223 protein-coding genes, 3 tRNA genes and 2 pseudogenes (1 of these 228 running past the window's edge) are annotated in these 225,371 nt (G+C 67.7%); 77 read left to right on the top strand and 151 right to left on the bottom strand.

The genetic code is table 11. The annotated features are described in order from the left end of the window. From ACJH6J_RS05595 to ACJH6J_RS05575, 5 genes are all read right to left on the bottom strand, one after another. On the bottom strand, positions 1 to 175 hold the start of the coding sequence (locus ACJH6J_RS05595; RefSeq protein ID WP_406803641.1) for an NAD(P)/FAD-dependent oxidoreductase. 1,025 nt of this gene lie to the left of the window's left edge; the window shows 175 of its 1,200 coding nt (coding positions 1-175); its start codon is at positions 173 to 175; its stop codon lies off the left edge, out of view. Continuing rightward, the gene (locus ACJH6J_RS05590) at positions 175 to 531 is read right to left on the bottom strand and encodes a bifunctional 3-phenylpropionate/cinnamic acid dioxygenase ferredoxin subunit (protein ID WP_406803640.1); all 357 of its coding nucleotides are present in this window, start codon (positions 529 to 531) and stop codon (positions 175 to 177) included. Before ACJH6J_RS05590 ends, ACJH6J_RS05595 begins: the two co-directional genes overlap by 1 nt. A gap of 356 nt (positions 532 to 887) precedes the next feature. Further along, the gene (locus ACJH6J_RS05585; RefSeq protein ID WP_406803639.1) at positions 888 to 1,670 is read right to left on the bottom strand and encodes an IclR family transcriptional regulator; all 783 of its coding nucleotides are present in this window, start codon (positions 1,668 to 1,670) and stop codon (positions 888 to 890) included. A 51-nt stretch (positions 1,671 to 1,721) separates the two neighbouring features. Further along, a complete protein-coding gene (locus ACJH6J_RS05580) occupies positions 1,722 to 2,351 on the bottom strand; it encodes a GntR family transcriptional regulator (protein WP_212814643.1) in 630 nt (209 codons plus the stop codon). Between the two features lie 183 nt (positions 2,352 to 2,534). Next, the gene (locus ACJH6J_RS05575; RefSeq protein WP_406802562.1) at positions 2,535 to 3,230 is read right to left on the bottom strand and encodes a GntR family transcriptional regulator; all 696 of its coding nucleotides are present in this window, start codon (positions 3,228 to 3,230) and stop codon (positions 2,535 to 2,537) included. Positions 3,231 to 3,347: 117 nt separating this feature from the next. Between ACJH6J_RS05575 and glyA the strand changes: the two genes are divergently transcribed. From glyA to ACJH6J_RS05550, 5 genes are read left to right on the top strand one after another with little or no spacing between them, the layout of a single operon-like run. Then, positions 3,348 to 4,664, top strand: coding sequence for a serine hydroxymethyltransferase (glyA, locus tag ACJH6J_RS05570; RefSeq protein WP_212806875.1), 1,317 nt, complete (start codon positions 3,348 to 3,350; stop codon positions 4,662 to 4,664). Continuing rightward, positions 4,661 to 5,899 carry a sarcosine oxidase subunit beta family protein gene (locus tag ACJH6J_RS05565; RefSeq protein ID WP_212806876.1) on the top strand — a complete coding sequence of 413 codons (1,239 nt, stop codon included), beginning with the start codon at positions 4,661 to 4,663 and terminating at the stop codon, positions 5,897 to 5,899. The genes glyA and ACJH6J_RS05565 overlap by 4 nt, the downstream gene beginning before the upstream one ends. A 15-nt stretch (positions 5,900 to 5,914) precedes the next feature. Next, on the top strand, positions 5,915 to 6,190 hold the full coding sequence (locus ACJH6J_RS05560; RefSeq protein WP_212806877.1) for a sarcosine oxidase subunit delta: 276 nt from the start codon (positions 5,915 to 5,917) through the stop codon (positions 6,188 to 6,190). Continuing rightward, positions 6,190 to 9,039 (top strand): 2Fe-2S iron-sulfur cluster-binding protein, encoded by a 2,850-nt coding sequence (locus tag ACJH6J_RS05555; protein ID WP_212806878.1) that lies wholly within the window; start codon positions 6,190 to 6,192, stop codon positions 9,037 to 9,039. The genes ACJH6J_RS05560 and ACJH6J_RS05555 overlap by 1 nt, the downstream gene beginning before the upstream one ends. Next, a complete protein-coding gene (locus ACJH6J_RS05550; protein WP_212806879.1) occupies positions 9,032 to 9,616 on the top strand; it encodes a sarcosine oxidase subunit gamma in 585 nt (194 codons plus the stop codon). Before ACJH6J_RS05555 ends, ACJH6J_RS05550 begins: the two co-directional genes overlap by 8 nt. 81 nt (positions 9,617 to 9,697) lie before the next feature. Here ACJH6J_RS05550 and ACJH6J_RS05545 read toward each other — a convergent pair whose 3' ends face one another. From ACJH6J_RS05545 to ACJH6J_RS05535, 3 genes are read right to left on the bottom strand one after another with little or no spacing between them, the layout of a single operon-like run. Continuing rightward, a complete protein-coding gene (locus tag ACJH6J_RS05545; RefSeq protein WP_212806880.1) occupies positions 9,698 to 10,330 on the bottom strand; it encodes an MBL fold metallo-hydrolase in 633 nt (210 codons plus the stop codon). Beyond that, positions 10,327 to 11,412 carry an S-(hydroxymethyl)mycothiol dehydrogenase gene (locus ACJH6J_RS05540; protein WP_212806881.1) on the bottom strand — a complete coding sequence of 362 codons (1,086 nt, stop codon included), beginning with the start codon at positions 11,410 to 11,412 and terminating at the stop codon, positions 10,327 to 10,329. The genes ACJH6J_RS05545 and ACJH6J_RS05540 overlap by 4 nt, the downstream gene beginning before the upstream one ends. 47 nt (positions 11,413 to 11,459) lie before the next feature. Next, a complete protein-coding gene (locus tag ACJH6J_RS05535) occupies positions 11,460 to 13,508 on the bottom strand; it encodes an NADH:flavin oxidoreductase (RefSeq protein WP_212806882.1) in 2,049 nt (682 codons plus the stop codon). Between the two features lie 164 nt (positions 13,509 to 13,672). Between ACJH6J_RS05535 and ACJH6J_RS05530 the strand changes: the two genes are divergently transcribed. Continuing rightward, positions 13,673 to 15,070, top strand: a complete 1,398-nt coding sequence (locus ACJH6J_RS05530) for an L-serine ammonia-lyase (protein WP_406803638.1) — start codon at positions 13,673 to 13,675, stop codon at positions 15,068 to 15,070. A gap of 27 nt (positions 15,071 to 15,097) precedes the next feature. Next, the gene (locus ACJH6J_RS05525) at positions 15,098 to 15,337 is read left to right on the top strand and encodes a hypothetical protein (RefSeq protein WP_406803637.1); all 240 of its coding nucleotides are present in this window, start codon (positions 15,098 to 15,100) and stop codon (positions 15,335 to 15,337) included. A gap of 3 nt (positions 15,338 to 15,340) precedes the next feature. Here the strand turns inward: ACJH6J_RS05525 and glmM are convergent, their stop codons facing one another. The 13 genes from glmM to eccCb form a co-directional block, all read right to left on the bottom strand. Further along, positions 15,341 to 16,678, bottom strand: coding sequence for a phosphoglucosamine mutase (gene glmM / locus ACJH6J_RS05520; protein ID WP_212806885.1), 1,338 nt, complete (start codon positions 16,676 to 16,678; stop codon positions 15,341 to 15,343). An 89-nt stretch (positions 16,679 to 16,767) separates the two neighbouring features. Next, positions 16,768 to 17,208, bottom strand: a complete 441-nt coding sequence (gene rpsI / locus ACJH6J_RS05515) for a 30S ribosomal protein S9 (RefSeq protein WP_406803666.1) — start codon at positions 17,206 to 17,208, stop codon at positions 16,768 to 16,770. A 20-nt stretch (positions 17,209 to 17,228) separates the two neighbouring features. Next, a complete protein-coding gene (gene rplM / locus ACJH6J_RS05510) occupies positions 17,229 to 17,672 on the bottom strand; it encodes a 50S ribosomal protein L13 (RefSeq protein WP_061007206.1) in 444 nt (147 codons plus the stop codon). A gap of 198 nt (positions 17,673 to 17,870) precedes the next feature. Further along, positions 17,871 to 19,136, bottom strand: coding sequence for an HAD family hydrolase (locus tag ACJH6J_RS05505; protein WP_371824482.1), 1,266 nt, complete (start codon positions 19,134 to 19,136; stop codon positions 17,871 to 17,873). Positions 19,137 to 19,169: 33 nt separating this feature from the next. Next, on the bottom strand, positions 19,170 to 19,946 hold the full coding sequence (gene eutC, locus ACJH6J_RS05500; protein WP_020101491.1) for an ethanolamine ammonia-lyase subunit EutC: 777 nt from the start codon (positions 19,944 to 19,946) through the stop codon (positions 19,170 to 19,172). Then, a complete protein-coding gene (locus ACJH6J_RS05495; protein ID WP_212806887.1) occupies positions 19,943 to 21,352 on the bottom strand; it encodes an ethanolamine ammonia-lyase subunit EutB in 1,410 nt (469 codons plus the stop codon). The genes eutC and ACJH6J_RS05495 overlap by 4 nt, the downstream gene beginning before the upstream one ends. After that, positions 21,349 to 22,794, bottom strand: a complete 1,446-nt coding sequence (gene eat, locus ACJH6J_RS05490; protein WP_212806888.1) for an ethanolamine permease — start codon at positions 22,792 to 22,794, stop codon at positions 21,349 to 21,351. Before eat ends, ACJH6J_RS05495 begins: the two co-directional genes overlap by 4 nt. 202 nt (positions 22,795 to 22,996) lie before the next feature. Continuing rightward, a complete protein-coding gene (gene adh, locus ACJH6J_RS05485) occupies positions 22,997 to 24,520 on the bottom strand; it encodes an aldehyde dehydrogenase (RefSeq protein ID WP_064859816.1) in 1,524 nt (507 codons plus the stop codon). 112 nt (positions 24,521 to 24,632) lie between these two features. Further along, positions 24,633 to 25,925, bottom strand: a complete 1,293-nt coding sequence (locus ACJH6J_RS05480; RefSeq protein WP_406803636.1) for a GAF domain-containing protein — start codon at positions 25,923 to 25,925, stop codon at positions 24,633 to 24,635. A gap of 161 nt (positions 25,926 to 26,086) precedes the next feature. Next, positions 26,087 to 26,383, bottom strand: coding sequence for a WXG100 family type VII secretion target (locus ACJH6J_RS05475; RefSeq protein ID WP_020101486.1), 297 nt, complete (start codon positions 26,381 to 26,383; stop codon positions 26,087 to 26,089). Positions 26,384 to 26,396: 13 nt separating this feature from the next. Beyond that, a complete protein-coding gene (locus tag ACJH6J_RS05470) occupies positions 26,397 to 26,720 on the bottom strand; it encodes a WXG100 family type VII secretion target (RefSeq protein ID WP_318987040.1) in 324 nt (107 codons plus the stop codon). 74 nt (positions 26,721 to 26,794) lie between these two features. Next, entirely contained in the window at positions 26,795 to 27,937 is a 1,143-nt protein-coding gene (locus ACJH6J_RS05465) for a type VII secretion-associated protein (RefSeq protein WP_406803635.1), read from the bottom strand. Further along, a complete protein-coding gene (gene eccCb / locus ACJH6J_RS05460; protein WP_406803634.1) occupies positions 27,934 to 31,491 on the bottom strand; it encodes a type VII secretion protein EccCb in 3,558 nt (1,185 codons plus the stop codon). The genes ACJH6J_RS05465 and eccCb overlap by 4 nt, the downstream gene beginning before the upstream one ends. Before the next feature lie 108 nt (positions 31,492 to 31,599). On the opposite strand from eccCb, the gene eccD reads away from it, so the two are divergent. Both eccD and mycP read left to right on the top strand, forming a co-directional pair. Then, positions 31,600 to 32,868 carry a type VII secretion integral membrane protein EccD gene (gene eccD / locus ACJH6J_RS05455; RefSeq protein WP_406803633.1) on the top strand — a complete coding sequence of 423 codons (1,269 nt, stop codon included), beginning with the start codon at positions 31,600 to 31,602 and terminating at the stop codon, positions 32,866 to 32,868. After that, positions 32,865 to 34,169, top strand: coding sequence for a type VII secretion-associated serine protease mycosin (gene mycP, locus ACJH6J_RS05450; RefSeq protein WP_406803632.1), 1,305 nt, complete (start codon positions 32,865 to 32,867; stop codon positions 34,167 to 34,169). Before eccD ends, mycP begins: the two co-directional genes overlap by 4 nt. Before the next feature lie 22 nt (positions 34,170 to 34,191). Here the strand turns inward: mycP and ACJH6J_RS05445 are convergent, their stop codons facing one another. Then, positions 34,192 to 34,719 carry a hypothetical protein gene (locus ACJH6J_RS05445; protein WP_406803631.1) on the bottom strand — a complete coding sequence of 176 codons (528 nt, stop codon included), beginning with the start codon at positions 34,717 to 34,719 and terminating at the stop codon, positions 34,192 to 34,194. A gap of 71 nt (positions 34,720 to 34,790) precedes the next feature. After that, positions 34,791 to 35,351, bottom strand: coding sequence for a sigma-70 family RNA polymerase sigma factor (locus ACJH6J_RS05440; RefSeq protein WP_318987047.1), 561 nt, complete (start codon positions 35,349 to 35,351; stop codon positions 34,791 to 34,793). 136 nt (positions 35,352 to 35,487) lie between these two features. Here ACJH6J_RS05440 and ACJH6J_RS05435 point away from each other — a divergent pair, with 136 nt between their 5' ends. The 7 genes from ACJH6J_RS05435 to ACJH6J_RS05405 all read left to right on the top strand — a co-directional run bounded on the left by ACJH6J_RS05435 (position 35,488) and on the right by ACJH6J_RS05405 (position 38,291). Next, entirely contained in the window at positions 35,488 to 35,955 is a 468-nt protein-coding gene (locus tag ACJH6J_RS05435) for an Asp23/Gls24 family envelope stress response protein (RefSeq protein ID WP_406803630.1), read from the top strand. Continuing rightward, positions 35,952 to 36,248 (top strand): hypothetical protein, encoded by a 297-nt coding sequence (locus ACJH6J_RS05430; protein WP_406803629.1) that lies wholly within the window; start codon positions 35,952 to 35,954, stop codon positions 36,246 to 36,248. The genes ACJH6J_RS05435 and ACJH6J_RS05430 overlap by 4 nt, the downstream gene beginning before the upstream one ends. Beyond that, the gene (locus ACJH6J_RS05425) at positions 36,245 to 36,469 is read left to right on the top strand and encodes a hypothetical protein (RefSeq protein WP_406803628.1); all 225 of its coding nucleotides are present in this window, start codon (positions 36,245 to 36,247) and stop codon (positions 36,467 to 36,469) included. The genes ACJH6J_RS05430 and ACJH6J_RS05425 overlap by 4 nt, the downstream gene beginning before the upstream one ends. After that, complete coding sequence (locus tag ACJH6J_RS05420; RefSeq protein WP_406803627.1) at positions 36,466 to 36,654, top strand: DUF2273 domain-containing protein; 189 nt, start codon at positions 36,466 to 36,468, stop codon at positions 36,652 to 36,654. Before ACJH6J_RS05425 ends, ACJH6J_RS05420 begins: the two co-directional genes overlap by 4 nt. Next, positions 36,651 to 37,433, top strand: coding sequence for a hypothetical protein (locus ACJH6J_RS05415; protein ID WP_406803626.1), 783 nt, complete (start codon positions 36,651 to 36,653; stop codon positions 37,431 to 37,433). Before ACJH6J_RS05420 ends, ACJH6J_RS05415 begins: the two co-directional genes overlap by 4 nt. Then, entirely contained in the window at positions 37,430 to 37,984 is a 555-nt protein-coding gene (locus ACJH6J_RS05410) for a hypothetical protein (protein ID WP_406803625.1), read from the top strand. Before ACJH6J_RS05415 ends, ACJH6J_RS05410 begins: the two co-directional genes overlap by 4 nt. A 94-nt stretch (positions 37,985 to 38,078) precedes the next feature. Further along, the gene (locus ACJH6J_RS05405) at positions 38,079 to 38,291 is read left to right on the top strand and encodes a CsbD family protein (protein ID WP_318987030.1); all 213 of its coding nucleotides are present in this window, start codon (positions 38,079 to 38,081) and stop codon (positions 38,289 to 38,291) included. 96 nt (positions 38,292 to 38,387) lie between these two features. Here ACJH6J_RS05405 and ACJH6J_RS05400 read toward each other — a convergent pair whose 3' ends face one another. The 8 genes from ACJH6J_RS05400 to ACJH6J_RS05365 form a co-directional block, all read right to left on the bottom strand. Beyond that, positions 38,388 to 39,059, bottom strand: coding sequence for a Crp/Fnr family transcriptional regulator (locus ACJH6J_RS05400; RefSeq protein WP_406803665.1), 672 nt, complete (start codon positions 39,057 to 39,059; stop codon positions 38,388 to 38,390). A gap of 135 nt (positions 39,060 to 39,194) precedes the next feature. Then, complete coding sequence (locus ACJH6J_RS05395) at positions 39,195 to 39,824, bottom strand: TetR/AcrR family transcriptional regulator (RefSeq protein WP_318987029.1); 630 nt, start codon at positions 39,822 to 39,824, stop codon at positions 39,195 to 39,197. Positions 39,825 to 39,834: 10 nt separating this feature from the next. After that, positions 39,835 to 40,047 carry a hypothetical protein gene (locus ACJH6J_RS05390; RefSeq protein ID WP_318987028.1) on the bottom strand — a complete coding sequence of 71 codons (213 nt, stop codon included), beginning with the start codon at positions 40,045 to 40,047 and terminating at the stop codon, positions 39,835 to 39,837. Between the two features lie 6 nt (positions 40,048 to 40,053). After that, positions 40,054 to 41,124: an oxygenase MpaB family protein gene (locus tag ACJH6J_RS05385; protein ID WP_318987027.1), complete on the bottom strand. Its 1,071-nt coding sequence runs from the start codon at positions 41,122 to 41,124 to the stop codon at positions 40,054 to 40,056. Between the two features lie 208 nt (positions 41,125 to 41,332). Continuing rightward, a complete protein-coding gene (locus ACJH6J_RS05380) occupies positions 41,333 to 42,439 on the bottom strand; it encodes a glutamate--cysteine ligase (protein WP_406803624.1) in 1,107 nt (368 codons plus the stop codon). Positions 42,440 to 42,486: 47 nt separating this feature from the next. Further along, positions 42,487 to 43,836, bottom strand: a complete 1,350-nt coding sequence (gene eccB / locus ACJH6J_RS05375; RefSeq protein WP_406803623.1) for a type VII secretion protein EccB — start codon at positions 43,834 to 43,836, stop codon at positions 42,487 to 42,489. Between the two features lie 115 nt (positions 43,837 to 43,951). Continuing rightward, on the bottom strand, positions 43,952 to 45,505 hold the full coding sequence (glpK, locus tag ACJH6J_RS05370) for a glycerol kinase GlpK (RefSeq protein WP_406803664.1): 1,554 nt from the start codon (positions 45,503 to 45,505) through the stop codon (positions 43,952 to 43,954). Positions 45,506 to 45,600: 95 nt separating this feature from the next. After that, positions 45,601 to 46,155, bottom strand: a complete 555-nt coding sequence (locus ACJH6J_RS05365) for a CGNR zinc finger domain-containing protein (RefSeq protein ID WP_406801896.1) — start codon at positions 46,153 to 46,155, stop codon at positions 45,601 to 45,603. A 120-nt stretch (positions 46,156 to 46,275) separates the two neighbouring features. Between ACJH6J_RS05365 and ACJH6J_RS05360 the strand changes: the two genes are divergently transcribed. The 5 genes from ACJH6J_RS05360 to ACJH6J_RS05340 all read left to right on the top strand — a co-directional run bounded on the left by ACJH6J_RS05360 (position 46,276) and on the right by ACJH6J_RS05340 (position 50,128). After that, positions 46,276 to 47,253: an EamA family transporter gene (locus tag ACJH6J_RS05360; RefSeq protein ID WP_406801926.1), complete on the top strand. Its 978-nt coding sequence runs from the start codon at positions 46,276 to 46,278 to the stop codon at positions 47,251 to 47,253. Between the two features lie 15 nt (positions 47,254 to 47,268). Beyond that, positions 47,269 to 47,937, top strand: coding sequence for a cutinase family protein (locus tag ACJH6J_RS05355; protein WP_318987022.1), 669 nt, complete (start codon positions 47,269 to 47,271; stop codon positions 47,935 to 47,937). 110 nt (positions 47,938 to 48,047) lie between these two features. Further along, entirely contained in the window at positions 48,048 to 48,659 is a 612-nt protein-coding gene (locus ACJH6J_RS05350) for a cutinase family protein (protein ID WP_406801927.1), read from the top strand. A gap of 114 nt (positions 48,660 to 48,773) precedes the next feature. Further along, positions 48,774 to 49,379 carry a cutinase family protein gene (locus tag ACJH6J_RS05345; RefSeq protein WP_318987043.1) on the top strand — a complete coding sequence of 202 codons (606 nt, stop codon included), beginning with the start codon at positions 48,774 to 48,776 and terminating at the stop codon, positions 49,377 to 49,379. A 20-nt stretch (positions 49,380 to 49,399) separates the two neighbouring features. Beyond that, positions 49,400 to 50,128 (top strand): cutinase family protein, encoded by a 729-nt coding sequence (locus tag ACJH6J_RS05340; protein ID WP_406801897.1) that lies wholly within the window; start codon positions 49,400 to 49,402, stop codon positions 50,126 to 50,128. Between the two features lies 1 nt (position 50,129). Here ACJH6J_RS05340 and truA read toward each other — a convergent pair whose 3' ends face one another. From truA to infA, 8 genes are all read right to left on the bottom strand, one after another. Then, entirely contained in the window at positions 50,130 to 51,062 is a 933-nt protein-coding gene (truA, locus tag ACJH6J_RS05335) for a tRNA pseudouridine(38-40) synthase TruA (protein WP_406801898.1), read from the bottom strand. Then, entirely contained in the window at positions 51,046 to 51,597 is a 552-nt protein-coding gene (gene rplQ, locus ACJH6J_RS05330) for a 50S ribosomal protein L17 (protein WP_020101464.1), read from the bottom strand. The genes truA and rplQ overlap by 17 nt, the downstream gene beginning before the upstream one ends. Positions 51,598 to 51,659: 62 nt before the next feature. Then, a complete protein-coding gene (locus ACJH6J_RS05325; protein ID WP_020101463.1) occupies positions 51,660 to 52,712 on the bottom strand; it encodes a DNA-directed RNA polymerase subunit alpha in 1,053 nt (350 codons plus the stop codon). 84 nt (positions 52,713 to 52,796) lie between these two features. Further along, complete coding sequence (gene rpsD, locus ACJH6J_RS05320; RefSeq protein ID WP_060998918.1) at positions 52,797 to 53,402, bottom strand: 30S ribosomal protein S4; 606 nt, start codon at positions 53,400 to 53,402, stop codon at positions 52,797 to 52,799. A 14-nt stretch (positions 53,403 to 53,416) separates the two neighbouring features. Beyond that, on the bottom strand, positions 53,417 to 53,833 hold the full coding sequence (rpsK, locus tag ACJH6J_RS05315) for a 30S ribosomal protein S11 (protein ID WP_020101461.1): 417 nt from the start codon (positions 53,831 to 53,833) through the stop codon (positions 53,417 to 53,419). A 4-nt stretch (positions 53,834 to 53,837) separates the two neighbouring features. After that, entirely contained in the window at positions 53,838 to 54,212 is a 375-nt protein-coding gene (gene rpsM / locus ACJH6J_RS05310) for a 30S ribosomal protein S13 (protein WP_020101460.1), read from the bottom strand. Between the two features lie 155 nt (positions 54,213 to 54,367). Then, positions 54,368 to 54,481 (bottom strand): 50S ribosomal protein L36, encoded by a 114-nt coding sequence (rpmJ, locus tag ACJH6J_RS05305; RefSeq protein ID WP_003879483.1) that lies wholly within the window; start codon positions 54,479 to 54,481, stop codon positions 54,368 to 54,370. 46 nt (positions 54,482 to 54,527) lie between these two features. Next, the gene (gene infA, locus ACJH6J_RS05300) at positions 54,528 to 54,749 is read right to left on the bottom strand and encodes a translation initiation factor IF-1 (RefSeq protein ID WP_003886926.1); all 222 of its coding nucleotides are present in this window, start codon (positions 54,747 to 54,749) and stop codon (positions 54,528 to 54,530) included. 277 nt (positions 54,750 to 55,026) lie between these two features. On the opposite strand from infA, the gene ACJH6J_RS05295 reads away from it, so the two are divergent. The 4 genes from ACJH6J_RS05295 to ACJH6J_RS05280 are packed head-to-tail and all read left to right on the top strand — an operon-like array spanning position 55,027 to position 59,967. Then, positions 55,027 to 56,727, top strand: a complete 1,701-nt coding sequence (locus ACJH6J_RS05295) for an FAD-dependent oxidoreductase (RefSeq protein ID WP_406801899.1) — start codon at positions 55,027 to 55,029, stop codon at positions 56,725 to 56,727. Positions 56,728 to 56,739: 12 nt separating this feature from the next. Beyond that, positions 56,740 to 58,215 (top strand): ATP-binding protein, encoded by a 1,476-nt coding sequence (locus tag ACJH6J_RS05290; RefSeq protein WP_406801900.1) that lies wholly within the window; start codon positions 56,740 to 56,742, stop codon positions 58,213 to 58,215. 57 nt (positions 58,216 to 58,272) lie between these two features. Continuing rightward, positions 58,273 to 59,103, top strand: a complete 831-nt coding sequence (locus ACJH6J_RS05285) for an LLM class F420-dependent oxidoreductase (protein ID WP_406803622.1) — start codon at positions 58,273 to 58,275, stop codon at positions 59,101 to 59,103. A 15-nt stretch (positions 59,104 to 59,118) separates the two neighbouring features. After that, the gene (locus ACJH6J_RS05280; RefSeq protein ID WP_406803621.1) at positions 59,119 to 59,967 is read left to right on the top strand and encodes an LLM class F420-dependent oxidoreductase; all 849 of its coding nucleotides are present in this window, start codon (positions 59,119 to 59,121) and stop codon (positions 59,965 to 59,967) included. Between the two features lie 8 nt (positions 59,968 to 59,975). Here ACJH6J_RS05280 and ACJH6J_RS05275 read toward each other — a convergent pair whose 3' ends face one another. The 3 genes from ACJH6J_RS05275 to ACJH6J_RS05265 form a co-directional block, all read right to left on the bottom strand. Next, positions 59,976 to 60,560 carry a hypothetical protein gene (locus ACJH6J_RS05275; RefSeq protein ID WP_406803620.1) on the bottom strand — a complete coding sequence of 195 codons (585 nt, stop codon included), beginning with the start codon at positions 60,558 to 60,560 and terminating at the stop codon, positions 59,976 to 59,978. 115 nt (positions 60,561 to 60,675) lie between these two features. Further along, on the bottom strand, positions 60,676 to 62,136 hold the full coding sequence (locus ACJH6J_RS05270; RefSeq protein ID WP_406803619.1) for an RNA polymerase sigma factor: 1,461 nt from the start codon (positions 62,134 to 62,136) through the stop codon (positions 60,676 to 60,678). Between the two features lie 190 nt (positions 62,137 to 62,326). Continuing rightward, entirely contained in the window at positions 62,327 to 62,581 is a 255-nt protein-coding gene (locus ACJH6J_RS05265; protein WP_133425291.1) for a hypothetical protein, read from the bottom strand. 154 nt (positions 62,582 to 62,735) lie between these two features. Here ACJH6J_RS05265 and ACJH6J_RS05260 point away from each other — a divergent pair, with 154 nt between their 5' ends. Then, a complete protein-coding gene (locus ACJH6J_RS05260) occupies positions 62,736 to 63,452 on the top strand; it encodes a hypothetical protein (protein ID WP_406803618.1) in 717 nt (238 codons plus the stop codon). A 217-nt stretch (positions 63,453 to 63,669) separates the two neighbouring features. On the opposite strand, the gene ACJH6J_RS05255 is transcribed toward ACJH6J_RS05260, so the two are convergent. Together ACJH6J_RS05255 and ACJH6J_RS05250 are read right to left on the bottom strand one after the other, a co-directional pair. Next, entirely contained in the window at positions 63,670 to 65,001 is a 1,332-nt protein-coding gene (locus ACJH6J_RS05255; RefSeq protein ID WP_406803617.1) for an RNA polymerase sigma factor, read from the bottom strand. A gap of 22 nt (positions 65,002 to 65,023) precedes the next feature. After that, positions 65,024 to 65,350, bottom strand: a complete 327-nt coding sequence (locus ACJH6J_RS05250) for a hypothetical protein (RefSeq protein WP_133425294.1) — start codon at positions 65,348 to 65,350, stop codon at positions 65,024 to 65,026. Positions 65,351 to 65,624: 274 nt separating this feature from the next. Here ACJH6J_RS05250 and ACJH6J_RS05245 point away from each other — a divergent pair, with 274 nt between their 5' ends. From ACJH6J_RS05245 to ACJH6J_RS05230, 4 genes are all read left to right on the top strand, one after another. Then, positions 65,625 to 67,145, top strand: a complete 1,521-nt coding sequence (locus tag ACJH6J_RS05245; protein WP_406803616.1) for a CoA-acylating methylmalonate-semialdehyde dehydrogenase — start codon at positions 65,625 to 65,627, stop codon at positions 67,143 to 67,145. Positions 67,146 to 67,160: 15 nt separating this feature from the next. After that, positions 67,161 to 68,321 carry an acyl-CoA dehydrogenase family protein gene (locus ACJH6J_RS05240; RefSeq protein WP_406803663.1) on the top strand — a complete coding sequence of 387 codons (1,161 nt, stop codon included), beginning with the start codon at positions 67,161 to 67,163 and terminating at the stop codon, positions 68,319 to 68,321. 76 nt (positions 68,322 to 68,397) lie between these two features. Next, complete coding sequence (mmsB, locus tag ACJH6J_RS05235) at positions 68,398 to 69,270, top strand: 3-hydroxyisobutyrate dehydrogenase (RefSeq protein WP_073696981.1); 873 nt, start codon at positions 68,398 to 68,400, stop codon at positions 69,268 to 69,270. Between the two features lie 108 nt (positions 69,271 to 69,378). Further along, positions 69,379 to 70,371, top strand: coding sequence for a hypothetical protein (locus ACJH6J_RS05230; protein ID WP_142239716.1), 993 nt, complete (start codon positions 69,379 to 69,381; stop codon positions 70,369 to 70,371). A gap of 64 nt (positions 70,372 to 70,435) precedes the next feature. Here ACJH6J_RS05230 and ACJH6J_RS05225 read toward each other — a convergent pair whose 3' ends face one another. After that, complete coding sequence (locus ACJH6J_RS05225) at positions 70,436 to 71,206, bottom strand: HAD family hydrolase (RefSeq protein WP_073696983.1); 771 nt, start codon at positions 71,204 to 71,206, stop codon at positions 70,436 to 70,438. A 176-nt stretch (positions 71,207 to 71,382) separates the two neighbouring features. On the opposite strand from ACJH6J_RS05225, the gene ACJH6J_RS05220 reads away from it, so the two are divergent. The 3 genes from ACJH6J_RS05220 to ACJH6J_RS05210 all read left to right on the top strand — a co-directional run bounded on the left by ACJH6J_RS05220 (position 71,383) and on the right by ACJH6J_RS05210 (position 75,697). Beyond that, positions 71,383 to 72,063 carry a response regulator transcription factor gene (locus ACJH6J_RS05220; RefSeq protein WP_020101448.1) on the top strand — a complete coding sequence of 227 codons (681 nt, stop codon included), beginning with the start codon at positions 71,383 to 71,385 and terminating at the stop codon, positions 72,061 to 72,063. Continuing rightward, positions 72,060 to 73,256, top strand: a complete 1,197-nt coding sequence (locus ACJH6J_RS05215) for a GAF domain-containing sensor histidine kinase (protein WP_061001779.1) — start codon at positions 72,060 to 72,062, stop codon at positions 73,254 to 73,256. Before ACJH6J_RS05220 ends, ACJH6J_RS05215 begins: the two co-directional genes overlap by 4 nt. 116 nt (positions 73,257 to 73,372) lie before the next feature. Next, complete coding sequence (locus tag ACJH6J_RS05210; RefSeq protein WP_064858369.1) at positions 73,373 to 75,697, top strand: bifunctional diguanylate cyclase/phosphodiesterase; 2,325 nt, start codon at positions 73,373 to 73,375, stop codon at positions 75,695 to 75,697. Between the two features lie 5 nt (positions 75,698 to 75,702). On the opposite strand, the gene ACJH6J_RS05205 is transcribed toward ACJH6J_RS05210, so the two are convergent. From ACJH6J_RS05205 to secY, 10 genes are all read right to left on the bottom strand, one after another. Beyond that, positions 75,703 to 76,191, bottom strand: coding sequence for a MarR family winged helix-turn-helix transcriptional regulator (locus ACJH6J_RS05205; RefSeq protein ID WP_020101445.1), 489 nt, complete (start codon positions 76,189 to 76,191; stop codon positions 75,703 to 75,705). A gap of 39 nt (positions 76,192 to 76,230) precedes the next feature. After that, the gene (locus ACJH6J_RS05200) at positions 76,231 to 77,274 is read right to left on the bottom strand and encodes a histidinol-phosphate transaminase (protein WP_064858370.1); all 1,044 of its coding nucleotides are present in this window, start codon (positions 77,272 to 77,274) and stop codon (positions 76,231 to 76,233) included. Further along, positions 77,271 to 78,290: a 3-oxoacyl-ACP synthase III family protein gene (locus ACJH6J_RS05195; protein ID WP_135356891.1), complete on the bottom strand. Its 1,020-nt coding sequence runs from the start codon at positions 78,288 to 78,290 to the stop codon at positions 77,271 to 77,273. Before ACJH6J_RS05195 ends, ACJH6J_RS05200 begins: the two co-directional genes overlap by 4 nt. A 7-nt stretch (positions 78,291 to 78,297) precedes the next feature. Then, positions 78,298 to 78,945: a hypothetical protein gene (locus tag ACJH6J_RS05190; RefSeq protein WP_061001782.1), complete on the bottom strand. Its 648-nt coding sequence runs from the start codon at positions 78,943 to 78,945 to the stop codon at positions 78,298 to 78,300. Then, positions 78,926 to 80,641 carry a thiamine pyrophosphate-binding protein gene (locus ACJH6J_RS05185; RefSeq protein ID WP_135356890.1) on the bottom strand — a complete coding sequence of 572 codons (1,716 nt, stop codon included), beginning with the start codon at positions 80,639 to 80,641 and terminating at the stop codon, positions 78,926 to 78,928. Before ACJH6J_RS05185 ends, ACJH6J_RS05190 begins: the two co-directional genes overlap by 20 nt. A 74-nt stretch (positions 80,642 to 80,715) precedes the next feature. Further along, the gene (locus ACJH6J_RS05180) at positions 80,716 to 81,438 is read right to left on the bottom strand and encodes a zf-HC2 domain-containing protein (protein ID WP_135356903.1); all 723 of its coding nucleotides are present in this window, start codon (positions 81,436 to 81,438) and stop codon (positions 80,716 to 80,718) included. 2 nt (positions 81,439 to 81,440) lie between these two features. After that, positions 81,441 to 81,965 (bottom strand): sigma-70 family RNA polymerase sigma factor, encoded by a 525-nt coding sequence (locus tag ACJH6J_RS05175; protein WP_406801911.1) that lies wholly within the window; start codon positions 81,963 to 81,965, stop codon positions 81,441 to 81,443. Between the two features lie 51 nt (positions 81,966 to 82,016). Next, positions 82,017 to 82,820, bottom strand: a complete 804-nt coding sequence (gene map, locus ACJH6J_RS05170; RefSeq protein ID WP_406801912.1) for a type I methionyl aminopeptidase — start codon at positions 82,818 to 82,820, stop codon at positions 82,017 to 82,019. Between the two features lie 29 nt (positions 82,821 to 82,849). Next, positions 82,850 to 83,395 carry an adenylate kinase gene (locus tag ACJH6J_RS05165; RefSeq protein WP_318985765.1) on the bottom strand — a complete coding sequence of 182 codons (546 nt, stop codon included), beginning with the start codon at positions 83,393 to 83,395 and terminating at the stop codon, positions 82,850 to 82,852. After that, complete coding sequence (gene secY / locus ACJH6J_RS05160) at positions 83,392 to 84,714, bottom strand: preprotein translocase subunit SecY (protein WP_029105216.1); 1,323 nt, start codon at positions 84,712 to 84,714, stop codon at positions 83,392 to 83,394. Before secY ends, ACJH6J_RS05165 begins: the two co-directional genes overlap by 4 nt. A gap of 327 nt (positions 84,715 to 85,041) precedes the next feature. On the opposite strand from secY, the gene ACJH6J_RS05155 reads away from it, so the two are divergent. The 4 genes from ACJH6J_RS05155 to ACJH6J_RS05140 are packed head-to-tail and all read left to right on the top strand — an operon-like array spanning position 85,042 to position 88,786. Beyond that, positions 85,042 to 85,968, top strand: a complete 927-nt coding sequence (locus ACJH6J_RS05155) for a class I SAM-dependent methyltransferase (RefSeq protein WP_029105215.1) — start codon at positions 85,042 to 85,044, stop codon at positions 85,966 to 85,968. A gap of 37 nt (positions 85,969 to 86,005) precedes the next feature. Next, positions 86,006 to 86,908 carry a class I SAM-dependent methyltransferase gene (locus ACJH6J_RS05150; protein ID WP_406776174.1) on the top strand — a complete coding sequence of 301 codons (903 nt, stop codon included), beginning with the start codon at positions 86,006 to 86,008 and terminating at the stop codon, positions 86,906 to 86,908. 13 nt (positions 86,909 to 86,921) lie between these two features. Further along, on the top strand, positions 86,922 to 87,833 hold the full coding sequence (locus ACJH6J_RS05145; RefSeq protein ID WP_406776173.1) for a class I SAM-dependent methyltransferase: 912 nt from the start codon (positions 86,922 to 86,924) through the stop codon (positions 87,831 to 87,833). Between the two features lie 5 nt (positions 87,834 to 87,838). Beyond that, a complete protein-coding gene (locus ACJH6J_RS05140) occupies positions 87,839 to 88,786 on the top strand; it encodes a class I SAM-dependent methyltransferase (RefSeq protein ID WP_406776172.1) in 948 nt (315 codons plus the stop codon). 4 nt (positions 88,787 to 88,790) lie between these two features. On the opposite strand, the gene sppA is transcribed toward ACJH6J_RS05140, so the two are convergent. Then, on the bottom strand, positions 88,791 to 90,578 hold the full coding sequence (gene sppA / locus ACJH6J_RS05135) for a signal peptide peptidase SppA (protein WP_406803615.1): 1,788 nt from the start codon (positions 90,576 to 90,578) through the stop codon (positions 88,791 to 88,793). Positions 90,579 to 90,684: 106 nt separating this feature from the next. On the opposite strand from sppA, the gene ACJH6J_RS05130 reads away from it, so the two are divergent. Next, positions 90,685 to 91,911 (top strand): serine hydrolase domain-containing protein, encoded by a 1,227-nt coding sequence (locus ACJH6J_RS05130; RefSeq protein ID WP_406803614.1) that lies wholly within the window; start codon positions 90,685 to 90,687, stop codon positions 91,909 to 91,911. 112 nt (positions 91,912 to 92,023) lie between these two features. On the opposite strand, the gene rplO is transcribed toward ACJH6J_RS05130, so the two are convergent. From rplO to ACJH6J_RS05065, 13 genes are all read right to left on the bottom strand, one after another. After that, positions 92,024 to 92,467: a 50S ribosomal protein L15 gene (rplO, locus tag ACJH6J_RS05125; protein WP_020101429.1), complete on the bottom strand. Its 444-nt coding sequence runs from the start codon at positions 92,465 to 92,467 to the stop codon at positions 92,024 to 92,026. Then, the gene (gene rpmD / locus ACJH6J_RS05120; RefSeq protein ID WP_020101428.1) at positions 92,468 to 92,647 is read right to left on the bottom strand and encodes a 50S ribosomal protein L30; all 180 of its coding nucleotides are present in this window, start codon (positions 92,645 to 92,647) and stop codon (positions 92,468 to 92,470) included. 2 nt (positions 92,648 to 92,649) lie between these two features. After that, on the bottom strand, positions 92,650 to 93,318 hold the full coding sequence (rpsE, locus tag ACJH6J_RS05115) for a 30S ribosomal protein S5 (protein WP_029105211.1): 669 nt from the start codon (positions 93,316 to 93,318) through the stop codon (positions 92,650 to 92,652). Between the two features lie 34 nt (positions 93,319 to 93,352). After that, positions 93,353 to 93,754 (bottom strand): 50S ribosomal protein L18, encoded by a 402-nt coding sequence (gene rplR, locus ACJH6J_RS05110; protein WP_020101426.1) that lies wholly within the window; start codon positions 93,752 to 93,754, stop codon positions 93,353 to 93,355. A 2-nt stretch (positions 93,755 to 93,756) separates the two neighbouring features. Further along, positions 93,757 to 94,296, bottom strand: a complete 540-nt coding sequence (rplF, locus tag ACJH6J_RS05105; protein WP_226519478.1) for a 50S ribosomal protein L6 — start codon at positions 94,294 to 94,296, stop codon at positions 93,757 to 93,759. 12 nt (positions 94,297 to 94,308) lie between these two features. Continuing rightward, the gene (gene rpsH, locus ACJH6J_RS05100) at positions 94,309 to 94,707 is read right to left on the bottom strand and encodes a 30S ribosomal protein S8 (RefSeq protein WP_020101424.1); all 399 of its coding nucleotides are present in this window, start codon (positions 94,705 to 94,707) and stop codon (positions 94,309 to 94,311) included. Between the two features lie 512 nt (positions 94,708 to 95,219). After that, the gene (locus ACJH6J_RS05095) at positions 95,220 to 95,405 is read right to left on the bottom strand and encodes a type Z 30S ribosomal protein S14 (RefSeq protein ID WP_005197641.1); all 186 of its coding nucleotides are present in this window, start codon (positions 95,403 to 95,405) and stop codon (positions 95,220 to 95,222) included. 2 nt (positions 95,406 to 95,407) lie between these two features. Continuing rightward, on the bottom strand, positions 95,408 to 95,971 hold the full coding sequence (gene rplE, locus ACJH6J_RS05090) for a 50S ribosomal protein L5 (protein ID WP_020101422.1): 564 nt from the start codon (positions 95,969 to 95,971) through the stop codon (positions 95,408 to 95,410). 1 nt (position 95,972) lies between these two features. Next, positions 95,973 to 96,290 carry a 50S ribosomal protein L24 gene (rplX, locus tag ACJH6J_RS05085; protein ID WP_020101421.1) on the bottom strand — a complete coding sequence of 106 codons (318 nt, stop codon included), beginning with the start codon at positions 96,288 to 96,290 and terminating at the stop codon, positions 95,973 to 95,975. Further along, positions 96,290 to 96,658 (bottom strand): 50S ribosomal protein L14, encoded by a 369-nt coding sequence (gene rplN, locus ACJH6J_RS05080; protein WP_020101420.1) that lies wholly within the window; start codon positions 96,656 to 96,658, stop codon positions 96,290 to 96,292. The genes rplX and rplN overlap by 1 nt, the downstream gene beginning before the upstream one ends. A gap of 329 nt (positions 96,659 to 96,987) precedes the next feature. Beyond that, positions 96,988 to 98,118 (bottom strand): YeiH family protein, encoded by a 1,131-nt coding sequence (locus tag ACJH6J_RS05075; RefSeq protein WP_226519479.1) that lies wholly within the window; start codon positions 98,116 to 98,118, stop codon positions 96,988 to 96,990. 4 nt (positions 98,119 to 98,122) lie between these two features. After that, on the bottom strand, positions 98,123 to 98,248 hold the full coding sequence (locus ACJH6J_RS05070; protein WP_020101418.1) for a hypothetical protein: 126 nt from the start codon (positions 98,246 to 98,248) through the stop codon (positions 98,123 to 98,125). A 107-nt stretch (positions 98,249 to 98,355) separates the two neighbouring features. Then, positions 98,356 to 98,958 carry a TetR/AcrR family transcriptional regulator gene (locus ACJH6J_RS05065; protein ID WP_226519480.1) on the bottom strand — a complete coding sequence of 201 codons (603 nt, stop codon included), beginning with the start codon at positions 98,956 to 98,958 and terminating at the stop codon, positions 98,356 to 98,358. Between the two features lie 96 nt (positions 98,959 to 99,054). On the opposite strand from ACJH6J_RS05065, the gene ACJH6J_RS05060 reads away from it, so the two are divergent. Next, positions 99,055 to 99,708, top strand: a complete 654-nt coding sequence (locus tag ACJH6J_RS05060; protein WP_226519481.1) for an FMN-dependent NADH-azoreductase — start codon at positions 99,055 to 99,057, stop codon at positions 99,706 to 99,708. Beyond that, entirely contained in the window at positions 99,705 to 100,025 is a 321-nt protein-coding gene (locus ACJH6J_RS05055) for a multidrug efflux SMR transporter (protein ID WP_226519482.1), read from the top strand. Before ACJH6J_RS05060 ends, ACJH6J_RS05055 begins: the two co-directional genes overlap by 4 nt. A gap of 10 nt (positions 100,026 to 100,035) precedes the next feature. Here the strand turns inward: ACJH6J_RS05055 and ACJH6J_RS05050 are convergent, their stop codons facing one another. From ACJH6J_RS05050 to ACJH6J_RS05040, 3 genes are all read right to left on the bottom strand, one after another. After that, a complete protein-coding gene (locus ACJH6J_RS05050; RefSeq protein WP_226519483.1) occupies positions 100,036 to 100,758 on the bottom strand; it encodes a hypothetical protein in 723 nt (240 codons plus the stop codon). A 9-nt stretch (positions 100,759 to 100,767) separates the two neighbouring features. Next, the gene (locus ACJH6J_RS05045; protein WP_226519484.1) at positions 100,768 to 103,119 is read right to left on the bottom strand and encodes an arylsulfatase; all 2,352 of its coding nucleotides are present in this window, start codon (positions 103,117 to 103,119) and stop codon (positions 100,768 to 100,770) included. Positions 103,120 to 103,228: 109 nt separating this feature from the next. Then, positions 103,229 to 105,829, bottom strand: coding sequence for a LuxR C-terminal-related transcriptional regulator (locus tag ACJH6J_RS05040; RefSeq protein ID WP_226519485.1), 2,601 nt, complete (start codon positions 105,827 to 105,829; stop codon positions 103,229 to 103,231). 214 nt (positions 105,830 to 106,043) lie between these two features. On the opposite strand from ACJH6J_RS05040, the gene ACJH6J_RS05035 reads away from it, so the two are divergent. The 3 genes from ACJH6J_RS05035 to ACJH6J_RS05025 all read left to right on the top strand — a co-directional run bounded on the left by ACJH6J_RS05035 (position 106,044) and on the right by ACJH6J_RS05025 (position 111,227). Then, on the top strand, positions 106,044 to 108,557 hold the full coding sequence (locus tag ACJH6J_RS05035) for an arylsulfatase (protein WP_226519486.1): 2,514 nt from the start codon (positions 106,044 to 106,046) through the stop codon (positions 108,555 to 108,557). A gap of 127 nt (positions 108,558 to 108,684) precedes the next feature. Continuing rightward, positions 108,685 to 109,857 carry a lipase family protein gene (locus ACJH6J_RS05030; RefSeq protein ID WP_226519487.1) on the top strand — a complete coding sequence of 391 codons (1,173 nt, stop codon included), beginning with the start codon at positions 108,685 to 108,687 and terminating at the stop codon, positions 109,855 to 109,857. Beyond that, positions 109,857 to 111,227, top strand: a complete 1,371-nt coding sequence (locus tag ACJH6J_RS05025) for an alpha/beta hydrolase (protein WP_406803613.1) — start codon at positions 109,857 to 109,859, stop codon at positions 111,225 to 111,227. Before ACJH6J_RS05030 ends, ACJH6J_RS05025 begins: the two co-directional genes overlap by 1 nt. 4 nt (positions 111,228 to 111,231) lie before the next feature. Here the strand turns inward: ACJH6J_RS05025 and ACJH6J_RS05020 are convergent, their stop codons facing one another. The 18 genes and pseudogenes from ACJH6J_RS05020 to rpsJ all read right to left on the bottom strand — a co-directional run bounded on the left by ACJH6J_RS05020 (position 111,232) and on the right by rpsJ (position 125,975). Then, positions 111,232 to 112,923 (bottom strand): glycosyltransferase family 39 protein, encoded by a 1,692-nt coding sequence (locus tag ACJH6J_RS05020; protein WP_226519488.1) that lies wholly within the window; start codon positions 112,921 to 112,923, stop codon positions 111,232 to 111,234. Further along, positions 112,920 to 114,419 carry a glycosyltransferase gene (locus ACJH6J_RS05015; RefSeq protein ID WP_226519489.1) on the bottom strand — a complete coding sequence of 500 codons (1,500 nt, stop codon included), beginning with the start codon at positions 114,417 to 114,419 and terminating at the stop codon, positions 112,920 to 112,922. The genes ACJH6J_RS05020 and ACJH6J_RS05015 overlap by 4 nt, the downstream gene beginning before the upstream one ends. After that, positions 114,416 to 115,939 carry a hypothetical protein gene (locus tag ACJH6J_RS05010; RefSeq protein WP_226519490.1) on the bottom strand — a complete coding sequence of 508 codons (1,524 nt, stop codon included), beginning with the start codon at positions 115,937 to 115,939 and terminating at the stop codon, positions 114,416 to 114,418. Before ACJH6J_RS05010 ends, ACJH6J_RS05015 begins: the two co-directional genes overlap by 4 nt. A gap of 1 nt (position 115,940) precedes the next feature. Further along, a complete protein-coding gene (locus ACJH6J_RS05005; protein ID WP_318985761.1) occupies positions 115,941 to 117,839 on the bottom strand; it encodes a hypothetical protein in 1,899 nt (632 codons plus the stop codon). Between the two features lie 254 nt (positions 117,840 to 118,093). Beyond that, positions 118,094 to 118,780: an RskA family anti-sigma factor gene (locus ACJH6J_RS05000; protein WP_226519492.1), complete on the bottom strand. Its 687-nt coding sequence runs from the start codon at positions 118,778 to 118,780 to the stop codon at positions 118,094 to 118,096. Beyond that, the gene (gene sigK / locus ACJH6J_RS04995; RefSeq protein WP_226519493.1) at positions 118,777 to 119,340 is read right to left on the bottom strand and encodes an ECF RNA polymerase sigma factor SigK; all 564 of its coding nucleotides are present in this window, start codon (positions 119,338 to 119,340) and stop codon (positions 118,777 to 118,779) included. The genes ACJH6J_RS05000 and sigK overlap by 4 nt, the downstream gene beginning before the upstream one ends. Positions 119,341 to 119,379: 39 nt before the next feature. Next, positions 119,380 to 120,543 (bottom strand): annotated as a pseudogene (locus tag ACJH6J_RS04990) (cytochrome c biogenesis protein/redoxin); the annotation flags it as partial. A 117-nt stretch (positions 120,544 to 120,660) separates the two neighbouring features. Next, positions 120,661 to 120,957 (bottom strand): 30S ribosomal protein S17, encoded by a 297-nt coding sequence (gene rpsQ / locus ACJH6J_RS04985; RefSeq protein ID WP_212806911.1) that lies wholly within the window; start codon positions 120,955 to 120,957, stop codon positions 120,661 to 120,663. Between the two features lie 2 nt (positions 120,958 to 120,959). Further along, on the bottom strand, positions 120,960 to 121,190 hold the full coding sequence (rpmC, locus tag ACJH6J_RS04980) for a 50S ribosomal protein L29 (protein ID WP_061002778.1): 231 nt from the start codon (positions 121,188 to 121,190) through the stop codon (positions 120,960 to 120,962). Further along, positions 121,190 to 121,606: a 50S ribosomal protein L16 gene (gene rplP / locus ACJH6J_RS04975; RefSeq protein ID WP_020101406.1), complete on the bottom strand. Its 417-nt coding sequence runs from the start codon at positions 121,604 to 121,606 to the stop codon at positions 121,190 to 121,192. Before rplP ends, rpmC begins: the two co-directional genes overlap by 1 nt. A 2-nt stretch (positions 121,607 to 121,608) precedes the next feature. Beyond that, on the bottom strand, positions 121,609 to 122,424 hold the full coding sequence (rpsC, locus tag ACJH6J_RS04970; protein WP_061002779.1) for a 30S ribosomal protein S3: 816 nt from the start codon (positions 122,422 to 122,424) through the stop codon (positions 121,609 to 121,611). Further along, positions 122,424 to 122,888, bottom strand: coding sequence for a 50S ribosomal protein L22 (rplV, locus tag ACJH6J_RS04965; protein ID WP_212806912.1), 465 nt, complete (start codon positions 122,886 to 122,888; stop codon positions 122,424 to 122,426). The genes rpsC and rplV overlap by 1 nt, the downstream gene beginning before the upstream one ends. Then, positions 122,888 to 123,169: a 30S ribosomal protein S19 gene (gene rpsS / locus ACJH6J_RS04960; RefSeq protein WP_020101403.1), complete on the bottom strand. Its 282-nt coding sequence runs from the start codon at positions 123,167 to 123,169 to the stop codon at positions 122,888 to 122,890. Before rpsS ends, rplV begins: the two co-directional genes overlap by 1 nt. An 18-nt stretch (positions 123,170 to 123,187) precedes the next feature. Beyond that, positions 123,188 to 124,024 (bottom strand): 50S ribosomal protein L2, encoded by an 837-nt coding sequence (gene rplB / locus ACJH6J_RS04955; RefSeq protein ID WP_061002785.1) that lies wholly within the window; start codon positions 124,022 to 124,024, stop codon positions 123,188 to 123,190. Between the two features lie 29 nt (positions 124,025 to 124,053). Continuing rightward, the gene (gene rplW, locus ACJH6J_RS04950) at positions 124,054 to 124,356 is read right to left on the bottom strand and encodes a 50S ribosomal protein L23 (protein ID WP_029119743.1); all 303 of its coding nucleotides are present in this window, start codon (positions 124,354 to 124,356) and stop codon (positions 124,054 to 124,056) included. Next, positions 124,356 to 125,003 (bottom strand): 50S ribosomal protein L4, encoded by a 648-nt coding sequence (rplD, locus tag ACJH6J_RS04945; RefSeq protein ID WP_406803612.1) that lies wholly within the window; start codon positions 125,001 to 125,003, stop codon positions 124,356 to 124,358. Before rplD ends, rplW begins: the two co-directional genes overlap by 1 nt. Then, positions 125,003 to 125,656, bottom strand: coding sequence for a 50S ribosomal protein L3 (gene rplC / locus ACJH6J_RS04940; protein WP_406803611.1), 654 nt, complete (start codon positions 125,654 to 125,656; stop codon positions 125,003 to 125,005). The genes rplD and rplC overlap by 1 nt, the downstream gene beginning before the upstream one ends. A gap of 13 nt (positions 125,657 to 125,669) precedes the next feature. After that, complete coding sequence (gene rpsJ, locus ACJH6J_RS04935; RefSeq protein ID WP_003883485.1) at positions 125,670 to 125,975, bottom strand: 30S ribosomal protein S10; 306 nt, start codon at positions 125,973 to 125,975, stop codon at positions 125,670 to 125,672. 628 nt (positions 125,976 to 126,603) lie between these two features. On the opposite strand from rpsJ, the gene ACJH6J_RS04930 reads away from it, so the two are divergent. Then, positions 126,604 to 127,077, top strand: a complete 474-nt coding sequence (locus tag ACJH6J_RS04930) for a hotdog fold domain-containing protein (RefSeq protein ID WP_406803610.1) — start codon at positions 126,604 to 126,606, stop codon at positions 127,075 to 127,077. On the opposite strand, the gene ACJH6J_RS04925 is transcribed toward ACJH6J_RS04930, so the two are convergent. Beyond that, complete coding sequence (locus ACJH6J_RS04925) at positions 127,074 to 127,427, bottom strand: nuclear transport factor 2 family protein (RefSeq protein ID WP_226519495.1); 354 nt, start codon at positions 127,425 to 127,427, stop codon at positions 127,074 to 127,076. The two genes, ACJH6J_RS04930 and ACJH6J_RS04925, sit on opposite strands and share 4 nt — an antisense overlap. 121 nt (positions 127,428 to 127,548) lie before the next feature. Next, positions 127,549 to 129,186: a carboxylesterase/lipase family protein gene (locus ACJH6J_RS04920; RefSeq protein WP_226519496.1), complete on the bottom strand. Its 1,638-nt coding sequence runs from the start codon at positions 129,184 to 129,186 to the stop codon at positions 127,549 to 127,551. Between the two features lie 125 nt (positions 129,187 to 129,311). Between ACJH6J_RS04920 and ACJH6J_RS04915 the strand changes: the two genes are divergently transcribed. Beyond that, a complete protein-coding gene (locus ACJH6J_RS04915; protein ID WP_226519497.1) occupies positions 129,312 to 130,562 on the top strand; it encodes a cytochrome P450 in 1,251 nt (416 codons plus the stop codon). Here the strand turns inward: ACJH6J_RS04915 and ACJH6J_RS04910 are convergent. After that, on the bottom strand, positions 130,528 to 131,169 hold the full coding sequence (locus ACJH6J_RS04910; RefSeq protein ID WP_226519498.1) for a TetR/AcrR family transcriptional regulator: 642 nt from the start codon (positions 131,167 to 131,169) through the stop codon (positions 130,528 to 130,530). The two genes, ACJH6J_RS04915 and ACJH6J_RS04910, sit on opposite strands and share 35 nt — an antisense overlap. 83 nt (positions 131,170 to 131,252) lie before the next feature. Between ACJH6J_RS04910 and ACJH6J_RS04905 the strand changes: the two genes are divergently transcribed. Then, on the top strand, positions 131,253 to 132,815 hold the full coding sequence (locus ACJH6J_RS04905) for an MFS transporter (RefSeq protein WP_226519499.1): 1,563 nt from the start codon (positions 131,253 to 131,255) through the stop codon (positions 132,813 to 132,815). 268 nt (positions 132,816 to 133,083) lie between these two features. Here ACJH6J_RS04905 and mftG read toward each other — a convergent pair whose 3' ends face one another. The 7 genes from mftG to mftA form a co-directional block, all read right to left on the bottom strand. Further along, complete coding sequence (gene mftG, locus ACJH6J_RS04900) at positions 133,084 to 134,493, bottom strand: mycofactocin system GMC family oxidoreductase MftG (RefSeq protein ID WP_226519500.1); 1,410 nt, start codon at positions 134,491 to 134,493, stop codon at positions 133,084 to 133,086. Further along, positions 134,490 to 135,908, bottom strand: a complete 1,419-nt coding sequence (gene mftF, locus ACJH6J_RS04895; RefSeq protein ID WP_226519501.1) for a mycofactocin biosynthesis glycosyltransferase MftF — start codon at positions 135,906 to 135,908, stop codon at positions 134,490 to 134,492. The genes mftG and mftF overlap by 4 nt, the downstream gene beginning before the upstream one ends. A gap of 13 nt (positions 135,909 to 135,921) precedes the next feature. Continuing rightward, entirely contained in the window at positions 135,922 to 136,707 is a 786-nt protein-coding gene (mftE, locus tag ACJH6J_RS04890) for a mycofactocin biosynthesis peptidyl-dipeptidase MftE (RefSeq protein ID WP_226522247.1), read from the bottom strand. A gap of 137 nt (positions 136,708 to 136,844) precedes the next feature. Further along, positions 136,845 to 138,020 (bottom strand): pre-mycofactocin synthase MftD, encoded by a 1,176-nt coding sequence (gene mftD / locus ACJH6J_RS04885; protein ID WP_226519502.1) that lies wholly within the window; start codon positions 138,018 to 138,020, stop codon positions 136,845 to 136,847. Between the two features lie 3 nt (positions 138,021 to 138,023). Then, positions 138,024 to 139,214, bottom strand: a complete 1,191-nt coding sequence (mftC, locus tag ACJH6J_RS04880; RefSeq protein WP_226519503.1) for a mycofactocin radical SAM maturase — start codon at positions 139,212 to 139,214, stop codon at positions 138,024 to 138,026. Further along, on the bottom strand, positions 139,211 to 139,546 hold the full coding sequence (gene mftB / locus ACJH6J_RS04875) for a mycofactocin biosynthesis chaperone MftB (RefSeq protein WP_020101387.1): 336 nt from the start codon (positions 139,544 to 139,546) through the stop codon (positions 139,211 to 139,213). Before mftB ends, mftC begins: the two co-directional genes overlap by 4 nt. Positions 139,547 to 139,548: 2 nt before the next feature. Further along, positions 139,549 to 139,644, bottom strand: coding sequence for a mycofactocin precursor MftA (gene mftA / locus ACJH6J_RS04870; RefSeq protein ID WP_226519504.1), 96 nt, complete (start codon positions 139,642 to 139,644; stop codon positions 139,549 to 139,551). Positions 139,645 to 139,745: 101 nt separating this feature from the next. On the opposite strand from mftA, the gene mftR reads away from it, so the two are divergent. The 3 genes from mftR to ACJH6J_RS04855 all read left to right on the top strand — a co-directional run bounded on the left by mftR (position 139,746) and on the right by ACJH6J_RS04855 (position 142,286). Beyond that, positions 139,746 to 140,378 (top strand): mycofactocin system transcriptional regulator, encoded by a 633-nt coding sequence (gene mftR, locus ACJH6J_RS04865; RefSeq protein ID WP_226519505.1) that lies wholly within the window; start codon positions 139,746 to 139,748, stop codon positions 140,376 to 140,378. A gap of 76 nt (positions 140,379 to 140,454) precedes the next feature. After that, the gene (locus ACJH6J_RS04860) at positions 140,455 to 141,012 is read left to right on the top strand and encodes an RNA polymerase sigma factor (protein ID WP_212806922.1); all 558 of its coding nucleotides are present in this window, start codon (positions 140,455 to 140,457) and stop codon (positions 141,010 to 141,012) included. A 2-nt stretch (positions 141,013 to 141,014) separates the two neighbouring features. Then, positions 141,015 to 142,286 carry a VOC family protein gene (locus ACJH6J_RS04855; RefSeq protein WP_406803662.1) on the top strand — a complete coding sequence of 424 codons (1,272 nt, stop codon included), beginning with the start codon at positions 141,015 to 141,017 and terminating at the stop codon, positions 142,284 to 142,286. Positions 142,287 to 142,338: 52 nt separating this feature from the next. Here the strand turns inward: ACJH6J_RS04855 and ACJH6J_RS04850 are convergent, their stop codons facing one another. Both ACJH6J_RS04850 and ACJH6J_RS04845 read right to left on the bottom strand, forming a co-directional pair. Continuing rightward, on the bottom strand, positions 142,339 to 143,511 hold the full coding sequence (locus tag ACJH6J_RS04850; RefSeq protein ID WP_406803609.1) for an NAD(P)/FAD-dependent oxidoreductase: 1,173 nt from the start codon (positions 143,509 to 143,511) through the stop codon (positions 142,339 to 142,341). A 76-nt stretch (positions 143,512 to 143,587) separates the two neighbouring features. Continuing rightward, positions 143,588 to 144,049, bottom strand: a complete 462-nt coding sequence (locus tag ACJH6J_RS04845; protein ID WP_212806924.1) for an Lrp/AsnC family transcriptional regulator — start codon at positions 144,047 to 144,049, stop codon at positions 143,588 to 143,590. Between the two features lie 121 nt (positions 144,050 to 144,170). On the opposite strand from ACJH6J_RS04845, the gene ddaH reads away from it, so the two are divergent. Genes ddaH through ACJH6J_RS04830 form a run of 3 tightly spaced genes read left to right on the top strand, consistent with a single transcriptional unit; the run spans position 144,171 to position 147,052 of the window. After that, positions 144,171 to 145,049, top strand: coding sequence for a dimethylargininase (gene ddaH / locus ACJH6J_RS04840; RefSeq protein ID WP_406803608.1), 879 nt, complete (start codon positions 144,171 to 144,173; stop codon positions 145,047 to 145,049). Further along, on the top strand, positions 145,043 to 146,281 hold the full coding sequence (gene rocD / locus ACJH6J_RS04835; RefSeq protein ID WP_406803607.1) for an ornithine--oxo-acid transaminase: 1,239 nt from the start codon (positions 145,043 to 145,045) through the stop codon (positions 146,279 to 146,281). The genes ddaH and rocD overlap by 7 nt, the downstream gene beginning before the upstream one ends. Positions 146,282 to 146,290: 9 nt before the next feature. After that, positions 146,291 to 147,052 (top strand): hypothetical protein, encoded by a 762-nt coding sequence (locus tag ACJH6J_RS04830; protein ID WP_406803606.1) that lies wholly within the window; start codon positions 146,291 to 146,293, stop codon positions 147,050 to 147,052. Between the two features lies 1 nt (position 147,053). Here the strand turns inward: ACJH6J_RS04830 and ACJH6J_RS04825 are convergent, their stop codons facing one another. The 9 genes from ACJH6J_RS04825 to ACJH6J_RS04785 all read right to left on the bottom strand — a co-directional run bounded on the left by ACJH6J_RS04825 (position 147,054) and on the right by ACJH6J_RS04785 (position 156,179). Next, positions 147,054 to 147,905 carry a mycofactocin-coupled SDR family oxidoreductase gene (locus ACJH6J_RS04825; RefSeq protein ID WP_406803605.1) on the bottom strand — a complete coding sequence of 284 codons (852 nt, stop codon included), beginning with the start codon at positions 147,903 to 147,905 and terminating at the stop codon, positions 147,054 to 147,056. A gap of 92 nt (positions 147,906 to 147,997) precedes the next feature. Then, positions 147,998 to 148,828 carry an SHOCT domain-containing protein gene (locus ACJH6J_RS04820; protein ID WP_212806929.1) on the bottom strand — a complete coding sequence of 277 codons (831 nt, stop codon included), beginning with the start codon at positions 148,826 to 148,828 and terminating at the stop codon, positions 147,998 to 148,000. Between the two features lie 52 nt (positions 148,829 to 148,880). After that, the gene (locus tag ACJH6J_RS04815) at positions 148,881 to 149,600 is read right to left on the bottom strand and encodes a PP2C family serine/threonine-protein phosphatase (protein ID WP_212806930.1); all 720 of its coding nucleotides are present in this window, start codon (positions 149,598 to 149,600) and stop codon (positions 148,881 to 148,883) included. A gap of 149 nt (positions 149,601 to 149,749) precedes the next feature. Next, positions 149,750 to 150,940: an elongation factor Tu gene (gene tuf, locus ACJH6J_RS04810; protein ID WP_061001884.1), complete on the bottom strand. Its 1,191-nt coding sequence runs from the start codon at positions 150,938 to 150,940 to the stop codon at positions 149,750 to 149,752. Positions 150,941 to 151,029: 89 nt separating this feature from the next. Continuing rightward, a complete protein-coding gene (gene fusA / locus ACJH6J_RS04805) occupies positions 151,030 to 153,132 on the bottom strand; it encodes an elongation factor G (protein ID WP_212806931.1) in 2,103 nt (700 codons plus the stop codon). A 110-nt stretch (positions 153,133 to 153,242) separates the two neighbouring features. Then, positions 153,243 to 153,713, bottom strand: coding sequence for a 30S ribosomal protein S7 (gene rpsG, locus ACJH6J_RS04800; RefSeq protein WP_020101372.1), 471 nt, complete (start codon positions 153,711 to 153,713; stop codon positions 153,243 to 153,245). Then, a complete protein-coding gene (gene rpsL / locus ACJH6J_RS04795; protein ID WP_020101371.1) occupies positions 153,713 to 154,087 on the bottom strand; it encodes a 30S ribosomal protein S12 in 375 nt (124 codons plus the stop codon). Before rpsL ends, rpsG begins: the two co-directional genes overlap by 1 nt. Positions 154,088 to 154,385: 298 nt before the next feature. Then, positions 154,386 to 155,522, bottom strand: a complete 1,137-nt coding sequence (locus ACJH6J_RS04790; RefSeq protein WP_406803604.1) for a SecDF P1 head subdomain-containing protein — start codon at positions 155,520 to 155,522, stop codon at positions 154,386 to 154,388. Positions 155,523 to 155,537: 15 nt separating this feature from the next. Continuing rightward, positions 155,538 to 156,179 carry a TetR/AcrR family transcriptional regulator gene (locus ACJH6J_RS04785; RefSeq protein ID WP_244872775.1) on the bottom strand — a complete coding sequence of 214 codons (642 nt, stop codon included), beginning with the start codon at positions 156,177 to 156,179 and terminating at the stop codon, positions 155,538 to 155,540. A 237-nt stretch (positions 156,180 to 156,416) separates the two neighbouring features. Here ACJH6J_RS04785 and ACJH6J_RS04780 point away from each other — a divergent pair, with 237 nt between their 5' ends. Both ACJH6J_RS04780 and ACJH6J_RS04775 read left to right on the top strand, forming a co-directional pair. Next, the gene (locus tag ACJH6J_RS04780; protein ID WP_244872774.1) at positions 156,417 to 156,785 is read left to right on the top strand and encodes a DUF3060 domain-containing protein; all 369 of its coding nucleotides are present in this window, start codon (positions 156,417 to 156,419) and stop codon (positions 156,783 to 156,785) included. Positions 156,786 to 156,833: 48 nt separating this feature from the next. Next, positions 156,834 to 157,265 (top strand): DUF3060 domain-containing protein, encoded by a 432-nt coding sequence (locus ACJH6J_RS04775; RefSeq protein WP_212806933.1) that lies wholly within the window; start codon positions 156,834 to 156,836, stop codon positions 157,263 to 157,265. A gap of 3 nt (positions 157,266 to 157,268) precedes the next feature. Here the strand turns inward: ACJH6J_RS04775 and ACJH6J_RS04770 are convergent, their stop codons facing one another. The 4 genes from ACJH6J_RS04770 to ACJH6J_RS04755 form a co-directional block, all read right to left on the bottom strand. After that, on the bottom strand, positions 157,269 to 158,033 hold the full coding sequence (locus tag ACJH6J_RS04770; RefSeq protein WP_406803603.1) for a crotonase/enoyl-CoA hydratase family protein: 765 nt from the start codon (positions 158,031 to 158,033) through the stop codon (positions 157,269 to 157,271). Next, on the bottom strand, positions 158,030 to 158,746 hold the full coding sequence (locus ACJH6J_RS04765; RefSeq protein WP_406803661.1) for a PaaX family transcriptional regulator C-terminal domain-containing protein: 717 nt from the start codon (positions 158,744 to 158,746) through the stop codon (positions 158,030 to 158,032). The genes ACJH6J_RS04770 and ACJH6J_RS04765 overlap by 4 nt, the downstream gene beginning before the upstream one ends. Before the next feature lie 14 nt (positions 158,747 to 158,760). Continuing rightward, entirely contained in the window at positions 158,761 to 159,678 is a 918-nt protein-coding gene (locus ACJH6J_RS04760) for a crotonase/enoyl-CoA hydratase family protein (protein WP_406803660.1), read from the bottom strand. Positions 159,679 to 159,758: 80 nt separating this feature from the next. Then, entirely contained in the window at positions 159,759 to 161,381 is a 1,623-nt protein-coding gene (locus ACJH6J_RS04755; RefSeq protein WP_212806936.1) for an acyl-CoA dehydrogenase family protein, read from the bottom strand. A 151-nt stretch (positions 161,382 to 161,532) separates the two neighbouring features. Between ACJH6J_RS04755 and ACJH6J_RS04750 the strand changes: the two genes are divergently transcribed. Next, a complete protein-coding gene (locus tag ACJH6J_RS04750; RefSeq protein WP_406803602.1) occupies positions 161,533 to 162,327 on the top strand; it encodes an MBL fold metallo-hydrolase in 795 nt (264 codons plus the stop codon). Between the two features lie 27 nt (positions 162,328 to 162,354). Here the strand turns inward: ACJH6J_RS04750 and ACJH6J_RS04745 are convergent, their stop codons facing one another. The 10 genes from ACJH6J_RS04745 to ACJH6J_RS04700 form a co-directional block, all read right to left on the bottom strand. After that, the gene (locus ACJH6J_RS04745; RefSeq protein WP_406803601.1) at positions 162,355 to 163,767 is read right to left on the bottom strand and encodes an amino acid permease; all 1,413 of its coding nucleotides are present in this window, start codon (positions 163,765 to 163,767) and stop codon (positions 162,355 to 162,357) included. A gap of 31 nt (positions 163,768 to 163,798) precedes the next feature. Beyond that, a complete protein-coding gene (locus ACJH6J_RS04740) occupies positions 163,799 to 164,548 on the bottom strand; it encodes a deoxyribonuclease IV (protein WP_212806939.1) in 750 nt (249 codons plus the stop codon). Positions 164,549 to 164,716: 168 nt separating this feature from the next. Next, complete coding sequence (locus ACJH6J_RS04735) at positions 164,717 to 168,673, bottom strand: DNA-directed RNA polymerase subunit beta' (RefSeq protein WP_406803600.1); 3,957 nt, start codon at positions 168,671 to 168,673, stop codon at positions 164,717 to 164,719. A 60-nt stretch (positions 168,674 to 168,733) separates the two neighbouring features. Next, positions 168,734 to 172,219, bottom strand: a complete 3,486-nt coding sequence (locus tag ACJH6J_RS04730) for a DNA-directed RNA polymerase subunit beta (RefSeq protein ID WP_406803599.1) — start codon at positions 172,217 to 172,219, stop codon at positions 168,734 to 168,736. Positions 172,220 to 172,844: 625 nt separating this feature from the next. Then, a complete protein-coding gene (locus ACJH6J_RS04725) occupies positions 172,845 to 173,867 on the bottom strand; it encodes an ABC transporter ATP-binding protein (protein ID WP_212806940.1) in 1,023 nt (340 codons plus the stop codon). 259 nt (positions 173,868 to 174,126) lie between these two features. Beyond that, a complete protein-coding gene (rplL, locus tag ACJH6J_RS04720) occupies positions 174,127 to 174,516 on the bottom strand; it encodes a 50S ribosomal protein L7/L12 (protein ID WP_212806941.1) in 390 nt (129 codons plus the stop codon). Between the two features lie 70 nt (positions 174,517 to 174,586). Beyond that, complete coding sequence (gene rplJ / locus ACJH6J_RS04715) at positions 174,587 to 175,102, bottom strand: 50S ribosomal protein L10 (RefSeq protein WP_212806942.1); 516 nt, start codon at positions 175,100 to 175,102, stop codon at positions 174,587 to 174,589. A 272-nt stretch (positions 175,103 to 175,374) separates the two neighbouring features. After that, a complete protein-coding gene (locus tag ACJH6J_RS04710; protein WP_406803598.1) occupies positions 175,375 to 176,289 on the bottom strand; it encodes an ATP-grasp fold amidoligase family protein in 915 nt (304 codons plus the stop codon). Positions 176,290 to 176,293: 4 nt separating this feature from the next. After that, a complete protein-coding gene (locus tag ACJH6J_RS04705) occupies positions 176,294 to 177,232 on the bottom strand; it encodes a methionyl-tRNA formyltransferase (RefSeq protein WP_406803597.1) in 939 nt (312 codons plus the stop codon). Positions 177,233 to 177,360: 128 nt separating this feature from the next. After that, positions 177,361 to 177,798 carry an anthrone oxygenase family protein gene (locus ACJH6J_RS04700; protein WP_406803659.1) on the bottom strand — a complete coding sequence of 146 codons (438 nt, stop codon included), beginning with the start codon at positions 177,796 to 177,798 and terminating at the stop codon, positions 177,361 to 177,363. A gap of 81 nt (positions 177,799 to 177,879) precedes the next feature. On the opposite strand from ACJH6J_RS04700, the gene ACJH6J_RS04695 reads away from it, so the two are divergent. Next, on the top strand, positions 177,880 to 178,308 hold the full coding sequence (locus ACJH6J_RS04695) for a winged helix-turn-helix transcriptional regulator (RefSeq protein ID WP_406803596.1): 429 nt from the start codon (positions 177,880 to 177,882) through the stop codon (positions 178,306 to 178,308). Here ACJH6J_RS04695 and ACJH6J_RS04690 read toward each other — a convergent pair. Genes ACJH6J_RS04690 through ACJH6J_RS04675 form a run of 4 tightly spaced genes read right to left on the bottom strand, consistent with a single transcriptional unit; the run spans position 178,209 to position 184,931 of the window. Then, complete coding sequence (locus tag ACJH6J_RS04690; RefSeq protein ID WP_406803595.1) at positions 178,209 to 179,117, bottom strand: ROK family protein; 909 nt, start codon at positions 179,115 to 179,117, stop codon at positions 178,209 to 178,211. The two genes, ACJH6J_RS04695 and ACJH6J_RS04690, sit on opposite strands and share 100 nt — an antisense overlap. A 9-nt stretch (positions 179,118 to 179,126) precedes the next feature. After that, positions 179,127 to 179,738, bottom strand: a complete 612-nt coding sequence (locus ACJH6J_RS04685; protein WP_406803594.1) for a malonyl CoA-ACP transacylase — start codon at positions 179,736 to 179,738, stop codon at positions 179,127 to 179,129. Further along, positions 179,735 to 183,928, bottom strand: coding sequence for an NEW3 domain-containing protein (locus tag ACJH6J_RS04680; protein WP_406803658.1), 4,194 nt, complete (start codon positions 183,926 to 183,928; stop codon positions 179,735 to 179,737). Before ACJH6J_RS04680 ends, ACJH6J_RS04685 begins: the two co-directional genes overlap by 4 nt. A 43-nt stretch (positions 183,929 to 183,971) precedes the next feature. Then, complete coding sequence (locus ACJH6J_RS04675) at positions 183,972 to 184,931, bottom strand: helix-turn-helix transcriptional regulator (protein ID WP_406803593.1); 960 nt, start codon at positions 184,929 to 184,931, stop codon at positions 183,972 to 183,974. A 61-nt stretch (positions 184,932 to 184,992) separates the two neighbouring features. Here ACJH6J_RS04675 and ACJH6J_RS04670 point away from each other — a divergent pair, with 61 nt between their 5' ends. Beyond that, positions 184,993 to 185,520 carry a DinB family protein gene (locus tag ACJH6J_RS04670; protein ID WP_406803592.1) on the top strand — a complete coding sequence of 176 codons (528 nt, stop codon included), beginning with the start codon at positions 184,993 to 184,995 and terminating at the stop codon, positions 185,518 to 185,520. A gap of 2 nt (positions 185,521 to 185,522) precedes the next feature. Further along, positions 185,523 to 186,122, top strand: coding sequence for a DinB family protein (locus tag ACJH6J_RS04665; protein ID WP_406803591.1), 600 nt, complete (start codon positions 185,523 to 185,525; stop codon positions 186,120 to 186,122). A gap of 51 nt (positions 186,123 to 186,173) precedes the next feature. On the opposite strand, the gene ACJH6J_RS04660 is transcribed toward ACJH6J_RS04665, so the two are convergent. Continuing rightward, complete coding sequence (locus ACJH6J_RS04660) at positions 186,174 to 186,776, bottom strand: TetR/AcrR family transcriptional regulator (RefSeq protein WP_406803590.1); 603 nt, start codon at positions 186,774 to 186,776, stop codon at positions 186,174 to 186,176. Between the two features lie 74 nt (positions 186,777 to 186,850). Between ACJH6J_RS04660 and ACJH6J_RS04655 the strand changes: the two genes are divergently transcribed. The 4 genes from ACJH6J_RS04655 to ACJH6J_RS04640 all read left to right on the top strand — a co-directional run bounded on the left by ACJH6J_RS04655 (position 186,851) and on the right by ACJH6J_RS04640 (position 191,368). Then, positions 186,851 to 187,849: an oxygenase MpaB family protein gene (locus tag ACJH6J_RS04655; RefSeq protein ID WP_406803589.1), complete on the top strand. Its 999-nt coding sequence runs from the start codon at positions 186,851 to 186,853 to the stop codon at positions 187,847 to 187,849. Between the two features lie 71 nt (positions 187,850 to 187,920). Beyond that, on the top strand, positions 187,921 to 189,279 hold the full coding sequence (locus ACJH6J_RS04650) for an ABC1 kinase family protein (RefSeq protein ID WP_406803588.1): 1,359 nt from the start codon (positions 187,921 to 187,923) through the stop codon (positions 189,277 to 189,279). Positions 189,280 to 189,333: 54 nt separating this feature from the next. Further along, positions 189,334 to 190,260, top strand: coding sequence for an alpha/beta fold hydrolase (locus tag ACJH6J_RS04645; RefSeq protein ID WP_406803587.1), 927 nt, complete (start codon positions 189,334 to 189,336; stop codon positions 190,258 to 190,260). Between the two features lie 211 nt (positions 190,261 to 190,471). Next, on the top strand, positions 190,472 to 191,368 hold the full coding sequence (locus ACJH6J_RS04640; RefSeq protein ID WP_212806953.1) for a cyclopropane mycolic acid synthase family methyltransferase: 897 nt from the start codon (positions 190,472 to 190,474) through the stop codon (positions 191,366 to 191,368). 58 nt (positions 191,369 to 191,426) lie between these two features. Here ACJH6J_RS04640 and ACJH6J_RS04635 read toward each other — a convergent pair whose 3' ends face one another. Further along, positions 191,427 to 193,190 (bottom strand): cellulase family glycosylhydrolase, encoded by a 1,764-nt coding sequence (locus tag ACJH6J_RS04635; protein WP_406803586.1) that lies wholly within the window; start codon positions 193,188 to 193,190, stop codon positions 191,427 to 191,429. Between the two features lie 368 nt (positions 193,191 to 193,558). Here ACJH6J_RS04635 and ACJH6J_RS04630 point away from each other — a divergent pair, with 368 nt between their 5' ends. Then, positions 193,559 to 194,503, top strand: a complete 945-nt coding sequence (locus tag ACJH6J_RS04630; protein WP_406803585.1) for an endonuclease/exonuclease/phosphatase family protein — start codon at positions 193,559 to 193,561, stop codon at positions 194,501 to 194,503. 1 nt (position 194,504) lies between these two features. Here ACJH6J_RS04630 and ACJH6J_RS04625 read toward each other — a convergent pair whose 3' ends face one another. Both ACJH6J_RS04625 and ACJH6J_RS04620 read right to left on the bottom strand, forming a co-directional pair. Continuing rightward, on the bottom strand, positions 194,505 to 195,164 hold the full coding sequence (locus tag ACJH6J_RS04625) for a M15 family metallopeptidase (RefSeq protein ID WP_406803584.1): 660 nt from the start codon (positions 195,162 to 195,164) through the stop codon (positions 194,505 to 194,507). 79 nt (positions 195,165 to 195,243) lie between these two features. After that, positions 195,244 to 195,942, bottom strand: coding sequence for a TetR/AcrR family transcriptional regulator (locus tag ACJH6J_RS04620; protein WP_406803583.1), 699 nt, complete (start codon positions 195,940 to 195,942; stop codon positions 195,244 to 195,246). 320 nt (positions 195,943 to 196,262) lie between these two features. Here ACJH6J_RS04620 and ACJH6J_RS04615 point away from each other — a divergent pair, with 320 nt between their 5' ends. The 6 genes from ACJH6J_RS04615 to ACJH6J_RS04590 are packed head-to-tail and all read left to right on the top strand — an operon-like array spanning position 196,263 to position 202,392. Further along, a complete protein-coding gene (locus ACJH6J_RS04615; protein ID WP_406803582.1) occupies positions 196,263 to 197,120 on the top strand; it encodes an SDR family NAD(P)-dependent oxidoreductase in 858 nt (285 codons plus the stop codon). Next, a complete protein-coding gene (locus ACJH6J_RS04610) occupies positions 197,117 to 197,980 on the top strand; it encodes an SDR family NAD(P)-dependent oxidoreductase (RefSeq protein WP_406803581.1) in 864 nt (287 codons plus the stop codon). The genes ACJH6J_RS04615 and ACJH6J_RS04610 overlap by 4 nt, the downstream gene beginning before the upstream one ends. 5 nt (positions 197,981 to 197,985) lie before the next feature. After that, entirely contained in the window at positions 197,986 to 199,512 is a 1,527-nt protein-coding gene (locus ACJH6J_RS04605) for a flavin-containing monooxygenase (RefSeq protein WP_406803580.1), read from the top strand. Next, positions 199,509 to 201,038: a flavin-containing monooxygenase gene (locus ACJH6J_RS04600; RefSeq protein WP_406803579.1), complete on the top strand. Its 1,530-nt coding sequence runs from the start codon at positions 199,509 to 199,511 to the stop codon at positions 201,036 to 201,038. The genes ACJH6J_RS04605 and ACJH6J_RS04600 overlap by 4 nt, the downstream gene beginning before the upstream one ends. Continuing rightward, positions 201,035 to 202,063, top strand: a complete 1,029-nt coding sequence (locus tag ACJH6J_RS04595) for an alpha/beta hydrolase (protein ID WP_406803578.1) — start codon at positions 201,035 to 201,037, stop codon at positions 202,061 to 202,063. The genes ACJH6J_RS04600 and ACJH6J_RS04595 overlap by 4 nt, the downstream gene beginning before the upstream one ends. A 47-nt stretch (positions 202,064 to 202,110) precedes the next feature. Beyond that, entirely contained in the window at positions 202,111 to 202,392 is a 282-nt protein-coding gene (locus ACJH6J_RS04590) for a hypothetical protein (RefSeq protein ID WP_406803577.1), read from the top strand. Between the two features lie 61 nt (positions 202,393 to 202,453). Here ACJH6J_RS04590 and rplA read toward each other — a convergent pair whose 3' ends face one another. From rplA to ACJH6J_RS04530, 12 genes are all read right to left on the bottom strand, one after another. Then, complete coding sequence (rplA, locus tag ACJH6J_RS04585; RefSeq protein ID WP_061001845.1) at positions 202,454 to 203,164, bottom strand: 50S ribosomal protein L1; 711 nt, start codon at positions 203,162 to 203,164, stop codon at positions 202,454 to 202,456. A gap of 92 nt (positions 203,165 to 203,256) precedes the next feature. Next, the gene (gene rplK / locus ACJH6J_RS04580; protein ID WP_020101322.1) at positions 203,257 to 203,688 is read right to left on the bottom strand and encodes a 50S ribosomal protein L11; all 432 of its coding nucleotides are present in this window, start codon (positions 203,686 to 203,688) and stop codon (positions 203,257 to 203,259) included. A 71-nt stretch (positions 203,689 to 203,759) separates the two neighbouring features. Further along, entirely contained in the window at positions 203,760 to 204,437 is a 678-nt protein-coding gene (nusG, locus tag ACJH6J_RS04575) for a transcription termination/antitermination protein NusG (protein ID WP_406803657.1), read from the bottom strand. Positions 204,438 to 204,639: 202 nt separating this feature from the next. Next, complete coding sequence (gene secE / locus ACJH6J_RS04570) at positions 204,640 to 205,104, bottom strand: preprotein translocase subunit SecE (RefSeq protein WP_406803576.1); 465 nt, start codon at positions 205,102 to 205,104, stop codon at positions 204,640 to 204,642. A 63-nt stretch (positions 205,105 to 205,167) separates the two neighbouring features. Beyond that, a tRNA-Trp gene (locus ACJH6J_RS04565) sits at positions 205,168 to 205,240 on the bottom strand. A gap of 144 nt (positions 205,241 to 205,384) precedes the next feature. Next, positions 205,385 to 205,897 carry a (3R)-hydroxyacyl-ACP dehydratase subunit HadC gene (gene hadC / locus ACJH6J_RS04560; RefSeq protein WP_212806965.1) on the bottom strand — a complete coding sequence of 171 codons (513 nt, stop codon included), beginning with the start codon at positions 205,895 to 205,897 and terminating at the stop codon, positions 205,385 to 205,387. A 2-nt stretch (positions 205,898 to 205,899) separates the two neighbouring features. Beyond that, positions 205,900 to 206,328, bottom strand: coding sequence for a (3R)-hydroxyacyl-ACP dehydratase subunit HadB (hadB, locus tag ACJH6J_RS04555; protein WP_212806966.1), 429 nt, complete (start codon positions 206,326 to 206,328; stop codon positions 205,900 to 205,902). Continuing rightward, entirely contained in the window at positions 206,315 to 206,794 is a 480-nt protein-coding gene (gene hadA / locus ACJH6J_RS04550; RefSeq protein ID WP_212806967.1) for a (3R)-hydroxyacyl-ACP dehydratase subunit HadA, read from the bottom strand. The genes hadB and hadA overlap by 14 nt, the downstream gene beginning before the upstream one ends. A 9-nt stretch (positions 206,795 to 206,803) precedes the next feature. After that, complete coding sequence (rpmG, locus tag ACJH6J_RS04545) at positions 206,804 to 206,971, bottom strand: 50S ribosomal protein L33 (protein WP_059015841.1); 168 nt, start codon at positions 206,969 to 206,971, stop codon at positions 206,804 to 206,806. Positions 206,972 to 207,006: 35 nt separating this feature from the next. Further along, a tRNA-Met gene (locus ACJH6J_RS04540) sits at positions 207,007 to 207,083 on the bottom strand. A gap of 67 nt (positions 207,084 to 207,150) precedes the next feature. Beyond that, positions 207,151 to 207,223 (bottom strand) — tRNA-Thr (locus ACJH6J_RS04535). Positions 207,224 to 207,488: 265 nt separating this feature from the next. Continuing rightward, positions 207,489 to 208,328: a hypothetical protein gene (locus ACJH6J_RS04530; RefSeq protein WP_406803575.1), complete on the bottom strand. Its 840-nt coding sequence runs from the start codon at positions 208,326 to 208,328 to the stop codon at positions 207,489 to 207,491. A 263-nt stretch (positions 208,329 to 208,591) separates the two neighbouring features. Here ACJH6J_RS04530 and ACJH6J_RS04525 point away from each other — a divergent pair, with 263 nt between their 5' ends. The 6 genes from ACJH6J_RS04525 to recD all read left to right on the top strand — a co-directional run bounded on the left by ACJH6J_RS04525 (position 208,592) and on the right by recD (position 219,418). Next, on the top strand, positions 208,592 to 209,305 hold the full coding sequence (locus ACJH6J_RS04525; RefSeq protein WP_406774363.1) for an MBL fold metallo-hydrolase: 714 nt from the start codon (positions 208,592 to 208,594) through the stop codon (positions 209,303 to 209,305). 99 nt (positions 209,306 to 209,404) lie between these two features. Then, positions 209,405 to 210,241 (top strand): hypothetical protein, encoded by an 837-nt coding sequence (locus tag ACJH6J_RS04520; protein ID WP_406803574.1) that lies wholly within the window; start codon positions 209,405 to 209,407, stop codon positions 210,239 to 210,241. A gap of 75 nt (positions 210,242 to 210,316) precedes the next feature. Continuing rightward, on the top strand, positions 210,317 to 211,024 hold the full coding sequence (locus ACJH6J_RS04515; protein ID WP_406803573.1) for a crotonase/enoyl-CoA hydratase family protein: 708 nt from the start codon (positions 210,317 to 210,319) through the stop codon (positions 211,022 to 211,024). A gap of 47 nt (positions 211,025 to 211,071) precedes the next feature. Continuing rightward, entirely contained in the window at positions 211,072 to 214,362 is a 3,291-nt protein-coding gene (gene recC / locus ACJH6J_RS04510; protein WP_406803572.1) for an exodeoxyribonuclease V subunit gamma, read from the top strand. Next, positions 214,362 to 217,670: a UvrD-helicase domain-containing protein gene (locus ACJH6J_RS04505; RefSeq protein ID WP_406803571.1), complete on the top strand. Its 3,309-nt coding sequence runs from the start codon at positions 214,362 to 214,364 to the stop codon at positions 217,668 to 217,670. The genes recC and ACJH6J_RS04505 overlap by 1 nt, the downstream gene beginning before the upstream one ends. Further along, a complete protein-coding gene (gene recD, locus ACJH6J_RS04500; RefSeq protein ID WP_406803570.1) occupies positions 217,667 to 219,418 on the top strand; it encodes an exodeoxyribonuclease V subunit alpha in 1,752 nt (583 codons plus the stop codon). The genes ACJH6J_RS04505 and recD overlap by 4 nt, the downstream gene beginning before the upstream one ends. On the opposite strand, the gene ACJH6J_RS04495 is transcribed toward recD, so the two are convergent. Then, positions 219,415 to 219,885, bottom strand: a complete 471-nt coding sequence (locus ACJH6J_RS04495) for a carboxymuconolactone decarboxylase family protein (RefSeq protein ID WP_406803569.1) — start codon at positions 219,883 to 219,885, stop codon at positions 219,415 to 219,417. The two genes, recD and ACJH6J_RS04495, sit on opposite strands and share 4 nt — an antisense overlap. Before the next feature lie 83 nt (positions 219,886 to 219,968). On the opposite strand from ACJH6J_RS04495, the pseudogene ACJH6J_RS04490 reads away from it, so the two are divergent. Together ACJH6J_RS04490 and ACJH6J_RS04485 are read left to right on the top strand one after the other, a co-directional pair. Next, positions 219,969 to 220,934: pseudogene (locus ACJH6J_RS04490) on the top strand (pirin family protein); the annotation flags it as partial. A gap of 18 nt (positions 220,935 to 220,952) precedes the next feature. Next, positions 220,953 to 221,282: a GNAT family N-acetyltransferase gene (locus tag ACJH6J_RS04485; RefSeq protein ID WP_225433725.1), complete on the top strand. Its 330-nt coding sequence runs from the start codon at positions 220,953 to 220,955 to the stop codon at positions 221,280 to 221,282. Positions 221,283 to 221,293: 11 nt separating this feature from the next. Here ACJH6J_RS04485 and usfY read toward each other — a convergent pair whose 3' ends face one another. The 5 genes from usfY to ACJH6J_RS04460 all read right to left on the bottom strand — a co-directional run bounded on the left by usfY (position 221,294) and on the right by ACJH6J_RS04460 (position 225,286). Then, positions 221,294 to 221,599: a protein UsfY gene (usfY, locus tag ACJH6J_RS04480; RefSeq protein ID WP_212806976.1), complete on the bottom strand. Its 306-nt coding sequence runs from the start codon at positions 221,597 to 221,599 to the stop codon at positions 221,294 to 221,296. 99 nt (positions 221,600 to 221,698) lie between these two features. Then, on the bottom strand, positions 221,699 to 223,015 hold the full coding sequence (locus ACJH6J_RS04475; RefSeq protein ID WP_406803568.1) for an Ig-like domain-containing protein: 1,317 nt from the start codon (positions 223,013 to 223,015) through the stop codon (positions 221,699 to 221,701). A 355-nt stretch (positions 223,016 to 223,370) separates the two neighbouring features. Continuing rightward, positions 223,371 to 224,423, bottom strand: coding sequence for a hypothetical protein (locus ACJH6J_RS04470; RefSeq protein ID WP_406803567.1), 1,053 nt, complete (start codon positions 224,421 to 224,423; stop codon positions 223,371 to 223,373). Positions 224,424 to 224,543: 120 nt separating this feature from the next. Then, on the bottom strand, positions 224,544 to 225,014 hold the full coding sequence (gene cynS, locus ACJH6J_RS04465) for a cyanase (protein ID WP_406803566.1): 471 nt from the start codon (positions 225,012 to 225,014) through the stop codon (positions 224,544 to 224,546). A gap of 44 nt (positions 225,015 to 225,058) precedes the next feature. Further along, positions 225,059 to 225,286, bottom strand: a complete 228-nt coding sequence (locus ACJH6J_RS04460) for a hypothetical protein (protein WP_244872772.1) — start codon at positions 225,284 to 225,286, stop codon at positions 225,059 to 225,061. Positions 225,287 to 225,371 lie beyond the last annotated feature (85 nt).

Below are 225,371 nucleotides of genomic sequence, written 5' to 3'. Positions count from 1 at the left end.
GGTCGGCTTCGGAGACGGTGCCGGCGAGGAGCTCCTTCGACAGCGGCGGGCGGTCGTACGGCCGCTGCGCCTCGTCGCCGATGACCGTCAGCCGCCCGTCGAAGCCCTGCGCCCGCAGCACCCGCGCTGCCGACAGGCCCGCGAGCGACGCTCCCACGATCGCGACGTGCTTCATTACTGCCCCGCGCCCAGTCGAGCCCGGATGTCGGGCGGCAGGTTGGGTTTCTCGGTGCTCAGTTCGACGTGGATGACGCCGTCGGAGATCACGACCGTGTGCGTGCGCACCGGCAGCTTGGCCGGCGGCGCGTCGACCGCTCCGGTGCGGAGGTTGAACCGCGAGGCGTGCAGCGGGCACTCGACGTCGCACCCCTCCAGCCAGCCGTCGGCCAGGGACGCGTCCTGGTGCGAACAGGTGTCGTCGATGGCGAACACCTCGCCGTCCTCGGTGTGGAAGACCGCGATGGGCGGGTCGGTTGCCACGCGCCGAGCCTCGCCGGGCGGGAGTTCGGAGAGCCGACAAATCTCAAGCATCGGGTGTGCCCTCTCGGTGAGTTTGACGCGTATTACGCAACGTGATTCGAATTATGCAACAGTGTGTGCGCAGTCACATATCCGTGTCAAGGGGTGGACGGGATGGTTTACACAGCCGGAACAACTGCCCAACCGGGCTTGAAAGCCCAGGTCAGTCGGATGTGCGGCGAGTCGACGCGAGGTTGTGCGGCAGCTCCGCCGCGTCGATGCCGCTCGCACCACCGGCGCTGCGGGGGCATCGACTTGAGGTTCGCCACAGGGCACGGGAATCACCGATGGCGAACAGTTGATATATTAGATCGCGTTGATCTGATATGCAGCGTGAATCGACGAATTGCCCGATAGGGCGTGCGCAGTCAGCGCCGATAGCCCATGCGGCGGCTGACATCATCGGCCGCCGCGACCACGGTCGGCGCGATCTCCCGGGCGCGCTCCTCGGTGAGCCGATACGCCGGACCAGAGACGCTCAGCGCGGCGATCACCACACCGAGGTGATCCCGAATCGGCGCGGCGACGGCGTTGAGCCCGGGCTCGAGCTCCTCCAACGACACCACGTAGCCATTGCGGGGCACGTCCTGCAACTGCGCTTCCAGTCGCTCGATCGACGTGATGGTGCCTTCGGTGAACCGCTGCAGCCCAGCCGCCGCCAACAGGTCCCGCCGGGCATCGGCAGCCATGAAGGCCAGCAGCACCTTGCCGCTCGACGTCGCGTGCAACGGCGTGAGCTCCCCCACCCAGTTGTGCGTGCTGACCGCCGCGGGTCCCCGCGCCTGGTCCACGTTCACCGCGTACTCCGATCGCAGCACCGCGATGTTGACGGTCTCGCCGACCTCGGCTGCCAGTCGCTCGCAGATCTCCCGGCCCTGCCGCGTGACGTCGAGCCGGCCCGACACCGCGTTGGCCAGCCGCAGGATGCCGAAGCCGAGCCGGTACTTGCCGCGCTCGAAAGCCTGCTCGACGAGTTCCCGATCCTCGAGCGCCGCGAGCAGGCGCGAGACCGTCGACTTGTGCACCCCGATGTCCGACGCCAGCTCGGTGACTCCGGCCTCGCCCCGGCGCGCGAGGAGATCCAGGACAGCGAGCGCGCGGTCGACGGACTGCACGCCCGCATTGCCGGAATCAACGCCGTTGTTGCTCATTACGCAACGATAACCACATCGTGATGCGTGTGGTCACGTTCGTCGGGCACGTCAGACGATTGCGCGGATCGCCTTCTCGAATCCGGTGACGTGGTCGAGCGCTATCTGTGCCGCGGCGTCGCCGTCGCCACCGGCGATGGTCCGCAACAGCTCGGCGTGCTCGCCCACGTGTCGGGCCACCGTCGGCAGGCGGTCGAGGAACAGGCAGAAGATCCGGGTCGCGAGATTGTCGTAGCGGACCAGCACATCCTCGAGATGGGGATTTCCGGCTGCTCGGTAGATCGCGCGGTGCGCGCGCAGGTCCCACCGCATGAGCTCGTCGCGATCGATGTTCTGCACATCGAGCGCTTCGGTGCGGTCGGCGAGCGCGAGCAGGCCGGCACGCACGTCGGCCGAGGCGTTCTCGGCAGCCGAGCGTGCGGCGACGGGCTCGAGATTGACCCGAATCTGAGAGATGTGCCGGAGGTCGGCGACATCGACACCGGTGGCGAAAGTGCCGCGGCGCGGGAACGAGACCACCAACCGATCCGCTTCCAGGCGCTTGAGAGCCTCGCGGACGGGGGTCCGGCCCAGCTCGAGTTCGGCCGCGAGATCGTTTTCCACGATGGCTTCGTTGGGCCGGATATCCAGCATGATGAGCTTGTCGCGGATCACCAGGTATGCCCGGTCGGCGAACGACATCTCCTCGGAGACAACGTCATCGAGCTGTTCCACACCGGCAACGCTCACGCCCGCCCCCCCTTCCCGACGTCGCCGACTTCAGCGTCCGGCAACTGATCTGATCTGGTCAGGTCAATGATATATCAGGACCTGCGCCGTCCGGCCCTCCCGGTCGCAGCCGGTCGGTAGCGCGCCGCGGAGGCATCACAGCAACGCGCGAATCGCCGCCTCGAAGCTGCAGACATGGGCCAGCGTCAGGGCGGAAGCCGTGGCCTCGTCGCCCGCGACGATGGCCTCCAGCAGCTCGATGTGCTCACGGACGTGGCCGGCGACGCCCGGCAGCCGATCCAGGAACAAGCACCAGATCCGGGTGGCATGCGCGTCGAGGCTGACGAGGATCTGTTCGAGGTGCGGATTGCCGGACGCCCGGTAGATCTCGCGGTGCACATGGACGTCGTGCCGCAGCACCTCGCGGGGATCGTCGGTGTCGCCGATCCCGGAGATCGCCCGCGCGAGTGCCGTCAGCCGGGCGCGGGTCTCCGGTGTCGCGACGCGGGCGGCCCGGGCAGCCGCCGTCGGCTCGAGCAGCTTGCGAATCTCCGAGATGTCGGCCAGGTCCGTCATGTCGACGGCCGTGGCGAACGTGCCCCGCCGCGGATAGGCGACGACGAGGCGGTCGCGCTCGAGACGTTTGAGGGCCTCCCGCACAGGAGTGCGGCCGAAGCCGAGATCAGCCGCGAGGTGATCGTCGTTGATGGGCTCCCCCGGCCGGATGTCCAGCATCACCAGGCGCTCGCGCACGATGTCGTAGGCGCGGTCCGCGTTGGTCTCGGTGGCGGCCGCCCTCGCGTCGGGTTGAGTGCTGTCGAGATCGCCGAACGACAACTCTGTCAGGGTCATCGCCAATCCTCCAAAAGTGTCTGCGGCCCAGCTCTTGACGCGGCCACCAGCTGATCTTAATCTAACCGACAGCTGATATATTAGTCCAGCACACACTGCAATGTCAGAAAGGTGTACATGACCCTCGACACCGCCCCGACAGCCACCAACCCCACGCTGAGCGCGAGCCTCGCCGAGCTGGATCCGGATGTGCACCAGGCGATCTCGGCCGAGTTGCACCGGCAACAGAGCACGCTGGAGATGATCGCCAGCGAGAACTTCGCGCCCGTCGCCGTGATGCAGGCGCAGGGCTCGGTGCTGACCAACAAGTACGCCGAGGGCTACCCGGGACGCCGGTACTACGGCGGCTGCGAATTCGTCGACGTCACCGAACAACTCGCCATCGACCGCGTCAAGAGCCTCTTCGGCGCCGAATACGCCAACGTGCAACCACATTCGGGCGCGCAGGCCAACGCCGCCGCCATGTCGGCGCTGCTCTCGCCCGGCGACACCATCCTCGGTCTCGACCTGGCGCACGGCGGGCACCTCACGCACGGCATGAAGCTCAACTTCTCCGGCAAGCTCTACGACGTCGCGGCCTACCACGTCGGGGAAAGCGACCACCGGGTCGACATGGCCGAGGTCGAGCGCATCGCCCGCGAGCGCCGGCCGAAGCTGATCCTGGCGGGCTGGTCGGCCTATCCCCGCCAGCTCGATTTCGCCGAATTCCGGCGCATCGCAGACGAAGTCGGCGCCTACCTGATGGTCGACATGGCCCATTTCGCCGGCCTGGTCGCCGCCGGCCTGCACCCGTCGCCGGTGCCGCACGCCCACGTCGTCACCTCGACCACGCACAAGACACTGGGCGGGCCCCGCGGCGGCATCATCCTCACCAACGACCAAGCCCTGGCCAAGAAGTTCAACTCGTCGGTGTTCCCCGGTCAGCAGGGTGGACCGCTCGAGCACGTCATCGCCGCCAAGGCGGTGTCGTTCAAGCTCGCGGCCACGCCCGAATTCCGCGAGCGGCAGCAGCGCACTCTGGACGGCGCAGCCATCCTGGCCGAACGCCTGCTGCAAGACGATTCCCGCGCGGCCGGCATCAACGTGGTGTCCGGCGGCACCGACGTCCACCTGGTGCTGGTCGACCTGCGCGAGTCCGAACTGGACGGCAAACAGGCCGAGGACCGGCTGCACCGCGTGGGAATCACCGTGAACCGCAACGCCGTTCCGTTCGACCCGCGACCGCCGATGGTCAGCTCGGGCGTGCGCATCGGCACCGCGGCGCTGGCGACCCGCGGCTTCGATCTGGACAGCTTCCGCGAAGTCGCCGACGTCATCAGCCACGCGCTGCGACCCGACGCCGACGACGCGGCCCTGGCCGCACTGCGCACCCGAGTGGACGCGCTGGCCGACCGCTTCCCGCTCTACCCCGACCTCACGGAGGCCCCGCTGTGACCGCACCGACGACCCCACCGGGCGCACACCTGCCCGACCATCCGGAATTCCTCTGGCGCACACCGGAACCCAAGAAGTCCTACGACGTCGTCATCGTCGGCGGCGGCGGACACGGCCTGGCGACCGCGCACTACCTCGCCAAGAACCACGGCATCACCAATGTCGCGGTGCTGGAACGCGGCTGGCTGGCCGGCGGCAACATGGCCCGCAACACCACCCTGATCCGGTCCAACTACCTGTGGGACGAGAGCGCCCGGATCTACGAGCACGCCCTGAAACTGTGGGAGGGGCTGGAAGAGGACCTGGACTACCCGATCCTGTTCAGCCAGCGCGGTGTGCTCAACCTGGCGCACAGCCTGCAGGACGTCCGCGACAGCGTGCGGCGCGTCGAGGCCAACAAGCTCAACGGCATCGACGCCGAGTGGGTGGAACCCAAAGAGGTCAAGGACCTGTGCCCGATCGTCAACATTTCCAGTGACATTCGCTATCCGGTGCTGGGTGCCACCTATCAGCCCCGCGCCGGCATCGCCAAGCACGACTACGTCGCGTGGGGCTTCGCGCGCCGCGCCGACGAGGCCGGCATCGACATCATCCAGAACTGCGAGGTCACCGGATTCGTCACCGACGGCGACCGGGTCACCGGGGTGCGCACCACGCGCGGCGACATCGGCGCCGGACAGGTGGCGCTGTGCGCGGCCGGGCACACCTCGACGTTGACCGACATGCTCGGCATCCGCACGCCGCTGCAGAGCCACCCGCTGCAGGCGCTGGTATCCGAACTGCTCGAGCCGGTGCATCCCACCATCGTCATGTCGAACGCGGTGCACGTGTACGTATCTCAGGCCCACAAGGGCGAACTCGTGATGGGCGCCGGCGTCGACTCCTACAACGGCTACGGCCAGCGCGGCGCGTTCCACATCATCGAACGCCAGATGGCCGCCGCGGTGGAACTGTTCCCGGTCTTCGCCCGCGCGCACCTGCTGCGTACCTGGGCGGGCATCGTCGACGTCTGCCCCGACGCATCACCGATCGTCGGCCGCGTCGGCTACGACAACCTGTACCTCAACGCCGGTTGGGGCACAGGCGGTTTCAAAGTGACGCCCGGCATCGGCTGGTGCCTGGCCGACACCATCGCCACCGGCCGCGAACACGACTACGTCGCCCCCTTCAGCCTCGACCGGTTCGTCACCGGAGCCCTGGTCGACGAACACGGCGCCGCCGGCGTGGCGCACTAGAAACCAGGAGCCGCAATGCAACTCATCGACTGCCCGTGGTGCGGGCCACGTGAGGAAACCGAATTTCACTACGGCGGTCAGGCGCACGTCGCCTACCCCGAGGACCCGCAGGCACTGACCGACGAACAGTGGGCGCACTACGTGTTCTTCCGCGCCAACCCCAAGGGGCTGTTCGCCGAACGCTGGACCCACAGCGCCGGCTGCCGCCGCTGGTTCAATGCCATCCGCGACACCGCAACCTACCGATTCGACCGTGTCTACCGACTCGACGAGCAGAGGCCGACAATCTGATGAGCACCGCACTGCGCACCGAAACCGGCGGCCGTATCGACCGGGATACGGTGCACACCTTCACTTTCAACGACCGGGAGTACACCGGCCACGCCGGTGACACTCTCGCGTCGGCGCTGCTGGCGAACGGCGTGCATCACGTCACCTCGAGCATCAAGATGGGCCGGCCCCGCGGCTTCACCTCGGCGTGGGCCGAGGACACCGGCGGCCTCGTCCAGATCGAATATCCCTTCCCCGAACCCATGCTGCTCGCCACCACCGTCGAGCTGTACGACGGGCTCGTCGCACGCGGCCTCCCGGGACAGGGCCGGCTCGCCGACGTCGCCGACCCCGCGCGCTACGACTCGACCCACGTGCACGCCGACGTCCTGGTCGCCGGGGCCGGCCCGGCCGGCCTGGCAGCCGCGCTGACGGCGGCCCGGGCCGGTGCCCGCGTCGTGCTGATCGACGAACAGAGCGAGGCCGGTGGCGCCCTGTTGGGCAGCACCGACACCATCGCCGGCCGCCCGGCACTGCAGTGGGTTGCCGACGCGGTCGCCGAACTCGCGACCTACCCCGACGTGCTGCACCTGCAGCGCACCACGGCATTCGGCCACTACGACGACGGCTTCGTCCTTGCGCTGCAACGGCGTACCGATCACCTCGGCGCCGCTGCTCCGGCAGCGGTGAGCCGGCAGCGGGTCTGGCGGATCCGGGCCCGGCACGTCATCGTCGCCGCCGGCGCCCACGAGCGGCCGGTGGTGTTCACCGACAACGACCGGCCCGGCATCATGCTGGCCGCCGGCGCCCGCACCTTCCTGCACCGGTACGGCGTCAAGGTCGGCGAGCGGGCCGTCGTGTTCACCACCAACGACAGCGCCTATCAGGCCGCGCTGGACCTGCACGACGCCGGAGTGGCGATCACCGCGATCGTCGATGCCCGGGACGCGGTCGCCACAGATCTGCGCGCGGCGTGCGATTCCCGTGACATCGAACTGCGCACCGGATCGGTCGTCAGTGGCAGTCGCGGTGAGAACCGGGTCAGCGCCGCCATCGTCACCGGTACGGACGGCGCGTCCGACGAACTGGCGTGTGACGTGCTGCTGGTCAGCGGCGGCTGGAATCCCGCGGTCCACCTGTTCAGTCAGGTGCGCGGGCCGCTGCGCTACGACGCCGCCCTCGGCGCGTTCGTTCCGGGTGCCGAGCTCGATGAGGTGAGCGTCGCCGGCTCGGCCGCAGGCACGTTCAGCCTGCCCGGTTGCCTGCGCGACGGTCGCGCCGCCGCCACCCGCGCCCTCGCCGGCCTCGGGTTCACAGCAGCCTCCGAACCACTTGCCGGAGAATCGGATTCGATCCGGGCCGCGGGCGCACCCGCTGTACTGTGGCGCGTTCCCGACGCCGACGGCACAACGCAGTTCGTCGACGTCCAGCGCGACGCGACGGTGGCGGACCTGGTCCGCGCGGTCGGCGCGGGCATGCGCTCGATGGAACACATCAAGCGCTACACCACCATCGGCACCGCGCACGACCAGGGCAAGACCTCTGGCGTCGTCGCCTCGGGCATCACCGCCGAACTGCTCGGTGTCCCCGTCGCCGATCTCGGCGTCACCACCTTCCGGCCGCCGTACACGCCGGTCGCGTTCGCGGCGCTGGCCGGTCGCAACCGTGGCCGGATGTTCGACCCGGAACGTGTTACCGCGGTGCATGATTGGCACGTGGCCCGCGGCGCGGTGTTCGAGGACGTCGGCCAGTGGAAGCGTCCGCGTTACTACCCGCTGCCCGGTGAAGACATGGAGACCGCGGTGCTGCGCGAATGCGCCGCTGCCCGAACGGGAGTCGGCATCCTCGACGGCTCGACGCTGGGCAAGATCGACGTCCAGGGTCCCGATGCCGGCGCCTTCCTCGACCTGCTCTACACGAACCTGATGAGCACGCTCAAGGTCGGCATGCTGCGGTACGGCGTGATGTGCGGCGTCGACGGCATGGTGATCGACGACGGCACCGTCATGCGCCTGGCCGACGACCGCTTCCAGGTCTTCACGACCACGGGCGGCGCGGCCCGCATCCTGGACTGGATGGAGGAATGGCTGCAGACCGAGTGGCCGCACCTGCGCGTGCGCCTCACCTCCGTCACCGAGCAGTGGCACACCTTCCCGGTGGTCGGCCCGCGCTCGCGGGACGTCATCGGCGCGGTGTTCCCGGGCGTCGACGTCAGCAACGAGGCATTCCCGTTCATGGCCTGGCGCGACACCCAGCTCGACGGCGTGCACGTCCGGATCGGCCGGGTCAGCTTCTCCGGCGAGCTGGCGTACGAGGTCAACGTCATGGGCTGGTACGCAACGGCGGTGTGGGAGAGGCTGATCGAGGCCGGTGCACCCTTCGGCATCACGCCCTACGGCACCGAGACCATGCACGTGCTGCGCGCCGAGAAGGGCTACCCGATCATCGGGCAGGACACCGACGGCACCGTCACGCCGCAGGACCTCGGGATGAACTGGGTCGTCTCGAAGAAGAAGCCCGACTTCGTCGGCAAGCGCTCGTTCACACGCGCCGAGAACCTCAATCCGCTGCGCAAGCAGTTCGTCGGACTCCTTCCGGTCGATGCGCGGACCGTGCTGCCCGAAGGCGCCCAGATCATCGAGACCCCGGCCGACGGCACGCTGCCGCCGCCACCGGTCCCCATGCTCGGCCATGTCACGTCGAGCTACCGCAGCGCCGAGCTGGGGCGCCCGTTCGCCCTGGCATTGGTCAAGGGCGGCCACGCCCGCATCGGAGACACCCTCACCGTCCCCGTGGACGGTGCCCTGGTGGCCGTCGAGGTCACCGGTTCCGTCCTCGTCGATCCCGAAGGAGCACGCCGCGATGGCTGAAACCCTCACTCGCCGTAGCCCGTTGCAGAGCTGGGCCGCCCAGTTCGCGGCGACCGCACCGGCAGCACTCCTCACCGAGGAGCCGTTCACCACGATGGTCGATCTGTGGGTCGACCCGGAAGGAGCCGGCGGCGCCGAAGCTGCCCGGCTCCTCGGCCTGACCGCGTTGCCGACCACACCGGGCACGTGCGTCACCGGTCCCGATTCGTCGGTGATCTGGTTCGGCCCGCAGGAGTGGCTGGTGACGTCGACGCAGCGTGGCGGCGAGGCACTCGAGGCCGAGCTGCACGACGCGGTCGCCGCGGCCGGCGGTGCTGCCGTCGATGTGTCCGCGCAGCGCACCATCGTGCGGCTGCGTGGGGCGCACGCCCGCGATGTGCTGGCCAAGGGCTGCTCACTGGACCTGCACCCGCGGGTCTTCGGCCCGGGCGCCGCGGCTCAGACGATGCTGGCACTGGCCGCCGTCGTGCTGATTCCGTTGGACGACAAGGGCACCGACTACCGGATCATCGTCCGCTCGTCGTTCGCCGGCTACCTCGCCGACTGGTTGATCGATGCGGTGGAGGAATTCGAGTAAGGGGCAGAACGCCGAAAATGAGCTTGTGTTCGAAGATTCTGGAATTCTTCGAACACAAGCTCATTTTCGGCGTCGAGACAGTCAGTGGCCGCGGGCGATCCACTCCGCCAGGTGTGGGGCCTCGGCCCCGACCGTGGTGTGATCGCCGTGGCCGGTATGCACCCGCGTTTCCTCCGGCAGTGTCAGGATCGAATCCCGGATGGAGTCGATGATCGTCGGGAAGTCGCTGTAGGACCGCCCCGTCGCGCCGGGCCCGCCGTTGAACAGCGTGTCCCCGGAGAACAGCGCGCCGGCCTCCGGCAGGTACAGGCACACCGAGCCCGGCGAGTGCCCGGGCGTGTGGATGACCTCGATCTCGGTGCCCGCGACACCGATGCGCTGACCGGCATCGAGATTCCAGTACTTCTCGTCGGGATGGCTTGTCTGCCAGAGCATGTCGTCGCCGGGGTGCAGCAGGATCGGCGCGTGCAGCTCGTACGCCAGCTCCGGGGCCACCGTCACGTGGTCGTTGTGCCCGTGGGTGACGACGACCGCCACCACGTTGCGGCCGGCGACGGCGTCGACGATCTGGGGCGCCGTGTGGGCGGCGTCGACGATGACGACCTCTGAGTCATCGCCGATCACCCACACATTGTTGTCGACGTCCCACGTCCCGCCGTCGAGGCTGAAGGTCCCGGAGGTGACGACGCGGTCGATGCGGAGCTGCCCACTCACAGCACGACCACCGAACGCAGCACGTTGCCGGCGTGCATGGTGTGGAAGGCGTCCTCGACCTCGTCGAGCTTGATCCGCTCGGAGACGAAGCGCTCCAACGGGATTCGGCCCTGCTGGTAGAGGTCGACCAGCATCGGGAAGTCGCGCTCGGGCAGGCAGTCGCCGTACCAGGAGGACTTCAGCGATCCGCCGCGGGAGAAGAAGTCGACCAGCGGCATCTCCAGCGTCATGTCCGGGGTGGGCACACCGACGAGGACGACGGTGCCGGCGAGGTCACGCGCGTAGAACGCCTGCTTCCAGGTTTCCGGGCGACCGACGGCGTCGATCACGACGTCGGCACCGAAGCCGCCGGTGAGCTCCTGCACCGCCTCGACGGTGTCCACGTCGGCGGCGTTGATGGTGTGGGTGGCACCGAGTTCCTTGGCCCACTCCAGCTTTCGCGGGTCCCGGTCGACCGCGATGATCTTGCCCGCGCCGGCGAGGCGGGAGCCCATGATCGCGGCGTCGCCGACGCCACCGCAGCCGATCACGGCCACCGAGTCGCCCCGGGAGACGTTGCCGGTGTTGACGGCCGCGCCGAGGCCGGCCATCACGCCGCAGCCCAGCAGGCCGACCACCGCCGGGTCGGCATTGGCGTCGACCTTGGTGCACTGCCCCGCGTGGACCAGCGTCTTGTCGGCGAACGCCCCGATGCCCAGCGCCGGTGTCAGCTCGGTGCCGTCCTCCAGCGTCATCTTCTGGGTGGCGTTGAACGTGTCGAAGCAGTACTGCGGCCGGCCGCGCTTGCACGCCCGGCACTGGCCGCACACCGCACGCCAGTTGAGGATCACGAAGTCGCCGACCGCCACCGATTCGACACCCGGGCCGACCTCTTCGACGATGCCGGCGGCCTCATGGCCGAGCAGGAACGGGTACTCGTCGTTGATGCCGCCCTCGCGGTAGGTCAGGTCCGTGTGGCAGACACCGCACGCCTGGATGTTCACCACCACTTCGTCGGGGCCGGGGTCCGGGATCACGATCGTGGTGACCTCGACCGGGGCGCCCTTGGCGCGGGCGATGACACCTCGAACTTGTTGCGGCATAGCGATACTCCTTGTTTGTCAGGGACGTTTCAGGGGGACGGTGATGATCAGAGAACGAGGCAGAGCCGGAAGGCGTCGTAGATCGCGGCGTGGATGTTGCGACTGGCGACGGCGTCACCGATGCGGAACAGCTGGTAGCCGCCGTCGGCGTTGCGCACGACGTTCTGCGGCTGCAGGTTGAGCAGCGCCTGCTGGTCGACTTCGCCGAGGTTGGTCGAGCCGGGGACCAGGCCGAAGTACAACTCGTCGGACGGCAGCGTGCCGTGTTCGACGACGACGTGGTCGACCATGCGCTGCCGGGTGGCGTGCGCATATTCGTTGTAGAGGTCCACTTCCAGCCGACCGTCCTTGCGGCGCACCCCGGTCAGGCGCTCGTTGAGCGTGACGCGCACGTCGTGCTCGGCGAACACCTTGAAGTAGCCGGGGTAGTTCACGCCGCCGACGTCGGGCGCCAATGTCCGCTCAGGGGTGACGAACTCGAGGTCGACGCCGGTCCGGGCCAGCACCTCGGCGGCATCCAATCCGGGGTGGCCGCCGTTGTCGTCGTAGAGCATGACCTCACCGCGCGGATGCACCGCGCCGCACAGCACATCCCAGCCGTCGGTGACGAGATTGGCGCCCTCGGTGAGGAATTCGGTGTTCGGTACGCCGCCCGTGGCGACCACGACGAGGTCGGGGTTCTCGGCCAGCACCTCGTCGACGTCGACGTAGCGATTGGTGCGGATGTCGACGCCGAGCAGCTTGCACTCGTCCAGCCGCCACTCGATGATGCTGATCAGATCGCGCCGGCGCGGTGACGACGACGCGATCCGCACCTGCCCACCAGGCAGGTCGGAGGCCTCGAAGACCACGACGCGGTGCCCCCGCTCGCCGAGTACGCGGGCGGCTTCCAGGCCGGCCGGCCCGGCGCCGATGACCACCGCCGTCCGCGCCGGCCCGGACGCCTTGTCGACGCGGTGCGGCAGCCGGTCTTCGCGGCCGGTGGACGGGTTGTGCACGCACTTGGCGTCGCGGTTCTGGTAGATCTCGTCGAGGCAGTAGGTCGCGCCGACACAGGGGCGAATCCGATCCTCTTCGCCGGCTTGGATTTTCGCGACGATGTGCGGGTCGGCGATGTGCGCACGCGTCATGCCGACGAGGTCGAGCAGACCGTCGCGGATCGCGTGCCGGGCCGTGGCGACGTCGTTGATGCGGGAGGCATGCATGACCGGGATGCCGAGTTCCTTCTTGACCTGCCCGGCGAACGACAGGTGCGGCGCGACCGGGGTCCCCATCGGCGGGATGACGCGCGACAGCGCCTCGTCACTGGCCATGTAGCCCTTGATCACGCTGATGAAGTCGATGCCCTCGGGTACCAGGCGCTTGGCGATCTCGATGCCGTCCTCGTACTGCAGCCCGCCGGGCAGGTCCTCGTCGAGTGACATCCGGATGCCGACCGCGAAGTCCGGCCCGGCGGCCTCGCGGACCGCGCGAATCACCCTGAGCGGGAAGCGAAGTCGATCTTCCATGCTGCCCATGCCGTACTCGTCGTCGCGGTGGTTGGTCAGCGGCGACCAGAAGGCGTCGAGCAGATGGGTGTAGGCCTCGAGTTCGATGCCGTCCAGGCCGGCCGCGCGGCACCGCGCGGTGGCGTCGGCGTAGGCCTTGACGATGCGGTCCATGTCCCATTCCTCGGCCACCTTGGGGAAGGACCGGTGGGCGGGTTCGCGGATGGCCGACGGGTACACCACAGGCAGCCAGTCGCCGTCGTAGTTGCTGGTGCGCCGGCCCAGGTGCGTGATCTGGCACATGACGGCGGCGCCGTGTTCGTGGACGCCGTAGGCCAGCTCGCTGAGCCAGGGCACGATCTCGTCCTTGTAGACGTGCAGATTGCCGAAGGCAGAGGGGCTGTCGGGCGCGACGACCGCGGAGCCGCCCATCATGGTCAGCGAGATGCCGCCCTTGGCCTTCTCCTCGTGGTAGAGCCGGTAACGGCGCTTGGGCATGCCATCTTCGGTGTAGGACGGCTCGTGCGATGTGCTCACCACGCGATTGCGCAGGGTCATGTTCTTCAGCCGGAAGGGCTGCAGGAGCGGATCGATGAGCTGATGCGCCATGGGCGAGTCCGTTTCTTTCCGATGGTTCGGACGTGGTTCACACACCGTTTACGACCCCATAAGTACCGCTTGACCAGGTACAAATGCTGATCTACCGTATGTGGCGTAACTAATATATCACTCGTCTATCAGCCCGTCTACGGACTTCGAAAGGGGAGCTTCAGGTGACCATCAGCGTGTTCGACCTCTTCTCCGTCGGCATCGGTCCGTCGAGCTCACACACCGTCGGACCGATGCGGGCCGCCGCCCGATTCGTCGACGATCTGCACACCCTCGACGCCTTCGGCGGTGCCACCGGGGTCGCGGCAGTCCGCGTCGATCTCTACGGCTCGTTGGCCGCCACCGGCGCCGGCCACGGCACCATGACGGCCATCCTGCTCGGACTCGAGGGCAACCGCCCCGAGGAGATCCGGACCGACGTCATGGAACGGCGCGTCGAGGAGATGCGGGCCAGCGGCCACATCATGCTGGGCGGCCTACGCCCGATCGCGCTCACCGAGGCCGACATGGTCCTGCGCCCGTTGACCGTCCTGCCGTTCCACCCCAACGGCATGACGCTCACCGCACTCGACGCGCACGGCGCCGAGCTGCACGTGCAGACCTACTTCTCCATCGGCGGCGGGTTCGTCGTCACCGAGGCCGAAAGTCTGGAGCCCGTCACCGAGGCCGCCACGACGCATGCGCTGTCGTTCCACTCCGCCAAGGAATTGCTGGAGCTCTGCCGCCAACGCGACTGCCGCATCAGCGATCTCATGCTCGCCGTCGAATGCGAGACGCGCACCGCCGACGAGGTCCGCTCCCGGCTGCTGCACATCCGCGACGTGATGGTCGAGTGCGAAGTGCGTGGCATCGCGCGCGACGGCTACCTCCCCGGGCCCATGCGTGTGCGCCGCCGCGCCCGGGACTGGTTCGAGCGGCTCAATGCCGAGGACTGGAACAAACAGCCCGAATTCGCCGAGGACTGGGTCAATCTCGTCGCGCTGGCCGTCAACGAGGAGAACGCGTCCGGCGGCCGGGTCGTCACCGCGCCCACCAACGGCGCCGCCGGCATCGTGCCCGCGGTGATGCACTACGCCGTCCACTACACGCGGGCCGGCCGTCAGGATCCCGACGGCACCGCAGTGCGGTTTCTCCTCACGGCGGGCGCCATCGGTTCGCTCTACAAGGAGCGCGCGTCCATCTCCGGCGCGGAGGTCGGCTGCCAGGGCGAGGTCGGGTCGGCGGCGTCGATGGCTGCCGGCGCGCTCGCCGAAATCCTCGGCGGCACACCGGAACAGGTCGAGAACGCCGCCGAGATCGCGATGGAGCACAGCCTCGGACTCACCTGCGACCCCATCCAGGGGCTCGTCCAGGTCCCGTGCATCGAGCGCAACGCCATCTCGGCGGGCAAGGCCATCAACGCGGCGCGCATGGCACTACGGGGCGACGGAGCCCACTACGTCTCGCTGGATCAGGTCATCGAGACCATGCGGACCACCGGTGCCGACATGCACTCCAAATACAAGGAGACCTCGATGGGCGGCCTCGCGGTCAACGTGCCGGTGAACTACGTCGAATGCTGAATGTTGCTGCAGGAGAGGGAGACAACGATGCACCTTGATTGGTACGACCGCGGCATCCTCACCTTTGTGCTGGGCTGCGCGCCGGGTGCGGAACCGTCCAACGACGCGTCCCTGGCGCAGTTCGGGATCACCACACCCCGGGTGATGCGCCGGTTCGACGCCGTCCTCGACGCCGTCCGCGCACACCAGTTCCCGCTCGACGACGCCGACCTGACGCTCGTCCACCAGGCCGTCGACTATCGCGACCACATGCCGCGCACCGGGTAGTCGCTAAGGCTGCTCGCTGACGGATTCGGCGACGCGGAACGCGACGGTCCTCGCCGTGATTTCATCTGGGGCCTCCACCATGACCCGGACCACCTGTTCGGTTCCGGAGGGACGCAACAGGATTCGGCCGGTGTCACCGAGTTCGGCCTCGGCCTCGGCGACCGCGGTCTGCACCGCCGGCGCCTGGGCGACCGTGGCCTTGTCGGCCACCTCGATGTTGATCAGCACCTGCGGCAACGTCTTCATGGGCGCACACAGCTGCGCCAGGTTCGACCCGGTCTGCGCCATGCGCGACATGAGCCGCAGTCCGGTGACGATGCCGTCGCCCGTGGTCCCCAGCTCGGGCATCACGATATGGCCGGACTGCTCGCCGCCGAGCGAGAACCGTCCCGCGCGCAGCTCTTCGAGCACGTACCGGTCCCCCACGCCTGTGGTGCGCACCTCGATGCCGGCCTCCCGCATCGCCAGGTGCAGGCCGAGGTTGCTCATCACGGTCGCCACCAAGGTGTTCGAGACCAGCTCCCCGGCGTCGCGCATGGCCAGCGCCAGCACCACCATGATCGCGTCACCGTCGACGAGGGCGCCCGACGCGTCGACGGCCAGACAGCGGTCGGCGTCGCCGTCGTGGGCCAGGCCCAGGTCGGCGCCGTGGTCGATGACGGCCTGCTGCAGCTGCGCCATGTGGGTGGAGCCGCAGCCGTCGTTGATGTTGAGGCCCGTCGGCTCGGCGTTGATCGCGATAACTGTGGCGCCGGCCGCTCGATATGCCTGCGGGGCGGCCGTCGAGGCGGCGCCGTTCGCGCAGTCGACGACGACCGTCAGCCCGGCCAGCGGTGCGACGGCGGCCTTGGCGGCGTGGGTGAGGTAGCGGTCCAGGGCGTCTGCGGCCTCGAGCACGCGACCGATGCCGGCGCCCGTCGGCCGGGTACCCGGACCGGCGGCGACCAGTTCGGCGATGCGGTCCTCGGTGTCGTCGTCGAGCTTGTGCCCGCCGGTACCGAAAATCTTGATGCCGTTGTCCGGCATGGGGTTGTGCGAGGCGGAGATCATCACGCCGAGCTGCGCGTCATACGACGCCGTCAGGTACGCCACCGCGGGGGTCGGCAGCACGCCGACCCGCAGCACGTCGACGCCCTCGCTCGTGATGCCGGCGATGACCGCGGCCTCCAGCATCTCGCCACTGGCCCGGGGATCTCGTCCGACGACCGCGACGCAGCGACCGGCGCCAGAGGTCGAGCAGAGGCGGCGGGCGGCGGCTGAACCCAGCGCCAACGCCAACTCCGCGGTCAGATCACGGTTTGCGACGCCACGGACGCCATCGGTGCCGAACAGCCGACTCATGAACCTTCTTTCGTCCTTCAGATGACCCCATGAAACGCCGAAGGCGGGCGTGTCCAGACTGCGACACGCCCGCCCACGAGCAGAAACGATCAGCGCTTGCTGTACTGAGGCGCCTTGCGGGCCTTCTTGAGGCCGTACTTCTTGCGCTCGATGGCACGCGGGTCACGGGTCAGGAACCCGGCCTTCTTGAGTGCCGGACGATCCTCGGGCTGAACCAGGATCAGCGCACGGGCGATGGCCAGACGCAGCGCGCCGGCCTGACCCGAGGGGCCACCACCGTCGAGGTGGGCGTAGATGTCCACCGTGTCGACGCGGTCGACGGTCACCAGCGGGGCCTTGATCAGCTGCTGGTGCACCTTGTTCGGGAAGTAGTCCTCCAGGCTGCGGCCGTCCAGGTTGAACTTGCCGGTGCCGGGCACCAGACGAACGCGGACGACGGCTTCCTTGCGGCGGCCAACGGTCTGGATCGGACGGTCGATGTACACGGGCTCGCGCGGTGCCGACTCTTCGGCCACCTCGAACTCGGTCACTTCAGTCACGTCGACTTCAGTCACTGGGCCACCTGCTTGATCTCGTAAGGAATCGGCTGCTGCGCGGCGTGCGGATGATCAGGACCCGCGTACACCTTCAGCTTCTTCTGCACCTGGCGCGACAGCTTGTTGTGCGGGAGCATGCCGACGATCGCGTTCTCAACGGTGCGGGTCGGGTGCTTCACCAGCTGTTCGCCGATGGAGCGCTTGCTCAGACCGCCCGGGAAACCCGAGTGACGGTAAGCAAACTTGTCGGTGAGCTTCTTGCCCGACAGGGCAATCTTCTCGGCGTTGATGATGATGACGAAGTCACCCTCATCGGAGTTGGGCGTGAACGTCGGCTTGTGCTTGCCGCGCAGCAGGTTGGCTGCTGCAACGGCGAGCCGGCCGAGCACCACGTCTTGGGCGTCGATGACGTACCACTGACGCGTGGTGTCACCCGCCTTCGGCGTGAATGTAGGCACAGCTATACCTCTTCTTCTCGGGTTGAGTCCCGGTGCTATCCGGGTGCCGGTCAAGTACGCGACCTGCGAATTCCCGGCGACCGACGGTGACCCGGGAAGCATTGGCCTGACGGCCTGCAGCGCACCAACGTGGGAGCTTACCCGGGTGCGTCACCGCAGGTCAAAACGCGGGTGAGCGCCTCGAACGGCGACCTCAGGTCAGTACACCCGGTCCTGCTGGTCGGGCACGACGCTGCCGTCCGGCCGGTGCAACGGCGCCTTGGCGCCCGTCGGCTCGATGTATCCCTTGGTCGCGCAGGCGTACGGTTCGGCCTGCTTCTTGGGATCGATGAACATCGGGTTCACCAGCCAGTTGCCGCCCGCGTTGTCGTAGGCCGTGCACATCAGCTCGGTCTTGTTGCGGTTGAGCACCAGCCGCAGCGCGGTGGCGTCGGTGAGGAACGTGACGTCGGTGTCGGAGTCCCCGGCGGCGAAGGCCGCGCGCTTGGGCTCGGGCTGTTGGGTGAACGCGGCGGGGCCGGTCACGCCGAACACCTCTTCGTTGACGCGGCAGCGCTTGCCCTCGATGTACGTGATGGCGGGCTCGCCGCCGCACGGCACCGGGCGCGACGTCAGGACATCGCCGTCGTGTTCGGTCCGCACGCCCATGACGTGGTCGGCCGGGATGTCGAGTTCTTCCGCCCATACCCGCGCCACCGGTTCGGCCGACGCCGAGATGATCCGTACGTCGAAACCGTTGGCGTGCAGGGTTTCCACGAGATCGCGCATCTGCGGGTAGTAGCGGACCCAGCCGGTCTGCGTGCTGCTGCCGACCTTCTGCTCGGTGCCCGCCGGGGCGTCGAGGTTCTCCTTGCGGGCGGTCTTCGCGAACTCGACCACCTCGGCTTCGCGCCAGCCGGCCTGCATCTGCGCGGCCCAGGCGTACGCCGGTTCCATGCGACGGGCGTTGAACCCGGCGAAGGCGGGCTCCCCGGCCTTGGTCTTGGCATCGGTGTAGACCGACACGAGTTCGTCGGCGCAGGCGGTGTCGGTGTCCGTGGGCATCGGCTGGCCCGGCTTGGCCGCGGCGCAGGCCCGACTCAGGGCCGTGACGGCCGGCGGCGTCAGGAACGTGCTGGTGGACGCCCAGTTGCCGTCGGCCGGTGCTCGGAGCTTGCCGTTGCGCACCATCCAGAAGAACGTGGCGTCGCCGATGTCGTTCTTGACGATGGTGTTGTCCCAGTCGAACAACGCCAGCGGCGCACCCTTCGTCACCGAACCGGCGGCGCCGCACGTGCCCAGCTTGGCGAGCATGGCGTCGATCCGGTCCCGGTTGTCGCCGTACCAGGCGGAGTTCTGCGCCAGCGTCCGGCACGACGCCGTGCTGGTGGCGGGCGACTGCGCTGCCGGGGTGCTGTCGTGGCTGCTACAGCCGGACATGGCGAGGAGGCCGGCCAGCGCAGCTGCGGAGGCCAGTCGGGTCATGCGGGTCACGGTTCTCCTGGTGTCAGGTGAGTGTCACGTCAGTTCTGCGGCGCCCGGCGCTTCGAGCGAGGTGTCGCGGGAGGTGTCCTTGAGGTCGACGCCCGAGCGGCCCAGGGCGCGGGCACCGGACACCAGCCCCGCCGCGACGCGCGCGGCCTCGGCATAGCCGAGTCCCTCGGGCGGGTGGATGTTCGAGATGCAGTTGCGGTCGGCGTCGGTGCGGCCCGGCATCGGCAGATGCGTCAGGTAGATACCCAGGCTGTCGGCCACCGACAGGCCCGGCCGCTCCCCGATGATCACCAGCAGGGTCCGCACCTTTTGCGCCGCGCCGACGTGGTCGCCGAGGGCCACGCGGGCCTGCGTGGCGATCACCGGCGGAGCCAGGGTGTACTGGTCGCCCAGCCGCGCCACGAGCTCGGCGAGCAGCGCCGGACCGTGCTTGGCCAGCGCGTAGGGCGAGAGCCCGTCGGCGAGGACGAAGCCGATGTCTGCCGGGGTTTCCGGAACATCCATGGGCGTGGCCGGGAGCCGGCCCAGGTCGGGGCGGCGCAGGTACTCGCTGCGGGACTCGGCCTGGCTGCGCACCACCGCCGGTTCGCCGATGCCGATCTCCCGGACGCGGGCCGCGAGGGACTCGACGTCGAGGGGCTCGTGGACGGCGTCGCGGGCGGCGGCGTGCGCCGCGGCCAGTTCGAGGACCTCGCGGGTGGGCAGCGCATTGCCGGCGCGGCCCAGCCCGATGCGGGCCTGCGTGGTCTTGCGGAGCTCGTCCCAGAACTCCTGGATTGCGAGATCTTCGGTCATCGTCATCCCGCCGCGGTGAGCGCCCGCAGCGCCGAGCGCTGCAGATCGAACTTGGTCAGCTTGCCGGAGTCGTCGGTCATACCGACCTTCTTGAGCCAGGCGTCGAACTCCGGAGCCGGCTTCAAACCGAGCGTCCGGCGGACCGCCACGACGTCGTGGAACGACAGGCTCTGGTAGCCGAGCATGACGTCGTCGGCGCCGGGCACCGTGATGACGAAGGCACAACCCGCCGCGGCCAGCAGCGTGAGCAGGGTGTCCATGTCGTTCTGGTCGGCTTCGGCGTGGTTGGTGTAGCAGACGTCGACGCCCATCGGCAGGCCGAGCAGCTTGCCGCAGAAGTGGTCCTCGAGCCCGGCCCGGATGATCTGCCGGCCGTCGTAGAGGTACTCCGGCCCGATGAAGCCGACGACGGTGTTGACCAGCAGCGGGTCCAGCGCGCGGGCGACGCCGTAGGCGCGGGTCTCCAGCGTCTGCTGATCGACGGGCCGGCCGCCGGTGCCGAGGTGGGCGCCCGAACTGAGCGCCGAGCCCTGCCCGGTCTCCAGGTACATGACGTTGTTGCCGACGGTCCCGCGGTTCAGGGAGCGGCCGGCCTCGTTGCCTTCGCGCAGCAGCGCCATGTCGACACCGAAGGCCTTGTTGGCGCCCTCGGTACCCGCCACGGACTGGAACACCAGGTCCACAGGAGCGCCGGCCTCGATGAGGCCGATGGTGGTGGTGATGTGCGAAAGCACGCAGGACTGCGCCGGGATGTCGTAGCGGCTGCGGATGTTGTCGAGCAGGTGCAGCAGGTCGGCGGTGGCCTGCGGCGAGTCGGTGGCCGGGTTGATGCCGATGACGGCGTCGCCGCATCCCATCAGCAGTCCGTCGAGCACGGCGGCGGCGATGCCGCGCGGATCGTCGGTCGGGTGATTGGGCTGGAGTCGCGTGGCCAGGGTGCCCGGCAACCCGATGGTGCTGCGGAAGGCCGCGTGTACCTGAGTGGCCGCGGTGACGGCGATCAGGTCCTGGTTCCGCATGATCTTCGAGACCGCGGCTGCCATCTCCGGTGTGATGCCGGGGGCGACGGCCGCGATCTTCGCGGCGGCGTCGTCGCCGGCCACCGCGTCCAGCAGCCAGTCCCGGAAACCTCCCACCGTCAGGTGGGAGATTTCCGAAAAGGCTTGCTGGTCATGGGAATCCATGATGAGCCGGGTGACCTCGTCGGTCTCGTACGGCACCACCGCTTCATTGAGGAAGGTGTCCAGCGGAAGGTCGGCCAGTGCCCACGCCGCGGCGGCCCGCTCGGCGTCGTTGTGGGCCGCGCACCCGGCGAGTTCATCACCGGAGCGCAGCGGCGTGGCCTTGGCCATCAAATCCACAAGCCCGTCGAAGGTGTGGTTCACCCCCGAAATCCGCTGGTGGTACTTCATTTCAGCTCGTCCTCGGCTTCTGCGAGCATCGCGAACTCTTCATCAGGAGAGTTTGCCACCAAATGGTGCCGGCTGTAGACCGCGAAGTAGAGCATGAAGGCGCAGAACACCAGCAGGCACAGGCCCACGGCCTTGGGGTCAACCAGGAAGGTGGCGATGACCGCGACGACGGCGATGACGAGCGCGAAGCCGGTGGTCGCGATGCCGCCCGGGGTGCGGTAGGGCCGCGGCATGTTCGGCTCGCGGCGGCGCAGCACGATGTGGCTGACCATCATCAGGACGTAACTCACGGCGGCACCGAAGACCGCCATGTTCAGCAGCAGGTCACCCTTGCCGGTCAGCGACAGCAGGAAGCCGATGACGCCGGGGACGATGAGCGCCAGCGTCGGCGCCTTGCGGGAGTTGGTCACCGACAGCTGGGTCGGCAGGTAGCCCGCGCGGGACAGGGCGAAAAGCTGGCGCGAGTAGGCGTAGATGATCGAGAAGAAGCTCGCGATCAGGCCGGCCAGGCCGATGTAGTTGACCAGCTTGGCACCGACGCCGGAACCGAGCGCCTCGACGAGCGGGTTGCCCGAGGCCGACATCTGTTGCGCGCCACCGACACCCGTGGTGAGCACCAGCACCATGGCGCAGGTGACCAGCAGGACCGTCATCGCCGCGATGATGCCGCGCGGCACGTTCTTCTCGGGGTTCGCGGTTTCCTCGGCGGCCAGCGGCACGCCTTCGATCGCCAGGAAGAACCAGATGGCGAACGGGATGGCGGCCCAGATGCCGAGGTAGCCGTGCGGCAGGATCGCCGACGCTCCGGCCGCGTTGACGTCGACCGCGATGGTGGTCAGGTTGGAGACATCGAACTGGCCGATGGCACAGACCGCGAAGATCACCAGGCCCAGCAGCGCGATGGCGGTGATCACGAACATCACCTTGAGCGCCTCACCGACGCCGGACAGGTGGATGCCGATGAAGAAGGCGTAGGCCGCCAGATACACCCACCAGCCGTTGTGAATCCCGAAGAGCCCCAAGGATTCCACGTAGGCGCCGATGAACGTCGCAATGGCGGCGGGGGCGATCGAGTACTCGATGAGGATCGCGGTGCCGGTGGCGAAACCGCCCCACGGACCCAGGGCACGACGGGCGAAGGTGTAACCACCGCCGGCGGCCGGCAGCGCCGAGGACAGCTCGGCCATGCCCAGCACCAGGGCCAGGTACATGCCGGCGATGATCACGGCGGCGATGGCGAGGCCACCGAAACCGCCGTGTGCCAGACCGAAATTCCAGCCGGAGTAGTCCCCGGACACCACGTAGCTGACGCCGAGGCCGGCGAGCAGCAGCCAGCCGGCCGTGCCCTTCTTCAGCTGACGTTTCGCGAGGTATTCGTTGCTCTCGACGTGCTCTTCGACACCGCGAGCGGAGTGCTCACTGGGTGGGTTGGTGATGGACACTGCGAACTCCTGAAAGAGGGATGGCGGATGCCGAACTGGCCTGCCCCCAGGAGTCATCTGGTGCCGGCCTTGATCATTGTGTCGCCGAACGCTTTTGGAAAGCGTCGACCGAAATGGAAGCGAGCGCCCGCGCATTCGGGGGGTACGCGGGCGCTCGCGGTTCGTGGGAGCTACGCGCTTCGTTTCCTCGCGCGAGCGCTCATCAGAAGAAGCCCTGGGCCTTCGTCGAGTAGGAGACGAGCAGGTTCTTCGTCTGCTGGTAGTGGTCCAGCATCATCTTGTGGTTCTCGCGGCCGATGCCCGACTGCTTGTAACCGCCGAACGCGGCGTGCGCGGGGTACATGTGGTAGCAGTTCGTCCACACGCGGCCGGCCTTGATGTCGCGGCCCGCCCGGTAGGCGACGTTGCCGTTGCGCGACCACACGCCGGCGCCGAGGCCGTACAGGGTGTTGTTGGCGATCGAGATGGCGTCGTCGTAGTCCTTGAACGACGTGACCGACAGCACCGGCCCGAAGATCTCCTCCTGGAAGATGCGCATGCCGTTGTGGCCGGAGAACACCGTCGGCGTCACGTAGTAACCGCCGTTGAGGTCGCCGCCCAGCTCGGCCCGCTCGCCACCGGTGATCAGCTGTGCCCCTTCGGACTTGCCGATCTCGATGTAGGACAGGATCTTCTCCAGCTGGTCGTTGGAGGCCTGCGCGCCGATCATGGTCTCGGTGTCCAGCGGGTCGCCCTGGCGGACGGCCTTGGTACGGATCGCGGCCAGCGCCAGGAACTCGTCGAAGATGTCGGCCTGGATCAGGCTGCGCGACGGGCAGGTGCAGACCTCGCCCTGGTTCAGCGCGAACATGGTGAAGCCTTCGAGCGCCTTGTCCTGGAAGTCGTCGTTGGCGGCCATGATGTCGTTGAAGAAGATGTTGGGGCTCTTGCCGCCCAGCTCCAGGGTGACCGGGATCAGGTTCTGGCTGGCGTACTGCATGATCAGCCGGCCCGTGGTGGTCTCACCGGTGAAGGCGATCTTGGCGATGCGGTTGCTCGAGGCGAGCGGCTTGCCGGCCTCGACGCCAAAACCGTTGACCACGTTGACAACACCCGCCGGCAGCAAGTCGCCGATGAGCGAGAACAGGTACATGATCGACGCCGGGGTCTGCTCGGCGGGCTTGAGCACGATGGCGTTGCCGGCGGCCAGCGCGGGGGCCAGCTTCCAGACGGCCATCAGGATCGGGAAGTTCCAGGGGATGATCTGGCCGACGACGCCGAGCGGCTCGTGGAAGTGGTAGGCGACCGTGTCGTCGTCGATCTCGGAGATCGAGCCTTCCTGCGCCCGCAGCACGCCCGCGAAGTAGCGGAAGTGGTCGACGGCCAGCGGGATGTCGGCGTTCAGGGTCTCGCGGACCGGCTTGCCGTTGTCCCACGACTCGGCGACGGCGATGGCCTCGAGGTTCTCCTCCATGCGGTCGGCGATGAGATTCAGCACCCGGGCGCGGGCGGCCGGCGAGGTCTTGCCCCACGCGGGCGCGGCGGCGTGCGCGGCGTCCAGCGCCTTCTCGATGTCGGATTCGTCCGAGCGGGCAATCTCGATGAACACCTCACCCGTGACCGGGGTACGGTTCTCGAAGTAGCGACCGGCAGCGGGTGCCACCCACTCGCCGCCGATGAAGTTGTCGTAGCGGGCCGGGTAGGTCATCACCGAACCCTCGGCACCGGGACGCGCGTAAACAGTCATGGGTTCACTCCTCCAGTGGGTGACAAACACAGGTGTGCTGCTGGTCACTAACGGTACGCAGAAGTGGGTTGCAACACAGTTGCATCGTTGAACGCGGTGGAAGCGAAGCCCGTCAGCCGAGGTCGGCGTCGAGCCCCGCCAGGTGCCCGACCGCCTGCGCCCGCACCACGGCGTCCGCCGAGGGGTGGTTGCGCAGCAATTGCCAGCCGTGCCGATCGTCACGGCCGTCGGGCAGGGCCAGCCACCGGCGCAAGAGGCCGACGTGTCCGGCCGCGGACGCCGACAGCACCGCGGTGCGCAGGCTCTCCCCCAGCTCGGTGCGTAACCGGGCGATCGCCGGCGACACCGACTGCGGCAGGAGCGCACCCGAGTAGTGGGACAGCGCGGCATCGACATCGCCGCGGTGCAGCGCGGCGAAGACGTCGGCGACGTCACTGTCGATCGGGGTGAGTAGCCGGTACGGCCGCGACGCCACGTACTGTGCGCCGATGACCCGGCGCAGGCGGGACATCTCGACGCGGATGGTGACCGAGTCAAGATCGTTGTCGTCCAACAACATTGCGAGATGGTCGGCGCTCAGACCCTCGGGATGACGGCTCAGCAGGACCAGGATGTCGGCGTGCCGGCCGCTGAGGGTGTGCTGGCGCGGTTGTCCGTCGTCGCCGGTGGCGACCCAGCGCGGGCGGTCACCGCCGAGCACCGTCAGGCGGGCCCTGGTCACCGGGTTGGGCGCCGGCTGCAGCAGCCGTTGCAGGGCCAGGTGGTTCTCGATGGCCATCACCGTAGCGCGCACGAGGCCCAGGGTCTGGGCCGAGGCGATCTGGCTGTCACCGGTCAGGTCGACGCAGCCGATGAGCTCGCCCGTCGTCGGGTCGTGCACCGGCACCGCGGTGCAGGTCCAGGGCTGCACCAGCCGGGCGAAGTGCTCCGAGCCGTGGATCTGCAGTTCGCGGTCCAGCGCCAGCGCGGTGCCCGGGGCGTTGGTGCCGGCGCTGCGCTCACTCCAGTCAGCGCCCGGCACGAAGTTCATGGCCTCGCCGCGGCCCAGGGCCGTCTTGTCGCCCTCGACCCACAGCAGGGTGCCGTCGGCGGCGGCCACCGCCACCATGACACCGCTGTCCTCGGCGTCCTCCACCAGGAGTTTCCGGATCACCGGCAACGCGGCGGCGATGGGTTGTTCGGCGCGGAGCTGGTCCAGGGTCTTGGGTACGACGGGCGTGAACTGCGCGCCGCCCAGGTCCGGGTCCACGCCCGTGGCCAGGCTGCGGCGCCAGCTGTCGGCGATGACGGGACGGACGGCAGCGGGGTCCAGGTGCTGGGCGTCGATCTCGCCGGTGACGAACCGCTGGTGTACTGCGCGCAGCGTGGAGCCGGCCGGCGACCCCTCGGTGCGGCTGGTTCCCACGACACTCACACTCCTCGCAGGTCGGATACACACCTGCGTGGCCGCCAGGGTAGTCGACCTGGGTGTTCCAGGACACGCGTTGGGCCCCGGCGCGGCTACGACTGTGCGGCCCCGCCCCCGGCTCTCCTTCCAGGGGCAGGACCGCACAGGGCTTGGGTGGGCTAGAAGACCCAATCGCCCGCCGCACGCCGGTCGGTGGCGGCGATGTCGTCGGCGCCGTCACGGACGGCGTTGCCGAGGCTGTGCAGGATGTCGTTGAGCGCGGCCGCCGACTGGTTCCAGCGGGCCTGCTCGGCTTGGAAGGCTTCGGCCGCCTCGCGCGTCCACGTCTGCTGCAGCGGCGCGACGAGGTGCCGGAGCTCTTCCAGCGACGTGTTCATCCGCGCCGACGTGGCATGGATTTGTTGGCGGACGGTGAATTCGATCTCGCCGAAGTGGTACGACAGTGCCGGTTGCATGTGCCTTGTCCCGTCAGATCGCGTGGCCGGTGGCGCCGATGCGCTGGGCATGGGAGTCGGCCGCCTGACTCAGCACCGCCGCGTTCGAGCGGATGGTTTCGGCGATCCGTTGCAGTGACGCGTGCAGTTTCATCGATTCGCCGTTCCACCGGTTCACCACGTCCTGGAATCGGGTCGCCGCGGCACCGCCCCACACCGTCGGCGGGATGGCCGTCATCTGCCCGATGAAGTTGCCGAGCATGGCCCGAATCTCCTCGTTGCGGACCTCGACCTTGCCGGCGATCCCCGTCATCAGATCGAAATCTGCAGTCAGGGCGCCACTTTCCGGAGCTGTCATGATTTCCTCTCCATTTGGTTTGATAGTTCAGACGTTTGCGGCGAGCATTCGGTTCCCTTGCCTCCCAAGTTTTTTCAGTCGGTCCGGCGCGCCGAGCGGATCGCGGCGTCACAGGCCGAGCGGACCGACGCACCCTGGCATCCCACGGCGATCCGGACCGGCCCATCGAGCAGCACCGACCACTCGACCGTCCGCCCGCCGCGTACCTCGCGGTACCGCACCGCCGCGCGCCCGGCACTGACGCCGGCCTCCTGGAAATCCACGATGACCCCGTCGGGCAGCTTCGCCGACGCCTCCCGCAGCGATCGCGCCGCCGCGTCGAGCGTCTGCTCCCGGGGTACGAACGATTGGGTGAGGTGGATGATCTGGCCGCGGTCGTCGGGCGAAATGATCTGCAGCCGGGCTGATCCCGCGCCCGCGAGTGCCCGATCGACCGTCCACCGCACCGGGATCTGTACCGCCACCCGGCCTTCCACGAGCCACGTGAGCTCCGGGTCAGCGACAGCGGCGACCGGCGGCGCTGGGGCGTCTCTGTTGGACAGGCCCAGTGCCCCAGCGCCGATGACCGCGACAGCCGCGGCGAAGGCAATCGCGATGCGCGCCCGCGGTGAACGGGTCTCTGCTGCGCTGCGGGTGCTGTCCTCGTCGGCCTGGTCGAGCAGATCGGCGCAACTCAGAATCTGTGCGGGGACGCCCTGATCCTGCAGCAGCGCTTGTATTTCGGCGGCCAGGGGTGCAGCGCCGGGAACGCCGATGGGCGCGTCGATCACCAGCGGGGTATCCCAGGTGATTCGTGCGATGACCGCCTCCGCGGTGTCGCTCCCGGTGCGCCGCACGACGGACGCGCACGCCCCTGGGCGGGAGATCGTCACGACGTCCTCCCCCAGTTCGACGACCGCGCAATCGGGTTCGCCGCCGGCCGCTCGGAGGGCATCGGTTCTTCGCTCTGTGACGACGTGAGAAGCGCTGGTGGGCAACGCCGTCCGAACTCGCTCGAGCCGCGACGGCGACCACCACGTCGGACACACCACGGTGATGGACGTGGCGGCGCCTGCCGCCGCAGCCATCACGTTGCGCCAGATGCGTTCGGCGGGGCGGACGTCCGCGCCGAGCAGGCCCAGTGGCTCGTCGATGCACTCCAGTGCTGACGAGACGAGGTCGGCGTCAATGTCTCCCGGACCGAGGATCGTCGTCGGCCCGACCACCATGACCGTCATGGTGGCTCGGTCCAGCCGATCTGGATCAGCTGGTCAGGTTGACCGCGACGCACCACGACGGCCCGGCCGGGTGGCAGCGTCATCGGCCGTGCGGCGCCCAGTAGCGGCCCTTCGTCCGGGCTGGTGCTCATGACGATGCCCGTCGCACCCAGGTCGCGCATGCGCGACAGCAGCGGGTCGAACATCGCGCGTGCGGCACCGCCGGAGCGGCGCGCGACCACGACGCGGAGTCCGATGTCCGCGGCGTGCGGCAAGAGGTCGAGCAGGGGGCTCAACGGATTTCCCGCGGCGCCTACGACGAGGTCGTAATCGTCGACCACGACGTGGATGTCGGGACCCGACCACCAGGAACGGTCCCGCAACTGCTGCTGTGTGACGCCGGGTCCCGGTAGCCGGGCGGCGAGCAGGGACAGCGTCGCGTCGAGCTCGGCGGCGGTCGTCACGGCCGACATCGCGTAGCCGCACAGGTGCGGCGATTCCACGACCCCCAACAACGATCGCCGGAAATCGACGATCAGCAGCTGAGACTGTGCGGGGTCGGTCTGTTCGACGATCGCGCGGCACAGCGTCCGCAACGCCGTGGTCTTGCCGCACGCCGTGTCGCCCAACAGGATCAGATACGGATCGGCGCTCATGTCCAGTGCGAACGGTTGCACGTCCTCTTCGGATAGGCCGATGACGTACCGCGGCGGGCGTTCGGCGGTGACCGCCAGCGCGGCGTAATCCACGCGCTGCGGGAGCAATTCGATCCGGGGTGGCGGGGCCTGATGGGTGGCGATCCGGTCGAGCTCAGGCCGCGCGACCACGAACTCCTTGCCGTCTCTGGTGAGGCCGCGACCGGGTGGGCAGGTGGTGAGCAGATGGGCACGGCGGCGGTCCATTTCGGACTCGCTCGGGTCACCGAGCCGCAATTCGATCCGGGTGCCGATGTGGTCTTTCAGCATCGGCCGCAGTTCTGCCCACCGATTCGCGGTCAGCACGACGTGGATCCCGACCGACAGTCCCTGTGCCGCCATGGCCGTGATGGGCTCCTCCAGCGCATCGAATTCCCGACGCAGCGTGGCCCAACCGTCGACCGCCAGGACGACCTCACCGTAATGGTCCGGAAAGGGCGCTTGAGGTCCGTGCTGCTGCCGGAAGTCCTGGCGCCGGCGGCACAGCGAGGCGAGCTGGGAGACGATGCGCCGCAACAACTCCGGCTCGTTCCGGCCGGCGACGGTGCCGACGTGAGGATGCCGGCGCAACGCCATCAGCGCACCGTCACCCAGATCGAGGCCGTAGACGCTGAGGCCGCCGGCAGGCGCGCTCGCGGCCAGGCCGAGCAACAGCGTCTGCAGCGCAACAGACTTCCCCGAGCGCGGGCCGCCGACGATGGCCACATGCCCACCGGACCCGTTGAGGTCGGCCACCAGCGGCTCCCGGCGCTGCTGAAACGGGTTGTCCACCAAACCGATCGGGACCCGCAGCGGACCGCTGCCGGTGTCGGCCGCCAGCAGCTCGGACAACGCGGGCGAACCAGCGAGCGGTGGCAGCCAGACCGGGTGAGCGCGCGTACCGCGACCGGCCAGCCGGCGCAAGGTCGTATCCATCAACGTCGGACCGGCCGGCCGGTCAGGCGTCACCGCCGGGCCCTCGACGGTGAACACGCGCGGAACAGGAGATTCGTCGTCACTCTGCGGGACCGGCCCGGAGACGAAGTCGGCGTGAAATCGCACCAGCTTTCCGTCCGTGGTGCGCAGCAACCCCGCACCCGGCGTTCCGGGCAGCTCATGTGCGTCGGTGACCCCGATGACGGCACGGGACTCCGCCGCCGAGAACGTCTTGAGACAGACCCGGTACGAGAGATGGGTGTCCAGTCCGCGCAGGCGGCCCTCGTCGAGACGCTGGCTGGCCAGCAGGAGATGAACGCCCAATGAGCGGCCGAGGCGGCCGATGGCGACGAACAGCTCCGCGAAATCGGGATGCTGGCTCAGCAATTCGGAGAACTCGTCAACCACGATGAACAGCGCGGGCAGCGGCGGCAGGTCGGCACCCGCCGCGCGTGCCCGCCGATAATCGCCGATACCGGACAGGTTGCCGGCCGCCCGTAACAGTCCTTGGCGCCGCGTCAGTTCGCCGGCGAGGGCGTCGTGCATCCGGGCGACCAGATGTGCTTCCTGCGCCAGGTTGGTGATGACGGCCGCGACATGGTTGGCCTGTTCGAAGCCGAGAAACGTTGCACCACCCTTGAAGTCGACGAGGATCAGATTCAGCTCGTCCGGCGAGTGGGTGCTGATCAGGCCCAACGTCAGGGTTCGCAGAAATTCGGATTTTCCGGAACCTGTTGCGCCGATGCACAAGCCGTGTGGACCCATGCCGTGGTCGGCGGGCTCCTTGAGGTCGAGGTCGACCGTCGCTCCGGTGTCGTCGGTACCGATCGGCACGCGCAGCCGCTGACGGTCCGGACGAATCGGCCAGTTGCCGTCCGCGCCGCCCGTCCGATCATGTTGTCGGCGGGTGGACTCCGCACCGCCGGCCAGGCGGTAGCGCGCCACCCGGCGTGCGCAGGTCTCCGCTTGCGTAGCCGTGAGCGTGTCGGTGGTCGAGCACGGCGGCAGCGTCGACGCCGTTCCCGGCGCGCCGATCACCACCAGTGTCACCGAGTCCGTATCCACGAAACCAGCCGCCGCCGGAGTGTCGACCAGCACCACCAGATGACATCCGGTGAGAGCAGTGACGGCAGCGGGTTCGGCAAACCGCAGCGGTCGACCGCCGAGGACGCCCGAGCGATAGTGGTGCGGTAGCCATTTCAACCAGTCCCACTCGGCCGATCCGGTGACCGCGGCGATCTTCAGCTGGTCGGGTCCATGCCACAACGCCAGCTGGCACACCAGGGCGCGTGCCTGGCCGCGTGGATCGTCGCCGCCGACGTCCACTCGCCGGAGCTGACTGACGACGACGGTGATAGGGACATCAGGGACGGTCACGGCAGTTCGCAGCAGCCGATCGCGGGCCGAGGCAGTCAGCGGATCAGTCATCTCGTCACCGGTCGCCGGTGCCGGCACCAGTCTGGTGCGCAGCGGGCACTGTCCCAGGCCGACGCGGATCTCGGTGAAATCGTCATCGTTCCAACGGCGTTGCCACATCCGGCCGGATCCGGCGAAGGTCCACAGCACGTCGGGCGGCGGATGGTGCTGATGCAGTGCGCGATGCTGCTCGACGGCGGTTCGCTCCGCACAATCCCCGATCGCGTCGAGATACACCAGGTACTCGCGCCGATCGGCGTCGATCTCACCGGCCCGGCGCGCACCCCGCGACCCGAGGACCGTGCTGGCGACCAATGACAACACCATCATGGCCGGGAACAACAGGAACATCGGGTTGCGGCCGGTGGCCGGACCCGAGCGGAAGTAGAACACCACCATGCCGGCCATCGCCAGCAGCATGAGCACAGGTGCAACGCGGGTGACGACGTTGCCCGTCGGCAGTCGCGGCACCTGTGGCGGCGTGCGGACCTCGATGTCTTCCGCAGCCGGTTGGGCCACGGGAGATCGTGCGACTCTGGTGAATTCCATCGAACTATCAGACGTCCCCCGGCACCGTTCGGTTCCATCGATTTTCGTGTCGGCTAGGGGCCCGATGCGCGGTTACGGTGAGATCGGCATGTCGATCCGGGGGGCGCGATGTCTGAATCAGTGTGTCGGCTGTCCGTACGGTCCGACGGTGAACGCACCAGCGTCACCACCGATCTGGTGCTGCCTGCGTGCGCCGCTGTGGACTCGCTACTGCCTGACATCGTGGCGCTGACACATCCGCAAGCGCCGGAAGGCGTCAGTTGGCGCCTGAGCCGGACTGCCGGCGATCCGGTCGACGGATCATTGTCGTTGCGGCAAAACGAAGTTCACAACGGTGACATCCTGCAGCTGCAGCACGACACGACTCCCGAACTGGGCGCGCTGAGCAGGCACACGGCGGCGATGGCCGCCGACCAGGCGCCGTCCGACCCCACTGACCGTCGGCTCGGGCCAGTGCTGCGTCTGTGGGCGATGACTGTCGCGTCCGCGCTGCTGCTCTTCTCTGCCGTGCACGGTGATCCAGCTTTGGCAGCCGCTGTCGGTTGTGGTGGCGTGGTGGCCGCGTTGACGATGTCATGGCGGTCCCGCCGTGCGGCGTGGGCGGCCGCCACCGTCGTACTCGCTTTCGCGGCGGGATTCGCGGCGGCACCGGGTGCCCCGGCGGCGCCCAACATCCTGCTGGGATCGGCGACGGCATTCGCGGTGGCCCTCGTCCTCCTCCGGTTCGGCGTGCTGTACGTATCCGTTGCTGCCGTGGCCTTTACGGCGCCGGTGATGGTGGCAGCCGCTGCCGCGAGCACGTGGTCGGTGCCGCTGGCCAGTACCGGGGTGGCCATCACTGTTTCGGCATTGGTCGTGCTGTCGGCCGCGCCGCGGTTCGCCGTCACCGTCGCCGGACTCACGCCGCGCGCAGCAACTGTCACCGATGGCGATCCGCCACGCATCGAGTTGGCACAGCGGATGCTCACGGCGATGGTCGTGGGCGCGGCCGGTGCCGCGGCGGCCGGCGCCGTCGTGGTTGCAGCGGGCGCCGTCCATGCGTCCCGGACTCCGACGGTCGTGTTCATCTGGGTGGCGACGGCCGCGATTGCGCTGCGGGCACCATCCTATCGGCATCCGGCACGGCGATGGGCGGTAATCGTCGCCGGAATGGTCTGTACCGCTGCAACTTTGGCTGTCACCGCAATGGCATTCCCCGGCTGGGCCGCCTGGCTCGGTGGCGGCGTCATCGCGGTGGTCCTTGGCGCCCAGCGAATCGGGCGGGTGAGCGCCTCGGTGGGCCGGCGCCTGGTACATCTCGAATACGTGGCACTGGTCGCCGTGCCACCGTGCGCGCTCTGGGCCGCAGATGTCTTTCGTCTGGCGCGTGGCCTGTGAGCACCCTGCGGCAGATCGTCGCCGTCACCGTGACGATCACGATCGCGGCCGCCGCACCGTGCGCCCACGCCATCGCGCCCAAACCTGTTGATCACGGCCAACTTCCCGGGCCCGCAGCCCCGGCGCCGCCCGGCAGGACCGAACAATCGGACCGGTGTGCGACGACCAAACCGGCCGGCGCCCGTCCCGCACACCAACCCGACATGCTCAATCTTGCTGCGGTGTGGCCGCTTTCCCGTGGCAGCGGACAGCTGGTGGCGGTGATCGACACCGGCGTGGCCCGGCACCGACTGCTCCCCCACCTGGTCGCCGGCGGTGACTACGTCTCGTCCGGCGACGGTACGCAGGACTGTGACGGTCACGGTACGGCGATCGCCGGCCTGATCGGCGCCACCGCGTCGGACACCGGGACCTTCAGCGGAGTGGCACCCGAGGCCACGATCATGGCGATCCGCCAGTCCAGCAACAAGTTCCGGCTGACCGACGATCGTGAGATATCGGGTGTCGGCGATGTCGAGACGCTCGCCCGTGCGGTGCGCTCGGCCGCCGACGCGGGCGCCACCGTCATCAACATCTCGTCGGTCGCCTGCATGCCCGCCGCGGACCCGCTCGACGACCGGTCGTTGGGCGCTGCCCTCGCCTACGCGGTCGACGTCCGCAACGTCGTGGTCGTCGCTGCGGCCGGCAACGCGAGCGGTGACTGCGCGGAGCAGAATCCGCTGTCGGATCCCAAACGTCCGGGCACGCCGGACTGGGACACCGTCCACACCGTCGTGAGCCCGGGTTGGTACGACGACTACGTGCTCACCGTCGGATCGGTCACCCCGAACGGGACGCCGTCACAATTCAGTCTGGCCGGACCGTGGGTCGACGTCGCCGCGCCCGGAGAGGCGGTGGTGTCACTGAACGCGCAGGGCGACGGACTGGTCGACAGCCGGCCCGACGGGCGCCCGCTGTCGGGCAGCAGCTACGCCGCGCCCGTCGTCAGTGGTGTTGTCGCACTGGTGCGTTCGCGGTTGCCGCAGCTGTCGGCCCGCCAGGTGATGGCCCGCATCGAAGACACCGCGCGCCATCCGGCCGACGGCTGGAATCCCCAGGTCGGACGTGGCGTCATCGACCCACTCGCTGCGGTGAGCGGCGGTGTACCGACACCTGCCCCGGCACGGGTGTCGACCGCGCAGACGGCGCCCACGCCCGATCCCGACCACCGACCATCACGGCGCATCGCCTTCCTCGGCACCGCCCTCTGCATCGCGGTGGCGGCTGTCGCCGTGACCGGGCGGCGACGGTCACAGCGATAGTCGAAGTCCGTCGAGCGGCCAACTAAGCGTCGGGCGGTAGCGCAACGTCCTCCCATGTCAGGGTGATACGCGGTGCGGTGCCGATGAGTTCCGCGATGACGACAGCCGCGTACTCGCGAAGACTGTCGCCGTCGTGCAGGTACGTCGTATCGCGCGGCTCTGTTCCGACGGCGACGAGGTGAATATGAACCTCCTCGACCGAATGGCGGTCGACGACGACCTCGACGTCGGCGACTGCAGCCGAGACCGCTGCTGCAGGTTCGGCCAATTGCCAGGTCAGCAATTTGGCCAGGGCCAGGTGCGTGATGCTGATGCCTCTGAGTGAGGTACGAATCGGCCGTCCTTGGCGCGGCAGGGCGGCGATGTGCTGAGCGATGCTGGCGCGCAGCCGGTCGAGTGCTGCGGTGCCTTGGCCCCAGCGCGGGTCAACCGCGTGGTTCTCGGTTTCGCCGGGTGAGGCTTGCAGTCCAGCCAGCGCGCGCGTGGCATCAGCGATCCACGCCGTCGACTGTGCGGTGGCGTTGTCGTCATCCGTGGCATTGCTGGGCATCGAACCTCCAGTTTGATGTGACACGGCCCCCGATGCGCGGTCGTCGGGCCAAATCCATTGCCGTGGCGCGCTCATGGGCGGAATTCCTCCAGTGCCGCGGCCAGCCGCAGCCGGGTGCGTTGCAGGTGTCCACGCACGGAGCCCTCGGTGGTGTGCAACACCGTAGCGATTTCCGCGAGTGGCATGTCATACACCTCCCGTAGCCACCACGTCACGCGAGCCGGGTAGGGCAGGAGGTTCAGTTCGCGAGTGAGCGCAGTCAAGAATTCTCTGGACAGCGCGCGCTGGCCCGGCCCCGGCGCGAACTCCGGGATGTCGGGAGCCGAGTCGAGATCGCTCTGGGGGCGCCTGCGTCTGAGGGCGTCGACCGTTTTACGCGACGCCAACGAGAACAACCAGGTGCGGAATTGCGACCGAAAGCCGAATGTCGGCAGCGCCTTCCACGCGGCAATGAACGTCTCCTGAACGATGTCGTCACACTCGTCGCGATCCGGGTATGTGTTTGCGACAAACCGGTGCAGCGCCGGCGCATGGCGCACCACCAGAATGTCGAACGCTTCCGTGTCGCCGCGCTGAGCGCGGCGGGCGAGCGCATCGTCGGAGAGCCGCTCCAACAATCCATCCCTGCTCAGTACCATTCCCACCCCGTTTGCGTCCGGCCACCACTGTGGTCTACGTCGCATTTGCGTGCGCTCCGCGCACTCCGGAGCGACTAACCGATTGTGCCCGAACAAAACGTTTGGGCGGCAGGGCCGAAAGGAGAAACTGATGACCACAGCAACGCAGCCGACGGACGTTAGCTCGGGCGGACCCGCCGAGCGCGGGGGCAAGTACGTCGACACGGTGGCAAGCCGTGGTGCCACCACGATCGCCGACATCGTCGTCTCCAAGATCGCCGGTATCGCGACCCGCGAAATCGATGGCGTGCACGACCTCGGGGGCCAGGCGGCACGTGTTGTCGGCAAGCTACGGGAGACCCTCCCGGGTTCGCCCAATCTCACTCAGGGCGTGAGTGTCGAAGTGGGCGAACGCCAGACGGCCGTGGACATCGGGATCGTGGCCGAATACGGCGTCGCCGTCCACGATTTGGCCGACGGCATCCGCAACAACGTCATCACCGCGGTCGAGAACATGACCGGACTCGAGGTCACCGAGGTGAACATCACCGTCCATGACGTCCACTTCGACGATGACGCGGCAGACAGCCCGGCCGCCGGCGAGCCGCGGGTCGTATGAGTGTGTCGTCCATCGCCGAGCGCGTCGACCGCGTCGTCGGCGCAGTGACGGGCGTCGATGGCGTGGTCGGCCTGCGCTCCGGGCCGGGTGTACCGCAGACGCACCTGCCGGGCCGGACCGTTCGGGGAGTACGGCTCGGCACCGACAGCGGTGAAGTCCACGTGGTAGTCCAGCTGCCGGCGCACCTGCTCGAGGTTGCCGAGCGCGTGCGGCACGCCGCTGGTGAGGCCGCCGCGGTGCCGTTCACCGTTGTGGTGGCCGACATCGCGGTGACTGACGACCAGATGCAGTGACGGCAACCGACCGTCGCGCTCGCCGCGAGGCCATCCGCCGCCACCATCCTGATGTCGGCGGATCGGCCGAGGCATTGATCGAGGCGCTCGCCGCACTCGAGTCCGGCGACACCGGAACCGTGATCCAGATCCGGCGCACCTGCCGGGGACGGTTGAAGGCTTACCTCGCCAAACGCCGGCGCAAGCGTCGCGCCGATCCTCTCAAGAAAGGTCAACGATGAACCAAAACTACGTTGTTGTCGGTCTTTTCGCAGGCCTGCTGCTCGCCGTCGCCACGCTGTCCGGCGGAGTGCTCGGGTTCCTGTTGGCAGTGACCCTGGCCGGTGCCGGCGCTGCGGTCGGCGCCCACTTGGACGGGACGATCAATCTCGCGGCCCTCACACGCCGTCCAGGGAGCCGAGGGTGACAGCTGAACCGCGTGCGATCGCGCCTGTGGCACAACCCAAACGCGGGCAGACGGTGATCGCCGATCGGGTGCGGCATCGGCTGATCGAGCACGCGGCTCTCTCGGTGCCCGGCGTCGCCCGCCACCGGACGGTCGTGCCGGGACGAACGTTGCCCGCTGTGCACACCGATGACGGAGCGCATTCACGGGCTGTCGAAGTCGAGATCGCAGCGACGTGGCCGGTCGACGGCGCAGAGGTGCGCACCAAGGTCGAGGCCGCGGTGGCCGGCGAATTGTCGCGGTCCCTCGACGAACAGCCACGTCACGTGGGGGTACGGATCGGCCGGATCATCAGTGACCGGACGCCGGCGCAGGTCTTCGACGCATATGCCGATGACGCCGCACCAAGTGACGCGAAACCAGCAGGGCGGCAGCGGAAATTCGCGCCGCGCCGCATTGCAGCTGCGACGTTCACGGGCGTTGTCATTGCCTTGGCGGTCACCACCGTCGGTGTCCTCGGCGTGCGCGATGCCCTCATCTCTTTCCACTGGATCGGTGGAGATGCGTGGATCACGCACGCGATCGGCCGGGCCGGTGATACCCACTGGCAATGGTGGACCTGGCCGGTAGCGATTGTGGCAGTGCTCGCGGGGTTCGCGCTACTCATCGCCGCGGTGAAACCACGCCGATGGGCGTATCACCCAGTCGGCGACGGTGTTTGGGTGCAACGGCAGGCCGTCGCTGACTGGCGCTCGGAGTTGACGCGCGAGCCGGCCGATAAGGGAGGCGAGGAAACATGACATCGGTTGCCCGCGGCATCGACCGCCTCGTGACCGCCGCTGTGGCCCTGGTTCTGCTCGCTGCGGGCGGATGGGCGATCGCGTACCGCGTGAACCTGCGGGTGGCACGAGATTGGGCTGCACACGTCCAGCCCCAGGCATTGACCCGCGCCACCGAGTGGTCGTGGTGGCCGGTGGCATTGGGCGGCGCCGGCATTGTCGCGACCCTGCTCGGAGTGTGGTTACTTCTGCTGCACTTGCGAGTTCCGAAGGCACGCAATGTATCCGGTGAGAGCGGCGCAGTAGATCTGGACCGGATCGCCCAAGCCATTGCCGAAGATGTGGAGCGTCACCCCGCTCTCCAGAGCGCCAAGGCCGGCACCCGTATCGAACGCGGCCGGCCCGTCATGCGGATTACCACGCAGCTGACGCCACACACTTCGGCCGCTGAGGTCCACCGACTGGCCCGCGGATGCGCCAACGATGCCCGGCGCGCGGCGGGCGCCGACTTCGAATTTCAGTTCCTGGTCAGATCAGCGCGACCGGAACAGTCTCGCCCGCAGGTCATGTGACCGGCGATAGCTATCCAGTGGAGAACGGTCTGTACTGGAGGAGATGAAACTGGTGGCCACAGCGGTCATCCCGATATGAAAGGAAATGTACGACATGGGAATCGCAGACGACGCGCGCAACAAGGTTGATGATCTCAAGGGCCGCGCGAAGGAAGCGGCCGGGGCCGCCATCGGCAACGACGACCTCCGGGCCGAGGGACAGGCCGATCAGGGGATCGCGGCAGCCAAGCAGAAGATCGCCGACGCCGCCGACAAGGTGAAGGATGGCGTCGAGGCGATCAAGGACCGCCTCACCGGCAACGACTAGGCCGAAATGCGGTGTCCCGCTCGGGCTTTTATCCCGGGCGGGACACCGGCGCCTGTTGAGCCGCGGCGCACACGAGATGTCGCCGGATACTGGGCATCATCTCGCTATCTTGGCCAGTGCTGCTGGTTCAGCGATATCTATCGTGCTGCCCTGCATACGGATCCAACCTCGGACGGTAAACAGGGCCAGAGCCTTGTTGACCGATTCGCGGGTGGAGCCCGCAAGCTGGGCAAGCTCGTTCTGGTTGAGTCGATGGTCGACGCGCAGTGTTCCGTTGTCGCATTCGCCGAATCGGTTGCCGAGGTCCAGGAGCAGTTTCGCGACGCGTCCGGGGACGTCGTTGACGGTCTGATCCCACAGTCTGTCGTCGGCGTGACGTAAACGGCGTGCCAGCGCTCGAAGCATTTGTTCAGCAGCTTCGGGTTCCTTGCGCATCAAGGAACGCAGCATGGCGCCGGTCATCGTGGCGGCGCACACCGCGGTGATCGTGGTGACCGTGGATGTGCGCGGACTCTGTTCGAGCAGTGCGATTTCGCCGAAAACCTCAGCTGGCCCGAGGACGGCAATCAGGGTGTCGGGGCGTCTGGTCGTGCAGGCGACTTTTACCCTGCCCGCAGTGATGATGTAGCAGCGGTCACCGGCATCGCCTTCGCGAAACACGGTGTACCGCTCCGGGAATGACACCAACTCAAATCGGGCAGCCATGGCGGCGAAAGCGCTTTGACTGACGCCCTGAAAGAAGCCGGCGCGTGCCAACGCCGCATCCACCGCAGGGTGCCCCTGGTCAACGCGGCCGAACTCCACAACCCTCCCAACTGAATTGGAACCGAACACCGACACCGGTCATTTTGTCGGCGGTTCTTCGGGGCCTACTGGAGCGGCTTGTGGGGTGCGGTTGTCGCACTAGGGTTTTGCGCGCATCGCGCGATACGCCGCCTTGCCCAGGGTTTCGGCCACCAACTCCGGGTCATCGTGATCGTCGGTGTCGAGCATCTTGTGGACGGCCACCTCACAGATCGCCAGAAACACCTCGACCAGCATTGGTAGTGCGGTATCGACATCAGCGACCTGCCACCGCTCCAGCAGTGGGCGCATCGCGGTGGCAAGTTGCCCGCGGATGCGTTCACGGCCGCCGATGATCGCGGCGGTCAGCACCGGGTCGGGATCCGCGGCGAACATGATGCGCCATGATGCGGGACGCTCGCGCACGGTACTGCACAGCGCGCGGAACCCGTCGACGAACAACTGCTCGATCGAGCCGGTGCGCTGCGGGGGTAAGAGCTCCAGCAGGCTTGCCAGCACTACTTCGTTTTCCCGATCCAACAGCGCGGCAAGGACTTCCCCGCGACCGGGGTAACAGGCGTAGACCACGGGGCGGGTGACCCCCAGGCGTCGTGCGATGGCTCCCATCGTCACTTCGGCCAGTCCCTGGTGCGCTGCGATCTCCAACGCGGTGTCAAGCACCTGCGGCCGGCGCCGTTCCGGACCCAGATGCTCAGCTCGGGCCCGGTTGGCAGTGACGGCTTCGTTCACTTCGCTTCTCTCATGTCAGGTAGACGTTCGCAATGATCAGCACCGGCCACGCGACGATCTCACCCAACAATGAAAACACCTTGTCCAGTCCCTCTAACGGAACGATGTGGTCGACGTGGGCCACCGCCCATGCCATCCCGATTACGACATATGGAACTCCGAGCACAAGTGCGAGATAGACGAGTTGCCGGATACTCAACTGGTAATTGAGAAGTTTCTTCATCACAGGTCAACCGATCCCGCCGAGAATCGGCTGCGACTCGATGATGCCTTCGTCGCTCGGCGCGATGCCGTCGCCGAACACTCGGACTCGCTGACGTTCGCGGAGTGAGACGTGGGCTTGGCTCGGCACGTCGTAGCCGAAGCGGCGCTGGGCCTCGCGCGGCGTCGTGGTCACCGGATTCCGCGGCGGAACCGACAAGAGCACCCGTGCACCGAGCGGCAGGGTCGCCGGCGACAACAGTCGCAGCAGGATCAGCTGGAGCCGTTTGCTCATCGCAATCACCGTGAATGCAGCACTCAGCGGCGGCACCACCAGCGCGTCGAGAACCCGGGATGTGCTGAGCCCGGACATCTCTCGCATCCAGCGCGGCATCGTCGCCAAGGTCCCGCGGCGCAGGAACGCAGTGATCACGGATGTGCCAGGACGCAGCAGCAGCGGCATCTTCGGCAGCATCACCTCGGCGCCCAGTAGGTGGTTCATCGCCTGTCGGGCGATGTCTGAGCCGATCAGTTGAGGCCGCATCTTCTCGAAGTACTCCCGGACGCCCTCGCGACTCAACGGGACATCGGATGGATCGCAGGTCTGCAGTTCGGCGGCAATCGCACATTCCCGCCAGTACTGCGATTCCTCTTCGGGTGACAGCGGGCCGGGGCCGTACTTCTCGTAGGCCACGAGGATCGAGTGCCATGCGGTCAAATGGATCCACAGTTGCGAATCGGGATCGTTGGCGTCGTAGGCCTTTCCGGTGACCTGATCGGTACCGATGGCCTTCGAGTGGATCTTGACCAGAACATCGGCGGCCTTTGTGGTCGAGCGACTGTCGTCGAACGCCACCATCGCAAAGTAGCGGAGCGTCCGGTCATAGCGGGTACGCGGCCGCGAATAGATCTCATGGGTCTTGTCGACCGCTGCGACGAGAGCTGGATCGAGTTCTTCGATTACGACGGCACGCTGGAACCCGATCGACAGAGAGGTCGGGTAACTCCAGACCTTCCAGGTCACCGAATCGGGGCCGAAGAAACCGTAGTCCTCCCCAGGTTCGGTTTCGGGCCGGGCTAACCAATCACGAATGGCCATGCATGTTCCCCCTTTTCTTACACGATGTAGGAAAAAGCTACGCCCTGTAGGAAATGCGGTCAAGGTCTCGTTCGCCCCACCTGCCGGAGAACGGGCGGAGTATGTCGCGTCTGGCGGCGCCGCCCAGCCCTGCCCGGCGCCCGATGCGCTGACCGATGATCGACCGGGCAGGCTCGTACGTGTTCACGGCCGGCTCCGTCGGCCGCGACTACAGCGGCTCGAATGCCGTTGTCGCCGCGGCCAATTCGGAGATGACATCCGCGACCTCTTTGCGGCGGCGCCAGGCCCGCCGTTGCCGCATCGCTCCGTTGCCCTGCTCGGCGATGCGGGTCAACTCGTCGCGCGCCATGTCATAGTCGCCCAGCGCTTCCAGGGCCGGGCGGAGGTGCTCGATGAATCCGGCCAGCAGCACCCGGGCCGGCGCCATCGAGCAGTCGCCCGCCAAATCGATCGCCTCACCGTCGAGGCCATCATGGGCCGCTTTCCAGTGCGCGGCGCGCAGCGTCCAATCCGCAAGGCGCGGTACCGATTCCCCGCGCTCCTTCGCGTCCAGCGCCATCATCACCGCGGCGCGGATGAGCGTGGCCAGCAACACCGTCTCGGCCACGGTTGCCGGCACGTCGGCCACCCGCACCTCGACGGTCGGAAAGTTGGCCGACGGCCGCACATCCCAATAGAGCATGCCGTCGTCGAGCACCGCGCCGGCCCGCGACAGGGTGCGGGTGACAGCGTCGTAGTCCTCGGACGATTCGAAATACGGCGGGGGCCCGGCGCTCGGCCAGCGGGTCCACAACACGCCGCGGAAGCTGGCATAGCCGCTGTCGGTGTTGCGGTAGATCGCCGAGTTCGCACTCAAGGCAAGGAGCAGGTGCAGGTAGGGCCGGAGCCGGTTGCTGACGTCGACCGCGGCCTCCCGGCTGGGCACTTCGACGTGCACGTGACACCCGCAAATCCCCTGTTCATGGGCGATCATGCCGAACCGATCGGCGATGCGGGCATACCGCTCTTTCGTCGTCACCGGGAACGCGTGCGGCACCGTCGGCGGCAGCGCGACAGCCAGGAGCCGTGCCCGCTCCGCCTCGGCCGACTCGGTGGCCACGCGACGCAGCCGCGTCAGTTCCGTACGCAGATCACCGCTGCTGCTCATCACGGCAGTGGTGGTCTCGACCTGGCACCGGGTCAACTCGAGCTGGAGGTCGACACCGCGCGCAGCGGCATACTCCGCGACCGCCTGATTGCGTGGCACGGGCGCACCATCACGGTGATCGACGAGGAGAAACTCTTCCTCGACCCCGAAAGTCGGCAGGTCGGTCATGGCACCCGGAATGCCCCCGGGGCCGCCAGGGCAAACCTGCCGCGGCGCTACGGCGACAGGCCGTCGCGCAGCACCTCGGCCGCCGCCACGCTCAGCTCCGGCCCGCCGGGCAACCGCGCCAGCACCGGCCACGGCGCGGGCAGCGGCGCACCCTCGACCCCGAGATACTTCGCCGTCTCGGTGTCGTGGATGCCGTACCGCACGCCACCGTCCGTCACCAGGTACAGCGGCCCGGTCACCGCCCCGCCGGTGACGCCGGTCGCGTGCACGTACGCATACCGGCCCGGCGGTAATGCCACTGCGTCGATGTTCGGACCGTCGCCGTCGTCTTGCGCGAGCGTCACCGCGACCGCACCCGGTTTCCCCTGCACGACAACGGTTTCCGCACGGTCATCGTCGGCTCGCCAGCGCGCGCAGACCGGTACTTCATGCGGCAGGGGCGGTCGCGCCTCGTCCGGAAAGGTCGACACCGCGAGGTCTTCGACAGCGGGTATCGCGGCGATGGCCGCCGGCGCCACGGTGCGCAGGTCACCGTCGGCCACCCCGTGGGTGAACCGGATGACGTCGGCCGCGACGTCGCCGACGCGCTGCAGACCGCCGCTCAGGACCACGTGATGTTCCGGCGCGTCGGCGCGGCTCACCCGCAATACCTGGCCGACGACGAAACCGTCCGGCCCCGTCCTGCCGAGACCCGGGATCGGCGGCGCGGTGATCGCGGGCGCTTCGGGCAGCAGGTCGAGAAATGATCGCGACACCGGCCGGGGCGTCGCGCCGTCGAGCCGCAGCGCCCGGACCACCGCGAGGTCACGCAGGTCCACCGCGGCGCGCTTACCGTCGTACAGCAGATACGCGGTGGCCAGGTGCTCCCCCGCCGCCGTCGCCAGGATCGGCCGCGCGCCATCCGGTCCCACGGCGTCCACACCGGCGATCAGTGTCGTCCGTCCGCTGTCGCACACCTGCCACGACGCCGTCGCGAGCGGCCGGCCCAATTCTGCCGGCGCACCGGGTATTCCGACGAGAGGCCCGCGCGCCGCGCCGGCGATCGCGTCGGCGTCGACCGCCACCGGGTTGGCCGCGGACCTGGCGACCAACCGGGCCGACGCGAGATTCAGCGCGGGATGCCACGTCGACCCGATCCGCACGTACAGTGCGCCGGTGTCCCGGACCATGACGATCGGCGCGTCCCCCAGCCGGCCCGCCGGTGATGCGATCGCGATGACCGCGCAGACCGCCACCGCCAACAGCCCGGCGAGCCATCCCGACGCGTACGAAATCGATTGCGCGCGAACCGGTTCGTCGACCATCGCCGCGTCGCCGCGCACCAGCGCGTGGATTAGCCGCCGCGTTTGAAAACGCCGCCCGCTGGCTTCCAGCCGCGCGCCCTGCCCCCGAGCCATGTCCATCCCCCGGCTAGCAGCCTAACCGCGGGCAACGGCACGCCCCGACACCAATTCTCGCCAGGGATTTGTGCACGATTTTCCGCGCTGACCGCGGAAAATCGTGCACAAATCCCTAGGAGACGTCGACCCAGTCCAGGGTGCGGCCGACGGCCTTCTGCCAGCCGGCGTATCCGGCGGAGCGCTGGCCGTCGTCCCACGACGGGGCCCAGCGCTTGTGCTCATGCCAGTTGGCGCGCAGCTCGTCGGGGTTCGACCAGAACCCGACACCGAGCCCGGCGGCGTAGGCGGCGCCGAGCGCCGTGGTCTCGGCGACAACGGGTTTCACCACTTCGACGCCCAGCACATCGGCCTGGATCTGCATGCACAGTTCGTTGGCGGTGATGCCGCCGTCGACCTTGAGCACCTCGAGGTGCACGCCGGAGTCAGCGGCCATGGCGTCGACGACGTCGCGGCTCTGGTAGCAGATGGCCTCGAGCGTGGCCCGGGCGATATGGGCGTTGGTGTTGAACCGCGACAGCCCGACGATCGCGCCGCGCGCGTCCGAACGCCAGTACGGCGCAAAGAGTCCCGAGAACGCCGGCACGAAGTAGACGCCGCCGTTGTCCTCGACCTGGCGGGCCAGCGTCTCACTGTCGGAGGCGCCCGCGATGATGCCCAACTGGTCCCGCAGCCATTGCACGGCCGAGCCGGTGACGGCGATCGAACCCTCAAGGGCGTAAACGGGTTTCGCATCACCGAACCGGTAGCACACCGTCGTCAGCAGCCCGTGCTCGGAGCGCACGATCTTCTCGCCGGTGTTGAGCAGCAGGAAATTGCCTGTGCCATAGGTGTTCTTGGCCTCGCCCGCCGACAGACACACCTGCCCGACCATGGCCGCCTGCTGGTCGCCGAGGATGCCGGTGACGGGCACCGGTGCACCCAGGGGGCCGTCGGCCGCGGTCAGTCCGTAGGGCTCCGACACCGACGACGACGCGATGGTCGGCAGCATCTGGCGCGGAATCCCGAAGAACGACAACAGTTCGTCGTCCCAGTCGAGGGTCTCGAGGTTCATCAGCATGGTGCGGCTGGCGTTGGTGACGTCGGTGATGTGCACGCCGCCGCGGGTGCCGCCGGTCAGGTTCCACAGCACCCAGGTGTCGCAGGTGCCGAAGATCGCGTCACCACGTTCGGCGGCTTCGCGCACGCCGTCGACGTTCTCGAGGATCCACTGGATCTTGCCGCCGGAGAAGTAGGTCGCCGGCGGCAGGCCGGCCTTGCGGCGGATGACGTCGCCGTGGCCGTCGCGGTCCAGCGCCGAGGCGATGCGGTCGGTGCGGGTGTCCTGCCAGACGATCGCGTGGTGGTACGGGCGCCCGGTGCGCTTGTTCCACACCATCGTCGTCTCACGCTGGTTGGTGATGCCGAGCGCGACCAGATCCGACGCCGACAGCCGGGTCTTGTTCAGCGCGGTCTGCAGCACCGAGCCGGTGCGCTCCCAGATCTCGACGGGATTGTGCTCGACCCACCCGGCCCGCGGCAGGATCTGCTCGTGTTCGAGCTGGTGGCGTCCGACCTCGCGACCTGAGTGATCGAAGATCATCGCCCGGGTGCTGGTGGTGCCCTGGTCGATGGCCGCCACGAATTCGGCCAATGGCCCGTCCTTCCGCTCGAACGTCCTGTCGCGCAGACGCTGCGTCCGCTGTCGGACATCACGGTAGGAGACGCGGGCTCGTCACGCGATGCATTGCGGTATCCGGCGCCGGGCGCGTCGGACGCCGACTGTCAGTTCTCGCGGGCGCGACGTTCGCGGTACGCCGCGACGTGCTGCCGGTTCCCGCAGTTCCCGGTGTCGCAGAAGATGCGGGATCGGTTGCGCGACATGTCGATCAGCACCGCGGTGCAGTCCGACGCCGCGCACGTCTTGAGCCGGCGCAGTTCACCGGCGCGGATCAGGTCGGCGAGGGCCATCGCCATCTCGGCGCCCATCCGCTGGGCCAGTGGGTCCCGGTCGGCCGCCAGGTGCAGGTGCCATTCCGGCATCTCGGGGTGCCGCGTCAGCCATGGGTTGGCGCGGGTGTCGCGGAGCAGGGCGTTGACACGGTCGACCACCGCCTCCTCGTCCCCAACCACGGCCCACAACTCACCGAGGCGCTCGCGGAGCGCCTGCACGGCGGCCAGCTCCGCGGTGTTGCGGTCGCGCCGGCCCGTCCAGCCGAAGTCGTTCAGATACCCGTCGAGGGCCGCCAGATCGGCCAGTTGGTCACCGTCGACCCGATCACTGTTGATCAACACGCACGCCGCGCGCAGCGTGAGTTCCGTGTCATGACTGAAATTCATTTGACTCGTTACACCCGCCCTCCGTAGCGTCATGACCAATCCCAACTTCACTCATTACATCATCGGAGGTGGCCCGTGACTGCGTCGAACGGCACCACGGCCGGCCACTTCCGGACCGGCATGATCTTCGCCGTCGCATCGGCGTTCACCTTCGGCATGGCCGGCGCGCTCGGCAAGTCCCTGATCGAGGCCGGCTGGAGCCCCACCGCCGCGGTGGTCGCCCGGCTGACCGGCGGCGCGCTCATCATGGCCGTCGTCGCGACCATCCTGCGCCGGGGCTGGCTGCGCGAGGCCCTGAGCCACAAAGGGACCGTCATCGCCTACGGCGCCATCCCGATCGCGGGCGCCCAGCTGTGCTACTTCAACGCCGTCACCTATCTGCCGGTCGGCGTGGCCCTGCTGCTCGAGTACGCCGCACCCCTGCTGGTGGTCGGCTGGGTATGGGCCACGACCCGGCGCCGCCCCAGCACCCTCACGCTCGCCGGCGTCGCGATCGCCATCGCCGGCATCACGCTGGTGCTCGGCCTGGTCGGGCCCGGCAGCCACACCGGAACCCAGATCAGCCTCGCCGGCATCGCCTGGGGCATGGGCGCCGCCATCTGCGCTGCCTGCTACTTCGTCATGTCCGACAAGGCCAGCGCCGACGGCACCGGCCTGCACTCCATCACCCTGGCCACCGGCGGCCTGATCGTCGGCGCCGCGGCGGTGGCACTGCTGGGCGTCTCGGGCGTCATGCCGCTGGCCTTCACCAGTCATGCCACCACGCTGGCCGGCCTGACGACGTCCTGGCTGGTCCCCGTCATCGCCCTGGCCATCGTGCCGACCGCGCTGGCCTACACCTTCGGCATCATGGGCATCGCCCGGCTGCAGCCCCGGTTCGCCTCACTGGTCGGCCTGTCCGAGGTGATGTTCGCCGTGCTGGCGGCCTGGGCACTGCTGGGTGAGGCCATCACCGGAATCCAATTGCTGGGCGGCGCGGTGGTGCTGGCCGGTCTGGCGCTTGCCCGCCAGGGCGACCGCGGCGAAGCGACCTGGCACGACGACTGGCCCGACAGCCCGGAGGGTTTGCCAGCAGGTCAAACAATTGGCCGTAGCTGAGGCCCATATGTGAAGATGGCCCGCGTGACCTTGCTCAGCATGTCGGTCCGAGTGGCCGCAATCGCCGCCACCGTCATCTCCGGAACCGCGCTGCTGCCGTCGGCACCCGCCCAGGCAGACCCCTGCCCGAACATCGAGGTGATCTTCGCCCGCGGCACGCACGACGACCCCGGCATGGGCCGCGTCGGCTCGGTCCTGGTCGACGCCATCCAGCCCCTGGTCGGCAGCCGCACGGTCACCGGCTACGCCGTCGAGTACCCGGCGTCCTACGACTTCCTCACCGCACAGGACGGCGCGGCGGACGCGCAGAACCGCATCGCCTTGATGGCGCAGCAGTGCCCCAGCACCAAGATCGTGCTCGGTGGGTACTCGCAGGGCGCCGCGGTCGTCGACATGCTGGCCGGCGTTCCGCCGCTCGGTGACCGCATCGGCGATGTCGGCTCGGCACCGCCGCTGCCCGCAGAGCTCGCGAACCGGGTCGCGGCTGCCGCCGTATTCGGCAACCCGTCAGCGAAATTCAGCCATCCGCTGGACTCCATGGGCCTGTTCTCGAACCGCTCGGTCGACCTGTGTCTGTGGGGCGACCCGATCTGCTCGCGTGGCCGAAACCCGTTCGCGCACTCGCGCTATGAGTCGTCCGAGTACATCGGGCAGGCCGCGCAGTTCATCGCCTCGCGCGTCTGACCGGCCGCTAAGCGCCTGTCGCCGAACCACATCCGGACTCACGGTTAGGATTCGGTGTGATCATCAGTGCACTGCGCCGGGCCTTCGCCGGCACCGCAACCACCGTAATCATGGCCGGCATCACAGTGCTGACGCCGCCGTCGCTGGGTGCCGTCGGCACCGCCGCCGCAGCCAACTGCCCCGACATCGAGGTGACGTTCGCCCGCGGTACGTCCGAAGACCCCGGTCTGGGCCGGGTCGGCGGGGCGTTCGTGAATCAGTTGCGCAACAAGGTCGGTGGCCGCTCGGTCGGGGCCTACGCCGTCGTCTACCCGGCGTCGTACGACTTCCTTGCCGCCGCTGACGGCGCGAACGACGCCAGCGCCCACGTCCAGTGGATGGCCGAGAACTGCCCGGGCACCCGGCAGGTGCTCGGCGGCTACTCGCAGGGCGCCGCGGTGATGGACGTCATCGGCGCCATCCCGGTTCCGGGCATCGGTTTCAACAACCCGCTGCCGCCGGAGGCCGCCGGCCACGTCGCGGGGATCGCGGTGTTCGGCAACCCGTCCGCCAAGTTGGGCCTGCCGTTGACGGCAAGCCCGGTGTGGGGCGGCAAGGTCATCGACCTGTGCAACGCGGGCGATCCGATCTGCCAGACCGACGGTCAGAGCGTGCCCGCGCACAAGAGCTATGCGGGCGGCCCGACCAACGAAGCGGCCAACTTCGTCGCCGGATTGTTGTAAGGCTGGCATCATTTCTCGACGAGACCGTCAATTCGTCGGGATACCATCGGATTTGTGATTGGCCGCCGGACGCTCTGTGTGCTGATCACCGCTCTGACTGTCGGCGTCGCGCCAATGTCCGTGTTGCTCACGGACATTGGCGTGGCGAACGCCGCTGCCACCTGCGCACCCGCGGAGGTCGTGTTCGCGCGCGGCCGGATGGAACCGCCCGGACCCGGACAGGTCGGCGCCGCATTCGTCACCGCGCTGCGTCAGCTCCGCGGCCCGAATATCGGTCTGTACCCGGTGAATTACCCCGCGGACACCCAGGTCGACGTTGGCGCCAATGACATGAGCCGGCGTGTGCAATGGCTCGCCCGCAACTGCCCCGCGACCAAAATCGTGCTCGGCGGTTACTCATTGGGCGCAGCCGCCACCGATCTGGTTATCGCCGTGCCCATTTCGGCCTTCACCTTCAACAGTCCCCTGCCCCGTGGCGCCGATCAGCACATCGCGGCCGTCGCGCTCTTCGGCAATGGCGCCAACTGGGCGCTGCCCATCACCGCGTTGAGCCCGACGTACCAGAATCGGACCATCGATCTCTGCCATTCCGACGACCCGGTCTGTAATCCGAGCAGCCCCTACAAGTGGCGTTCGGAGTGGCAGGATCACCTCGCTCCGGGCTACATCAAGTCTGGCATGGTGAACCAGGCCGCGAAGTTCGTAGCGGCGCGGCTGTGACGCGCCGCTAGACTCCAGCCATGACCCCCCGCTCCGTGTTGACGTCCGTCCGGTCTGCCGTCGCCCTGGCCGGCGTGGCAGCGTCGGTTGCCACCGGGCTGGTGGCGGCCACGGCCGCCGCCCCCGCTGATGTCATCGGCGCCGCAGCGGCGGACCCGTGCCCGCAAGCGGAGGTGATCTTCGCCCGCGGCCGCAATGAGCGACCGGGCGTCGGCCGGGTGGGCGGCGCATTCGTCGATGCGCTGCGCGCCAAGACACCGCTGAACGTGGGGGTCTACGCGGTGAACTACCCCGCCAACGTCGAGATCGCCCAGGGCGCCAACGACATCAGCTCGCGTATCCAGGACATGGCCGCGCGGTGTCCCGACACCAGGTTGATCATCGGCGGTTACTCGCTGGGCGCGGCGTCGGCGGCCGTGGCATTGTCGTCCGACGGCAAGGGATTCGGATTCAACCGCCCGCTGCCGCCCGGGATGGACACCCACATCGCCGCCGTCGCACTGTTCGGCAACGTCACCCACCGCATGGGCGGCTCCAACATCGGCGCGGCCTACCTGGATCGCACCATCGATCAGTGCAACGGCGCCGATCCCGTGTGCATGGCCGGACTTCCGCAGACCATCACCCAACTGCAGGGCGACTGGCAGAACCACCTGCAGGACGGCTACATCGGGTCCGGCATGGTCGATCAGGCCGCCGACTTCGTCGCCGCCCGCTTGGCACCGCCCCCGCCTGCGCCGGCCCCGTGAGCTAGTCGAGCGTGCGTAGGTCCCGGGTGACAGTGATCCGGGACGCCAGCTGATCGTCGGGCGGGTAGTCCACCGACACCAGCGTCAGGCCCCGCGCCGGGGCGGCGGCGTACTCACTCGACCGGCTGTCGGCCGTCAAAAGACCTGCGATCCAACCGGGTTCGCGGCGGCCCTCCCCCACGGCGAGCAACGCGCCGACCAGCGACCGCACCATGTTCCAGCAGAAGGCGTCGGCCGTCACGTGAGCGGTGACCAGGTCACCCGAGCGCCGCCAGTCCAGACGCTGCAGATCCCGGATGGTCGTCGCGCCCTCCCGAAACCGGCAGAACGCGGCAAAATCCTGCAGCCCCAACAACTCCTGCGAGGCGGCCGTCATCGCGTCCAGATCGAGCGGCCGCGGCCACGGCGTGATGAACCGGGCCTGTTGTGGCTCAACGCCGTAGGGCGCCAACGACAACCGGTATTCGTAGTGCCGCCGCAACGCCGAGAACCGGGCGTCGAAACCCGCTGCGGCCCGGGCGATCTGGCGCACCCGCACATCGGCGGGCAGGAACCGCGCGAGCCGGCGCACCAACGGCAGGAACTCGGGGTCCCCCGGCCGGGGTGTGCGCGGATACGCGAATCTCAGTGCGGCAGAAGGCACGTCGACATGCGCGACCTGCCCGGTGGCATGCACGCCGGTATCGGTCCGGCCCGCGGTGACCAGGCGCACCGGCTCGCGGAACACCGTCGACAACGTCTCCTCGATGACACCCGCGACCGTGCGCTGCCCGGCCTGCGGTGCCCAACCGGCGAATTCGGTGCCGTCGTACGAGATGTCCAGCCGTAAACGAGTTTCTGGGCGAGCGGAGCGACGGGATGAAGAAACAAGCCCGCCATTCGACTGAATGGCGGGCTTGTTCTCGTTCACAGCGTGATTAGGACTTGGCCTCATCCTCGGTCGCCTCAGCCTCGGCCTCAGCGGTCTGAGCGTCGGCGATGCCCTCGTCAGCAGCCTCGACCTCGGCAACCGGAGCCTCGACAGCAGCTTCCTCAGCGGGAGCCTCGGCTTCGGCAGCCTTCGCCTGAGCGGCGGCCGCGCGACGGGCGCGGTCGGCCTCGGAGACGACGGTCTTCTCCCGAACCAGCTCGATCACGGCCATGGGGGCGTTGTCGCCCTTGCGGTTCTCGACCTTGATGATGCGGGTGTAGCCGCCCTCGCGGTCCGCGAAGTGCGGTGCGATCTCGGCGAACAGGGTGTGCACCACGTCCTTGTCGCGGATCTTCTTCATCACCTCGCGCCGGTTGTGCAGCGCGCCCTTCTTGGCGTGGGTGATGAGCTTCTCGGCGTACGGACGCAACGCCCGGGCCTTGGCATCAGTGGTCTTGATGCGGCCGTGCTCGAACAGCGAGGTGGCCAGGTTGGCCAGGATCGCCTTCTGGTGCGACGACGACCCGCCGAGGCGAGCACCCTTGGTGGGTTTGGGCATTGCAACTTCTCCTAATTGGGGCCGGCCCCCGTATCAGGTAGGGCCGGGACGGAATCTCTTGTTTAGAGCTGTTCGGTTTCGGCGTAGTCCTGGTCGGCGTCCAGGTCATAGCTGGCATCGCTGTTCCAGGTGCCGGTGGCCACGTCGTAGCCGGCGACCTGCGACGGGTCGAACGTGGCGGGGCTGTCCTTGAGCGACAGACCCAGCTGGTGCAGCTTGATCTTGACCTCGTCGATGGACTTCTGGCCGAAGTTACGGATGTCCAGCAGGTCCGACTCGGTACGCGAGACCAGCTCGCCGACGGTGTGCACACCCTCGCGCTTGAGGCAGTTGTACGACCGCACGGTCAGCTCCAGGTCGTCGATCGGCAGCGCGAACGAGGCGATGTGGTCTGCCTCGGCCGGCGACGGGCCGATCTCGATGCCTTCGGCCTCGACGTTGAGCTCGCGGGCCAGACCGAACAGCTCGACCAGCGTCTTGCCGGCCGAAGCCAGGGCGTCGCGCGGGGCGATCGAGTTCTTGGTCTCGACGTCCAGGATCAGCTTGTCGAAGTCGGTGCGCTGCTCGACACGGGTGGCCTCCACCTTGTAGGTGACCTTCAGCACCGGCGAGTAGATCGAGTCGACCGGGATACGGCCGATCTCGGCACCCGACGCCTTGTTCTGCACGGCCGGGACGTAACCGCGGCCGCGCTCGACGACGAGCTCGACCTCCAGCTTGCCCTTGTCGTTCAGGGTGGCGATGTGCATGTCGGGGTTGTGCACCGTCACACCGGCCGGGGGCACGATGTCACCGGCGGTGACGGCACCCGGGCCCTGCTTGCGCAGGTACATGGTGACCGGCTCGTCCTCTTCCGAGGACACGACCAGGCCCTTGAGGTTCAGGATGATGTCGGTGACGTCTTCCTTGACCCCGGGGACGGTGGTGAACTCGTGCAGGACACCGTCGATGCGGATGCTGGTGACCGCTGCGCCCGGGATGGACGACAGCAGCGTGCGCCGCAGCGAGTTGCCGAGGGTGTAACCGAAGCCCGGCTCCAGCGGCTCGATGGTGAACCGCGACCGGTTCTCGGCCAGCACGTCCTCGGACAGGGTGGGTCGCTGAGAGATCAGCATTTTTCTATCTCCTTCTCGGCACCCGCTATTTGATGCCGGTTGGTTGGTGCCCGCCCGGGATTGGGCGGGCCACCAGGACTCGAATTACTTCGAGTAGAACTCGACGATCAGCTGCTCGGTGAGCGGCACGACGATCTGGGCGCGCTCGGGCAGCTGGTGCACGAGGATGCGCTGACGCTCGCCGACAACCTGCAGCCACGACGGCACGGGACGCTCACCGGCGACCTCGCGCGCGATCTGGAACGGCAGGGTGTTCAGCGACTTCGGCTTGATGTCGATGATGTCGTACTGCGACACCCGGTAGCTCGGGATGTTCACCTTGACACCGTTGACGGTGAAGTGACCGTGGCTGACCAGCTGACGGGCCATCCGGCGGGTACGGGCCAGGCCGGCGCGGTACACGACGTTGTCCAGACGGCTTTCGAGGATCTGCAGCAGGTTCTCACCGGTCTTGCCAGCCTTGCGGTTGGCTTCCTCGTAGTACTTGCGGAACTGCTTCTCCATGACGCCGTAGGTGAAGCGAGCCTTCTGCTTCTCCTGCAGCTGGGTGCGGTATTCGCTCTCCTTGATCCGCGCGCGGCCGTGCTGGCCGGGCGGGTAGGGGCGCTTTTCGAACGACTGATCGTCACCGACGAGGTCGACGCCGAGGCGGCGCGACTTGCGGGTGGCGGGTCCGGTATAACGAGCCATTTTTCAAATCCTCCCTAGACCCGGCGCCGCTTGGGCGGACGGCAGCCGTTGTGTGGCTGCGGGGTGACGTCGGAAATCGCGCCGACCTCGAGGCCGGCAGCCTGCAGCGAACGGATCGCGGTCTCGCGGCCCGAACCCGGACCCTTCACGAAGACGTCGACCTTCTTGACACCGTGCTCCTGCGCCTTGCGGGCAGCGTTCTCGGCGGCGAGCTGCGCGGCGAACGGGGTGCTCTTGCGCGAACCCTTGAAGCCGACGTGACCCGACGAGGCCCAGGCGATGACGTTGCCCTGGGGATCGGTGATCGAGACGATGGTGTTGTTGAACGTGCTCTTGATGTGAGCGGCGCCGTGCGGGACGTTCTTCTTTTCCCGGCGACGAGTGGGCTTGCCGCGCTTGGAAGCAGCGCCGGCTTTCTTGGTGGGTGCCATTTACTTACCTGGCCTTCTTCTTGCCGGCGATGGTGCGCTTCGGGCCCTTGCGGGTACGCGCGTTGGTCTTGGTGCGCTGGCCACGCACGGGCAGGCCACGACGGTGGCGCAGGCCCTGGTAGCAACCGATCTCGATCTTGCGACGGATGTCGGCCTGCACCTCGCGGCGCAGGTCACCCTCGACCTTGAGGTTGCCTTCGATGTAGTCACGCAGCTGGGTCACCTGGTCGTCGGTGAGGTCCTTGGTGCGCAGGTCCCGGTCGATGCCGGTGGCAGACAGGATTTCCTGGCTACGGGTACGGCCGATGCCGTAGATGTAGGTCAGCGCGATCTCCATGCGCTTGTCACGCGGGAGATCAACGCCCATGAGGCGTGCCATCAGGCAGTGTTCCTTTTCGTTGCGGAGGTCTGATCCCAGTCCGTTCCCCGTCTTGGTCGGGGTCCGGCCTCCGTGCCGGACGTGGTTGAGAGCCGTATGCCCTCAGTGGTACTGGGAGGTCTGCATTCAGTTTTGGGTGCTGCGTGAGCTGATGCTCAGCCCTGCCGCTGCTTGTGCCGCGGGTCAGAGCAGATCACCATGACCCGGCCGTGGCGGCGGATCACCCTGCACTTGTCGCAGATCGGCTTGACGCTCGGGTTCACCTTCACGACTTAGCGATCCTTTTCTCGGTTCTGAATTGGTGGTGCTTGGGCGTTACTTGTAGCGGTACACGATGCGGCCACGGGACAGGTCGTACGGAGAGAGCTCCACTACGACACGGTCCTCCGGCAGGATGCGGATGTAGTGCTGCCGCATCTTGCCGCTGATGTGGGCGAGCACCTTGTGACCGTTCTCCAGCTCAATGCGGAACATCGCATTGGGCAGGGGCTCGATCACGCGACCCTCGACCTCGATGGCGCCGTCTTTCTTGGCCATACTCTTTGGTAATCCTCTGGTTCTTCGGTTTCGTATCTCATACGCCCGTGCTCGGCGCAGAACCCACCCCGGCTACAAGAACGTGGACGTAATGCCTGGAATTCCAGGGAGCAATTCCGCGGAACTTCAAAACAGAGCACGCAAAGAGCCGGCGCAGAAGCTGCACCGTTGGTCCACGATACCCGCTTCGACCCCTGGGACCAAAATCCGCGCAGCACCCCCGCTGACCCCAGGTGGGCGCATCGTCTTCGCAAGTCAGGGCGCATAATGAACAGCGATGACTGGACCCGCTTCCCCGGCACGCAATCCGGTGATTCTCACCGTTGACGATGATCCCGCAGTGTCCCGGGCCGTCGCCCGCGACCTGCGCAAACACTACGGTGAGCGCTACCGGATCGTACGCGCCGAATCTGGACAGGACGCGCTGGTCGCGATCAACGAGCTGCAGCTGCGGGGCGACACCGTGGCGATGTTCATCGCCGACTACCAGATGCCGGAGATGAACGGCATCGACTTCCTGGAACTGGCCATGGACGTGTTCCCGCTGGCCCGCCGCGTGCTGCTGACCGCGTACGCGGACACCCACGCCGCGATCAACGCCATCAACCTGGTCGACCTGGACCACTATCTGCTCAAGCCGTGGGACCCGCCCGAGGAGAAGCTGTACCCGATCATCGACGGGCTGCTCGAGGCCTGGCATGAGGTCGGCGACCGCGCCGTCCCCCACACCAAGGTCATCGGGCACCGGTGGAATCCCCGGTCGTGGGAGGTCCGCCAGTTCCTGGCCCGCAACCAGCACTACTACCGGGCATACGCGTCGGACGAGCCCAAGGGCAAGCAGCTGCTGACCGCCGCCGGCCTGGATGGGCTGCAGCTGCCGGTGGTGATCTCCGAGCAGGGCGAGACGCTGGTCCAGCCGACCGACGCCCAGTTGGCCGGCATGCTCGGCCTGTCGACCACGCCGTCGTTGGAGATGTACGACCTCGCCGTCATCGGCGGTGGCCCCGCCGGCCTGGCGGCCGCGGTGTACGGCGCGTCCGAGGGCCTGCGCACGGTGCTGATCGAGCGCACCACCACCGGCGGACAGGCGGGCCGCAGCTCACGCATCGAGAACTACCTGGGCTTCGAGACGGGCATCTCGGGCGCCGAGCTGACGACGTCGGCGCGGCGGCAGGCCGAGCGCTTCGCCGCCGAGGTCATCACGACCCGTGAGGTCGTCGGGCTCGACGTCTCGTCGCTGGCCAGCAAGACGCTGACCTTCGACGACGGCCGCAGCATCACCGCGCGGTCGGTCATCCTGGCCACCGGCGTCGACTACCGGCATCTGCAGGTCGCCGGGTGCTGGGACGACCCCGACAGCGTCGGCAACAGCTATGTCGGCAACGGCGTCTTCTACGGCGCCTCGGTGTCGCAGGCCTCCGAATGCGCGGGCGAGGACGTCTACATCGTCGGCGGCGCGAACTCCGCAGGCCAGGCCGCGATGTTCATGTCGCAGCAGGCCAAGTCGGTGACGCTGCTGGTGCGCGGCAAGTCGCTCGAGGCGTCGATGTCCTACTACCTGATCCAGCAGATCGAGAACACCCCGAACATCAGCGTCCGGACTTGTACCGAGGTGGTCGACACCTGCGGCGAGGACGGGCACCTGACCGGGCTGTGGCTGGTCAACAACGCCACCGGCGAGCGCGAGTACGTCGAGTCCACGCGACTGTGCTGTTTCATCGGCGCCACCCCGCGCACGCAGTGGCTCGAGAACGCCGGCATCGCCCGCGACGACCACGGCTTCATCCTCACCGGCCCGGATCTCAAGGACGTCTGCGGCTGGAACCTGGACCGGCCGCCGCACCACTTGGAAACAAGTGTGCCGGGTGTGTTTGTTGCAGGTGATGTCCGCGCTGAATCGGCCAAACGGGTCGCAGCCGCGGTTGGCGAAGGCTCGATGGCAGTGATGCTGGTGCACCGGTATCTGGCCGAGACGTAGGAGGAGACCGGTATGGGTGAGACGTGCGCGCGCAGTGAACTGAAAACGCTGTTCCTGTTCGAGGCGTTGACCGACGAGCAGCTGGACACGCTGTGCGCCAACGGTCACATCGCGACGTTCGAGCCCGGCCCCGTCTGCACCGAGGGCGAACCGGCGACCTGCTTCTACGTCATGCTCGACGGCGAGCTGGTGATGTCGATGAAGTCCGGCGGCATCGACATCGAGACCAACCGCACCTCGATGCGCGGCGTGTACTGCGGCGCCTGGTCGGCCTACATCCCCGACGAGCAGCCGGTCTACGAGGCGTCGGTGCGGGTGACCAAGCCGTCGCGGTTCTTCGTCCTGGACGCCAACGCCTACGCCGACTTCATGCGCAAGGAATTCCCGATGGCGGTGCACCTGCTGGAGGGCCACAAGGTCGGTGGCCGCCGTGGGCGCCAGATCGTCGGCCAGCGCGAGAAGCTCCTCGCCCTGGGCCAGCTCTCGGCCGGCCTGACCCATCAGCTCAACAACCCGGCCGCCGCCACCGCGCGCGCCGTCGCGGACCTGCACGACCGCATCGGCAAGATGCGCCACAAACTGGCCATGCTCGCCGACGGTCAGGTCAGCCCGCAGTCGCTGCGAGTACTGGTCGGCATTCAGGAAGGCATCGCCGAGCAGGTGGCCAAGGCCAGGACCCAGGAGCTGTCGGCCATCGAGGCGTCCGACCGCGAAGACCAGATCGGCGAATGGCTCGAGGACCACGGCATCGCGGCCGCATGGGACTACGCCCCCACTTTCGTCGACGCCGGCCTGGATGTCGCTTGGCTGGAAGGCATCTCGTCGTCGCTCGGGGACGGCGACTCGTCCGCGACACTGCAGGGTGCGCTGGGCTGGTTGAAGTACACCATCGACACCGAGCTGCTGATGTGTGAGATTTCCGAAGCGAGCAAACGGATTTCGACGCTGCTGGCCGGCGCGAAGCAGTACTCGCAGATGGACCGGGCGCCCTACCAGAGTGCCGACGTGCACGAGCTCCTGCGCAGCACGCTGATGATGTTCGGTGACCGCATCGGCAAGGACGGCACCACCTGCGTCAAGGTGGTCAAGGAGTACGACCCCGCGCTGCCCGAATTGCAGTGCTACCCAGCCGATCTCAATCAGGTGTGGACGAACATCATCGACAACGCCCTGCAGGCCATGAAGGGCTGCGGCGTGCTGACCATCCGCACCAAACGCGCCGGCGACGACACCGTCCGGATCGAGATCAACGACAACGGCCCGGGCATCCCGCCCGACGTCATCGAGCGCATCTTCACGCCGTTCTTCACGACCAAGCCGTTCGGCGAGGGCACCGGCCTGGGGCTCGACCTGGCGTGGCGCATCATCTGCGAGAAGCACCACGGGAACATCTACGTCGAATCCAAGCCGGGCGACACCACGTTCATCGTCACGCTGCCCGTGCACGCACCCGCGCCAGAAGAAATTCTGGCCGGGACAACGGGATAGTTCGGATCACCGCGCGCCGAACGGAATAGCCGCCCGCGCCCCACAGTTGCCGCAGAGGTGACCAAACCAGACCTTGGACGCTACGGCGTATTCGGGCGCGGCGCGACGCCGCAACAGGCAGCAGAAATCGAAGCGCTGGGCTACGGCGCGATCTGGGTCGGGGGATCCCCGCCCGCGGAACTGGAGTGGGTCGAGCCACTGCTCGGCGCGACGGAGCGACTGAAGGTCGCTACCGGCATCGTCAACATCTGGACGGCGGCCGCCGGACCGGTGGCCGAATCGTTCCACCGCATCAACACCGCCTATCCGGGCCGGTTCCTCCTCGGCATCGGCGTCGGGCACCGCGAGGTCATCACCGAATACAAGAAGCCACTCGATGCGCTGAACGAGTATCTGGACAAACTCGACGAGTACGGCGTGCCGAAGGAACACCGGGTGGTGGCCGCGCTCGGCCCGCAGGTGCTGAAGCTCTCGGCCCGGCGCAGCGCCGGCGCCCACCCCTACCTGACCACCCCGGAGCACACCGCCCAAGCGCGTGAGTTGATCGGGCCGGACGCGTTCCTGGCGCCCGAGCACAAGGCGATCCTCACGACCGACGCGGACAAGGCCCGGGCGGTCGGCCGCCAGGCCCTGGAGCTTTACCTCAATCTGAACAATTACCTCAACAGCTGGAAACGGTTGGGGTTCACTGACTCTGACATCGCCAAGCCCGGCAGCGACCGGCTGGTCGACGCCGTGGTCGCCTACGGCACCATCGATGCGATCGCCGCCCGGCTGAAGCAGCACCTCGACGCCGGCGCCGACCACGTACCGGTTCAGGTGCTGACGTCGCCCGAGAATTTGGTACCCGCACTGACCGAACTCGCCGGCCCACTGGGCCTGCGGTAACCGAAGGGATCGCGCATGAGCAAGCTGGATCTGGGCCGCGTCGGGGTGTGGACGTTCGGCGCCCCGACACCCGAGCAGGCCGCCGAGATCGAGAAGCTGGGGTACGGCGCGGTGTGGCCGGGCGGCTCCCCCGCCGGTGACCTGGCGTTCGTCGAGCCGATCCTGGCCGCGACGGAGAAACTGCAGGTGGCGACCGGCATCGTCAACGTGTGGACGGCGCCAGCCGCGCAGGTCGCCGAGTCGTACCACCGGATCGAGGCCGCGTACCCGGGACGATTCGTGTTGGGCGTCGGCATCGGCCATCCCGAGCACACCAAGGAGTACCGCAAGCCGTACGACGTCCTCGTCGAGTACCTGGACGAGCTGGACGCGGCAGGCGTTCCGGTGGCGCGCCGCGTGGTGGCGGCCCTCGGCCCGAAGGTGTTGCGGCTGGCCGCCGATCGCAGCGCCGGCGCGCACCCGTACCTCACCACCCCCGAACACACCGCCGAGGCGCGCAAGGTCATCGGGCAGGACGCGTTCCTGGCGCCCGAGCACAAGGTGGTGCTGACCGACGGTTCGGCCGAGGCCACCGCCCAGGCGCGGGAAATCGGCCGGCAGACCGTCGACTTCTATCTGAATCTCAGTAATTACCTGAACAATTGGCGTCGGCTCGGCTTCTCCGAGGACGACATCGCCAAGCCGGGCAGCGATGCGTTGATCGACGCGGTGGTCGCGCACGGCACGCCCGACGCCATCGCGGCGCGGCTCACCGAGCACCTCGACGCCGGCGCCGACCACGTGACCGTCCAGGTGCTCGGTGGCTGGGACAAGCTGGTGCCGACGCTGACGGCGCTGGCGGGTCCGCTGGGCTTGCGCGGATAGCCTGGCGCTCAGCGCTTTTGGCCTTGATCGTCCTGCTGGTTGTCCTGCTTGTGGTGCTGCCAGATGCGGCGGAGCCAGTTCCAGTGGGGCCGGTGCGGCGTCGGTTTGGGGGTCTCGGCGACGGGCGGCACGGCAACCGGCTGCGCAGGCGCCACGGCCCGCGGTGCGACGACGTCGGGTGCGCTGGCCACACCGTGCACCGGCGCCGGTGCCGGAGTCGCCACATGGTTGGCGGTCGGCATCGGGGCCGCAGCCGGCGCGACATACGGCGTTGACCGGGTGTGGTCGACAACGGCCAGGGGTGTCGACGGCTCGTCGCCGCCGAGCAGGATCGCACCGACCGCGGCGGCGGCGGTGACCCCGCCGAACACCATCGCGACGAGCGCGACCCGCAGGCTTCTCGGTGTCCGCGTCGCCACGAGCGGCGCGGCGGGAATCAGGTTCGGCGCCAAAGGTCCTTCGGCTTCTTCCGGTTCGGCCAGTGACCAGGCCAGCGCACCGAACGGCATCGTCGGCGCCCCGTGGATGCTCCCGCTGGGCGGGTCAGACGAGTACTCCAGGTTGGCCAGTGTGGCGGTCATGGCAGTGGACATGGCGTGCTCCTGTGTCGTTGTTGCTGTCCCGGGATGGGCGGCTCTCACACGTAGGAGTCGCGCGGCACCCACAACGGGACAGGTTTTGGCGGGCTGCTGCTCGGTTCGGGATCAGCTAGTAGATGACCGGCGGCTGCGTCGTCGTCACCGGTGCCGGCTCGATGGGGCCCACGGGGCCCGGCGGGAACGGCCGCGGCGGCTTGTGCGACGTCGGCGGTGGCGTGGGCGACGGTGACGGTTCGGTGATCACGGGCGGCTGCTTGCTCGGCGGGGACGGTTCCTCGCTGACGACGGGCGGCCGCGGACGTCGCGGCGGCAGAACCGGCCGGGTTGACGGCGGTGGCGTCACGACCGGTGCGGCCGGTGGCAGCGGCACCGGGACCGGTGACTGCTGCGGCGGCGGGACCGCCCGTGGCGGGAGGGCTGTCGTCGGCTCGGCGGGGGCGGTGACGACGGCCGTCGGGCTGGGCGGCGGCGGGGGCGCGACGGTGGTGGTCACCGGATTTTCGGGCGTGGTGCTGGGCGGCGCGGTGACGGAGGTGGTGACCCCTTGCGGGGTGACGGGCGCGTTGGTTTCGTACCGCCAGGCGATGGTCAGTGCCAGCACGATCAGCGGAATGCCGATCAGCAGTGACATCGTCAGCATCACGCGGCCATTGGGCGATGTGGTGGCGGGTTCGGCATCGAGCACGTCGGCCACGGCGAACTGTTCGGTCGGCGCATCCGGCAGCGCACTCTGCGCCTGGGTGGGTGCGCTGTCCAGATCGGCCGAGGCCGAGGTCAGCTGAATCCGGTTCAGCGTGCGGTCCCGTAGCCAAGCCGGCGCGGGGATGAACAGCGGTGTGCCGCCGAGCAGCGCGACCGGGTTGACCATCCGGCGACGGTCCTGATCGCACGTCGGGCAGCTTTCGATGTGCCGGGCGATCCGCTTGCGCATGAGGATGGTGAAGTTCCCGTCCCACCCGGCGAGGATTGCACCCAATTCCGCACAGCTGTTGCCGCTCTGGCCACGTCGAGCGACCAGCAGCGCGCCGAGTGAGCGTTCCATGGTGTCGCGCAACCGCTGCATGATCTTCTTGGCGCTGGCCGTACTGACACCGAGCGCCTCGGCAAGTTCGGGCCCCTCCAGTCCGTGGCGGAAACCCAGCTCAAGCACTGCCCGATCGCGGTCGGACAACCCGCCGGCCGCTTCGGCGACCAGTTTGGCCAGTTCGTTGCGGGCTGCCAGGGTGTCAGGTCCGGCGTCCCCGGATGCCTCGTCGGGGAGATCCTCGGACGGTTCTTCGCGACGCCGCTGCCGGATGCGGCGCAGCGCTTCGTTCCGGGCGATCGCGTACAGCCAGGGGCGTAGCTTGTCGGGCTCCCGCAGCTTGTCCAAAGCTGTTGCGGCAGTGCAGAACACGTCCTGGACGCAGTCCGCGGCGGCATCGCGGTCCCGGACCATGCCGACGCAGAAGTCGTGGAGCCGGTCGGCATAGCGGTCATAAATGCCGGCAAATGCCATGCGGTCTCCGGCGAGCGCGGCGCCGACCAAGTCGGCGTCGCTGACAATGTCCCAATCTGGCACTGCGGTCATGAGACGGGCTCCCGTACCGGATCGATCGCCGGTCTGCACTGATGCTAATCCGGCGAAGGCGAGATGGTTTGCCGAATCAACGAGCATCGGCGTTGGCTTCAATGAGGAGAACGAGAGCAGACCGGACCCGGTTCAACACCGGACCCGGCTGCGTCTCGAATCCGCGTGGGCGGTGTGCCATCACGGCCAGTCAGTGCTTCTTGTGGTCGGAGTGCTTCCAGTCCCAGTCGTACCAGTGCCAGTAGTAGTGGCAGTGCTCCCAGTCCCACCAGGCCCACGAGCAGTAGTCGTGGCCCCAGGTCTGCGGAGCCGGGATGGACGGCTGGGCTTGGGCGGTGCCGGCCGTCAGGCCCATGCCGGCCAGGGCCATGCTGCCGGACAGCAGCGCGGCCGCGGCGGCCCGCTTCGCGAGAGACTGCCGCTTGGCAGGGGTGTTGTTGCTCATTTCGTGCTCCTTGGTTGGTGTCGCAGATGCCCCGTGCGGGCTCTGTCACAGGTAGGAGCGCGACCCCCGGACGCCGGGGACACTTTTTTCGGAAGAATCCGAATCGGCGCGAAAAAACTTGTCAGACTCTGCTGTCGGCAGCGCTCATACCAGCATGAGCAACCATTCACACACCCCCTGGAACCCCGACACCGACAACACCATCGCGGCTGACGTCCTCGACGCCGGCCCGCGCTCGGTGACCTTCCCCCGGCTCGCGTACAGCGACCAACTCGACGTGCCCGACGTGGTGGACGACGAGGCCACCATCGCCGTGGGCACCGACGACGGCCGCTGGGCCCGGCGCCGCGTCGCACTCGCACTGGGCGGTGCGGCCAGCGTCATCGTGGCATCGGCCGCCGTGGCCTTCACCGCGATCAGCTCACTCGATGCCGGCACCTCGGTGGCACCTGCCGGTGGTTCGACTGCCGTGCCCGCGGCCGCGCCGGCCGTTCTGGTGCAGCCGCCGTCGGCACTTCCCGTGCCTTCTGCCCCGCAGGCGGCGCCGGCCGCTCCGGTGATTCCCGATCAGGTACCGGCAGCCGCTCCCCAGCGGTCGGCAGCACCCGTCGTCGTCACCGCGGCGCCGGCGGCCGGTCCCGCCCCCGAGGTCGCACCCCCGGCTCCCGCACCAGAAGTCGTCCCGGAACCGCCCGCACTACCACTGCCCACGTTCCCGCCGATCGTCATCAATCTGCCGGCGCCGCCGGCGGCACCGCCGAAAGAGCCGCCCACCAAACCCGAACCGCCCGTGGTGAAAGGCCCCCTCGCCATTCCGAGCCCCGGAAAGACCCCGCCGATCAACCCGAATCTGCCCCTGGATGCCGGCTGACATCCGGCCCACGCACAAGCCCGCCACGGTCGGTATCCCCACTGTGGCGGGCTTTTTCGCGTTGACCCGGTAATCAGGGCGCGGTTGTTCGAGTGGACTACGCCCGCACGTCAGGGTCAACGGCTCGGCGCGACGCAACCACGTTGACGCTGTATTGACGGCGCGGTTGTTCGAGTGGAACACGCCCGCACGTCAGGATCAACGACTCGATCCAGCGTCATCGCCGCCCGCCGGAACCCGCATCACCGGTCGGCGGCGGCGGCGCTTCGAACGACGGCGGCGCAACCGACATCGGCGGGCGCGTCACAGGCCCGGGCCTGCTGACGGTGTGATCGGGCAGCGACGGGTGCGGCGCCGGCGCGGGTTCGGCAGCCGGCGACTCCTGCTGCGGCTGCGGTTGCTGACTCGGCGCCATCACCGGCGGTGCGACGGATTTGGTCGAGACCCCGGGCATCGACGTACTCGACGCCGGCGGTGCGCTCGGCGGCGCGGAAAGCGGTGTTGTCGCAGGCGTTTCCAGTGGAGCTGTGATGCCGCTGTCGAGCGGCTCCCCGCCGTGCCGGCCCGGCCCGGCCAGTGTCCAGACCAGACCCGCCACCAGTAGCACCAGCGCGCACGCGGCCAGACTGATCGGCAGTGCGAGCCGGCGGCGCCGTTCCTCCGCCGGCGCGGCACCGGCGCCCACGGCAGAATCGGCGCCCGCGGCAGAACCGGAATCGGCACCGTCGACCAGATCGGTTGTCCGACAGACCAACTGAATGTCCCTGAGCGTCGTATCCCGAAGCTCCTTCGGCGCCGGGATGAAGGGCATGGCGCCGAGCAGCGCTGCCGGACTCACCCGGCGGCGCCGTTCGGATTCGCATTCGGGGCACGACTCGATGTGGCGGGCGATGCGTTTGCGCATCAGCACCGTCATCGCACCGTCCCAGCCATCGAGCACCGCGGCAAGCTCCGGGCAGCGCGCCGGATCCTGCCGCGTCTGCCGGGCCACCAGCAGCGCACCGAGCGAGCGGCCGACCATCTCCCGCGCCCGATGCGTCAGGGTGTTGGCGGTGGCCGGGCTGACGCCGAGTGCCTTGCCGAGCTCCGGTCCGTCGAGGCCGTGGCGGTAACTCAATTCGATGACCTCGCGGTCGCGATCCGAGAGGCCACCGCAGGCCTCCCGGATCAATTGGGCCAGGTCGTCCTGCTCGGCCAGGGCATCGGGACCGGCATCGCCCGATGCGCTGTCGAGGTATTCGTCGTCGGCCGGTTGCTCGCGCTGTCGGCGCTGAATGTGCCGCAGGGCCTGAGAGCGCGACACCGCGTACAACCACGGCCGCAGCTTCTCGGGCTGGCGCAGCTTCGACAGCCCGGTCGCCGCCGTGCAGAACGCCTCGTGCACACAGTCGGCAGCGGCGTCACTGTCACGGACCATGCGCACGACGAAGTCGTTGAGCCGGTCGGCGTAGCGGTCGTAGATCGCGGCGAAAGCCGCGCGGTCGCCCGAGGCGGCCGCGCGGGCAAGTTCCTCGTCGGGTGCTTCGTCCCAATCGACAAGCGCGCTCATCGGCGGGGTTCTCCCCTGATCATCAGTAGTAGTAGGCCGGGTAGAAGCCGGTATCGCCGTTGTCGCAGTTGACGTTGATGTCCCAGAACCGGTTCAGCGGAATGCCCGGAACGAAGAAGCCCGCCTCGCCGGCAGAGTTTTGGTAGGCCCTGGTGGTGAACCAGTCCGAGGTGTAGGTGCACCACGTGCCCCCGCTGCCACCGCTCCAACCGATCCAGATGCCGCCGTAGTGCGGTACCGGATTCACGCCCAAGGGGTTCGCGTGCGCGGTTCCGGCACCCATCAGAGCTACCGGGACCGCCGCTGCCGCAGCAATTCCAGCAACGAACTTTTTCAGCTTGGTAGCCATGTGCTCCGCCTTTCCTCTGCTCGGCCCGGTTGGCCTCGCTTGTATGTAGGAGCATCTCGCCGCATCAATCCTGACAAGTTTTTCCGAATTTGGTCAGGCATCCGCAAAGAAGTTCTGAACCTCGCGCATACCCCCGAGCAACCACAGCGGCAATCACGCTGCGCGCCGGGTCGGCAAACCCCTTGCCAACACCCCGACCGAATTACTAGGATATGCAAGTATCTCGGCGTTCGAGTCGAGAATCCTGAACTCTCCATAACTTTGGACGGACGTCATGACCACCCAGATTCCGCATTTCATCAACGGCCGGCGCACCACCGGCGAATCGACCCGCACCGCCGACGTGCTCAACCCCAGCACCGGCCAGACCCAGGCCCAGGTGCTCCTGGCGTCGGCCGCCGACGTCGACGCCGCCGTGGCGGGTGCCGTTGTCGCGCAACGGGAATGGGCATCGTGGAATCCGCAGCGCCGGTCGCGCGTGCTGATGAAGTTCATCGAGCTGGTGAACCAGAACAAAGACGAACTGGCCCGCCTGCTGTCGCTCGAACACGGCAAGACCTTCGAGGACTCGCTCGGTGACATCCAGCGCGGCGTCGAGGTCATCGAGTTCGCCGTCGGCATCCCCCACCTGATGAAGGGTGAGTTCACCGAGGGTGCCGGCGCCGGCATCGATGTCTACTCGATGCGCCAGCCGCTCGGTGTCGTCGCCGGCATCACGCCGTTCAACTTCCCCGCCATGATCCCGCTGTGGAAGGCCGGGCCCGCGCTGGCCTGCGGCAACGCCATCATCATCAAGCCGTCCGAGCGCGACCCCTCGGTGCCGCTGCGCCTCGCCGAGCTGTTCATCGAGGCAGGCCTGCCGGCCGGTGTCCTGCAGGTGGTCAACGGCGACAAGGAGGCCGTCGACGCCATCCTGCAGCACCCCGACATCAAGGCCGTCGGCTTCGTCGGCAGCACCGACATCGCGCAGTACATCTACTCGAACGCCGCCGCCAACGGTAAGCGGGCGCAGTGCTTCGGCGGCGCCAAGAACCACATGATCGTGATGCCCGACGCTGACCTGGACCAGGCCGTCGACGCTCTGATCGGCGCCGGCTACGGCAGCGCCGGCGAGCGGTGCATGGCGATCAGCGTCGCCGTCCCGGTCGGTGAAGAGACCGCAAATCGCTTGCGTAACAAGCTCGTCGAGCGTGTCAACCAGCTGCGGGTCGGGCACAGCCTGGACCCGAAGGCCGACTACGGCCCGCTGGTCACCGGTGCGGCCCTCGAGCGGGTGCGGGGCTACATTGCCCAGGGTGTCGAGGCCGGTGCCGAGCTCGTGGTCGACGGCCGCGAACGCGCCAGCGACGACCTGACGTTCGACGATGCTGATCTGTCCGGCGGCTTCTTCCTCGGCCCCACCCTGTTCGACCACGTCACCCCCGACATGTCGATCTACACCGACGAAATCTTCGGTCCGGTGCTGGTGATCGTCCGCGCCCACGACTACGAGGAGGCGCTGCGGCTGCCGTCGGAGCACGAGTACGGCAACGGCGTCGCGGTGTTCACCCGCGATGGCGACACCGCCCGCGATTTCGTCTCGCGCGTGCAGGTCGGCATGGTGGGCGTCAATGTGCCGATCCCGGTTCCGGTGTCCTACCACAGCTTTGGCGGCTGGAAGCGGTCCGGCTTCGGCGACCTCAACCAGTACGGCACGGCGTCGATCCAGTTCTACACCAAGGTCAAGACCGTCACCGAGCGCTGGCCGTCGGGCATCAAGGACGGGGCCGAGTTCTCGATCCCGACCTTCAAGTAAGGGCCTGCGTTGAGCATCGACCTTTTCGGACTGGACGACGACGAACGCGTGATCGCCGAAACGGCGGCCGCGTTCGCCGAAAAGCGGCTGGCCCCAAATGCTTTGGCGTGGGACGCCGACGACCACTTCCCCACCGATGTCCTGCGGGAAGCGGCCGAGCTGGGCATGGCGGCCATCTACTGCAATGACGACGTGGGCGGCAGCGGACTGCGCCGGTTGGACGGTGTGCGCATCTTCGAGCAACTGGCCGCCGCCGATCCGACCATCGCGGCGTTCCTGTCGATCCACAACATGTGCGCGTGGATGGTGGACAGCTACGGCACGCCGGAACAGCGCAAGACCTGGCTGCCGAAGCTGGCCTCGATGGAGGCCATCGCCAGTTACTGCCTCACCGAGCCCGGCGCCGGCAGTGACGCCGCGGCCTTGCGCACCAAGGCCGTTCGCGACGGCGACCACTACGTGCTCGACGGCGTCAAACAGTTCATCTCGGGCGCGGGCGCCTCGGACGTCTACGTCGTGATGGCCCGCACCGGGGCCGACGGACCGCGCGGCATCTCGGCCTTCATCGTCGAAAAGGACACGCCGGGACTGAGTTTCGGGGCCAACGAGGAGAAGATGGGCTGGCACGCCCAGCCCACCGCCCAGGTGATCCTGGAAGGTGTGCGGGTGCCCGCCGAGGCCATGCTGGGCGGCTCGGACGGCGAGGGCACCGGTTTCTCCATCGCGATGAACGGCCTCAACGGTGGCCGCATCAACATCGCCGCCTGCTCCCTGGGCGGCGCGCAGGCCGCCTACGACAAGGCGCTGGGCTACCTGGCATCGCGCGAAGCCTTCGGCGGGGCACTGATCGATGAGCCGACCATCCGGTTCACCCTCGCCGAGATGGCCACCTCGCTCGAGACCTCGCGAAACATGTTGTGGCGGGCGGCAACCGCGCTCGACACCAACAATCCGCGCAAGGTCGAACTGTGCGCCATGGCCAAGCTCCATGTGACCGAGGCCTGCTACACGGTGGCCGACCAGGCGCTGCAGTTGCACGGCGGCTACGGCTACCTGCGCGAGTACGGGCTGGAAAAGATCGTCCGCGACCTCCGGGTGCACCGCATCCTGGAGGGGACGAACGAGATCATGCGCGTGGTCATCGGCCGGGCAGCCTCGGCTGCCGCACGTAATTGAGCGATTTGTGCACGAAAATCCGCGGCGAGCGCGAGAAATCGTGCACAAATCGCGGAGAACTAGGGAGGACAGACTGATGGCGACGATTGCATTCCTGGGCCTGGGCCACATGGGCGGCCCGATGGCGGCGAACCTCATCGCGGCGGGGCACACCGTGCACGGCTTCGACCCGGTCCCGGCCGCGGCGCAGGCGGCCCGCGAGCACGGCGCGACGACCTTCGACAGCGGCCCCGAGGCGGTGGCCGGCGCCGACGTCGTCATCACCATGCTGCCCAACGGCGATCTGGTGAAGCGCTGCTACGCCGACGTCCTGCCGGCCGCGGCACCCGGCACGCTGTTCATCGATTCGTCCACCATCTCGGTCGACGACGCCCGCGAGGTGCACCGTCTGGCCGGCGAGCACGGCTTCGCCCAACTGGACGCGCCGGTGTCGGGCGGCGTGAAAGGGGCGACGGCCGGCACGCTGGCGTTCATGGTCGGCGGCGAGGCCGAGGCCTTCGAACGCGGCCGCACGGTGCTCGAGCCGATGGCCGGCAAGATCATCCACTGCGGCGACTCGGGGGCGGGCCAGGCCGCCAAGGTGTGCAACAACATGGTGCTCGCCGTCCAGCAGATCGCGATCGGTGAGGCATTCGTCCTCGCCGAGCACCTCGGCCTGGACAAGCAGTCGCTGTTCGACGTGATCACCGGCGCGACCGGCAACTGCTGGGCCGTGCAGGTGAACTGCCCCGTCCCGGGTCCGGTCCCCACGTCTCCGGCCAACAACGAATTCCAGCCCGGTTTCGCCACCGCCCTGATGAACAAGGACCTCGGTCTGGCGATGGCTGCGGTGCGCTCGACGGGGTCGTCGGCACCCCTCGGCAGCCATGCCGCGGACATCTACGCGAAGTTTGCCGCCGAGCATCCCGATCTCGACTTCAGCGCGGTAATCAATCTGCTGCGTCAATGACGTCGCATCATCATCACCGCACGTCACAGTGGTATTCGTTAGTTAACTGTGACATCGCGCGCATTAGGGCATAGGATGCGTGGGTCGCACAGGGAGGATTCGCGCCGCATGACTTTCAAATTTTCCGCCAAGGGGGCAACGGCCTCGGCTACCGCGATTGCTGTGGCGTTTTTCGGGGCGGGCATCGCCTTCGCGTCGCCCGGCCCGTCGACCCCCGGGAACCCGGGCAACCCGGGCACCGACCCGGCACAGCCGACGCAGACGCAGCAGGCCAGCAAGAACAACGAGTCGGCCACGACTCCGTCGGGTGACCTCGGCACGGCCAGCAGCAAGACCGTCTCGAGCTCGACCTCGAGCTCGTCGGCCGGCCACACCGGCAAGACGGCGCGCAACAACGACAACGGCCTCGACTGGGGTGACGACTGGAGCCTGGGTGGCTTCCCGCCGATCAACCTGTCGAGCATGCAGCCGCCGGAGGCCACCGTCGCCGTGCCGCTGTCCCTCGGCCTGCCCGGCCTGAGCCTGCCCAGCCTGGTGCTGGACGCCGGTCTGGGCGGTCTGATCACCGGGCTCGGCGGTCTTCTGCTGAACAGCGCGGCAGCCGCAGTGCCCGCGGGCGCGACGCTGGCAGCCCCCGCTGCCGCCGCCGCGGCCCCGGCCGCGACCGCCGCCACCTTCGGCACCCTGTCCGCCGTCGGCGACATCGCGAAGGTCTCCTCCGCGGCTGCCGCCCCGGCCATCGCTGCTCCTGCTCTCGCGGCACCGGCCGCGGCTGCCGCTCCGAGCCTCGGCGGTCTGCCGGCGATCGGTGCACCGGCGATCGGTTCGCTCAGCGCGCTGGCCGCACCGAAGCTGCCGGGCATCGGCCTGCCGAAGATGCCGTCTGCCGGCCTGCCGGAGCTGCCGGACTTCACCAAGCTGGGCGCCCCCAAGCTGCCCAAGCCCGAAGACCTGCCGCACCCGGAGGTCGGTCTGCCGAAGGCCCCCAAGATCGGCCTGCCGGACATGTCGGACATCCCGCACCCGCAGATCGGCTTCCCGCCGCACCCGCGGATCTTCCCGAAGATCGGGCTGCCGAAGATCAGCCTTCCGTGGTTCTGAGCCGCTGAAAGAGGCGGGGCAACCGCCCCGCCTCGACAATTGAAAAGATGTGAAGAACTGGTGGTCAGCCCTGGGCTGACCACCAGTTCTTGTGTAGGCGCTCGCATCCGGCGGCCAGCAGGCCGTCGTACTCTGCGCGCACCTGGACCGCCCCGGGGAATTCGTGGCCGGCCGAGTAGCCGGTGGTGACCACCAGCGTCGCCAGCTTGGCGGCCCGTGCCGCGCGGAAACCGCGGGCACCGCCCGCCACCGCCAGCGCGCTCTCCGGTCCCAGCCCCAACTCCCACAGGGCGTGGCCGTGCAGATCCGGTTCCCGGGTCGGACGCGGCAGATCATCGGGCGTCACGATGGTCTCGGCGATGCCGTCGCCCAGCAGCTGACGGACCAGCGGCTCCACCCAGGACCGGCTCCCGGTGCTGACGACGGCCACCGCCACCCCGGCGCCGAACAAGCCGGCCGCCAGGTCGGCGAGGCCGTCGCGCGGGCTGACGTCACCGTCGAGGACAGACGTCTCGAAAAGGTCGGTCTTGGTGCGGTACACGTGGGCGGCGATCTCGTTGCTGACCCGTCCGTACCCACGTCGGCGCAGCGCCGAGGCGACGCGGCGCTGTTCGTCGGCGATGCGGACCAGCCGGCCATATTCGGCCACCGACCAGGAGATATCCAGCCCGTGCTCGGCGAAGGCGGCGTTGAACGCCACGCGGTGTGCGTCGCGCTCGACGTCGGCCAGCGCACCGTCCAGGTCGAAGATCACCGCGCGCAGCGGGTCGATCACGGCATGGGCCGGGCGTGCCACATCCCACCAGAACGTGCGCTCCACACAACTCACCGACATGAGTACAAGGGTGTCCCACGTCACATGTGCGGGGCCTCCCCCCAACGGGGGATTGGACGGGCGAGATTCGGGATGAACATTCCCGATGGTCCACAGCCGGTCCTCCCGACCAGCGCGGAATCGCCGCTCTAAGGTGATGCCATGAGCACCAGCGAGAAGCCGAAGGCGGATCGCGCATGACCGCCGAGCCCGAAGCCGGCGCCGCTGCGCCGGTACGGCTGATCCTGGTCGACGACCACGAAATGGTCATCGAGGGACTCAAGGCCATGCTGGCCGCGTTCAGCGACCGGGTGCGGGTGGTCGGCCAGGCCGTCGGGGCCGAACGCGCCGCCGCGGTGGTCGACGAGCTGCAGCCCGACATCGTTCTGTGCGACGTGCGGATGCAGGGCGCCAGCGGCCTGGACCTGTGCCGTGAACTGCGCGAACGTGCCCCGGACCGCAAGGTGGTCATGCTGTCGGTGTACGACGACGAGCAGTACCTGTACCAGGCGCTGCGGGTCGGGGCGGCGGGCTATCTGCTCAAGAGCATCAGCAGCGACGACCTGGTCCGTCAGCTCGAGTTGGTGCACGGCGGGGCGACGGCCATCGACCCGAGTATGGCCGCCCGGGCCGCCGATACCGCCGCCCGCATGCAGCGCGACGAGTTCTGGCCCGGCGCCCGGCAGGGCCTGACGCAGCGCGAGAGCGAAATCCTGTCGTTCGTCGTCGACGGACTGTCCAACCGCGGTATCGCGACCCGGCTGGTGATCGGCGAGGAGACCGTCAAGAGTCACCTGCGGTCCATCTACCGCAAGCTCGACGTCAGTGACCGGGCCGGCGCCGTGGCCACCGCGCTGCGGGAGGGCATCTACCGATGACGCCGCGCAATGAGGTGCTGACCGCCGACCGCGAGCTGGCCCTGCTGCGCGAGCTGATTCAGGCCGCCTCGAGCGGACCCGGCGTCGAGCCGCTGGCCGCGGCGGCCGCCCGGATGATCACCGCGGCCACCGGCACCGACGTCTGCTTCGTCCACGTGCTCGACGACACCGAACGCTCGCTGACATTGACGGGCGCCACCCCGCCGTTCGACCAGGAGGTCGGCAAAATCCGGCTGCCGCTGGGCGAGGGCGTCTCCGGGTGGGTGGCCAGCAATCGCGAGCCCGTCGTGATCCGCCACGACAAGGAATCCGATCCGCGCTACCGGCCGTTCGAATCGCTGCGCGGCAGTGACTTCGCGTCCATGGTGTCGGTGCCGATGGAGACCGACCCGGGCGGACTGGTCGGCGTGCTCAACGTGCACACCGTCGAGCGCCGGGAATTCACCGCCCGCGACGTGGAGCTGCTGCTGGTCATCGGCCGGCTGATCGCCGGGGCCATGCACCAGGCCCGGTTGCACCGCCAGCTCGTCGCCCGCGAACGTGCCCATGAGAACTTCGTCGAGCAGGTCATCGAGGCCCAGGAGATCGAGCGCCGCCGGCTGGCCGGCGATATCCACGACGGTATCTCGCAGCGGCTGGTGACGCTGTCGTACCGGCTCGACGCGGCGAGCCGGGCGGTCGGGACCGACACCGCCGTCGCGGCCGAGCAGCTGACGCTGGCCCGGGAGCTGGTGGACCTGACGCTCGGCGAGGCCCGCGCCGCCATCGGGAACCTGCGCCCGCCGGTCCTCGACGATCTGGGGCTGGCCGGCGGGCTGGCCAGCCTCGCGCGCTCCATCGGTCAGCTCGACGTCGACGTGGAGCTGACCGACGTCCGCTTGCCCGACCACATCGAGCTGGCGCTGTACCGCATCGCGCAGGAGTGCCTGCAGAACGTCGTGAAGCACGCCCACGCCAGCAATGCGCTGCTGAAGTTCACGGCCGACGCGGAGCACGCCCGGCTCGAGATCATCGACAACGGCATCGGTTTCGACACGTTCGAGCGCCCGCTGGGCGCCGACGAGACGGGTGGCTACGGGTTGTTGTCGATGGCCGAGCGCGCCGAGATCGTCGGCGGCCGGCTGAATATCCGGTCCCGGCCCGGCTCGGGCACCATCGTCACCGCCACCATCCCGCTGCCATCGACGACTTGATGACAACGGCCTGACGTTGCTAGAAATCATCCGTCATGTATCTCGCGGCTGTGATTTGGCAAATTTTGACAATGCCCGAGGAATACCGAACCATCGTGGTTGACATGGGAGTGTAGGTGCGCACAGGCAACACAAATGCGGTCATCGGTGCTGCTGCAGTCATCTTCGCTGCATTCGCCTATCTGGTGATCTTCGGTGACCATGGCACGTTGGCGGCACGTCTCACCAACGACATCGGGCTGACGGTCTTCAGCAGCCTTGCCTGCCTCGCCGCGGTGGCCGCCTACCGGGCCAACCGAGGCCGGCGACAGCGCGCCTGGCTGGCACTCGCGATCGGGATGGCGGGCTGGGTCGCCGGCAACCTGATCCTGCTCTATCACCACGCCGTGCTCGGTTCGCCGCCCGCGTTTCCGTCGGTGGCCGATGCCGCGTTCCTGCTGCTGCCCTGCTCTGTGGTGGTCGCGTCCGCCGGGAAGGTTCGGCCCGACCGCATGTCGGCACTGCGCCCCGTGCTGGACGGCGTCATCATCGCCTCCGCGCTGTTCCTCGTGTGCTGGGTGCTGATCCTGGAGGAGCTGTTCGCATCCACGCATTCCAGCTGGCTGGCGACCGCGGTGTCGGTCGCGTTCCCGATCTCGGACGTCGTCATGATCACGCTGGCGGTGTTGACGGTCAGTTCGACGGTACCGGGCAAACGCCAGGCCATCGTCCTGGTGTGCACGGGGCTGATCATCGTCGCAGTGGCCGATAGCATCTGGATATACGTTCTGGCCCAATCGAATTCGACCAGTCCGGTGGCTGTCGTCGGCTGGGCCGCGGGCTTGGTGTTGTTCAGTGCCGGCGGGCTGATCGATGCGCGCAAACCGCCGTCGGCGACGGGGCGGAAACGGCAGGCCCTGGCCGATCCATTGCTCTGGCTCCCCTATTCGCCGATGGTGGCCGCAGTGGTCGTCGGGCTCATCGACCTCTGGCCGGTGACCAACGACAAGCCGGTACTGATCGCCGCGTCGGTACTCGTGATGACGGCACTGGTCCGGCAGCTGATCGTGCTGATCCAGAATCGGCGGCTGTTGTTCGACCTCGCCGACCAGACCCGGCGCGATCCGTTGACGGGGCTGGGCAACCGGCTGATGTTCAACGACCACCTCGATGCGGCCATCCGGTCACGTGGAGACGACCGGGTTCCCATCGCCGTGCTCGCACTCGACCTCGACGACTTCAAGATGGTGAACGACAACCTCGGGCACCCGAGCGGCGACGAGCTGTTGATCGACGTCGCGAGTCGGCTCAAGAACACGGTGCCGGCCGAGCACACCGTGGCCCGGCTCGGCGGCGACGAATTCGCCGTTCTCATCCGGTCGGCACCGAATGCGGCAACCACCATCGCCGAGCGGATCATCGAGGCCTTCGACGCACCGTTCTCGCTCAACAGCGAGAAGGTCTTCATCCACCCGAGTGTCGGGTTGGCGATCACCCCCGCCGACGAACCAGACGTCACCGCTGACGATCTGATGCAGCAGGCCGACATCGCGCTGTACGCCGCCAAGCGGACCGGCATCGGCGGCGTACAGACCTTCTCCGCGGACATGCGCCAGGTCTCGCGGCTGGACCTGCCGCAGCGGTGGAGCGACAGCGGTCGGATCCAGCCGCCCGCCCAAGCCGGTGTGCAACTGCTCGGGCAACTGCGCCGTGCCATCGGCGACTCCGAGTTGAAGTTGGTGTATCAGCCCAAAGTGCTGCTGGCCACCGGCGAAATCGTCGGTGTGGAGGCGTTGCTCCGCTGGCCCCATCCCGAGCTCGGCCTGCTGACCCCGTCCGAGTTTCTGCCGTTGATCCGGCGTAACGGCCTGATCGGCTCGGTTACCGACACGGTGCTCAAGCAAGCGGTCCTGGACGCCTCGACCTGGTTCGGGACGGGATATCGCAATGTGCCGGTCGCCATCAACCTCTTCGCGCAGTCGCTGACCGACGTCGATCTGGCCGATCGCATAGGGACCATCCTCGCCGAGCACTCACTGCCACCGAGCGCCCTCACCGTGGAGATCACCGAGCAGATGCTGCTGTCGAACATGAGCCGGACGGAGGTGGTCATCGATCGGCTCCGGAAGTCGGGTCTGCGGGTGTCGATCGACGACTTCGGGTCCGGCTACTCGACCACGAGTTACCTGCGCGACCTGCCGGTCGATGAACTCAAACTCGACCGCGAGTTCGTGCTGCCGATGACGCACAATCCCCGCGCCGCCGCCATCGTTCGATCGGTGATCAACCTGACCCACGCCCTGAACATCGCGAGCGTCGCCGAAGGAGTCGAAGACGCCGCGACCGCCGAGCAGCTCTCGGCGTACGGGTGCGATATCGGCCAGGGCTACTACTTCGCCAAACCGATGTTCGCCGAATCGCTGCGGCCCCTGATCGAATCGCGGAATCCGCTGCGGCGCTGAGCCGGTCAGAAGTCGCCGGCGGTGCGGCGCAGGGTCTCGATCGCATCGACCAGCGCCGCGGACTGTTCGTCGGACATCCCGACGTCAGCGAACACCTCCTTGTTGAGGGTCACCGTGGCGTCCTCGACCGTCGAGCGGCCCACCTCGGTCAACCGCACCAGGGTGGTCCGCCCGTCGGTGGGGTGCGGCACCCGCTCGACGAGACCATCGGCCTCGAGCCGCCGGATGGCATGGGTGACGCTCGTGACGTGCACCTGCAGCCGGTCGGACGCCTTGGTGATCGGCAGCGCGCCACTACCGCTGAACGCCAGCAGCCGCAGCAATTCGTAGCGGGAAAAGCTCAGGTCATAGGGCCGCAGCGCAGTCTCCACGCGCGCCAGCAGAATCTGGTGGGCCCGCATCACCGACGTCACCGCGACCATGCCGTCGGCGACGTCGCCCCAGCCGGCCCGCTCCCAGTTGGCCCGGGCCCGGGCGATGGGGTCACTGCTCACCGCTCATTCATACCGCACCGGACCCCTCGGCCGATGCAGTCAGGCCCCGACGCCCGTCCCGTCCACCGCCTTACGGATGGCCGCCAGCACCGCGCGCGACGACCTGCGGTCCCCGACGGTGATCCGGACGCCGCCGTCGGCGTAGCTGCGCACCCGCGGGCCGTCGTCGCCGAACTCCCAGGCCCGCGCCCCGCTCGGCAGATAGACGAAGTTGGCGTGACTGTCGGTGCAGTACACGCCCATCGAGCGCAGCCGTGCCCGCAGAAACGCCCCTTCCGAGGCGATCATCCGGATACGTTGCCGCAGTTGATCTTCCGCATCGTAGGACGCGGCGACGGCCACCAGGCCGGTGATCCCGATCCCGAACGGCAGCTGCATACCCCACAGGTCGCGGGCGAGCGACGGCGCACACACGCCGTAGCCGATGCGCAGGCCGGCCAGTCCGTAGGCCTTCGAAAAGGTGCGCACCACAACCAGATTGGGATACCGCACCACGAGCGACGGGATGTCCAGGCACAGCTCGGGGGCCAGGAATTCGACGTACGCCTCGTCCAGCAGGACGACGGTGCCCGACGGCACCCGGTCCAGGAACCGGTACAGGTCGGCGGCCGACTCGACCGTCCCGGTCGGGTTGTGCGGACGGCAGATCACCACCACGCGGGCCCGCGCCGCGGCCGCCGCCATGGCGTCGAGGTCATGGTGACCGTGCCGGTCCAGCGGCACGGTCACCGACCGCAGTCGCGCCATCTGCGCGAAGATCGGGTAGCCGTCGAAGGTCGGTGACGCCGTCACCAGCACATCGCCGGGGTGCGTGACGGCCTGCAGCACCTGCAGGATGACGCCCGTGGCGCCCGCACCGACGAGCACCTGGTCATCGGCGACGCCGACGTGTCCGGCGATCAGCGACCGCAGCCGCTGCGGCAGGAACTCCGGATACCGGTTCACCACACCGATCGACGCGGTGAGCGCGGCCCGCACCGCAGGCAGTGGCGGGAACGGATTCTCGTTGAGCGCCAACGCCAGCGGGTCGTCCGCGGCGGGTAGCGAACCGACCGCATCGGCCAACGCGCACGTGGGCGTCATCGCTGTCCGCCCCAGCGCACGGCGGCCGCACCGGCGAAGTCACCGGCGTGCGCGAAGGCCGCCATCATCACGACGTCACCCTCGCCGACCTGTCCGTCGGTGATCGCCCGGTCCAGGTTGACGGGCACGCCGGCGGCGAACAGGTTGCCGCACTCGTCGAACGTGTCGCGGTGCTTCGACTCGGGCAGTTCCAGGGCCTCGCGCCAGTTCCGCAGGAACACGCGGTTCGGCTGATTGGTGACCAGCAGGCCGATGTCCTTGGGCGCCAGCCCGATCCGGTCGCACACCGCGTACGCCACCTCGGGCACCTGACGGTTGCCCCGGGCCAGCACTTTGGTGATCTTGCTCTCGGTGAAGCCGATGCAGCCCTCGCCGGGCCCGGCCTGCCACCATTTGCGCGGCGGGTCGACCGACATCGTCATGTCACCGGCGTATTCGCCGTAGGTGCGGCATTCGACGTCGAGGATCGGCGAAACATCAGAGGCCGCAACGAGTCCCACCGCGGCACCGTCACCGGGTACCGACGCCTGCGCCTTGGGTCGAATGGTGACCTGGTCGAAGACCTGGCCCGCCGCGTTCTGCGCCACCGCCACCAACGCGGTACGCCCCTCCCCGGAGGCGATCAACTGCTTGGCCAGCTTGAGGCCCAGGATGAAGGCCGCGCACCCGCCGTTGTGCAGGTCGATCACCCAGTTCGGCTTCATGCCAAGCCGATTGGCCATACCGCCACCGCCGCCGTAGAACGGCATGTCGGGCAACTGGGTGTGGGTGATCAGGATGTCGACGTCGGCGAGGGCGTCGGAGCCGTGCCGGTCGACGAGGCCCGCCGCCGCCCGCTCGACCATGTCGATGGCCGTCTCGTCGGGTGCCACGTGGTGGCGGAACTTCGGCGCCCGGAACATCAGGTTGTCCCGCAGGTCGTCGGAATCGGCGTACTGCGCGTAGTAGTCGGCGCTGATCGGCTCGCCCGGAAGATAGGTCGAGACGTCAAGAAGGCTGACAGCTGGTTGGCTCATGCGTCGCTCACTTCATCCAGGCCGGGGTGATCGGCAGACCGTTGCGGTGCCGGTATTCGGCAATCGCCTTGAGGTTGTCCAATTCCAGGCGGTGTCCCGCCCCGAACATGTCCCAGAAGTCCCCGACCCACACGGGTCGCTGTGCGGGCGCGGTCTCCGGGTAGGGGTTGTTGTCGTAGAACGGGTGGTGGCAGTTGGTCCACAGCACCACCGAACCCGGCTTGTTGAGCACGACCTGGGCGTCGACGACGCGCATCAGGTAGATCATCCAGAGGTGCCGGCCCTGGTCCCAGGCACAGTGGTAGTCGACGGTCATCGCCTCGCGGTTCGCCACTGTGCGCGTGTAGATTTCGGTCTCCGAGCCCAGCCGGTCGTAGGCCAGCCAGAGGCCCGGTTCCTCGGTCTCGGTGAATCCGCGCAGACTGTAGGTCCACTCCTCGAGGCTGCGGGTGTCCGCCAGGTACTCGAACAGTTCCTCCGGCGGGCAGTCGATGTAGTCGTTGACGGTGCAGTAGCCACCGAAGACGACGTCGTGCGGGTATACCGACCGCATCATCTCCATGATGATGGGCGTGGCCTTTTCCCGCGGCGCGTTCTCGATGCGGGTCACGCCGTCGATGGGTAGGGCGATGTCTTCAAGCGCGGGCAGCGACATGCTGGGAGCTCTCTTTCTGCGTCTGTTGTGTGGCGGTATCGAGAAATGGTGCGAACGTGGGGATTTCGTCGGCGGAGCATTCGACGCTGACGACCGATGGCCCGTGCCGGCTGAGCGCTTCGCTCAGCGCGCCGGCCAGCTGCGGCAGCTCGGTGACGTCCGTCGCGTGCAGGCCGGGGAACATCGCGGCCAGGCCGGCGCCCAGCCGGGCCGGGGTGAAGCGGTTGTAGCTGTAGCGGTCGCCGTAGAACAACTGTTCGCGGGTGACGCACATGGCGTGGGCGTTGTTGTTGAACAACACGAAGGTGATCGGGAGCCGGTACTCCAACGCCGTGTGCAGCTCCATGCCGTGCATGAAGAACGAGCCGTCGCCGGCCACCACCACGGTCCGGTATTGCGGCCCAGCGGTTTTCGCCCGCGCGAAGCACATGCCGATGCCGGCGCCGAAGCTGTATCCCATGCCGCCCATCCCGAGCGCCACCACGAAGCGGCCGGACCGGCGCACCGGCAGCCCGTGCACCGTCGAGGCACCGGTGTTGCCGGCGTCGACGACGATGTCGGCGCCGTCGGGCAGCAGTTCGTCGAGCAGGGCGACGGTGTCGCGGTACCGGATGCCGGGGCCGTCGTGCGGCGGCGGCTGAAGTTCGGTGTGCGGCAGCGGGTCGAGGACCCGTAGCCCGTGGGGCCGGCCGGCTCCGGTCAACGATCGGGTCAGCGCCGTCAGCGATGCCCGCAGGTTGGTCGAATTCACGTGTGTGCTCGGCACATACGGACGTTCCGCGCCGAGCGAGACCGTCTGCACCCCGGCCAGCGCGCTGTCGAGGCCGGCGCGCGCCGTCACCGCCAGGCGCGTCCCGATCACCAGACACACCGCGCTGCGGGAGATCGCGTCGACGACCCGCGGATGGCCCATCACGCCGGTGACGCCCAGCCATGACGACTGCCCCAGCCCGGGTGAGCCGCTGACGTCCTTGCCGTCAGGCACCGTGGCGACCCAGGCCCGCAGCACCGAGCGCAATTCCTCGAGCTCACGGCGGGCGTCGTCGCGGGCCACCTGCTCGCCGGCGATGATCGTGACCGGCCCCAGCGCCCGGCGCAGCACCTCGGCGATGGGACCCGGGTCTGCCAGCAACGAATCCTGCACAGCAGCAACCGGATTGACCACATCGATCATCGCCTCCTGGACGTCCTTCGGCAGCAGCAGTACCGCCGGGCCACCACCGGCCGCCGCGGTCAGCGCCTCCGCCAGCGCCGGCACGATGTCCTCCGGCTCCGTCACGCGACGGCAGTACACCGACACCGCCGAGAACAACGCCACCGCGTCCAGCGATCCGGACCGGCCACTGGTGTCCTGGAAGCTGCCGCGGCCGTCCATGCCGGTCGGCGCCTGCCCCACCAGAGCCAGCACCGGCACTCGGCTGGCCAGTGATTCACCCAGTCCCGCAACAAGATTCAGCGATCCGCCGCCCGACGTCGCGGCCACCACCCCGATCCGGGACACCGCACGGCTGTAGCCGTCGGCCATGGTGGCCGCGGAGAACTCATGCTTGGCCAGGATCGCGGTGACGTTGTCCGCGAGGAACGCCGCGTCGAACAGGTCCTCGATATTGGCCCCGTCGACACCGAAGAAATACTCGACGCCCGACGCCGCAAGTTGCGTGATGATGTGGTCCACCACCCGATGCCTGCTGACCATCTGCCACCTGCTTCCGCTCGTCTAACCACAGACACGAGGCGGATGGGCGAATGGTTCAACGCCGGTGGAAATTTTTAGAGATTGCGCTCCAGCAAAACCTTGCCGCTGTCGGCGGAAACCAGTTGTACCGCAGCAATTTCCGAAACCTGCATCGGCGTGTTACCACTCGGCAACGCGGTGGCACCGGACATGCCGAACCACGTGGCGATCTGGTTACGGCTGCCATCGCGGCCCACCACCACCATACCCAGATTGGTCGGTGGCGCGGCAGGTCCGCTGGACCAGTCGCCGTAGCTGCAGGCCATGTCGATCCGCGTGCCCCAGCCGAAGCTGCTCAGCGCGATGGTGGCGTTGAACGGTGTGGGTGCCACGTGCTCCATGGGCAGCTGCGCGACCTGCTCCTGGCTCTGGCCCCCGCCGAAGAACTCGGGCCGGACGACGGCCACCGCACCGACGGCCAGTACCGCCGCGGCCAGGCCGGCCACCGCCGTCGTCACCCAGCGGGTCCGGCGCCGGCGCCAGCGCACCTTGGCCAGTATCGAGTCGAGCACCTCGGGCCGCAACGGCGGTTCGGGCTGCTCGGCGCCGATCTCCTGCACGTCGGCCAAATCCAGTAGACCCAACAGGGCCGGCATACCGCTGAGCTCACCGACCGCGTCGCGGCACCGGGAGCAGGTCTGTAGGTGCGCTTCGTACTCACGGCGTTCGGCGCTGGACAGCGAACCCAGCACGTACGCGGCGTCCCAGGTTGCGTACCGGTCGCCGTCAAAGGGTCCGAGAGGTTCGACAATGTGCATGCTCACCGGGTAACCCCCATTTCCTGCAGATTCAGGCGCAGCGCCCGGACCGCATAATGCAGCCTCGATTTCACCGTGCCCTCGGCGATCTGAAGCTCCGCCGCGATCTGGGCGACGCTCAACTGCCGGTAGTACGCGCGCTCGATCACGGCGCGATGGTCGACGGAGAGCTGGCTCAGGGCACCCCCGAGCAACATCCGATCCAGGGCGGTATCCACCTCGTTGGTGGCGGCCGGGTCCGTCCGGTCCTCGGCCTCCACGACCTCCGACGACGTGGTTTCGTGCCGGCGCCGAGCACTGCGCTGCTCATCGATGATGAGGTTGCGCGCGACGGTGTAGAGCCAGGCCCGCGGGGACTGGTTGGCGTCGGACACGACGTCGGGGTGGCGCCACGCCCGCAGCAACGTCTCCTGCACCACGTCCTCGGCACGCGCCGAGTCCTGTGTCAGACGCAGGGCATAGCGCCAAAGGGCGCCTGCGTGCTCGTCGTAAAGCACCCGCATCATGGCGGCCTCCGGATCGCTCATGCACCAACCTCCGTCATTGACACGAGATCAGGGGCGATCCGGTTCACCGGATCAGTCGCGTAGCAGCGTCAAGATTCGGGGTCCGTCCTCGGTGACAGCAACGGTGTGTTCCCAGTGTGCGGCACGCGAGCCGTCCTTGGTGACAACTGTCCACTCGTCTTCGAGAATGACCGTCTTCGAGGTACCCAACGTCAGCATCGGCTCGATGGCCAGCACCGAACCGGGCTCGAGGAACGGGCCCCGGCCAGGAGATCCCTCGTTGGGCAGGAACGGGTCCATGTGCATCTCTTGACCGATGCCGTGCCCGCCGTAGCCTGCGACGATGCCGAACTTGCGGTCGTAACGGGCGGACGCCGCGTGGGTCCCCCGCTCGATGGCGTGCGAGACGTCGGTCAGCCGGTTACCGGGGACCATGGCGGCGATGCCGGCCTCCATGGACTCGCGGGTGGCGTCGGACAGCTTCTGGTCGGCGTCGATCAGCGGACCGACACCGAACGTCACGGCCGAGTCGCCGTGCCAGTTGTCCAGAATGGCGCCGCAGTCGATCGAGACCAGGTCACCGCTGACGAGCACCTCGTCGGCAGTCGGAATCCCGTGCACCACGCGGTCGTTGACCGACGCGCAGATGGTCGCCGGGAAGCCGTGATAGCCCAGGAACGACGGGATGCCGCCACCATCGCGGATGACGGACTCGGCGATCTGGTCCAGCTCGAGAGTGGACATCCCGGGCGCGGCGGCGTCACGAACCGCTTTCAGCGCTGCCGCCACCAGCGAACCGGCAGCCGCCATCGCGTCCAGTTCGCCGGGTGTCCGCTGCGGGACGACCTTGCGGCCGCGTCGGGGAAGACCAATCATCGATGACTACTTCAGCCGGATCGGCGGATTCAGCTGCCGAGCGCCTGCAGGGCGCGGGCGAAGACCTCGTCCAGGCTGCCGACGGCGTCGACCGAGACGAGTTCGTCCCGGTAGTAGTCCAGCAGCGGGGCGGTCTCGTCCCGGTACACCTTCATACGGTTGAGGATGACCTCTTCGGTGTCGTCGGCGCGGCCGCGGCTCTTCAACCGGGTCAGCAGCTCGGACTCCGACACGCGGAACTCCAGCACGGCGTCCAGCTTCAGGTTGCGCTTGGCCAGCATCTCCTTGAGCGCGACGGCCTGCTCGACCGAGCGGGGGAAGCCGTCGAGGATGAACCCGTCGGCAGTGTCGTCGGCGTCGAGACGGTCGTCGACCAGCGCGTTGGTCAGCTCGGCCGGGACCAGGTCGCCGGCGTCGAGGTACTTCTTGGCCTCGACACCGAGCGGGGTGCCCTTGCTGATGTTGCTACGAAACAGATCACCCGTGGAGATCTGCGGGATGCCGAACTTCTCGGCCAGCTTCTCGGCCTGAGTGCCCTTACCTGCTCCCGGCGGTCCCAGCAGAACCATTCTCATTTGAGGAACCCTTCGTAGTTGCGCTGCATCAGCTGGCTCTCGATTTGCTTCACCGTGTCCAGACCCACGCCGATCATGATCAGCACGGCCGTGCCACCGAATGGCAGGTTCTGCGCGCTGCTGCCGCCGCTCTGCAGGAACAGATTAGGCAATACCGCGATCAAACCGAGGTAAATCGAGCCCGGCAGGGTGATCCGGCTCAGGACGTACCGCAGGTAGTCCGCCGTCGGCTTGCCCGGCCGGATGCCCGGGATGAAGCCACCGAACTTCTTCATCTCGTCCGCCCGCTCATCGGGGTTGAACGTGATGGACACGTAGAAGTACGTGAAGAAGATGATCAGACCGAAGTAGATCGCGATGTAGACCGGGTCGGCCGGGTTGGTCAGGTACTTGGCGACAGCCTTGGACCACCAGCCGTTGGACGCGTTCGGGTCGCCGGCGGTGACCAGCTGGGTGATCAGGTGCGGGATGTAGATCAGCGACGACGCGAAGATGACGGGGATGACGCCGGCCTGGTTGACCTTCAGGGGCAGGTAGGTCGAGGTACCGCCGTACATCCGGCGGCCCACCATGCGCTTGGCGTACTGCACCGGGATACGGCGCTGGCCCTGCTCGACGAAGACGACACCGACGATGATGATCAGCGTTGCGGCCACGACGGAGGCGAACACGACGCCGCCGCGGCTCTCCAGGATGGACTGGCCTTCGGACGGGATGCGGGCGGCGATGCCGGCGAAGATCATCAGCGACATGCCGTTGCCGATGCCGCGCTCGGTCACGAGCTCGCCCATCCACATGACCAGGGCGGCGCCCGCGGTCATGACCAGCACGATCACGACGAGGGTGAAGATGCTCTGGTCCTGGATGATGTTCAGGGTGCAGCCCTGCAGCAGGTTGCCGCTGGCGGCCATCGCGACGATCGAGGTGCCCTGCAGAACCGCCAGCGCGATCGCGAGATAACGCGTGTACTGCGTCATCTTGGCCTGGCCGGCCTGGCCTTCCTTCTGCAGCTGCTCGAAGCGCGGGATGACCACGACCAGCAGCTGCACGATGATGCTCGCGGTGATGTAGGGCATGACGCCGACCGCCAGCACCGACAGGTGCAGCAGCGCACCGCCGGAGAACAGGTTGATCAGCGAGTAGACCTGCGCAGCGTCACCGCCGCTGACCTGCTCGATGCACTTCTGCACGTTCGGGTAGTTCACCCCGGGGGACGGCAACGCGGCACCGGCCCGATACAGGACGACTACACCCAGCGTGAAGAGGATCTTGCGTCGCAGATCGGCCGTCCGCAGGGACGAGATAAAAGCCGAAAGCACTCTTCCTCCTGCGCAGCCGAGCTCGGGCCGCGGCGTGCTGATGGGGCTGGTCAGGTCCAGCGTTTGGTTAATTCCGTGCGCGACCACAGCAGGTACCCGACCTGCCTGGACGCGCCGTCAAATCAGTCTCCGAGAATAACAGTTGCGGTCCCCGCGACCTGCATCCGCTCGGCGCCGGACCCTTCCTACCCAGCCCGGACACCTCGAAACGTGCCGCCACCCGGCATTTCTGCCGCGTTCAGGAACGGCGCGTACAGTCGCCGACAGGTTGTTACATGAGCTAACTACCGACCCGTTCACCGGGTGACCGACGACAGGAACGACGCGATGGCACGCACTGACAACGACACGTGGGACCTGGCATCGAGCGTAGGAGCGACCGCGACTCTGGTCGCCGCGGCCCGCGCTCTCGCCACCAATTCCGAAGACCCGATCATCGACGACCCGTTCGCCGCTCCCCTGGTCCGCGCCGTCGGGGTCGAGTTCTTCACCAAGCTGGTCGACGGCGCCGCCGATCCCGACCAGTCCAGCGCCGGCTACGGCCCGACCATGGCGCAGCTGACCAACGGCATGGCGGCGCGCACCCGATTCTTCGACGACTTCTTCCGGGACGCCGGCAAGGCCGGTATCCGGCAGGCCGTCATCCTGGCGGCGGGCCTCGACTCGCGCGCCTACCGCCTGGTGTGGCCGGCGGGCACCGTCGTCTACGAGATCGACCAGCCCGACGTCATCGAGTTCAAGTCCAAGACCCTGTCGGATCTGGACGCGGCACCGACCACCGAACGGCGCACGGTGGCGATCGACCTGCGCGAGGACTGGCCGGCCGCACTGCGCGCCGCCGGTCTGGACCCCACCAAGCCCACCGCGTGGATCGCCGAGGGACTGTTCGGCTACCTGCCGCCCGAAGCGCAGGACCGGTTGCTCGACCAGATTTCCGAACTGTCCGCTCCCGGTAGCCGCATGGGCGCCGAAGGCGTGCCGGCCACGCCGGACCTCGACGAGGACGCCGTGCGCGAGCGCATGAAGGCCGCATCGGAGCACTGGCGCGATCAAGGCTTCGATCTCGACTTCAGCGATCTGGTCTACCTCGGCGACCGCGCCGACGTGGACACCTACCTGCAGGGTCACGGCTGGCAGACCACCGCCGTCACCTCCAACGAACTGCTGGTCCGCAACGGCCTGCCGGCCGTCGAGGCCGACCCGAACGGCCAGCCCTCCATGGGCGAGGTCAACTACGTCACCGCAGTGCGCTGATCCTCATCTATCCCTACCGACGGACAGGACCAACCCGATGACCCGCACCGACAGCGACACCTGGGATCTGGCCTCGAGCGTGGGCGCCACCGCCACGATGGTGGCGACCGCCCGCGCCCTGGCGACGAAGGAAGCGGAGCCGCTCATCCGCGATCCGTACGCCGACCCGCTGGTGCGGGCCGTCGGGGTCGAGTTCTTCATCAAGCTGCTCGACGGGCAGATCGATCTCACCGGTGAGGTCGGGACGGCCGCCGCCATGATGACCAACCTGATGGCGGTCCGGACGAAGTTCTTCGACGACTTCTTCACTTCCGCCACCGCTGCCGGCATCCGGCAGGCCGTCATCCTGGCGGCGGGCCTCGACTCGCGCGCCTACCGGCTGGACTGGCCGGCCGGCACCGTCGTCTACGAGATCGACCAGCCCGAGGTGATCGCCGCCAAGACCGGGACCATGGCGCAGATCGGCGCCACACCGACGTGCGAACGCCGCACCGTCGCGATCGACCTGCGCGAGGACTGGCCGGCCGCGCTGCGCGCCACCGGGTTCGACCCTGCGGCGCCGACGGCCTGGATCGCCGAGGGGCTGCTGATCTATCTGCCGCCCGAGGCGCAGGACAAGCTGTTCGACAACATCACCGCGCTGTCGGCGCCCGGCAGTCGCCTGGCCACCGAATTCCACACCGACCACGGCGCCGGCATGCGTGAGCGCGGCGCGGCCATGAGCGAGCGGTGGCGCGGCGCGGGCCTCGACCTCAACCTGACCGACCTCTGGTACCAGGGCGAGCGCACCTCGGTGGTCGAGCACCTCGATGCCAGTGGCTGGAATACCACGGCCCGCCCTCGCCTTGAAGTTTTCGCCGAGTACGGCCGTCCCCTCGCCGAGACCGAAGACACGGCGGCACTGCGTAATTCACTGTCCGTGACGGCCATCAAGAACTAGGAGTTGGACCCACATGACACGAACTGACGGAGATTCCTGGGACCTGGCCTCGAGCGTCGGGGCCACCGCGACCATGGTCGCGGGGCAGCGTGCCATCGCCCACCGCGAGCAGCTGATCGACGACCCGTACGCCGAGCCGCTGGTGCGGGCCGTCGGGCTGGACTTCTTCACCAAGGCGCTCGACGGCGAGATCGACCTGAGCGACGTCAACCCGGCCTTCACCCCGCGACGCGCGGCCGAAGGGATGACGGTCCGCACCCGCTGGTTTGACCAGCTGTTCCTCGACGCGGCCGCCACCGGCGTACGGCAGGCCGTGATCCTGGCCGCCGGTCTGGACGCGCGCGCCTACCGGCTGCCGTGGCCCGAGGGCACCGTCGTCTTCGAGGTGGACCAGCCCGAGGTCATTGAGTTCAAGTCGACGACGCTCGCGAGCCTCGGCGCCGCCCCCACCGCGACCCGGCGCACCGTCGCCGTCGACCTGCGCGACGACTGGATGCAGGCGCTGCGGGACAACGGTTTCGACCCCGAGGCGCCCACCGCGTGGATCGCCGAAGGGCTGCTCATCTACCTGCCACCGGAGGCCCAGGACCGGCTGTTCGACAACATCACCGCACTGTCGGCGCCCGGCAGCTTCGTGGCCACCGAGCAGGTCGGCGATCTGAGCTCCGCGTTCGACGACGAGCGCATGCAGCAGATGCGCGACCGGATGAAGGCCCTCGGTTCGAACATCGAGATGGCCGACCTCATCTACGAGGGCGACCGCAACCACGTCACCGATTACCTGACGAGCCTCGGCTGGGACGTCACCGCGCGGTCGGTCGAAGAGGCACACGCCGACAACGGTTTCCAGTACCCGGACGACGAACTGTCCCGGGCCTGGACCCAGCTGAAATACGTCCGCGCAGTCCTGAACCGGAAGGCTTGACCGCGATGGCCCGGACACACGGAGACAGCTGGGACCTGGCCTCGAGCGTGGGCGCGACGGCCACGCTGGTCGCGACGGGGCGGGCGATCGCCAGCACCCACGAACACGGTTTGATCGACGATCCGTTCGCGGCGCCGCTGGTGCGTGCCGTCGGGATCGAGGCGTTCACCAAGATGGTCGACGGCGAACTGGACCTGGCCGTCCTCGACGCCGTCGCCCCGGATGCGGCGGCGCGGGCGCGCGCCAACATCGACGAAATGGCCGTGCGCACAAGGTTTTTCGACGACTACTTCATGGCCGCCGTAGGCGGCGATTCGGCGGGGGTCGCCGCGTCCTCGGAAATCCGGCAGGCGGTGATCCTGGCCTCCGGGCTGGACGCGCGCGCCTACCGGCTGGCGTGGCCCGAGGGCACGGTGGTCTACGAGATCGACCAGCCCGAGGTCATCGAGTTCAAGACCCGGACCCTGGCCGGCCTCGGCGCCGAGCCGACGGCCGAACGCCGGACCGTCCCCATCGATCTGCGTGAGGATTGGCCGGCGGCGCTGCGGGCGGCGGGCTTCGACCCGAGCCGGCCGACGGCGTGGTTGGCCGAAGGCCTGCTCATCTACCTGCCGCCGGAGGCCCAGGACAAGCTGTTCGACAACATTCACGAGCTCAGTGCCCCCGGCAGCGCCGTGGCCACCGAATTCGTGCCGGGCCTCAAGGCTTTCGACGCCGACAAGGCGCGCGAGGCCGCCGCGGGATTCCAGCAGCTCGGCTTGAACATGGATATGCCGTCGCTGGTCTACCACGGCGAAAGGCACTCGGCCGCAGACTATCTGGCGGCCAAGGGCTGGCAGACGACCGGCATCGGCCGGGTGGATCTGCATGCCCGGCACGGCCTGACGGCAACGGTCCTCGGCGACGACGACCCGATGCGCGAAATCATCTACATCAGCGGCACACTCGGCTGAGTCACTAGAAGCGGTAATCCCCCAGCCAGAGCGCGCTGACCCCGGTCATCGACCGCTCGGCCTGGCCGAGGGCACCGACCAGTGACCGACCGAGCAAGGCCGCCACCGCTTCCGGCAATGACGCGGCCGCCGGTTGCGAGGAGGCCTTGGGCCGGACGTGATCGAGCAGCGACGAGCCCGGGTAGTTGACGACCTTGGCGGTCGCGTCGGGATCAAGGCCGGCCAGCACCTTGGCCCGGCGGACGGCGGTCCGCAGCCCACCGAGTTCGTCGACCAGGCCGCGTTCCAGTGCGTCGGCACCGGTCCAGATGCGGCCGCGGGCCACCTGCTCGACGGCCTCGACCGGCAGGTTGCGGCCGTCGGCGACGCGCTCGACGAAGTCGGTGTAGAAGAGGTCGGCCTCGGCCACCACGTGCGCGTGCTGCGCTTCGGTGAACGGCTGGTTCGCCGACCAGGCATCGGCATTCTCGTTGGTACGCACGGCATCCGAGCCGACACCGAGCCGTTCCTTGAGGCCCCTGGTGACGAGCTTGCCCGTCACCACGCCGATGGATCCGGTGATGGTGCCGGCGTTGGCGACGATGTGGTCGGCCGCCATCGACACGTAGTAGCCGCCCGATGCGGCGACCGCGCCCATCGACGCGACGACCGGCTTGCCCGCCTCGCGCAGCCGCGCCACCTCGCGCCAGATGGTCTCCGAACCCGTGACCGCACCTCCCGGGCTGTCCACGCGGAGCACGACGGCCGCGACGTCGTCGTCCGCAGCGGCTTCCCGCAGGGCGGCGGCGATGGTGTCGCCACCGACGCTCGACGGTCCCGGCGGGAAGGCGCTCGGGCCGCCGCGGCCACTGACGATGGGCCCGGCCATGGTGACGACGGCGATGGTCGGCTTGTGCTTGATGCCCGGCAGCGGCGGCACCTCGGGCAGCGTGTGCCCCGCGGTGGCCTTGGCGTACCGGGACAGGAACAGCCGCGGCGGCGCGTCCTTGCCGTCGGCTTCCGCTGCGCCCCCGGCCAATTCGCCGACCCGGGCATACGCCTCGTCGCGGAAACCGATGCGATCCACCAGCTTGGCCGCGACCGCGTCGTCGCGCAGCAGCGGCGCCCGGTCGACCAGGGCGTCGAGTTCGTCGGCGTCGACGCCGCGGGATTCGGCGATGGCGGTCAGCACCTGGGCGTGCAGGCTCTCGATGAGCCGGCCGTCGGCCTCGCGGTGTGGCTCGGTGTAGCGGTCCTGCGTGAACATGTTGGCCGCCGACTTGTACTCGCCGCGCGCCACGAACTGCGCCTCGATACCGGCCTTGTCGAAGGCGTCGCGCAGGAACAGCGCATTGGTCGCGAAACCCACCAGACCGACGGTGCCCGACGGCTGCATCCACACTTCCCGGAACGCCGAGGCCAGGTAGTACGACATGGTGCCCGGATAGGTCTCGGCCCAGGCGATGGACGGCTTGACGGCGCTGAACGCGGCGATGGCGTCGCGCAGCTCCTGCACCGGACCCGCTGCGGCAGCAGGTAATTGGACGCGGGCGATCAGCCCGGCGACGCGCTTGTCGTCGGCCGCGCGGTGGATGGCGGCCACGGCGTCGCGCAGCACGAGCGGCCGCGCGTTGCCCGTGACGAAGGCGATCGGGTCGAAGCCGGCGGTCTCCGGCGGCACGGCCTGCAGGTCGAGTTCCAGTACGCAGCCGTTGGGTACGCCGTGGTGACGCGCGGTGTCGACCTTGCGGACAAGGGCACGCAACTCATCAGGGCCGGGAAGACCGGGCAGGCTGGGCCGGAAAGCAAACATGATCCGAGCGTACCGACTCGCCGCCGACTGCCGAGCAGACGCAAAACTGTCCATTCCGGCGCTGAATTCGACAGTTTTACGTCTGCTCGCGGGAGAAGATCGACCCATGGTGCTCAAGGTGTCCGTCTCCCCCGATCTGGTCCGCGGCGATGCCGACGACGGCTACGGCAAGGTCGCCGACGCGTTCCGGGCCAATTTCGCGGCCGGCGGTGAGGTCGGTGCCGCGCTGTGCGTCTACCGCGACGGCCGCAAGGTCGTCGACATGTGGGGCGGCTACCGCGACGGCATCAGTAGGGCGCCGTGGCAGGCCGACACCATGGTCAACATGTTCTCGTCGACGAAAGGGGTTGCCGCCCTTGCCGTTGCGCACGCGGTGTCGAAAGGACTCTTCGACTACGACGAGCGCGTCAGCACGTACTGGCCCGAGTTCGCCGCGCAGGACAAAGGCGACGTCACTGTCCGGCAGCTGCTGGCGCACCAGGCCGGGCTGTGCGTGCTGACGCCCAATCCCCTGCTGTCCGACATCGCCGACCCGGTGCGGCTCTCCGCCATCCTCGCGGCGCAGAAACCCGCATGGAAGCCCGGCACCCGGCACGGCTACCACGCCATCACCATCGGCTGGTACGAGTCCGAGCTGATCCGTCGCACCGACGGCCGCACGCTCGGGCGTTATCTCGCCGAGGAGATCACCGGGCCGTCGGGCCTCGACCTGTACATCGGCCTGCCGGACTCGGTCGACCGCAACCGGATCGCCACACTGCACCATTGGCAGCGATACGAGTCCTTGCGGCACCTCGACGTCATGCCGGCCGGGTTCCTGATCGGCAGCCTCAACCCGCGCGGTTTGCTCGCCAGGACCGCCGCGATTCCCGCCGACATCGACCCGTATGCCGGCGACTACAACACCGACAAGGTGCGCCGCGTCGAGATCCCGTCGGCCAACGGCACCGGGACGGCCCGCGCCCTGGCCGCCCTCTACGGCGCCGCGGCGACAGGTGGGAGCGAAATAGGTTTCACCCCAGAGACTTTCGATGCGTTGATCGCACCGCCCCGCAATCCGTCAGGCGGCACGCGCGACAAGGTGATGCACGCCGAGATCGCCTACGCACTCGGCTTCTGCAAGCCCATCCCGACGTTCGCCTTCGGCTCTTCGGGAAAGGCGTTCGGCACTCCGGGATTCGGTGGTTCGTTCGGCTTCGCCGACCCGGACACCGGCGTCGGGTTCGGCTACGTCATGAACCGGCTGGGGTTCCATCTGGTCAGCGATCCCCGCGAGCTCGCGGTGCGCCAAGCCCTCTTCCGCGACGTCCTCGGCGCCCGCCCACAGAACTGACCGTTGACCCTGAAAACAGGGCGCAGAAGTGCGAGTGAGGCCCGCCCTCAGCACAGGGTCAACGCAAAAAAGAAGGGCCCCCGCCGAAGCGGAGGCCCTTCTCGTAGAGCTCTTACAGCTCGGTCGCGCTACCACCGGCAGCGGTGATCGCCTCACGGGCGCTACCGCTGAACTTGTTGGCGGTGACGTCGACCTTGACGGCCAGCTTGCCGTCGCCGAGCACCTTGACCAGGGTGTTCTTGCGAACCAGGCCAGCGGCCACCAGCTCGTCCACACCGACGGTGCCGCCCTGCGGGAACGCCTTGGCGAGGTCGCCGACGTTCACCACCGCGTACTCCGTGCGGAAGCGGTTGCGGAAGCCCTTGAGCTTCGGCAGACGCATGTGGATCGGCATCTGGCCACCCTCGAACGTCACGGGGACGTTCTTGCGGGCCTTGGTGCCCTTGGTACCACGACCAGCGGTCTTACCCTTGGAGCCCTCACCACGACCGACGCGGGTCTTGGCCTTCTTGGACCCCGCGGCCGGCTTGAGGTCGTGCAGCTTGATGACGCTCATTTACGCCTCCTCAACCGTGACGAGGTGGTTGACCACCGCGAGCAGACCACGGGTCTGCGCGTTGTCCTCGCGAACGACGGACTGGCGGATCTTGCGCAATCCCAGCGTCCGCAGGCTCTCGCGCTGCTTCCACCGGGCACCCACGGTGCCGCGCACCTGGGTGATCTTCAGTTCAGCCATGATTATGCCGATCCTTCACGCGCTGCCGAGGCGGCGAGCGCTTCTGCCTCACGCCGGGCCCGCAGCATGCCGGCCGGCGCAACATCTTCGATGGGCAGGCCACGACGGGCCGCCACTTCCTCCGGACGCTGCAGCTGCTTCAGCGCGGCAACGGTGGCGTGCACCACGTTGATCGCGTTGTCGCTGCCCAGCGACTTGGCCAGGATGTCGTGCACGCCGGCGCATTCCAGCACCGCGCGAGCCGCACCACCGGCGATCACACCGGTACCCGGGCTGGCTGGGCGCAGCATCACGACACCGGCAGCGGCCTCGCCCTGAACCGGGTGCACGATGGTGCCACCGATCAGCGGGACGCGGAAGAAGCCCTTGCGAGCCTCCTCGACACCCTTGGCGATGGCGGCCGGAACTTCCTTGGCCTTGCCGTAGCCGACGCCCACCATGCCGTGGCCGTCACCGACGATCACCAGCGCGGTGAAGCTGAAGCGCCGACCACCCTTGACCACCTTCGAAACGCGGTTGATGGTGACAACGCGCTCGATGTAGTTGCTCTTCTCACCGCGGTCATCGCCACGGCCACGGCCACCACGGTCGTCGCGACGGCCCCGGCCGTCACGGTCGCCGCGGCCACCACGGTTGTCCTGCGCCGAACCGGCGCCAGCCTGGTCGGCCATCATGCAGTCCTTCCGGTCATCTTCAAGTAAGTCATTAGAACGTCAACCCGCTTTCACGAGCGGCGTCGGCGAGCGCGGCGATCCGGCCGCCGTAGCTGTAGCCACCGCGGTCGAAGACGACCTCGGAGATGCCGGCAGCCTTGGCACGCTCGGCGATCAGCTGACCCACGCGGGTGCTGACGGCCTTCTTGTCACCGTCGACGGCACGCACGTCGGCCTCGATGGACGACGCGGCGGCCAGCGTGGTGCCGGTCAGGTCGTCGATCACCTGGACGTGGATGTGCCGCGAGGAGCGGTTGACCATCAGACGCGGACGCTCGGCGGTGCCGGCGACCTTCTTGCGCAGACGGGCGTGACGACGCAGACGCGCCACCCGACGGGTCTCAGAGATGTTCTGGCCCAACGGCTTACGCTTGTCAGTCTCAGTGTTGGCCATTGCTACTTACCTGTCTTTCCGACCTTGCGGCGGATCTGCTCACCCTCGTAGCGAATGCCCTTGCCCTTGTACGGGTCGGGGCGACGCAGGCGGCGGATGACTGCCGAGATCTGGCCGACTTTCTGCTTGTCGATGCCGGACACCGAGAACTTCGTCGGGGTCTCGACTGCGAACGTGATGCCCTCGGGGGCCTCGATCAGCACCGGGTGGCTGTAGCCGAGCGCGAACTCCAGGTTCGAGCCCTTGGCCTGCACGCGGTAACCGACGCCGAAGATTTCCATCTTGGTGGTGTAGCCCTGCGTCACACCGGTCACCAGGTTGGCGATCAGGGTGCGGGACAGTCCGTGCAGCGAGCGGTTACGACGCTCGTCGTTCGGACGGGTGACCACGACGGCACCTTCGTCGTTGCGCGACACCTCGATGGGCTCGGCAACATCGAGTGCCAGGGTGCCCTTGGGGCCCTTCACGGCGATGTTCTGGCCGTCGATGGTCACATCGACGCCGGCCGGAATGACAACCGGCTGCTTTCCAATACGCGACATGTTCTCTGCCCCCTACCAGACGTAAGCGAGGACTTCGCCGCCCACGCCCTGTCGAGCTGCCTGGCGGTCGGTGAGCAGGCCGGAGGACGTGGAGATGATCGCCACGCCCAGGCCACCCAGAACCCGCGGCAGGTTGGTGGATTTCGCGTACACCCGCAGACCGGGCTTGGACACCCGGCGGAGGCCGGCGATGCTGCGCTCGCGGCTCGGGCCGTACTTGAGGGAAACAACGAGGCTCTTGCCCACGCGGGCGTCCTCGGTGCGGTAGTCGGTGATGTAACCCTCCTTCTTGAGGATCTCGGCGATGTTCGCCTTGATCTTCGAGTGGGGCAGGGTCACCTCGTCGTGGTACGCCGAGTTGGCGTTGCGCAGACGTGTCAAGAAGTCTGCGATCGGATCCGTCATTGTCATGACAGCGTTGATCAACCTTTCTCGCTGCGGTTCCCATGCATCACGCCCGTGTCGGTCCCACCTTGCGGTGGCTCGGCACGTCACATCGTGGGCCTGCTACGAAGTGTTTTCCCATATCTGACCGAGGTCGGTCAGGGGTCGTGCATCAGTAGTACAATCCAGTTTCAGAAGGCACATACCGATCGGCCATCGGACGAAAACGCCCATGGCAACCTGCCCAGTGTAGACAATGCGCAGCTCAGGGCCAAATCCGTGCTACTCAAGGGTTTGGCGTCCACGAATGTGCAGACAGATCGCCCGAACGGCACTTTTGACGATCTCTGTGCGCGCTCGCGAAGTCGCCTCGCCACACATCGCCACGAATGTGCAAAGAGCGCGTGGATCCGCCGTTCTGGACGATCTGTGTGCACGCTCGACGAGCCGCTACCGATGCGCACCGCTGCGCGAACGGAAAAGCCGCCCCGGTCACGAGGACCGGGGCGGCTTTCTACAGCGTCATGAGACGGGCAGAGTCACCAGCTGGACTTCTGCACGCCGGGCAGCTCGCCGGCGTGGGCCATCTCCCGCAGGCAGATTCGGCACAGGCCGAACTTGCGGAACACCGAGTGCGGGCGACCGCACTTGTTGCAGCGGGTGTAGCCACGCACCGCGAACTTCGGCTTCTTGTTGGCCTTGTTGACCAGAGCCTTCTTTGCCATTGTCAGTTCTCCTTGAACGGGAAGCCCAGGGCCCGCAGCAACGCACGGCCTTCGTCGTCAGTGGTGGCCGAGGTGACGACCGTGATGTCCATGCCGCGGGGGCGGTCGATCGAGTCGACGTCGATCTCGTGGAACATCGACTGCTCGTTGAGGCCGAAGGTGTAGTTGCCGCTGCCGTCGAACTGCTTGGCCGACAGACCACGGAAGTCGCGGATACGGGGCAGTGCGATGGAGATCAGGCGGTCCAGGAACTCCCACATGCGGTCGCCACGCAGGGTGACGCGGCAGCCGATCGGCATGCCCTCACGCAGCTTGAACTGCGCGATGGACTTGCGGGCCTTGCGGATTTCCGGCTTCTGACCGGTGATCAGCGTCAGGTCGTTGACCGCGCCGTTGATCAGCTTGGCGTCGCGGGCGGCGTCACCGACACCCATGTTGACGACAACCTTGACCACGCCGGGGATCTGCATGACGTTGGCGTAATTGAATTCGTTGTTGAGCGCGTCGCGGATCTCTTCGCGGTAACGCGTCTTCAGCCGGGGCTGAGTGTTTTCCACAGTGGTCATCTCAGATGTCCTTGCCATTGCGCTTGGAGATACGGACCTTCTTGCCGCTCTCCTCATCGACGCGGTAGCCGATGCGGGTCGCGTTACCGTCGGAGTCGACCACCATCACGTTCGAAACGTGGATCGGCGCCTCCTGGGTGACGATGCCACCCGACGATGCACCACGCTCGTTCTGAGACTGCGCGGTGTGCTTCTTGATCCGGTTGACGCCCTCAACGAGCACCTTGTTGCGGGTCGGGTAGGCCTCGATGACCTTGCCCTTGGCACCCTTGTCCTTGCCGGCGATGACCAGCACGGTGTCGCCCTTGTGCACCTTCATCACAAAACCTCCGGGGCCAGCGAGACGATCTTCATGAACTTCTTCTCGCGCAGTTCGCGACCGACCGGCCCGAAGATGCGGGTACCGCGGGGGTCATTGTCGTTCTTGATGATGACGGCGGCGTTCTCGTCGAACTTGATGTAGCTGCCGTCCGGCCGGCGGCGCTCCTTGACGGTGCGCACGACGACGGCCTTGACCACGTCACCACGCTTGACGTTGCCGCCGGGGATGGCGTCCTTGACGGTCGCCACGATGATGTCGCCGATGCCGGCGTAGCGCCGCGACGAGCCACCGAGCACGCGGATGCAAAGGATTTCCTTTGCGCCCGTGTTGTCGGCGACCTTGAGTCGCGATTCCTGCTGAATCACTCGATCTCCTGACCTGGGGTTTGTATGCACGCCAGATACCGACCTGGGCGTGCGCGGTCTTGTTGTCCAAGGGCACGCAGAGTCGGCGTGTGACCGGGGTCTGCCCTGGGCAACCCCTACATAGTAGGCGAGCAGCCATAACGCTCCAAATCGCTGCTCAAATCCCCGCGAGCGTCCGTGTTTGCACACCGACACACCGCCCCAGGCGCGCATTTCGGGCACGCTCGCGCGCGACGACCGTCCGCGGTCAGTTCACCAGCAGCCAGATGGACGTGATGGTCGCTGCCAGTGCGGCAGCGACCATCACGTCGGTCTCGGACAGCCCGGTGTCAGCCCCCGATGCCCCAGCCCAGAACGCGCGACGTCAGCAGCACCAGTGCCAGTGACACCGTCGCCACCACGACCAGGCCGATCACCGCGACGACGAGCGGGCGCCAGCCGGTGCGCGCGATCTGCCGGAAGTCGGTGGAGAGGCCGACGCCGGCGAAGGTCAGCAGGAAGGCCCACTTGGAGACTGCGGCGAGGTTCGCGATCTGCCCCTTGCTCAACAGCCCCGCGGTGACGACGGCCGAGACCGCCAGGAAGCCGAGCACGAACTTCGGGAACTTCTGCCAGACGAACGCGGCCTTGGCCTTGAGGCCCGGCGCGACGACGTCGGCCTCTCCCCTGGCGGCCCAGTAGATCGCGAAGCCGAGGACGACGAATCCGATCAGCGCGTTGCGGACCGACTTCACCAGGACGGCGGTCTTGCCGGCCTCGTCGGAGAAGAGGTAGCCGGTGGCGGTGGTCTCGGCGGTGTTGTCGACGGCGAGACCGGCCCACAACCCGAACTCGTGGTCGGTCAGCCCGATGGCGTGGCCCAGCGGCGGCAGTACGAACAGCGCGACGGCACCGAGCGCCAGGATCGACGCGATCGCGTAGCTGACGTCGGAGTTGCGGGCCCGGATGGCGCCCTTGGCCGCGATGATCGCCGACACCCCGCAGATCGATGTCCCGATGGCCAGCAGCGAGCCGAGCTTGCCGGACAGGCCGAACCACCGGGCCGCGGCGATGATGATGGCGCCGGCGACGGTCATGTCGATGAGGATCTGCACCAGGCTGGTGGCGCCGAGCTTGAGGACGTCGCCGAGGACGAACCGTGCACCCAGCAGGACGATGCCGATCTTCAGCCAGAATTCGTACGTGGCGACACCAGGGCGGAAAATCCGGTGCAGGCCAACGGTATTGGTGATGATCAACCCGAAGACGATGGCCCACAGCACGTATTCGATGTCGGGCACCCGCCAGTGCTGGTGCTTGGCCAGCGCCAGCCAGCCGATCTGGGCGTATTTGCCGGCCAGGCCCACCGCCACGAGGAGCAGCAGGCCCGGGATGTAGTCGAGGAACCGACGGGCGCCCGTGGATTCGGTGTGGTCGCCCGATTCGATGTGGTCGGCGGTATCAGCCGCTTCGACGGTCATCGCGTCACCAGCCGATCTTCGGCAGGACGCCGGCCACCGCGAGCGCGGTCACGGCCAGACCCAAAATCGTTGCCCACCAATCAGTCCCGACGCGGCTCACCCAGCTCTGCGTCACCTCGGTCTCAGTCATCACGCCTCTCCCGTCACCCGATGTGGGCTCATCGTTGCGGGCGCCGCGCCGACTGCACAGGGATCTGCTCGCGCTGAATCTCTTTGCCAGGGAAAACCAGAAGGAGGTCAGCCGAGGATCGCGTGCGCCAGCCGCGTCAGCGCGCCACTGATCTGCGCGACGGACAGGCCGCGTTCGCGTTGATGCAGGAAGTTCTCGGCGGCCAACGGCGCCAACAGAACGTCCACCAGCGCGTCCGGCTCGGGCACGTCAGCCTGCACCAGCAGGGCGCGTACGTGCGCGGCCCAGAAACCGTAGGCCCCCGTGCGGTAGCGGGCGCCACCGACCTCGGCGCCGAGCGCGAGATCCACGTGCTGGTCGAGAAGGTCGACCATGGCGGTATAGAACGCCGAAAGCCGTTCGGCCGGTGCGGCTCCCGGCCCGAGCGGCGGCGCTCCCGAGATCAGTTGACGCTGCAGGGCGCGCTCATGTTCGTCGAGCAGTGCGACGGCGATGGCCGCGGTGTTCGGGTAGCGCCGATACAGCGTGCCGCGCCCGACACCGGCCGCGGTGGCGATGTGTTCCATCGTGACGCTGCGTGGGTCACGACCGGCGAAGACCTCCGCGGCCGCGGCCAGAATCCGGGCGCGGTTGCGCGCGGCGTCGGCGCGCTCCGCGCCGCCGCCCGCATTGCCCGCGTCGTCGCCGAGCAGGTCACGACCGATGTCCACCACCGCACAATAACCCACTCAGGGAATAAGTGGACACATCGTCCAGTTAGTTGCATCATCTATCCGGACACAATGTCCACTTCTGAGAGGATGGCCATGACCACGTTGCTTCACCTGGACGCCAGCGCCCGGAACCCATCGATCAGCAGGCAGCTCAGCGCCGAGTTCGCGCAGGCCTGGCGCACTGCGGCGCCCGACGGCACCTACCGCTACCGCGACGTGGCGACCGATCCGGTGCCGTTCATCGACGCCGGCTGGACCGAGATCTGCGATGCGGCACTGGCTGCCGGCGTCACCGACCTCGACGAGCTGGCTGGTTTGGCACGCACCCCTGCCCAAACCGCGGCCTGGGCCGTCGTCGAGCCATTGCTGGCCGAATTGCGGTCTGCCGACGTCGTGCTGATCGGCACACCCATGTACAACTACTCGATTCCGGCCGCCCTGAAGGCCTGGCTGGACCAGGTGACGTTTCCGCGAATGTCGTTGGCGCCGCGCCGATTCGTGGTCGCCACCGCCAGGGGCGGCGCTTACTCGCCGGGCTCACCCAAGGCGGCCTTCGACTATCAGGAGAGGTTCCTGCGTGACTTCTTCGCCGGGCATTTCGCCGTCACCGACACCGTGTTCATCAACGCCGAACTGGCCAACTCCCGCGTCGATCCCACGCTCGCCCAGTTCCGGGCCGGGCACGACGCCTCCCTGACGGCCGCGCTGGGCACTGCACGCGTGTTGGCCGCGGAGTACGCGAAATGAGCTGGCTCATCCTCGCTTTGGCCGGCGGTGTGGAGATCGCCTGGTCCCAGAGCATCAAACCGACCGACGGGTTCACCCGCCTGCTGCCGACCATCGTCTGCGTTCTGGTCGGCGCGTTGTCGGTGTATCTGTTGTCCTTGGCGATGCGGACCCTGCCGGTCGGCACCGCCTATGCGGTTTTCACCGGCATCGGCGCCGTCGGGGCCATCGCCATCGGGGTGCTGGTCCACAAGGACCCACTCAACGCCGGTCGTGCGGTGGCGTTGTCGATGATCGTCGGCGGAATCGTGTTGGCCCGCTTGACCAATCCCGAATGATGAGCGCCGCTCAGCCCAGCCGAATACCGAAGTCCCCCAGCAGGACCGGCTTGGCCGCGTCCAGCCCTTTCGAGCCGGCGGGTCCCTGCAACTGCAGCGCAACGAGGTAGTCCCCGTTGTTGGTCCACACGTGCACGATGCGGTCCGCGTAATCGCTGCCGGCGCCGGGCTTGTCGGCGAGGACGCCCATCAGCTTCTGTCCGCTGTAACCGCACAATTCGTCGGGCAGGATGCTGACGCTGTTGAACTCGTGGCCCGCGATGCGCGCATCGGCGTACTGCTGGAACGCGGCCGCGGCATCGAGCGGTGTCGGGCTGATCTTCACGGTGCCGGTCAGGCCGTCGGGGCCGGTCAGGTTCAGCGCGACGTCACCGGAAGCAGGTGCCCCCGGGCTGAATCCGTCGGGCACCGCGACGACGACGGTCGGTGCGCCGGGGGCTCCGGTGGCCGCGGTCATGGTCTGGGCGGGCGGGCCCGGCGGGTCACAGACCTGATCGCCCGCCGAGACCGGCCGTTTCGTCGTCTCGACCACGCCGTAGGCAGGCAGGTCGGGCATCTTCGACCCGGACGCCGACGTCGAAGTGGCGGACGCCGCCGGCGAACTTGCGGCCGTCGTCGTGGTGCCGCCGGATTTCGTTGTATCGGACGGCTTCTCGCCGGCCTTGCCACCGCAGGCTGCCAGCAGCAGCGCCGCCGACAACCCGACGGCGCACCGCATGTTCGTTCCGCTCATCGCAGTCCCCTAGTCCTTGCAGAACGCCTTGGCCAGCTCCTGTTCGACGTCAAGATACGGCGTACCGGAGATGTCGACGACGACTTTGGCGATGGTGCCGCCGACGAAGGGATACGGGGCCCGGTAGCGGTTCGACACCGGCTGGCCCGCATTGCGCCCGACCGCGACACCGCCACCGGCGAGCCCGAAAGTGCCAGGGTGCGCGCGGACGTCGGGGCGGGCCGCCACCACCGCATCGTCGATGCGCAGTTCGACGGTGCCGAGCGGCGTGTGACTGCCTTCGACAGTGCCGGTTCGGTCGTAGTGGACGCCGAAAACGTGCCGCCCCAAGGGCAATGGATCGAGCGCGGACACCCATTGTTCGTCCTCGCCCATGAAGTTGTAGACGTACTGAAGCCGGCCATCCTGGACGAACAGCACATGTCCACCGTGACCGGCGCCCTGCTTGAAGAGCACCCCGGCGGCAGCGGCCGATTCGACGTCGACCTCGGCCAGCACCGAGAACGACTGACCCCGCAGTTCGACGGCGGCACCGATACCCACCTCGGCGGTATCCGGGTAGTAGGTGAAGGTCTGCCGGTCCCGCATCAGGTAGGGGCGGTCGCGCAACAGCGTCTCGAACACATTGAGGTCGGCCAGCGGCAGGCCGTTGTACTTGGCGGCCTCGGCGAACCAGAGTTCTTGCATTTCAGCGAGTTTCGCCGGATTCTCCGCGGCGAGGTCATGGCACTGACTGCGGTCGGCTTCGATGTGGAACAGCTCCCAGCGATCCTTGTCGAAGTGCGACCACCCCGACGGCGTCGCAGCGTGCACGGTGTTGGCGAACCAGCCGTCGTGCCAGATGCCACGCGTGCCGAGCATCGCGTAGAACTGCGTCGTCTTACCGGTGTCGGCCGCCGAGTCTGCCAGGGCCGCTTTGAAACTCACACCTTCCAGCGGCCGCTGCGGCACCCCCCGCACCTCGGTCGGCGGCGCGATGCCCAACAGGTCGTAGACCGTCGGGGTGATGTCGGCGACGTTGACGTAGTTGTCGCGAACCTCGCCGTGTGCGGCGATTCCGTTGGGCCAGCTGATGATTGCGGTGTCGGCGATGCCACCTTCATGAGAGGCGTAACGCTTGAACAGCTTGTAGGGCGTGTTGAACGCCATCGCCCAGCCGATCGGATAGTGGTTGTAGGTGTCCGGCGAGCCCAGCGTGTCGAAGTACCGCATGCTCTCTTCGACGGTGTCGATGTAGCCGTTGAAGAATTTGTTCTCGTTGACCGAGCCGTTCGGGCCGCCTTCACCGCTGGCCCCGTTGTCCGCGATGACGACGATCAGCGTGTTGTCGAGCTGCCCGGACTCCTCCAGATAGTCGAGAATCCGGCCGATCTGCGCGTCGGTGTACGACAGGAAGCCGGCGAACACCTCGGCCATGCGGGCGAACAGCTTCTTCTCGTCGTCGCTCAGCCCGTCCCACGGCCGCACCGTGTCCTGCAGCGGCCATGGCTCACCGTTGGGCCCCTTGACGTCCAGATACGGATTCATCGGCGAGAGTTCGGTGTCGGGCGGCACGATGCCGAGGCGCTTCTGGTTCTCCAGCACCAGGTCGCGGTAGACCTCGTAGCCCATGTCGAACCTGCCGGCGTACTTGTCGGCCCACTCCTTGAACACGTGGTGCGGTGCGTGCCCGGCGCCCGGGCAGACGTAGGAGAACCAGGGCTTGTCCGGCGCGATGACCTTGGCGTCGCGGATGAACTCGATGGTCTTGTCCGCCAGGTCTTTTGACAGGTGGTAGCCCTCTTCGGGGGTGGCCGGCGGGGCGACGGGGTGGTTGTCGTACACCAGCTCCGGGTACCACTGGTCGGTCTCGCCGCCCATGAAGCCGTAGAAGCGTTCGAAGCCCCGTGACAGCGGCCAGTGCCGTTTGGTGGATGCGAGGTTCGACTCCTCCAACGGTGTCAGATGCCACTTGCCGACGCAGTAGGTGTTCCAGCCTTTCTCGGCCAGCACCTCGGACAGCAGCGCGGTCTCAAAAGGTATGCGGCCGTGGCAGTTCGGGAAGCCGTCGGTGAACTCCTCGATGGTCGCCATGCCCACCGAGGTGGCGTTGCGGCCGGTGAGCAGCGACGCCCGTGTCGGCGAGCACAACGCGGTGGTGTGGAACTGCGACAGCCGCACCCCCTTGTCGGCGATGCGGCGCATGGCCGGCATGTCGACGAGGCCGCCGAAACAGTCCCAGGTGGCGATACCGGTGTCGTCCCACACCAGGTACAGCACGTTGGGCGCGCCCGCCGGTGCGACCGGTGCCGCATAGGGTGCCCAGTCGGGCTCCGAGTCGCGGATGTCGAGTTCGATCTTGCCCTGGAATTCAGTTGCCATGACGCCTCGTCCCGGTCAGTGCCCGCCGATCCCGGCGATTTGCCCGGAGATTACACCCGGGAGCTGGGCTGCGCCCCGGATATTGACGGTCACGCACCCGGTGGTGAGTTCAGGGACGGACTGCCCTGATCGCCTCGCGTCGATTGGCCACGGCAAGCTTGCGGTAGATCGACCGTTGGTGGGTTTTCAGCGTGTTCAGCGAGACCCCCATCCGGTCGGCGATCTCCTGTGATGTCATCGCGGTGCGCAAGTGCGCCAGCACCTCGAGCTCGCGCGGAGTCAGTGCCGATGCCGATGACGCCGCCTTGGGCCGCTCGACCAGCACCAGGGCTTCGGCCAGGAACTCTTGATACGCGGTGGTCGGCAGGTGCGCCGCAAGCAACTCCCGGCTGACCCGGTCCGTGTTGTCGACGAACTGGTACCGCACCTGCTCCTCGCGCGCCAGACCGAGCACGGTCTCCAAGCCCCGATGTGCGGCGGCGGCGCGGCCCTGCTGCCAGTCGAGCAAGGCCAGCGTCAGGAGCGCGTAGACCTCGACGTTGACGGGCGCCTCGACCGCCAGCGCCTGGCGCGCCAACCGGTCCGCCAGGTCCGGGGCGGCAAGCCGACGGCACATCCCGGACAGCACCGCAGAGATCATCGGAACATGTTCGCGGCCAACGATACTGGCGGCACCCTCGAGCGCCTCCTGACGGCGGCCACGGGCCTCCGCCAAGCGGGCCCGGCTGGCGGTCTTGTAACTGTTCCACGGCACCCCGTGGGTGTCGAGGTCCGGCATCCGGCGGACGGTGGCTTCCGCGACTTCCAGGACGTTTTCCACGCCGAGCGTCGCAGCGGCGAACGCGAGCATCATCCGTCCGGTGTCCGGATACCCCACGCCCACAGTCGCACTCACCGAAACGAGGTAGTCGACGGCAACGTCCATCTCGCCACGCCAAAGGCTGATCCAGCCGGCGGTGAAGCGCTCGATGCCGTCGCCGTCGTGCGCCAGCCACAGCTCGGGTGACGGGTCGGCGACCGCCTGGGCGGACCGGAGTGCGTCGAGGGCCCTGTCGAACTCTCCCGCGTGTGCCGCGGCGAATGCCAGGTTCTGTCGGGCCCGGTGGGCCACCTCTGTCAGCCCCAGCACCGTGCATTCGTGAACGGCAGACTCCAGATACGCCGAACCGCGCGAAGGCCCTCGGCGCAATCTCGAGTCGGCCCAGCCGATGACGAAGAGCGCGCACGCGTATGCCCGCGGCGCCACCACGTCGTGGTCCGCCAGTACCGCCTCCGCACGGGCCGCGGCGGCGGCCATCGCGTCACGATCGTCAGCTACCAGGATCGTGCACAGGTCCGCGATGAACTCCAAGCGACGCGGATCGGCGTCGGCGGTTACCGCAGACCTGGCGCGGTCGAAAAGCAAAGCCGCCGTGACACTGTCGCCTGCCATCGCCCGGCATGAGGCGCGGACCATGAGGACTTCGGGTTTCTCGCCGAAAGCCTGACTCAGGCGCGCACAGGCGTCATCCAGCGCCTCCGACCGAGACTGCAGCAGCAATTCCAGCCAGTGGTCGGCGATGATCTCGAACCCGGCATGGGGATCGTCGCTGCGGATCGCGCACTCGACCGCCTCCAACGGGTACGTGGCGGCCAGCTCGACAGCGGCGATCCGGTTCAGGCGCTGCCACTCACCGGGCCGGGTGCGGCGGAGAATTTCGCGGCAGTGCCGGACGAAGATCGCGTGCCATTGGTAGAAGGCGCTCTCCCCTGCACCGAACTGTTCCACGAACAGTCCGGAGCCCACGCACTCTCGCAACAACGACACCGCGTCTGCCCGTCCGGACAACGCGACAGCGAGTCGTTCGTCGAGCCGTGCACAGACCGTAACGCTGAGCACGAAGTCGGCGAGCTCGGGCCGCAACCGCGAGAGCACGGCGGTTTCGAGGTACTCGGTGAGGTCGGCGAAGGAGGCCGACAACGGCGCACTACCCGACACCAGCATCAACCTGACGGCCGCCGGCCATCCGCCAGTGGCTGCCGAAATATCCTCGACGCCAACAGCTTCCACCGGGACGCCCGATCGACGTGCCAGCGCAGCGATGTCGTCATGAGTGAATGCGAGGTCATTGGCCCCGATCACCGCGACGTGGTCATGCACCCGAAGACGCGACCATTCAGGTCCGACCGAATCCGTGGTCGCCAGGACGAAACTGAGCCACGGCGGCCCCAGCTCGATCAGCTCGAGGACGTCGGCTTCGCGCCAGGCCGCGCGCGCCTGCTGAAAGTCGTCGATGACCACCGTCAACGGCCCGAGTGGGTCTATCTCCATCAATGCCGCCACCGCGGACGGGTACGACGACGTCTGCAGCACCTCGGCCACCTCGGCAATCTGCCGCCCCAGCCCGTCATCGCCGGCCGCACGCGCGCTGTTGCCCATCGCGGTCAGCAGACCGCGCAGCACATCGTCACGGTTGGCGACGCGCACTGTCAGCGTCAGCCAGGCAACCGAGCCCGGTTTGTTCGCCGCCCGTTGCGCGGCCCATTGCGACAACGCCACGGTCTTGCCGTAACCCGACGGCGCTGCGACGACGATCGCCCGTTTGCGCTCGCATTCCGCATCCAGCAACCGACTGATCGACCGGCGCGACAGCATGTCCGGCCGGGCGACCGGGATCGTGGCGAGATACCAGGGCACCGGCCGCATCGCAGAAGTTCCGTCCGCCGCCACCGCCCAAAAATACCGGATACAAGAATGCCGATCTATCTCACCCGAAAAGGGTGATGGCGATTGCTCGACCATTTTTTGTCGCTTCGCCGAATTCGCTGAAATTGCTCTTGGTCACGAAAACCCGTTGGCCCGTGAGGAAATCCGACGCGCCGAATTACGAGCGCCGATCGTCAGAATGGCTGCGAACAATGCAGATCTTTTCAATAATGGCGCCATGGCATCCGATATCTCACCGTCCGAGCCCGCTCCCGAATCCACCGGCCCGAAGCTGTCCCGACGCTCGATGATCGGTGGGCTGGCCGCCGCGGCCGGCGTCGCCGCGGGGTCGTCGATCATCGCGGGGTGTGACAACGACAAGAGTGGTACGGCGAGCGAGGGTGACGGCAGCGCCGCCGCCAACGATGTGATGAAGGATTTCCACGGCGAAGTCAAACTCGACATCCGGGATTCGAAGCCCGACTGGGGGCCCTGGGAGCTCAAGCACGCGCCTGACGGCGCGCCCAATGTACTGGTCGTGCTCTACGACGACACCGGGTTGGCCTCGTGGTCCCCGTACGGCGGACGGATCAACATGCCGACGATGCAGAAGTTGGCCGACAACGGCCTGATCTATTCGCAGTGGCACACCACCGCACTGTGCTCACCTACCCGCTCCTGCATGCTCACCGGCCGCAACCACCACGTGAACAACTTCGCGAACATCGCCGAGGCCACTATCGGTTTCCCCGGCGCTTCGGGCCGACTGCCTGATGAGTGCGCCACGATCGGCCAGATTCTGCAGGAGAACGGCTACAGCACCTTCTGGGTGGGCAAGGACCACAACGTCCCCGAAGAAGACCTGGCCAGCGGCGGCAGCAAGTCGCAGTGGCCGGTGCAGAAAGGGTTCGACCGGTTCTACGGATACATCGGCGGCGAGACCAACCAGTGGTACCCGGATCTGGTCGAGGACAACCGCTACATCGAACAACCGTATTCACCGGAGCAGGGCTACCATCTGTCCAAAGACCTTGCCGACCAAGCACTTCGGATGCTGCGAGACCAGCGCGCAACCAACCCGTCCAAGCCTTGGTACATGTGGTTCTGCCCCGGTGCCAACCACGCGCCGCACCACAGCCCGACCGAGTATGCGGCGAAGTACAAGGGGCAGTTCGACGACGGCTACGAGGCCTACCGCGAGTGGGTGCTGCAGCGCATGAAAGACAAGGGCATCATGCCCAAAGACACCAAGCTGACGCCCATAAATCCGCTGCCGAAAGACGTCTCGATGGCAGCAGACGAGGTGCGGCCGTGGAACACCCTGAGTCCCGACGAGAAGAAGCTGTTCTCCCGGATGGCCGAGGTGTTCGCCGGGTTCTCCGAGTACACCGACGCCCAGGTCGGCCGCATCGTGGAATACCTCGAGCAGACCGGCCAGATGGACAACACGCTGATCTTCTACTGCGCGGACAACGGCGCATCGGGCGAGGGTTCACCCAACGGGTCGGTCAACGAGAACAAGTTTTTCAACAACTACCCCGATGACCTGGCCGAGAACATGAAGATGATCGACAGCCTGGGCACGCCCGCCACCTACAACCATTATCCGACCGGCTGGGCGGTCGCGTTCTCGACCCCGTTCCAGATGTTCAAGCGCTACTCCCAGTTCTCCGGCGGCACCTGCGACCCACTGGTCATCCACTGGCCCAAGGGCATCAAGGCGAAGGGCGAGGTGCGCCACCAGTACCACCACGTCACCGACATCGTGCCCACGATCCTCGACGTGATCGGGCTGCAGATGCCCGACACCTATCGTGGTGTGCCCCAGTTCCCGCTGACCGGAGTGTCGATGAAGTACACCTTCGACGCCAAGCCGGCGGACGCCTCAAAGAAGAAGAACCAGTACTACGCGATGCTGGGCACCCGCGGGATCTGGCAGGACGGCTGGAAGGCTGCCGCCCTTCATGTTCCGTTGAGCGGCAAGGGCCACTTCGACCAGGACAAGTGGGAGCTGTTCCACGTCGACGAAGACCGCTCCGAATCAACGGATCTCGCCGACCAGCACCCGGAGAAGCTCAAAGAGCTGCAGGACGCCTGGTTCAGCGAAGCCAAGAAGAACTTCGTGCTGCCGCTGGATGACCGGACGCCGGTCGAGCTCACCAGCACCCCGCGCCCGCAGTTCGAGCCGTCGCGCGACCAGTACCTGTACTACCCCGACGCCTCACCGGTGCCCGAGTCGGTTGCGGTCAACATCCGAGGCAAGTCGTACAAGATCGACTCCAACGTCGACCTGACGCCGCGGGCCCAGGGAGTGATCTTCGCGCACGGTTCGAGGTTCGGCGGGCATGCCCTGTTCATCAAGGACAACAAGCTGTTCTACGTGTACAACTTCCTCGGGATTCCGCCCGAGCAGGTGTTCAGCTCACCGCCGCTGACGCCCGGCAAGCACAACCTCGGTATGGAGTTCATCCGGGAGACCAGCGGCACACACGGCGAATCGGTCGGTACCACAAAGCTTTACGTCGACGGCCGCGTCGTCGCTCAGGGGCCGATGCGAGCACAGATCGGTAGGTTCACCCTGGCCGGCGACGGCCTGTGTGTGGGCTTCGACAGCGGTGACAATGTGTCGAACCTCTACCAGAACCCCGGCCGATTCACCGGGGGCACCATCAACGTGGTCGCCGTCGACGTCAGCGGCAAGTCGTACGTCGACCTCGACAAGGAAGCCGCCGGCGCATTCGCGCGGGACTGAGTTGAAACAAGGTGGGGGCACCGGTTCGGCGGGTGCCCCCAAGCCCGAAATCTGTTCTCGCAATTGCCCCGAATCAGCCATCGGGGCGGCTCTACTATCGGTGAACGGACCGGGGAGGGACCTGTTGATGCTGCGGGCTTTGGCGCTGTCTTCGGCGATGATCGTCGCGCTCACCGGCTGCGGCGGAGCGTCCCAGAATGCGAGCCGGCCGACCCCTTCGGCCACGTCGACCGATGACCCGTCGTCGGTCCCGTTGACGGATGTGGTGCCGGCAGTACGTGATGCGGCCGCGTCGATGAGCGTGGTCACCCATGTCTCCCGTTCGGGCGTCAACGACGGTGGCACTCACGTCTCGACGTCCATCTTCGTACCCAAGAGCAATCCGCCTGCCGGCGGCTACCCCATCGTCGCGCTGGCGCACCAGACGACCGGTCTGTCGCCAGAGTGCGCCCCGTCGCAGTCGGACACCCTGCTCGGCCTGGCGCCCACGGTGGCGGCGCTGTTGCGCGCCGGGTACGTCGTGACGGTGCCCGACTATCAGGGTCTCGGTAAACCGGCCGTCACCGACGACGAATACAACCACTACTACCCGTATCTCGACTCGGCGACAGCCGGTTACAACGTCATCGACGCGGTCCGCGCCACGCATGCCACGGTGCCGCAGACGTCGACGTCATGGGTGGCCCTCGGTTTCCGCGAAGGCGGGCAGGCCGCGTGGGCCGCCAACGAATTGACCGACGGCTACGGCAGCGACCTCAAGTTCCTTGGTTCTGCGAGCATTTCACCCATCTCCGAGGTCAACGGACTGGCCGACGCGGCGCAGAACGGCACGCTGAGCGATGCGCAGAAGATCGTCTACATCCGCTATCTGGCAGCCATTGGCCGCGAATACCAGTACGACATCGAACTCGATGACTACCGGCGCGGTGCCGCCGGTCAGCAGTGGGACGCGATGCTCAGCTGCCGGCCCGATGCACCCGCCGTGCCGGCGCAGATCACCGCGGCGGATCTCCGGCCCGCGGATGAAAAGGCACTGGCCGCGCTCCGCGCCTATCTGAAGAAGACCAATTTGCCGCAGGGCCCGGCGCTGGCCCCGATGCTCGTCATCTACAGCGACGCCGATCCGGTGAGCCCCGCGGCGTGGACCGACCGTGCCCTCGACGCGGCCTGCAAGATGGGCGACGCCGTCGCCATCCAGAAGCGGCCCGGTCCGCAGGCCGATCCGCTTGCGGCACTGGACTGGATCGGTGACCGGTTCGCCGGCGCGCCCGCCCCCGACGACTGTGGGGTCCGGAAGTGATGAATCTGTCGCTGACCCACGGTCTGATCCCCATCACACTGCAGTTGCTGGCGCTCATCGCCATCGCTGTCGCGGTCGGCCGGCACCGGTCGAAGAAATGGCTGAAACGTGCACTGCCGGCCGCGGTCCTGACGGGACTGGGCCTCGCCGCCGGAATGCGCCTGTTCGTCAAGGATCGGGGCTGGTCGGTCGACGCGGTGTCCTACCAATCCGTCTTCTGGGTCTTCATGACCGGATTCGCACTGGCGCTCGCCGTCGCGGGTTGGCGGGGTAGCAAGTGGGCTCGGCGGCTGGTGTCGGTTCTTTCGGTCCTGCTCGCCGTGGTGTGCGGCTTCGCTGCGCTCAATACCGCAACTGGCTACTTCCCCACCGTCAAGGTCGCGATGAGCCGCCTGAGCGACGCCAAACCCAAGCAGTGGATCGATGAGGGGCAACTGGCCGACCTGATCAAGAGCGGTGAACAGCCGGTCCGCGGCACGGTGGTCCAAGTCGATATCCCCAGTGACGCATCGGGTTTCGATCATCGAACCGAGTTGGTGTATCTACCTCCGGCGTGGTTCGCGAGCAACCCGCCGCCGCAACTCCCCACCGTGATGATGCTCGGCGCCGAGTTCAGTCACCCCAACGACTGGCTGGAATCGGGCGGCGCCCTCAAGACTCTCGACGACTACGCGGCGCTGCATTACGGCACCACGCCGGTCATGGTGTTTCCGGACACCAGCGGCAAGTTCGACAACGACACCGAGTGCGTCAACGGGCCGCGCGGGAACGCTGCCGATCATCTGACCAAAGATGTGGTGCCGTTTGTGATCTCGCACTTCAACGTCAGCCCCAAGGCCGCCAACTGGGGTCTCGTGGGTTGGTCGTCCGGCGGTACCTGCGCCCTGGTCACCGCGGTTCGCAACCCGGACATGTTCACCGCGTTCGTCGCACTCGACGGCCAGTTGGGTCCCAACACCGGCACCAAACCACAGACCATCGGCCGGCTGTACGGTGGCGACGCAGCCGCGTGGGCGGCTTTCGACCCGCAGACCGTGGTGACCAAACACGGCCGCTACGAACACATGTCGGCCTGGCTGGGGGTCTCGGGCGACGTCCCCACGGTGCACCACGCAGCCGGCGACACGTCACCGGATCCCGGTTCGATCGAGACGTGGGATCTGTACAACGACGACCGCGAACCAAACGCCAAGAAACTGTGCGCCTTCCTCAGCGGCTACCACGTCGAATGCTCTGTGGTCGGTTATCCGGATGAGCACGACTTCGAATCTGCCGGAATCGCTTTCGCGAAGGCACTCCCCTGGCTGGCCCATCAGGTCGGAACCCCACAGGCGCGGCAGCGGTCGCTGCCCGGCGCGGACGACAACTGACGGGTCAGCCGGTGATCGACACCGGATCGTTGACCCGGTACAACCGCCAAACCGGTTGATCCTTACCGGCGTTCGGCACTTCCAGCTCCAGCGTCGCAACGTCGGATCCGGTCTCGTAGAGCGCGGGATACCGCTGATTGAGCGCGTCGGCGGCGCCCCGGCCCTTGTTCGGCACCGCGAGCATGTAACGCACCCGATTTGCCGTCGGATCATTCAGCATCGCGACGAAATCGGGATCGGATGGCACCACGAACCGTTTGGGATGTCGCGATGCCACGATGATCGCGAACGCGTACACCGGATCGGCCAGGATGGAGCCGTCGGGCAGGTCGATCCGGTCCAGATAGCGCGCGATATCGCGCTCGGTCGAGAACGTCGCCGCCAATCGGCGCTGGTCGAGATTGCGTTGGCCGCTCGCATTCGGGCCGGCGAACAGTGCACCCATCCCGTACTCCTGCGGCGCATATTTCGCCGAGGTCATCCCCCAGCCCGCAACCGGCAGACTCGCCGCCAACAACAACGCCGACAGGACATACGCCCACGTTCGCTTCTTCCCCGCTGCCAACGATGGATCCGCTTCCCGCACCGCATAATTGCCGAGCCGCACCGGGGTCCGCAGCCGCCCGTTACGCACACAGAAGAACGCGATGGTCGCGGCGAACGGGATCGCCGCGATGTAGAACCGCAGAAACGGAAACGTCGCGCCCTTGGAGAAGGTGTAGGCCTGGAAGCCCAGCACAGCGCCGAACAAGGTGACCGGGGCGACCAGCATGGTCCAGTATGTCCGGCCCCAACGCGCCACGACCGCCCAGATGAGCAAGGGGCCCAACGTGACCGACAGCAAGGTGATGGACGTCAGCGAATACAGCAGCGCCTCGAGTTTCGGCGGTGCAGAGCCCGCCCCTTCCTGCGCCAGGATCGATGAATTGCCGTACTGCGAACTGAACTGCGCGAACGCCAATCCGGTGATCAGCCAGCTCGCCACCGCCCAGCCGACGAACGCCAACGTGCCCGGGCCACTCACCAGAATCATGTCAAGCAGGGCCCGCTTGAACCGGGGCGATTTCCGCGCCCGCAGGTAGGTCGTCCCGACCACCAGGAACCCGGCCACCGCGATCACGGCGACAGCGTCGTATCTGGTCAGGTACGCCAGTCCCATCGCCACACCGCCCGCGGCAATCAGATGGTGGACGTCGTCGTCGACCATCCACATGATCAGCCGGCGCGTCGCCCAGACGATGAAGAAGATGAACGGCGCCTCGCTCATGCCGTTGGAGCCGTAGAAGACGATCATCGGGTTCAAGGCGAACAATGCGGCCACGGTCAGGACGAACCAGCGTGCGAGCCCGCGGTCCATGCCGATACCCAGAATCTGGACCACGGCGCCGGCCATGAACGTCGCCGACATCAGCGTGCCCGAGAACGCGCGTTCGGCCATGGGCGGCCAGATATTGCCCAGCGCCACCAGCGGAATCTGCAGTGCCGCGGTCAATGGCGTGAAGATGAAGCCGATCGCCGCGACGTGCGGAGAACGACTGAACAGCACACTCTGCGCAGCTTCCACTCGCGCGAGGGAGTCGCCGATGATGAATCCGTGGCGCACCTGCAGCCAGTACCCGACCGACACGTAGCAGGCGAAGCTGAGTACGAACGCGAACCACCGGACACGGCTGTCCGACAGCGACCGGCCGCTCACTCGGGGACCGCCGCATCCTTGCCGGCGTCAACCGCAACATCGGTCAACCCATGGAAGGTCTTCTCCCAGTACGACGGATTGCGGATCAGCTGATACGCCCCCTTGGCTGCCGCCACGCTCATCATCAGCCAGAACAGCGGCACAGTCAGCGCCGGCCACAACAGATCCGACCGGTCGTCCTCGCGCAGCGAGATCAGGCTCATGTAGATGGTGGCGATATTGCCGATCGACAACGCCACCAGCGCGGGAAAGTAGATGTACCAAGGGAACACGGCTTCGATCGCGGCCGGCTGCCCGAGGAACCAAAGCACCGTGATGAACCAGAACAGCAGGTTGAGCACCGCGATGATCGGCGTACCGAACAGCACGACATTGAACCGGACGAAATTGCGGAAACCCAAGGTCCGGAACAGCTTCACCGGCCGGCGCATCTGCACCAGCCAGGTCTGCAGGTAGCCCTTCAGCCATCGCGACCGCTGCCGCACCCAGTTGATCGGATCGCTGTTGGCCTCTTCCAGCGTCACCGAATCCACGACAGCGGTCTGGTAACCCGACGCCGCGATCCGCAGGCCCAGGTCGGCATCTTCGGTGACATTGTGCGGATCCCAGGCGCCGATGGTGTCCAGTACCCGGTGCATCAGGTGATTCGAGGTGCCGCCCAACGGAATCGGCGAGTTGGTCCGCATCAATCCGGGCAGCAGATAGCCGAACCACAGCCCGTACTCCGCGGTGAACCAGCCGGTCAGCATGTTCTGGTGGCCGTTGTAATAGGCCAGTTTGGCCTGCACACAGGCGGTGTTCTCGGGTAACTGATCGAAAGCGGCCACCACCCTGCGCAATTGGAGCGGCTCCGGAACATCCTCGGCGTCATAGATGGTGACGATCTCACCGGTGGCGAACTGCAGGCCGTAGTTGCACGCCTTGGGTTTGGTCCTGGGTTCGGCCGGCGGCACCAGCAGAATGCTCACGTAGTCGATGTCTGCGCAACCCTTCGCCGCGGCGATGGTGACATCGTCGTCGGCCTCCAGCAACAGCAGCACCTGGAGCTTGTCGCGCGGATACTCCAGTGCCGCCATGGAACCCACCAGGTGTGCCACCACCTCGGGCTCGTTGTAGGCCGGCACCAGAATCGTGTAGTCCGGCAGATCGGCGTCGGGAATCGCGCGGGCCACCTCGTCGGGGATCACGATCGCGCGTGACGCCAGTCCGGCCCGGAAGGTCAGCATCCGGTCGACCATCGACACGACGTAGGCCGCCGTGCACAACCCGACGAATGTCACCGCGGTCGCCTTGGGAAACAGGACCGCGGCGACCACCGTCAACCCGAGCAGCACCCACAGCGCGCGTTTCTGCCAGCCCAGCACCGCGACCGAGGCCGACCGGACCGGATCGTCGTCCCGGAGGCCGTTGACGGCCCGGTGCAGGGCCCGCTGCTTCTCTTCCTCGGTGACGGTGTCGACCGAGAGGACGGGCCTGCCGTCATATTTCGTCTTCATCGGGCGCCCGCCGATGAAGCAAGTTGAGCGACAACCAGTTTCCGTGACACCTCGGTCAGCATCTCGAGGTCCTTGAACTGCGCGTTGGCGTTGGTCACGGCCGCGTTGCCCCGGAACAGCACATTCACGATCGACCTGAGTACCGCGGGAATCGAATGGCCGGGCTCCGGCACCGGAGCGGTGTCGTCGTGGTTGTCGACGGCGAAGACCATCACCCGCTGGGCCGAGGTCCCGGCCCGCCAGGTCCACATCACGATGTTCCACGTGACCAGGGATCCGTCATCGGTGATCGAATACGCCTGAGCCAGCACACCTGAGCCGAGATCGACGATCCGCGGCGCGCTCATCCTGGCTCGCGGCAACGGATAGAGCGTGAGGCTCGGATAGACGTTGAGTGTCTCCGGCCGATCCGTCGACACCACGTCGATCCAGACCCGCCTTGGTGCAGAACGCTTGTCCCACTTCAGATTTCCTGAATCGGCCACGATCGTCTGCCGGATGAAGCGGCTGTCGTCGCCGTACAGGCCGGCAACCTTCGGGTATTCGTGCACATCCGTCTGGTGCCAGCCGGCCGGGACTACCAACGGCCGGCCGAAAGACGCATCCGACAGCGCCATCTCGCTCGGCCGGATCTCGATGGGCAGACGGACGAACGACAACAGCACGGCCACCGCAGCTACCATCGGAACGGCCAGCCACGCTTGTCGGGTGGCCAACGGTTCCACTCGGCTCTCGACGAATCGGACCGACTCCGTCTGCCGGGCGTAGATGAACATGGCTGCTGCTGTCCCGACCAGGGCTGTCGTCGCCGGAATGGTCTGGTACAGGAACAGTGGAGCGGTCGGTACCACCAACGTCATCACCGTCGCGACGGCGACGGTCACCACGAGTGCGCCTGCCGCCCCGATCATTCCGCGGCGCGGGGTGCGTCTGGTGCAGATCCAGGCCGCCCACATGGTGATCGGGACGGCGGCCACGGCATCGGCCCACCGGGTGTTGCCCAACAGCACGACCAATGCGTGATACGGCAGTGGCATGACCAGCGCCGGCATCGCCCACACCCACGCGTAGCGGATGATGGGGCGCAGTCCGAACATCACGATGGCGCTGCCCAGCACGAACAGCCACAACGCGACAAGATCCAGCCGCAACAGTGGGTAGTACAACGAGTAACGCGGTAGCAGTACGCCGTGCATCAGCAGCGCCATCCCCAGGACCATGGCGCCGGCGATGATGTCGGTCTGCCGGTCGTGGATGGGCAACTCGTGACGTTCGCGGCGGGCGATGCCGACCGCGGCGAGCACGCACGCGGCGAACAGCATCCAGATGTAGCCGTTGAGGCTCTCGCCCCGGGTGGCCCGCGCCAATTCCGCCAAGCTCCGGTGAAACGCCAGCCCGGTCATCGCGCCGATGAAAGCCCAACGCAGCACCAACCGGCCCACCGGCCCGCGCGCCCAGGAGCCCAACCGCGACGGTTCCCACTCGGCGGATTCCGGGGCCGCCGGCGCCGGGGCGGTCACGTCAGTCGGCCTTCTTGCGGCGGCGCACCAGCGCCAGGCCCAGCGCCGCGGCGCCCGCTGCCACCACCCCACCACCGAGCCACAGCGCCCACGCCGGCAGGCCCGGAGACGGGGCCTGCGCCTGCGTCGGGTCGGGTTTGACCAATACCGGGTCATGGCCCGGCATCGCCACCAGTGCCATGCCGTCCAGCGCCGACCAGGTCTGGTTATCCCGCCCGAGCCAGCTCAACAACGAATCCAGTTGGGCGGCATCACCGTTCGATGTCGCGACCAACAGCACCCGGCCGCCGTGGTAAAGCGTCTGCAGCGAGCCGAAGCGCTGCGCCGGGTCCAGCGTCAACGTGGCCGGTCCTCCCGCGCCGTCGCTGGCCGCAACTGTGATGGGCCCCTGTGCACCGGCCGATACCGGCAATGTGAGGTCGTTCTGATCCCAGCCGTCCGCCGCAATCAGCAGAGCCGGTTGCGCGGCGGAGAGGGCCTGCGGGAACGGCACCACCTCCAGGTCCAGGGGACGTGCGCTCAGCCGCTGCAAGCCGGCCACGATCTCGACGGCGCGCGCGGTGTCGGCAAAGGCGTTGCCGCCCTTCATGCCGACCAGCACCCGCGGCATCAGCGCCTGCGGCAAGGACTGAAAGCCCAGCGGGACAGGTGGATCGGCCAGTCCGCTCTGCACCTCGGTGGCACCGTCGATGGTCAGTGTGATCGGCTGGTACTCCCCGCATCGCCCGGTGTTGCCGGTCGCTTCGATCGCGACATTTAGATCGGTGAATCTGGTCAGCATTCGGTCGGGAATGTCGATCCAGCGATCGATGGTGCCGGTGTTGTCCGTCGCCCAGCGCACCAGGTTGTTGCCGCCGACGCCGACGGTGACCTGTCCGCCGAGATTCGACGGCAGCGGCGTGTACGAACCCTGCAGATGCACTCGGACGCCCCGCACTGCGCGGCCGATCCGGGTCTGATCCAGTGGGATCACCACCCGCGGGTTGGTCAGCGCCGTCGCGTTCACGCCCGGCTGCCCCAGGTCGCGGATGGTGGTGAGGTCCGGAACCAACTGGGCGACCGGAACCAGAGGCCCGGCAACGGCTTTCGAACTCAACGCCAGAGTCCACAGCTTGCTGGTCATCAGTCGGATCTGATTACTGATCGCGCCGGAGGGGCCGGTGATCAACAGCGATGGGAAGCCAGGCCCCGGTTGCAGCACAACACCGGTGTCCTTGCCCTCGCGGATCACGATCTGCCGTTCGAACGGTGCGGCTGCTGCCGGCGGTACGGTCGATCCGTCCAGGGTTCGCAGGGTGATCCTCGTCTGCTGCCTGCCGTAATGCGCGGCGATCAACGCCGTCAGCTTGACCGCGGAATCCGACTCGACCGAGCTCGGCGCACTCGGAATGAATACGGTCAGCTGTTGCAGCACCGGTGGCAGGAACTCGCCGACCGCCCGCGGTGGTGCTTCGGCACCCGCGAATGCCAGACCGATATCGTTCAGGCGCAACGGATTTGCCGGATCGAAAACGCAATTGTCCTGCGGTGGCGTCAGATTCACATGCAGCCGGATGGTCGCCGAGTTGTCGACGATCCGCACACCGGCCAGCGGGATGCTGATGGGTGCCCGGTCCGCCGTCGGCAGCGGGACACGGGCGATGGTCCGATCATCCTGGATGACGGTGACCACGCCACTGAGCAGGTTCGGCGGTGCGTCGACAAAACCGTTCAGCGCCACCGGCACCAGCCCAGCCGGCACCGGCAACGTCAGCGTCGTGTCCGCCTGCAGGCCGTAAAAGGCCAGGGATCGGCCAAATCCCAGTGAATCCAACGACAGTGACGCAGCATTCGACGTCCCGCCCGGAGCATCCCCGGGGGCCGCGTGCACGACGGCCGCCCCGCCCAAACCCAGCGCCAATACCGATAAACCGCTTATCAGAATCCTCGACAAACGAATCAGCACCGAATTCATAGTTGGAGAGTATTAGGAAAGCGGGGCGGAATCTGATCAATCCGGCGTAATCGCTGCGGTCCCATGGAATTCGAATCGCCCCTCACCCGATTCGGATGAGGGACGTGGTCAATTAGCGAGCAGACGCAGAACTGTCCATTTCAGCAGGGAGTCGACAGTTTTGCGCCTGCTCGGGAAATAACCGGGCGACCCATCTCTTGTCAGGGCAGCACCACCCGTCCCACCATGTCACCGGGCGGAGTATGAGCCGCACGTTCCACCGGTTCGACCGTCAGACCCAGCGCCGTGGCCCGCCCGATGTCCGAAACCATGACCGTGCGCGTCTCCCGGATCGGCGGACCCGACTGCACCGGAACACCGTCCTTCATCAGCCACACCTGGTACGCCATGCCCGACGGGGGCGGCGCGGCGCCATCGAACATCACCATGCCGTCCCCGCGCGTCCGCGAGTACACGACGGTCGCGGTACCACCGGGACGCAGGGCGGTGGAGACGCTGCGGACGTCCGGCGCTGTGATCACCTGTTCGGCGACCGGCGGCGCGGGCGGCGGCCGCAACATCCAGCCCGCGGCGAACGCGCTGCCGACCACGGCGAGTATCGCGGCCGCCGCCAGAACCGCTTTGCGCCAACGATGTTCGCGGACCTGACTCCGGTTGCTGCGCAGAACAGCATCTCGCAGCGCCGCCGGTGGCGGCACGGCCGTGGCGTCCGACAGTGTCCCGAGGGCCTCCCGAGCCTCGGCCACCTGAGCCCGGAATGCCGCCACCACCGGCTGGGGTGACTCAGCCAATCGCCGGTCGATCTCCGCGCGCTCGGCATCGGAGACCGCGTCGAGCGCGTACGGCACGGCCAGCTCCAGCAGTTCGAATTCCGACGGATCGCTCATGACTCCCCCAGACAATCACGCAGCTTGCGCAGCGCATCGCGCATCCGCGTTTTGACCGTGCCGAGACTCGTGGACAGCCGATCGGAGACCTCCACGTACGTCAGACCGTCGTAGTAGGCCAATTCGATCGCCTCACGCTGCGCGCCGGTGAGCGTGCCGAGGCAGCCCACCACCCGACGGCGATCGTCGCCCCGCACCGCCGCCTCGGCCACCACATCCGACGGCCTCTCGAGATGCGTTGTGCCGTAGTCCCATTCACGCCGAGTACCCGCGACCTCCGCACGTACCCGATCGACCGCCCGACGATGCGCCAACGTCATCAGCCAGGCCAGCGCCGAACCCTCGGCGGAGTCGTAAGCGGAAGCCGAGCGCCACACCTGCGCGTACACCTCCTGCGTCGTCTCCTCGCTGTAGCCGGGGTCCCGCAGCACCCGCAGGATCAGGCCGAACACCCGGGCGCAGGTCGCGTCGTAGAACGACGCGAACGCGTCGTCGTCCCCGTCGGCGACGCGGCGCAACAGGGCACCGAGATCGGGGGCATGCTCGGACGATGCGGCCATCGTCGAGCAGCCTAGCGGCATCGGTCAGTGCTTGGCCTGGGCGAGCAGCTCACGGATCATGCCCTCGGTGACGTCGTAGTCGCCCTCGCCGAACTTGAGATGGCGCACGACGCCCGCGGCGTCGATCAGGTAGCCGGCCGGCCAGTACTGGTTCTGGTAGTTGTGCCAGGTGTCATATGAGTTGTCCAGGGCGACCGGGTATTTGATGTGCAGGTCGGCGGCACCCTTGATGACGCCGGCACGGTCGTGCTCGAACTGGTATTCCGGCGTGTGCACGCCGATCACGGTGAAGCCCTGGTCCTTGTAACGGTCATACCAACCGGTGATGTGCTCGATCGCACGCTGGCAGTTGATGCAGGTGTAGGTCCAGAAGTCGACGAGAACCACCTTGCCGCGCAAGGCTTTCAGATCGAGTGGCGCATCACCGGGGGTGTTGAACCAGCTGTCGATACCGACGATGTCCGGGGCGGTGCCGCAGTCCTGCAGGACACTCGCACCCTCGGCACAATTCGACAAGCCGACGCCGGCGGGCGCGATGCGCGCCTGCAACGTCGCGGTGTAGTCGGGAATCTTCCGCTGCACCGTGGCGGGCAGATTCAGCGCCAACGCCACCGCGGCGACCAGCGTGACCACTCCGGCAGCAACCCGGACCTGCCGCTGTCGCTGCTGAAATGCCTTGACGCGCTCGGCAACTCGCTGTCCGCCCAGAGCGAACAGCAGCAACGGCAGTGCGGTACCGACGGCGAACGACGCGGTCAGCGCGACGGTGTCCAGCCCGATGTTGCCGGTCGCCCCGGCCACCACGATGGCCGCCAGCACGGGTCCCGCGCACGGGGCGTAGAGCACGCCCAGTGCCAGCCCGAGGCCGAAACCCTTACGGCTGCCGGCAATGTCGCGTTGCGGCAGGCGCGCGAACGGCGCTTCCAGCAGGCGCTCGACGCGCGGGAAGATCAGCCCGACACCGATGGCCGTGAGCGTCAGTAGGCCGGCCCAGCGGATGATGTCGGCCGGCAGGTGCAACTGTTGCAGCACGACGGTCCCGACGAGGGTCACCACGCTGAAACTCAGGACGAGTCCGGCGATCACCAGGTAGGGGCGGCGATTGGTGCCGGAGAACAGGACCACGGGCAGGACGGGCAGGATGCACGGTGAGATGCCGGTGATCAGTCCGCCGAGGAATCCGATGAGGACGAGTGTGTGCATGCCCCGTATTCGGAGCCGGCGCCGATCCGGATTGGATTGCCGCCCTGGAATTTCCCGCCAAATGCAAAACTGCCCCTCTCCCGAAGGAGAGGGGCAGTTCTATGCACGTGCGAAGGCCTACTTGGCCTTCTCGAGCACCTCGACCAGCCGCCAGCGCTTGCTGGCCGACAGCGGACGGGTCTCCATCAGCGAGACGCGGTCGCCGATACCGGCGTCGCCGTTCTCGTCGTGCGCCTTGACCTTCTTGGTGGTCCGGATGATCTTCCCGTAGAGCGGGTGCATCTTGCGATCTTCCAGCTCGACCACGATGGTCTTCTGCATCTTGTCCGACACCACGTAGCCGATGGCGGTCTTGCGGCTACCGCGCTCGGTCTCGGTGGCCGGCGTGTGCTTGGGGCCCTTAGTTTCTGCCATGACTAATCCTTACCAACCGGCCCGGACGCCAGGCCCAACTCACGTTCGCGCAGGATCGTGTAGACCCGCGCGATCTCCTGCCGCACGGTGCGCAGCCGGCGGTTGTTCGACAGCTGACCGGTGGCCATCTGGAAGCGAAGGTTGAACAGCTCTTCCTTCGACTCGCGCAGACGCGTGGTCAGCTCTTCCTCGGTGAGCTCACGCAGTTCACCAGGCGTAACTCCAACTGCCATCAGAACTGCTCCTCTCGAGTCACGATGCGTGCCTTGATCGGCAGCTTGTGGATGGCGCGGGTCAGCGCCTCCCGGGCGATCTTCTCGTCGGGGTAGCTGAGCTCGAAGAGCACGCGACCCGGCTTGACGTTGGCGACCCACCACTCCGGCGAACCCTTACCGGAACCCATGCGGGTTTCGGCAGGCTTCTTGGTCAGCGGGCGGTCCGGGAAGATGTTGATCCAGACCTTGCCGCCACGCTTGATGTGCCGGTTGATGGCGATACGAGCGGACTCGATCTGCCGGTTGGTGATGTAGGCATGGCCCAGGGCCTGGATGCCGTAGTCACCGAAGCTGACCGAGGTGCCGCCGCTGGCGATACCGCGCTGCTCCGGGTGGTGCTGCTTGCGGTGCTTGACCTTGCGGGGAATCAGCATGCTTAGCTCTCCGTTGCTTCCGACGGCGCATCGCCGGCGGGGGCCTCAACAGCGACGTCCACAGCGCGGCCGGCCTCGGTGCTGGTCGCCGTGGTGCCCGACGAACCGCTGCGACGCGGACGGGTACCGGACGGACGATCCCGACGGGGACGGTCGGCGGCGGGAGCGGCGGCGGCGAGCTCACGCTTGCCACCGACGATGTCGCCCTTGTAGATCCACACCTTCACGCCGATACGGCCGAATGTGGTCTTGGCCTCGTACAGGCCGTAATCGATGTCGGCGCGCAGCGTGTGAAGCGGCACGCGACCTTCGCGGTAGAACTCCGAGCGGCTCATCTCAGCACCGCCGAGGCGGCCCGAGCACTGCACCCGGATGCCCTTGACGTTCGGCTGACGCATGGCCGACTGGATGGCCTTGCGCATGGCGCGACGGAACGCGACACGGTTGCTCAGCTGCTCGGCGACGCCCTGCGCCACCAGCTGGGCCACGCCCTCGGGGCTCTTGACCTCGAGGATGTTCAGCTGAACCTGCTTGCCGGTCAGCTTCTCCAGGTCGGCGCGGATGCGGTCGGCCTCGGTGCCACGGCGACCGATGACGATGCCCGGACGTGCGGTGTGGATGTCCACCCGGACGCGGTCACGCGTGCGCTCGATCTGCACGTCGGCGATGCCGGCGCGCTCCAGGCCGGTGGCCAGCAGCTTGCGGATGGCGACGTCTTCCTTGACGTAGTCCGCGTACTGCTTGTCGGCGTACCAACGGGACTTCCATTCGGTGGTGATACCGAGGCGGAAGCCGTGCGGGTTGATTTTCTGGCCCACTACTCCGAGCCTCCCTTCGTCTCGGTCTTGGCAGCGGCGGCCTTGCTGCCCTGGGCACGACGAGCGCGCGCGGCACCGGCCGAAGCAGCCTTCGAGCCCTTGTCCTTCGCGGGACGGCTCTCGACGACCACGGTGATGTGGCTGGTGCGCTTGCGGATCCGGTACGCACGCCCCTGGGCGCGCGGCCGGATGCGCTTGGCGGTCGGGCCCTCGTCGGCGAAGACCGTGGCGACCACGAGGGTCGTCGGGTCCAGGCCCTCGTTGTTCTGCGCGTTGGCGGCAGCGCTGGCGATCACCTTGGCGACCGGCTCGCTGGCAGCCTGCGGTGCCCACCGCAGGATGTCGAGCGCCTCTTCGACGCTCTTGCCACGGACCAGGTCGATGACCCGGCGGGCCTTGCTCGCCGACACACGCACGAAGCGCGCCTTGGCGCTCGCGGACGGGTATTCAGTAACGGTAGTCATTAGCGGCGCTTGCTCTTCCGGTCGTCCTTGATGTGACCCTTGAAGGTCCGCGTCGGGGCGAACTCGCCGAGCTTGTGCCCGACCATCGCTTCGCTGACGAACACCGGCACGTGCTTGCGACCGTCGTGGACGGCGAAGGTGTGACCGATGAAGTCGGGGATGATGGTCGACCGACGGGACCAGGTCTTGATGACCTGCTTGGTGTTCTTCTCGTTCTGCGCGTCGACCTTCTTCAACAGATGGTCGTCGACGAACGGACCCTTCTTGAGGCTACGAGGCATCGTCTATTCCTTTCCGGCCTAGCGCTTCTTGCCGGTGCGCCGGCGGCGGACGATGAGCTTGTCGCTCGGCTTGTTGGGCTTGCGGGTGCGGCCCTCGGGCTTGCCCCACGGGCTCACCGGGTGACGACCACCGGAGGTCTTACCCTCACCACCACCGTGCGGGTGGTCAACCGGGTTCATCACGACACCACGGACGGTCGGGCGCTTGCCCTTCCACCGCATACGGCCGGCCTTACCCCAGTTGATGTTCGCCTGCTCGGCGTTGCCGACCTCGCCGACGGTGGCGCGGCAGCGCACGTCGACGCGACGGATTTCGCCCGACGGCATACGCAGCGTGGCGTAGGCGCCTTCCTTACCGAGCAGCTGGATGCTGACACCGGCCGAGCGGGCCAGCTTGGCGCCACCACCCGGACGCAGCTCCACAGCGTGGATGACGGTACCGGCCGGGATGTTGCGCATCGGCAGGTTGTTACCCGGCTTGATGTCGGCGTTGGGGCCGGACTCGACAACGTCGCCCTGCTTGAGGTCCTTGGGGGCGATGATGTAGCGCTTCTCGCCGTCCACGAAGTGGAGCAGCGCGATGTTCGCGGTGCGGTTCGGGTCGTACTCGATGTGCGCGACCTTGGCGTTGACGCCGTCCTTGTCGTGGCGACGGAAGTCGATGACGCGGTAGGCACGCTTGTGACCGCCACCCTTGTGACGAGTCGTGATGCGGCCGTGCGCGTTACGACCACCAGTGCCGTGCAGCGGACGGATCAGCGACTTCTCCGGAGTCGAACGAGTGATCTCGGCGAAGTCGGAGACGCTCGAACCGCGACGACCCGGGGTCGTCGGCTTGTACTTGCGAATTCCCATTATCAGTTAATCCCTTAACTCCCGGCCGATCAGGCCGGAGCTCCGAACAGTTCGATCGGCTTGCTGCCGGCGGACAGGGTCACGATCGCGCGCTTGGTGCTCTTGCGCTGGCCGTAACCGGTGCGGGTGCGCTTGCGCTTGCCCTTCCGGTTCGCGGTGTTCACCGAGTCGACCTTCACGTCGAAGATCTTCTCGATAGCGATCTTGATCTGCGTCTTGTTGGACTCCGGCGCCACGATGAACGTGTACGTGTTGTCCTCGATGAGCCCGTAGGACTTCTCCGAGATGACCGGGGCCAGGATGATGTCGCGAGGATCAGTCACGGTAGCCATCAGGCCGACACCTCCTCTTTCGTGTTGGCGGTGATGTAGGCGTTCAGCGCCTCCACCGAGAACACCAGGTCGTCGGCGTTCAGCACGTCGTAGGTGTTCAGCTGATCCGGCGAGATCACGTGCACACCGGGCAGGTTGCGGACGCTCTTGGCGCCGACCACATCGCTGCGGCCGATCACGACGAGCACCTTCTTGTTGTCGGTCAGCGACGACAGGAACGACTTGGCGCTCTTGGTCGACGGGTTCTGACCGGCCACCAGCTCGGTGATCGCGTGGATGCGCTCGTTGCGGGCCCGGTCCGACAGCGCGCTGCGCAGGGCAGCAGCGATCATCTTCTTCGGGGTCCGCTGGCTGTAGTCACGCGGCTGCGGGCCGTGGACGGTGCCACCACCGGTGAACTGCGGGGCGCGGGTCGAACCCTGACGGGCGCGGCCGGTGCCCTTCTGGCGGTACGGCTTCTTGCCACCACCGGAGACCTGGCCACGCGTCTTGGTGGCGTGGGTGCCCTGGCGAGCGGCGGCCAGCTGGGCCGTCACAACCTGGTGCATCAGCGCGATGTTGGGCTCGACGTCGAACAGCGCGGCGGGCAGCTCGACAGAGCCGTCCTTCTTGCCGTCCGGGGTCTTGACGTCAATCTTGAGAGTCATTACTTCTCGCCTCGCTTAATTGCGGTGCGGACAACCACCAGTCCACCGTTGCGGCCCGGGATGGCGCCCTTGATGAGCAGCACACCGTTCTCGGCGTCGACCTTGTGAACCTTCAGGTTCTGGGTGGTGACGCGGTCGCTACCCATACGGCCGGACATGCGGGTGCCCTTGAAGACACGGCCCGGGGTGGCGCAGCCACCGATCGAACCGGGACGACGGTGCACTGCCTGGGCGCCGTGCGCGGCACCCTGGCCACGGAAGCCGTGGCGCTTCATGGTGCCGGCGAAGCCCTTGCCCTTGCTGGTGCCGGTCACGTCGACGTACGCGCCGTCGGCGAAGATCTCGGCGGTCAGCTCCTGGCCGACCTCGTACTCAGCAGCGGCGGCCTCGTCATCGAGACGAAGCTCGGCCAGGTGCCGGCGCGGGTTGACGCCTGCAGCGGCGAACTGACCGGTGACCGGCTTGTTCACCTTGCGGGGGCTGATCTCGCCGTAGGCGAGCTGCACGGCGCTGTAGCCGTCGCGCTCGGTGGTACGGATGCGGGTCACCACGTTGGGGCCGGCCTTCACGACCGTGACCGGGACGACTTTGTTGTTCTCGTCGAACACCTGCGTCATGCCCAGCTTGGTGCCCAAAATGCCTTTGCGTGCCATTTTTCTGGGTCTCCTACTGGATGTTGACGTCGACGCTCGCCGGCAGATCGATGCGCATCAAAGCGTCAACGGTCTTCGGCGTGGGGTCGAGGATGTCGATAAGGCGCTTGTGGGTACGCATTTCGAAATGCTCCCGCGAGTCCTTGTACTTATGGGGAGACCGAATGACGCAGTACACGTTCTTCTCGGTCGGCAGCGGCACCGGGCCGACCACGCTTGCCCCCGTACGGGTGACCGTCTCAACGATCTTGCGCGCCGAGGCGTCAATCGCCTCGTGGTCGTAGGCCTTGAGCCTGATGCGGATCTTCTGTCCCGCCACGCTTCTCCTACCTAACTTCTCACGGGCCCGTGCTCGGGCCTGGTCTTCGATGCGCACGCCCCGGGACACCCGATGACGCGCGCTGGCTATGCCGCCGCTCTTTACGTTTCTGTGGTTCACCGACCCCCGCGCTCGGGCGTGTCGCCTTTGCGCACAGTCGTCCGCGTTGGAAATTCCATCGTGGGCGATGCTGGGACCGGATGCGCCCGAGATGGGCGCCGGTCGTATGCCCGCAGCGGGCGAACCCGGCGCAAGGCAACCCGAACAGTATGCCCCAGATCCGGGCTCGCTCCAAATCCGCTGCGGAGCAGTTCGGCGCGCCCGGGTTCTACTGCCGGTCCTGCGGTGACCTCGGGTTCATTCTGCCTTGAATCCGCCTTGATTCTGCGGCGACGGCGCTGACGTTCGAGTGGATCGCGCCCTGGTTGGAGAGTGGGCGCAGACGTCCGGTTGATCCTGCAGTGGTGGCACAAAGGTGCGAGTGAGGAGCGCCCTGGGTAGCGCCTCAACGCACGCCTGGCCGGTCCTCCCGTTGACTTTGAGCTGGTGCCGCAGAAGGGCGAGTGGACCGGGCCGCCGACGCAGAATTGGCGACGGCGCCTAACTTACTTTCAAGTAAGATCGAGGCATGTCGACACTGAGCCCCACGTACCGCGCCTGGAAGCAGCTTTCCGGACGGCCCGGCGGCAGCCTGCTGTTCTCCGCGGCCGCGATGGTGCGGGTGCCGTACTTCGCATCGGTCCTGCCCCGGGTGGTGACGATGGAGCCGGGCTACGCCGAGGTGGCGGTACCGAAGTGGTTCTTCGTCTACAACCATCTGCACACCGTGCACGCCATCGCGTCGTGCAACGCCGCCGAGGCTGCCATGGGCATGGCGATGGAAGCGACCGTGCCGACGAGCCACCGCTGGATCCCGAAGGCCATGAACGTGCGGTACCTGGCCAAGGCCACCACCTCACTGCGGGCCCACGCGCGGGTCGACGTCCCCGACTTCGAGACGCTGACGAGAGGCACCGACGTCGTCGTATCGGTCTCGGTGGTCGACGCCCGGGGCGAAGAGGTCGTGCACGCCGACATCACGACGTGGGTGACGCCCGCCTAATCGAGATAGGTGCCGTGACCCTCGCGCACCAGGTCACCGTCGAAGATCAGCACCTCGTTGACCAACTGACCGCGGTGGTTGCGGTAATTGATGACGAGCGCCTGCGTCCCTATGTAAGTGGCCACGATCTCGAAGTGCAGCTCCGGCACCGCGGCCAGCGCGGTGGTCCAGTACCGCCGCAGCGCGTCCTTGCCCCGCACCACTCCCCCGGATTCGGGCACCACGCGCGCCGCGACGGGTGAGGTGAAGACGACGTCGTCGTGAAAATGCGCCAGGACAGCCTCGACGTCGTGGGCGTTCCAGGCCGCACACCACTCACGGGCGAATCGGTCGGCATCGCGGATCGTCATGCCGCCCCATCGAAGTGGACGCAACCTCGGCGGGCAAGGCATTTTCCGCGCGTCGAGCGTGCGACCTGCCGAGACGCCACGCCGCTGACGTCACCAGAATCCCCCACGTTCGACGTAGCAGTCAGTGCTGCAGAGTCCCCCAGAACGCGCACTGGTGTACCTGGTCGTAGTCCGTGACCAACCGACTGCCATCGGGGCGCAGCGACATGCGGCTGTCATGCTCGTCGCCGGCCAGCTGCGGCCATTCCGGCGCACCGTCGGCACTCGGCCGGCCATCACGGACGAACGAGCTCCAGTAGTCGATCATCTGATCCGACAGGGCGACTTGCGGCGGCGTCGGCGGAGGTGCGCCACCCATGTTGAAGATGTAGCGCAGGTCCAGCGAGTGGCTGGCACCGACAGGGAAAGGCAAGTGGCGCAACGGATCCGGCGTCGGTGGCGCCGGGTCGGCGAACTCGTAGCCATATACCGGCGCATCGCCGACCAGCGCGTCGCCGATGCGGTCGGCCACGCACGCGAACGCGGCGTCGGTGACTGCCGTCGAATAGGCAACCGCGGCGCTGTCCCCGTAGCGGTCCAGCGGGTAGTGCTCGGCCACCGCACCGGCGTCGGCGCCGAACGTCGACTCCAGGAGGCGCGGGTAGGCGTCGGCATGGAACCGCTTGCCGGCACGGAGATACTGCAGCGCCACGAAGAGGGTGAACTCGTCGCGGGTGGTACCGATCATCACCGGCACCCGGGCCGCAGCGCCGTCGCTGATGGCCCGCATCGGATCGACCGGCAGCAGCGTTGTCCCGGAGACGGGCCCGCTGAGCATGTTCTCGCCGATCCCGTAGTACCACACCGGTTTTCGCAGTTTGTCGACCGGCAGACGGCGCAGACAGTCGGCGGCGTCCGCCACATCCCCGCACCCCGCCGCCTGCGCATAGGTCAGGCTCGCCCGCGTGGCCTCCGGTAGTGCGCCCTGCGCCTGGCACGGCCCGCTCGCGATGATGGCGCCGCGGAAGAGACCGCCCGAGTCGGGGGCGACGAGGTGGTCGCACACCGACATCCCGCCGGCGGATTCACCGGCGATGGTCACCTTGTCGGGATCGCCGCCGAACGCGGCGATGTTGTCGCGCACCCAGCGCAGCGCCGCCTGCTGATCGGCCAGCCCGTAGTTGCCGACGTCGGGGCCGCTACCCAGTGCGGGGTGGGCCAGGAAACCCAGCGCACCGAGGCGGTAGTTGACGGTCACCACCACGACGTCGCCGCGTGTGGTCAGCCGAGTCGAGTTGTAGATGCTGCTGGAGCCGTTGATGAACCCGCCGCCGTGCAGCCACACCAGCACCGGTCGACGTTCACCGGAGGCCCGCACCGGCGGCGTCCAGACATTGAGCGTCAGACAATCCTCGCTGGTGTTGCGGCCCATCTCGAGGTCGCCCTTGGGATCCTGGATGCAGCGCGCACCCGGCTTGCTGCCGTCGAGCGCCCCGTCCCACGCGAGCGCGGGCGCCGGCGGCCGGAAGCGCAATGGCCCCAATGGTGGTGCGGCATAAGGAATTCCACCGAAGAACCGTAGGTCCGGATTGACCGTCCCGCGGACGGTCCCCGATGCGGTGTGCACCAGCGCCGGATCGGCGGTCACCGCGTCGGGCGCGACGACCGTCGCACCTTCACTGTGCGAGTCCAGGCCACAGCCGGCCACCAGCAGCACCGCGGCAGCCACTGCCGCAGCGCGCTGCAGCAGTCTGGGCGAATGGGCGGACGACACGACCACCCAGCGTACTGAACGCCCACCGAATGCAGCCCAGAAATATTTCGCGCGACCCCCTCCCCAACGGACATCGAACGACCTACACTCCACTTGACAGCTGTCAAGTTTGCGTCTGCGTGAGGAGTTCAATGACTGCACCCACCACCGACGAGGCCGCGAAGGTCCTCGCCGCCCCCTCCGCCTACGCCGACGACGACCGGTTGCACACCGCCCTGACCCGCCTCCGCGCTACGAATCCCGTTGCCTGGGTTGACAATCCGCCGTACCGGCCGTTCTGGGCGATCACCAAGCACGCCGACATCATGGCCATCGAGCGCGACAACAACCTCTTCATCAGCGAGCCCCGCCCGCTGCTCATGAAAGCCGACGCCGAAGATCTGCTGAAGGCGCAGGCCGAGGCGGGGATGGGGCTGCGCACGCTCATCCACATGGACGACCCGCACCACCGGAAGATCCGCGCCATCGGCGCCGACTGGTTCCGGCCCAAGGCCATGCGCGACCTGAAGGTCCGGGTGGACGAGCTCGCGAAGCGGTACGTCGACCGGATGCGCGACATCGGCCCCGAGTGCGACTTCGTCGAGGAGATCGCGATCCAGTTCCCGCTCTACGTGATCATGTCGCTGCTCGGCCTCCCCGAGGAGGACTACGACCGCATGCACACCCTCACGCAGGAGATGTTCGGCGGCGACGACGAGGAGTACTCACGCGGCCAGACACCGGAAGAGCTGTTCGCCGTGCTGCTCGACTTCTTCCAGTACTTCGCCGCGCTGACCGCATCCCGGCGGGCCAACCCGACCGATGACCTGGCGTCGGCGATCGCGAACGGCCGCATCGACGGCGAACCGCTCAGCGACATGGACACCGCGTCCTACTACGTGATCGTGGCCAGCGCCGGCCACGACACCACCAAGGACGCCATCTCGGGTGGGCTGCATGCGCTCATCCAGAATCCCGGCGAGCTGGCCCGCCTGAAGGCGAATCCCGATCTGATGTCCACGGCCGTCGAGGAGATGATCCGGTGGAGCACACCGGTGAAGGAATTCATGCGCACCGCGACCGCCGACACGGTCGTGCGCGGGGTGCCGATCGCCGCGGGCGAATCCGTCTATCTCGCTTACGTTTCCGGTAACCGCGACGAAGAGGTGTTCACCGATCCGTTCCGGTTCGACGTCGGGCGCGAGCCGAACAAGCACCTGGCGTTCGGCTACGGCGTCCACTTCTGTCTGGGTGCCGCACTGGCGCGCATGGAGATGAACAGCCTGTTCTCCGAACTGCTGCCCCGACTGGACTCGATCGAATTGGCCGGTACCCCGGAGCTTTCCGCGACGACGTTCGTCGGCGGCTTCAAGCACCTGCCGATCCGGTACTCGCTGCGCTGATGCGATGAGTCGCGAGGAAGCCGTCGACGGCGGCGACGGCGATCTCGCGATAGTCGAAGTCGGGCAGGGTGCTGAGCTTGCCGAGCACGATCGGGCCGAGTAACAACGCCGCGGCGCGGACCCGGTCGACGTCACCCAACTCGGCGACAGCCTCGGGGCTGGACAGCACCGCCTCGAACGGGGCGGCGTACTGCTCGGCCACGCGTTCCCGCAAGTTACGGACCTCGATGCTCTCGGTCCCCGCCGTGCCCCACGGCAGGTGTTCGAGGTTGCCACCGAGCGTCAGCCACGACATGGCCGCCAGGCTGACCGGCGCCTCGGCGATCAGTTCCGCCTGCGCGCGCACGAGCGCGATCAACCGCTCGCGCAGGTTCCCCTCGGCGAGCGGCACGGGAGCCGGCGGGATGAGCGCGTGAAATGCCGCTGCCAGCAGGTCATTTCCGCTGGCATAGTGCCGGTAGAGCGTCGCCCTGGCCACATTGGACGCGCGGATCACCGCGTCGACGGTCACGGCACTGGGACCGCCGGTGCGCAGGAGGGCGGTCGCCGCCTCGAGGAGCCGCGCCCGTGACCGGGCCGGCCGGGGGTCGCCGTATTCGCTGGACAACGCAGTTCACCTTCCGGACGCCAAACAAGACTGTTAGTCTCGTTTGAAGATCAGCAGTCTTGAAACTACCGGAAGGTGGCCGCATGGCCGACAAGGCGAGCGTGGTGAGCCCCCGGGCCGGTACCACGCCGCCGACGGCCGCCGCACCCATCGCGCGGAACCGCACCTGGACCCTTCTGGTGGCGTGTTCCGGTGTGCTGGTGGTGATTTCGTCGATGGTCGCGCTCAACACCGCGCTCGGTGACATCGCCATGGCAACGTCGGCGAACCAGACCCAGCTGACCTGGATCATCGACAGTTACACACTGACGCTGGCCTGCCTGCTGCTGCCCGCCGGCGCCCTCGGCGACCGCTACGGCCGGCGCGGTGCCCTGCTGTTCGGTCTGGCCATCTTCGCGGCGGCCTCGATCGTCCCGGCGGTCAGCACCGATCCCTTGCACATCATCGGCGCCCGCGCGGTCGCCGGAGTGGGCGCCGCCTTCATCATGCCGGCGACGCTGTCCCTGATCACCGCCTCGTACCCGGCCGACCAGCGCACCAAGGCGGTGGGCATCTGGGCCGGGATGGCCGGCTGTGGTGGCGTGTTCGGCATGCTGGGATCCGGTGTGCTGCTGCACTTCTGGCCCTGGCAGTCGATCTTCTGGGCCTTCGCCGGCGCCGGACTGGTCCTGATGGTCATGAGCACGACCATCACGACGTCGCGCGATGCGGAGGCCCGCACCTTGGACGTCGCCGGCGCGATCGTCATCGCCGCCGCGGTCGCCGCGCTGGTGTACGGCATCCTCGCGGCACCCGATCGGGGCTGGACACATCCGGTGGTGCTGGGTGGTATCGCCGGCGGCCTGATCCTGGCCGGGGCGTTCGCGATCATCGAGCTCCGGGCCCGGTACCCCCTGCTGGATGTGCGGCTGTTTCTCGATCGCCAGTTCGGCACCGGAGCCGCGGCCATCACGGTGCTGTTCCTGGTGATGTTCGGCTTCTTCTACCTGGCGATGCAATTCATGCAACTGGTCATGGGCTACAGCCCGCTGGGAACGGCACTGGCCCTGTCCCCGCTGGCGGTGCCGATGCTCATCCTGTCCCCGCTGTCGTCGTGGTACCTGCCGAAGCTGGGATTGCGCCTCGTGGTGCTCATCGGCCTGGGGCTGCTGTCCGCCGGCCTGCTGTCCCTATGTCTGGTGCGCATCGACTCGTCGTACTGGGCCCTGGCGTGGCCGCTGCTGGTGGTGAGCACCGGAGTCGGAATATTCACCGCGCCAACGACTTCCGCCATCATGACATCGGTACCGGACGGCAAACAGGGGGTGGCGTCGGCGGTCAACGACACCACCCGGGAGGTGGGTGCCGCCCTCGGCATCGCGCTGACCGGCTCCCTCCTGGCAGCCGGATACACCGAACACATCGGGCCCGCCGCGGCCGGTTTTCCGGCCCCGGTACAAGACGCGGCACGCGGCTCGCTGGCCGGTGCGGTGGCCGCGGCGCCCCATCTGGGCCCGGTCGGTGGTCAGCTCCTGGCCGTGGCCCGCGTGGCGTTCCTGCACGGCATGCATACAACACTCGTGGTGCTGGCGTCGATCACCGCGGTCGCGGGCGTACTGATCGCATTCTGGGCGCCCGGCCGCGACCGCACACCGCCCAACGACTAGTCTGCACAGGCATTTTCGCGATTCGCGTGCGCCAGGTACCACTCAGCGGCTAGGGCGTGGGTCGGTAACACAATTGACTGTGCGTCCACGCAATTCGGTCTCGAGCTTTTCCTGCGCCAGTGCACAGTCAACGCCCACAAGGCATTTGCTTGTCAAGTGCCCAGCCCCTAGCGGCCGACTGTGCAACCAGATCGCCTCTGCCCACGAATTCGCGATCTGACCGCACGCTCGCGCTACACCCCACCCGAACCGTTACCGACCCGCGCTCCTAGGACGCGATGAACCCGGCGGCCCGGTGCGCCAGCATGACGATGGTCGCGTGCGGGCCCCGGCCGGTGATGCCGGGCAGCGCGGCGCCGTCGGCCACCCACAACCCGTCGACGCCGCGCACCCGGCACTGCGGATCGAGGACGGCACGCTCGTCGCCGTCGGCCCCCATCGGCGCCGTGGCCGCCAGATGCTGCGCCGTGGACCAGGCGGGCTCGCCACCGGCGACGGCGTCACCGAACAGGTCGCGGCACAGTTCGTGACCGGCGTGCAGCGCGGCGGCATCGGCCGGGTCGGCGTCATAGCGGTGTTCGATGATGGGACGGACGTCGGGATCGTCCGACACCAACAGGACCCGGCCCTGCGCGCGCGGCCGCATCAGCGAGATGCCGAGGTGCACCGGGTCCGCACCGGCGGCGACCCCGCCGGTCATGGCCGCGAAACCCCACGTGTACGGCCGGATCTCCAATTCCTCAGTGGTGAGCAGCAATTCGAGCGGCGGGCGGCCGGGCTCGGCGGGCCAGGTGGTCGGCACCACCCATTCCGGATGATCGGCGCACGCGGCCCCCACCGGCAGGTCCGCCACCACCGGCACGCCGACGCCCCGCAACTGCGCGGCCGGGCCGATCCCGGACAGCAGCAACAGATGCGCGGATTCAATTGCCCCGGCGCACAACACGATCCGGTCGGCATACCGGTCCGCCACTCCCTCGGGACCGAGACATCTGACCCCCACCGCGCGGTGGCCGTCGAACAGCACCCGCAGACCGCGGGTACCGGCGAGCACCGTCAGGTTGTCGCGGCCGCGCGCGGCCGTCAGGTAGACCTCGCCGGGACCGTGCCGGTGGCCGGTGTCATCGATGTTGAGTGGCACCGCACCGAGGCCGGGCCGGACCCCGGCCGCGGCGTTGAGATCGTCGATCCAGGGGTACCGGCCGCCCGCCGCATCACGGAAAGCCTGTGAGGACGCTGCGAATTCGCTGAGACGGCGAACCGGGACCGGGCCGGCCGCGCCGTGCTCGGCACCGTCGCCGAAGTCGTGGTCCGTCTCGATGGCGCGATAGTGCGGCAGGACGTCGGGCCAGGACCAGCCCGGCACCGCCCAGGCCGCGAAGTCCGCCGGCCAGGCCCGGCAGAAGTAGCCGCCATTGATCGCCCCGGACCCGCCGAGCACCCGCCCGCGCACGATGTCCGCGGACCGCACCGGGTTCTGCGTCAGCGTCGTGCGGTGCTGTCGCGCCACCGTGCTGTCGACGCCGATGGGCAGCACCCAGCCCGGTTCCGGGCGGATCGTGCCGCCGGTCTCCAGCAGCGTCACCTGACAGCCGGGGTCGGCCGAAAGACGCTCGGCCAGAACGCAGCCGGCGCTGCCGGCCCCGACGATCAGGACGTCATCGCGACGTGGGCTCAAGTCCGGATCTGCGGCTTGAGCGCACCCAGATGCCGCTCGCGCACCACGCCGCCCCACAGCCCGAGACCGTAGGCGATGTCGTCGAGGCGCTTCAGCAGCAGGTAGGCCAGCAGGCCCACGCGCTGGGTGTTGTCGTCGACCGTGTGGTGGCGGCGGGCCCAGTCGACGACGCCGTCCACGATCGCGGCGATCAGCACCACTTGACGCCAGCGCCGGAAACACACCGCCAGCACGAGAGCCACCGGCCAGTAGTGCCGGCACAGCGCCGCGGCGAGTTGCAGGGCCGCGGCCCACAGTCCCTGCGCGGCGACGGCAGCGACCTCACGCGGCTCGGTGTCGACCGACCGCAGCGAGTTGGCGATGCGCCGGCCGGTGATTGCGGCGGCGATGGTCGACGCCAGGTAGCCCACGCCGGACCCCATGGCCAGCAGCACCCAGACCACCAGCGTCCAGCCGGAAATGACCAGCGGCGCCGTCTTGCCCGGGTGCCGCACCGACAGCGGTGCGGCCGAGGAACCGTAAAAGGCCTTGCGGGTGAACCACTCTCGCAGTGCGGTGCGGTGATCGTGGCCGACGAGCGCGATCGGTTCGTACCGCAGCCGGGCCCCGGCCTCGATGAACCGCCAGCACAGGTCCACGTCCTCGCCCGACTGCAGCGACTCGTCGAAACCGCCCACCTGGTCCAGCGCCGCCCGCCGGCAGATGATGGCCGCGCTCGGCACATAGGCCACCATGCCGTACGGCACCACCGGGGCTTCCCGCATGCCGAGGTCGAGCGACGACCGCACCGCCTCGTAGCGCGCGATCAGATTGTCGGGCTCGTGCAAGCCGACGATGCGCGGCGCGACCAACGCGACGGCAGGGTCGCAAAAGTGCCCCAGCAGCGCTTCCAGCCACCCGCGACGGGGCACCACGTCCGAGTCCAGGAACGCGACGAAGTCGGTCTCGCAGGCGGCCAGCCCGGTGTTGCGGGCCGCGGCCGGTCCCCGGCTGACGTCGTGCCGGAGCACCCGCACGTCGCAGTGGCCGGCCAGGTCGCAGAAGTCCGCGGCCTGCAGTGGCACCACCGAGCCGTCGTCGACCACGACGACGCGCATGCCGCGCAGGGACCGCACCAGCCGGGCGACACCAACGGCGTTGTCACGTACCGGAATCACGACGGTCACGTCGAGGTGCGACGGCCCGGTCGCCGGCCGGGGGTGTGCCACCGTGGCGTCGAGCAGCGTGCGGGCCAGCTGCGCGCTCTGGGCGTCGTGCACCTCCAGGCGGCCACGGTCGAGCATGGTCTGCGCCGCCGGAGCCAGCTTCAGCAATCGCGTCGGTGAGCCACCGAGCAGCGCGGCGCCTTCCCCCAGCACCTTGACTCGGCGATCCACTTGGACGGCAAAGCCGTCAGGCAGCCGCGGCCCAGTCACTGTCCCACCCCCGTCACGCGAGCATCCCCCCAGAGCTCGGCTGCCATGCGCTGATCCGGCGCACGGAGCCGTCGACCATTTCTGCAAAGATACGGGACCCGTCGACGGCGGTGGCAGTCGTCGGATCGCCCAGCACCCCGACCGGGCTGACCGCAGCCACCCCGCCGCGACGCATTGCCGGCAGCAGCTCCGGCAACGGTGCGGTGTTGCCGACGACACTTTCGTCGACCCAGACGTCGGCCGGTGAAAGGTGCAGCAGTACAGACGTTTCGGTATGGCCCGCGTGGGCGTCCGCACCGGCGGCCGCACACGGGCACCAGGCCACATCGCGCCCCTCGGCCCGCAGCAGCGTGGTCGCCGCCGTCAGCGCCGCGACGTTGCCGCCGTGGCCGTTGACGAACACGATCCGGCGGGCCCAGTTGCAGGCCGACCGCCCGAACTCGACCAGCAAATGTTCCAGCGCCGCCAGGCCGATCGAGATGGTGCCGGGAAAGCTCTCGTGCTCACCGCTGGCCCCGTAGCTGATGGCCGGCGCGACCAACCACGCCGACCGAGCGACGCCGTCGGCCCGGTCTGGTTCCGCAGCCTCACACAACCGCGCGGCCACGGACCGCGACACCGCCTCAGCGATCCGGGTATCGGTATCCAGCGGCAGGTGCGGCCCATGCTGCTCGGTGGAACCAATCGGGACGATCAACGAAGGCCGCAGGGATTCCAACTGCCTCGACGTCGAGTTCCCGAGCTCGCTGGGAAAAGGCACCCGCCGATGGTAAGCCGAATTTGCCCGCTGTGCGCCAATTGTTGCCGTATACGCAACAATTCGTAGCGAATGGTCAAATCGCCGCGGTTGTCAAGACCCCGGCGACCATCACGTCAGCCACGTCAGCACCGCGCGTATCAGCCGACCCGTCGAATCCCGCCGGACCGCCCGGCGGCTCAGCCGCCCAGCCGCCGGGTGAAGCCTTCCGGCACCAGGATGTCGTCCGGCCCGAGGTCGTGAATCGAGCCCTTGCCCAGACCACGCAGTGCCGAGTCGATACCGCCGTGCATGATGTCCAGCACGTTCTCGACGCCGGCCTGTCCTTCGGCCGCCAGCCCCCACAGGTAGGCCCGGCCGAGCATGACCGCCCGGGCACCCAGCGCCAGCGCCTTGACCACGTCGCTGCCGCGACGGATACCGCCGTCCAGCAAAACCTCGACCTGGTCGCCGACGGCCTCGGCGATGGCGGGCAGCGCCCGGATCGACGCGGGGGTGCTGTCCAGGTTGTTGCCACCGTGGTTGGACACCGAGATGGCCGAAACACCGGCATCCACAGCACGTTTGGCGTCGTCGATGCGCATGACGCCCTTGAGCATGAACGGGCCGCCCCACAGCTCGCGCAGCCAGGCGATGTCCTCCCAGGTCGGCGCCGGCGTACCCATCCATTCGCCGTAGGCGTGGAAGAACGGCGGCGCGGGCTGACCGTTGATGGCCTGGTTCGGCACGCACAACTCCGGCGGACGCAGGGTCTTGCCCCAGGTCCACATGTAGCGCGGCTTGGTGATGACCTCAGGGCTCATCTTGATGATGGTCTTGATGTCCATCTTTTCCGGGATCTTGGGGCTGCCCCAGTCCCGGCCGTGGCTGAAGCTCCAGTCGGTGGTGACGATCAGGCCCTTCGCGCCGGCCGCGCGGGCCCGCTCCGCCCGGGCCGCGATGTCGTCGCGGCTGCCGAGCCAGTAGATCTGGAAGAACGTCTTGGGGTTGGCGGCGATGACCTCTTCCATCGGCTTGCTCGCGAACGACGACAGCCCCATGGCGGTGCCGCGGGCCGCGGCGGCGCGCGCGACGGCGACCTCACCGTCGGGGTGGATCGCCTGCACGCCGGTCGGAGAAATAATCACGGGCAGTGAAATCTCTTGACCCATAACCGTTGTGGACATCTCACGCTTGTCCAGCGCGCCGATGACGTGCGGCGCGAAGCCGAGCTCACCGAACGCCGCGACGTTGTCGGCGACCGTCAGGCCCTTCTCGCTCGCCGAGATCAGCGAGGAGTAGGCGGACTTGGGGAGCCGCTTCTTCGCGCGCTCCTGCGCGATCGCGACGGTTTCGAACCAGGTATCACGGGCCATGATCTAAACAGGACTTTCGTTACAGAATTTCTGGGGAGCCTTGGCCGGCATGGCCAACAGCTTGAGCGGAACCGGCCCCTTGCGGCCGCCGCTGCGGGAGTGGTCGAGATGCGACTTGGGCTTGTCGCGATCGAGCGCCAGGGCGGGCTCGCCGTAGCCCTGCACGCACTCGGGGTCCGGGCCGTCCATGGGCAGGCCGGTGAAGAACTTGGCCGCCATGCAGCCGCCGCGGCAGCTGTCGTAGTGGTCGCAGCTGCTGCAGGCGCCGGCCGACTGCGGTTCCCGAAGCTCGCGGAACAGCGGGGCGTTCTGCCAGACGTCCTGGAACCCGTTGTCGCTGAGGATGTTTCCCGCCAGGAAGCGCTCATGGATGGCGAACGGGCAGGCGTACACGTCACCAACGGGGTCGATGAGGCACACGACACGACCGGCGCCGCACAGGTTCAGGCCGGCCAGCGCGCCCGGCTCACCGAGACCCGACAGGTGGAAGAACGAGTCACCCGTGAGCACCCGCTCGCCCTTGGCGACCAGCCAGTTGTAGAGCTGCACCTGCTGCTCGGCGGTGGGGTGCAGGTCATCCCACACGTCGGCGCCGCGGCCCGACGGACGCAGCCGCGTGATGCGCAGGGTGGCGCCGTAGTTATCGGCCAGGGCCTTGAAATCGTCGAGCTGGTCGACGTTGTGCCGGGTGACGACGACCGAGATCTTGGCGTCCTTGAAACCGGCGTTCTTCAAGTTCTCCAGCGCCCGGACGGCCATGGCGAACGAGCCCGGGCCGCGCACCGCGTCGTTGATCTCCGCGGTGGCGCCGTCGAGCGAAATCTGAACGTCCACATAGTCACTCGCGGCCAGCTTGGCCGCGACCGCCTCGTCGATGCGCACCCCGTTGGTGGAGAACTTGACGCCGACGTGGTGCTCGGTGGCGTAGTCGACGAGCTCCCAGAAGTCAGACCGCACGGTCGGCTCGCCGCCGCCGATGTTCACGTAGAACACCTGCATGCGCTCGAGCTCGTCGATGATGTCCTTGCACTGCCGGGTGCTCAGCTCGCGCGGGTCGCGCTTGCCCGACGACGACAGGCAGTGCACGCAGGACAGGTTGCAGGCGTAGGTCAGTTCCCAGGTGAGGCAGATGGGCGCGTCGAGGCCGTGCTCGAACTGCTCGATCAGCCGGGGCACGGGTGCCGTTGCGGTCATGAAGCGGTGGATCCTTCGGGGCTGTTCTGGTCTGCCGGGATCAGCATCTTGGACTGGACCAGCACGCCGAACGCGTGCAGATACGGCCCCTGCTGGGCATCGTCGATGCCGGCGGCGCGGCAGGCGCTGCGCACGTCCGGATGGTCGCCGAGGGAGTTGACGATCTCGACGATGGTGCGATTCTTCAGGAACGAAAGTTTGCGCGTACCAAAGTGATACAGGAGGGCGCCGAACGGTTCCGGACGGACGGCGACCTGGTGGTGCAGCCGCCAGCCGCGGTCAGGATCGAAGGCCGCCTCGGGCCCGGTCCGGGCCGCGGCTGGTGCAGACACGGTCAGTAGACCCCGCACATACCGTCGATCGAGACCTCTTCGACCAGAGTTTCGGTGACCAGTTCGGTGCTGGATTCAGCCTGCTGATTCGAGTCCATGGATCGCCCCTTTCGCTACCGTGGCAGTTGTCGGGACTCGACAACTGTGATCCAAGTCGCAAGAATATGGCATCGAGTGCCGAAAAGGAAGGGCGGGTCTGATGAGGACCGAAACGGAGCGTCCCGTGCCCGAAGCCGGGACCGCCCCACAGCACGGCCGCGTCGGCCGTCGCCGCTCCACCACGCGCGACCACATCACCGATGTGGCCCTCGAGCTCTTCGCGACCCGCGGCTTCGACGACGTCAGCGTCGACGACGTCGCCCACGCCGCCGGCATCTCCCGGCGCACCCTGTTTCGGTACTTCTCGTCGAAGAATGCCATCCCGTGGGCCGACTTCGACGCGAGTCTGACCAATCTGCGGGACCTGTTGAATGCCGTCCCCCACGACGTCCCGCTGGACACCGCACTGCGCTCGGCATTGTTGGAATTCAACAGCTTTGACGAAGCCGAGACACCCCGGCACCGGCGCCGGATGCAGGTGATCCTGCAGACCGACGCGCTGCAGGCCTACTCGATGACGATGTACGCGGGCTGGCGCGGCGTGATCGCGGCATTCGTCGCGCGCCGGCTGGACACCAAGCCGACGGCGCTGCTGCCGCAGACGGTGGCGTGGACGGTGCTCGGGGTGGCGCTGACCGCCTACGAGCAGTGGCTCGCCGACGAGACCGTCTCACTCCCCGATGCCTTGGGCGAGGCCTTCGACATCGTCCGCGACGGCCTCCGCGCCGTGTGATTTGTGCACGGTTTTCCGCGGTCAGCGCGGAAAACCGTGCACAAATCACAAGAAGTTGCGGTTGGGGCGTCGGAAAATGAGCGCCCGGCGCGACGATAAGGGTGTGAGGGGCGAATCAGACGGTGATGCTCCGCAGACGCTGCTGGCGCTGTACGACACGGCGCTGCCCGTGGTCTACGGGTACTTCGTGCGGCGCTGCGGTGACCGGGGCACCGCGGAAGACCTGACGTCGGAGACGTTTCTGGCGGCGATGGACGCCGCCCGCCGGGATTCACCACCGGCGATCTCGGTGCCCTGGTTGATCGGCGTGGCCCGGCACAAGCTGGCCGACCACTACCGGCGCAGGCACGACCGCTTCACCGTCCCCGTACCCGAAACACCCGAGCCCGCAGAGCCTTTCGACGACTGGGACGCCGAGCTGGACCGGATCGTCGCCGAGGCCGCGCTGGCCCGGTTACCCGAACAGCACCGCATGGTGCTGACACTGCGATATCTGGATGACCGCCCGGTGCCCGAATGCGCCGAGTTGATCGGACGCACCGTGCACGCCACCGAGGCCCTGCTGGTACGGGCCAAGCGGGCATTCCGGAGCGAATACCAGGACACCGAATACCAGGACGGAGGTGCGTCATGACCATGCACAACAGTCACGACCCACTGACGGTCCTGGCCGGCGGCGAAAGCCCCGTACAGCCGGACCCGGCCTTCGCGGCCCGGTTGCGGGCGCGTCTGGAAGCCGCCGTCACCCTTCCGAAAGGAGTTGTCATGAGTGGAACCGACACCGCCATCGCCGATCTGAACGCACCTGCCGCCGCCCCGGTCGCGGTGCCCCGGCCCGCGGCCCTGCCCTATCTCGCGGTGGCCGACGCCCGGGCCGCGCTGACCTGGTACGTCGATGCGCTGGGTGCCGTCGTCGTCGGGGACCCGATCGTCATGGACGACGGCCGGATCGGGCACGCCGAGCTGACGCTCTCCGGTGGCGTGCTGTACCTGGCCGACGAGTTCCCCGAGCTCGGCCTGAAAGCACCTGCGGCCCAGTCTGTTTCGGTGAGCCTGATGCTCAACGTGCGCGATACCGACGCCGCGCTCGCGCAGGCCCGGGAGCACGGCGCGCAGGTGCAGCGGGAACCGTACGACGCCCACGGCTCACGGACCGCGGTCGTGATCGACCCGTTCGGGCACCGCTGGATGCTCACCGGACCGGTCCCGGTCACTGTCCCGATCGAGCACGGCGACATCGGCTACATCTCGGTGCAGACACCGGACGCGCAGCGGGCCGCCGCGTTCTACCGGCACGTCCTCGGCTGGGACTACGACCCCGACACCCGCAAGGTGACGGGCAACCGCATGCACACCGGCATCTTCGAGACCACCGGCCCGCAGACGGTGTTCTGCTGCTACGCGGTGCGTGATCTCGACGCCGCCCGGCAGGCGATCCTGGACGCGGGCGGCCGGGTGGGCACGCCCGAGGAGCACGCGTGGGGCCCGACGCTCGACGCCACGGATGCGCTCGGCACCGACTTCGCGGTGTTCCAGCCGGCGCCGGGAATTGCCCGGCCCGAGCTGAACGGCGCAGGGCCAGGCGAACTTTCGTATATGACGTACTACGTCACCGACTCGGCCGCGTTCAAGGATTTCTACGGCGCGGTGCTGGGGTGGACGTTCGAGCCGGGGCGCATCGAGGACGGCTGGGCAGTGCAGGGTTGCCACCCGATGTCCGGCGCGGCCGGCGGCGCCGCACAGTCCGTCGCCGTCCCGATGTGGACCGTGACCGACATCGACGCCGCGGTGGCGCGGGTCCGCGAGGCCGGGGGCACCGTCATCGACGAACCGTCCCGGCAGCCGTACGGCATGTCGGCGGAGTGCATCGACGACCAGGGCGCCCGGTTCTACCTCGGCGCTTTCTGAGGGATTTGTGCACGATTTTCCGCGCCCCGCGCGGAAAATCGTGCACAAATCCCTAGAGGACGTCGGCGATCGGGACGGCGGCCGCGACCTTGGCGCGGTTCTTCATCACCTTGCCCGGCATGCCACCGCCGACGACGCCGCTGACAGCGCCGTCGCGCTCGTAGAACGCCAGGAACTTGCGGCCGTCGTCCTCGACGATGTGCACGGTGTCACCGGCCTTGGGCTCACCGAGGCACTGGATTTTGACGTCGTACTGGTCGCTCCAGAAGTAGGGCACCACCACGGCAGCGGTGGCATCCTGGCCCAGCATCGCCGGCACGATCACCCGCGCCTGCTCGGCCACATTGCTCCAATGTTCCACGCGCACTTGGTGTCCCGCGGCGTCACGCCAGGAGGCGACGTCACCGATGGCCCACACGTTCGGGGCACTGGTTCGGCCGGCGGCGTCGCACACGACGCCGTTGTCGACGGCGATGCCGCTACCTTCGAGCCAGTCGGTCGACGGGCGCGACCCGATACCGACGACGACGACGTCGGCGTCGAGTTCGGTGCCGTCGGCCAGCTGCACCTTCTCGACGTGGCCGGAGCCCGTCACACCGGTGACCCCGACTCCGCACCGCACGTCGACACCCTCGGCGCGGTGCAGCCGGGCCACCAGTTCACCGATCTCGGTACCGAGCACCGACGCCAGCGGCGTGGGCTGCGGCTCCACGATGGTCACCTCGACACCCATCTTGCGCAGGCTGGCCGCCACCTCGCAGCCGATGAACCCGGCGCCGATCACCACGGCACGCTTGGCCGAACCGGCATGCTCACGCAGCGCCAGCGACTCGTCGTAGGTGCGCAACACCCGGATGCCGTCGAGGGCGGGCAGCGACGGGATGGTGCGCGGCACCAGGCCGGTGGCGATGACCAGCTCGTCGTACGCGACGACCTCGCCGTTGGCGCGCGTCACCGTCTGGGCCTCGGTGTCCAGCTTGACCGCGCCCGAGCCGAGCAGCAGCGTGATGTCGTTGTCGGCGTAGAACTCGGCGGGCTTGAGCGTCGTGTCGTCGACCTCGGCGCGCAGCACGTCCTTGGACAGTGGCGGCCGGTCGTACGGCAGATGGACCTCGTCGCTGATCAGCGTGATCGGCCCGGCGTACTCCGCTTTGCGCAGCTGCTCGGCGGTACGTGCAGCGGCCAGACCGCCACCGACGATGACGATGCCTCCGTTTGTAGTCACGTCGGCTTTCTTACACGATGCGGCCGGTGCGAGGTAGGCCACCCTGTGCTTACCTGCTCAGCATTCCGGCAGGGGTTCAGGCGTGGCCCCGGCCACCGACCCGGCGCTCGACGATGTTCGACAGCACCACGATGCTCTCGCTGCGCTCGATCGCCGCACTGCCCCGGATCCGCTCCAGCACCGCCTCCAGGTGCCGCATGTCCCGGGTCATGAGATGCAGGATCGCGTCGGACGTGCCGGTCACCGTGGCGGCCGAGACCACCTCGGGGATGCCCTCCCAGGCCTCCCGCAGCTGCGCCGGCGTGATGGTGCCGTGGCAGTACACCTGAACGTATGCCTCTGTCCCCCAACCGATCACGTTCCGGTCGACGACCGTCGTGAAGCCCCGGATGACGCCGGTGGCCAGCAGCCGGTCGACGCGGCGTTTGACAGCGGGCGCCGACAGGCCCACCCGTTCGCCGATCTCGGCGAACGTGGCGCGCGCGTTGTCCGCCAACTCGGCCAGGATGCGCTCGTCGGTCTCGTCGACGCTTTCCACCGGCCGCACACCTCCCTCACGCAATAGATTGTCGAATCGCGAGTGATCAAACAATAGATCTGTTACATATGCGCAACAAGCATCGATTGCTTGCGCGCAATAGTGCTCCTACCATCGAATTATGACGATTACTGATGTCGTCAAGATGGCGACACCGAATTCAGGCTGGCGACCGGACCGGGTGGCCCGCCCCCGGCACTATGTGATGACCCGGCCCACGCATTTCGCCGTCGAATATGCGATCAACCCGTGGATGGACACCTCTACCCCCGTGGATGCGGCGCTGGCGGTGCGGCAGTGGGAGCATCTGGTCCGGACGTACCGCAGCCTCGGGCACACCGTCGAACTGGTCGAGCCGATTCCCGGACTGCCCGACATGGTCTACGCCGCCAACGGCGGGCTGGTGCTCGACGACGGGTTCGAGAAGGTGGCCATCATCGCCCGCTTCACCTACCCGCAGCGGACCGGAGAATCGGTGGCCTATGCCGGATGGCTGATGGACCACGGATACTGCCCGCTGTATACCGAGCACACGAATGAGGGCCAGGGCGACCTGCTGATCACCGGGTCAAAGATCCTGGCCGGCTACGGATTCCGCACCGACCGACAGTCGCACGACGAGGTCGCCAAGCTGTCCGGGCTGCCGTTGGTCAGCCTGCAGTTGGTCAACCCCCGCTTCTACCACCTCGATACCGCGCTGGCCGTGCTGGACGACGAGACCATCGCGTTCTATCCCCCGGCCTTCGGCGCCACGTCGGTCGCGTTGCTGCGCAAGATGTTTCCCGGCGCCATCGAGGTGTCCGATGCCGACGCCCACGTGCTCGGCCTGAACGCGGTGTCCGACGGGCTGAACGTCGTGCACCCGGCCGCGGCCACCGGGTTCGCCGCGCAGCTCGCCGACGCCGGTTTCCGGCCGGTCGGTGTCGACCTGTCCGAGTTGCTCAAGGGCGGCGGATCGGTGAAGTGCTGCACCTTGGAGGTGTACCCGGCGTCATGCTGAAAGCCGTTGCGGGGACACCGGAAAGCACGGCCGAGCTGATCGCCCTCGACGACCGCTACGCCGCGCACAACTACGCCCCGCTGCCGGTCGTCGCGGCGTCCGCCGACGGCGTGTGGATCACCGACCCCGAAGGGCGCAGCTACCTGGACTGTCTCGCGGCGTATTCGGCGGTGAACTTCGGCCACCGCAATCCCGAGATCCTGGCGACCGCGCATGCCCAGCTGGACACCGTGACGCTCGTCAGCCGCGCCTTCCACTCCGACCGCCTCGGCCCGTTCTGCGCCGCTCTCGCCCAACTGTGCGGCAAGGAGCTGGTGCTGCCCATGAACAGCGGTGCCGAGGCGGTGGAGAGCGCGATCAAGGTCGCGCGCAAGTGGAGTCGCGACGTCAAGGGCACTACCGACCCGAACATCGTCGTGGCACGCGGCAACTTCCACGGCCGCACGACGACGATCATCAGCTTCTCCGACGACGACACGGCGCGGTGCGGTTTCGGCCCGTACACACCGGGCTTCCGGTTGGTGCCGTTCGGGGACGCCGATGCGCTCGCGGCGGCCGTCGACGACGACACTGCCGCGGTGCTGATCGAGCCGATCCAAGGCGAGGCCGGAATCATCGTGCCGCCCGACGACTATCTGCCCCGGGTCCGCGCGCTGTGCACCGAGCGCCACGTACTGATGATCGCCGACGAAATCCAGTCCGGTCTGGCCCGCACCGGCCGTACCTTCGCGTGCGACCACTGGGGCGTCGTGCCCGACGTCTACGTGCTGGGCAAGGCACTGGGCGGCGGCGTCGTGCCGCTGTCCGCGGTGGTGGCCGACCGGGACGTGCTCGGCGTGCTGCACCCCGGCGAGCACGGATCGACGTTCGGCGGCAATCCGCTGGCCGCGGCCATCGGCACCACGGTGGTCGGCATGCTGCAGCGTGGCGAATTCCAAGCCCGGGCAACCGAACTCGGCCGGCACCTGCACGCCCGCCTGACGGCGATGATCGGGCACGGCGTGACTGCCGTGCGTGGGCTGGGCCTGTGGGCGGGCGTCGACCTCGATCCGGCCGTCGGCACCGGCCGGGAGGTCAGCTTGCGGCTGGCCGAGCGCGGTGTGCTGACCAAGGACACCCACGGCCCGACCCTGCGGTTCGCCCCGCCACTGGTCATCACCCGCGCCGAAATCGATTGGGCGATGGACCGATTCGCCGAGGTGCTGGCCGGGCCGACGGACGTGCGGTGGTAGACCGATAGGATGCGCTTCAATCCGCCACCCGACTGGCCGCCGTTTCCACCCGACTGGCAGCCAGGCCCGGACTGGCAGCCCGATCCTTCCTGGCCGCCACCACCGCCGGGCTGGCCGATGTGGGTGGACGACCAATACCGTTACGCCCCAACAGAACCGGCGCCGCGGTCCGGAAAACGGAAATGGTGGATCATCGGCGGTGCGGTGCTCGCCGTCGTCGCCCTGGTGGCCGGCGGCACCGTCGTCGCCACCAAACTCTCGCGCGACAACGCGGCGGCACCGAGCGCGACGCCGACGCCGTTCAACGGCCTGACCATCGTGCCGACGCACCCACCGGAGCCGACGGACTTCGACACCTGGACCCGCGTCGGCGACGTCGAAGCCACGTTCACCAACGACGGCCGGGCGGTACGCCTCGAGTCGAACGCCAACCCGACGGCCGCCTGGGCGGGTCTGCTCCAGCCCGGCGACCCGGCGTGCTCACTGCGGTTCACCGGGCGCGTCCGCACCGCGTCGGGCGGTTACACCCTCGGGCTCACCACGGAGGCCGGTCCCGCCGAAACCGATTCCGGCCCGATCCCCACACCGCCCGACAACGGCTGGCACGCGATCGATGTGACGATCACGAAGGCCGGCGAGGTCGCGGTGGATCTCGACGGCAAGTCCGCGCTGCGCCGCACGACAACGCCCGGCTGCGGCCGTCCCGCGATCAGAATCTCGGCGGGCGCAACGGAATTCGCTGACGTGCTGGTCGGTCAGGTGTCCGCGTAGGTCAGTACTTCATGACGCCGCGGTCGACGGCGATCTGCGAACCGGAGATGGTCCCCGAGCCCGGGCCGGCCAGCCAGGTCACCACGTCGGTGACCTCTTCCGGCGTCATGAACTCCTGCAGACCGGCCTTGCCGTCGTGAGAGACGGGCTTGTACGGCATCGGCGCGAAGCTGTGCAGGTAGGTCGGGTACTTGGCGAAGATCGCACCCATGGCCTCGGGCTCGATCATCGGCGTCATGATCGAGTAGGGGTGGATCGAGTTGACCCGGATGCCGAACTCGCCGACCTCGAGGGCCAGGGCGTTGGTCAGACCGACGAGGCCGAACTTCGAGGCCGCGTAGTGGCCGTTGCCCGGCGTCGCCTTGAGGCCCGCCGAGGAGCTGACGATGATGATCGACCCGCCGTTGCCCGCCTCGATCATCGCCGGGACGACGGCCCGGATGGTGCGCCACGTGCCCGAGAGGTTGACGTTGACGACGCTGTCCCACTGGTCTTCGTCCATCTCGAACAGCCGTCCCCAGCTCAGGACACCGGCGTTGGCGACCAGAATGTCGAGGCGGCCGAACTGCTCGACAGCGTCGGCGACGACCTGCTGCTGTGCGGCCAGGTCACGGATGTCGACCTCGCGGGCGAGGACCTTGCGGCCTTCGGCCTCGACGAGGCGTGCGGTCTCGGCCAGATCCTCCGACGTCGGCATCGGGTAGGTGATGGTGTCCGAGACGGGACCACAGATATCGATGGCCACGACGTCGGCGCCTTCGCGCGCGAACCGGACTGCATGCGCGCGCCCCTGGCCCCGGGCAGCCCCGGTAACAAACGCCACTTTGCCTTCGAGTGCTCCGCCTGCCGCCATCGCCAGTCCTTCCATCACAGTTCGCGCGAGTTCTTAGCCAGGCTAGCAGCAAAACTGGAACGTGTTCTAACAATGCCCGGCCACCGGGATGGCTACAACTCGGCGATGATCTGGGCGCGCTTCGCGGTGTACTCGGCCTCGCTGATGGTGCCCATGGCGCGCAGCGTCTCGATCTCCTGCAGCCGCTGCGCTGTCGACGGCGCCGGTGGCGGCGGCACGACAGGCGGCGCCGCGGCGGCCGGCGCCGCCGCCGGCTCGCGCTCAGCGGCAGTGGCCCGCCGGACCACGTCCATCACCTGTTGCCGCACCGCTGGATTCGAGCGCAGGTCGGCGATTCCGCTGAGGGCCACCCCGTTCGACTTGAGGATCTGCAGGATGTCCATGATCGGACCCGACCGTCCCGTCAGGTCATAGGTGCGCCCGTCCTGCTCCGAGGTCAAGCGGACCGGCATCATGCCGGACACCAATGCGCTTCGCTCCCAGTCGATATGGAACTTGTTGGTCGCCGGGTTGACCATCACGACCAGCTTGCGGGCGGTGATCATCGGCAGCCGGCTCACCGAGGCCAGCACCTTGTCCTGCGCATCGAACGGAGCCAGCTGCGGCCCGGTGATGTGCAGATTGAGTTTCACCAGTGGCTGGTCGTTGACCCGGGTGCCGGTCTCCCCGATCCCGGTGACCTCGGCCAGCCCCAGTATCCCGCTGGCCTCGAGTTCCTCGAGCTCCGCCGACCGCATCTGGCCGAAGCCCGCCAACCCCAGCGCGACGAGTACGTCGATCGCCGTGACCAGCAGGCCCGCCCAGAACATCCACTTCAGCAATTCGTCCTGGCCGGTGTAGAAGTACACCGCCAGGAAGATGGGGCCCACCAGCCCGCCGCACAGCAGGACCATGACCTGAGCCTTGAGGTAACGCACCAGCATGTCAGCCACGCTCCTTGATCAGCCGAACCGATGCGAGAGACTTTAGTGCGGCTCAGTCGCCGAGGACGTCCAACAGGACGAACGAGAAATTGTCGGCGGCGCCATTGGCCCGGGCCGTCCCGATGATGATGGCCGAACCGTCGCCCCGGTCGTTGCACGCGGTGGCCGCCTGCAGATCGTGATGCTCCATCTGCCCGTGCACACCGTCAGAGCACATCAGGTAGCTGCCGGGCTGCAGCGGCGTCGCGGTCAGGTGCGCCGCGATGGGCACGCCCTGCCCGAGCGACTGCGTGATGATGTTGGTGGGCCGGCCCGACGCGTCGAGGACGGCGTCGTCGACCGAAACCTGCGTCAGCGTCTCGCCCGCAACCGAATACACCCGGCTGTCCCCGACATTGAAGACGATCACCTCGTCGGCCGTCAGGCAGACCCCGGCGATGGTGGTACCCATGCCGGCGAGTTCGGTGTCGCGGCCCATGTCGTACAGCCAGTCGCTGACATACGACAGCGACGACGTGATGTCGTCGCCGCCGGTCCAGCCCGGCGACATGGTCGCGATCATGCTCAGCGCCGTCCGGCTCGCGACGTCGCCGCCGACGTGCCCGCCCATGCCGTCGCACACCGCGCAGACGAACGGGGCGCCCGGCTGCATCCGCATCTCCACCAGGACGCCGTTGTGCGTCTGGCTGACCCAGCCGCCGACCATCACGGCATCTTCGTTGCGCTTGCGCCGCAATCCGGTGTCGGTGAATGCCCGTACGTTCACCCGCACGACAGGCCACCCCTCATCGTGTTCCCCTCCATCGCGAACGATCCTGCCATCCTGCCGGTAAAAGCACTGCGCCGACACCTCTTTCTCACGGCAAAACAAAGCGCCGCCCACCCTTTCGGGTGAGCGGCGCTCCGCTTGGAAAAACTAGATCACTTGATGATCTTGGTGACGCGACCCGCGCCGACGGTACGACCGCCCTCACGGATGGCGAAACGCAGACCCTCGTCCATGGCGACCGGCTGGATCAGCACGACGGAGATGTCGGTGTTGTCACCGGGCATGACCATCTCGGTGCCCTCGGGGAGGGTAACCACGCCCGTCACGTCCGTGGTACGGAAGTAGAACTGCGGGCGGTAGTTGTTGAAGAACGGCGTGTGGCGGCCACCCTCGTCCTTGGACAGGATGTAGACGCTGCCCTCGAACTCGGTGTGCGGGGTGGTGGTGCCGGGCTTCACGACGACCTGGCCACGCTCGACCTCTTCGCGCTTGATACCACGAACCAGCAGACCGACGTTGTCGCCGGCCTGGCCCTGGTCGAGCAGCTTGCGGAACATCTCGACACCGGTGACGGTGGTCTTGGTCGTGGTCGGGCGGATGCCGACGATCTCGACCTCTTCGTTGACGTTGATCACGCCACGCTCGACACGGCCGGTCACCACGGTGCCACGACCGGTGATGGTGAAGACGTCCTCAACGGGCATCAGGAACGGCTTGTCGGTCTCGCGAACCGGGTCCGGGATGGACTCGTCGACGGCCTCCATGAGCTCCTCGACAGACTTGACCCAGGTCGGGTCGCCCTCGAGCGCCTTCAGCGCCGAGACGCGGACCACGGGGGCCTCCTCGTCGAAGTCCTGAGCCGACAGCAGCTCGCGGACCTCCATCTCGACGAGCTCCAGGAGCTCCTCGTCCTCAACCATGTCGGACTTGTTCAGCGCGACGAGGATGTAGGGCACGCCGACCTGGCGGGCGAGCAGCACGTGCTCACGGGTCTGCGGCATCGGGCCGTCGGTGGCGGCGACCACGAGGATTGCGCCGTCCATCTGGGCGGCACCGGTGATCATGTTCTTGATGTAGTCAGCGTGACCGGGGGCGTCCACGTGGGCGTAGTGGCGCTTGTCCGTCTGGTACTCAACATGCGAGATGTTGATGGTGATACCGCGCTGACGCTCCTCGGGCGCGTTGTCGATCTGGTCGAATGCGCGCGATTCGTTCAAATCGGGGTACTTGTCGTGCAGAACCTTGGTGATTGCTGCAGTCAGCGTGGTCTTGCCGTGGTCAACGTGACCGATGGTCCCGATGTTGACGTGCGGCTTCGTCCGCTCGAACTTCGCCTTCGCCACTTCTGTGTCCTCCTGGACTTGTTGGTGCTTTGGTTAAGCAGTGTTGATGTGTTCAGTTGTGTGGTCTGCCGCAGCAAACGGGTCAGAGACTACTGGCCCGTCGCCTTGGCGATGATCTCCTTCGACACGTTCGCCGGAACTTCGGCGTACGAGTCGAACACCATGGAGTAGTTCGCCCGGCCCTGGGTCTTCGACCGGAGGTCGCCGACGTAGCCGAACATTTCGGACAGCGGAACCTGTGCCTTGACGACACGAGCACCACTGCGCTCCTCCATGGCCTGGATCTGGCCACGGCGGGAGTTCAGGTCGCCGATCACGTCGCCCATGTAGTCCTCGGGCGTGGTGACCTCGACGGCCATGATCGGTTCCAGGATGACCGGCTGCGCGGCAGACGCAGCCTTCTTCAGTGCCTGCGAACCGGCGACCTTGAAGGCCATTTCCGACGAGTCGACGTCGTGGTAGGCGCCGTCGAGCAGCGTCACCTTGAGGTTGACCAGCGGGTAGCCGGCCAAGATGCCGTACTGCATCGCGTCCTGCGCACCGGCATCCACCGACGGGATGTACTCACGCGGGATACGGCCACCGGTGACCTTGTTCTCGAATTCGTAGGTCGCACCGTCTTCGCCGACGAAGGGCTCGACGTTGATGATGACCTTCGCGAACTGGCCCGATCCACCGGTCTGCTTCTTGTGGGTGAACTCCACGTTCTGCACGGCCTTGCGGATGGTCTCGCGGTAGGCGACCTGCGGCTTACCGACGTTGGCCTCGACCTTGAACTCGCGACGCATGCGGTCCACCAGGATGTCCAGGTGGAGCTCGCCCATACCGCCGATGACGGTCTGGCCGGTCTCCTGGTCCAGGTGCACCTTGAAGGTCGGGTCCTCTTCGGCGAGCTTCTGGATCGCCGTGCCCAGCTTCTCCTGGTCGCTCTTGGTCTTGGGCTCGATGGCCACCTCGATGACCGGGTCCGGGAACGTCATGGACTCCAGCACGATCTGGTTGGCCGGGTCGCACAGGGTGTCACCGGTGGTGGTGTCCTTGAGGCCGATGACCGCGTAGATGTGACCGGCGGCAGCCGACTCGACCGGGTTCTCCTTGTTGGAGTGCATCTGGAACAGCTTGCCCAGACGCTCCTTCTTGCCCTTGGTCGAGTTGATGACCTGAGCACCGGAGTCGACCTTGCCCGAGTAGACGCGGACGTAGGTCAGCTTGCCGAAGAACGGGTGCGTGGCGACCTTGAACGCCAGGCCCGAGAACGGCTCGTCGGCCGACGGCTTGCGCGAGATGATCTCGTCTTCCTTGCCCGGGACGTGGCCTTCGGCGGCCGGGACGTCCAGCGGGGTCGGGAGGTAGTCGATGACCGCGTCGAGCATGGGCTGCACACCCTTGTTCTTGAACGCGGAACCGCACAGCACCGGGTACGCGGCGCTGGTGACGGTGAGCTTGCGCAGACCGCCCTTGATCTCCTCGATGGTCAGCTCTTCGCCGCCCAGGTACTTCTCCAGCAGCGCCTCGTCGGTCTCGGCGACCGCCTCGATCATGGCGGTGCGGTACTCCTCGGCCTTCTCCTGCAGGTCGGCCGGGATGTCGACGACGTCGTACTTCTCGCCGAGCTTGGTCTCGCCGCGCCAGACCTTGGCCTTCATCTCGACCAGGTCGACGACGCCCTCGAAGTCACCTTCGGAGCCGATCGGCAGCTGGATCGGGATGACGTTGGCGCCCAGGCGGTCCTTCATGGTCTGGACCGAGAAGTAGAAGTCGGCGCCCAGCTTGTCCATCTTGTTGACGAAGCAGATGCGCGGCACGTCGTACTTGTCGGCCTGGCGCCACACCTGCTCGGACTGCGGCTCCACGCCTTCCTTGCCGTCGAAGACGGCAACGGCACCGTCGAGCACGCGCAGCGAACGCTCCACCTCGACGGTGAAGTCGACGTGGCCCGGGGTGTCGATGATGTTGATCTGGTTGTCGTTCCAGAAACAGGTGGTGGCAGCGGAGGTGATGGTGATACCACGCTCCTGCTCCTGCTCCATCCAGTCCATGGTGGCCGCGCCGTCATGGACCTCACCGATCTTGTACGAGATACCGGTGTAGAAGAGGATGCGCTCGGTCGTCGTCGTCTTGCCGGCGTCGATGTGCGCCATGATGCCGATGTTGCGGACCTTGTTCAGGTCGGTCAGCACGTCCTGTGCCACGGCTAGATTCCCACTCTTTCAGTTGCTTTAAGTAAATCCGCGTCGCCCGGTAGGGCGGTCAGTTGTGAATCAGATGCGCCGGCCGCCGACATTGGCGGCCGGCGATTGAGTCACCAGCGGTAGTGCGCGAAGGCCCGGTTCGCCTCGGCCATCTTGTGGGTGTCCTCGCGTCGCTTGACGGCGGCACCCAGACCGTTGCTGGCGTCCAGGATTTCGTTGGCCAGGCGCTCGACCATGGTCTTCTCGCGGCGAGCCTTCGAGAAGCTGACCAGCCAGCGCAGCGCCAGGGTGGTCGAACGGTCCGGGCGAACCTCGACCGGCACCTGGTAGGTCGCGCCACCGACACGGCGGCTGCGGACCTCGAGGGACGGCTTGACGTTGTCCATGGCGCGCTTCAGCGTCACGACGGGGTCGGTGCCGGTCTTCTCACGAGCCTGCTCAAGGGCGCCGTAGACGATGCGCTCGGCCAGCGACTTCTTGCCGTCCAGCAGCACCTTGTTGACGAGCTGGGTGACCAGCTGCGAACCGTAGACCGGGTCGTTGACCAGCGGCCGCTTCGGCGCGGGGCCCTTGCGTGGCATTAGCTCTTCTCCTTCTTGGCGCCGTAACGGCTGCGTGCCTGCTTGCGGTTCTTGACACCCTGGGTGTCCAGCGAGCCGCGGATGATCTTGTAGCGCACACCGGGGAGGTCCTTCACACGACCGCCACGCACGAGCACCATCGAGTGCTCCTGCAGGTTGTGGCCTTCACCCGGGATGTAGGCCGTGACCTCAACCTGGCTCGTCAGCTTCACACGGGCGACCTTGCGCAGCGCCGAGTTCGGCTTCTTGGGGGTGGTGGTGTACACGCGGGTGCACACACCACGACGCTGCGGGCTGCCCTTGAGCGCCGCGGTCTTGACCTTGGCGGTCTTGTCGTGGCGACCCTTGCGGACCAGCTGGTTGATGGTTGGCATCTATCGGCTTTCTGTGTTGCGTTCGTACTGCGGTTTAAGTCTCTGTACTGCGGTTTTCGTCCGATCGCATACCCCGCGTCCGGGCGTGTCGCACGAGGCTAGGCACAGACCTTTCGGTGCACCACGGACATGCGAATTGGCCCGGCGTGCAGGCATGCCTACAAACACAATGGATGCAAGCGCCCAGTCGGCCAGGCACGAACCACCACGATACCAGTACGGACCGCCACGATCCAAACCCGCACGGGGCACTCAAACCGCAGGTCAGAACGGTGTAGCCGGGATCGTGATCAACACCTTACCGTTGGCGCGATCCCCATCGGGTCATCAGAACCACTCCGAGGATGACCGCGAAGATCACCACCACCCCGCCGCCGAGAACCGCGATTCGTGGCACCGACCAGAACGACGGCGCGATCTGACCCGCCTGCACCGACTGCACCGATATCGGCAGCGGCCCGCCGGCCACCACGGCGGCGAACGACTTCGCCGAATCGGCGGTGAACTGCCCGTGGATCTGGGTGCGTCCCGTCGTGATGGGTTCCAGCAGCGCCGGCGCACTGACGACCTGGGTGTCGACCGTGAAAGCGGTCCGGGCGCCGGTGTTGGCCGCGGTGAACGTCGACCAGACGTCGGCGGCCTTGTCGTCGAAGGTGACGAAGACGACGAAGTCGCCGCGCTGCCCGCCCTGGCGCGCCGAGGCGTCCTTGATCTGGTCACCGCCGATGATCGACTTGTCCAGCAGATACACCTGCTTGCCGTCGTCGGAGCAGGTGACGAGCGGCAGCTTGGGGTCGTCATGGTCGGCGAGCGCGTCCGGCTGCCCGCGGCGCGTGGCCTGGAACTGCAGCGACAACACCTGAATCTGCGGCTGGGTGCTCTGCCGCAGCGCCTTCTCATCGGCGATGCGCTGGCTGTCGGCCGCCTTCGGGGCCGACGGGGTCTGGGACGCCGGCTCGGCCTGCGCTGGAATCGTGTGGATGACGGGCCGTATATAGAGGCGGCCGACGGCGGTGATGCCGCGCAGCTGCGCCTCGGTGACGTCGGTGGCGCTGACCTTGAGCGTGTTCCCGTCCAGCCCGACGGTCACGTCGTGGCCACCGAGGTGGTTGATCCGGGATTCGACGACCTTGCGGGTCTGCGCGAGGGCATCCGGCGCCGTTCCGGGCGGCGCCTGAATCGCGACCGACGCGTGGACCACCGGACGGGGCGGGCCGGCGCGCCAGATGTCCCGGGTCACGAACACCGTCGCGCCATAACTGAGGATCAGCACTGCCAGCACCAGGGCGACCAGCCAGCGGGGCACACCGGACGGCGCGGGCACGGGCGGCGGCCACCCGGGCGGCATCGCCGGTGGCATCCCCGGCGGCATGAAGCCCGGCGGTGGTGGCTGGGGCGGGTGCGGCGGCTGCCAGCCGCTGTGGTCGTCAGACATCACGCGCTCCCCTGATCAAGCCGAGTCGCGCTCGTTCATCCCTCGGGCCAGCCGTACCACCATGTCGGTGAACACCGCGTCGGTGTCGACACCGTCCATCACGCCCGTCATCTCCAGCAACACGAAACCGTGCAGGGCCGACCAGAACTCCAGCGCCGCATAGAAGGCGTTCTCACCGTCGAGTCCGTACGACGCCAGAACCGCGATCACCGGCCCGGCCGCCGCGTGCGTCGCGGCGGTGTACTCGGGGTCGTCGCCACCCAGCGGCATCCGGGTGAAGGCCGAGTACCGACCCGGATGGTGATGGGCGTAGCTGCGGTAGGCACTGGCCATGGCCATCACGGCGTCGTCCCGGCTGCGGCCCTCGCCGACCGTGTTGAGCATGCCGATGATGTCGTCGATGACGCGCATCCGGACGGTGCGGCGCAGGTCATCGAGGCTCTGCACGTGGTTGTACAGCGACGGGCCCTTGGTGCCGAGCTGGTTGGCCAGTGCGTTGATGGTCAGCGCATCCCAGCCCTCGCGGTCGAGGAAGGTCAGTGCCGCGCTGACGATCGAGTCCCGGCTGAGCTTGGTGGCCCGCGCCGCCGCCCGCGGCCGCACCGGCGCAGCCGGTCGGGCATCCCCAACCGCTTGCGACTCTGGCCGAGGTGCCATCTGCCCGATCCTCCGGTGTTCTATCGTGATTCCACGGACCGCGGCGCGGTCGGTTAACTAATGACTCTAACCTCTGGACGCTGCAGATACGTTGCCATTTGGGCGAATCTTGTAACCGCGTCTCATGGCAAGTCCCACAGAACGGACGAACCCACTCCGCAGCACCTGCCTCGCAACGTAGGCTCCCAGATACCGCAACACCGTGCACATCGCCGGACCAGAACGAAGGGAACCATCGTGAGTCGCACAGCATGGGGAACCGCATTGCTTGCCGGACTGCTGACGGTCCCGTTCGCGGTCGGCGCACCCAACGCCGCCGCGGTCAACGATGACACCCACATCGTCGGCACGGGCATCACCCAGACCCTCGACTGCCACAACGGCACCCTGTTCGTCAACGGTAGCGGCAACACCATCACCGCGTTCGGTACCTGCTGGGCTGTCACCGTCCAGGGCTCGTCCAACACCGTCATCGCCGACACGATCGTCAACGACGTCACCGCCTACGGCTTCAATCAGACGGTCATATTCCACAATGGGGATCCGGCACTCATCGACGTCGGTCACCAACTGGGATTGGGCAACCGGCTCAACAAGATCCCCTGACCGGGTTCCGCACCGGGTGCCGGTAACGCCGACAGGGAGGGACACCGCATGAACCCCAACCGAATCGCGATGGCGGCGGGCGTCGTCACCGCAGCCGCTCTGCTGCTGACCGGCTGCGGATCGCAGGACAGCAATTCCGGTAGCAGCAGTTCGAGCGCCGCCGGCACGGCAGGCACCTCCGGCGTGCCGACGACAGCGCAGGTCGAGGTGGGCAACACCATCAACTACAGCGCCGTCGGCACCACGCGGGAAATCGACTGCGGCAGCGGCAAATCGCTGACCGTGGGCGGCGCCAACAACACGCTGACCGTCAAGGGCACCTGCGCGAAGGCCAACATCGGCGGCACCGACAACAAGGTGACGTTCGACAAGGTCGACCAGGAGCTCGACGTCGTCGGCATGCACGCCACCGTCACCTACAAGGACGGCTCGCCGAAGGTCAGCAACACGGGCTCCGGCAACACCGTCACCAAGGGCTGAACCTCACGCCTGAGCGCCGTGCCGGCCCGCTCCCCCGGCGAACCGCTGCGCGCCCGCGAGCGACTCCGCGGCCACCTGTGAGAGGCTGGCGAACTCGAATTCCATTGCGGATTGCTCGGATTCGCCCCACTGCCGCAGCGCGGACATCCGGTCGGCGCGCAGACACAACTGCGGCAGTGCCGCCAGCTGGTGCGCGAGTTCTTCGGCCTTCGCCCGGGCCTGCCCGTGCGGCACGACGCGGTTCGCCAGGCCGATCTGCAGCGCCTCGGCGGCGTCGACGGCACGGCCGGTGAGGATCAGGTCCATGGCCCGGCTGTGTCCGATCAGCCGCGGCAGCCGGACCGTGCCACCGTCGATGAGCGGGACACCCCAGCGCCGGCAGAACACGCCGAAGGTCGCATCCTCCTCGACGACGCGCAGGTCGCACCACACCGCGAGCTCGAGCCCGCCGGCGACGGCGTAGCCGCTGACCGCGGCGATCACCGGTTTGGACAGCATCATCCGGCTCGGGCCCATCGGCCCCGGCCCCGTCCGGTGTGTCTGGTTCATCTCCGGGGTGCCGAACGCCTTGAGATCCGCTCCGGCACAGAAGGTTCCGTGGTCGCCCCACAACACCGCCACGGCGGCGGAGTCGTCGCGGTCGAACTCGTCGAACGCCTGGTACAGCGCTGCTGCCGTCGGCCCATTGACGGCGTTGCGGGCGGCGGGCCGGTCGATGATGACCGTCGTCACCGGCCCGTTCTTCTCGACGCGCACAGGTTCTGTCATGATGCCTCCATCGGTTCGTCGCGCCGCGCCACCAGCTCGGCGGCGAAGTCTGCATAGGCCTGCCGCAACTGCTCGCCGGGCCAGTCGCCCGGGAGCAGTTCGGCAGGTAGCACAGGGTCGGCCAACAGGTGCCGGACGATCGCGGCCGCCGCCACGAACCGGCCGGGAACGTCGGCGGCCGCAGCGATCTCGTCGAGCAATCGACGAGCGGTCGCGGCCCAGGCGGGCAGATCCCACAGGACGGCGGCCAGGCCCGCCGGATCGTCGTCCCGGCTGGTCAGCACCCGGGCGTTGGCCGTGATCTCCTCCGGCAACTCGCCGGCCAGATTGGCCGGCCGCAGCCACACGCCCTCACGCAGCTCTCCGAACCTGTTCTGCAGCAAGTCGTTTCGCAGTTCGGCCCGGGTCCGAGCAGCGGCGCCGACCGTGGTGATGACGACTGTCGTCCAGTCGCCGTGCCACGGCCGGGTTTTCGGGTCGATGGCGGCATCCTGCCGGCGTTGCCGCGCGAGCAGCCGGTCGGCGAGCCGGTAGCCGTCGGCCGAACGCACCAGATCACCGGCGCTGACCATGCGTGTCAGCGCCACCCGCAGCGTCTGCTCCTTGATATCGAAATCCGAAGTGAGCCGGAGCAACTCGGCCGCGGATGCCCACGCCGGGTGGGCACCCAGCAGCACGCTGAGCACCACCGACCGGGCGGTCATCCGCTTCAGCTCAGCCATGGCCGTCAGACCCCGGAGGCCACCCGGCCCGCGTCACCGAACGGATCGTCACGGTGCCGCACCGCCTGCCGGAATCCGTGCTCGACGGCGTCGGCGACGAACGCGTGCCCCTCGGGTGTGTGCCGGGCGATGCCGTCGAACACCGTGCTGACCATGCGGCTGGTCGCGATCCCCTGCTGCAGCAGCGAGGTGTTGCACGCGAGCTTCGCCATGATCAGCTGGTTGACGGGCATGGCCGCAATGCGGGCGACGAGCCGCTCGGTGCGCTCATCCAGGTCCTCGGGCTCCGGGGCCTCGACCGCCAGCCCCCAGTCGGCGGCCTGCGCCCCGGTGATGCAATCCCCGGTGAACAGCAGGCGTTTCGCGCGCTGGTCGCCCAGGCGGTGCGCCCAGAGGCCGGCGGCGGGCACGCCCCACACCCGCATGGGCGGGTAGCCGATCTTGGCGTCGGAGGCGGCGATCACCTGGTCTGCGTGCAGCGCGATGTCGGTGCCGCCGGCCACGCAGTAGCCGTGGATTTTCACGACGGTCGGTTTGTCGCAGTGCATCAGGCTCGAGAAGCCACGGACGAACCGGCTCATCATCTGGTAATCGATCATCGGATCCCAGGGCTGGTTCGGCAGGTGGTTGACGGCCTGGGTCTTGCCGTCGAGCACCGTGCCCTGGTGCTCGGCGCCGCCGGCGGCTCCGGTGCCGTCGGCGTACGCGCTCAGATCGAAACCGGCACAGAACCCTTCACCGCGGCCGGACACCAGGATCACGTGCACGTTCGGATCGAGGTCGGCCCGTTCGACGCAGGCCGCCAGCTCCAGCGGGGTGTCCGCGACGATCGAGTTGCCCTTCTCCGGACGGTTGAACGTGATCCGGGCGACGCGATCGGTGACCTCGTAGGTCATGGTCTTCAGGTTGTCGAAATCCACCAGCTCAGCCTTCCCGCGAGCAGTCGCAAAACTGTCCCAAACGGCGATATTGGGACAGTTTTACGTCTGCTCGGCAGTTGAAATCAGCCCTTGACGAGGGCGCGTTCGATGATGGGCGCCAGGTCGAGGCCCGTCGGCAGGGTGCCGAACGCGCCGCCCCACTGGCGGTCGAGGCGGCTGACGAGGAACGCCTCGGCCACCGCGGGGTGCCCGTGGCGCACCAGCAGCGCGCCCTGCAACGCCAGCGAGATGTCCTCGGCCACCTTGCGTCCGCGGTATTCGAGCGTCGCCGGATCGGTGAGCTGCGCCTTGAGCGCGTTGACGTGGGCGTCCAGGCGCGGGTCCTGCGCCTGCGCCAACTCGTCGAACAGCACCTCGATGCACTCGGGCTTGGTCGCCATGGCACGCAGCGTGTCGAGCGCGCTGACGTTGCCCGAGCCTTCCCAGATGCCCATCAACGGGGCCTCGCGGTAGAGCCGCGGCATACCCGATTCCTCGGCGTAGCCGTTGCCGCCGAAGCACTCCATGGCCTCCGCGGCGTGCGGCGTCGCCCGCTTGCACACCCAATACTTGGCCGCGGCCAGACCGATGCGGCGGAACAGGCTTTCGCGTTCGTCACCGCGGACGGCGCGGTCGGTGGCGCCGGCCATGCGCATCGCCAGCATGGTGGCGGCCTCGGCTTCGACGGCCATGTCGGCCAGCACGTTGCGCATCAGCGGCTGGTCGATCAGGTAGGCGCCGAACGCCTTGCGGTGCTGGGCGTGGTGCACGGCCTGGGTCAGGCCGGTGCGCATGCTGGTGGCGCTGCCGAGCGTGCAGTCCAGGCGGGTCAGGTTGACCATCTCGATGATGGTCGGCACGCCGCGGCCCTCCTCGCCGACGAGCCAGACGGTCGCGCCGTCGTACTCGATCTCGCTGGAGGCGTTGGCGTGGTTGCCGAGCTTGTCCTTGAGCCGCTGGATGAACATGCGGTTGCGGGTGCCGTCGGGCAGGACGCGGGGCAGGAAGAAGCACGACAGTCCGCCCGGTGCCTGCGCGAGGACGAGGAACATGTCGCCCATCGGCGCCGAGGTGAACCACTTGTGCCCGCGCAGCGAGTAGCTGCCGTCACCGTTGGGCGTGGCCTGCGTGGTGCCGGCGCGGACGTCGGAGCCGCCCTGCTTCTCGGTCATCGACATGCCGGCGGTGATACCGGCTTTGGTGGCAGGCACTTTCAGCTCGGGGTCGTAGACCCGGCTGGTCAGCAGCGGTTCGTAGACCTTGGCCAGTTCGGGGTTGAACCGCAGTGCCGGGACGACGGCGTACGTCATCGAGATCGGGCAGACGTGGCCTGGCTCGGGGGTCCAGGCCGACATCTTCGCCGCACGGACAACGTGGGCGCCGGGACGGTCGTCGGCCCACGGTGCGCCGTGCAGGCCGTGTGTCACCGCGGCGTTCATGAGGTGGTGGTAGGCGGGGTCGTATTCGACCTCGTCGACGCGGTGCCCGTACCTGTCGTGCGTGTGCAGGATCGGGACGTTGCGGTCCGCGAGCTCCCCCCAGCGCTGCGCGACCCGGCTGCCGCCGAGCGCACCGACCTCGTGGACCTCGTCGACACCCCACTCCCCGCCTTCGCGGATGAGGGCCTCGGCGAGCGCCGGGAAGGTGGCGGGGTTGTAGTTCTCCAGCGGCGGGACCTGATTGGTCACGACATGGGTATCGGCCATGTCCCCACTATTACACTTTTACGACAGTCGCACAAGAACTGTATATATGAATGGCAGACGCGGTCCGGCGATCAAGTGGAAAATCTCAATACACTCGCGGCGGAGCTGAACGATGAATGTCAGCAGACACCCAACTCCCAGGAGTCGCACCATGCCTCTGGCCCGACAGGATTGTGCTGCGCTGGTTGTCGGCGGCCCGACCACCGTGCTCGATCTCGGCGGCCTACGCATCGTCAGCGACCCGACCTTCGACGCCCCCGGCCCGCAGGGGTACTTGACGAAAACCCGCGGCCCGGCCGTCACCGAGGAGCAGATCGGCGCCGTCGACGTCGTCCTCGTCAGCCACGACAACCACGTTGACAACTTCGACGAGCGCGGCCGCGCCTTCGCCACGAACGCACCGGTGCTGCTCACCACGATCGGCGGAGCCAGGCGACTGGGCACCCCGGCTGTCGGGTTGCGACCGTGGAGCACCTATACCCTCACCCGGCCCGACACCGGCGAGCTCAACGTCACCGCAGTCCCTGCCGTCCACGGTCCCGAAGACGGCGACCGCGACCCCGACGGGTACGTCAACTGCGAAGTCATCGGGTTCGTGCTTTCCGGTAGCACACTGCCCACGGTCTACATCAGCGGCGACAACGCCTCTCTCCGGACTGTCGGCGAGATCGCCCGTCGCGTCGGCACCATCGATGCAGCCATCCTGCACGCCGGTGCCGCTCGCGTGCCCGGCAAGTTCCGGCATCGGGCGGTCAGTCTCGACAGCATCCGAACCGCGGCCGCCGCCGCGGTTCTGGGCGCCCCGGTCAACATCCCGGTCCACTACGACGGTTGGGCACACTTCACCGAAGGCCGCGACGACATCGCCCGCGCTTTCGACGACGCCGGCATCACCGCGGCCCTGCGCGTCGCCGACCACGGCACCTGGCTGTCGTTGCAGCCGTAGGCGGTGCCGAGTCGGGGCTGCGATGCGCTAGTGCCGCGTCACGACCTCGGTGGCACGGTCGCCACGGTGCACGAAGTAACCCAGCGTCACGATGACGAACCAGATGGCACCCACGAGGATCGCCGTGCGTCCGTCGTCGGTGAAGAACAGCAGCACGACGACGAGCGCCAGGAACCCGAGCGCCAGGAACGTCGTGTACGGCGCGCCCGGCAGGCGGTAGTCCGACGCCGGCAGCACGCCGGCGGCCACCCGCTGGCGATAGATGAAGTGCGACACCAGGATCGAGCCCCACACGAAGATGATGCCGATGGTCGACACCGAGGTGATGTAGGCGAACGCCTTGTCCGGCGACAGGTAGTTCACCAGGACACCGACGCCCATGGTCAGGGCCGAGAAGCAGATGGCGAGCATCGGCACGTGCCGGCTGCTCAGCGCCTGCAGACCGGCGGGCGCGTCACCGCGCTGGGCGAGGCTGCGCACCATGCGGCCCGTCGAATAGATGCCGGAGTTGCACGACGACAGCGCCGCGGTGAGCAGGATGAAGTTCACGATGCCCGCGGCGGCCGGGATGTTGAGGTACTGGAACACCGCGACGAACGGGCTGTGGCCGGCGTGGTAGTTCCGCCAGCCCTGCACCGACAGGATCACGATCAACGCGCCGACGTAGAACAGGCCGATGCGGAAGGGCAGCGTGTTGATGGCCTTGCGCAGCGTCACCTTCGGGTTCTCGGCCTCACCCGCGGTGACACCCACGAGCTCGACACCGACGTAGGCGAACACCACGATCTGCAGGCTCAGCAACGCCGAGCTGAAGCCCGTCGGGAAGAAGCCGCCGTCGTTCCAGAGGTTGGTCACGCTCGGTCCGGTGGCCGGGCCGAAACCGGCGATCGGCAACAGCACACCGATGCCGATGATGATCATGCCGATGATCGCGGTCACCTTGATCATCGAGAACCAGAACTCGGCCTCACCGAAAATCTTCACCGAGATCAGGTTGGCCGCGAACAGCACCAGCAGCACGACCAGCGCCGTCACCCACTGCGGAATGTCGTGCCCCCACGGCCAGTACCGCACGTATTTGCCGGCCACCGTGATCTCCGCCATGCACGTCGTGGCCCACACCGCCCAGTACGTCCAGCCGTTCGCGAACCCGGCGAACCGGCCCATGAACTCCTCGGCGTATTCCGAGATGCTGCCCGACACCGGGCGGTAGACCAGCAGCTCACCGAGCGCCCGCATGATGACGAACACGGCCAGGCCGGCCGCCAGGTACGCCAAGATCAGCGCGGGACCGGCCTTCTCGATGGCCCCGCCGGCGCCGTAGAAGAGGCCGGTGCCGATGGCCCCGCCGATCGCGATCATCTGCACGGTTCTGGCGGACAGACCGCGCTCGTAACCGGCGTCGGGTGTCTCTGTTACCTCAGTGTTGGCGTCTTGCACCCGACGGGTTTATCACAATTGTCGGTGCCGACTAAACGTTCTCGCGCAGGAACGCGATGTCGTCCTTCCGGCCGTCCTCGGACGTCTCGCAGATGACGGGAGCGTCGGCGGCGCGCACCACCGCTGCCAGCAACTGCGGGTCGATCTGGCCCGAACCGAAGTTCGCGTGCCGGTCGGCCCCGGAACCGGCGGCGTCCCGGGAGTCGTTGCAGTGCACCAGATCGATCCGGCCGGTGATGGACTTGATGCGCTCGACCGCGTCGACCAGCGCCTCCCCCGCCGCCCAGGCATGGCAGGTGTCCAGGCAGAAACCGATGCCCTTGTCGCCGATGCGGTCCCACAGCCGGGCGATGGTGTCGAAGTGCCGCGCCATGGCGTGATCGCCGCCGGCGGTGTTCTCCAGGTACACGGGCATGTCGGTCTTGAGGGCGTCGAGCGCCTTCACCCACCGCTCGAAGCCGGCCTCCATGTCGTTGTCGTCGGCATGACCGCCGTGCACGATCACGGCCGTCGCGCCGATCTCGGACGCGGCATCGCACGTGTCCTGCAGGATCTTGCGCGACGGGATGCGCACCTTGTTGTTGGCCGACGCGACGTTGATCAGGTACGGCGCGTGGACGTACAGCGGCACCGTCGACGCCCGCAGGATCTCGGCGTCCTCGCGGGGCGCGGGCTTCTTCCAGCTCTGCGGGTTGCCCAGGAAGAACTGCACCACATCGGCGCCGTCGGCAGCGGCCGCGGCCAGAGGATCGGTGTTGTCGACGTGCGAACCAATCAGCATGTGGCCCAGCCTAGTTGCGCGGCGCGCATGAACCCATGCCGCGGGCCACGTCGACGCGTTGACCGGCGAGGGGCCTCGGGTCGGCGTTCAGAATCGCTCGGTCGGAGGTCAGGACACCCGGAAATGAAAAAGGCCCCCGCGCAGAGCGGGGGCCTTTTCCTCGACTGATTAGCGGTAGTCGCTGTAGCCGTAGTCATCCAGCGGCACGGCAGCACCAGTGGCCTGACCGAAGTCCGGGCTGTAGTACTGATCCTCGTAGGACGGGATCGTGTACGCCGCAGCGCGGGCTTCCTCGGTCGGCTGGACCTGGATGTTGCGGTACCGGTTGATGCCCGTACCAGCCGGGATCAACTTACCGATGATCACGTTCTCCTTCAGACCCTGCAGCTTGTCGCTACGGCAGTTGATGGCCGCATCGGTCAGCACGCGAGTGGTCTCCTGGAACGACGCCGCCGACAGCCACGAGTCCGTGGCCAGCGATGCCTTCGTGATACCCATCAGCACCGGACGTCCGGCCGCGGGCTCGCCGCCCTCGGCCACGACGCGACGGTTCTCGGTCTCGAACTCGCTGCGCTCGGTCAGCGAACCGGGCAGGAACTCCGTCGAGCCCGAGTCGATGATCGTCACGCGACGCAGCATCTGGCGAACGATGACCTCGATGTGCTTGTCGTGGATCGACACACCCTGTGCGCGGTAGACCTCCTGGACCTCCTTGACGAGGTGAATCTGCACCTCGCGGGGGCCCTGGACGCGGAGCACCTCGTGGGGGTTCGCCGAACCCTCCATGAGCTGCTGGCCGACCTCGACGTGGTCACCATCGGCCAACAGGCGCTCGGTGCCGTCGTCGTGCTTGAAGACGCGCAGGCGACGGTTACGACGCGGCAGCTTGTCGTAGACGACTTCCTCGCCACCATCGTCGGGAACGATGGTGATCTTGTAGAACTTGTCGTCCTCTTCCAGCTGCACCCGGCCGGCCACGTCGGCGATCGGAGCGACGTTGCGGGGCACGCGGGCCTCGAACAGCTCCTGGACGCGCGGCAGACCACCGACGATGTCGGCGCCACCGGTGACGCCACCCTGGTGGAAGGTACGCATCGTCAGCTGGGTACCGGGCTCACCGATGGACTGGGCGGCGACGATACCGACGGCCTCGCCGATGTCGACCAGCTTGCCGGTGGCCATCGAGCGGCCGTAGCACTTGGCGCAGACGCCGGTGCCGGTGGCACAGGTCAGCACCGAACGCACCTTGACCGTCGAGATACCCGCAGCCAGAAGGGCCTCGATCGCGGGGTCACCGAGATCGTGGCCACGCTCGACGACGACGTTGCCGTTCGCGTCGACCGCATCGGTGGCCAGGGTCCGCGCGTAGGCGGACGTCTCGACGTGCGCATCGCGCACCAGCGAACCGTCGGCCTGGACCTCGGCCAGCGTGACGATGACGCCGCGCTCGGTCTCACAGTCGGTCTCGCGGACGATGACGTCCTGCGACACGTCGACCAGACGACGGGTCAGGTAGCCCGAGTCGGCGGTACGCAGAGCGGTATCGGCCAGACCCTTACGAGCACCGTGGGTGTTGATGAAGTACTCCAACACCGTCAGGCCCTCGCGGAAGGACGACTTGATGGGCCGCGGGATGAACTCACCCTTGGGGTTCGTCACCAGACCCTTCATGCCGGCCAGGGTGCGGGTCTGGGTGAGGTTACCCGTGGCGCCCGACTTCACGATCGTGATGATCGGGTTGTCCGCCGGGTAGTAGTCCTCCAGAGCCTTACCGACCTCTTCGGTGGCCTGCTGCCAGATCTTGACCAGCGACTCGTTGCGCTCCTCATGGTTCAGACCACCGCGCTGGTACTTCTTCTCGATCGCGTCGGCCTGGCCCTCGTAGCGCTCCAGGATTTCCTGCTTCTGCGGCGGCACCAGAACGTCGGCCATCGAGACCGTCACGCCCGAGCGGGTCGCCCAGTGGAAACCGGCATCCTTCAGCTTGTCGACGGTCTGCGCCACGACGATCATCGGGTAGCGCTCGGCGAGATCGTTGATGATCGCCGCCTGGACCTTCTTGTGCATCTGCTTGTCGACGAACGGGTAGCCCTTCGGCAGCAGCTCGTTGAAGAGCACGCGACCCAGGGTGGTCTCCGCGGTCCACGCGTCGCCCGGCTTCCAGCCATTCTCGAACAGCTGCTGCTCGATCTCGGCCGGCGGACGCAGGTGCGTCAGGCGGACCTTGATCTTCGCGCGCACCGACAGCGCGCCACGGTCCATGGCCATGATGGCCTCGGCCGGGCTGCTGTAGACGCCCTGCTCCGCGCTGTCCTTGGTGGCCGCGACGAACTCGCCGAGGTCACCGTCGATCTGCGTGGTCAGGAAGAACAGACCGGTCACCATGTCCAGACGCGGCATGGCGAGCGGGCGGCCCGACGCCGGCGACAGGATGTTGTTCGACGACAGCATCAGGATGCGCGCCTCGGCCTGCGCCTCCGCCGACAGCGGGAGGTGCACGGCCATCTGGTCACCGTCGAAGTCGGCGTTGAACGCCTCACACACCAGCGGGTGCAGCTGGATGGCCTTGCCTTCCACCAGCTGCGGCTCGAAGGCCTGGATACCCAGGCGGTGCAGCGTAGGTGCACGGTTCAGCAACACCGGGTGCTCGGCGATGACCTCTTCGAGGACATCCCACACCTGGGGACGCTGACGCTCGACCATGCGCTTGGCGCTCTTGATGTTCTGCGCGTGGTTCAGGTCGACCAGACGCTTCATCACGAACGGCTTGAACAGCTCGAGGGCCATCAGCTTCGGCAGACCACACTGGTGCAGCTTGAGCTGCGGGCCGACGACGATGACCGAACGGCCCGAGTAGTCGACGCGCTTACCCAGCAGGTTCTGACGGAAGCGGCCCTGCTTGCCCTTGAGCAGATCGGACAGCGACTTGAGCGGACGGTTGCCCGGACCCGTGACGGGCCGGCCACGACGGCCGTTGTCGAACAGCGCGTCCACAGACTCCTGCAGCATGCGCTTCTCGTTGTTGACGATGATCTCGGGCGCACCGAGGTCGATCAGTCGCTTCAACCGGTTGTTGCGGTTGATGACGCGGCGGTACAGGTCGTTCAGGTCGGAGGTCGCGAAGCGGCCACCGTCCAGCTGAACCATCGGGCGCAGCTCCGGCGGGATCACCGGAACGGCGTCGAGCACCATGCCCATGGGCGAGTTGCCGGACTGCTGGAACGCGGCGACGACCTTCAGACGCTTGAGGGCGCGCAGCTTCTTCTGGCCCTTGCCGTTCTTGATGGTGTCGCGCAGCGACTCGGCCTCGGCGTCGATGTCGAAGGTCTCGATGAGCTTCTTGATCGACTCGGCACCCATGGCGCCGGTGAAGTACTCGCCGTAGCGGTCCTGCAGCTCGCGGTACAGCACCTCGTCGACGATGAGCTGCTTCGGGGCCAGCTTGGTGAAGGTGGTCCAGATTTCGTCGAGCCGGTCCAGCTCACGCTGGGCCCGGTCGCGGAGCTGACGCATCTCGCGCTCGCCACCGTCGCGCACCTTGCGGCGGACGTCGGACTTGGCGCCTTCCTTCTCCAGCTCGGCCAGGTCCTGCTCGAGCTTCTGCGCGCGCTCGGCCAGGTCCAGATCGCGCTGATCCTCGACGGCCTTCTTCTCGACGACCATCTCGGCCTCGAGCGTCGACAGCTCGTTGTGCCGCATCTCGGTGTCGACCGAGGTGATGACGTAGGCCGCGAAGTAGATGATCTTTTCCAGATCCTTCGGGGCCAGGTCCAGCAGGTAGCCCAAGCGCGACGGAACGCCCTTGAAGTACCAGATGTGGGTGACCGGCGCGGCCAGCTCGATGTGGCCCATGCGCTCACGACGCACCTTGGCGCGAGTCACCTCGACGCCACAGCGCTCGCAGACGATGCCCTTGAAGCGGACGCGCTTGTACTTACCGCAGTAGCACTCCCAGTCGCGAGTCGGTCCGAAGATCTTCTCGCAGAACAGGCCGTCCTTTTCCGGCTTGAGCGTGCGGTAGTTGATGGTCTCCGGCTTCTTGACCTCGCCGTACGACCAATTACGGATGTCTTCCGCGGTGGCCAGGCCGATGCGGAGTTCATCGAAGAAGTTGACGTCTAGCACGTAACTCCCTTTCCCCTTGCGGGTGTATGAATCAGAAAAAGCTGACTACGGGCGGACGGTTTAGGCGAGGTCCTCGACGGACGCGGACTCGTTGCGCGACAGGTTGATACCCAGGTTCGCGGCGGTGCGCTCCAGGTCCTCGTCGTCGCTGTCGCGCATCTCGATCGCGGCACCGTCCGAAGACAGCACCTCGACGTTGAGGCACAGCGACTGGAGTTCCTTGAGCAGAACCTTGAACGACTCCGGGATACCCGGCTCGGGGATGTTCTCGCCCTTGACGATCGCCTCGTAGACCTTCACGCGACCGACGGTGTCGTCGGACTTGATGGTCAGCAGCTCCTGCAGCGTGTACGCCGCACCGTAGGCCTGCATGGCCCAGCACTCCATCTCACCGAACCGCTGGCCACCGAACTGCGCCTTACCACCGAGCGGCTGCTGGGTGATCATCGAGTACGGACCGGTCGAACGCGCGTGAATCTTGTCGTCCACCAGGTGGTGCAGCTTCAGGATGTACATGTAGCCGACCGTGACCGGGTACGGGAACGGCTCGCCGGAACGACCATCGAACAGCGTGGCCTTGCCGTCGGCGTTGACCATGACGTCGCCGTCGCGGTTCGGCAGCGTCGAGCCCAGCAGGCCCTGCAGCTCGTTCTCGCGGGCACCGTCGAACACCGGGGTGGCGACGATGCTGTCGCGCGGCGCGCTGTGCATGCCCTCGGGCAGGTTCGCCGCCCACTCGGGCTCGCCCTCGATGTTCCAGCCGGCCTTGGCGACCCACCCGAGGTGGGTTTCCAGGATCTGGCCGATGTTCATACGACGCGGCACACCGTGCGTGTTCAGGATGATGTCCACAGGGGTGCCGTCAGGCATGAACGGCATGTCCTCGATCGGCAGGATCTTGCCGATGACACCCTTGTTGCCGTGGCGGCCGGCGAGCTTGTCACCGTCGGAGATCTTGCGCTTCTGGGCCACGTAGACGCGGACCAGCTCGTTGACACCGGCGGGCAGATCGTCGTCGTCCTCGCGCGAGAACACGCGGACGCCGATGACCTTGCCGGACTCACCGTGCGGCACCTTCAGCGAGGTGTCGCGGACCTCACGGGCCTTCTCACCGAAGATGGCACGCAGCAGGCGCTCTTCCGGCGTCAGCTCGGTCTCACCCTTCGGGGTGACCTTGCCGACCAGGATGTCGCCGTCGCGGACCTCGGCGCCGATGCGGACGATGCCGCGCTCGTCGAGGTCAGCCAGCACCTCGTCGGAGACGTTCGGGATGTCCCGGGTGATCTCCTCGGCGCCCAGCTTGGTGTCGCGGGCATCGATCTCGTGCTCCTCGATGTGGATCGAGGTGAGCACGTCCTGCTCCACGAGCCGCTGGCTCAGGATGATGGCGTCCTCGTAGTTGTGGCCTTCCCACGGCATGACTGCCACGAGCAGGTTCTTACCGAGGGCCATTTCACCGTTCTCGGTGCAGGGGCCGTCGGCGATGACCTGGCCGGCCTCGACACGCTGACCCGAGTCCACGATCGGACGCTGGTTGGCGCACGTGCCGTGGTTCGAGCGGTTGAACTTGCGCATCCGGTAGGTGTGCCGCGAGCCGTCGTCAGCCATGACGGTGACGTAGTCGGCGGACACCTCTTCGATGACACCCGACTTGTCGGCGACGACGACGTCACCGGCGTCGATGGCGGCACGCAGCTCCATGCCGGTACCGACCAGCGGGGCCTCGCTGCGCACCAGCGGAACCGCCTGACGCTGCATGTTCGCACCCATCAGGGCGCGGTTGGCGTCGTCGTGCTCCAGGAACGGGATCATCGCGGTCGCGACCGACACCATCTGGCGCGGCGAGACGTCCATGTAGTCGACGTCGTTCGCCGAGACGAACTCGACCTCGCCGCCCTTACGACGGACGAGGATCTTCTCCTCGGTGAAGTGGCCGTTCGCGTCCAGCGGCGAGTTGGCCTGCGCCACGACGTGGCGGTCCTCCTCGTCGGCGGTCAGGTAGTCGATCTGATCGGTGACGACACCGTCGACGACCTTGCGGTACGGGGTCTCGATGAAGCCGAACGGGTTCACCCGCGCGTACACCGACAGCGAGCCGATCAGACCGATGTTCGGGCCTTCAGGGGTCTCGATCGGGCACATGCGGCCGTAGTGCGACGAGTGGACGTCGCGGACCTCGAGGCCGGCGCGCTCACGGGACAGACCACCGGGGCCCAGCGCCGACAGACGACGCTTGTGGGTCAGACCCGACAGCGGGTTGTTCTGGTCCATGAACTGCGACAGCTGCGACGTGCCGAAGAACTCCTTGATCGCCGCCACGACGGGACGGATGTTGATCAGGGTCTGCGGGGTGATCGCCTCGACGTCCTGCGTGGTCATGCGCTCGCGGACGACGCGCTCCATACGCGACAGGCCGACCCGGATCTGGTTCTGGATCAGCTCGCCCACGGTGCGCAGACGACGGTTGCCGAAGTGGTCGATGTCGTCGACCTCGACGGGGACCTCGACGCCGCCGGGGGCGGTCATGGTCTTGTCACCGTCGTGCAGGCGCACCAGGTACTCGATCGTGGCGACGATGTCCTCTTCGGTCAGCGTCGTCGCGGTCACCTGGGCCGGGTTGCCGTCGTGCAGGCCCAGCTTCTTGTTGACCTTGTACCGGCCCACGCGGGCCAGGTCGTAGCGCTTCTCCTTGAAGAACAGGTTCTCCAGCAGGGTCTGCGCCGACTCCTTGGTCGGCGGCTCGCCCGGGCGCAGCTTCCGGTAGATGTCCAGCAGCGCCTCGTCGGGACCGGCGGTCGGGTCCTTCTCGAGGGTGCCCATCATGATCTCGGAGAAGCCGAAGCGCTCACGGATCTGCTCGTTGGTCCAGCCGAGTGCCTTCAGCAGCACGGTGACGGGCTGGCGGCGCTTGCGGTCGATGCGGACACCGACGGTGTCGCGCTTGTCGACGTCGAACTCCAGCCAGGCGCCACGGCCCGGGATGACCTTGACGCTGTGCAGGGTCTTCTCGGTGGCCTTGTCGATGGACTCGTCGAAGTACACACCGGGCGAACGGACGAGCTGCGACACGACGACGCGCTCGGTGCCGTTGATGATGAAGGTGCCCTTTTCGGTCATCATCGGGAAGTCACCCATGAAGACCGTCTGGCTCTTGATCTCGCCGGTGGTGTTGTTGATGAACTCAGCCGTGACGAACAGCGGGGCCGCGTACGTCTGGTCCTTTTCCTTGCACTCGTCGACCGGAGCCTTGACCTCGTCGAAGCGCGGGTCGGAGAAGCTCAGCGACAGGGTGCCGGCGAAGTCCTCGATCGGCGACAGCTCGGCGAGGACCTCTTCGAGGCCACCGACCGGATTGATGTCACCGCGGTCGACTGCCTTCGAGCGCCAGCGGTCCGAGCCGATCAGCCACTCGAAGGAATCCGTCTGCACATCGAGCAGGCCCGGAACCTCAAGTGGTTCGCGCAGCTTGGCGAACGAGACTCGGTTCGGCGCTCCTGGGACGGAGTTGTTGGAATCTACTGACTTGCTCTCGCGAGAGACTGCCAAGATGCGTCCTTCCAGCACCTGATGCGACCATTCCGGTGCCGGTCGAAACCGGTCCGAATTGCCGCTCTATCTGCGTCGGTCCGGCTGGCGTTCTCACAGTCCGGGCCTTACAGGACACAGGGCACGCGTCTAGATCACTGAGCAAGACTCAGGCTAGAAGGTGTCAGGTGCGGGTGAGGTGGGCAGGATGCAGCCAGCGCAACGTCCAACATTAGCGTAGGACGGCGCATTCCTCAACCACGGCATGTTTGGAGAGAGTTCTAACGGATAACGCTGGCTGGCGTCTGAACCCATCAACACAACTCTCGAATACATGCTGCCCAACAGATTGGCCCGTTTGCGGGCGTCAGTCAAGACTTGCCACGGTGTTTGGTGTGGAGTTTTGCCGGCAGCTGGCGAACCGGGGCGCTCTCATCGTGACGCAGCGGGCGCCGAGGCGCCACCCGCACGCCGTTCCCGACGGACGCGCCGTGACCAAGATCACCGGCCGTCCGCCCTCTCGCCACGCCTCAGCGGCGCCCGCAGCGCCCGCCCGCCGGAGTTTTCGCGCCCTGTGCGCCCGCCCGCCGACACAAATCGCGCCCGGGCTGGTTCAGCCCGGGCGCGATTTTCGACGTTCTGCGGATCAGGCCCGCGGAATCTGAGCGGTCACCGGGTCGTCGTTGGCGCCACTCTTGTTGAGGTCCTCGAGGATGGCGGCCTGTGCGGCGGGCGGCAGGGTGTGCAGGATCGAGCGCACCCGGGCCTGACGACGGGCGACGGCCTGGCGGACCGGCATACCCGGGGTGACGGCGATCTGCGGCGGCACGCCCTCGATCTCCTCGACACCACCGTCGGAGTGACCGGCATCGATCGCGGCCTGCTCGGCGGCGGCGGTGGCGGCGTCCTTCTCCTCGGACATACCGATCGGGCCGATACGACGACCGTTGAGGAACTGCTTGACCGCGGGCTCCTCACTGGTCAGCAGCACCTCGCGGGGGCCGAACATGACCAGGTGCTTGCGGTAGAGCATGCCGATGTTGTCCGGCACCGTACGCACGATGTTGATGTTGTGGGTAACGATCAGGACCGTGGCGTCGATCTGGGCGTTGATGTCGATCAGCAGCTGCGACAGGTAGGCGGTACGGACTGGGTCCAGACCGGAGTCCGGCTCGTCGACCAGGATGATCTTGGGGTCGAGCACGAGGGCGCGGGCCAGACCGGCACGCTTGCGCATACCACCGGAGATTTCGCCCGGGAACTTGTGACCGTCGTTGGGCATACCCACGACGTCCAGCTTCTCCATGACGATCTTGCGGATCTCGGACTCGGACTTCTTGGTGTGCTCGCGCAGCGGGAAGGCCGTGTTGTCGTAGATGTTCATCGAGCCGAACAGCGCGCCGTCCTGGAACAGCACACCGAACAGGGTGCGGATCTCGTAGAGCTCCTTGGCCGAGCACTCGATGATGTTGGTGCCGTCGATGACGATCGAGCCGCGCTCGGGGCGCAGCAGGCCGATCAGGGACTTCAGGAACACCGACTTACCGGTACCGGACGGGCCCAGCATGACGCTGACCTCACCGGCGGGAATGGTCAAGGTGACGTCTTCCCAAATCTTCGACGACCCAAAGGACTTGCTCAGTCCCGTTACGTCGATTTGAACGCCCACGTGAGATCCCTTCCGCCAGCGCTCGCGCGCCATTTGCTGCCCTGCCTGTGGCTTGAGTCACTGTAGCGCATCGATCGCGGCCTGTTGCACCTTGTTCCAACTATCGGACGGCCCGCCACAAAGTCACCCCGATGGGCGCGGAGCCAACTACTCCATCGTCCCCCGAATGGTCCGAAATGCCCCGATTTATATCCCCTGAAAAGCGAAATCCCCCGGAGTCCACAAGGGACTCCGGGGGAAAACGTCAGTTCTGGCGAACTTACTTGACGGACACCGAAGCGCCGGCGGCCTCGAGCTTGGCCTTGGCGTCCTCGGCGGCCTCCTTCGAGACCTTCTCCAGCAGCGGCTTGGGGGCGCCGTCGACCAGGTCCTTGGCTTCCTTCAGGCCCAGGCCGGAAACGATCTCGCGGACGACCTTGATGACGCCGATCTTCTTGTCGCCGGCACCCTCGAGGATGACGTCGAACTCGGACTGCTCTTCGCCGGCCTCAGCGGCAGCGCCACCGGCGGCGGGGGCGGCGGCAACGGCGACCGGAGCGGCGGCGGTGACGTCGAAGGTCTCCTCGAACTGCTTCACGAACTCCGAGAGCTCCAGCAGGGTCATTTCCTTGAACGCGTCGAGCAGTTCTTCGGTGGACAGCTTGGCCATGTGAATGGTCCTTCCTTGTTTCTGTGTTTTGTTGGTCTAGTGCGCGGTTGGACAGCCGGCACTGAGGCTTCTAGGAAGCCTTCTTGTCCTGCAGAGCGGCCGCCAGGCGGGCGATCTGAGACGCGGGCGCAGCGAACAGCGCGGCGGTCTGAGACTGCTTTGCCTTCATGGCGCCGGCCAGCTTGGACAGCAGCACTTCGCGCGACTCGAGGTCGGCGATCTTCTCGACCTGGGCCACGGACAGCGCAGCGCCGTCCATGTAGCCGCCCTTGATGACGAGCTGCTTGTGATCCTTCGCGAACTTCTTGATTGCCTTCGCGGCATCGACCGGCTCGCCGGTGATGAACGCGATGGCGGTCGGACCTGCGAACAGGTCGTCGAGGCCCTCGACTCCGGCCTCCGAAGCGGCGCGCTTGACCAGGGTGTTCTTGGCGACCGTGTAGGTCGTCGCGGCACCGAGGGAACGACGCAGCTCGGCGAGATCGGCAACCGTCAGACCGCGGTACTCGGTCACGACAGTGGCCGTCGAGGCCTTGAACTGTTCGGCAATGTCAGCGACCGCAGTGGCTTTGTCAGCCTTGGCCATACATGCCTCCTTGTGGTGTATTCATCGGCCCACTGGAGACTGCCGGGGATTCGGCTTCGAATCGAGGTCAGAAACGCAAAGCGCCCCGACACAGAAAGGTCGGGGCGCGCAGAATCAAAAACTCTGAAAACCTCGTCCTCCTGCGTGGGCCGCCAGGCGTTGCCTGGACCTTCAACCAATTACTTGGTGACCGACGGTCTTCGGTGGAACTGCACAAGAGTAGCCGATCGCCTGCCGATCAGCCAAAACGGCGATGCCGCGGGCTCAACGGTCTAGGGCTGCCCGCGGCGCACCGCATCCGGTGCCGGCAGCCGCCATTGCCGGCCCTGCTCGAGGTCGAAGCTCATGGGTTCGTAGCGCAGCATGCCCGTGCCCGGGTACGGGGTGTACTCGCCGAACCACACGTCGCCGTCCACGGCGTAGAGGTCGACGCGGATGAAATCCCAGTCGGCGCCGAGGACGCTCGCGATCTCCAGCATCTTGTCCAGCTCGACGGGTCGTTCCTCGGGGGCGACCGGGTGAATACGCCACCGCACGGGCAGCTGACGCCAGTCGGCGTCCAGGAAGGTGGTGGTCTGCTTCTCGGCGAACCGGCCCCGGTTCACCTGGATCAGCTCGACGCGGCCGTCGAAGACGAAGAACTTGTAGTCGACGGGCGCTTCGCCGTCCGGAGTCGGGATGCGTTCCTCGAGCAGCAACAGGGGGCGCGCTTTGCTGTAGCCCCACTCACCGAGCTCCAGGGGCGTTTCCTGGAACCAGCTCCTGGTCTGGTCCCGCAGGCGGGCCAGATCCAGCCGCGGGTCGGGGCCGAACAGCGCCTGGCCACTGCTGGCATTGGGCTTGAGCACCCAGGGCGGCAGCGACGCCAGGTCCGGTGCGTCGCGCAGGTCGGTACCGGACCAGTACGTGGCGGGAATCCGGAGATCGGCGCCGGGATACGCCGCGCGCGCCATCTCCTTCATCCACATCTTGTCGCAGGCCCTGACGATCCGGTCCCGCCGATCGTGGAAGATGCGCCAGTTCACCTTCTCGTTGAAAGTCTCGGGCTCGTCGAAGTTGCCCCGCTTGCGGATCATCAAGAGATAGAGGACGTGCCGCAGGAACCGGACCGGGATCAGCGTGAGCATCCGGCGCCGGACGGACATGAGCCATGCCGGCGTCGCGATGTATGTGAGCAGCGGCGGCACGGGTTCAGGCCTCGCTGGTGAGGTAACCGCCGCGGCGGAAGAACTCCGCTCCCCCGTGCTCCACGCCGTCGGCCGTGCGGAGCCGCGTGATGACCAGGCCGAGGTTGCCGCCGCGGTGGGCGTGCGTGCCGCACACCACCGCGCCGCCGCCCTCCTGCACGATCACGCGGCCCGGGGTGCCGCCGTAGCGGATTTCGGACACCTTGGACTCGAGCACCTCGATCCGCTCACCGCGGTAGAAGGTGAACGCGCGCGGGTAGGGGTCCGACAGCGCGCGGACGAGCCGCTCGAGATCCTCGGCCGGCCAGCTCCAGTCGATGAGGCTGTCGCGCTCGGAGCGCTTGTGGAAGTAGGTCCGCTCGGCCTTGTCCTGCGGCCGCCACTGTGCGGTGCCGGCTTCCAGCGCGGTCAGCGCCTCGTCCAGCGCGCCGGGGATCAGGTCGATGCCACGCATCACCAGTTCGGTGCCGGTGTCGTCAGGCCCGATGGACAGCGAGCGCTGGACCAGGATGTCGCCGGCGTCGAGCTCGGCGTTCATGCGGTGAATGGTCAGGCCGATGTGCGATTCACCGCTGATCAGCGACCAGATGACCGGGGAGAAACCGGTGCCCTTCGGCAGCAGGGAGTCGTGCAGGTTCAGGGTGCCGTGCGGCGGCAGGTCGTAGAGCTCGTCCGTCATCCGCGTGTACCAGCTGTTGACGACGATGACGTCGGGTTCGGAGCGCTTGACCAGGTCGATGGTCTCGTGGTCGGCGCGCATGGTCAGGTGGACCGGGATGTCGTGTGCCTGGGCGAGTTCCTCGACGGAGTCCGAGAAGATCGCCTTGTACGACTCCGTGCTGGTCGGGTGCGTGACGACCATCGGCACGTCGTGGCCCAGATCGATCAGCGCCTGCAGCGTCTTGACCCCCCACGTCTGGAAACCGAAGAAGACGACGCGCATGCCAATACCTCACTAAGTCAGATTCTGCTGGCGTGTGAAGAGTTGTTCACCCACCGTTAAACAAGATCAACTTAGCTAAGTCTTGCCTAAGTTTGTTGCCTACCCCTCCCAGGTAGTTGACAGCCTCGTCAACGCGGGACCGTGACCAGGACGAACGCGGCCAGCAACAGCGCCACCCGCACCCAGTGCAGCCGGTCCCAGCGGTGAGCGAGTTCCCGACTTGTCGGCGCCTCGCCAGGGCCGGTACCCGCCCACGCCGCGACGCGGTTGTTGATCGGCACCAGCGTGGTGAGCGTCAGGGCCATCACCACGCCCATCACCGCGACGGCGGCGATGGGGAGTGGCGCCGGCACGAGCACGGCATCGCCGATCAGCAGCACCGCCGCGGCGATGTACCAGAACGGCATCACCGTCCCGAGGAGCCTGCTGCCCGTCGCGCGCGCCTGGCGGTAGGCGTCGTCGGGCAGCCGTTCCAGGATCGGGTTGGTGAACGCGGCGACGCCGAACTCCACGCCGACGAGCGTGCCGACGACGATCACGGTGAGAACTTGCGCGATGTGCTCCATGACATCGAGCCTTGTCACTACACTGACAAAAAAACAAGGTACTGACAAATTAGTCAGTAGAGGCGACGACGGGAGTGCATCGTGGCGGTGTCGAAGAAGGAAGTCGGTGAGTGCCCGATCGACGCCGCCCTGTCGGTGGTCGACGGCCGCTGGAAGGGCACCATTCTGTGGCGGCTCACGGACGGGCCGATGCGCACCGCCGAGCTCCGCCGCAGCATTCCCGGCATCACCGAGCGCATGCTCATCCGGCACCTGCACGAGCTCGTGGCCGACGGCATCATCGACCGGCACGACGCCGGCACGGTGCCGCCGTGCGTGCACTACTCGATCTCGGAGTACGGCAAGACCCTGGGCCCGGTGTTGTGGGCGCTGTGCGACTGGGGCCGAAAGCACATGGAGCGCAACGCTTCTCAGGTCCGCCACAACGCCGCGGCGCCGACGAGACCGGCATCGCCGCCGAGTTCGGCGGGCACCACCCGCAGGCCGCGCAGGAAGCTCAATCCGGCGTAGCGCGGCAGCGCTGCCCGCAACGGGCCGAAGAGCACCTCCCCCGCATTCGCCACGCCGCCGCCGATCACCACCAGGTCCAGGTCGCAGACGGCGGCCGCCGACGCGATGGCGACGGCGATCGCCTCGGCACCGCGCGAGAATGCCTGCACCGCAATCGGATTCCCACGCCCGGCGGCCTCGGCCAGCGCCTTCGCATCGGCGTCGGGCGGGGCGTCCCAGCCGTGCTCGTGCGCCCACCGCGCCAGGTGCGGACCCGAGGCCACCGCCTCCACACAGCCCTGACCGCCGCATGCGCAGCGCGGTCCGTCGGGGTCGACGACGACGTGGCCGATGTGGCCGGCATTGCCGGTGCGGCCGAGGTACGGCGCACCGCCCTGCACCAGGCCGCCGCCGATACCGGTGGACACCACCATGCCGAGCAGGAACTGCGCCCCCTGCCCGGCCCCGCGCCAGTGCTCGCCCATGGCCAGGCAGACGACGTCGCCGGCCAGCCGCACCGGCAGGCCGGTGCGGTCGGTGAGGCGCTGAATCAACGGAAATTGGCGCCAGGCAACGACATTGAGCGGGCTGACTGTGCCCGCGACCACATCGATGGGGCCGGCGCAGCCGACGCCCACGGCGCGCACCGGCCGCCCGGCAGCGGCGGCGAGAGCGTTCCCGATCAACACGTCGACCGTCGCCCACACCTGCTCGCTGTCGGCGTGCGGGGTGGGGAGCTGCTCGCGGTGCACGAGCGCGCCGTCAGGGTCGACGAGGGCCGCGGCGATCTTCGTGCCACCGATGTCGAGGGCGAGGGTCAGGTCGGACATCGTGCGCTTTCAGTGCCGGTGGACGTGGTCGGGCTGACGCGGGTCGCCGGGATGTTCGTAGCCGGGCGCCAGATGCACCGACTCAGCTCGGCGGGCGTCGAGCCAGTGCCGGAAGGCCCGCCGGCGCGCCGAACCCAGCAGGTGCGCGGTGATCTGCGGCCGCACCTCGTCCAGCGCGGGGGCGACGGTCGGCGCGGTGGACCAGCCACCGGGACCGGGTACCGGCGGCGCGAACCGCAGCGGGTTGCGCGCGTGATAGCTCTCGACCTCCGCGTCGGGGATCCGCACCGCGGCGGTCACCCGAACGAACAGCGCCCGTGCCAGCGGCTGTTCGAGCGCGGCCGCGGCGATACTGCCGAGCTCCATGCGGGCTGCCGCGTCGGGTAGCAGGTCGGTTTCGGTGGGCGCGTCCCTGTCGGTGACCCCGAGTTCGCCGGCCGCCACGCGCACCACCTCGTCGGTGACGAGCAGCTGAGCCAGCCAGCGCCGCAGCTGCCGGCCCTCACTGGTCCCGGGTGCCGGCAGCGACGGGGCCAATATGCTTGCCCGCAAACGTGATTCGCGCTCATCGAGTGCGGTGACGGGTATCTCCCGTCCGGCGACGGTGGCGATGCGGTTCATCGGACGCGCACCGATACCGCCGGTGTGTAGAGCACCCGGCCGGCCGCGGCGATCCGGATCAGCGCCCACCACTGTCCGGGCTCGACCCACGACGGTGGCGCGACGTCGAAGTCGAATGCGACGGTGCCACCGGCCGGCACATCGGCGCCGAGTACGGCCGGCCCCAACCATTCCCAGGTGCCCCACGGACTGATCAGGTGCGCCTCCAAGCTCAGCGGCGCACCGGCGGCCGAGCCGACGACGACGCTCAGATCGCCGTGTTGCCCGGCGACGACGTCGACCGATTGGGGTTCCTCGACCAGCCGCAGCAGCGGGGCGTCGCCGGGTTCGCCGACGGTGACGACACAGACGTCCTCGACCATCTGACGCCAGGCGGCCGGAACCTGATGGTGCTTGTCGCCGCCGGTGACCGCCAGCTCGACCCGCACCGGATACCGGCCGGCGGGGGCGTCGGCCGGAAGGTCCAGCTGCACTTCGGTTTCCAGATAGCCGCCGGGCGGCAGCACGAAAGGCAGTTCGTCCGGGGTGGCCGACCAGCCGTCGGGGCACAGCACGCGGACCCGGCCGTGGAGCGTGGCGTCGGTGCAATCGCTGGCGGCGGTGACGCGCAACGGCACGGGCACGCCCGGTGCGCCGGCGGCTTCGGTGGGGTGCACATGAGCCACCGCGGGCAGTCCGCCCAACGGCGCCGGGCCGCGGTTGTGCAGCCAGTACCGGGCGTAAACCGGTTGGGCGACTTCGGCATCCGGCGCCAGGGTGGCGTGGTCGCCGTTGAGCACGTGCGGCAGGTCGAGTCGGGCCCGCACGGTGGCGATCTCGAAACCGTGCAGCCGCAGGTCTTTTCTGCCGGCAATCGGCTGTTCGAGCAGGTCGAGTCGTTCGACGTCCTCGAGGTGCCGGAGCCCCGAGGTGACGTCGACCTCGGTCGGCCGTCCCGAGGTCTGGACCAGGCGCAGGGTGATGCCCGCGCTCGGGTCGACGGGCGCGCTGCTGCCGGCCGCGATCGGGTTGCCGGTGGCCTTCAGCGCGGCCAGCGTCACCTCGGATGCGGGTTCGACGCCCAACAGTGAACCGGTACAGGGCAATCCGCCGGCCACCGCGGGATGGTCGGTGCGCACCGCGAGCAGCGGCTGGGAGTATTCGGCGCTGCGGCCCGGGATGCCCGCGGCGCGCCAGTCGCTGTCGCCGGCCGCGATGGCGTAGTCGAAGGTGTGGGTCCAGTGCTGGAGCTGGAAGTTCGACCCGTCGGGTGCGGTGCGGCGCGGCGGGTCGATCCAGGTGCCCGAGGGCCAGCCGGTGCACGACCGCACCAACGAGGTGTGCAGGACGCCGTCCGGTTCGACGGCGAAACCCGGTACGCCGCGGTTCAGCAGCGCCACACTGCGGGCCTCGAAGGGCCCGATGCCGGCCGCGGCGTCCTGCTCGACGGTGATCTCGGTGGTCGCGAGGGCGGCGATCAGCTCGTCGATGGCGCCGGGTCCGGCGACGATCAGCACCGGCAGCGCCCGTACCCCTGTCAGGTCGGCGCCGGGAATCCACCGCTGCACCAGGTCGGCGTCGGCGGGCACCCAGAGCCGCGCGTTCCCGGCCGTCAGGCGGTGCCGCAGTTCGGCACCGTAGCGGGGCTCGGCTGCCGCCAATACCGCCGCGGTGAAAGCGTTCTCGTCGGGGCCGCCGAGCGCGATGCGGGCGTCGGGCAGGTTGGAGTCGACGGCGAGGTCGCCGTAGCGCGGCTTGCCGGCGCTGCTGCAGGTGGCCGTCACCCCCGCGCGCACCAGCGCGACCATCAGGTCGCGGGTGGGCGACTGTGGGTCGGCGGCGTCCGGCGCGACGACCTCGGCGACCGACACCGCCCGCACGCTCTCGCCGTGCGCGTCGCGGACCCGGACCCGCACCGCCGAGGACAGCCCGAACCACCCGTAGGCGGGGTTGTCCAAGGTGTAGGGGTGCTCGGCGGTGTCGACCGCGTCGTGCGAATCCCGTTGGTGCAGCAGCCCGAAGCCGCGGCCGATCACCGCGTCGCCGACCTCGCTGACCGGCATCGCACCCGGCACCGGACAGGGCCAGCGCAGGCGCAACAGCTTGTCGGCGCCGGTGAACTCATCGACCACGGTGCGGCAGTCCACGCGGTCCACGCCGTGCCACAGCGTGATGGTCTGGGTGTACCGCAGCACGTCACCGATGCACCCGGTGACCACCAACCGCTCCCCCAGCGCGCTGCGGTAGGCCTGCACCGACTCGGCTGCGTGCTCGGCGGAGCCCACCACCGGCCCCTTGGGCAAGAGGTGCCAGGGCCCTTCGTGTTCGGTCGGATGCGCGGAATGCTCGTCGTAGACGGCGATCTCGTTGCCGACCCGGCCCGCGCCGATCAGCTCGACGCCCGCGCGCACCAGCGACGACACCGCGCCGCCGCGGTCGGGGTCGACCGTGCAGCGGTAGCGATCGTTGCCGATGCTGGTGCCGGACATCGGTTCCCAGGACGCGGGCGCCCACGCGGGTTGCGTCACGGCGTCGCCGAGCGTGTATCCCCGCCACCCGAGCGAGGGCACGTCGTGGGCCGCCCAGGTGACGGTGTGGCCGTCGTCTTCGATCAGGACCGGGACCGGCGTGCCGTCCACGTCGAGGACCGGCCCGGCCAGCGGTTCATCGAGGTGGACGGTGACGATGTCGGTTCGGCTGTGCGCCAAGGGGTTCCACACCACGATGTCGCCGTCGACGGCCCGCGACAGCAGCGCCAACGCGTTGTCGCGGGCGGTCCGGCCGAGTTCCCAGGCGTCGCGCCAGCCGGTGAGCAGGTCGAGGTACACCTGGTCGGATTCGGAGCCGGTGATGGCGTCGTGGTGTGCGCCGTAGGCCAGTTGTACCCAGGCCTTGGCCAGGGCGGCTTGCGGATACGTGGCGCCGGTCAGCAGTCCGGCGAACACCGCGAACCGTTCGGCTTCCAGCACGACGTTCTCGGCGGCCCGGTTCGCCTGCTTGGTGTCGATGTACGACACGTCCTTACCGGTGTAGATCGGGTTCATGTCCCTGGTCTGCGGCGACGGCTGGGTGCCACCGGCATCGAGCTCCGCACGCACGGCGGCGAAGAACTCCCGCGGCAGCGCACACACGAAGCGGGGCCACGTGTAGCGGGCCGCCCAGTCGCGGTGAATCTCGGTCACCCACTTGTTCGGCGGGGTGTAGTCGGTGCCCACCGGCAGAAGCACATTGCGGGTCAGCGCAACCTTTTTCAGCTTGGCGAACGTGGCGTAGGTGGCGTCCTCGGCCTCTTGCAGCGACGCCGACGAGTCCATCCACCAGCCGGCCGCGTAATGCGCGGGCATGTAGTGGGTCAGCAGCCCGCGGCCCGACGGTGCGATCCAGTCGAATTCGCTCGCGAACTGCATGCGCTCGGGGTCGCCGTCGCGGTGCATCGGGCCCCACTGGTGATGCGGGCCGCGCGCCCATGAACTGGAGGTCAGGCCGGCGTCGGCAGCCATGCCCGGGAACTGCGGGTCGTGGCCGAACACGTCGAGCTGCCAGGCCGTCGCCGGGGCGGCGCCCATCACGTCGCGCTGGAACCCGATGCCGTGCACGAAGTTCCGGATCGCGGTCTCGGGACTGGTCAGGTTGGTGTTCGGCTCGTTGTAGGTGCCGCCCATGACCTCGACGCGGCCCTCGGCGAGCAGCGCCCGCAGCTGGGCACGCTGCTCCGGGTGGGTGTCCCAGTAGGGCTTGAGGTAGTCGACCTCGGCGAGTACGAACTTGTATTCGGGTTCGCGCCTTGCCATTTCGAGGTGCGCCGTGACCAGCTCGAAGCCGTTGGTCTGCCGGCACCGGCCGGGCGGGTCCTCGGTCCAGACGCTGGTGTAGGCGGCCTGGGTGTTCCACCACACCGGGTCGTAGTGGAAGTGGCTGATCATGTGCATGGTCCAGCCGGGCTCGGCGACGACGAACTCGAACGGCGTCTGCTCGCCGCCGATCTCGAGGCGCGCGGCCCGCACCTGACCCGGCCGGCCGTCCTGGACGACCACGGGAATCTCCACGGCGCCGGTGCCGGGCTGCGCCACCGCCTGGCCGCTGAGCCCGTCGCCCCCGACGCGGACCTCGGCGGCGTCGGCACAGTCGGTGTAGTCCAGCCGGACGATCTGCAGCGGTTCGTCGGCCGGGCCGACGCACAACTCGGTGGAAACTACCGCCGTCACCTGCAGGAGTCGTCCCGTCGACACTCCTGCACCATACGGCGCAGCGTCGCTACTCGGGAGGCATTGCGGCACGCAACCGGTCGGCGACCACCGCGGCCGCGGCGATCACCTCCGGCGGTTCGAGGACCTCGAACCGGTACCCCGGCATCGCCAGGTACAACACGATGCGCTCGGGGTCGTCGCCGCCGGCCGTCACGATGCAGCGGTCCGGGCCGTCCGCTTCGATCTGCGCCGACGCCGCGGAAAACATCTGCGCCAGTTGACTTTCCGATGCCTCATAGCGAACCCGTGCGACGTACCGGTACGGCGACGCCGTGATGGCCTGGCGCACGAACTCGGCGGGATCAGGCGCCGGGCGCGGCGCGAACGTCGTGCCCGCGGCTTTGACTTCGACCATCCGGTCCAGGCGCAGCGTCCGCCAGTCCTGCTTGTCGCGGTCGTAGGCCAGCAGGTACCAGCGGCGCCCGGTGGTGACGAGTTGATAGGGCTCCAACCGCCGCTCGGTGCTGTTGCCGCGAATGTCGGTGTAGCCGAGCCTGACGTGTTCGTGGTCGCGGCAGGCGCGGGCCAGCGTCATCAGGTCGTCGGGGGACACCGCTTCGACCGCACCGCCACCGGTCAGTGTCACCGTCGCGTCGTGCACGGCGGAGACCTGGGACCGGAGCCGCGCCGGCATCACCTGGTCGAGTTTGGACAGTGCCCGCAGCGCCGACTCACCGACGCCCGCGACGCTGCCCCCGGCCGCGAGCCGCAGACAGACCGCCATCGCGACGGCCTCCTCGGGGTCGAGCAGCAGTGGCGGTAACGCGGCACCGGCGCCCAATTGATAGCCGCCGTCGCGGCCCTTGCTGGCGTGCACCGGATAGCCGAGGTCACGCAGCCGTTCGATGTCGCGGCGCACACTGCGGCCGGTGACGCCGAGCCGGTCGGCCAGCTCCTGCCCCGTCCACACCCGGCGCGCCTGCAGCAGCCCCAGCAGCTGCAGCACGCGGCTCGTCGTTTCGGACATGACAACACTCTGCCGCATTCATAGGACAGGAACAGTCCTAATTGAATGTCAGGCTCTTCATGTGACCGAAGAACGGACCGAAGAACTGGCCGACCAACTCGGCTGGCACTGGCGACACCAGCTGCGTCCCCGGCTCGAGGGACTGACCGACGACGAATACTTCTGGGAGCCGGCGCCCGGCTGCTGGACACTGCACCCCGACGGATCCATCGACTTCAGCTACCCGCCACCGCAACCCGAACCGTTCACGACCATCGCCTGGCGGCTGGCGCACGTCATCGTCGGCGTCCTGGCCATGCGGAACCACTCGCATTTCGGCGGACCACCGGCCGACTACCAGTCGTGGCCGTACGCCCGCGACGCACGCACCGCACTCGAGCAGCTCGACACCGCCTACGCGACCTGGATCACCGGGGTCCGCGGACTCGACGCCGCTGCCCTGGCCCGGCCGTGCGGACCCGCCGAGGGACCCTACGCTGACTTCTCAATGGCCACCCTCGTGCTGCACATCAATCGCGAAGTCATTCACCACGGAGCTGAAATCGCCTGCCTCCGTGACCTTTACACCCACACCCCGAAGGAGAACTGAACATGGCCGGACTGCCCGCACCCGCAGGCGACGAGCGTCAGACCCTCGTCAACTTCATCGCGTTCCAGCAGGACGGGTTCGCGGCCGTCGCCCACGGCCTCACCGACGAGCAGGCCCGCTCCACGCCGTCAGTGAGTGCCCTGTCGGTCGGCGCCCTGATCAAACACGTCACCGCCGTACAAGCGGGCTGGGTCGCCCGCGCGGAGGCGGCCCCCGACTTCCCGCCGCGTGATACGCGACCGATGGCCGAACAGATGGCCGACCATCAGGACCAGCTCACGATGCGCGACGACGAGAAGCTCGGCGACCTGCTGGCCGCCCTGCGTGCACAGAACGCCAAGACGCTGCAGGCCTTCGCCGAGCTCGACCTGGACGCGCTGGTGCCGGTCCCGCACGAGGTGCCGTGGTTCCCCGCGGACATCGACCACTGGACGGTGCGCTGGGTCGGCATGCACATCATCGAGGAGCTGTCGCGGCATGCCGGGCACGCCGACATCATCCGCGAATCCATCGACCGCGCGACCATGTACGAGCTGCTGGCCGCCGAGGAGGAGTGGCCGGAGACGGATTTCATCAAGCGCTGGCGGCCGGCCGCCCGGTAACTCGAGATGGACGAAATGGCTGCTCCCACCCACGGTGGAGCAGCCATTTCGTCATTCTCGGCGCAACACCAATGCCAGCGCCGCGTCGACCACCAGATCCAGATCGGTACCCAACGAACCGGACAGCCACTGCTGGGCCAGTTCGGCCATCGCGCCGGTGTACATCGCCGCACCGACGCGCGCGGCGACCGGATCTGATCCGGGGTGCAGCCGGCCGCCCTCGGCCAGGACCGCATCGAGCAGCAGGTCCTGCGTGACGGCCCGACGGGCGGCCAGCACGGGGTTGGCGCGCGCTTCAGTGAACAACACCCGCCCACGCCGCGGATCAGCCGACCCGAAGCCCAGCACCGCGGCGATGCCGGCCCGGGTCCGCGCCCGCACCGAGTCCCCCGCAACAGTGATCGCGGCGTCGACCACCGCGGCCAACTCGATGCTCACCTTGTCGTAGACGGCGCCCAGCAGATCGTCGATGCCGTCGAAGCTCTCGTAGAAGTACCGGGTGTTGAGCCCGCACGCACGGCACACCGAACGGACCGACAACGCCGTCTCACCGCCGGAGCCGAACAACTCGAATGCCGCGTCGACCAGCAGCCCGCGCCGCTCGGCGCGGCGGTCGTCGAGCGGAACCCCCGCCCACCTGGTCGGTGTCGACATCCCTACAGCCTAGGTCTGGTCACACCCGTCACCAAATACTATTCTGGTTACAGCCGTGACCAGAAGGGGTTGACGTGTACCTACCGCACCAGCTCATCGAGCACCAGCTTCAGCACCGGTTCGACCAGACCATCCGGCGGAACTACTTCCGCGGCATGGACTTCGCCGGCCCCACCGGGGATCCAGGCTGGTTCGGCCCCGGCAGCGCCGTCTGGCACGTGCACTCCCACACCGAGGCCCTGGTCTTCGGCCTCCAGTGCGCCGCGTTCATCGAGCGCCTCGACCCGTCCATCTACTGGATGGGCATGCACCACTCGCGCCTGGTCAAGCGCGACGAAAACGGCGACGCCATTCCGGTCGTCGACCCCAAGGGCGCGGCAGTCCGGCTGGGCCATTCCATCGCATTCTTCATCGGCACCGCCTACGGCAACACCGAGACCGCCGAGAACCTGGCCCGGACCGTGCGCGCCATGCACCACACCATCAAAGGCGTGCGCCCCGACGGCGCCGCCTACGACGCCGACGACCCGGACTGGCTGCGCTGGAACTACGCCACCGTGGTCTGGGGCCTGGCCACCGCGCACGAGCTCTACCACCCGAACCCGTTGCGCGGCAAGAAACTTGACCGCTACTACGGCGAGTTCATCCGCGTCGGGCACGCCCTCGGCGGCACCGACCTGCCCACCACCAAGGCCGAGACCCTGGACTGCCTCAAGTCCTACCTCCCCAGGCTGGCACTGACGCACGGCGCCGCCATGGCCACCGGCCCCAACCTGCCGATGCCCCAGAGCGCCGTCGACTGGGCCGTCCGGGACACCATGCCGAAGTGGGCCAAGCAGCTCCTCGGCCACACCGACCCCAACCCCATCGAGCGCGCCGCCCGCCGCGCCGTCGTGTGGTCGATCATCAACGGCCTGCACACCGCCGCCGGACCGTTCCCGGAATTCCGCCAGGCCAAAGCCCGCGTCAAAGGCGGCGTCGACCCGGAGCTGGCGCCGCACACCGTCCCGGCCTACGTGCCCGGCAGCGACCCGGTCCGCAGCCGCGCCGACATCGAGAGCGTCTTCGTCTGACAGGCCACCGCCGCAGAGTGACCCACAGCACACCTTTTTGGCAGTACCCGCGGTTTTGAGACACTTCACCCATGGGTTCGAAGACACCGCACCGTGAGGGTGCCCGGCTGGACCGGGTGCCGCTGCCCGTCGAAGCCGCCCGCATCGGGGCCACCGGCTGGCAAATCGCCCGCACCGGCGTACGCGTCGTCGGCAGCGCCTTCTCCAAGGGCAGCCTGCAGCAGAAGGTGATCAAGCAGGTCCCGCAGGCCTTCTCCGACCTGGGCCCGACGTACGTCAAGCTCGGCCAGATCATCGCGTCCAGCCCCGGCGCCTTCGGCGAGCCCCTGAGCCGGGAATTCCGCAGCCTGCTCGACCGGGTCCCGCCCGCCGACAGGGACGAGGTCCACAAGCTCCTGCGTGAGGAGCTCGGCGGCGACCCGGCCGACCTCTTCGCCAGCTTCGACGATGAGCCGTTCGCATCCGCCTCGATTGCGCAGGTGCACTATGCGACGCTGCATTCGGGCGAAGAGGTCGTCGTCAAGATCCAGCGGCCCGGCATCCGCCGACGCGTCGCCGCCGATCTGCAGATCCTCAAGCGCGGCGCGCAGCTCGCCGAACTGGCCAAGCTGGGCCAGCGCCTGTCCGCGCAGGACGTGGTCGCCGACTTCGCCGACAACCTCGCCGAGGAACTCGACTTCCGGCTCGAGGCGCAGTCCATGGACGCCTGGGTGGCGCACATGCACGCCTCGCCGCTGGGCCAGAACATCCGCGTCGCCCAGGTCTACTGGGACCTGACCAGCGAACGCGTGCTCACCATGGAACGCATCGAGGGCATCCGCATCGACGACGCCGCCGCCATCCGCAAGGCCGGGTTCGACGGAGAGGAACTGGTCAAGGCGCTGCTGTTCAGCGTGTTCGAGGGCGGTCTCAAGCACGGGCTGTTCCACGGCGACCTGCACGCCGGCAACCTCCACGTCGACAAGGACGGCAAGATCGTCTTCTTCGACTTCGGCATCATGGGCCGCATCGACCCGCGGACCCGGTGGCTGCTGCGCGAACTCGTGTACGCCCTGCTGGTCTCGAAAGACCACGCCGCCGCCGGCCGGATCGTCGTCATGATGGGCGCCGTCGGCACCGTCAAACCGGAGGGCCAGGCCGCCAAGGACCTGGAGGCCTTCGCCACGCCGCTGACCATGAAGTCGCTGGGCGACATGTCATACGCCGAGATCGGCAAGCAACTTTCCGCGCTCGCCGACGCGTACGACGTCAAGCTGCCGCGCGAGCTGGTCCTGATCGGCAAGCAGTTCCTGTACGTCGAGCGCTACATGAAGCTGCTGGCGCCGCGGTGGCAGATGATGAGCGACCCCCAGCTGAAGGGCTACTTCGCCAACTTCATGGTGGACATCAGTCGCGACCACAAGAACGCCGACGGGCAATCCGAGGGGTAGGCCCCGGAGGCCGAATCCGACCATCGAACAGCACCCGCTGAGATACGAGTAGATATGCAGCCCGAACGAGACACCACCCCCGAGGTCCGCACCGGATTCGCCCGCTCGGGCGACCTGGAGATCGCCTACGAGGACATGGGCAATCCGGACGATCCGGCGGTGCTGCTCATCATGGGCCTGGGAGCGCAGCTGCTGTTGTGGCGAAAAGGCTTCTGCGACAAGCTCATCGAGAAGGGTTATCGCGTCATCCGGTTCGACAACCGCGACGTGGGCCTGTCCACCAAGATCGAGGGCCGGCACGCCGGTTCGGCGCTGCTGCCCCGGATGTTGCGGTCGTACGCCGGCCTGCGCAGCGACGCGGTCTACACGCTGGAGGACATGGCCGACGACGCCGCGGCACTGCTGGATCACCTGGAGATCGAGCAGGCACACATCGTCGGCGGCTCGATGGGCGGCATGATCGCGCAGGTCTTCGCGGCCCGCTACCAGCACCGGACCAAGACGCTCGGCGTCATCTTCTCCAGTAACAACCAGCCGCTGTTGCCGCCGCCCGGCCCGAAGCAGCTCAAGGCCATCACGACGCGGCCGCAGGACACGTCGCGCGCCGGCGTCATCGCCAACGCGGTCAACGTCGGCCGCATCATCGGCAGCCCCGCCTACCCGACGCCGCTCGACCAGGCCGAGGCCGACGCCGCCGAAAGCTACGACCGCTCGTACTACCCCGTTGGCGTCGCGCGCCACTTCGGGGCCATCTTGGGCAGCGGCAGCCTGCGGCACTACGACGAGATGATCACCGTCCCGACGGTCGTCATCCATGGTCGGGCCGATAAACTGATGCGACCGAGCGGTGGTCGAGCAGTGGCCAAAGCAATCCGGCGCGCTCGGTTGGTGTTGTTCGACGGCATGGGTCATGACCTGCCCGAGCCCCTCTGGGACGACATCGCCGGTGAACTGGCCACCACATTTGCCGAAATCCCATAGACGTATCAGTCCGGTCACAGCCGCCGCCACGCTGGGGGAATGAACGCGGCTACCGGCCTCAAGGCGGTTACGTTTGCTGTCTCGACTGACCGTGACGGCGCGTTACACCAACGTCAAGGAATCGGCCGGAGGCCAGGTATTGTGCGGGCACGATTGTGATTTAGTGACCGGCATCACCACCCAGTGAGGAAGGTCAAGTTAGGTGTTACAGATGATTCAGGAGTCCGCAGAGGCGAAAGACATGCGGCCGCATTTCGAGGACATCCAGGCGCACTACGACCTGTCCGACGATTTCTTTGGGCTGTTCCAGGACAACTCCCGCAAGTACAGCTGCGCCTACTTCACCGGACCGTTCGTCTCGATGGAGGAGGCCCAGCTCGCCAACGTCGACCAGCACCTCGAACAGCTTGACCTCAAGCCCGGGATGACGCTGCTGGAGATCGGCTGCGGCTGGGGTCTGACGATGCAGCGCGCCATGGAGAAGTACGACGTCAATGTCATCGGCCTGACGTTGAGCAAGAACCAGCAGGCGTTCTGCACGGAGCTGCTCAGCAACACCGCGTCGGACCGCTCGCACCGCGTACTGCTGAAGGGCTGGGAAGAGTTCCACGAGCCGGTGGACCGCATCGTGTCGATCGAGGCCTTCGAGCACTTCGGCTTCGAGCGCTACGACGACTTCTTCAAGAACTGCTACGAGATCATGCCCGCCGACGGCCGCATGACCATCCAGAGCAGCGTGAGCTACCACCCGATGGACATGGCCGCGCGCGGCAAGAAGCTGACGTTCGAGATGGCCCGGTTCATCAAGTTCATGGCGACCGACATCTTCCCCGGCGGCCGGCTGCCCAGCACCCAGATGATGGTGGATCACGGCGAGAAGGCCGGCTTCAACGTCCCCGAGCCGCTGTCGCTGCGCAACCACTACATCAAGACGCTCGGCGTGTGGGCCGCCAACCTGGAGCACGCCAAGGACAAGGCCATCGAGATCGCGGGCCAGGAGAACTACGACCGGTACATGAAGTATCTGACCGGCTGCCAGTTCTACTTCCTGGACGAGTGCCTCGACGTCAGCCTGGTCACCTACACCAAGCAGAAGGAAGCCGCGTAGGCAGTTTCGACGAGTAGCGCCCCCGACCCGAGGTCGGGGGCGCTACTCGTTTTCGGGATCAGCTGCCGGATGCCGACGATTTCGCGCTCGCGTCACGGTGCCGGTGCGAACGCTTGTCGACGGGTGGGGGCGTGTCCGACGCCCCAGCGTCTGACCGGTCCGGCTTCGTGGCCTTGTCGGACGTGGTGGCCTTGTCTGACGTGGTGGCCTTGCCGCGCGTGCCCTTCGACGGCGAGCTCGATCCGTCATCCTTGCGGGGCTTGCCCGACGTCTTGCCGGCCGGGTCAGCCGCGGCGGCGTCCGATGCCTTGCCGTCCGCAGCGGTACCCGACGCCCCGGTGGTGTCTGACACCGCCGACGCGGTTGACCCGGCGTCCGCGCCGGTCCCCTTGGCGCGCTTCTTCACCTTGGTTGCCGTCGATGTGGTTTCCGTGGATTCGGTCGTCCCGGATTCCGCGGTGGCCGGGGCGGTCGCGGCCGAAGTCGCAACGGATGCCGTAGCGGCGGTGGCCGTGGTGGTTGTCTTCGCGGCCAACGGCGTGGAGGTCGGCAGGACTCCGCTGAGGTGCGAGCTGACCGCCGTGACCCAGGCGTTGATGGCCTTGCCCAACTGCTGGAACTCGCCCTGGATCGCCAGGCTGATCGAATTCAGCAGGCTCGCCAGTGACTGGGCTATCGCCGTGACACCGGAGACGATGCCACCGACCGTCGAGCCGACACCTCCGGCCGCGCTGGTGGCGTACTCCTTGATGGCCGCCGCGATGACGGCGACGGCGAGCTTCGGGGTCCAGTCGGCGTTGTAGATGCCGTAGCCGTCGGCACCGGCGACGCCGTCCTGCGCGGTGTAGATGAACACCGGCCCGGCATAGGCGAGGGTCTGCCAGGTGTCGAGCAGGTTCTTGATCAGGTCGGCCTGGGTCTGCTCGCTGACGTCGTTGGTCGACGCACCGAACTCACTGATCCAGATCTTGAGGTTGCCGTCGCCGTACTGCTGCAGCAGCTGATAGATCGCATTCAGTTGCGTCAGTGGGGAATTCGCGACGCCGGCGCCCGACGAGAAGGGCAGCGACTCCTGATACGGGTGGAACGACAACGCGTCGAAGTAGCCGGACGCGCCGGCGGCCAGCATCTCCTTGACGAACGTCACCGGATCGAGCGTGATGCTGCCGAAGCTGATGACGCTGCCGAGCGCGCCGGCGACCACGGTGGCGGTCGGGTCGACCGCCTTGATCGCCGGGTAGGCCGCCTTGAGCAGCGCCGCATAGGCAGTGGCGTCGATGGGATCCGACGACAACACGTAATTCGGCTCGTTCCAGATCTCGTACGCCGAGATGGTCGAGCCGTAGCGCGTGGCCACCTCGGCCGCGAACGCCGCGTACGTGGCCGGGTCCGGGGTGCCGGCACCCGTGATGGACGTCGACGAGCCCGCCCATGTCGGTGTGCTGGCGATCTCTGCCATGACGCCCATGTTCCGGGCCGCTGCCGCCTGCATGACCATGTCCATGTAGGACCAGTTGTAGGTGCCCTGCGCAGGTTCGACGAAGATCCACGGCACGAAGACCCGGATGTCCTGGACCCCGATGGACTGCAGGGTGTCGAGGGTCTGGTCGATCTGCGCCTGGGTCTGGCCGTACAGCCCCGAGTCGGCGATCCCGATGGTCGACGGCGCAGACACGATTTCGGCGGTGTTCTCGATCTGGGCGGTCAGATTCGCCGGCCCACTCGACGGCGGCGCGTACGCGCAGACCAGTGCGATCGGGAGCATCGCGACAATGCCGCGAAACACACAGGCACGGACCAATCCGCGCAGCGACCAATACATGCCGTCCTCCTCACCCCGAACGACCGGCCAGCGAATTGTTACGAGGCCGTCGATGAATGGCGGAGACATTACCGCCAGTGACGGCAACAAATCTGCAGAACCGTTGGAGAAATAAACATACCTATGGTCAACAACCAGGTAAAACGCCGTTATCTATTCACAGCCCACTGATAGACTTCTGACAGAATTTTCCAATGATTTCACGCATTCGCGTTATATAGCACACGTAATTACCGAGCTCAGCAAATACGAATTATCGTTGCCAAAGTCACCGGGACGAGGCAGAACATACGTCCGGTACATTTTTCGGAACAGCTCGACGCGAGCCGGCACGGCCAACACGAGAAGTGCGGAGGCAAATCATCGCGATGTGGCATTCAGTTCTGACATACGCCGGTGCCATCACGCTGTGCGCAGCGGTGGCCGGCGTCGCGGTGCGGTGGATTCCGATTGTCAACCGAACACTGTTGGCCCTGGCCGCCGGCGCCCCGTATGCGCTCATCGGCGCCCCGGTGGCCGCCATCCTGTTCGGGGCGGCAGGAAACTGGCTGCTGACAGCGGTCGCGATCGGCACCACCGTCGTCGCGGCCGTCATACAACTGCCCCTGTTCCGCCGCGCGCAGGCGCCGTCGGGGACGGCCCTGCGGTTCCTGTCGGCCAATCTGCGCTACGGGCGGGCCGACGCCGAAGCCGTCGTCCGGTACGCCGAGGAGAGCGCGGATATCGTTGCGCTGCAAGAACTCACGCCCGCGGCGCTGGCGCGGCTGGAGGCGGCCGGGCTCGACCGGCTGTTCCCGCACCGGGCGCTGCGCGAGATGGACGAACCCGGGGGCGTCGGGCTCTGGAGCCGTCACCCGATCAGTGACATCCGCATCGACGACGGCTTCTGGCTGGGAATGCTGGCCGCCGACGTCCACCTGCCCGAGGCACCCGCCCCCACCCGGGTGCTGACCGTGCACCTGTCCGCACCCTGGCCCGACCCGCTACAGGGCTGGCGCGACGACCTGGCGCGGCTGGCGGGCACGTTGCTGACGGCCGCCCGGGCAAGCACGGGCCCCGTGCTGCTCGCCGGTGACCTGAACGCGACTCCGGACATGCGGGAATTCCGCCGGCTGCTGCGGCAGGGCTATCAGGACGCCGGCGCACAGGCCGGCGCCGGGGTGGTGCGCACGCATCCGTCCGACATCGTCGCGCCACCGGTCTTCGCGGTCGACCACATCCTCACGCGCGGCTACGTGGCCACGTCGCTGCGGACGCTGCAGGTACCCGGTTCCGACCACCGGGCCCTGCTGGCGCAGTTGGTCGCCGGCTGACTCAGTTCACCGGCACGTCGAGGATCGGGCGCGGCTCGGATGCGCCCGGGCCGTTGAAGTGCCACCACTCCCCCGGGTACACAGTCAGCCCGCCGGCGACCATGGCGTCGCGCAGTCGCGCGCGGTTGGCCTGCTGTGCCGGGGTGACGCCCGTGGTCGCGTAGGCCGTCGCGCGCGGCGTGAAGTCATCGAAATCGGTGCCCATGTCGACGCCGGTGATGGTGACGTCCACCGACCGACCGGACTCGTGGCTGCGTGCGAACTGGCTGGGTTTGGCGACCCAGTTCGGGTCCGGCACGGCCTGGAACATCCGGACCTGCACGTCATGCGGTCGGTAGCAGTCCCAGAACGTCAGCACCTCGCCGTGCGCGCGCAGAATCCGGGCGGCGGTGGCCAGCCCCGGTGCCATGGACTCATGGATCAGGCACCGGGCATCGGCGGGATACAGCGGGATACCGACGAAGTTGTTCGGGGTGGCGTAGCGCAGGTCGATCACCGCGTCGGGGACGACGGTCCGGACGTCGATCAGTCCGGCCGCGGCGGCCTGGGGTGACACCGGCGGCGGGGCGGGCTGTGGTGCGGCCGAGGCCGCGCCGAGGTCCGGCCCGAAGTTCCCGACCGACAGCAGCGCGCCCAAGGCGACGAGTGTTCGCACGAACATGTGTCGAGGTTGCCAGATCCCGGCACCGGACAACCACGGGATCACCGGATGTCGCGGTGTGCCAACGCGGTCGGCGCGCTCAGCGGCTGGGCGACGGCGGCTTCCTGGTGTTCTTGGTGCCGACCCGCTTGCGTTTCGTCGGCCCGGGCTTGTCGGGCTGATCATCCGCGGTCTGCGGTGTGGCCAACCGATCCATCCACATCCGCAGCGTGGTGACCAGCAGCGCCGCGCTCTGGTCGGCGTCGGCAATCCCGATCGCCTGAGATATCGCCAATCCGCTTCCGGTCGCGACGATGGCGTCGATCGCCTCGTCCAAGCGCGGGTCGGCGGCGTCGACGCCCTCGGGTATCAGGTCCTCGACCATCACCCGGACCGACTCCCGGAACCGGTCGATGGTTTCCCTCGTCCCGGCGGTCTGCTCCGGGTCTCCCAGGGTGCTCAACAGGTACTCCGAACCGAGCACCGTGAGCGGGATGTCCGAGGACAACCGAGACCACCAGGTCGCCAGCGCCCCGAACCTGTCGTCCATCGAATCAGATTCGCCGACAAGCATTTCCAGCAATTTGGTGGTTTCCGCGAGGTACCTCGTGCGGAGGACTTCGAGGCACAGCGCCTCTTTGCCCGCGAAGTTGCTGTAGACAGCGCCGATGGTGCGCCCGGCGTCGGCCGCGATGGCCGCGATGGAGGTGCCGTGATAGCCGTTCGCATAGAAGAGCCGCGCCGCCGAATCGAGCACATCCTGGCGCGTCTGCGCCTGACTCTCTGCGCGTGTCAACACTTTCCGAGCCGCCACAGTGTCCTCCGCAGGTCCGCCAACCGGTCGCCGACGAGAGGCCAGACTACCGCCTCGGCGCGTTCCAAATTTGATATTGCCCCAATATTCAAATAGGGCTACTATCCGAAATGTGACATCGGCTCCACGGCAAGCAGCCCGACGGCGGCGCCCTGGCGATGCCCGCGATGAGCACGGCGTAGGCCCGGCGACGCATTCCCGCCTACCGAAACTGATTACCGCTCAACTCTTTTCATGAGGCCGACCCGAGGAGTCGAAATGACCGATACACACAGCTCGCCCAGCGCCGCCGACGGATGCCGGCCATGACAGTGGCAGTGGTGACGGGTGCCGGCAGCGGCATCGGGCGTGCGACGGCCGTACGGTTCGCCCGCAACGGCTCCGAGGTCGTGGTGGCCGACATCAACGAGCAGACCGGCAAGGAAACGGTCGACTTCATCCAGGACGCGGGTGGCCGCGCGGTGTTCCGTCGGCTCGACGTCGCCGACCTCACCGACTGGGAGGACTTCACCGACCGGGTGTGCGCCGAACACGGCGTCCCCGACGTCGTCGTCAACAACGCCGGCATCCTCATCGGGGGCGGCTTCCTGGAGCAGTCCAACGCGGACTGGCGGCGGATGATCCAGATCAACATGATGAGCCCACTGGTGGGATCCCGGTTGTTCGTGCAGCGCATGGCCGACGCCGGGGTGCGCGGCCACATCGTCAACGTGTGTTCGGTCGGCGCCTTCATGCCGACGCCCATCGCCCCCTCGTATGTGGTCGCCAAGGCCGGTGCGTGGTTCGGCACCCAGGCACTACGTGCGGAGTTCGGCGACAAGGGCATCAGCGTCAGCGCGATCTGCCCTGGGCTGATCCGAACCAGCCTGGCGGCCAACGGGACTCGCGGCGGAGTCGACGACAGCGACAGTTCGGACTGGGCGGCCAAGCTCGCCGCCGGGCACCGTTACATCGGCCGGTCCCCCGACCGGGTGGCTGCCGCGATCGAACGCGCGGTGCGCTGGAATCTCTCGACGGTCCCGGTCGGCGTCGAGGCCTGGGCCGGCTGGTACCTGTACCGGCTGTCGCCGAGCGCCGCTCGCGGCCTCTACGGCCTGTTCACGATGTCGATCGCCGACAAGGCAGTCGCCCTGTCAGGCAGGCTGTTCGGAGGGAAGCGATGAAGAATGTCATCGTCACCGGCGCGGGAGCCGGTATCGGGCGTGAGACGGCAAAGCTGTTCGCCGCCAAAGGCGGTCGGGTCGTCGTCGCCGACATCGACATGCCGGCCGCGAAGGAGACGGCCGAACAGATCGTCGGCGCAGGCGGCCAAGCCGTCGCCTACCGGCTGGACGTGGCTGCCGAAGACGAGTGGGAGGCCTTCGGCGAGTGGATGTTTGCCCACTTCGGTGCACCCCACGTGCTGATCAACAACGCCGGCGTCATGGACCTCGGCGGGTTCGTGGAGATGAACGCCGCGCAGTGGCAGCGCGAGATCGACATCAACCTGATGAGCGTCATCTACGGGTCACGGGTGTTCGCGCAACAGATGATCGACGACGGGATTCCCGGCCATATCGTGAATCTGTCGTCGGCGGCCGCGTACTTTCCATCGGGGCTCGAGCCCGCGTACGGCGTCGCGAAGTCGGCCGTCCTGATGGCCTCGCAGGCGTTACGAGTGGAGTTGCGCAGCAAAGGGATCGGCGTCACCGCGATCTGCCCGGGCGCCATCCGGACCAACCTGCTCGCCAACGGCCAACGGGCCGGGCTCACCGCGGAGCAGCAGGCGGCGTGGCGCGAGAGCGCGGGCGGTATGCAGCGATATGCCTACACCTCACCGCTGAAGGTGGCCCGGGCGATCGAACGGGCCGTGCGGTGGAATTCGGCCGTCGTACCGGTCGCACCGGAATCTTGGCTGCTGTACGGGCTGTTCCGGTTCTCCCCCAGCCTCACGCGCGCAGTTCTCGCGCGCGCGTCCTTCGACCGCATCGAATCCGTGATCCCGGTCGCCGGCAAGGCACTCGCCCGGCTGACCGGGAAATAGGAGATATGACAATGCCATCCAGCCCCGAATTCGAGGTCGTCGTCATCGGTGCGGGCTTCGGCGGCATCAACGCCGGCGTCCGGCTCCGGCAGGCCGGCATCGAGAACTTCGTCATCCTCGACAAGTGGGACAAGGTCGGCGGGACGTGGCACGCCAACCACTACCCCGGCGTCGCGGTCGACATTCCGTCGTTCATCTATCAGTTCAGCTATCACCAAAAAGGCGACTGGTCGCGGCTTTTCGCCCCGGGCCATGAAATTCAGGCGTACGCCGAGGAGGTCGTGGATGCCCACGGGCTGCGGCCGAAGCTGCGCCTGAACACCACGGTCACCGGATGCCGGTTCGACGAGGCGAACGACATCTGGCACGTCAGTACCGATTCCGGCGAGGTGACGGCCCGGTTCATCATCGCGGGCATCGGCGGCCTGGAGGTGCCGAACCTCCCGGATATCGCAGGCATCGACAGCTTCGGCGGGACGGTGCTGCACACCGCCGCCTGGGATCACAGCGTCGATCTGCGCGGTAAGCGGGTCGGCGTCATCGGCACGGGCGCCAGTGCGCTGCAACTGATTCCGGAGGTCGCCAAAGTCGCCGCCCACCTCACGGTGTTCCAGCGCACCCCGATCTGGGTCGCGCCCAAGCCGGATTGGCACACGGGCCGGGTCACCAGGGCGGTGCTGGGCACCCCGATACTGCGCGCGCCGTTGCGCGCGATCGGCATGGTGGGCGTCGAACTCGGTGTCGGCGCCGGCATGCTGCACGGGCGGCGGATGCAGCCGCTCATCCGCGGCGCCGAAGCCGCGCTGAAACTCTGGATGCGCACGCAGGTCAAGGATCCGGTGACGCGCGAGAAGCTCACCCCGAAGTACCTGCTGGGCTGCAAGCGACCGTCGATGCACAACGAGTACTTCAAGACCTACAACCTGCCGCACGTCGATCTGGTGACCGACCCCATCGAGAAGGTCACCCCCGACGCGGTGGTGACCGAGGGCGGCGCGGCGCACGACATCGATGTGTTGGTGTGCGCCACCGGATTCAAGGTCATGGCCAAGGGCAGCACGCCGCCGTTCCCGACCCTGGGCCGTGACGGCGTCGATCTCAACGAGTTCTGGGAGGCCAACCGCTACCAGGCGTACCAGGGCGTCTCGGCACCGAAGTTCCCCAACGCCTTCCTCGTCATCGGGCCGTACGCCTACGCCCCGGGCTCGTATCTGGTGTTGATCGAGTCGACCGGGGACCACGCCGTGCGCGTGATCACCGAGGCCCGGCAGCGTGGCGCCACCCGCGTCGAGGTCAAGCAGGAGCCGCACGACCGCTTCTTCGCGGACATGCAGAAGCGCGTCGCCGGAACTCCCCTGATGACCTCGGCGTGTGGCGGCTCCAACACGTATTACCTCAATCATCACGGCGACGCCGCGGCGTTCCGCCCGACCACGGTTCTGGAGATGCGTTGGGCGAACCGGCATTTCCCGCTGTCGGACTACCGTTTCACCCGCAACACCGTGCACGTGCCCGAAGGGGTGAGCGCATGAGTACGACGCCGCAATTCGAGGTCGCCGTCATCGGCGCCGGGCCCGGCGGTATCGCCGCGGGCGTGAAGCTCCGCAAGGCCGGCATCGACGACTTCGTCATCCTGGAGCGCGCCGACGATGTCGGCGGCAGCTGGCACGAGAACCACTACCCGGGTCTCGGCGTGGACATCCCGACCATCGCGTATCAGTACTCGTTCGCGCGCAACGCCAACTGGGATCGTTTCTTCGCCAAAGGCGCGGAGGTCAAGCAGTACCACGTCGATGTGGCCCGAAAGTACGGGCTGTACCCGCGTATCCGGTTCAATACCAACGTCGAACGGGAGGAGTGGGACGACACCGGTAACTTCTGGAAGCTGCATGCCGCCGACGGTTCCGTCGTCACGGCACGGTTCGTCATCAGCGCGGTGGGCGCGTTCGTCCGGCCCAAGGAGGACGTCGGGATTGCCGGTGCGAAATCGTTCAAGGGCAAGGTGCAGCGGCCGACCGATTGGGACCACGACTACGACATGACCGGCAAGGCCGTCGGCATCATCGGCACGGGAGCCAGTGCGGTGCAGATCATTCCGGCGATCGCACCGGAGGTCGGCCATCTGACGGTGTTCCAGCGCACGCCGGTCTGGTCCATTCCCAAGCCCGACTTCCGGGTACCGGCGGTGATGAAGAAGGTGCTGGCTTTCCCCGGCGTGCAGGCCACGATCCACGGCGGCGTGCTGGTCGTGGTCGACCTGATTCTCCGTGGGGCACTGCGGACCTCGCATTCGACGCTGGATCGAGCCGACGCGCTCTGCATCCGCGGCTACGGCAGATTCGTGGCCAGAACGGTGCACGATCCGGAAACCAGCGCGAAGCTGACGCCGAACTTCGGTCTGCTCGCCAAACGGCCGACCATGTCCAACGGATATCTGCAGGCCTACAACCGCACCAACGTGTCGCTGGTGACCGATCCCATCGAGAAGATCACGCCGACCGGCGTCCGGACCCGCGACGGAATGCTCCACAAGCTGGACGTGCTGATCCTGGCCACCGGCTACGAGGTGTTCTCCGACCCGGAGACGTATCGCCCGGGAACGGTCGTGGGCCGGGGCGGTTTCGATCTCGCCAAGTTCTACAACGAGGAAGGCCTGCAGGCGTACGAGAGCGTCTCGGTGCCGGGCCTGCCCAACCGGTGGACGCTGTGCGGCCCGTACTCGTGGACCGGTTCGGGCTGGCACGCATTCGTCGAGATGACCGCGGACCACGCCGTCCGCGCGATCACCGAGACCCGCCGCCGTGCGGCGCACGTCTGCGAGATTCGCCCGGAGGCCGCCGCTGCCTACCATCGCACCACCTATCGACGTGCGGAACCGTTGCGCTACTACCTCGGCGACCTCAACGGCCACGTGCCCACCTACTACCGGAACTCGCAGGGCGACACCACATACATCCGTCCCTCCGGTTTCTTCGAGGCCAGCCGCGGAAACCGCAGATTCCCGCTGGACGACTACCGCTACGAAATCCCGGCCACCACCGCGGGAATGCACGCATGAGCGCGATCGATTCGGTGACCATCGAGTTGCCCAGCCGCGCAAGCCGGTCACTGCGCGTCGCCGATGCGTTGGGCCGCAGGACGATTCGGCCCGCACTCGACGGTATCGCCCGGTTGGCCTGGCGCGGTACGCTGCGCGGCACGCCCGCGTTCCGCATCGCCAATCTCGCCGAGTTGATCACCGTCCCGCTACGGCCGCCGCGCGGCACCCGCCGCCGCGCCCTGCGCTTCGCCACCTGCCGCGCGGAATGGCTGTGGCACAAGACGATCGCCGGCCCCGACGACGTCACCGGCGGTGCCATCCTCTACTTCCACGGCGGTGGTTTTGTGGCTGGTGGACTGCACAGCCATCGCCGGATCGCGGGCCGTATCGCCCGCGCCGCGGGTATCCCGCTGCTCAACGTCGACTACCGGCAGCTGCCGGCGGCCCACATCACCGACACCGTCGCCGACGCGCTGGATGCCTACCAGCATCTGCTCGGGTTGGGCTTCGCTCCCGAAAAGATCGTGTTCGCCGGCGATTCCGCGGGCGGTGGCCTGGCCTTCGCCGCGGCGCTGGCCGCACGCGAGCGCCGTCTGCCGATGCCCGGCGGCATCGTCGCCATCGCGCCGTGGGCCGAATTCGATCCGGCCCGCAGGCTCGCCCACGCCAACGATCGGACGGACGCCGTGTTGTCGGCCTTCACCCTCTCGGTCCCCGCCCTGGTCGGTTTCGCGGCCGGCGGGGAGCTGGACCCGCGCTGGTCGCCGGTGAACCACGACTTCACCGGGCTCCCACCGGTTTTCATCCAGGTGGGCTCGACCGAAGTACTCCTGGCCGACGCCGAACAACTGGCTCAGTGCTGCCGCGCGGCCGCGGTGCCCTGCACGCTGCAGATCTGGGATCGCGCACTGCACGTCTTCCACGCCGGGGCCGACGTCCTTCCCGATGCCCGGGCCGCCATATCCGACATGGGCCGCACCATCCGCGCATTCGTCGACACCGGCGCCCCGTCTCTGCCGACCGGGCGCAGCACGGCGGCATGACCCCACGACAACGCCGCTTCGCAACAACCGAACAGAACGGAATCTTCATGCCCCAACCGCTGTTTCGCCAACGCATCACCGCCTGGATGCAGCTCCGTCCGGCCCCGATTCCCGTGCTCTGGCGCGGGGTGGACCGCATCCATTTCACCGCGGATGCGGTGATCCGGCTGATCGAGAAGGCGCACATGGGAATTCGGGATCAGATCGTGCTGCCGACGGCCGCGAGAGTCGGTGTGGCACCGGCGGCCATCGACACCTTCCGCCGACGGCACACGCAGTTCTTCGGGCGCGTGTACCGCGGACTGCGCACCATCCACTGGTACGTCTGACAACGAAGAACCCCCGCACGACCGAAGTCGTACGGGGGTCCTTCGTGAAATCGGATTCGGCTTACGCCTCTTCGGTGAAGTTCCGGGTGACGGCCGGGTCGACCGGGATGCCCGGGCCGGTGGTCGTCGAGACGGTGACCTTCTTCAGGTAACGGCCCTTCGACGACGACGGCTTGGCGCGCAGCACCTCGTCCAGCGCAGCACCGTAGTTCTCGGCCAGCTTGACCTCGTCGAACGACGCCTTGCCGATGATCAGGTGCAGGTTGGCCTGCTTGTCGACGCGGAAGTTGATCTTGCCGCCCTTGATGTCGGACACGGCCTTGGCCACGTCCGGGGTGACGGTGCCGGTCTTCGGGTTCGGCATCAGACCACGCGGGCCGAGGACGCGGGCGATCTTACCGACCTTCGCCATCTGATCCGGCGTCGCGATCGCGGCGTCGAAGTCGGTCCACCCACCCTGGATACGCTCGATCAGGTCATCGCTACCGACGGCATCGGCGCCGGCGGCCACAGCGGCCTCGGCCTTCTCACCAACCGCGAACACCACTACGCGGGCGGTCTTACCGGTGCCGTGCGGCAGGTTGACGGTGCCACGCACCATCTGGTCTGCCTTACGAGGATCGACACCCAGCCGGATCGCAACCTCGACGGTCGCATCCTGCTTCTTCGAGGACGTCTCCTTGGCCAGCTTGACGGCCTGGAGCGGGGTGTACAGGTTGTCGCGGTCCACCTTCTCGGCAGCTTCGCGGTATGCCTTGCTGTTCTTGCTCATTTGAATCTCCAGTTCAGAGGTTGTGGTTAGCGAGCCGAAGCGGGCTCTTCCACGTATTGCTCAGTTCGAGTACCCGACGTGTACGGGTCGAACTATTCGACGGTGATGCCCATCGAGCGCGCGGTGCCGGCGATGATCTTGGCAGCGGCGTCGATGTCGTTCGCGTTGAGGTCTTCCTTCTTGGTCTCGGCGATCTCGCGGACCTGGTCCCAGCTGATCTTGGCGACCTTGGTCTTGTGCGGCTCGGACGAACCCTTCTGGATACCCGCAGCCTTGAGCAGCAGCCGGGCAGCCGGCGGGGTCTTCAGGACGAACGTGAACGTGCGGTCCTCGTAGACGCTGATCTCGACGGGGATGACGTTTCCGCGCTGGCTTTCTGTCGCGGCGTTGTACGCCTTGCAGAACTCCATGATGTTGACGCCGTGCTGGCCGAGCGCCGGACCCACGGGCGGGGCGGGGTTGGCCGCGCCGGCCTGGATCTGAAGCTTGATCAGCCCGACGACCTTCTTCTTCTTCGGGGCCATTGGTGTGGTGTTCCTTTCTAGGTAGTCGCGGCGCGACTACGTTCCTGCTAACCGGGAGCCGAGGCTCGCGATTAAATCTTGCTGACCTGTGTGAAGGTCAATTCGACGGGTGTCTCGCGTCCGAAGATGGACACCAGCACCTTGAGCTTCTGCTGTTCGGCGTTGACCTCGCTGATCGACGCAGGCAGCGTGGCGAACGGGCCGTCCATGACGGTGACCGACTCGCCGACCTCGAAGTCGACCAGGATTTCCGGGCGCGCCAGGGTGGCTTCGCTGTCGGCACCCGACGCAGCGGCGGCCGCGGTCGCCTTGGCAGGCTTCTTCGCGGCGCCCTGCGGCAGCAGGAACTTCACGACGTCGTCGAGCGACAGCGCCGACGGCTTCGAGGTCGCGCCGACGAACCCGGTCACACCCGGGGTGTTGCGCACGGCGCCCCACGACTCGTCGTTCAGGTCCATGCGCACCAGGATGTAGCCCGGCAGCACCTTGCGGTTGACCTGCTTGCGCTGGCCGTTCTTGATCTCGGTGACCTCTTCGGTCGGCACCTCGACCTGGAAGATGTAGTCGCCGACGTCCAGGTTCTGCACGCGGGTCTCGAGGTTGGCCTTCACCTTGTTCTCGTAGCCGGCGTACGAGTGGATGACGTACCACTCGCCTGCCTGACGACGCAGCTGCTTCTTCAGCGCGACCGCGGGATCCTCGTCCTCGGGCTCCTCGGCGACGGCTTCCGCCGTCTCGTCGACGACCACGTCGGTCGTCTCGGGCGCTTCCTCGGCGTCGGCCGAGTCGGTCTCCAGGGTGTCGTCAGCGTCCACGGTGTCGTCCGAGGTCTCCACCGACTCGACTGCCTCGGCGGTCACGTCGGACTCGTCCGAAGGTGTCTCGCCATCGAAAGTCACGGTAGTCAGTCCTCTCTTACGTTCTTGAGCTCGTCCCGGCGGGCGCTCGGCGTCAGCCGAACACCCACATGACGAGCTTGGCGAGACCGAAATCGACCCCACCGATCAGCGCCACCATGAAGACCAGGAACACCAGCACGACGGTCGTGTAACCGATCATCTGCTTGCGGTTCGGCCAGATGACCTTGCGCAGCTCGGCGACGACCTGCTTGAGGTAGTTCCAGACGAACACGAACGGGTTCCGAGTGGGGCCCGTCTTCTTGGACTTGTCAGCCTTCTTCGGCTTGGACTTCTTGCCGGCCTCGGCCGCGCTGTCCTCGGCGTCGGAGTCCGTGTCGCCGGTCTCGGCGTCCGATTCGGACTCGTCGACCTCGACGGCCCGCCGGGCCCGCTTTCCGGTCGGACGCGCCGGACGCGTCACAACTGCGGTCTGGCCCTGCGACTCGCTTTCGCTCGCGTCGGTGCCCGCATCAGTACCGGCGCCTGCGGAGCCGGCACTATCGCGCTCGTCGCTCACCGCATGCCTTTCGTCTGTTCCAGGTGGTCACATTTCCAGTGTCCACATCGGTATTCAGTTGAGCAGGGGCGACAGGACTTGAACCTGCAACCTGCGGTTTTGGAGACCGCTGCTCTGCCAATTGAGCTACGCCCCTTCAGCACCGGCCAGGCCGGCGCTTCCGGTTGGGTCCTCACACAATTCGCGCGCTCCCCGATCGGTCGATGTGTAACCGACGGACAGCGCGCTGAAAAGGGTGGATCCCCGAGGACCGAGTGTACATCGGCCCCAGTCTGAGTTACTAATCCGCTCCGACGGCCGAACGCAAAACCTGGCCCGTTTCGCGGTCGTAGCGCACCGACACCGAGTTGTCGCCCTCGTGGCCCATCAACGTCGTGAAGGCCTCCATGATGACGCTGCCGTCGTCATCGGTGAGGGTGTTGCGGGTCATCACGATGTCGGCGCCGAACCGGTGCTCGACGGAGATGATCTCGACGGTCGCGTGCAAGCGGTCACCGACCAGGATCGGGCGGTGGTACACGAACTTCTGGTCGACCTGGATGATCTGCATGGTCTCCATGCCGACATCGACGACGCGGAAGAAGTCCTGCTGGACCAGCAGCGCGACGATCGCCACGAACGTCGGGCCGGCGACGATGGCCTTGTGACCCAACTCGGCCGCGGCGGCTTCGTCCATCGAGACGGGGTGGTCGGACTTGACGGCCTTGGCGTACTGCCGGACCTGCTCCCGGCCCACGACGAAGACCTGCGGGTACTTGTGGACCATCCCCAGGATGTTGGGATTCAGCGGCATGACTACGCCAACTTCGCGGTGGCGACGGCGCGGCCGAAGATCTTCTTGCCGCCGGTGGTGGCAGAGAGCGCGATGGTGACCGACTTGGATTCCTCGTCGACCGACTTCACGCGGCCGCTGAAGATCAGCTCAGCGCCGACGCCGTCGTTCGGGACCGGGACCACAGAGGTGAAGCGGACGTTGTACTCGGTCACGGCAGCCGGGTCGCCGACCCAGTTGGTGATGTAGCCGCCGCCGAGGCCCATGGTCAGCATGCCGTGGGCGATCGCGGTGTCCAGACCGACCTGCTTGGCGATCTCGTCGTCCCAGTGGATGGGGTTCAGGTCGCCGGAGACGCCGGCGTAGTTGACCAGGTCCTGCCGGGTCAGCTGGTAGGTCTTCTCAGGCAGCGCGTCGCCGACCTTGACCGAATTGAACTCACGAAGTGCCATCTGAGAATCCTCCCTGTCCGTCCTCGTCACCCGAGCGACCCGCCAAGGTCGTGTAGGCCTCCTGCACGACCTCATCACGGTCATTCGTGATGATGTTCTTGGTCACGATGATGTCGGTGCCGTGTGCCTGACGGAACGAGTCGACGTACACATCGCAGTACAGCTTGTCCCCGGCCTTGATCGGCTGCAGGAACTTCAGCGACTGGTCGACCTGGACGATCTGGGCATCAGAAATGGCGATGCCGGCATCGCCGAACATCGCGAATTGGGCTTGGTAGCCGAAGATGCAGATGAAGGTCAGCGGCGCGAGCAGCGCGTCGTGGCCGAGCTCGGCGGCCGCCGACTCCTGGTGGAAACACGCGTCGTCGTTCTGAACGGCAGTCGCGTGCTCACGGATCTTCTCGCGACCGACCTCGTAGCACTCGGGATGCCGGTAGTGATAGCCGACAATGTCCGCCAGACCCACGACGAGTGACTAACGCGACTCTTTGTGCGGCTGGTGCGTACCGCAGTTCGGGCAGAACTTCTTCAGCTCGAGCCGATCCGGGTCGTTGCGGCGGTTCTTCTTGGTGATGTAGTTACGGTGCTTGCACACCTCGCAGGCCAAGGTGATCTTCGGCCGTACGTCGGTACTCGACGCCACGTCTCTGCCTCTTTCGCTTCGAATCTCTGTTGTGCTGGTAGCGGTGGGGAGGCTCGATCTCCCGACCTCACGATTATGAGTCGTGCGCTCTAACCAGCTGAGCTACACCGCCCCGACAGACACAGGCGGCGCAGCGGCGGATTTTTACTTCCGTCGCTCCGCTCGCCATATGTCCACCGAGCCCCCTAACGGAATCGAACCGTTGACCTTTTCCTTACCATGGAAACGCTCTGCCGACTGAGCTAAGGGGGCCTGACCCTCGGTTTCGAACTGTCGGTTACGACCGTCTGCCCCGTGGGCCTTAAAGAGGTTACCGTCTCGCGGTTTCACCTGCCAAAACGGCAGCTCAACCATACTATTTCGGCCTGTTCGGGCGGTCCCGCCGCGGGTTTGCTCCGGGTTTGTCCCTGGCCTCGTCCAATGCCGCCTTGGTTATTCATCGGTTGAAGTCAGGTACTTCTGCGGCGCCGAAACGATCCCTGAGCTCAATCGCCCGTCTCACTGAACTCAGATACGTCTACGCCGCCCGCCACCCCCGGCGGTACAACGCCGCCGCGACCCGGGCCAGGACGTCATCGTCGGTGTCCTCCTTGATCACCCTGATGACGATCCAGTTCCGCGCCTCGAGCCTCGGCAGCGCCTTCAGGTCGCGGACATACTGCTCGCGATCGGTCTGGTGGTGGCCTCCGTCGTATTGCACTCCGACCAGCAGGTGCTTCCAGCCCATGTCGAACTTGGTGATCAACCGATTGCCGTCATGAACCGGGATCTGGGTGTCGGTAGGGCGCATACCCGCGTCGGTGAGCAGCAACCGCACCCGCGTCTCCTGCGGCGACTCGGCCCCGTCGTCGCTCAGCTCGAGCGCCACGCCGAGCTGAGCGAGACGGCGCGCCCGCGGATACCGTGCGATGAGCGGCTGAACTTCGTCGGCGCCGACCCGGCCCACCCACAGCAGTGCGTCGATCCGGGCGACCGCCGCATCCCGGTCGAGGTGGCGGCCCAGGTCGAAGATCGTCCGCCCCGGCGTGGTGACCGGAATCCCGTCATACGTGGTGACCTCGTCCGCGGCGTACGCCTCATTCCGCACGATCAGCCCGCTCGGCGGGTTGCCGTTGCGCCAGAGCATCTCGATCGGCACGTCGTCGTCGACGTATTTCGCCCAATGCAGCGCCGATGCCGCCACGCCTGTGATGACACCCCGCCGGCCGGACCACAACCACGCACCGCGAGCGCGATCTCGGACGGTGGGCTCGAACGGTCCGTAGACGTCCGGGAACATGCGCCCGTAGTGCCGACGCAGGTCATTACGCGTGACCTTTCCCGCGGCCAATGCCTCGCTGCCGATGAATACCCCCATGACGCGATGTTGTCGGCGGCCTCCGACGCTGCGGCGCCCACACGCCGTCGTTGGGTTCGAGCTGTGGATGAACGTCGCACTGTGGATTGCTCGGCCCCCGCGAAGTCCCTGGCTTCAATGAGCGAGCGCGCCAACCCCTCGTGATCGACGCCAGGGACGCCGCGCACCCGAAATCCGTACCCGGCTTCAATTGGCACGAGATATGCGCTCGGAGATTGCAGCCACGCACGTCAACGCCGAGACGACCCTCCTAGGCTGTCGGCATGCCTGATGACCGCCTGTATTTCCGCCAGTTGCTCGCCGGTCGCGACTTCGCGGCGACGGACCCGATCGCCCAGCAGATGCGCAACTTCGCCTACCTCATCGGCGACCGGGAGACCGGCGACTGCGTGGTTGTCGACCCGGCCTACGCCGCGGGCGATCTGGTCGACGTCCTCGAAGGCGACGGCATGCACCTGTCGGGCGTGCTCGTCACCCACCACCACCCCGACCACGTCGGCGGTTCGATGATGGGCTTCGAGCTCAAGGGCCTGGCCGAGCTGCTGGAGCGGGTCAGCGTGCCGGTCCACGTCAACGCCCACGAGGCGGACTGGGTGTCCCGGGTCACCGGCATCGCACCGTCGGAGTTGACGCCGCACCAGCACGGCGACGTCGTGCAGGTCGGAGCGGTGCCGATCGAGCTGCTGCACACCCCAGGGCACACCCCCGGCAGCCAGTGCTTCCTGCTCGACGGCCGGCTGGTGGCCGGCGACACGCTGTTCCTGGAGGGCTGTGGCCGCACCGATTTCCCGGGCGGGAACGTCGACGACATGTTCCGCAGCCTGCAGGCGCTGGCCGCCCTGCCCGGCGATCCGACGGTCTTCCCCGGCCACTGGTACTCGGCCGAACCCAGCGCGCCGCTCGACGACGTCCGTCGCACCAATTACGTCTACCGGGCGCGCGACCTGGACCAGTGGCGCATGCTCATGGGCGGCTAGCGGCGTAGCTACCTTTCGCTCTCCGTTGTACAAGTCAACCAGCGAATATTAGTCTCAGTGTCGGATAAAACCGATGAGACTTGACGACTGGATGGCGCGGTGGACTGGATATCTCAACGCTGGGACGACCTGACAGGCCTGGGATCAGGCAGCTGGCTGGCCATCGCGGCGTGGGCCGCACTGGCGTTCGGCATCGTCGTACTGATCGCGGTGAACCGCCAGCTGTCCAAGAATCGCCAGCTCAAGCAGGATCAGGTCCGCCCGCAGGTGACCATGTTCATGGAGCCGCACGCGTCGGACTGGCACCTGATCGAGCTGGTGGTCCGCAACTTCGGGCAGACGGCGGCGCACAACATCTCGTTCGATTTCACCAATCATCCGACGGTCGCCATCTATGAGGATTCCGACCACGACGGCGAACTCGACGTCACCGAGCTGCGACTGCCCAGCGAACTCTCGATCCTGGCTCCAGGGCAGGAGTGGCGAACCATCTGGGACTCGGCGATCAGCCGCGAGGAGCTGGGCGGGTCCATCCGCTCCCGGTTCGAGGGGACGCTCACCTACTACGACATGCCGGCGCCCGCGCAGGGCAAGAAGTCGCGGTTCGGGCGCAAGCCCCGCGAGTTCGAGTCGAAGGCGGTGCTCGACTGGGCCGCGCTGCAGCCGGTGCAGCGGTTGGAGCTCATGACGACGCACGACCTCGCCAAGCGCGAGAAGCAGAAGCTCGAGCTGCTCCGCAGCGTGCTGACGTACTTCCACTACGCCTCCAAGGAGACGCAGCCCGACGTCTTCCGCGCCGAGATCGACCGGATGAACCGGGCCGTCCGGGAGACGCAGGACCGGTGGCGCAGCCGCGCCGCCGACGAGACCACCGAACTGGAAATCCAGTGGTTCGACGACGGCCCGAAGGGCCGGCACCGCAACGCCGTCCACTGACAGGACGCCACTGACGGCACGTCTAGCATCGGCTCACACCCGTTCCCCGCGAGGGAACCGACCGAGGGAGAACCGATGAGCACCGTCACCTACGCCGTGACCGATGCGGTTGCCACGATCACGCTGGACGACGGCAAGGTCAACGTCCTGAGCCCGACGATGCAGCAGAACATCCACGCCGCGCTCGATCAGGCCGAGCAGTCCGCTGGGGCCGGAGCGGTCAAGTCGATTGTGATCGCCGGCAACAACCGTGTCCTGAGCGCCGGTTTCGACCTCGCCATCTTCGGTTCCGGCGACGCGGCGGCCGGGTTCGCCATGCTGCGCGGCGGCATCGAGCTGATGGACCGGGTCCTGCGTTTCCCCGTCCCCGTGGTGGTCGCCGCCACCGGACCGGCCGTCGCCGGTGGATCGTTCCTGCTGTGCTCGGGCGACCATCGGGTCGGCTCGGCCACGATGCGGTGCCAGGCCAACGAGGTGGCCATCGGCATGACGGTGCCGCAGTCCTGCATCGAAATCCTCCGGCTGCGACTGACCAATTCGGCCTTCCAGCGGGCAGTCGGCCTGGCTGCCACGTTCACCGGCGAGGAGGCCCGGGCGGCCGGCTGGGTGGACGAGATCGTCGACCAGGAGCACGTGCTGAGCCGCGCCCAGGAGGTGGCCGCGGGATTCGCCGCGACGCTGCACCCCAAGCATCACCTGGCCAGCAAGCTCAAGGCCCGCGCCGACGGACTGGCCGCGATCCAGGCCGGCATCGACGGTCTGGCCGCCGAGTTCGCCGGGTAACGCCACACATCGACAAAGCTGTCGGTATGCCGACCTAGGGTGGTCCGATGGCGCTACATCTGCACCGAGCCGAGGACACCGGCGCGCTGGCCGCCGGGCTGGGTGCACTGCTCGCCGAACCGCCGGCGGATCCGTTCGCCTCCGAGCTGGTGCTGGTGTCCGCCCGCGGCATGGAGCGCTGGCTCAGCCAGCAGCTGTCCCATGCGCTCGGCCGCGGCACGGCGAACGACGGTGTGTGCGCGGGTATCGAATTCCGCTCCCCCGCATCGCTTCTCGCGGAGATCACGGGCACGGCCGACGACAACCCGTGGGAGCCCGACGCCCTGGTGTGGCCGCTACTGGAGGTGCTCGACGATCTGGGCGCAAACCACCCCTGGGCGGGCACCCTGGCCGCGCACCTCGGCTACACCGCGCTGGGCAATCCCGAGGAGACCCAGTTGCGGCAGGGCCGTCGGTACGCGGTGGCCCGGCGGCTGGCGGGCCTGTTCGACACCTACGCCAAAGCCCGGCCGGCGATGCTCGCCGACTGGCTGACGGGCGGCGAGTCCGACGGCGCGGGCGGCCGGCTGGACGACGACCTGCGGTGGCAACCGCACCTGTGGCGCGCGACCGCCGAACGTGTCGCTGCCGACCCGCCCCCGGTGCGGCAGGCGAAAACCATTGCCCGGCTGCTCGATTCACCGTCCGAGCTACCCCCGCGGCTGTCCCTGTTCGGGCACACCCGGTTGCCCGCGGCAGATCTCGAACTGCTCGGGGCCTTGGCGACCCACCACGATCTGCACCTGTGGCTGCCGCACCCCAGCGACCCGTTGTGGCAGGCGCTGTCCGATCTGCGCGGTCCGGAACTCCGGCGCGAGGACAGCAGCCGGTTGCGGGTGGGCCACCCCCTACTGCAGACCCTGGGCCGCGATCTGCGAGAGCTGCAACGCGGCCTCCCGGCCGCGCAGTCCGATCGGTTCCACCCCCGCAGCGGATTCCCGGACACGCTGCTGGGCCGGCTGCAGTCCGACATCTCGGCCGACGAGGCGCGGCCCGGCGGGCGCCGGCTCGCCAAGGGCGACCGGTCCGTGCAGATCCATCGCTGCCACGGCGCGGCCCGGCAGATCGATGTCCTGCGTGATGTGCTGCTCGGCCTGCTCGACGACGACGAGACCCTGCAGCCGCGCGACATCCTGGTGATGTGCCCCGACATCGAAACCTATGCGCCGCTGATCACCGCGGCGTTCGGGGCGGGCGAGCATGCCGACCTCGGCCACCCGGCCCAGAGCCTGCGGGTCCGGTTGGCCGACCGCGCGCTGACCCAGACCAATCCCCTGCTCGGGGTGCTGGCCGAGCTGCTCGACATCGCCGACGGCCGGGCGACCGCCAGTGCGGTGCTGAGCCTGGCGCACAGCGAGCCAGTGCGCCGGCGCTTCGCGTGGGGCGACGACGACCTCGTGGACCTCACCGAATGGGTTGGCGCGGCGGGCATTCGGTGGGGTTTCGACGCGGCGCACCGGAGCCCGTACGCGCTGCAGCGATACCCGCAGAACACCTGGCAGTTCGGGGTCGACCGGCTGCTCGTCGGCGCCGCGATGTCCGACGATTCGCAGGGCTGGCTGGGCACCGCATTGCCGCTCGACGACGTCGACTCGAACCGCGTGGAACTGGCCGGCCGGTTGGCCGAATACGTCCAGCGGTTGTGCGGTGTCGTCGACCGGCTCACCGGCGCGCAGCCCCTGGACAGCTGGGTGGAGATCCTGCGCGACGGCGTCGCGCAGCTCACCCGCGTCGGCCCCGACGAGCAGTGGCAGCAGGCGCAACTCGACCGTGAACTCGCGAAAGTGTTGGCCCACGCGGGTTCTCGGTCCGGCACGACGCTGCGGCTGCCCGATATCCGGTCCCTGCTGCGCCGGCAGCTGGCCGGCCGCCCGACCCGCGCCAACTTCCGCACCGGCACGCTGACGGTGTGCACCATGGTCCCGATGCGCTCGGTGCCGCATCGCGTGGTGTGCCTCGTCGGGCTCGACGACGGCGTCTTTCCGCGCACCAACATCGCCGACGGTGACGACGTCCTGGCCCGTCGCCCGCTCACCGGTGAACGCGACATCCGTTCGGAAGACCGGCAGTTGCTGCTCGATGCGATCTGCGCGGCCACCGACACCCTGGTCGTCACCTACACCGGCACCGACGAACACTCCGGCGAGCACCGGCCGCCCGCGGTCCCGGTACAGGAGCTGCTCGACGCGCTGGACCGGACCACGACGGAACCCGTCCGGGACCGCATCGTGGCCGACCACCCGTTGCAGCCCTTCGACATCCGCACCGTCGCCTGTGACGAGCTGGTACCCGACCGGCCGTTCACCTACGACCCGGCGGCGTTGCGCGGGGCCAGGGCCGTCCTCGGCGAGCGCCGGCCGAAGCCGCGGCTCATCGACGGCCCGCTGGACGAATCGCCGTGCGGTGACGTCGAACTCGCCGAACTGTTGCGGTTCTTCGCGAACCCGGTGAAGGGGTTCTTCCGGGCGCTGGACTACACGCTGCCGTGGGACGCCGACGAGTTGTCCGATGCCATCCCGGTCGCCATCGACGGTCTCGGCAAGTGGGCGGTCGGGGAACGCATGCTCGACGACCTGAAGATCGGCCGCGATCCGGACTTCGTCATCGGCGCCGAGTGGCGGCGCGGCACGCTGCCGCCGGGCCGGCTCGGCTGGCGGCAGGCCAACGAAATCCGCGGTGAGGCCCTCGAACTGGCGACCGCCGCCCGGACGCTCCAGCGCGGCGAGGCGAGTGCGCTGGACATCGACGTCGACCTGGGCCAGTGCCGCAGGCTCACCGGCACCGTCGCGCCGCTGTGGCAGGACCGCACCGTGACGGTCACCTATTCGAAGCTGGGCGCCAAGCATCGGCTGCATGCCTGGGTCACCCTGGTGGCGCTGGCGGCAGCTGCGCCGGAACGCGAATGGGAGGCGTACTGCATCGGCCGCGGCCCACGGGGCGGCGTGCACGCCATGGGGTATCGGCCTCCGGAGCAACCGCTTTCGGTGCTGCGGGACCTGGTGGCGATCTACGACGCGGGCCGCCGCGAACCGCTGCCCCTGCCGTTGAAGACGTCGCTGGAGTGGGCGCGGGCGCGGCTGTTCGACGACCCGGTACCGGAGCGGGGCGCCGAGTCGGAATGGCGGTTCGAGAAGGACGGGGCCGAATACGTGGAGGTCTGGGGGCCGGCCGCGCCGTTGCACGTGTTGCTCGACCCGCCGCGACCCGACGAGGTCGCCGTCCGCGGCGAGACCACGCGCCTGGGCGCGTACGCGGCCCGGCTGTGGCAGCCACTGCTCGACGCGGAACGGCGGGTCTGATGGACGCGTTCGATCTGCTCGGCCCGCTGCCGGAACCGGCGACGACGACGGTGCTGGAGGCCAGTGCCGGCACCGGAAAGACCTATGCCCTCGCCGGTCTGGTGACGCGGTATGTCGCCGAGGGCGCCGCGACGCTGGACCAGATGCTGCTGATCACCTTCAGCCGGGCGGCCACCCGCGAACTGCGCGAACGGGTGCGGGCGCAGTTGGTGAAGACCGTTGCGGCGCTGGATGATCCGTCCGCCGACGCCGACGATTTGATCCGTCACCTGAGGGGCGTAGCGCCCGACGAACTGGTGCTGCGCCGGGCCCGGCTGCGTGACGCGCTGTCGGATTTCGACGCCGCGACCATCGCCACCACGCACGAGCTCTGCGGGCTGGTGCTGCGTTCCCTCGGCATCGCCGGCGACACCGATTCGGGCGCGCAGTTGGTGGAGAGCCTCGACGATCTGGTCGGCGAGATCGTCTCCGACCTGTACCTCACGACCTACGGAGACCAGCGCGACGAGCCCGCGCTGAGCTTCGCCGATGCGCTCGATCTGGCCAAGCGCGTCGTCGGCGATCCCGGCGCGCAGTTGCGGCCCGAGACCGCCGACCCCGACAGCGTTGCCGCGCAACGCCTCTCGTTCGCGCGGGCGGTGCTCGAGGAACTCGAACGCCGCAAGCGCCGGCTGGGGGTACTGAGCTTCGACGACCTGCTGAGCCGGCTCGCCACCGCGCTGGAGGAGCCCGACGCACCGGCGCGCGACCGGATGCGCCGGCGCTGGCCGATCGTCATGGTCGACGAGTTCCAGGACACCGACCCGGTGCAGTGGCAGGTGATCTCCCGGGCCTTCGTCGGGCACAGCGCCGTGGTGCTGATCGGCGACCCGAAGCAGGCCATCTACGCGTTCCGCGGCGGCGACATCGTCACCTACCTGGATGCCGCGCGCAGTGCCGACCAGCGGCTGACGCTGGCCGAGAACTGGCGCAGCGACAAGGTTCTGGTGGACCGGCTGCAGACCGTGCTCAAGGGTGCGGCGCTCGGCGACAACGACATCGTGGTGCACCCCGTCGAGGCCCGCACCGACCGGCACCGGCTCACGGGAGCACCGCACAACGACCCGTTCCGGCTGCGGGTCGTCGCGCGCACGGAGTTCGGGACGCCGCAGCGCCGCATGGTGCCGATCGGTCAGTTGCGGCCGTACATCGCCAAGGATCTCGCCGCCGACATCTCGGTGCTGCTGGCCAGTGGCGCGCAGTTCGACGGCCGGCCGCTGACGGCCGGCGACATCGCGGTGATCGTCGACAGCGGCCTGGACGCCGTCCCGTGCCGGGATGCATTGCTCGACTTGGGCATTCCCGTGGTGTATTCGGGCGACACCGATGTGTTCGCCTCGACCGCGGCGGCGGAGTGGCTGCGGCTGCTCGATGCCTTCGACACCCCCAACCGCAGTGGCGTGGTGCGGGCCGCCGCGACCACCATGTTCTTCGGCCACCGCGCGGCCGATCTCGCCGCCGGCGGCGACGAGCTGACCGACCAAATCACCACCACCATCCGGCAGTGGGCCGGCCTCGCCCGGGACCGGGGCATCGCGGCGGTGTTCGAGGCGGTGGTGTCGCTGGGTCTGCCCGAGCGGGTACTCGGGCATCGGGGCGGCGAGCGGCACATGACCGACCTGGCGCACGTCAGCCAGCTCCTGCACGAGACCGCCCATCGCGAGCGTCATCACCTGCCCGCCCTGCGGGATTGGTTGCGCCGCCAGATCAAGGACCGCGGCGGCCCGGCCGAACGCAACCGCCGGCTGGACAGCGACGCCGCCGCGGTGCAGATCATGACGGTGTGGCGCAGCAAGGGGCTGCAGTTCCCGGTCGTGTATCTGCCGTTCGGGTTCAACCGGTTCGTCAAGGCCGACACGGTGTTGCGGTTCCACGACACCGACGGCACGCGGTGCCTGCACGTCGGCGGTGCCGGGGCCACCGACCGGGCCGCGGCCGAGCAGGCGGGCCTGGCCGAGACCGCCGGTGACAACGTCCGGCTGACCTATGTCGCGCTCACCCGCGCACAGTCACAGGTGGTGGCGTGGTGGGCACCGTCGCGGGACGAACAGAACGGCGGCCTGTCGCGGCTGCTGCGGGGCCGCCGGCCCGGCGCCACCGCGGTGCCGGACTGCGTTGTCCCGCAGACACTTTCCGACGACGACGCGCTGGCGTGCTTCACGGCGTGGGAGCACGCGGGCGGTCCCGTGGTCGAGGCGGCCGAGCCCGTCGCACCGATGACACCGCCGGCACCGGAGGCGCCGGTCGACCTGGACGTGCGGCATTTCCACCGCAGCATCGACACGTCTTGGCGACGGACGTCGTACTCGGCGCTGGTGCGCGTCGTCCACGACGACGGGCAGGCCGTGACCAGCGAACCGGACAGCGCGCTGCGGGACGACGAATCCGCCGATGTCGTGCCCGAGGCCCCACCGCCACTGCCTGGCAACGTGCCGTCGCCCATGGCCCAGCTGCCCGCGGGCGCCGCCTTCGGCTCGTTGGTGCACGCCGTGCTGGAACGTGCCGACCCGCTGTCCGGAGATCTGACGGCCGAACTCGCGGCCCGGATCGACGAGCAGGCCGGGTTGTGGAACGTCGAAGTGCCCACCGCTGAACTGGCTTCGGCACTGGTGCCGATGCACGACACCCCGCTCGGCCCGCTGGCACCGGGCCTGACGCTGCGGCAGATCGGGCTACGGGACCGGTTGCGGGAACTGGATTTCGAGATGCCGCTGGGCGGCGGCCAGGACCGGCCCGACGCCGCGCGGGACATCCGGCTCGGCGACGTCGGCGTGCTGGTGAGCCAGCTGCTGCCGGCCTCGGATCCGCTGTCGGCCTACGGCGCGCGACTGCAGGCCGAACCGCTGGGACACCAGCGGCTGCACGGCTACCTGTCGGGTTCGATCGACGCGGTGCTGCGGGTTCCGGATAAGAGCGGCCACAAATACCTGGTCGTGGACTACAAGACCAACCGGCTGGGCGACTTCGGCACCGAGAACACCGCGGCGGACTACACGGCGCCGCGGCTCGCCGAGGCCATGATGCATTCCGACTACCCGTTGCAGGCATTGCTGTATTCGGTTGTGCTGCATCGGTTCCTGCGGTGGCGGCTGCCCGGCTACGAGCCCGCCCGGCATCTGGGCGGCGTGGCCTATCTGTTCGTCCGGGGCATGTGCGGCCCGGCGACCCCCGTGGTCGACAGTCACCCGTGCGGCGTGTTCAGCTGGCAGCCGCCGGTCGAGCTGGTGAGCCGCCTTTCCGACCTGTTGGACCGAGGGACGGCAGCATGACGGCACCACTGGAGGCAACACCGGACCGGCTGCCCGACCCCATGGACTGGCGGCAGGTGCCCGCGGCCACCGGGCTGCTGGCGACCTTCAACGCCGCCGGCGTGCTGAACGCCGCCGATGTGCATGTGGCCCAGCGGTGTTGCGCGCTGGCCGAGGAGACGCGCGATGTCGTCGCCCTCGCGGTCGGGCTGGCGGTCCGGGCGCTGTGGGAAGGCTCGGTGTGCGTCGACCTCACCACCGTCGCCGACGACATCGGCGGTGACCTGCCCTGGCCGGCACCCGGCGAGCTGATCGCCGCCGTTGCGGACAGTCCGTTGACGGGCAAGGCCATCCGGCTGGACCACGAGCGGTTGCTGTACCTGGACCGTTACTGGCGCGAAGAACAGCAGGTGTGCACCGACCTGCTGGCACTGTCGGCGCAACCGTCGCGGTCGGTCGACGACACCGAACTCGAACGGCTCTTCCCGCCACCGGGTTACGCCGAACAGCGGGCCGCTGCACAACTGGCGCTGACGCAGCCGGTGACGGTGCTGACCGGTGGCCCCGGGACCGGCAAGACGACGACCGTGGCCCGGTTGCTCGCACTGCTGGCGCAGGCCGCGCACCCGGGGCGGCTGCGGATCGCGCTCGCGGCGCCCACCGGAAAGGCTGCCGCCCGGCTGCAGGAGGCCGTCTCGGCCGAGGTGGCCAAACTCGACTCGGCAGACCGGGAACGGCTCAGCGGGCTGCGGGCCGTCACCCTGCACCGGTTGCTCGGCGGGCGACCCGACAGCGCATCGCGGTTCAAGCACCACCGCGGCAACCGGTTGCCGCACGACGTCGTCGTCGTCGACGAGACGTCGATGGTGTCCCTGACGCTCATGGCCCGGTTGCTCGAGGCTGTTCGCCCCGACACCCGGCTGCTGCTGGTCGGCGACCCCGACCAGTTGACCTCGGTGCAGGCGGGTGCCGTGCTGGCCGACCTGGTCGACGGCCTCACCGACCACCCGTCCATACGCATTGCGGCGCTGCACACCACACACCGGTTCGGGGCGTCGATCGGCGGGCTGGCCGAAGCGATCCGGTCCGGTGACGCCGACCAGGTACTCACCCTCCTGCGGGCCGGCGATGCGGCCATCGAGTTCATCGAGGATGCCGAGCCGGCCGCGACGCTGCGACCGGCACTGGTGGGCCACGCGCTGAAGGTGCGTGCCTGCGCGCTGCTCGGCGCCGGGGCCGACGGCCTCACGGCGATGGACGAACACCGCCTGCTGTGCGCGCACCGCGACGGGCCCTACGGCGTGCGGCACTGGAATCGTCAGGTGGAGCGCTGGATCACCGACGAGACCGGGCAGGCCACCTGGTCGCCGTGGTACCCCGGCCGCCCGCTGCTCGTCACCGCCAACGACTACGCGCTGGGCATCTACAACGGCGACACCGGCCTGGTCGCTGCGGGCCCGGACGGTGTCCAGGTGTACATCGCGGGTGCGACTGCGACGCAACGGTTCTCGCCGAGCCGGATCGCCGACGTCGAGACCATGTACGCGCTGACCATCCACAAGAGCCAGGGCTCGCAGGCCGACGAGGTGACGGTGATCCTGCCGCCCGCCGACTCCCGGCTGCTGACCCGCGAGCTGTTCTACACCGCTGTCACGCGCGCGAAGAAGAAGGTGCGCATCGTCGGATCGGCCGACGAGGTGCGGGCCGCGGTGCAGCGGCAGGCGCTGCGCGCGTCGGGCCTGCGGGACCGGCTGCGGGCCGGTACCTAGGGCCGCACCGGGTGCCGGCTCAGGATCGACACCCGGTTGAAGGCGTTTATCGCGGTGGCCACCCAGATCACCGCGGACATCTCGTCGTCGTTCAGTACCGCTCGCGCCCTTGCATATTCGCGTTCGGCGGTGTCGTGGTCGGGCAGCGTCGTGGTGATCTCGGCGAGCCGTAGCGCGGCGCGTTCGTGCTCGGAGAACAGCTCGGTGTCCCGCCAGGCGCGCAGCGTCGCCAGCTGTTTGTCGGTGACGCCGGCCTTGACCGCGCGGCGGTGATGGATCTCCAGGCACGACGGGCAGCCGTTGATCAGCGAGACGCGGGTGTTGATCAGCTCCACCAGCGCCGGCGACAACCCGGCCTCGGCAGCGGTCTTGGTGACCGCGGTCGCGACCGCCACCAACGTCCGGTAGGCGTGGGGCGACTGCTTGTCGATGTGCACGTGCGCGGGGCCCGGTTCGGTGATGTCCATTGCCTACTTTCAGGTTGTGGCCAGGACGGCGCAGGTATGGTCTGAGCGAACGCGACGATGGTACGCAGCCGGGAAGGCGAATCGTGAGCAATCTTGAGGCAGACCCCGTCGAATACGACTGTGCCGCCGGGCCTCCCAACCGCATCGAGATTCTGGAGCCGCGTGAGGTGCCGCTGGGCGGGCCACGCGCCATGATGGTCCGTCGCACCTTGCCGCAGCGAGACCGCTCGCTGGTCGGCGCGTGGTGTTTCGCCGACCACTACGGCCCGGAAGACGTGCGCGTCAAGGCCGGGATGGATGTTCCGCCGCACCCGCACACGGGTCTGCAGACGGTCAGCTGGTTGTTCAGCGGCGAGATCGAACACCGCGATTCGCATGGCATCCACGAGATGGTGCGGCCCGGTGAGCTGAACCTGATGACGGCCGGCGCCGGCATCTGTCACTCCGAGGTCTCCACCCCGGCGACGACGATCCTGCACGGCGTCCAGCTGTGGGTCGCACTGCCCGACGCCGCCCGCCACGGTCCCCGCAACTTCGACCACTATGCGCCACAGCCGGTTTCCTTCGGCGGCGCCACGGTGTCGGTGTTCCTGGGGGCGCTGGCCGGGCAGCGGTCACCGGTGCACACGCATACGCCGCTGCTCGGTGCGCAGGTCGATCTGCCCGCCGGCGCCACCGTCGAGTTCGACGTCGACCCCACCTTCGAGCACGCCGTGCTGCTCGACCAGGGCGCGCTGACCGTCGCCGATACGCCGGTGCAGCCGTACGAAATGGCTTATCAGGGCGTCGGATCCACGCATCTGACCCTCGCCAACACCGGAGCCGAACCGGCTCGGGCCGTCATTCTCGGCGGCACGCCGTTCACCGAAGAACTGCTGATGTGGTGGAACTTCGTCGGACGCACGCACGACGAGATCGTCGAATATCGCAATCAATGGCAGGCCGAGTCGGAACAGTTCGGTGAAGTCCTCGGTTATCAGGGTGAGCCGGCGCGGTTGCCCGCTCCCCCGCTACCGACCACCCGTCTGGTCCCGCGGAAACCACCCACCGGAGGAAAGGCCCGAGTGATGCTCACCGACAAGAACGGCGAACCTGTCGAGGTGACCCAGGAAGCCGACCGATTCAGCATCGCGGTCGACGGAAAGCCCGTGGGGCTCACGGCTTTCATCGAGCACGGCGAGCAGCGGGTTTTCTACCACACCGAGATCGATCCGGCGTTCGGCGGGCGCGGGCTGGCCAGCGTCCTGATCGCTCAGGCGCTGGCGACCACGCGGCAGCAGGGCAAGCGCATCGTGGCGATCTGCCCGATGGTCAAGGCGTACGTCGAGAAGCACCACGACTTCGACGACATCCTCGATCCGCGGACGCCGGAGATTCTGCGGCTGCTGCCGCGCTAGGCCTCAGCCGATCAGCCCGCGTGCAGACGCCGTTCGGGATGTTCGGCCAGCCACCGTTCCTCGACTCGCTTGACCCGCAGATGCTCGAACGTGATGACGAGCGCTCCCGCGGTGACCAGCGCGCCGGCGATGAGGCCGAGCGGTAGCTCGAGCCCCGTGTGACCGAACGCGGTTGCGAAGACGAAGCCGGCGATGGTGACGATGCCGAGTGCGATCAGGCCCAGGCCAGGCAGCCACAACGTGTCGATGAAGGATTCACCGGCATGCGGCTGGGTGGTTCGGGAATGATCCACCGGATCATGGTGTGCGCCCTTCATTCGCATCTCCCTCCTTGCCGAAGATGCCCTCAGGCTACGCCCGAATCCGGGCCATTGTGAGATAGTTCACACTTGGCCGTGACTGTCTTCGCGCGGTAGCTAGCGCGGCGGCAGCGGGGCCGCGACGGGCGCCGCGGTCATGGGCGGCGGCGGCAGGGCGGAGCCGCGGACCCATTGATCCCACGGCATGCTCCAGTCGCCGTTCTGGCTCAGCATCTGCGGCGGGCCACCGGTGTACTTGATCTCGACGACGTCGCCGGGCACGGAGAAGTCGTAGAACCACTTGGCATTCTCGCTGTTGAGGTTGAGGCAGCCGTGCGAGGTGTTCTGTTTGCCCTGCGCCCAGATGGTGGAGTTCAGCTGGTGCAGGTAGATGCCGTCATGGCTGATCCGGGTGGCCCACGGGATGGTCTCCTTGTAGCCGAGGCGGCTACTGGTCGGCAATCCGAACGTCGACGAGTCCATGATCACCGGGTTGGCCTTGTCCATCACTGTGTAGACACCGGGCGGGGTCCAGAACGAGATGACGGTGTTGCCGATCGTCTCGGTGCCGCCCATGCCCATCGAGGTCGGCATGGTGCGCACCAGTTGGCCGTTGTCGAAGACGCTGACCTGGTGGGTGTGGTCGTCGGCGACGGAGACGTGGGCGTTGCCGATCCGGAACGAGACATGCTCGTCCTGCTGGCCGTAGGTGTCCTCGCCCAGCCGGACGCCGTAAATCTTGGCCGCGACGCTGACCGTGGTGTTCGGCGCGTAGTACTTCTCCGGCCGCCAATGGGCGTTGGCGTCGTCGACCCAGTGCCACGAGCCGGTGACCGGCGGGTTGGTGGTGACGACGAGGTTGCGCTCCGCGGCGGCCTTGTCCTCGATCTTCTCGTCGAAGTGCGCGGTGACCACGACGCCGACGCCGTAGGTTCCGCCCTCCTGCAGCTGCGCACCGGAAACGGTGTTGAGGTACACCGCCGTCTGGTAGGTGGGGTCCAGCGTGGTGAAGCTCGACGTCTGCCGCGACGGCATGCCGGAGGGGCCGCGCGCCTCGATGGTCATCGTGTACTTGCGGCCGTAGCCCAGTTGCTCGGCGGGCGTCCAGGTCTTGGCGTCGGGTGAGAGCGTCCCGGGAATCTCTTTTCCGGCGCCGTTGACCATCGACACGGCGGTGATGGTGCCGCTCGCCGCGGTGACGTTCACGGGCGCCGCGGGGCTGACGTTCTTCGCCCCGCCGGCCGGCGAGACGCGCACGACGGCGGGCTCGGGAGCGGCGGGCTGCGACACGGACAGGTCGCGCGACGCGGCGACCACCTTGCAACCTTCCTGGCAGCGCGACGTCGACGACACCACGGTCCCACCGAGCACGGCAAGGACGGCCAACGCAGCGGCCAGCCAGGCGCCACGAACACGGCGGGATGAGGTCAACACAGCTCCAAAGTTCGGCTTCGGCCAGGGATTGTCGGATGGATGTACTCGAGGTACTGCATCAGAGTAAGCGGTCGGCCGGGCTCTTTGCACGTCGGATGGAGCTCGTCTCGATTTCACCAGAGCGGCACTTCGGCGTGTCGGCTGGCAAACGCCCGCCGATGTGTGATAGGCCCCGATTCCCGCTGATTTCAGCATCGCCGGGCGGCGCCGCGCTGACCAGGCAATTCAGCCAAAGATGGTGCCCACCAACATGTTTGGGCAACACCACCGCGCCCGCGGCCGAATACCCTCCGCGACAAAGCAATTCACGACGCAGAGCGGGCTCTGCGTCGTGAACGGTGGACGGGCCGCGGGGCTACTGCGCCGCGAATCGATTGAGGGTGCCGCCATGCATCGCGCGACCTGCGCGGGCCTGCCGGAAGCCGATCAGCCCACCGGCGCCGGTCAGCACCAACAGGCCGGTGAAACCCGGAACCGCGACAGCGGCGACCTCACTCAGGCCGGCCGCGCGGAGGTCGTCGGAATAGCCGGCCCGGTACGGCGCCGCCGCGACGATCGCGTTGTCGGCCGCGAACACCCGGTCAGCCGGCGCGGGGGCGCGCCCCGGCAGTTCCCCGGTGCCGCCGGAGTGGCCGGCGAAACGCGAATCCGTCTGCGCCCCGCCGGATGCCGGTAGCTCGACGCGGGTCCCGAAATCGCGGCCGGTGGACACGGCGCGCGGCACTCCGGCCACCGGCGTGCCGACCGGCGACGACAGCTCGGCCACGGCGGAGGCCCACCCGTCGACCACGGGCAGCGCTTGCGCGACAGCAAACCCCGGCAACGCGGCCACGGTTCGGATCGGTTCACCCAAAGCTGCCGGCAGCGGCCCCGTCAGCGCCGTCACCGGCGCCAGTGGCGCATCCGCCACGACGAGTGCGGTCTGACCGGCCGCGGCACTCGCCGCGGCCAACGGAACGGAGACCGACTGGACCGACGGCGCGGTGGCGGGAGTTTCGGCAATGCTCGCGGGTTCGCTGGCCGGTGCGCTCTGCGTCGTGTTCACGACGCCCGAAGGCAGGGCGGCCGACGTGCTCGAGGACGACGTCGCCGACGAGATGTTGGAGCCGTTGCGGCCGTCACCGAATTTGGGCGTCAGTTGCTGGGCCGGAGACGGCGTGACTCCGAAGCCGGTGAGCGCACCGGTTCCGACAGTGGTGGCGGTGGTGGTCAGCCCGCCGAACGCCTTGCGGAGGTCCCCGAGGGTAGACAGGCCCGGGCGCGACGTTCCCGAGCTGTCCCCACCTGCATCACCAGAAACACTGGGAGAGAGCGGCATATCCATCGGTGCAGCGCTCGCCACGCCGACACTGATAACCGGTGCGGCGACCAGCCAGGTCACCGCTGCCATGCGCAGGTGCGTCGCCACGCTGCATCCATCCTCTCGAAGCCGACTGCCGGCGGCCTCTGTCTAGTTTGCCACGAGAATTTGCTGTTGCGAAAATTTTCGTGACATCAACAACCATATTAGGGCAGTCGGCGCGAGAAATCAGAACGGCACAGTCGGCAGGTACTTGCCATCCAGGGTGATGACGGCGCGTTCGCCACCGTCAGGGTCAGCAACCTTCTGCACATCGAGCCGGAAGTTGATGGCGGAGATGATGCCGTCACCGAACTGCTCATGGACCAGCGCCTTGAGTGTCGTGCCGTAGACCTGCAGCATCTCGTAGAACCGGTAGATGGTCGGGTCGGTGGGCACGCCACCGGGGATGGACCCGCGGGTCGGGATGGTCTGCAGCAACCGCACCGCGGCATCGTCCAGGCCCAGCAGGTCACCCACGGCCTTGGCCGACTCTTCCGGAAGCGCGTGCTGGCCGAGGACGGCGGCCGTCGTGAAGGCCACCGATAGGCCGGCCGCGTCGGCGATCTGCTGCCAGGACAGGTCCTTGCGGGTCTTGGCTTCGACGGCCGTGGCGGCGAGGAGCTGGCGGGCGGTCGGGTCGAACTGTGCGTGGATCATGACGGGACTTCCTTCCGGAGGGCGGGTGGTGTTTCGAGCGGGTGTCAGTGCTGCGCCCAGGTGCCGTACGGCACCATCGGGTTGGTGCCGAACGGCACGTAGGGGTTGGCACCGCCGATGAAGGTGTCCTGTGCGTACACGGGAACCGGGCCGGGAAGTGCCACCGTCCCGCCGTTGTCGGCCGATGCCGGAGCGGCCAGGCCGATCGTGAGCGCGGCGAATGCGCCGACGGCCAACCCGGTTGTCATGGCGCCGAGGCTGTTCTTCTTCATGATGGTGTTTCCTTAAGTTCGTAGTTGCAGTTATTTCGTGATGTTGTGACGGTTACGTTGAACTGCGACCCGGGTGGGTCGGGTG

Origin of the sequence: Mycobacterium sp. SMC-18 (assembly GCF_045310895.1) — a bacterium.
In the GTDB taxonomy this organism is placed as follows: domain Bacteria; phylum Actinomycetota; class Actinomycetes; order Mycobacteriales; family Mycobacteriaceae; genus Mycobacterium.
This window is presented reverse-complemented; position numbering and strand designations above follow the sequence as displayed.

What these genes read in the sequence shown, in the direction of transcription:
- ACJH6J_RS05590 (WP_406803640.1), bottom strand. Translation starts at nt 531, where the DNA reads ATGCTTGAGATTTGTCGGCTCTCCGAACTCCCGCCCGGCGAGGCTCGG.
- ACJH6J_RS05585 (WP_406803639.1), bottom strand. Translation starts at nt 1,670, where the DNA reads ATGAGCAACAACGGCGTTGATTCCGGCAATGCGGGCGTGCAGTCCGTC.
- ACJH6J_RS05580 (WP_212814643.1), bottom strand. Translation starts at nt 2,351, where the DNA reads ATGTCGTTCGCCGACCGGGCATACCTGGTGATCCGCGACAAGCTCATC.
- ACJH6J_RS05575 (WP_406802562.1), bottom strand. Translation starts at nt 3,230, where the DNA reads ATGACCCTGACAGAGTTGTCGTTCGGCGATCTCGACAGCACTCAACCC.
- glyA (WP_212806875.1), top strand. Translation starts at nt 3,348, where the DNA reads ATGACCCTCGACACCGCCCCGACAGCCACCAACCCCACGCTGAGCGCG.
- ACJH6J_RS05560 (WP_212806877.1), top strand. Translation starts at nt 5,915, where the DNA reads ATGCAACTCATCGACTGCCCGTGGTGCGGGCCACGTGAGGAAACCGAA.
- ACJH6J_RS05555 (WP_212806878.1), top strand. Translation starts at nt 6,190, where the DNA reads ATGAGCACCGCACTGCGCACCGAAACCGGCGGCCGTATCGACCGGGAT.
- ACJH6J_RS05550 (WP_212806879.1), top strand. Translation starts at nt 9,032, where the DNA reads ATGGCTGAAACCCTCACTCGCCGTAGCCCGTTGCAGAGCTGGGCCGCC.
- ACJH6J_RS05540 (WP_212806881.1), bottom strand. Translation starts at nt 11,412, where the DNA reads ATGCCGCAACAAGTTCGAGGTGTCATCGCCCGCGCCAAGGGCGCCCCG.
- ACJH6J_RS05535 (WP_212806882.1), bottom strand. Translation starts at nt 13,508, where the DNA reads ATGGCGCATCAGCTCATCGATCCGCTCCTGCAGCCCTTCCGGCTGAAG.
- ACJH6J_RS05525 (WP_406803637.1), top strand. Translation starts at nt 15,098, where the DNA reads ATGCACCTTGATTGGTACGACCGCGGCATCCTCACCTTTGTGCTGGGC.
- glmM (WP_212806885.1), bottom strand. Translation starts at nt 16,678, where the DNA reads ATGAGTCGGCTGTTCGGCACCGATGGCGTCCGTGGCGTCGCAAACCGT.
- ACJH6J_RS05505 (WP_371824482.1), bottom strand. Translation starts at nt 19,136, where the DNA reads ATGACCCGACTGGCCTCCGCAGCTGCGCTGGCCGGCCTCCTCGCCATG.
- eutC (WP_020101491.1), bottom strand. Translation starts at nt 19,946, where the DNA reads ATGACGATGACCGAAGATCTCGCAATCCAGGAGTTCTGGGACGAGCTC.
- ACJH6J_RS05495 (WP_212806887.1), bottom strand. Translation starts at nt 21,352, where the DNA reads ATGAAGTACCACCAGCGGATTTCGGGGGTGAACCACACCTTCGACGGG.
- adh (WP_064859816.1), bottom strand. Translation starts at nt 24,520, where the DNA reads ATGACTGTTTACGCGCGTCCCGGTGCCGAGGGTTCGGTGATGACCTAC.
- ACJH6J_RS05475 (WP_020101486.1), bottom strand. Translation starts at nt 26,383, where the DNA reads ATGCAACCGGCACTGTCGTACCACTTCGGCGAGATCGAATTCACCGTC.
- ACJH6J_RS05470 (WP_318987040.1), bottom strand. Translation starts at nt 26,720, where the DNA reads ATGACAGCTCCGGAAAGTGGCGCCCTGACTGCAGATTTCGATCTGATG.
- ACJH6J_RS05465 (WP_406803635.1), bottom strand. Translation starts at nt 27,937, where the DNA reads ATGACGGTCATGGTGGTCGGGCCGACGACGATCCTCGGTCCGGGAGAC.
- eccCb (WP_406803634.1), bottom strand. Translation starts at nt 31,491, where the DNA reads ATGGAATTCACCAGAGTCGCACGATCTCCCGTGGCCCAACCGGCTGCG.
- eccD (WP_406803633.1), top strand. Translation starts at nt 31,600, where the DNA reads ATGTCTGAATCAGTGTGTCGGCTGTCCGTACGGTCCGACGGTGAACGC.
- ACJH6J_RS05445 (WP_406803631.1), bottom strand. Translation starts at nt 34,719, where the DNA reads ATGCCCAGCAATGCCACGGATGACGACAACGCCACCGCACAGTCGACG.
- ACJH6J_RS05435 (WP_406803630.1), top strand. Translation starts at nt 35,488, where the DNA reads ATGACCACAGCAACGCAGCCGACGGACGTTAGCTCGGGCGGACCCGCC.
- ACJH6J_RS05430 (WP_406803629.1), top strand. Translation starts at nt 35,952, where the DNA reads ATGAGTGTGTCGTCCATCGCCGAGCGCGTCGACCGCGTCGTCGGCGCA.
- ACJH6J_RS05420 (WP_406803627.1), top strand. Translation starts at nt 36,466, where the DNA reads ATGAACCAAAACTACGTTGTTGTCGGTCTTTTCGCAGGCCTGCTGCTC.
- ACJH6J_RS05410 (WP_406803625.1), top strand. Translation starts at nt 37,430, where the DNA reads ATGACATCGGTTGCCCGCGGCATCGACCGCCTCGTGACCGCCGCTGTG.
- ACJH6J_RS05405 (WP_318987030.1), top strand. Translation starts at nt 38,079, where the DNA reads ATGGGAATCGCAGACGACGCGCGCAACAAGGTTGATGATCTCAAGGGC.
- ACJH6J_RS05390 (WP_318987028.1), bottom strand. Translation starts at nt 40,047, where the DNA reads ATGAAGAAACTTCTCAATTACCAGTTGAGTATCCGGCAACTCGTCTAT.
- ACJH6J_RS05385 (WP_318987027.1), bottom strand. Translation starts at nt 41,124, where the DNA reads ATGGCCATTCGTGATTGGTTAGCCCGGCCCGAAACCGAACCTGGGGAG.
- ACJH6J_RS05380 (WP_406803624.1), bottom strand. Translation starts at nt 42,439, where the DNA reads ATGACCGACCTGCCGACTTTCGGGGTCGAGGAAGAGTTTCTCCTCGTC.
- eccB (WP_406803623.1), bottom strand. Translation starts at nt 43,836, where the DNA reads ATGGCTCGGGGGCAGGGCGCGCGGCTGGAAGCCAGCGGGCGGCGTTTT.
- ACJH6J_RS05365 (WP_406801896.1), bottom strand. Translation starts at nt 46,155, where the DNA reads ATGAATTTCAGTCATGACACGGAACTCACGCTGCGCGCGGCGTGCGTG.
- ACJH6J_RS05360 (WP_406801926.1), top strand. Translation starts at nt 46,276, where the DNA reads ATGATCTTCGCCGTCGCATCGGCGTTCACCTTCGGCATGGCCGGCGCG.
- ACJH6J_RS05355 (WP_318987022.1), top strand. Translation starts at nt 47,269, where the DNA reads ATGGCCCGCGTGACCTTGCTCAGCATGTCGGTCCGAGTGGCCGCAATC.
- ACJH6J_RS05350 (WP_406801927.1), top strand. Translation starts at nt 48,048, where the DNA reads ATGGCCGGCATCACAGTGCTGACGCCGCCGTCGCTGGGTGCCGTCGGC.
- ACJH6J_RS05345 (WP_318987043.1), top strand. Translation starts at nt 48,774, where the DNA reads ATGTCCGTGTTGCTCACGGACATTGGCGTGGCGAACGCCGCTGCCACC.
- ACJH6J_RS05340 (WP_406801897.1), top strand. Translation starts at nt 49,400, where the DNA reads ATGACCCCCCGCTCCGTGTTGACGTCCGTCCGGTCTGCCGTCGCCCTG.
- truA (WP_406801898.1), bottom strand. Translation starts at nt 51,062, where the DNA reads ATGAGGCCAAGTCCTAATCACGCTGTGAACGAGAACAAGCCCGCCATT.
- rplQ (WP_020101464.1), bottom strand. Translation starts at nt 51,597, where the DNA reads ATGCCCAAACCCACCAAGGGTGCTCGCCTCGGCGGGTCGTCGTCGCAC.
- ACJH6J_RS05325 (WP_020101463.1), bottom strand. Translation starts at nt 52,712, where the DNA reads ATGCTGATCTCTCAGCGACCCACCCTGTCCGAGGACGTGCTGGCCGAG.
- rpsD (WP_060998918.1), bottom strand. Translation starts at nt 53,402, where the DNA reads ATGGCTCGTTATACCGGACCCGCCACCCGCAAGTCGCGCCGCCTCGGC.
- rpsK (WP_020101461.1), bottom strand. Translation starts at nt 53,833, where the DNA reads ATGGCACCCACCAAGAAAGCCGGCGCTGCTTCCAAGCGCGGCAAGCCC.
- rpsM (WP_020101460.1), bottom strand. Translation starts at nt 54,212, where the DNA reads ATGGCACGCCTCATGGGCGTTGATCTCCCGCGTGACAAGCGCATGGAG.
- infA (WP_003886926.1), bottom strand. Translation starts at nt 54,749, where the DNA reads ATGGCCAAGAAAGACGGCGCCATCGAGGTCGAGGGTCGCGTGATCGAG.
- ACJH6J_RS05295 (WP_406801899.1), top strand. Translation starts at nt 55,027, where the DNA reads ATGACTGGACCCGCTTCCCCGGCACGCAATCCGGTGATTCTCACCGTT.
- ACJH6J_RS05290 (WP_406801900.1), top strand. Translation starts at nt 56,740, where the DNA reads ATGGGTGAGACGTGCGCGCGCAGTGAACTGAAAACGCTGTTCCTGTTC.
- ACJH6J_RS05280 (WP_406803621.1), top strand. Translation starts at nt 59,119, where the DNA reads ATGAGCAAGCTGGATCTGGGCCGCGTCGGGGTGTGGACGTTCGGCGCC.
- ACJH6J_RS05275 (WP_406803620.1), bottom strand. Translation starts at nt 60,560, where the DNA reads ATGTCCACTGCCATGACCGCCACACTGGCCAACCTGGAGTACTCGTCT.
- ACJH6J_RS05270 (WP_406803619.1), bottom strand. Translation starts at nt 62,136, where the DNA reads ATGACCGCAGTGCCAGATTGGGACATTGTCAGCGACGCCGACTTGGTC.
- ACJH6J_RS05265 (WP_133425291.1), bottom strand. Translation starts at nt 62,581, where the DNA reads ATGAGCAACAACACCCCTGCCAAGCGGCAGTCTCTCGCGAAGCGGGCC.
- ACJH6J_RS05260 (WP_406803618.1), top strand. Translation starts at nt 62,736, where the DNA reads ATGAGCAACCATTCACACACCCCCTGGAACCCCGACACCGACAACACC.
- ACJH6J_RS05255 (WP_406803617.1), bottom strand. Translation starts at nt 65,001, where the DNA reads ATGAGCGCGCTTGTCGATTGGGACGAAGCACCCGACGAGGAACTTGCC.
- ACJH6J_RS05250 (WP_133425294.1), bottom strand. Translation starts at nt 65,350, where the DNA reads ATGGCTACCAAGCTGAAAAAGTTCGTTGCTGGAATTGCTGCGGCAGCG.
- ACJH6J_RS05245 (WP_406803616.1), top strand. Translation starts at nt 65,625, where the DNA reads ATGACCACCCAGATTCCGCATTTCATCAACGGCCGGCGCACCACCGGC.
- mmsB (WP_073696981.1), top strand. Translation starts at nt 68,398, where the DNA reads ATGGCGACGATTGCATTCCTGGGCCTGGGCCACATGGGCGGCCCGATG.
- ACJH6J_RS05230 (WP_142239716.1), top strand. Translation starts at nt 69,379, where the DNA reads ATGACTTTCAAATTTTCCGCCAAGGGGGCAACGGCCTCGGCTACCGCG.
- ACJH6J_RS05225 (WP_073696983.1), bottom strand. Translation starts at nt 71,206, where the DNA reads ATGTCGGTGAGTTGTGTGGAGCGCACGTTCTGGTGGGATGTGGCACGC.
- ACJH6J_RS05220 (WP_020101448.1), top strand. Translation starts at nt 71,383, where the DNA reads ATGACCGCCGAGCCCGAAGCCGGCGCCGCTGCGCCGGTACGGCTGATC.
- ACJH6J_RS05215 (WP_061001779.1), top strand. Translation starts at nt 72,060, where the DNA reads ATGACGCCGCGCAATGAGGTGCTGACCGCCGACCGCGAGCTGGCCCTG.
- ACJH6J_RS05200 (WP_064858370.1), bottom strand. Translation starts at nt 77,274, where the DNA reads ATGACGCCCACGTGCGCGTTGGCCGATGCGGTCGGTTCGCTACCCGCC.
- ACJH6J_RS05195 (WP_135356891.1), bottom strand. Translation starts at nt 78,290, where the DNA reads ATGAGCCAACCAGCTGTCAGCCTTCTTGACGTCTCGACCTATCTTCCG.
- ACJH6J_RS05190 (WP_061001782.1), bottom strand. Translation starts at nt 78,945, where the DNA reads ATGTCGCTGCCCGCGCTTGAAGACATCGCCCTACCCATCGACGGCGTG.
- ACJH6J_RS05185 (WP_135356890.1), bottom strand. Translation starts at nt 80,641, where the DNA reads ATGGTCAGCAGGCATCGGGTGGTGGACCACATCATCACGCAACTTGCG.
- ACJH6J_RS05180 (WP_135356903.1), bottom strand. Translation starts at nt 81,438, where the DNA reads ATGCACATTGTCGAACCTCTCGGACCCTTTGACGGCGACCGGTACGCA.
- ACJH6J_RS05175 (WP_406801911.1), bottom strand. Translation starts at nt 81,965, where the DNA reads ATGAGCGATCCGGAGGCCGCCATGATGCGGGTGCTTTACGACGAGCAC.
- map (WP_406801912.1), bottom strand. Translation starts at nt 82,820, where the DNA reads ATGATTGGTCTTCCCCGACGCGGCCGCAAGGTCGTCCCGCAGCGGACA.
- ACJH6J_RS05165 (WP_318985765.1), bottom strand. Translation starts at nt 83,395, where the DNA reads ATGAGAATGGTTCTGCTGGGACCGCCGGGAGCAGGTAAGGGCACTCAG.
- ACJH6J_RS05155 (WP_029105215.1), top strand. Translation starts at nt 85,042, where the DNA reads ATGGCACGCACTGACAACGACACGTGGGACCTGGCATCGAGCGTAGGA.
- ACJH6J_RS05150 (WP_406776174.1), top strand. Translation starts at nt 86,006, where the DNA reads ATGACCCGCACCGACAGCGACACCTGGGATCTGGCCTCGAGCGTGGGC.
- ACJH6J_RS05145 (WP_406776173.1), top strand. Translation starts at nt 86,922, where the DNA reads ATGACACGAACTGACGGAGATTCCTGGGACCTGGCCTCGAGCGTCGGG.
- ACJH6J_RS05140 (WP_406776172.1), top strand. Translation starts at nt 87,839, where the DNA reads ATGGCCCGGACACACGGAGACAGCTGGGACCTGGCCTCGAGCGTGGGC.
- sppA (WP_406803615.1), bottom strand. Translation starts at nt 90,578, where the DNA reads ATGTTTGCTTTCCGGCCCAGCCTGCCCGGTCTTCCCGGCCCTGATGAG.
- ACJH6J_RS05130 (WP_406803614.1), top strand. Translation starts at nt 90,685, where the DNA reads ATGGTGCTCAAGGTGTCCGTCTCCCCCGATCTGGTCCGCGGCGATGCC.
- rplO (WP_020101429.1), bottom strand. Translation starts at nt 92,467, where the DNA reads ATGAGCGTCATCAAGCTGCACGACCTCAAGCCGGCCGCGGGGTCCAAG.
- rpmD (WP_020101428.1), bottom strand. Translation starts at nt 92,647, where the DNA reads ATGGCTGAACTGAAGATCACCCAGGTGCGCGGCACCGTGGGTGCCCGG.
- rpsE (WP_029105211.1), bottom strand. Translation starts at nt 93,318, where the DNA reads ATGGCCGACCAGGCTGGCGCCGGTTCGGCGCAGGACAACCGTGGTGGC.
- rplR (WP_020101426.1), bottom strand. Translation starts at nt 93,754, where the DNA reads ATGGCCAACACTGAGACTGACAAGCGTAAGCCGTTGGGCCAGAACATC.
- rplF (WP_226519478.1), bottom strand. Translation starts at nt 94,296, where the DNA reads ATGTCGCGTATTGGAAAGCAGCCGGTTGTCATTCCGGCCGGCGTCGAT.
- rpsH (WP_020101424.1), bottom strand. Translation starts at nt 94,707, where the DNA reads ATGACAATGACGGATCCGATCGCAGACTTCTTGACACGTCTGCGCAAC.
- ACJH6J_RS05095 (WP_005197641.1), bottom strand. Translation starts at nt 95,405, where the DNA reads ATGGCAAAGAAGGCTCTGGTCAACAAGGCCAACAAGAAGCCGAAGTTC.
- rplE (WP_020101422.1), bottom strand. Translation starts at nt 95,971, where the DNA reads ATGACCACTGTGGAAAACACTCAGCCCCGGCTGAAGACGCGTTACCGC.
- rplX (WP_020101421.1), bottom strand. Translation starts at nt 96,290, where the DNA reads ATGAAGGTGCACAAGGGCGACACCGTGCTGGTCATCGCCGGCAAGGAC.
- ACJH6J_RS05075 (WP_226519479.1), bottom strand. Translation starts at nt 98,118, where the DNA reads ATGACCGTCGAAGCGGCTGATACCGCCGACCACATCGAATCGGGCGAC.
- ACJH6J_RS05070 (WP_020101418.1), bottom strand. Translation starts at nt 98,248, where the DNA reads ATGACTGAGACCGAGGTGACGCAGAGCTGGGTGAGCCGCGTCGGGACT.
- ACJH6J_RS05060 (WP_226519481.1), top strand. Translation starts at nt 99,055, where the DNA reads ATGACCACGTTGCTTCACCTGGACGCCAGCGCCCGGAACCCATCGATC.
- ACJH6J_RS05055 (WP_226519482.1), top strand. Translation starts at nt 99,705, where the DNA reads ATGAGCTGGCTCATCCTCGCTTTGGCCGGCGGTGTGGAGATCGCCTGG.
- ACJH6J_RS05050 (WP_226519483.1), bottom strand. Translation starts at nt 100,758, where the DNA reads ATGAGCGGAACGAACATGCGGTGCGCCGTCGGGTTGTCGGCGGCGCTG.
- ACJH6J_RS05045 (WP_226519484.1), bottom strand. Translation starts at nt 103,119, where the DNA reads ATGGCAACTGAATTCCAGGGCAAGATCGAACTCGACATCCGCGACTCG.
- ACJH6J_RS05035 (WP_226519486.1), top strand. Translation starts at nt 106,044, where the DNA reads ATGGCATCCGATATCTCACCGTCCGAGCCCGCTCCCGAATCCACCGGC.
- ACJH6J_RS05030 (WP_226519487.1), top strand. Translation starts at nt 108,685, where the DNA reads ATGCTGCGGGCTTTGGCGCTGTCTTCGGCGATGATCGTCGCGCTCACC.
- ACJH6J_RS05025 (WP_406803613.1), top strand. Translation starts at nt 109,857, where the DNA reads ATGAATCTGTCGCTGACCCACGGTCTGATCCCCATCACACTGCAGTTG.
- ACJH6J_RS05015 (WP_226519489.1), bottom strand. Translation starts at nt 114,419, where the DNA reads ATGAAGACGAAATATGACGGCAGGCCCGTCCTCTCGGTCGACACCGTC.
- ACJH6J_RS05000 (WP_226519492.1), bottom strand. Translation starts at nt 118,780, where the DNA reads ATGAGCGATCCGTCGGAATTCGAACTGCTGGAGCTGGCCGTGCCGTAC.
- sigK (WP_226519493.1), bottom strand. Translation starts at nt 119,340, where the DNA reads ATGGCCGCATCGTCCGAGCATGCCCCCGATCTCGGTGCCCTGTTGCGC.
- rpsQ (WP_212806911.1), bottom strand. Translation starts at nt 120,957, where the DNA reads ATGGCAGAAACTAAGGGCCCCAAGCACACGCCGGCCACCGAGACCGAG.
- rpmC (WP_061002778.1), bottom strand. Translation starts at nt 121,190, where the DNA reads ATGGCAGTTGGAGTTACGCCTGGTGAACTGCGTGAGCTCACCGAGGAA.
- rplP (WP_020101406.1), bottom strand. Translation starts at nt 121,606, where the DNA reads ATGCTGATTCCCCGCAAGGTCAAGCACCGCAAGCAGCACCACCCGGAG.
- rplV (WP_212806912.1), bottom strand. Translation starts at nt 122,888, where the DNA reads ATGACTACCGTTACTGAATACCCGTCCGCGAGCGCCAAGGCGCGCTTC.
- rpsS (WP_020101403.1), bottom strand. Translation starts at nt 123,169, where the DNA reads ATGCCTCGTAGCCTCAAGAAGGGTCCGTTCGTCGACGACCATCTGTTG.
- rplB (WP_061002785.1), bottom strand. Translation starts at nt 124,024, where the DNA reads ATGGGAATTCGCAAGTACAAGCCGACGACCCCGGGTCGTCGCGGTTCG.
- rplW (WP_029119743.1), bottom strand. Translation starts at nt 124,356, where the DNA reads ATGGCTACCGTGACTGATCCTCGCGACATCATCCTGGCCCCGGTCATC.
- rplD (WP_406803612.1), bottom strand. Translation starts at nt 125,003, where the DNA reads ATGACTCTCAAGATTGACGTCAAGACCCCGGACGGCAAGAAGGACGGC.
- rplC (WP_406803611.1), bottom strand. Translation starts at nt 125,656, where the DNA reads ATGGCACGCAAAGGCATTTTGGGCACCAAGCTGGGCATGACGCAGGTG.
- ACJH6J_RS04930 (WP_406803610.1), top strand. Translation starts at nt 126,604, where the DNA reads ATGTCGACACTGAGCCCCACGTACCGCGCCTGGAAGCAGCTTTCCGGA.
- ACJH6J_RS04925 (WP_226519495.1), bottom strand. Translation starts at nt 127,427, where the DNA reads ATGACGATCCGCGATGCCGACCGATTCGCCCGTGAGTGGTGTGCGGCC.
- ACJH6J_RS04915 (WP_226519497.1), top strand. Translation starts at nt 129,312, where the DNA reads ATGACTGCACCCACCACCGACGAGGCCGCGAAGGTCCTCGCCGCCCCC.
- ACJH6J_RS04905 (WP_226519499.1), top strand. Translation starts at nt 131,253, where the DNA reads ATGGCCGACAAGGCGAGCGTGGTGAGCCCCCGGGCCGGTACCACGCCG.
- mftD (WP_226519502.1), bottom strand. Translation starts at nt 138,020, where the DNA reads ATGGCCCGTGATACCTGGTTCGAAACCGTCGCGATCGCGCAGGAGCGC.
- mftC (WP_226519503.1), bottom strand. Translation starts at nt 139,214, where the DNA reads ATGACCGCAACGGCACCCGTGCCCCGGCTGATCGAGCAGTTCGAGCAC.
- mftA (WP_226519504.1), bottom strand. Translation starts at nt 139,644, where the DNA reads ATGGACTCGAATCAGCAGGCTGAATCCAGCACCGAACTGGTCACCGAA.
- mftR (WP_226519505.1), top strand. Translation starts at nt 139,746, where the DNA reads ATGAGGACCGAAACGGAGCGTCCCGTGCCCGAAGCCGGGACCGCCCCA.
- ACJH6J_RS04860 (WP_212806922.1), top strand. Translation starts at nt 140,455, where the DNA reads ATGAGCGCCCGGCGCGACGATAAGGGTGTGAGGGGCGAATCAGACGGT.
- ACJH6J_RS04855 (WP_406803662.1), top strand. Translation starts at nt 141,015, where the DNA reads ATGCACAACAGTCACGACCCACTGACGGTCCTGGCCGGCGGCGAAAGC.
- ddaH (WP_406803608.1), top strand. Translation starts at nt 144,171, where the DNA reads ATGACGATTACTGATGTCGTCAAGATGGCGACACCGAATTCAGGCTGG.
- rocD (WP_406803607.1), top strand. Translation starts at nt 145,043, where the DNA reads ATGCTGAAAGCCGTTGCGGGGACACCGGAAAGCACGGCCGAGCTGATC.
- ACJH6J_RS04830 (WP_406803606.1), top strand. Translation starts at nt 146,291, where the DNA reads ATGCGCTTCAATCCGCCACCCGACTGGCCGCCGTTTCCACCCGACTGG.
- ACJH6J_RS04825 (WP_406803605.1), bottom strand. Translation starts at nt 147,905, where the DNA reads ATGGCGGCAGGCGGAGCACTCGAAGGCAAAGTGGCGTTTGTTACCGGG.
- ACJH6J_RS04820 (WP_212806929.1), bottom strand. Translation starts at nt 148,828, where the DNA reads ATGCTGGTGCGTTACCTCAAGGCTCAGGTCATGGTCCTGCTGTGCGGC.
- rpsG (WP_020101372.1), bottom strand. Translation starts at nt 153,713, where the DNA reads ATGCCACGCAAGGGCCCCGCGCCGAAGCGGCCGCTGGTCAACGACCCG.
- rpsL (WP_020101371.1), bottom strand. Translation starts at nt 154,087, where the DNA reads ATGCCAACCATCAACCAGCTGGTCCGCAAGGGTCGCCACGACAAGACC.
- ACJH6J_RS04790 (WP_406803604.1), bottom strand. Translation starts at nt 155,522, where the DNA reads ATGTCTGACGACCACAGCGGCTGGCAGCCGCCGCACCCGCCCCAGCCA.
- ACJH6J_RS04785 (WP_244872775.1), bottom strand. Translation starts at nt 156,179, where the DNA reads ATGGCACCTCGGCCAGAGTCGCAAGCGGTTGGGGATGCCCGACCGGCT.
- ACJH6J_RS04775 (WP_212806933.1), top strand. Translation starts at nt 156,834, where the DNA reads ATGAACCCCAACCGAATCGCGATGGCGGCGGGCGTCGTCACCGCAGCC.
- ACJH6J_RS04770 (WP_406803603.1), bottom strand. Translation starts at nt 158,033, where the DNA reads ATGACAGAACCTGTGCGCGTCGAGAAGAACGGGCCGGTGACGACGGTC.
- ACJH6J_RS04755 (WP_212806936.1), bottom strand. Translation starts at nt 161,381, where the DNA reads ATGGCCGATACCCATGTCGTGACCAATCAGGTCCCGCCGCTGGAGAAC.
- ACJH6J_RS04750 (WP_406803602.1), top strand. Translation starts at nt 161,533, where the DNA reads ATGCCTCTGGCCCGACAGGATTGTGCTGCGCTGGTTGTCGGCGGCCCG.
- ACJH6J_RS04740 (WP_212806939.1), bottom strand. Translation starts at nt 164,548, where the DNA reads ATGCTGATTGGTTCGCACGTCGACAACACCGATCCTCTGGCCGCGGCC.
- rplL (WP_212806941.1), bottom strand. Translation starts at nt 174,516, where the DNA reads ATGGCCAAGCTGTCCACCGAAGAACTGCTCGACGCGTTCAAGGAAATG.
- rplJ (WP_212806942.1), bottom strand. Translation starts at nt 175,102, where the DNA reads ATGGCCAAGGCTGACAAAGCCACTGCGGTCGCTGACATTGCCGAACAG.
- ACJH6J_RS04705 (WP_406803597.1), bottom strand. Translation starts at nt 177,232, where the DNA reads ATGCGCGTCGTCTTCTTCGGTTTCCAGACGTGGGGGGTCAAGACGCTG.
- ACJH6J_RS04700 (WP_406803659.1), bottom strand. Translation starts at nt 177,798, where the DNA reads ATGGAGCACATCGCGCAAGTTCTCACCGTGATCGTCGTCGGCACGCTC.
- ACJH6J_RS04690 (WP_406803595.1), bottom strand. Translation starts at nt 179,117, where the DNA reads ATGTCCGACCTGACCCTCGCCCTCGACATCGGTGGCACGAAGATCGCC.
- ACJH6J_RS04685 (WP_406803594.1), bottom strand. Translation starts at nt 179,738, where the DNA reads ATGAACCGCATCGCCACCGTCGCCGGACGGGAGATACCCGTCACCGCA.
- ACJH6J_RS04675 (WP_406803593.1), bottom strand. Translation starts at nt 184,931, where the DNA reads ATGTCCGAAACGACGAGCCGCGTGCTGCAGCTGCTGGGGCTGCTGCAG.
- ACJH6J_RS04665 (WP_406803591.1), top strand. Translation starts at nt 185,523, where the DNA reads ATGGCCGGACTGCCCGCACCCGCAGGCGACGAGCGTCAGACCCTCGTC.
- ACJH6J_RS04660 (WP_406803590.1), bottom strand. Translation starts at nt 186,776, where the DNA reads ATGTCGACACCGACCAGGTGGGCGGGGGTTCCGCTCGACGACCGCCGC.
- ACJH6J_RS04650 (WP_406803588.1), top strand. Translation starts at nt 187,921, where the DNA reads ATGGGTTCGAAGACACCGCACCGTGAGGGTGCCCGGCTGGACCGGGTG.
- ACJH6J_RS04645 (WP_406803587.1), top strand. Translation starts at nt 189,334, where the DNA reads ATGCAGCCCGAACGAGACACCACCCCCGAGGTCCGCACCGGATTCGCC.
- ACJH6J_RS04640 (WP_212806953.1), top strand. Translation starts at nt 190,472, where the DNA reads ATGATTCAGGAGTCCGCAGAGGCGAAAGACATGCGGCCGCATTTCGAG.
- ACJH6J_RS04635 (WP_406803586.1), bottom strand. Translation starts at nt 193,190, where the DNA reads ATGTATTGGTCGCTGCGCGGATTGGTCCGTGCCTGTGTGTTTCGCGGC.
- ACJH6J_RS04630 (WP_406803585.1), top strand. Translation starts at nt 193,559, where the DNA reads ATGTGGCATTCAGTTCTGACATACGCCGGTGCCATCACGCTGTGCGCA.
- ACJH6J_RS04625 (WP_406803584.1), bottom strand. Translation starts at nt 195,164, where the DNA reads ATGTTCGTGCGAACACTCGTCGCCTTGGGCGCGCTGCTGTCGGTCGGG.
- ACJH6J_RS04615 (WP_406803582.1), top strand. Translation starts at nt 196,263, where the DNA reads ATGACAGTGGCAGTGGTGACGGGTGCCGGCAGCGGCATCGGGCGTGCG.
- ACJH6J_RS04610 (WP_406803581.1), top strand. Translation starts at nt 197,117, where the DNA reads ATGAAGAATGTCATCGTCACCGGCGCGGGAGCCGGTATCGGGCGTGAG.
- ACJH6J_RS04605 (WP_406803580.1), top strand. Translation starts at nt 197,986, where the DNA reads ATGACAATGCCATCCAGCCCCGAATTCGAGGTCGTCGTCATCGGTGCG.
- ACJH6J_RS04600 (WP_406803579.1), top strand. Translation starts at nt 199,509, where the DNA reads ATGAGTACGACGCCGCAATTCGAGGTCGCCGTCATCGGCGCCGGGCCC.
- ACJH6J_RS04595 (WP_406803578.1), top strand. Translation starts at nt 201,035, where the DNA reads ATGAGCGCGATCGATTCGGTGACCATCGAGTTGCCCAGCCGCGCAAGC.
- ACJH6J_RS04590 (WP_406803577.1), top strand. Translation starts at nt 202,111, where the DNA reads ATGCCCCAACCGCTGTTTCGCCAACGCATCACCGCCTGGATGCAGCTC.
- rplA (WP_061001845.1), bottom strand. Translation starts at nt 203,164, where the DNA reads ATGAGCAAGAACAGCAAGGCATACCGCGAAGCTGCCGAGAAGGTGGAC.
- rplK (WP_020101322.1), bottom strand. Translation starts at nt 203,688, where the DNA reads ATGGCCCCGAAGAAGAAGAAGGTCGTCGGGCTGATCAAGCTTCAGATC.
- hadC (WP_212806965.1), bottom strand. Translation starts at nt 205,897, where the DNA reads ATGCCGCTGAATCCCAACATCCTGGGGATGGTCCACAAGTACCCGCAG.
- hadB (WP_212806966.1), bottom strand. Translation starts at nt 206,328, where the DNA reads ATGGCACTTCGTGAGTTCAATTCGGTCAAGGTCGGCGACGCGCTGCCT.
- ACJH6J_RS04530 (WP_406803575.1), bottom strand. Translation starts at nt 208,328, where the DNA reads ATGGGGGTATTCATCGGCAGCGAGGCATTGGCCGCGGGAAAGGTCACG.
- ACJH6J_RS04525 (WP_406774363.1), top strand. Translation starts at nt 208,592, where the DNA reads ATGCCTGATGACCGCCTGTATTTCCGCCAGTTGCTCGCCGGTCGCGAC.
- ACJH6J_RS04515 (WP_406803573.1), top strand. Translation starts at nt 210,317, where the DNA reads ATGAGCACCGTCACCTACGCCGTGACCGATGCGGTTGCCACGATCACG.
- recC (WP_406803572.1), top strand. Translation starts at nt 211,072, where the DNA reads ATGGCGCTACATCTGCACCGAGCCGAGGACACCGGCGCGCTGGCCGCC.
- ACJH6J_RS04505 (WP_406803571.1), top strand. Translation starts at nt 214,362, where the DNA reads ATGGACGCGTTCGATCTGCTCGGCCCGCTGCCGGAACCGGCGACGACG.
- recD (WP_406803570.1), top strand. Translation starts at nt 217,667, where the DNA reads ATGACGGCACCACTGGAGGCAACACCGGACCGGCTGCCCGACCCCATG.
- ACJH6J_RS04495 (WP_406803569.1), bottom strand. Translation starts at nt 219,885, where the DNA reads ATGGACATCACCGAACCGGGCCCCGCGCACGTGCACATCGACAAGCAG.
- ACJH6J_RS04485 (WP_225433725.1), top strand. Translation starts at nt 220,953, where the DNA reads ATGCTCACCGACAAGAACGGCGAACCTGTCGAGGTGACCCAGGAAGCC.
- usfY (WP_212806976.1), bottom strand. Translation starts at nt 221,599, where the DNA reads ATGAAGGGCGCACACCATGATCCGGTGGATCATTCCCGAACCACCCAG.
- cynS (WP_406803566.1), bottom strand. Translation starts at nt 225,014, where the DNA reads ATGATCCACGCACAGTTCGACCCGACCGCCCGCCAGCTCCTCGCCGCC.
- ACJH6J_RS04460 (WP_244872772.1), bottom strand. Translation starts at nt 225,286, where the DNA reads ATGAAGAAGAACAGCCTCGGCGCCATGACAACCGGGTTGGCCGTCGGC.